Annotated in this window: 193 protein-coding genes and 2 pseudogenes (2 of these 195 only partly in view); 119 read left to right on the top strand and 76 right to left on the bottom strand. The window is 64.6% G+C overall.

Features of this window, described 5'->3' with window-relative positions:
- From ACTEK7_RS07190 to ACTEK7_RS07115, 16 genes are all read right to left on the bottom strand, one after another.
- Nucleotides 1–268: the 5' end (the start) of a xanthine dehydrogenase family protein molybdopterin-binding subunit gene (locus tag ACTEK7_RS07190; protein WP_036023767.1), read on the bottom strand. The gene continues 755 nt to the left of window position 1, outside the view; the window shows 268 of its 1,023 coding nt (coding positions 1–268); its start codon is at nt 266–268; its stop codon lies beyond the left edge, outside the window.
- A 1-nt stretch (nt 269) separates the two neighbouring features.
- Entirely contained in the window at nt 270–1,862 is a 1,593-nt protein-coding gene (locus ACTEK7_RS07185) for a xanthine dehydrogenase family protein molybdopterin-binding subunit (RefSeq protein WP_225145847.1), read from the bottom strand.
- Between the two features lie 9 nt (nt 1,863–1,871).
- A complete protein-coding gene (locus ACTEK7_RS07180) occupies nt 1,872–2,348 on the bottom strand; it encodes a (2Fe-2S)-binding protein (protein WP_036023772.1) in 477 nt (158 codons plus the stop codon).
- A 6-nt stretch (nt 2,349–2,354) separates the two neighbouring features.
- Nucleotides 2,355–3,173 carry an FAD binding domain-containing protein gene (locus ACTEK7_RS07175; RefSeq protein ID WP_025035418.1) on the bottom strand — a complete coding sequence of 273 codons (819 nt, stop codon included), beginning with the start codon at nt 3,171–3,173 and terminating at the stop codon, nt 2,355–2,357.
- 3 nt (nt 3,174–3,176) lie between these two features.
- A complete protein-coding gene (locus ACTEK7_RS07170) occupies nt 3,177–3,620 on the bottom strand; it encodes an SRPBCC family protein (protein ID WP_057029889.1) in 444 nt (147 codons plus the stop codon).
- A gap of 2 nt (nt 3,621–3,622) precedes the next feature.
- Nucleotides 3,623–4,060 carry an SRPBCC family protein gene (locus ACTEK7_RS07165; protein ID WP_035699161.1) on the bottom strand — a complete coding sequence of 146 codons (438 nt, stop codon included), beginning with the start codon at nt 4,058–4,060 and terminating at the stop codon, nt 3,623–3,625.
- A gap of 10 nt (nt 4,061–4,070) precedes the next feature.
- Nucleotides 4,071–6,989: a flotillin family protein gene (locus ACTEK7_RS07160; protein WP_225145846.1), complete on the bottom strand. Its 2,919-nt coding sequence runs from the start codon at nt 6,987–6,989 to the stop codon at nt 4,071–4,073.
- Between the two features lie 27 nt (nt 6,990–7,016).
- The gene (locus ACTEK7_RS07155) at nt 7,017–7,850 is read right to left on the bottom strand and encodes a phosphoenolpyruvate hydrolase family protein (RefSeq protein WP_225145845.1); all 834 of its coding nucleotides are present in this window, start codon (nt 7,848–7,850) and stop codon (nt 7,017–7,019) included.
- Between the two features lie 3 nt (nt 7,851–7,853).
- Entirely contained in the window at nt 7,854–10,064 is a 2,211-nt protein-coding gene (locus ACTEK7_RS07150) for an ABC transporter permease (protein ID WP_225145844.1), read from the bottom strand.
- Nucleotides 10,057–10,839 carry an ABC transporter ATP-binding protein gene (locus ACTEK7_RS07145; RefSeq protein ID WP_036023786.1) on the bottom strand — a complete coding sequence of 261 codons (783 nt, stop codon included), beginning with the start codon at nt 10,837–10,839 and terminating at the stop codon, nt 10,057–10,059. The genes ACTEK7_RS07150 and ACTEK7_RS07145 overlap by 8 nt, the downstream gene beginning before the upstream one ends.
- The gene (locus tag ACTEK7_RS07140; RefSeq protein WP_225145843.1) at nt 10,832–11,914 is read right to left on the bottom strand and encodes a branched-chain amino acid ABC transporter permease; all 1,083 of its coding nucleotides are present in this window, start codon (nt 11,912–11,914) and stop codon (nt 10,832–10,834) included. Before ACTEK7_RS07140 ends, ACTEK7_RS07145 begins: the two co-directional genes overlap by 8 nt.
- A 1-nt stretch (nt 11,915) precedes the next feature.
- Nucleotides 11,916–12,926 carry a branched-chain amino acid ABC transporter permease gene (locus tag ACTEK7_RS07135; RefSeq protein WP_225145842.1) on the bottom strand — a complete coding sequence of 337 codons (1,011 nt, stop codon included), beginning with the start codon at nt 12,924–12,926 and terminating at the stop codon, nt 11,916–11,918.
- A 284-nt stretch (nt 12,927–13,210) separates the two neighbouring features.
- Nucleotides 13,211–14,038, bottom strand: coding sequence for a helix-turn-helix domain-containing protein (locus tag ACTEK7_RS07130; RefSeq protein WP_057029882.1), 828 nt, complete (start codon nt 14,036–14,038; stop codon nt 13,211–13,213).
- A gap of 124 nt (nt 14,039–14,162) precedes the next feature.
- Nucleotides 14,163–15,413 carry an ABC transporter substrate-binding protein gene (locus ACTEK7_RS07125; RefSeq protein WP_036013367.1) on the bottom strand — a complete coding sequence of 417 codons (1,251 nt, stop codon included), beginning with the start codon at nt 15,411–15,413 and terminating at the stop codon, nt 14,163–14,165.
- A 196-nt stretch (nt 15,414–15,609) separates the two neighbouring features.
- Nucleotides 15,610–16,605, bottom strand: a complete 996-nt coding sequence (locus tag ACTEK7_RS07120) for an alpha/beta hydrolase (RefSeq protein WP_225145841.1) — start codon at nt 16,603–16,605, stop codon at nt 15,610–15,612.
- 13 nt (nt 16,606–16,618) lie between these two features.
- The gene (locus tag ACTEK7_RS07115; RefSeq protein ID WP_225143165.1) at nt 16,619–17,554 is read right to left on the bottom strand and encodes an MBL fold metallo-hydrolase; all 936 of its coding nucleotides are present in this window, start codon (nt 17,552–17,554) and stop codon (nt 16,619–16,621) included.
- 229 nt (nt 17,555–17,783) lie between these two features.
- Here ACTEK7_RS07115 and ACTEK7_RS07110 point away from each other — a divergent pair, with 229 nt between their 5' ends.
- From ACTEK7_RS07110 to ACTEK7_RS07085, 6 genes are all read left to right on the top strand, one after another.
- A complete protein-coding gene (locus ACTEK7_RS07110; protein WP_225145840.1) occupies nt 17,784–18,728 on the top strand; it encodes a LysR family transcriptional regulator in 945 nt (314 codons plus the stop codon).
- A gap of 427 nt (nt 18,729–19,155) precedes the next feature.
- Nucleotides 19,156–20,106 carry a PDR/VanB family oxidoreductase gene (locus tag ACTEK7_RS07105; RefSeq protein ID WP_225145839.1) on the top strand — a complete coding sequence of 317 codons (951 nt, stop codon included), beginning with the start codon at nt 19,156–19,158 and terminating at the stop codon, nt 20,104–20,106.
- 17 nt (nt 20,107–20,123) lie between these two features.
- Nucleotides 20,124–21,464: an aromatic ring-hydroxylating dioxygenase subunit alpha gene (locus ACTEK7_RS07100; RefSeq protein WP_225145838.1), complete on the top strand. Its 1,341-nt coding sequence runs from the start codon at nt 20,124–20,126 to the stop codon at nt 21,462–21,464.
- Nucleotides 21,461–21,937 carry an aromatic-ring-hydroxylating dioxygenase subunit beta gene (locus tag ACTEK7_RS07095; RefSeq protein ID WP_225145837.1) on the top strand — a complete coding sequence of 159 codons (477 nt, stop codon included), beginning with the start codon at nt 21,461–21,463 and terminating at the stop codon, nt 21,935–21,937. The genes ACTEK7_RS07100 and ACTEK7_RS07095 overlap by 4 nt, the downstream gene beginning before the upstream one ends.
- A 7-nt stretch (nt 21,938–21,944) precedes the next feature.
- A complete protein-coding gene (locus ACTEK7_RS07090; protein WP_225145836.1) occupies nt 21,945–23,561 on the top strand; it encodes an ATP-dependent acyl-CoA ligase in 1,617 nt (538 codons plus the stop codon).
- 16 nt (nt 23,562–23,577) lie between these two features.
- Nucleotides 23,578–24,306, top strand: coding sequence for an SDR family NAD(P)-dependent oxidoreductase (locus ACTEK7_RS07085; protein ID WP_225145835.1), 729 nt, complete (start codon nt 23,578–23,580; stop codon nt 24,304–24,306).
- Between the two features lie 10 nt (nt 24,307–24,316).
- Here the strand turns inward: ACTEK7_RS07085 and ACTEK7_RS07080 are convergent, their stop codons facing one another.
- The 4 genes from ACTEK7_RS07080 to ACTEK7_RS07065 all read right to left on the bottom strand — a co-directional run bounded on the left by ACTEK7_RS07080 (nt 24,317) and on the right by ACTEK7_RS07065 (nt 29,171).
- On the bottom strand, nt 24,317–24,799 hold the full coding sequence (locus ACTEK7_RS07080) for a MarR family winged helix-turn-helix transcriptional regulator (RefSeq protein WP_225145834.1): 483 nt from the start codon (nt 24,797–24,799) through the stop codon (nt 24,317–24,319).
- Nucleotides 24,799–25,293, bottom strand: coding sequence for a MarR family winged helix-turn-helix transcriptional regulator (locus tag ACTEK7_RS07075; protein ID WP_225145833.1), 495 nt, complete (start codon nt 25,291–25,293; stop codon nt 24,799–24,801). The genes ACTEK7_RS07080 and ACTEK7_RS07075 overlap by 1 nt, the downstream gene beginning before the upstream one ends.
- Before the next feature lie 156 nt (nt 25,294–25,449).
- Nucleotides 25,450–27,015, bottom strand: coding sequence for an indolepyruvate oxidoreductase subunit beta family protein (locus ACTEK7_RS07070; RefSeq protein WP_225145832.1), 1,566 nt, complete (start codon nt 27,013–27,015; stop codon nt 25,450–25,452).
- On the bottom strand, nt 27,012–29,171 hold the full coding sequence (locus tag ACTEK7_RS07065; protein WP_225145831.1) for a thiamine pyrophosphate-dependent enzyme: 2,160 nt from the start codon (nt 29,169–29,171) through the stop codon (nt 27,012–27,014). The genes ACTEK7_RS07070 and ACTEK7_RS07065 overlap by 4 nt, the downstream gene beginning before the upstream one ends.
- A gap of 128 nt (nt 29,172–29,299) precedes the next feature.
- Between ACTEK7_RS07065 and ACTEK7_RS07060 the strand changes: the two genes are divergently transcribed.
- From ACTEK7_RS07060 to ACTEK7_RS07015, 10 genes are all read left to right on the top strand, one after another.
- On the top strand, nt 29,300–30,313 hold the full coding sequence (locus tag ACTEK7_RS07060) for a carbon-nitrogen hydrolase family protein (protein ID WP_225145830.1): 1,014 nt from the start codon (nt 29,300–29,302) through the stop codon (nt 30,311–30,313).
- A gap of 241 nt (nt 30,314–30,554) precedes the next feature.
- On the top strand, nt 30,555–31,661 hold the full coding sequence (locus tag ACTEK7_RS07055) for a cupin domain-containing protein (protein WP_109144189.1): 1,107 nt from the start codon (nt 30,555–30,557) through the stop codon (nt 31,659–31,661).
- Nucleotides 31,662–31,706: 45 nt separating this feature from the next.
- Nucleotides 31,707–32,615, top strand: a complete 909-nt coding sequence (locus ACTEK7_RS07050) for a fumarylacetoacetate hydrolase family protein (protein WP_225145829.1) — start codon at nt 31,707–31,709, stop codon at nt 32,613–32,615.
- Nucleotides 32,615–33,052 (top strand): acyl-CoA thioesterase, encoded by a 438-nt coding sequence (locus tag ACTEK7_RS07045; RefSeq protein WP_225145828.1) that lies wholly within the window; start codon nt 32,615–32,617, stop codon nt 33,050–33,052. Before ACTEK7_RS07050 ends, ACTEK7_RS07045 begins: the two co-directional genes overlap by 1 nt.
- Nucleotides 33,049–33,771, top strand: a complete 723-nt coding sequence (locus ACTEK7_RS07040) for a hypothetical protein (protein ID WP_225145827.1) — start codon at nt 33,049–33,051, stop codon at nt 33,769–33,771. Before ACTEK7_RS07045 ends, ACTEK7_RS07040 begins: the two co-directional genes overlap by 4 nt.
- Before the next feature lie 160 nt (nt 33,772–33,931).
- Nucleotides 33,932–35,413, top strand: coding sequence for an ABC transporter substrate-binding protein (locus tag ACTEK7_RS07035; protein ID WP_225145826.1), 1,482 nt, complete (start codon nt 33,932–33,934; stop codon nt 35,411–35,413).
- Between the two features lie 70 nt (nt 35,414–35,483).
- The gene (locus tag ACTEK7_RS07030; protein WP_036013410.1) at nt 35,484–36,383 is read left to right on the top strand and encodes a branched-chain amino acid ABC transporter permease; all 900 of its coding nucleotides are present in this window, start codon (nt 35,484–35,486) and stop codon (nt 36,381–36,383) included.
- Nucleotides 36,383–37,339 (top strand): branched-chain amino acid ABC transporter permease, encoded by a 957-nt coding sequence (locus ACTEK7_RS07025; protein WP_225145825.1) that lies wholly within the window; start codon nt 36,383–36,385, stop codon nt 37,337–37,339. The genes ACTEK7_RS07030 and ACTEK7_RS07025 overlap by 1 nt, the downstream gene beginning before the upstream one ends.
- Nucleotides 37,339–38,082: an ABC transporter ATP-binding protein gene (locus ACTEK7_RS07020; RefSeq protein WP_225112763.1), complete on the top strand. Its 744-nt coding sequence runs from the start codon at nt 37,339–37,341 to the stop codon at nt 38,080–38,082. Before ACTEK7_RS07025 ends, ACTEK7_RS07020 begins: the two co-directional genes overlap by 1 nt.
- A complete protein-coding gene (locus tag ACTEK7_RS07015) occupies nt 38,079–38,750 on the top strand; it encodes an ABC transporter ATP-binding protein (RefSeq protein ID WP_225145824.1) in 672 nt (223 codons plus the stop codon). Before ACTEK7_RS07020 ends, ACTEK7_RS07015 begins: the two co-directional genes overlap by 4 nt.
- A gap of 40 nt (nt 38,751–38,790) precedes the next feature.
- On the opposite strand, the gene ACTEK7_RS07010 is transcribed toward ACTEK7_RS07015, so the two are convergent.
- On the bottom strand, nt 38,791–39,240 hold the full coding sequence (locus ACTEK7_RS07010; protein WP_225145823.1) for a GFA family protein: 450 nt from the start codon (nt 39,238–39,240) through the stop codon (nt 38,791–38,793).
- 171 nt (nt 39,241–39,411) lie between these two features.
- Here ACTEK7_RS07010 and ACTEK7_RS07005 point away from each other — a divergent pair.
- Nucleotides 39,412–39,570: pseudogene (locus ACTEK7_RS07005) on the top strand (IS5/IS1182 family transposase); the annotation flags it as partial.
- 132 nt (nt 39,571–39,702) lie between these two features.
- Here the strand turns inward: ACTEK7_RS07005 and ACTEK7_RS07000 are convergent.
- On the bottom strand, nt 39,703–39,942 hold the full coding sequence (locus ACTEK7_RS07000) for a hypothetical protein (protein WP_225145822.1): 240 nt from the start codon (nt 39,940–39,942) through the stop codon (nt 39,703–39,705).
- Between the two features lie 170 nt (nt 39,943–40,112).
- Here ACTEK7_RS07000 and ACTEK7_RS06995 point away from each other — a divergent pair.
- Nucleotides 40,113–40,250, top strand: a pseudogene (locus ACTEK7_RS06995) (IS5/IS1182 family transposase); the annotation flags it as partial.
- A gap of 251 nt (nt 40,251–40,501) precedes the next feature.
- On the opposite strand, the gene ACTEK7_RS06990 reads toward ACTEK7_RS06995, so the two are convergent.
- From ACTEK7_RS06990 to ACTEK7_RS06975, 4 genes are read right to left on the bottom strand one after another with little or no spacing between them, the layout of a single operon-like run.
- Nucleotides 40,502–41,215 (bottom strand): ABC transporter ATP-binding protein, encoded by a 714-nt coding sequence (locus tag ACTEK7_RS06990; protein ID WP_225145821.1) that lies wholly within the window; start codon nt 41,213–41,215, stop codon nt 40,502–40,504.
- Nucleotides 41,212–42,981: a branched-chain amino acid ABC transporter ATP-binding protein/permease gene (locus tag ACTEK7_RS06985; protein WP_225174879.1), complete on the bottom strand. Its 1,770-nt coding sequence runs from the start codon at nt 42,979–42,981 to the stop codon at nt 41,212–41,214. Before ACTEK7_RS06985 ends, ACTEK7_RS06990 begins: the two co-directional genes overlap by 4 nt.
- A complete protein-coding gene (locus ACTEK7_RS06980) occupies nt 42,978–44,021 on the bottom strand; it encodes a branched-chain amino acid ABC transporter permease (protein WP_225146513.1) in 1,044 nt (347 codons plus the stop codon). Before ACTEK7_RS06980 ends, ACTEK7_RS06985 begins: the two co-directional genes overlap by 4 nt.
- A 43-nt stretch (nt 44,022–44,064) precedes the next feature.
- Complete coding sequence (locus ACTEK7_RS06975) at nt 44,065–45,213, bottom strand: ABC transporter substrate-binding protein (protein WP_036023841.1); 1,149 nt, start codon at nt 45,211–45,213, stop codon at nt 44,065–44,067.
- 635 nt (nt 45,214–45,848) lie between these two features.
- Here ACTEK7_RS06975 and ACTEK7_RS06970 point away from each other — a divergent pair.
- From ACTEK7_RS06970 to ACTEK7_RS06940, 7 genes are read left to right on the top strand one after another with little or no spacing between them, the layout of a single operon-like run.
- Entirely contained in the window at nt 45,849–46,631 is a 783-nt protein-coding gene (locus ACTEK7_RS06970; protein ID WP_225146514.1) for an aspartate/glutamate racemase family protein, read from the top strand.
- 31 nt (nt 46,632–46,662) lie between these two features.
- Entirely contained in the window at nt 46,663–47,091 is a 429-nt protein-coding gene (locus tag ACTEK7_RS06965) for an organic hydroperoxide resistance protein (protein ID WP_345944074.1), read from the top strand.
- A gap of 22 nt (nt 47,092–47,113) precedes the next feature.
- Nucleotides 47,114–48,292, top strand: coding sequence for a thiolase family protein (locus ACTEK7_RS06960; protein WP_225146515.1), 1,179 nt, complete (start codon nt 47,114–47,116; stop codon nt 48,290–48,292).
- Nucleotides 48,289–49,530 (top strand): SDR family NAD(P)-dependent oxidoreductase, encoded by a 1,242-nt coding sequence (locus ACTEK7_RS06955; protein WP_225146516.1) that lies wholly within the window; start codon nt 48,289–48,291, stop codon nt 49,528–49,530. Before ACTEK7_RS06960 ends, ACTEK7_RS06955 begins: the two co-directional genes overlap by 4 nt.
- A 35-nt stretch (nt 49,531–49,565) precedes the next feature.
- On the top strand, nt 49,566–50,345 hold the full coding sequence (locus ACTEK7_RS06950; RefSeq protein ID WP_225146517.1) for a cyclase family protein: 780 nt from the start codon (nt 49,566–49,568) through the stop codon (nt 50,343–50,345).
- Between the two features lie 58 nt (nt 50,346–50,403).
- On the top strand, nt 50,404–51,561 hold the full coding sequence (locus tag ACTEK7_RS06945; RefSeq protein WP_225146518.1) for an ABC transporter substrate-binding protein: 1,158 nt from the start codon (nt 50,404–50,406) through the stop codon (nt 51,559–51,561).
- 9 nt (nt 51,562–51,570) lie between these two features.
- Nucleotides 51,571–53,235 (top strand): ATP-dependent acyl-CoA ligase, encoded by a 1,665-nt coding sequence (locus ACTEK7_RS06940; RefSeq protein ID WP_225146519.1) that lies wholly within the window; start codon nt 51,571–51,573, stop codon nt 53,233–53,235.
- Between the two features lie 12 nt (nt 53,236–53,247).
- Here ACTEK7_RS06940 and ACTEK7_RS06935 read toward each other — a convergent pair whose 3' ends face one another.
- Nucleotides 53,248–53,754, bottom strand: a complete 507-nt coding sequence (locus ACTEK7_RS06935) for a MarR family winged helix-turn-helix transcriptional regulator (RefSeq protein WP_036013463.1) — start codon at nt 53,752–53,754, stop codon at nt 53,248–53,250.
- A gap of 281 nt (nt 53,755–54,035) precedes the next feature.
- Between ACTEK7_RS06935 and ACTEK7_RS06930 the strand changes: the two genes are divergently transcribed.
- The 15 genes from ACTEK7_RS06930 to fhuB all read left to right on the top strand — a co-directional run bounded on the left by ACTEK7_RS06930 (nt 54,036) and on the right by fhuB (nt 101,091).
- Complete coding sequence (locus ACTEK7_RS06930) at nt 54,036–56,354, top strand: bifunctional salicylyl-CoA 5-hydroxylase/oxidoreductase (RefSeq protein WP_225146520.1); 2,319 nt, start codon at nt 54,036–54,038, stop codon at nt 56,352–56,354.
- A 16-nt stretch (nt 56,355–56,370) separates the two neighbouring features.
- A complete protein-coding gene (locus tag ACTEK7_RS06925; protein WP_225146521.1) occupies nt 56,371–57,549 on the top strand; it encodes an acyl-CoA dehydrogenase family protein in 1,179 nt (392 codons plus the stop codon).
- A gap of 18 nt (nt 57,550–57,567) precedes the next feature.
- Nucleotides 57,568–57,999, top strand: coding sequence for a RidA family protein (locus ACTEK7_RS06920; protein WP_225146522.1), 432 nt, complete (start codon nt 57,568–57,570; stop codon nt 57,997–57,999).
- Between the two features lie 282 nt (nt 58,000–58,281).
- Entirely contained in the window at nt 58,282–59,430 is a 1,149-nt protein-coding gene (locus ACTEK7_RS06915) for an amidohydrolase (protein ID WP_225146523.1), read from the top strand.
- A gap of 249 nt (nt 59,431–59,679) precedes the next feature.
- Nucleotides 59,680–62,019 (top strand): TonB-dependent receptor, encoded by a 2,340-nt coding sequence (locus tag ACTEK7_RS06910; RefSeq protein ID WP_225146524.1) that lies wholly within the window; start codon nt 59,680–59,682, stop codon nt 62,017–62,019.
- A 22-nt stretch (nt 62,020–62,041) separates the two neighbouring features.
- On the top strand, nt 62,042–62,224 hold the full coding sequence (locus ACTEK7_RS06905; protein ID WP_225146525.1) for a hypothetical protein: 183 nt from the start codon (nt 62,042–62,044) through the stop codon (nt 62,222–62,224).
- Between the two features lie 171 nt (nt 62,225–62,395).
- Nucleotides 62,396–62,623 carry an MbtH family protein gene (locus ACTEK7_RS06900; protein ID WP_057029849.1) on the top strand — a complete coding sequence of 76 codons (228 nt, stop codon included), beginning with the start codon at nt 62,396–62,398 and terminating at the stop codon, nt 62,621–62,623.
- Between the two features lie 21 nt (nt 62,624–62,644).
- Nucleotides 62,645–63,400 (top strand): thioesterase II family protein, encoded by a 756-nt coding sequence (locus tag ACTEK7_RS06895; protein ID WP_225146526.1) that lies wholly within the window; start codon nt 62,645–62,647, stop codon nt 63,398–63,400.
- Complete coding sequence (locus ACTEK7_RS06890; protein ID WP_225146527.1) at nt 63,369–64,337, top strand: TauD/TfdA family dioxygenase; 969 nt, start codon at nt 63,369–63,371, stop codon at nt 64,335–64,337. The genes ACTEK7_RS06895 and ACTEK7_RS06890 overlap by 32 nt, the downstream gene beginning before the upstream one ends.
- Nucleotides 64,338–64,393: 56 nt before the next feature.
- Nucleotides 64,394–74,125, top strand: coding sequence for a non-ribosomal peptide synthetase (locus ACTEK7_RS06885; protein WP_225146528.1), 9,732 nt, complete (start codon nt 64,394–64,396; stop codon nt 74,123–74,125).
- A gap of 2 nt (nt 74,126–74,127) precedes the next feature.
- Nucleotides 74,128–80,673 (top strand): non-ribosomal peptide synthetase, encoded by a 6,546-nt coding sequence (locus ACTEK7_RS06880; RefSeq protein WP_225146529.1) that lies wholly within the window; start codon nt 74,128–74,130, stop codon nt 80,671–80,673.
- Nucleotides 80,666–97,099: a non-ribosomal peptide synthase/polyketide synthase gene (locus tag ACTEK7_RS06875; protein ID WP_225146530.1), complete on the top strand. Its 16,434-nt coding sequence runs from the start codon at nt 80,666–80,668 to the stop codon at nt 97,097–97,099. Before ACTEK7_RS06880 ends, ACTEK7_RS06875 begins: the two co-directional genes overlap by 8 nt.
- Nucleotides 97,100–97,103: 4 nt before the next feature.
- On the top strand, nt 97,104–98,084 hold the full coding sequence (locus ACTEK7_RS06870) for an alpha/beta hydrolase (RefSeq protein WP_225146531.1): 981 nt from the start codon (nt 97,104–97,106) through the stop codon (nt 98,082–98,084).
- A gap of 81 nt (nt 98,085–98,165) precedes the next feature.
- On the top strand, nt 98,166–99,098 hold the full coding sequence (locus tag ACTEK7_RS06865) for an ABC transporter substrate-binding protein (RefSeq protein WP_225146532.1): 933 nt from the start codon (nt 98,166–98,168) through the stop codon (nt 99,096–99,098).
- The gene (gene fhuB, locus ACTEK7_RS06860; RefSeq protein ID WP_225146533.1) at nt 99,085–101,091 is read left to right on the top strand and encodes a Fe(3+)-hydroxamate ABC transporter permease FhuB; all 2,007 of its coding nucleotides are present in this window, start codon (nt 99,085–99,087) and stop codon (nt 101,089–101,091) included. Before ACTEK7_RS06865 ends, fhuB begins: the two co-directional genes overlap by 14 nt.
- A gap of 6 nt (nt 101,092–101,097) precedes the next feature.
- On the opposite strand, the gene ACTEK7_RS06855 is transcribed toward fhuB, so the two are convergent.
- Nucleotides 101,098–101,949: an ATP-binding cassette domain-containing protein gene (locus ACTEK7_RS06855; RefSeq protein WP_225146534.1), complete on the bottom strand. Its 852-nt coding sequence runs from the start codon at nt 101,947–101,949 to the stop codon at nt 101,098–101,100.
- Complete coding sequence (locus tag ACTEK7_RS06850) at nt 101,946–103,079, bottom strand: siderophore-interacting protein (protein ID WP_225146535.1); 1,134 nt, start codon at nt 103,077–103,079, stop codon at nt 101,946–101,948. The genes ACTEK7_RS06855 and ACTEK7_RS06850 overlap by 4 nt, the downstream gene beginning before the upstream one ends.
- A 222-nt stretch (nt 103,080–103,301) precedes the next feature.
- On the opposite strand from ACTEK7_RS06850, the gene ACTEK7_RS06845 reads away from it, so the two are divergent.
- The 4 genes from ACTEK7_RS06845 to dusA all read left to right on the top strand — a co-directional run bounded on the left by ACTEK7_RS06845 (nt 103,302) and on the right by dusA (nt 109,791).
- The gene (locus ACTEK7_RS06845) at nt 103,302–104,999 is read left to right on the top strand and encodes a cyclic peptide export ABC transporter (RefSeq protein ID WP_225146536.1); all 1,698 of its coding nucleotides are present in this window, start codon (nt 103,302–103,304) and stop codon (nt 104,997–104,999) included.
- 177 nt (nt 105,000–105,176) lie between these two features.
- The gene (locus ACTEK7_RS06840) at nt 105,177–106,238 is read left to right on the top strand and encodes a GNAT family N-acetyltransferase (protein ID WP_225146537.1); all 1,062 of its coding nucleotides are present in this window, start codon (nt 105,177–105,179) and stop codon (nt 106,236–106,238) included.
- Between the two features lie 22 nt (nt 106,239–106,260).
- Complete coding sequence (locus ACTEK7_RS06835) at nt 106,261–107,559, top strand: lysine N(6)-hydroxylase/L-ornithine N(5)-oxygenase family protein (RefSeq protein WP_036001610.1); 1,299 nt, start codon at nt 106,261–106,263, stop codon at nt 107,557–107,559.
- Between the two features lie 1,245 nt (nt 107,560–108,804).
- A complete protein-coding gene (dusA, locus tag ACTEK7_RS06830; RefSeq protein WP_225126024.1) occupies nt 108,805–109,791 on the top strand; it encodes a tRNA dihydrouridine(20/20a) synthase DusA in 987 nt (328 codons plus the stop codon).
- A gap of 105 nt (nt 109,792–109,896) precedes the next feature.
- Here dusA and ACTEK7_RS06825 read toward each other — a convergent pair whose 3' ends face one another.
- From ACTEK7_RS06825 to ACTEK7_RS06805, 5 genes are all read right to left on the bottom strand, one after another.
- A complete protein-coding gene (locus ACTEK7_RS06825) occupies nt 109,897–110,451 on the bottom strand; it encodes a TIGR02281 family clan AA aspartic protease (protein ID WP_036001607.1) in 555 nt (184 codons plus the stop codon).
- Between the two features lie 28 nt (nt 110,452–110,479).
- Nucleotides 110,480–110,683 (bottom strand): DUF1289 domain-containing protein, encoded by a 204-nt coding sequence (locus tag ACTEK7_RS06820; RefSeq protein WP_036022214.1) that lies wholly within the window; start codon nt 110,681–110,683, stop codon nt 110,480–110,482.
- Nucleotides 110,684–110,727: 44 nt separating this feature from the next.
- Nucleotides 110,728–112,323: a sensor histidine kinase gene (locus ACTEK7_RS06815; protein ID WP_036001601.1), complete on the bottom strand. Its 1,596-nt coding sequence runs from the start codon at nt 112,321–112,323 to the stop codon at nt 110,728–110,730.
- A gap of 162 nt (nt 112,324–112,485) precedes the next feature.
- Nucleotides 112,486–113,919: a sodium:proton antiporter gene (locus ACTEK7_RS06810; protein WP_249786397.1), complete on the bottom strand. Its 1,434-nt coding sequence runs from the start codon at nt 113,917–113,919 to the stop codon at nt 112,486–112,488.
- Nucleotides 113,920–114,036: 117 nt separating this feature from the next.
- On the bottom strand, nt 114,037–114,909 hold the full coding sequence (locus ACTEK7_RS06805; RefSeq protein ID WP_036001597.1) for an NAD(P)-dependent oxidoreductase: 873 nt from the start codon (nt 114,907–114,909) through the stop codon (nt 114,037–114,039).
- A 182-nt stretch (nt 114,910–115,091) separates the two neighbouring features.
- Here ACTEK7_RS06805 and ACTEK7_RS06800 point away from each other — a divergent pair, with 182 nt between their 5' ends.
- The 4 genes from ACTEK7_RS06800 (at nt 115,092) to ACTEK7_RS06785 (ending at nt 119,258) form a co-directional block, all read left to right on the top strand.
- A complete protein-coding gene (locus tag ACTEK7_RS06800; protein ID WP_036001594.1) occupies nt 115,092–115,529 on the top strand; it encodes a VOC family protein in 438 nt (145 codons plus the stop codon).
- 53 nt (nt 115,530–115,582) lie between these two features.
- On the top strand, nt 115,583–116,719 hold the full coding sequence (locus tag ACTEK7_RS06795) for an Mrp/NBP35 family ATP-binding protein (protein ID WP_036001591.1): 1,137 nt from the start codon (nt 115,583–115,585) through the stop codon (nt 116,717–116,719).
- A 206-nt stretch (nt 116,720–116,925) separates the two neighbouring features.
- Nucleotides 116,926–118,014: a TRAP transporter substrate-binding protein gene (locus ACTEK7_RS06790; RefSeq protein WP_036001589.1), complete on the top strand. Its 1,089-nt coding sequence runs from the start codon at nt 116,926–116,928 to the stop codon at nt 118,012–118,014.
- Nucleotides 118,015–118,169: 155 nt separating this feature from the next.
- Nucleotides 118,170–119,258 (top strand): TRAP transporter substrate-binding protein, encoded by a 1,089-nt coding sequence (locus ACTEK7_RS06785; RefSeq protein ID WP_225146538.1) that lies wholly within the window; start codon nt 118,170–118,172, stop codon nt 119,256–119,258.
- Between the two features lie 438 nt (nt 119,259–119,696).
- Here the strand turns inward: ACTEK7_RS06785 and ACTEK7_RS06780 are convergent, their stop codons facing one another.
- Nucleotides 119,697–119,906, bottom strand: coding sequence for a hypothetical protein (locus ACTEK7_RS06780; protein ID WP_036001583.1), 210 nt, complete (start codon nt 119,904–119,906; stop codon nt 119,697–119,699).
- Between the two features lie 252 nt (nt 119,907–120,158).
- On the opposite strand from ACTEK7_RS06780, the gene ACTEK7_RS06775 reads away from it, so the two are divergent.
- From ACTEK7_RS06775 to ACTEK7_RS06760, 4 genes are all read left to right on the top strand, one after another.
- Entirely contained in the window at nt 120,159–120,833 is a 675-nt protein-coding gene (locus ACTEK7_RS06775) for a response regulator (protein WP_225146539.1), read from the top strand.
- Between the two features lies 1 nt (nt 120,834).
- Nucleotides 120,835–122,208, top strand: a complete 1,374-nt coding sequence (locus ACTEK7_RS06770) for a sensor histidine kinase (RefSeq protein ID WP_463671649.1) — start codon at nt 120,835–120,837, stop codon at nt 122,206–122,208.
- A 103-nt stretch (nt 122,209–122,311) separates the two neighbouring features.
- Nucleotides 122,312–122,587, top strand: a complete 276-nt coding sequence (locus ACTEK7_RS06765) for a ribbon-helix-helix domain-containing protein (protein ID WP_036022224.1) — start codon at nt 122,312–122,314, stop codon at nt 122,585–122,587.
- Nucleotides 122,577–122,873, top strand: a complete 297-nt coding sequence (locus ACTEK7_RS06760; protein ID WP_036034500.1) for a type II toxin-antitoxin system RelE/ParE family toxin — start codon at nt 122,577–122,579, stop codon at nt 122,871–122,873. Before ACTEK7_RS06765 ends, ACTEK7_RS06760 begins: the two co-directional genes overlap by 11 nt.
- A 90-nt stretch (nt 122,874–122,963) precedes the next feature.
- Here ACTEK7_RS06760 and ACTEK7_RS06755 read toward each other — a convergent pair whose 3' ends face one another.
- The 5 genes from ACTEK7_RS06755 to ACTEK7_RS06735 all read right to left on the bottom strand — a co-directional run bounded on the left by ACTEK7_RS06755 (nt 122,964) and on the right by ACTEK7_RS06735 (nt 128,950).
- Nucleotides 122,964–124,253 carry a M20/M25/M40 family metallo-hydrolase gene (locus ACTEK7_RS06755; protein WP_225146540.1) on the bottom strand — a complete coding sequence of 430 codons (1,290 nt, stop codon included), beginning with the start codon at nt 124,251–124,253 and terminating at the stop codon, nt 122,964–122,966.
- Between the two features lie 269 nt (nt 124,254–124,522).
- Nucleotides 124,523–126,178, bottom strand: coding sequence for a TRAP transporter large permease (locus ACTEK7_RS06750; protein WP_109144150.1), 1,656 nt, complete (start codon nt 126,176–126,178; stop codon nt 124,523–124,525).
- A gap of 27 nt (nt 126,179–126,205) precedes the next feature.
- Nucleotides 126,206–126,787 carry a TRAP transporter small permease subunit gene (locus tag ACTEK7_RS06745; RefSeq protein ID WP_036001566.1) on the bottom strand — a complete coding sequence of 194 codons (582 nt, stop codon included), beginning with the start codon at nt 126,785–126,787 and terminating at the stop codon, nt 126,206–126,208.
- Nucleotides 126,788–126,956: 169 nt separating this feature from the next.
- Nucleotides 126,957–127,976 (bottom strand): GTP 3',8-cyclase MoaA, encoded by a 1,020-nt coding sequence (moaA, locus tag ACTEK7_RS06740; RefSeq protein WP_036001562.1) that lies wholly within the window; start codon nt 127,974–127,976, stop codon nt 126,957–126,959.
- Between the two features lie 266 nt (nt 127,977–128,242).
- Nucleotides 128,243–128,950 (bottom strand): HAD family hydrolase, encoded by a 708-nt coding sequence (locus ACTEK7_RS06735; RefSeq protein WP_225146541.1) that lies wholly within the window; start codon nt 128,948–128,950, stop codon nt 128,243–128,245.
- 175 nt (nt 128,951–129,125) lie between these two features.
- On the opposite strand from ACTEK7_RS06735, the gene rpiA reads away from it, so the two are divergent.
- From rpiA to gor, 3 genes are read left to right on the top strand one after another with little or no spacing between them, the layout of a single operon-like run.
- Nucleotides 129,126–129,857: a ribose-5-phosphate isomerase RpiA gene (gene rpiA, locus ACTEK7_RS06730; protein WP_036001558.1), complete on the top strand. Its 732-nt coding sequence runs from the start codon at nt 129,126–129,128 to the stop codon at nt 129,855–129,857.
- On the top strand, nt 129,854–130,396 hold the full coding sequence (locus ACTEK7_RS06725) for a DUF2059 domain-containing protein (RefSeq protein ID WP_036022233.1): 543 nt from the start codon (nt 129,854–129,856) through the stop codon (nt 130,394–130,396). The genes rpiA and ACTEK7_RS06725 overlap by 4 nt, the downstream gene beginning before the upstream one ends.
- Before the next feature lie 47 nt (nt 130,397–130,443).
- On the top strand, nt 130,444–131,832 hold the full coding sequence (gor, locus tag ACTEK7_RS06720; protein ID WP_225146542.1) for a glutathione-disulfide reductase: 1,389 nt from the start codon (nt 130,444–130,446) through the stop codon (nt 131,830–131,832).
- A gap of 3 nt (nt 131,833–131,835) precedes the next feature.
- Here gor and ACTEK7_RS06715 read toward each other — a convergent pair whose 3' ends face one another.
- The 4 genes from ACTEK7_RS06715 to ACTEK7_RS06700 form a co-directional block, all read right to left on the bottom strand.
- Nucleotides 131,836–132,975 (bottom strand): glucuronate isomerase, encoded by a 1,140-nt coding sequence (locus ACTEK7_RS06715; RefSeq protein ID WP_225146543.1) that lies wholly within the window; start codon nt 132,973–132,975, stop codon nt 131,836–131,838.
- A 325-nt stretch (nt 132,976–133,300) separates the two neighbouring features.
- Entirely contained in the window at nt 133,301–133,486 is a 186-nt protein-coding gene (locus ACTEK7_RS06710) for a hypothetical protein (protein WP_225141415.1), read from the bottom strand.
- Nucleotides 133,487–133,551: 65 nt separating this feature from the next.
- The gene (locus tag ACTEK7_RS06705; protein ID WP_225146544.1) at nt 133,552–134,781 is read right to left on the bottom strand and encodes a carboxylate-amine ligase; all 1,230 of its coding nucleotides are present in this window, start codon (nt 134,779–134,781) and stop codon (nt 133,552–133,554) included.
- An 18-nt stretch (nt 134,782–134,799) separates the two neighbouring features.
- Complete coding sequence (locus ACTEK7_RS06700; RefSeq protein WP_036001537.1) at nt 134,800–135,627, bottom strand: class II glutamine amidotransferase; 828 nt, start codon at nt 135,625–135,627, stop codon at nt 134,800–134,802.
- Nucleotides 135,628–135,986: 359 nt separating this feature from the next.
- On the opposite strand from ACTEK7_RS06700, the gene ACTEK7_RS06695 reads away from it, so the two are divergent.
- The 5 genes from ACTEK7_RS06695 to ACTEK7_RS06675 all read left to right on the top strand — a co-directional run bounded on the left by ACTEK7_RS06695 (nt 135,987) and on the right by ACTEK7_RS06675 (nt 138,546).
- Nucleotides 135,987–136,454, top strand: coding sequence for a tellurite resistance TerB family protein (locus tag ACTEK7_RS06695; protein WP_109144143.1), 468 nt, complete (start codon nt 135,987–135,989; stop codon nt 136,452–136,454).
- A gap of 2 nt (nt 136,455–136,456) precedes the next feature.
- Nucleotides 136,457–136,819: a hypothetical protein gene (locus tag ACTEK7_RS06690; protein WP_036001531.1), complete on the top strand. Its 363-nt coding sequence runs from the start codon at nt 136,457–136,459 to the stop codon at nt 136,817–136,819.
- Nucleotides 136,816–137,463 carry a TerC family protein gene (locus tag ACTEK7_RS06685; protein ID WP_225132829.1) on the top strand — a complete coding sequence of 216 codons (648 nt, stop codon included), beginning with the start codon at nt 136,816–136,818 and terminating at the stop codon, nt 137,461–137,463. The genes ACTEK7_RS06690 and ACTEK7_RS06685 overlap by 4 nt, the downstream gene beginning before the upstream one ends.
- A gap of 31 nt (nt 137,464–137,494) precedes the next feature.
- Nucleotides 137,495–138,079 carry a TIGR00645 family protein gene (locus ACTEK7_RS06680; RefSeq protein ID WP_225132830.1) on the top strand — a complete coding sequence of 195 codons (585 nt, stop codon included), beginning with the start codon at nt 137,495–137,497 and terminating at the stop codon, nt 138,077–138,079.
- Nucleotides 138,080–138,282: 203 nt separating this feature from the next.
- Nucleotides 138,283–138,546: a hypothetical protein gene (locus tag ACTEK7_RS06675; protein ID WP_225132831.1), complete on the top strand. Its 264-nt coding sequence runs from the start codon at nt 138,283–138,285 to the stop codon at nt 138,544–138,546.
- Between the two features lie 69 nt (nt 138,547–138,615).
- Here the strand turns inward: ACTEK7_RS06675 and ACTEK7_RS06670 are convergent, their stop codons facing one another.
- The gene (locus ACTEK7_RS06670) at nt 138,616–139,512 is read right to left on the bottom strand and encodes an alpha/beta hydrolase family protein (protein ID WP_225132832.1); all 897 of its coding nucleotides are present in this window, start codon (nt 139,510–139,512) and stop codon (nt 138,616–138,618) included.
- A 181-nt stretch (nt 139,513–139,693) separates the two neighbouring features.
- On the opposite strand from ACTEK7_RS06670, the gene ACTEK7_RS06665 reads away from it, so the two are divergent.
- The 3 genes from ACTEK7_RS06665 to ACTEK7_RS06655 all read left to right on the top strand — a co-directional run bounded on the left by ACTEK7_RS06665 (nt 139,694) and on the right by ACTEK7_RS06655 (nt 143,412).
- A complete protein-coding gene (locus tag ACTEK7_RS06665) occupies nt 139,694–141,082 on the top strand; it encodes a class II 3-deoxy-7-phosphoheptulonate synthase (protein WP_225146545.1) in 1,389 nt (462 codons plus the stop codon).
- Nucleotides 141,083–141,086: 4 nt separating this feature from the next.
- Complete coding sequence (locus ACTEK7_RS06660; protein WP_036001513.1) at nt 141,087–141,440, top strand: diacylglycerol kinase; 354 nt, start codon at nt 141,087–141,089, stop codon at nt 141,438–141,440.
- Nucleotides 141,441–141,654: 214 nt separating this feature from the next.
- Nucleotides 141,655–143,412: an NAD+ synthase gene (locus ACTEK7_RS06655; protein ID WP_225146546.1), complete on the top strand. Its 1,758-nt coding sequence runs from the start codon at nt 141,655–141,657 to the stop codon at nt 143,410–143,412.
- A gap of 25 nt (nt 143,413–143,437) precedes the next feature.
- Here ACTEK7_RS06655 and ACTEK7_RS06650 read toward each other — a convergent pair whose 3' ends face one another.
- The 5 genes from ACTEK7_RS06650 to ACTEK7_RS06630 all read right to left on the bottom strand — a co-directional run bounded on the left by ACTEK7_RS06650 (nt 143,438) and on the right by ACTEK7_RS06630 (nt 147,962).
- Complete coding sequence (locus tag ACTEK7_RS06650) at nt 143,438–143,830, bottom strand: cytochrome C oxidase subunit IV family protein (protein WP_225146547.1); 393 nt, start codon at nt 143,828–143,830, stop codon at nt 143,438–143,440.
- A gap of 9 nt (nt 143,831–143,839) precedes the next feature.
- Nucleotides 143,840–144,562, bottom strand: coding sequence for a heme-copper oxidase subunit III family protein (locus ACTEK7_RS06645; protein ID WP_225146548.1), 723 nt, complete (start codon nt 144,560–144,562; stop codon nt 143,840–143,842).
- A 13-nt stretch (nt 144,563–144,575) separates the two neighbouring features.
- On the bottom strand, nt 144,576–145,280 hold the full coding sequence (locus tag ACTEK7_RS06640) for a cytochrome c oxidase subunit 3 (RefSeq protein WP_036022264.1): 705 nt from the start codon (nt 145,278–145,280) through the stop codon (nt 144,576–144,578).
- Nucleotides 145,277–147,055, bottom strand: a complete 1,779-nt coding sequence (locus ACTEK7_RS06635) for a cbb3-type cytochrome c oxidase subunit I (RefSeq protein WP_036001499.1) — start codon at nt 147,053–147,055, stop codon at nt 145,277–145,279. The genes ACTEK7_RS06640 and ACTEK7_RS06635 overlap by 4 nt, the downstream gene beginning before the upstream one ends.
- Before the next feature lie 73 nt (nt 147,056–147,128).
- Nucleotides 147,129–147,962, bottom strand: coding sequence for a cytochrome c oxidase subunit II (locus ACTEK7_RS06630; RefSeq protein WP_109144140.1), 834 nt, complete (start codon nt 147,960–147,962; stop codon nt 147,129–147,131).
- Nucleotides 147,963–148,488: 526 nt separating this feature from the next.
- Between ACTEK7_RS06630 and ACTEK7_RS06625 the strand changes: the two genes are divergently transcribed.
- A complete protein-coding gene (locus ACTEK7_RS06625) occupies nt 148,489–149,394 on the top strand; it encodes a DUF2189 domain-containing protein (protein WP_036001493.1) in 906 nt (301 codons plus the stop codon).
- 52 nt (nt 149,395–149,446) lie between these two features.
- Here the strand turns inward: ACTEK7_RS06625 and ACTEK7_RS06620 are convergent, their stop codons facing one another.
- The gene (locus ACTEK7_RS06620; protein WP_225146549.1) at nt 149,447–150,616 is read right to left on the bottom strand and encodes a DUF2865 domain-containing protein; all 1,170 of its coding nucleotides are present in this window, start codon (nt 150,614–150,616) and stop codon (nt 149,447–149,449) included.
- Nucleotides 150,617–150,756: 140 nt separating this feature from the next.
- Nucleotides 150,757–151,050, bottom strand: coding sequence for a hypothetical protein (locus ACTEK7_RS06615; protein ID WP_225141425.1), 294 nt, complete (start codon nt 151,048–151,050; stop codon nt 150,757–150,759).
- Nucleotides 151,051–151,338: 288 nt separating this feature from the next.
- On the opposite strand from ACTEK7_RS06615, the gene cysS reads away from it, so the two are divergent.
- The 4 genes from cysS to ACTEK7_RS06595 all read left to right on the top strand — a co-directional run bounded on the left by cysS (nt 151,339) and on the right by ACTEK7_RS06595 (nt 155,442).
- On the top strand, nt 151,339–152,721 hold the full coding sequence (gene cysS / locus ACTEK7_RS06610; RefSeq protein WP_225146550.1) for a cysteine--tRNA ligase: 1,383 nt from the start codon (nt 151,339–151,341) through the stop codon (nt 152,719–152,721).
- A 115-nt stretch (nt 152,722–152,836) separates the two neighbouring features.
- Nucleotides 152,837–153,328: a GNAT family N-acetyltransferase gene (locus ACTEK7_RS06605; RefSeq protein ID WP_036001471.1), complete on the top strand. Its 492-nt coding sequence runs from the start codon at nt 152,837–152,839 to the stop codon at nt 153,326–153,328.
- A complete protein-coding gene (cimA, locus tag ACTEK7_RS06600; protein WP_225146551.1) occupies nt 153,325–154,923 on the top strand; it encodes a citramalate synthase in 1,599 nt (532 codons plus the stop codon). The genes ACTEK7_RS06605 and cimA overlap by 4 nt, the downstream gene beginning before the upstream one ends.
- A gap of 141 nt (nt 154,924–155,064) precedes the next feature.
- A complete protein-coding gene (locus ACTEK7_RS06595; protein WP_036001466.1) occupies nt 155,065–155,442 on the top strand; it encodes a VOC family protein in 378 nt (125 codons plus the stop codon).
- Nucleotides 155,443–155,551: 109 nt separating this feature from the next.
- Here the strand turns inward: ACTEK7_RS06595 and ACTEK7_RS06590 are convergent, their stop codons facing one another.
- Nucleotides 155,552–156,157, bottom strand: coding sequence for an LOG family protein (locus ACTEK7_RS06590; RefSeq protein WP_036001463.1), 606 nt, complete (start codon nt 156,155–156,157; stop codon nt 155,552–155,554).
- 200 nt (nt 156,158–156,357) lie between these two features.
- Here ACTEK7_RS06590 and ACTEK7_RS06585 point away from each other — a divergent pair, with 200 nt between their 5' ends.
- The 4 genes from ACTEK7_RS06585 (at nt 156,358) to ACTEK7_RS06570 (ending at nt 160,923) form a co-directional block, all read left to right on the top strand.
- Nucleotides 156,358–158,316, top strand: coding sequence for an ABCB family ABC transporter ATP-binding protein/permease (locus ACTEK7_RS06585; protein ID WP_225146552.1), 1,959 nt, complete (start codon nt 156,358–156,360; stop codon nt 158,314–158,316).
- Between the two features lie 66 nt (nt 158,317–158,382).
- On the top strand, nt 158,383–159,111 hold the full coding sequence (locus tag ACTEK7_RS06580; protein ID WP_276324954.1) for a phosphatidylserine decarboxylase: 729 nt from the start codon (nt 158,383–158,385) through the stop codon (nt 159,109–159,111).
- A gap of 86 nt (nt 159,112–159,197) precedes the next feature.
- The gene (locus tag ACTEK7_RS06575; RefSeq protein WP_036001453.1) at nt 159,198–160,079 is read left to right on the top strand and encodes a CDP-alcohol phosphatidyltransferase family protein; all 882 of its coding nucleotides are present in this window, start codon (nt 159,198–159,200) and stop codon (nt 160,077–160,079) included.
- A 124-nt stretch (nt 160,080–160,203) separates the two neighbouring features.
- Nucleotides 160,204–160,923, top strand: a complete 720-nt coding sequence (locus tag ACTEK7_RS06570) for an RraA family protein (protein ID WP_036001451.1) — start codon at nt 160,204–160,206, stop codon at nt 160,921–160,923.
- A 117-nt stretch (nt 160,924–161,040) separates the two neighbouring features.
- On the opposite strand, the gene ACTEK7_RS06565 is transcribed toward ACTEK7_RS06570, so the two are convergent.
- Nucleotides 161,041–161,334 (bottom strand): hypothetical protein, encoded by a 294-nt coding sequence (locus ACTEK7_RS06565; protein WP_036022295.1) that lies wholly within the window; start codon nt 161,332–161,334, stop codon nt 161,041–161,043.
- A 301-nt stretch (nt 161,335–161,635) separates the two neighbouring features.
- On the opposite strand from ACTEK7_RS06565, the gene ACTEK7_RS06560 reads away from it, so the two are divergent.
- From ACTEK7_RS06560 to ACTEK7_RS06530, 7 genes are all read left to right on the top strand, one after another.
- On the top strand, nt 161,636–162,409 hold the full coding sequence (locus ACTEK7_RS06560) for a motility protein A (protein ID WP_036001447.1): 774 nt from the start codon (nt 161,636–161,638) through the stop codon (nt 162,407–162,409).
- Between the two features lie 23 nt (nt 162,410–162,432).
- A complete protein-coding gene (locus ACTEK7_RS06555; protein ID WP_036001445.1) occupies nt 162,433–163,263 on the top strand; it encodes an OmpA/MotB family protein in 831 nt (276 codons plus the stop codon).
- 173 nt (nt 163,264–163,436) lie between these two features.
- Complete coding sequence (locus tag ACTEK7_RS06550) at nt 163,437–165,335, top strand: potassium transporter Kup (RefSeq protein WP_036001442.1); 1,899 nt, start codon at nt 163,437–163,439, stop codon at nt 165,333–165,335.
- A gap of 140 nt (nt 165,336–165,475) precedes the next feature.
- Nucleotides 165,476–167,410 (top strand): potassium transporter Kup, encoded by a 1,935-nt coding sequence (locus tag ACTEK7_RS06545; RefSeq protein WP_225146553.1) that lies wholly within the window; start codon nt 165,476–165,478, stop codon nt 167,408–167,410.
- A gap of 173 nt (nt 167,411–167,583) precedes the next feature.
- Nucleotides 167,584–167,910, top strand: coding sequence for a rhodanese-like domain-containing protein (locus ACTEK7_RS06540; RefSeq protein ID WP_036001486.1), 327 nt, complete (start codon nt 167,584–167,586; stop codon nt 167,908–167,910).
- A gap of 7 nt (nt 167,911–167,917) precedes the next feature.
- Nucleotides 167,918–169,099, top strand: coding sequence for an aminotransferase (locus tag ACTEK7_RS06535; protein ID WP_042336240.1), 1,182 nt, complete (start codon nt 167,918–167,920; stop codon nt 169,097–169,099).
- Nucleotides 169,100–169,105: 6 nt separating this feature from the next.
- Complete coding sequence (locus ACTEK7_RS06530; RefSeq protein ID WP_225146554.1) at nt 169,106–170,218, top strand: polyamine ABC transporter substrate-binding protein; 1,113 nt, start codon at nt 169,106–169,108, stop codon at nt 170,216–170,218.
- Between the two features lie 99 nt (nt 170,219–170,317).
- On the opposite strand, the gene ACTEK7_RS06525 is transcribed toward ACTEK7_RS06530, so the two are convergent.
- From ACTEK7_RS06525 to ACTEK7_RS06500, 6 genes are all read right to left on the bottom strand, one after another.
- Nucleotides 170,318–171,250 carry a lipid A biosynthesis lauroyl acyltransferase gene (locus ACTEK7_RS06525; protein WP_225146555.1) on the bottom strand — a complete coding sequence of 311 codons (933 nt, stop codon included), beginning with the start codon at nt 171,248–171,250 and terminating at the stop codon, nt 170,318–170,320.
- Between the two features lie 8 nt (nt 171,251–171,258).
- Nucleotides 171,259–172,536: a beta-ketoacyl-ACP synthase gene (locus ACTEK7_RS06520; protein ID WP_036001392.1), complete on the bottom strand. Its 1,278-nt coding sequence runs from the start codon at nt 172,534–172,536 to the stop codon at nt 171,259–171,261.
- Nucleotides 172,537–172,557: 21 nt separating this feature from the next.
- Entirely contained in the window at nt 172,558–173,763 is a 1,206-nt protein-coding gene (locus ACTEK7_RS06515) for a beta-ketoacyl-ACP synthase (RefSeq protein ID WP_225146556.1), read from the bottom strand.
- Entirely contained in the window at nt 173,760–174,230 is a 471-nt protein-coding gene (locus ACTEK7_RS06510) for a 3-hydroxyacyl-ACP dehydratase FabZ family protein (protein ID WP_036001387.1), read from the bottom strand. Before ACTEK7_RS06510 ends, ACTEK7_RS06515 begins: the two co-directional genes overlap by 4 nt.
- Nucleotides 174,231–174,240: 10 nt before the next feature.
- Nucleotides 174,241–174,528 carry an acyl carrier protein gene (locus tag ACTEK7_RS06505; protein ID WP_007592476.1) on the bottom strand — a complete coding sequence of 96 codons (288 nt, stop codon included), beginning with the start codon at nt 174,526–174,528 and terminating at the stop codon, nt 174,241–174,243.
- A gap of 234 nt (nt 174,529–174,762) precedes the next feature.
- Nucleotides 174,763–175,104: a hypothetical protein gene (locus tag ACTEK7_RS06500; RefSeq protein ID WP_036001385.1), complete on the bottom strand. Its 342-nt coding sequence runs from the start codon at nt 175,102–175,104 to the stop codon at nt 174,763–174,765.
- Nucleotides 175,105–175,427: 323 nt separating this feature from the next.
- On the opposite strand from ACTEK7_RS06500, the gene ACTEK7_RS06495 reads away from it, so the two are divergent.
- Nucleotides 175,428–176,057 (top strand): ParB-like protein, encoded by a 630-nt coding sequence (locus tag ACTEK7_RS06495; protein WP_036022321.1) that lies wholly within the window; start codon nt 175,428–175,430, stop codon nt 176,055–176,057.
- Between the two features lie 11 nt (nt 176,058–176,068).
- Here ACTEK7_RS06495 and ACTEK7_RS06490 read toward each other — a convergent pair whose 3' ends face one another.
- Nucleotides 176,069–176,224 (bottom strand): hypothetical protein, encoded by a 156-nt coding sequence (locus tag ACTEK7_RS06490; RefSeq protein ID WP_165637160.1) that lies wholly within the window; start codon nt 176,222–176,224, stop codon nt 176,069–176,071.
- A gap of 231 nt (nt 176,225–176,455) precedes the next feature.
- Here ACTEK7_RS06490 and ACTEK7_RS06485 point away from each other — a divergent pair, with 231 nt between their 5' ends.
- From ACTEK7_RS06485 to ACTEK7_RS06475, 3 genes are all read left to right on the top strand, one after another.
- The gene (locus ACTEK7_RS06485; protein WP_167361652.1) at nt 176,456–176,599 is read left to right on the top strand and encodes a hypothetical protein; all 144 of its coding nucleotides are present in this window, start codon (nt 176,456–176,458) and stop codon (nt 176,597–176,599) included.
- A gap of 235 nt (nt 176,600–176,834) precedes the next feature.
- Complete coding sequence (locus ACTEK7_RS06480; protein ID WP_167361653.1) at nt 176,835–177,002, top strand: hypothetical protein; 168 nt, start codon at nt 176,835–176,837, stop codon at nt 177,000–177,002.
- The gene (locus ACTEK7_RS06475; protein WP_225146557.1) at nt 176,999–179,551 is read left to right on the top strand and encodes a cation-translocating P-type ATPase; all 2,553 of its coding nucleotides are present in this window, start codon (nt 176,999–177,001) and stop codon (nt 179,549–179,551) included. The genes ACTEK7_RS06480 and ACTEK7_RS06475 overlap by 4 nt, the downstream gene beginning before the upstream one ends.
- On the opposite strand, the gene ACTEK7_RS06470 is transcribed toward ACTEK7_RS06475, so the two are convergent.
- The 3 genes from ACTEK7_RS06470 to ACTEK7_RS06460 all read right to left on the bottom strand — a co-directional run bounded on the left by ACTEK7_RS06470 (nt 179,548) and on the right by ACTEK7_RS06460 (nt 182,597).
- Nucleotides 179,548–180,051, bottom strand: coding sequence for an MgtC/SapB family protein (locus tag ACTEK7_RS06470; RefSeq protein WP_036001373.1), 504 nt, complete (start codon nt 180,049–180,051; stop codon nt 179,548–179,550). The genes ACTEK7_RS06475 and ACTEK7_RS06470 overlap by 4 nt on opposite strands.
- Before the next feature lie 10 nt (nt 180,052–180,061).
- On the bottom strand, nt 180,062–180,643 hold the full coding sequence (locus tag ACTEK7_RS06465; protein WP_225146558.1) for a peroxidase-related enzyme: 582 nt from the start codon (nt 180,641–180,643) through the stop codon (nt 180,062–180,064).
- 214 nt (nt 180,644–180,857) lie between these two features.
- Nucleotides 180,858–182,597: an ATP-binding protein gene (locus ACTEK7_RS06460; RefSeq protein WP_225146559.1), complete on the bottom strand. Its 1,740-nt coding sequence runs from the start codon at nt 182,595–182,597 to the stop codon at nt 180,858–180,860.
- A gap of 369 nt (nt 182,598–182,966) precedes the next feature.
- Here ACTEK7_RS06460 and ACTEK7_RS06455 point away from each other — a divergent pair, with 369 nt between their 5' ends.
- Nucleotides 182,967–183,932 (top strand): catechol 2,3-dioxygenase, encoded by a 966-nt coding sequence (locus tag ACTEK7_RS06455; protein ID WP_036001365.1) that lies wholly within the window; start codon nt 182,967–182,969, stop codon nt 183,930–183,932.
- Nucleotides 183,933–184,048: 116 nt separating this feature from the next.
- Here the strand turns inward: ACTEK7_RS06455 and ACTEK7_RS06450 are convergent, their stop codons facing one another.
- Nucleotides 184,049–187,573 carry a molybdopterin cofactor-binding domain-containing protein gene (locus ACTEK7_RS06450; protein ID WP_225146560.1) on the bottom strand — a complete coding sequence of 1,175 codons (3,525 nt, stop codon included), beginning with the start codon at nt 187,571–187,573 and terminating at the stop codon, nt 184,049–184,051.
- Nucleotides 187,573–188,055 carry a (2Fe-2S)-binding protein gene (locus tag ACTEK7_RS06445; RefSeq protein WP_225140159.1) on the bottom strand — a complete coding sequence of 161 codons (483 nt, stop codon included), beginning with the start codon at nt 188,053–188,055 and terminating at the stop codon, nt 187,573–187,575. Before ACTEK7_RS06445 ends, ACTEK7_RS06450 begins: the two co-directional genes overlap by 1 nt.
- A gap of 265 nt (nt 188,056–188,320) precedes the next feature.
- Between ACTEK7_RS06445 and ACTEK7_RS06440 the strand changes: the two genes are divergently transcribed.
- The 9 genes from ACTEK7_RS06440 (at nt 188,321) to ACTEK7_RS06400 (ending at nt 197,082) form a co-directional block, all read left to right on the top strand.
- Nucleotides 188,321–189,778: a 6-hydroxynicotinate reductase gene (locus ACTEK7_RS06440; protein WP_192893441.1), complete on the top strand. Its 1,458-nt coding sequence runs from the start codon at nt 188,321–188,323 to the stop codon at nt 189,776–189,778.
- A complete protein-coding gene (locus ACTEK7_RS06435) occupies nt 189,775–190,671 on the top strand; it encodes a UPF0280 family protein (protein WP_225146561.1) in 897 nt (298 codons plus the stop codon). Before ACTEK7_RS06440 ends, ACTEK7_RS06435 begins: the two co-directional genes overlap by 4 nt.
- Nucleotides 190,672–190,686: 15 nt before the next feature.
- A complete protein-coding gene (locus ACTEK7_RS06430) occupies nt 190,687–191,271 on the top strand; it encodes an amino acid synthesis family protein (protein ID WP_025035619.1) in 585 nt (194 codons plus the stop codon).
- Nucleotides 191,272–191,303: 32 nt separating this feature from the next.
- A complete protein-coding gene (locus tag ACTEK7_RS06425; protein ID WP_225146562.1) occupies nt 191,304–192,506 on the top strand; it encodes an ABC transporter substrate-binding protein in 1,203 nt (400 codons plus the stop codon).
- 164 nt (nt 192,507–192,670) lie between these two features.
- Complete coding sequence (locus tag ACTEK7_RS06420; RefSeq protein ID WP_225146563.1) at nt 192,671–194,560, top strand: ABC transporter permease; 1,890 nt, start codon at nt 192,671–192,673, stop codon at nt 194,558–194,560.
- A complete protein-coding gene (locus ACTEK7_RS06415) occupies nt 194,557–195,348 on the top strand; it encodes an ABC transporter ATP-binding protein (RefSeq protein ID WP_036001349.1) in 792 nt (263 codons plus the stop codon). Before ACTEK7_RS06420 ends, ACTEK7_RS06415 begins: the two co-directional genes overlap by 4 nt.
- Nucleotides 195,345–196,049 carry an ABC transporter ATP-binding protein gene (locus ACTEK7_RS06410; protein WP_057028850.1) on the top strand — a complete coding sequence of 235 codons (705 nt, stop codon included), beginning with the start codon at nt 195,345–195,347 and terminating at the stop codon, nt 196,047–196,049. Before ACTEK7_RS06415 ends, ACTEK7_RS06410 begins: the two co-directional genes overlap by 4 nt.
- 24 nt (nt 196,050–196,073) lie before the next feature.
- Nucleotides 196,074–196,529 carry a MarR family winged helix-turn-helix transcriptional regulator gene (locus ACTEK7_RS06405; RefSeq protein ID WP_036001344.1) on the top strand — a complete coding sequence of 152 codons (456 nt, stop codon included), beginning with the start codon at nt 196,074–196,076 and terminating at the stop codon, nt 196,527–196,529.
- A 163-nt stretch (nt 196,530–196,692) separates the two neighbouring features.
- Nucleotides 196,693–197,082 carry a hypothetical protein gene (locus ACTEK7_RS06400; RefSeq protein WP_225146564.1) on the top strand — a complete coding sequence of 130 codons (390 nt, stop codon included), beginning with the start codon at nt 196,693–196,695 and terminating at the stop codon, nt 197,080–197,082.
- 4 nt (nt 197,083–197,086) lie between these two features.
- Here ACTEK7_RS06400 and ACTEK7_RS06395 read toward each other — a convergent pair whose 3' ends face one another.
- Entirely contained in the window at nt 197,087–197,788 is a 702-nt protein-coding gene (locus ACTEK7_RS06395; protein WP_225146565.1) for a hypothetical protein, read from the bottom strand.
- A 124-nt stretch (nt 197,789–197,912) separates the two neighbouring features.
- A complete protein-coding gene (locus ACTEK7_RS06390) occupies nt 197,913–199,109 on the bottom strand; it encodes an amidohydrolase family protein (protein WP_036001335.1) in 1,197 nt (398 codons plus the stop codon).
- 157 nt (nt 199,110–199,266) lie between these two features.
- On the opposite strand from ACTEK7_RS06390, the gene ACTEK7_RS06385 reads away from it, so the two are divergent.
- The 8 genes from ACTEK7_RS06385 to ACTEK7_RS06350 all read left to right on the top strand — a co-directional run bounded on the left by ACTEK7_RS06385 (nt 199,267) and on the right by ACTEK7_RS06350 (nt 203,250).
- The gene (locus ACTEK7_RS06385) at nt 199,267–200,040 is read left to right on the top strand and encodes a ferredoxin--NADP reductase (protein WP_036022348.1); all 774 of its coding nucleotides are present in this window, start codon (nt 199,267–199,269) and stop codon (nt 200,038–200,040) included.
- A 189-nt stretch (nt 200,041–200,229) separates the two neighbouring features.
- Nucleotides 200,230–200,553 (top strand): hypothetical protein, encoded by a 324-nt coding sequence (locus tag ACTEK7_RS06380; RefSeq protein ID WP_036001330.1) that lies wholly within the window; start codon nt 200,230–200,232, stop codon nt 200,551–200,553.
- A gap of 101 nt (nt 200,554–200,654) precedes the next feature.
- Nucleotides 200,655–201,926, top strand: a complete 1,272-nt coding sequence (locus ACTEK7_RS06375) for a cytochrome P450 (RefSeq protein ID WP_225146566.1) — start codon at nt 200,655–200,657, stop codon at nt 201,924–201,926.
- 148 nt (nt 201,927–202,074) lie between these two features.
- A complete protein-coding gene (locus ACTEK7_RS06370) occupies nt 202,075–202,260 on the top strand; it encodes a hypothetical protein (RefSeq protein ID WP_225133113.1) in 186 nt (61 codons plus the stop codon).
- 14 nt (nt 202,261–202,274) lie between these two features.
- Nucleotides 202,275–202,475 carry a hypothetical protein gene (locus ACTEK7_RS06365; protein WP_036001325.1) on the top strand — a complete coding sequence of 67 codons (201 nt, stop codon included), beginning with the start codon at nt 202,275–202,277 and terminating at the stop codon, nt 202,473–202,475.
- Between the two features lies 1 nt (nt 202,476).
- A complete protein-coding gene (locus ACTEK7_RS06360) occupies nt 202,477–202,704 on the top strand; it encodes a hypothetical protein (protein ID WP_036034382.1) in 228 nt (75 codons plus the stop codon).
- 15 nt (nt 202,705–202,719) lie between these two features.
- On the top strand, nt 202,720–202,983 hold the full coding sequence (locus ACTEK7_RS06355) for a hypothetical protein (RefSeq protein WP_225146567.1): 264 nt from the start codon (nt 202,720–202,722) through the stop codon (nt 202,981–202,983).
- Nucleotides 202,984–203,007: 24 nt separating this feature from the next.
- Nucleotides 203,008–203,250 carry a hypothetical protein gene (locus ACTEK7_RS06350; protein ID WP_036001316.1) on the top strand — a complete coding sequence of 81 codons (243 nt, stop codon included), beginning with the start codon at nt 203,008–203,010 and terminating at the stop codon, nt 203,248–203,250.
- Nucleotides 203,251–203,285: 35 nt separating this feature from the next.
- Here ACTEK7_RS06350 and ACTEK7_RS06345 read toward each other — a convergent pair whose 3' ends face one another.
- Nucleotides 203,286–204,536, bottom strand: a complete 1,251-nt coding sequence (locus ACTEK7_RS06345; RefSeq protein WP_225146568.1) for a DUF763 domain-containing protein — start codon at nt 204,534–204,536, stop codon at nt 203,286–203,288.
- Between the two features lie 126 nt (nt 204,537–204,662).
- Between ACTEK7_RS06345 and ACTEK7_RS06340 the strand changes: the two genes are divergently transcribed.
- From ACTEK7_RS06340 to ACTEK7_RS06315, 6 genes are all read left to right on the top strand, one after another.
- Nucleotides 204,663–205,805, top strand: coding sequence for a mechanosensitive ion channel family protein (locus ACTEK7_RS06340; protein WP_225146569.1), 1,143 nt, complete (start codon nt 204,663–204,665; stop codon nt 205,803–205,805).
- Nucleotides 205,806–205,889: 84 nt separating this feature from the next.
- Entirely contained in the window at nt 205,890–206,600 is a 711-nt protein-coding gene (locus ACTEK7_RS06335; protein ID WP_225146570.1) for a TetR/AcrR family transcriptional regulator, read from the top strand.
- Between the two features lie 31 nt (nt 206,601–206,631).
- Complete coding sequence (locus tag ACTEK7_RS06330; protein ID WP_036034432.1) at nt 206,632–207,516, top strand: amidohydrolase family protein; 885 nt, start codon at nt 206,632–206,634, stop codon at nt 207,514–207,516.
- Between the two features lie 80 nt (nt 207,517–207,596).
- Nucleotides 207,597–208,310 carry a PIG-L deacetylase family protein gene (locus ACTEK7_RS06325; protein WP_225112171.1) on the top strand — a complete coding sequence of 238 codons (714 nt, stop codon included), beginning with the start codon at nt 207,597–207,599 and terminating at the stop codon, nt 208,308–208,310.
- A complete protein-coding gene (locus ACTEK7_RS06320) occupies nt 208,307–209,185 on the top strand; it encodes a substrate-binding domain-containing protein (RefSeq protein WP_225146571.1) in 879 nt (292 codons plus the stop codon). Before ACTEK7_RS06325 ends, ACTEK7_RS06320 begins: the two co-directional genes overlap by 4 nt.
- Nucleotides 209,185–210,108 (top strand): DUF1932 domain-containing protein, encoded by a 924-nt coding sequence (locus ACTEK7_RS06315; protein ID WP_225146572.1) that lies wholly within the window; start codon nt 209,185–209,187, stop codon nt 210,106–210,108. The genes ACTEK7_RS06320 and ACTEK7_RS06315 overlap by 1 nt, the downstream gene beginning before the upstream one ends.
- Here ACTEK7_RS06315 and ACTEK7_RS06310 read toward each other — a convergent pair whose 3' ends face one another.
- Both ACTEK7_RS06310 and ACTEK7_RS06305 read right to left on the bottom strand, forming a co-directional pair.
- Entirely contained in the window at nt 210,109–210,432 is a 324-nt protein-coding gene (locus ACTEK7_RS06310) for a hypothetical protein (RefSeq protein ID WP_085972019.1), read from the bottom strand.
- A 197-nt stretch (nt 210,433–210,629) separates the two neighbouring features.
- Nucleotides 210,630–211,865, bottom strand: a complete 1,236-nt coding sequence (locus ACTEK7_RS06305) for an amidohydrolase family protein (RefSeq protein WP_225146573.1) — start codon at nt 211,863–211,865, stop codon at nt 210,630–210,632.
- A gap of 150 nt (nt 211,866–212,015) precedes the next feature.
- Between ACTEK7_RS06305 and ACTEK7_RS06300 the strand changes: the two genes are divergently transcribed.
- Nucleotides 212,016–212,432, top strand: a complete 417-nt coding sequence (locus ACTEK7_RS06300; protein WP_225146574.1) for a nuclear transport factor 2 family protein — start codon at nt 212,016–212,018, stop codon at nt 212,430–212,432.
- Here the strand turns inward: ACTEK7_RS06300 and ACTEK7_RS06295 are convergent.
- The gene (locus ACTEK7_RS06295) at nt 212,429–213,187 is read right to left on the bottom strand and encodes a GntR family transcriptional regulator (RefSeq protein ID WP_057028867.1); all 759 of its coding nucleotides are present in this window, start codon (nt 213,185–213,187) and stop codon (nt 212,429–212,431) included. The genes ACTEK7_RS06300 and ACTEK7_RS06295 overlap by 4 nt on opposite strands.
- 194 nt (nt 213,188–213,381) lie before the next feature.
- Here ACTEK7_RS06295 and ACTEK7_RS06290 point away from each other — a divergent pair, with 194 nt between their 5' ends.
- The 5 genes from ACTEK7_RS06290 to ACTEK7_RS06270 all read left to right on the top strand — a co-directional run bounded on the left by ACTEK7_RS06290 (nt 213,382) and on the right by ACTEK7_RS06270 (nt 218,568).
- Nucleotides 213,382–214,239, top strand: a complete 858-nt coding sequence (locus ACTEK7_RS06290) for an ABC transporter ATP-binding protein (protein WP_036001404.1) — start codon at nt 213,382–213,384, stop codon at nt 214,237–214,239.
- A complete protein-coding gene (locus tag ACTEK7_RS06285; RefSeq protein WP_036001283.1) occupies nt 214,239–215,015 on the top strand; it encodes an ABC transporter permease in 777 nt (258 codons plus the stop codon). The genes ACTEK7_RS06290 and ACTEK7_RS06285 overlap by 1 nt, the downstream gene beginning before the upstream one ends.
- A gap of 39 nt (nt 215,016–215,054) precedes the next feature.
- A complete protein-coding gene (locus tag ACTEK7_RS06280; RefSeq protein ID WP_036034362.1) occupies nt 215,055–216,080 on the top strand; it encodes an ABC transporter substrate-binding protein in 1,026 nt (341 codons plus the stop codon).
- A gap of 16 nt (nt 216,081–216,096) precedes the next feature.
- Nucleotides 216,097–217,530, top strand: a complete 1,434-nt coding sequence (locus ACTEK7_RS06275; RefSeq protein ID WP_225146575.1) for an amidohydrolase family protein — start codon at nt 216,097–216,099, stop codon at nt 217,528–217,530.
- A gap of 129 nt (nt 217,531–217,659) precedes the next feature.
- Nucleotides 217,660–218,568 carry an amino acid ABC transporter substrate-binding protein gene (locus tag ACTEK7_RS06270; protein WP_057028871.1) on the top strand — a complete coding sequence of 303 codons (909 nt, stop codon included), beginning with the start codon at nt 217,660–217,662 and terminating at the stop codon, nt 218,566–218,568.
- A gap of 21 nt (nt 218,569–218,589) precedes the next feature.
- On the opposite strand, the gene ACTEK7_RS06265 is transcribed toward ACTEK7_RS06270, so the two are convergent.
- Both ACTEK7_RS06265 and ACTEK7_RS06260 read right to left on the bottom strand, forming a co-directional pair.
- A complete protein-coding gene (locus tag ACTEK7_RS06265) occupies nt 218,590–219,801 on the bottom strand; it encodes an acyl-CoA dehydrogenase family protein (RefSeq protein WP_225146576.1) in 1,212 nt (403 codons plus the stop codon).
- A gap of 31 nt (nt 219,802–219,832) precedes the next feature.
- Nucleotides 219,833–221,458 carry a long-chain fatty acid--CoA ligase gene (locus ACTEK7_RS06260; protein WP_225146577.1) on the bottom strand — a complete coding sequence of 542 codons (1,626 nt, stop codon included), beginning with the start codon at nt 221,456–221,458 and terminating at the stop codon, nt 219,833–219,835.
- A gap of 170 nt (nt 221,459–221,628) precedes the next feature.
- On the opposite strand from ACTEK7_RS06260, the gene ACTEK7_RS06255 reads away from it, so the two are divergent.
- The 6 genes from ACTEK7_RS06255 to ACTEK7_RS06230 all read left to right on the top strand — a co-directional run bounded on the left by ACTEK7_RS06255 (nt 221,629) and on the right by ACTEK7_RS06230 (nt 226,649).
- Nucleotides 221,629–223,482 carry a flavin-containing monooxygenase gene (locus ACTEK7_RS06255; protein WP_225146578.1) on the top strand — a complete coding sequence of 618 codons (1,854 nt, stop codon included), beginning with the start codon at nt 221,629–221,631 and terminating at the stop codon, nt 223,480–223,482.
- Nucleotides 223,483–223,531: 49 nt separating this feature from the next.
- Nucleotides 223,532–224,350 (top strand): lytic murein transglycosylase, encoded by an 819-nt coding sequence (locus ACTEK7_RS06250; protein ID WP_036001257.1) that lies wholly within the window; start codon nt 223,532–223,534, stop codon nt 224,348–224,350.
- A gap of 113 nt (nt 224,351–224,463) precedes the next feature.
- Nucleotides 224,464–224,685, top strand: a complete 222-nt coding sequence (locus tag ACTEK7_RS06245) for a hypothetical protein (RefSeq protein ID WP_007592399.1) — start codon at nt 224,464–224,466, stop codon at nt 224,683–224,685.
- 12 nt (nt 224,686–224,697) lie between these two features.
- Nucleotides 224,698–225,120, top strand: a complete 423-nt coding sequence (locus tag ACTEK7_RS06240) for a hypothetical protein (RefSeq protein ID WP_036001255.1) — start codon at nt 224,698–224,700, stop codon at nt 225,118–225,120.
- A gap of 483 nt (nt 225,121–225,603) precedes the next feature.
- Entirely contained in the window at nt 225,604–226,050 is a 447-nt protein-coding gene (locus ACTEK7_RS06235) for a MaoC family dehydratase (protein ID WP_036001252.1), read from the top strand.
- A gap of 86 nt (nt 226,051–226,136) precedes the next feature.
- On the top strand, nt 226,137–226,649 hold the full coding sequence (locus ACTEK7_RS06230; protein ID WP_036001249.1) for a hypothetical protein: 513 nt from the start codon (nt 226,137–226,139) through the stop codon (nt 226,647–226,649).
- Between the two features lie 36 nt (nt 226,650–226,685).
- On the opposite strand, the gene ACTEK7_RS06225 is transcribed toward ACTEK7_RS06230, so the two are convergent.
- Together ACTEK7_RS06225 and ACTEK7_RS06220 are read right to left on the bottom strand one after the other, a co-directional pair.
- Complete coding sequence (locus ACTEK7_RS06225) at nt 226,686–229,874, bottom strand: efflux RND transporter permease subunit (protein ID WP_036001401.1); 3,189 nt, start codon at nt 229,872–229,874, stop codon at nt 226,686–226,688.
- A gap of 182 nt (nt 229,875–230,056) precedes the next feature.
- Nucleotides 230,057–230,686 carry the 3' portion of an efflux RND transporter periplasmic adaptor subunit gene (locus ACTEK7_RS06220; protein WP_036001246.1) on the bottom strand. The gene runs 615 nt beyond the window's last position, so the window shows 630 of its 1,245 coding nt (coding positions 616–1,245); the start codon falls outside the window, past its right edge; its stop codon occupies nt 230,057–230,059.

Here is a 230,686-nt window from a genome sequence, read left to right as displayed (position 1 = left end):
CGCGTGAGGCGAACGAGCCCATGCAGTGCGGGCCGGTGTCGGAATCCGCGGTGTCGACATAGACGTCCTCGACGGGCACGCCCAGCGTCTCCGCGCAGATCTGCCGCGTCACCGATTTCATGCCCTGGCCGAGGTCGATCGACGACAGCGCCACGGTGAACTTGCCGCTCGGGTTGGAATGCACCAGTGCCTGGCTCGGATCGCCGCCGAGATTCATGCCGATGGGGTAGTTGATCGACGCCATGCCGCGTCCACGATGCCGGGTCATCTCAGCGTCTCCTGGTGCCGAACACGGAAGAGAATCGGGTCGCGCCGTGCGATGGCGCGGCCGGGCGGGGCGGGGGAGGTGGCGGCGCCGGCGGAGGTGGTTCGCGCGGCGGCTCTCTTGTCGCCGTCACCGGCGCGCGGTCGTAGGTCGTGCGCTGCTGCGCCGGCGCAGCGGGCCGGCTGCGCGAATCCGTCGGTGTTGGCGGGATCACGGCGCGGCTGCCGCCGCCGTCCTTGCGCGAGGAGGCGCGCCTGAACTCGTCGCGGATCGGCCATTTGGCCTTCTCGGCGGCAACCTGGACGCACTCGATCAGCGCGGTGTTCTTGGCCTCGCGCCGATGCGCCTTCATGTCGCCGTCGCGATAGGCGTTCAGAATCCGGAACTCCATCGGGTCCATGCCGACGAGGTTTGCGAGCTTGTCCATCTGGCATTCGATGGCAAAGTCCATTGCGGTGACGCCGAAGCCGCGCATGGCCGTGGCCGGCGTGCGGTTGGTGAAGACGCAATAGACGTCGCCATAGACGTTCGGGATGGTGTAGGGGCCCGGTAGATGCGCGGCGCATTTCACCGCGGCATAGCTCGATAGCCGCGTATAGGCGCCGCTGTCGAAATAGGCGCGGATCTTGCGCGCGACGATGCGGCCGTCGCGCATCACGCCGTCCTTGATGTAGATGCGTTCGGCGCCGCGCGGCGGGCCGTATTGCATCTCCTCCTCGCGGCCGAACACGTAGCGGACGGGGCGCCCCGTCAACATGGCGCCGAGGATCGCGAGCGGCTCGGTCAAGGTGTCGACCTTGCCGCCAAAGCCGCCGCCGACGGTGCCGCCGATGAAGTGGAAGGTGTTGGAGGGCACGTCGAGGATCTTGGCGCAGGTGTCGACCGAGAAGAACAGTGCCTGCGTCGAGGTATAGACGACGTAGCGGCCGTTGGTATCGGGCGCGGCGATCGCGCCGTTGGTCTCGGTCGGCGCGTGCTCGATCGGCGACATCTGGTAGCGCTGCTCGAGCACGTGGTCGGCGGTTGCGAGCGCGGCATCGGCATCGCCAAAGCGCAGGCGCTGGTGGTCGTAGACGTCATGATAGATGAAGGCGTTCTTCGGATAGGTCTCGTTGACGACGGGCGCACCCGGCTTCAGCGCATCCTCGACGTCGAAAACGGTCGGCAGCGGCTCGTAGTCGATCCTGACCTTTGCGATCGCCTCGAACGCCTCGCGCTCGCTGTCGGCGACGATAGCGAGGATCGGCTCGCCCTTGTAGCGGACCTTGTCGACGGCGAGCGACGGCTCGTCGTCCTTGCCGAAGTTGATCAGGCTGAGCAGCGTGTTGAGGTTGCGTGGCACGTCCGCGCCGCGAATGATCCGGCGCACGCCGGCCGAGCGCTCGGCCTCGGTGGTGTCGATGCGGCGCAGCCTTGCATGGGCCTGGGTCGAACGAACGACCTTCAGGTGCAGCATCCCCTGCAGCTTGTGATCGTTGAAATAGCTGGACGTGCCCGTGATGTGGCCGAGCATGTCCTGCCGCTGCGTGCCCTTGCCGATTTCCTTCAGGTTATCGTCGCGCTCGTCGGCGAAGATGTCCTTGCGCAGTTCCAGCATGGTCTGACCTCAGGCGCTGGCCCGGCCGCCCGCGGCGGCGAGGATGGCATTGATGATCGGCTCGTAGCCGGTGCAACGGCAGATATTGCCAGAGATCGCCTCGATGACGTCGGCCCGGCTCGGGGCGGGATTGCGGTCGAGCAGCGCCTTTGCAGCCATCAGCATGCCCGGCGTGCAATAGCCGCACTGGGCGGCGAAATTGTCGGCAAAGGCGCGCTGCAGCGGATGCAGGTTCGGGCCTTGCTTCATGCCGTCGAGCGTCTCGACCGAGCGGCCCGCGACGGTCTCGGCGAGCGTCAGGCAGGAGAGGTGAAGCTCGCCATCGATCAGCACGCTGCATGTGCCGCAGCCACCCTGGCCGCAGCCGAATTTCGGCGTCATGTCGCCGATCAGCTCGCGCAGCGCGACGAGCAGATTGGTGCCGCCGTCGACGAAGATCGCGACGTCGCGGCCGTTGTGGCGAAATTGCAGGGGGATTTTTGTCATGGCGAGCTATTCCTGTCCCGACAGCAGGCGCCGCAAATGCACACCGACGATCTCGCGGCGATACCAGGCGCTGCCGAGCGCGTTGTCTGAGGGCGAAGTTCCTTCTGTGGCGGCAGAGGCCGCAGCTGCGATGGTCGCCGCATCCAGCGAGCGGCCCTCCAGCGCGCGCTCGGCGGCGCGAGCGCGGATCTGGGTCGGCGCCATCGAGCCCAGCGCAATCCGCGCACCCGCAATCCGTCCGCCGCTGACCGGCAGATGCGCGGCAAGCGTGATCACCGAGCCGCCCTTCGGCTTGATGCGCGCGATCTTGCGATATCGGAACGCCTCGCTGCTTGCCGGCCGCGTGCAGGACACCGACAGCACCAAAGTTCCGGCCTGGCGCTCCCGCCCTTGTAGAAACTCCTCGATCGGAATATCGCGCGAGCCGAAGCCGCCTTGAACCGCAATGGTGGCGTCGAGCGCCAGCAGCGCCACGGTGAAATCGCCGTAAGGGTTCGGCGCGAACAGATTGCCGCCGACCGTGCCCATGTTGCGGACGGCGGGACCGCCGATCGAGCGGGCAGGGGCATGCAGGAAGGCGAGGTCGCGCTCGGCGAGCACGCGCGCGAAGGTGACGCCGGCGCCCAGTGTGATGCGCGGACCGGACGCGTCGATCCGGGTCAGCGCCTGGTCCTGCGCCCGCACGATCGTCGAGATCGAGACGTCGCCTTCGTTCAGCGCGCGCATCACCAGCGTGCCGCCGCCGAGATAGCGCGCGCTGCGGTCCGACGACAGCGCGCCGGCCGCCTCGCTCGCATTCGTAAAGGTTTTTACCGTCACGGCCATGGCTTAAGCGGCCTCCTTCAGATGGCGGCGGATCGCTTCGAATCCGGCCTGATAGATGTCTTCGGCGACCATGTGGGTGATGCGGTCCTTGTCTTCCGGCTTGGTCGTGAATCGCGATTCCCAGTGCCAGAAGGTGCGGTCGCCGTCGGTGACCGGCAGCAGCCGGACATGGGCGACGTAGTTGAACATCGGGACCGGCGTATCGAGCAGGCAATAGCTGAAGGTCTGCTCGAGGTCGGACAGCGCCAGCAATTGTTCGCGCAGCTCCGAGCCGTCCTTCAGCTTGAACCGCCTGACGCAGCCGATCTTGTCGGCGGACTGCGCGCGTTCGATGGAGGAGGTCGCGACCGCCGGGTGCCAGCGGTCGTGCCCGTTGAAATCGCGCAGCACGTCCCACACCGCGTCGGTCGGTGCGTTCAGGATCGTGCTCTTGACGATATGCGGCACGGCTATCCTCCGAACACGCGCTTCAGGGCGTCGAAGCCGCCCTGGAACACGCCGCCGCCGATGTTGTTGACGAGCTCGGTCTCCCGTTCCGGCGCGCAGTCGAATTCCGCGGTCCATTCCATGAACGTCTGGTCGCCGTCGGTGACGGGCGTCAGGCGCAGGGTGGCGACGTAGTTCTCGACGCCCATCGGCGATTCCAGGATCGAGTAGGTGCAGAACATGTCGTAATCGGAGAGGCCGAGCAGCTTCTCGCGGATGCGGTCGCCGTTGCGCAGACGGAAATCCCGGACACAGCCGATCTTGTCGGCGGGCTCGCCGCCCTCGATCCGGCTTTCGGCGATGGCCGGGTGCCAGTTCGGCAGGCCGTTGAAATCGCGCACCCGCGCCCAGACGCGGTCGTTGCGGGCGTTGACGACGGTGGAGACGTAGACGCGGGCCATCGCTCAAACCTCAGCTCTTCTTCCGCGGCCCGCGCTCGGCCGGCGGCTCGCCGCCCTCGGTCGCAGGCGGAGCGGCCGCCGGCTTGTCGCCGCCGCCACCACCTCCGCCGCCACCCTTGCGCGCGGCCTCCTTGATGCCCTGCATGTCGCGGGCCTCGCGGATCAGCCCCGGCATCTTGGCGAGACTGCCGCCTTCGACGCCGATATCCGACAGGATCGAGTCGATCAGCGGCGCCTGGACTCGGTAGCGTAGCGCCGAATCGATCACCTCGTCGGTGGCGCTGCGGCCGCCATTGCCGTTGCCGTGGCCGTTGCCGTTGAGGCCGTCGACCTGGAGGATGCGGATGCCTTCGATCTTCTCCATCGGCTTGACGCTCTCGCGCACGATGCCCTCGATGCGGTCGAGCAGCTTTCTGCGGAACAGCGAGTAGCGTGCCTGGTCAGTCAGCACGTTCTCGGCTTCGTTCAGCATGCGTTGCGCTTCGGCTTCGACCGCGGCGCGCACGCGCTCGGCTTCGGCGGCGATGCGGGTCTCTTCGGCCTGCTTCTCCGCCAGCAGAACCTCGACGGTCTTGCGCCGTTTGGCGATCTCGCTCTCGCGGGCGGTGACGACGCGCTCGGCGGCTTCGGTCGCCCGGATCCGCGCCTCCTCGGCGGCTGCGCGCGCGGCCGACTCCTCCAGCGACTTCTGATGGATCGCGATCGCCTTCTCCATCAGCACCGTCTCGACGTCCTTCTCACGATTGACCTCGAGCTTGCGCAGCTCGCGCTCGCGGCCGATGCGGGCCTCGTCGAGGCCGCGGTCGGAGGCGATGCGGGCACGCTCGACTTCCTCGCGCGCAGCAATCTCGGCCTCCTGGAGCGACTGGACGCGGGCGACCTCGAGCTGCTCGATGGCGCGGCGCCGCTCGATGCGGGCGGCCTCCAGCGCCTGCTCGCGCGAAACGTCGGTAGTCTCGACCTCCTTGCGCGCCACGATCTCGGCCTGCCGGACCTGGCGGTCGGCGTCGATCCGCTCGGACTTCTTGGTCGACAGCGCGATGACGCGGTCCTCGTCCGCGATCTCGATCGCCTTCTTCTGCTCGATGTTGAGCACTTCGCGCTTCTTGGAGGAATTGATGCGCTCGGCCTCGAGCGCCAGGTCGACCGTGATGCGCTGCCGCTCGATGGCGTCGCGCCGCTTCAGCTCGGCCGCCTCGAGGACGCCGGTCCGCTCGATTTCGAGCGCGCGCGTCTCCCGTTCGGCCTGGATGCGCTCGGCCGCAACCGCCTTTTCCTGGGCGATGCGGGCCGCCTCGATCGCCTCGCGCGAGGCGATGTCAGCTTCCTCGACGGCGCGGTTGCGGGCGATCTCCAGGGAGCGCACGCGCTCCTCCTGCGCGATGCGCGAGGCTTCCGTGGTCTCGCGCGCGGCGATGCCGGCGACGTCCAGCGCCTGGTTGCGCTCGATCTCCAGCTGCCGTGTGTTCTGCTCGGCGGCGATGCGCTCGGCGGCGAGCGTCCGCTCTCGGGCGATGCGGGCGGCCTCGACCGCGCGCTGAGCCTCGATCTCGGCCTCCTGGATGGTCCGCACCTGCTGGATCTCCAGCGCGCGGGTGCGCTCGTCGGACGAGATGCGCTCGACATTGACGATCAGCGTCTGGGCGATGCGGGCCTTTTCGGTGGCCTCGCGTGCGGCAATCTCGGCCTCGTCGACCGCGCGCGTCCGCTCGATTTCGCGGCGGCGCGTCTCTTCCTCGTTGGCGATACGGGCGTCGGTGACGACGCGGTCCTGCTGGATCCGGGCCTTTTCGATCGCCTCGCGCGCGGCGATCTCGGCTTCCTCGACCGTGCGCATCCGCTCGATTTCGCGCTGGCGCACTTCGCGTTCCGAAGCGATGCGTGTGGTATCGATCGAGCGCTGGTTGGCGATCCTTGTCTTCTCGATCTCCTCGCGCGCCAGCAGCTCCTTCTCCTCGATGGTGCGGGTCCGCTCGATCTCCCTCTGGCGGGTCTCGCGCTCGGAGGCGATACGGGCCTCGGCGATCGCCTGCTCATTGGCGATGCGGGCCCGTTCGATGGCCTCACGGGCGGAAATCTGCGCCTGCTCGGCTTCGGTCTCGCGCAGGGCCCGCTCGCGGGCGACTTCGGTGCGTTGAAGCGCGCGGCGCATCTCGATGTCGCGTTCCTGCTCCAGGCGCGCGGTCTCGCTCTCGCGCTCGATCTCGAGCGCCTGCCGCTCGGCTTCCAGGTTGCGGGAGCGGATCTTGATCATCGAATCCTGCTCGATGTCGTTGCGCAGCTTCCGCCTCGCCTCGATGTCCTCCATCAACCGGGTCAGGCCTTCGGCGTCGAAGCGGTTCGAAGGGTTGAAGAACTCGAGGTCAGTCTGGTCGAGATCGGTGATCGCGACCGATTCCAGCTCGAGGCCGTTCTGGGCAAGAGCTTCCGCCGCTTCGGTCTTGACCCGCGCGACGTAGTCGCCGCGACGCTCGTGCATTTCCTCCATGGTCATCTCGGAGGCGACCGAGCGGATCGCGGAGATGAACTTGCCGGCCAGCAGTGCGTGGAGCTGCCCGGGTTCCAGGGTGCGGCGGCCGAGTGTCGCCGCGGCAATCGAGACGGCCTCCCGGGTCGGCTGCACGCGGACGTAGAAGTCGGCCTCGATGTCGACGCGCATGCGGTCGCGGGTGATCACGGCATCCTGCTTCGAACGCACGATGCCCATCGGCAGCACGTTCATGTTGACGGGCGTGTAGTCGTGGATGAACGGCAGCACGAAGGCGCCGCCATTGATCACCACGCGTTCGCCGAGGAAGCCGGTGCGGACGAACGATGTCTCCTTGGAGGAGCGGTGGTAGAGCCAGTTCACGATATAGACGCCAACCACGATCACGATGATCGCGACGATCAGCCAGAGGATCAATTCACCGACCAACATCCCTGACATCTTTCCCTCCCTCGAACCTCGCGGGCGTTATCGCGCGCCGATCGCCTTGAATTGCCGCACCTGTTCCGTCAGCGCCCGCTCCACCGGCAGCCGCTCCATCGAGGATGCGCCGTAGAAGCCGTGGCAATGACGGGTGTTCTTCATGATGAAATCGGCGTCGGCGGGATCTGCGATCGGGCCGCCATGCGCCAGCACCAGGATGTCCGGATTGACGCTGAGCGCGGCGGTGGCCCAGGTGTCGATCCGCGCCGGGCAGTCCTTGAGCTTCGGCGCGGTTTGCGCACCGATCGTGCCGCCGGTCGTCAGGCCCATGTGACAGACGATGATGTCGGCGCCGGCGATTGCCATCGCCGCGGCTTCCTTCTCGCTGAACACGTAGGGCGTGGTCAGCATGTCCTTGTCGTGCGCCTTGGCGATCATGTCGATCTCGAGCGCGTAGGACATGCCGGTCTCTTCGAGATTGGCGCGGAAGGTGCCGTCGATCAGGCCGACGGTCGGAAAGTTCTGGACGCCGGCAAACCCGAGTGCCTTCAGCTGGTCCAGAAATACGTCCATGTCGCGGAAGGGATCGGTGCCGTTGACGCCCGCCAGCACCGGGGTCTGGTCGACCACGGGGAGCACCTCGCTCGCCATTTCCAGCACGATGGCGTTGGCATCGCCATACGCCATCAGGCCCGCGAGCGAGCCACGCCCGGCCATGCGGTAGCGGCCGGAATTGTAGATGACGATGAGGTCGACGCCGCCGGCTTCCTCGCATTTGGCTGACAGCCCCGTGCCGGCGCCGCCGCCGACGATCGGCTCGCCGCGCCTTGCCATGTCGCGAAACCTCTTCAGCAGCGCCGCGCGTTCAAACCTGGCCATCGGTCACCTCGCGAGTCTCCGCCGCACACCGGTCCGCCCGAACAGGTTTCGGAACGCACTGACGATGGCGGCGGCGAAATCGGGATCGTTGATGTTCTTGGGGATGCGAATGAGCTGGCGGTTGCCGGTCTGCCGCACGGTCCGCTCCAATGTGCGGAACAGCGCGGCGTCGGCATCCGGATCCCAGAACGGCTGACCTCGCGCGTCGAGGGCCGAGACGCCGCCCTCGGGCAGGAAGAAACGCACCGGGCCATCCATCTGGTTGAGCCGCTCGCCGATCCAGCGGCCCATGCGCTCGTTCTCTTCGGCCGTGGTCCGCATCAACGTCACCTGCGGATTGTGGACGTGGAATTTGCGGCCGCGATAGCGCTCGGGAATGGTGTCAGGCGCGCCGAAATTGACCATGTCGAGCGCGCCCACCGAGCCGACATAGGGCAGGCGGCTGCGGATGATCGCGCCAAAGCGGTCCTCGGCGGCGGGAAATACGCCGCCCATCAGGAGGTCGCAGACTTCTGTCGTGGTGAGGTCGATCACGCCGGCGAGCTGGCCGGACTCCACGAGCTTCTCCATCGAGCGTCCGCCGACGCCAGTGGCATGAAAGACCAGGCATTCGAAATCGCCGCGCAAGTCGGCGGCGATCTTCTGCACGGCCGGCGTGGTGACGCCGAACATGGTGATTCCGATTGCAGGCAGTCCGCCGGCCTCGCGCGCCGTTGCGGCACGCGTGTCGAGCCGCACCTTGACCATGCCGGCGAGCGCATTGGCGCCGTTGGCGAGCACTGCGCGCGAGATCGAGTTCAGCCCCTGCACGTCGGTGACCGAGTACATCATCGTGATGTCTGCCGGGCCGACATAGGGGCCGACATCGCCCGAGGCGACGGATGAGATGATCAGCTTGGGAACGCCGACGGGCAGGGCCCGCATCCCCGGGGCGACCAGCGAGGCCGCGCCCGAGCCGCCCGCCGAGATCACGCCGGCGACATTGCCCTGGCGCCGCAGCCAATTCGCAAACGCATCCGCCATTGCTGTCACGGCGGCACCACGGTCGGTGCCGAACACGGCGGAGCCGCCGCGGCCGTGGTTCAGGGCGATCTCCTGCGCGGAGACATCGCAGGAGGAATGCTTGCCGCTGGTCGAGACGTCGACCAACCGCGTGCGCAGGCCGCTTTCGGCTATGATGTCGCGGATGTAGCGCAGCTCCTGGCCCTTGGTATCGAGCGTGCCGACGACCAGCACCACCGGCGGGCCCGAAGCCTGCGCCGCCACCGGTTCGTGCTTGCGCCGCGCCGTCTCGTCGAGCCGGGCGACCTGCGTCGAGAGCGTCCGCGCCGCGGCCTCGATGCGGGCGATCGGCACCGGTTGCGACCATCGCGTCGGCAGCGTCGGATTGGAGATGTAGATGCGCACCGGCCCGTCGCGCCGTGGCGCCGGCGCCGGCTTCGTTTCGGCGCCGGATGCGGCGATTTCGATATCCGGTTCGAGCTCCGCATGAAGCCCGACGCCGAGCAGGCGCTGCTGCAGCTCGCGATCGGCGGCAAGGCGCGCGGAGTCGATGATGCGGTTGATGCGGCCGTTGACCATGATCGCGACGTTGCGCGAGATCGCGGTGGCGACGCCAATGTTCTGCTCGATCACGAGCACGGACATGTCGCCGTCGTCGCCCAGCCGCAGCAGCATCTCCTCGACCTGCGCGACGATGACGGGTGCGAGGCCTTCGGTCGGCTCGTCCATGATGAGCAAATGCGGATTGGTGAGCAGCGCGCGCGAGATCGCCAGCATCTGCTGCTCGCCGCCGGAGAGCTGGCCGCCGCCGTGGCCCTTGCGCTCGGCGAGGCGCGGGAATGTGTCGTAGATGCGCTCGACGGTCCAGGCGCCCGAACGCAGACCGCCGGCGAGCTGCAGATGCTCGTCGACGCTGAGCGAGCGCCAGAGACGGCGTCCCTGCGGCACGTAGCCGACGCCGAGCCGGGCGATCTGGGCCGGCGGCCGGCGCGTGACATCCTCGCCGCGGACGCGGATCGAGCCGCCGCTCACGCCGACCAGCCCCATGATCGCCTTGCACAGCGTGGTCTTGCCCATGCCGTTGCGGCCGACGACGGAGAACACTCCGCTATCAAGCACGAGATCGACGCCTTGCAGCGCGTGCGAGTGGCCGTAGTAGACGTCGAGGCCCCGAACCTCGAGCGCCGGATTGCTGCGGCGGACCTCATTCATGGCCGCCTCCGAGATAGAGCTCCTGCACCTCGGGGTCGGACTGGATCTCCTCCGGCAGGCCTTCCTTGAAGACGCGGCCGTTGTGCATCATCGTGACGCTCTCGACGACGCGCAGCGCAACGTCCATGTCGTGCTCTATGATGATGTAGCCGATGTGCGCGGGCAGGGAGGTCAGGATCTCGATCAGCTCGGCCCGTTCCGTCGGCGACAGACCCGCGGCCGGCTCGTCGAACAGCACGAAGCGCGGCGCGCCGGCGAGCGCGAGCGCGATCTCGAGCTGGCGCTGCTGGCCGTGGGCGAGCTCGGCCACGCGCTGGTCCTTCACCGCGGATAGATGCACGGCCTGGACCAGGTTGTCGGCCGCGTGCATCAGGGCATCGTTCTGCCCCGGTCGCAGGAACGAGAAGCGTCCGCGCGACACGCCGCGGCAGGCGAGATAGACGTTGTCCTGCACGGTGAGGCCGGGGAACAGCGCCGAAATCTGGTAGGTGCGGCGCAGCCCGCGGCGGATGCGCTCATAGGGCGGGAAATGCGTCACGTCCTCGCCGAAGAAGCGGATGGTGCCGGAGGAGGGTGGGAAGTCGCCCGTGATGCAGTTGAACAGCGTGGTCTTGCCGGCACCGTTCGAGCCGAGCACGGCGCGCCGCTCGCCCGGCCGCACGGTGATGGTGACGTCGGTCAGCGCGGCGAGCGCGCCGAACAGCCGCGTCACGCCGCGCAGCTCCAGCGCAGCGCCGGCACCGACTGCGGAAAGGCGTTGGGCGACGCTATCCATGGCCGCGCCCTCCACTGGTGCGGCTCACCTCGCGCCGTTGATGCTGACGCCAGCGCTGCCAGAGGCCAATGACGCCGTCCGAGGACCAGAACACGATGGCAAGGAAGCCGAGCCCGATCAGCAGGCGGAAGCGGTTGCCGTCGAGTCCAAGTCGGACCAGGAAGTCGAGCGCGAAGGTGCGCAGCAGCACGAAGATCAGCGCGCCGATGAAGGGCCCGATCGGGCGCGTGATGCCGCCGACGACGGCGATGATCAGCACGTCGATGCAGGCGCCGACGCTGACCGAGCCCGGCGAGATCTGGCGATAGTTCCAGACCTGGAGCACGCCGGCCAGCGCGGCGACGAAAGACGCGAAGGCATAGGCCGCGACACGATGCGCATTGACGTTGAAGCCGAGCGCCGCCATGCGCCGCGGATTGTCGCGCACGCCCTGGAGCGCAAGGCCGAACGGGGCGCGCGAGAGATACTCGACGGCAAAATAGCAGAGCGCGGCGACCGCGAGCACGATGTAATAGAAGGGAATGTCGGCGCGCCAGTTCACGCCCCAGAAGTGTGGCGTGGCCACGGTGTTGATGCCGGTATGACCGTTGAAGATCGCCCAGTTCTGGTTGGTGAAATAGTAGAAGGCCGCTCCGATCGCGAGCGTGATCATGATGGTGTAGATGCCTTCGGTGCGCACCGCGAGCGCGCCGCCGAGCGTGCCGAAGGCGGTCGCCAGCGCGAGCGCCATCGGCACTGCGAGCCACCACGGCCAGCCCAGGCTGATATTGGGGTTGCCGCTGACGCCGAACACCGCGACCATGTAGGCCGAGAAGCCCGCGATGGTGAGCTGCATCAGGCTGACCATGCCGCCATAGCCGGCAAGAAACATCAGGCTCAGCGCCACGGTGCCGAGGATCAGCGTGCTCGCGAAGATCTCGATCAGAAAAAAGCTGCTCGCGATCAGCGGCATGATCAGGAAGATGACCGCGACGGCCCAGGCGGCTGGGTTGTTGATCTCTGGCCACGTCCGGGCCGGGCGCTGCGCCTTGGTGGTGCGGCCTACGGTGACGTGGGCATCGTGGGCGAGCGACATCTCAGCGCCTCGCCAACAGGCCTTGCGGCCGGATAGCCAGCACCAGCACCATGATCAGGAAGGTCACGACGATGGCGTAGGTCGGGATGTAGACCGAGCCGAGCTGCTCGGCGAGGCCGATGATCAGCGCGCCCAGCGCAGCGCCCGGGATCGAGCCCATGCCGCCCACGATCACGACGACGAGGGACGCCAGCAGGAAACGGATGTCTTCGCCGGGCGACAATGACTGGAAGGTGCCGCCGACGACGCCAGCGATGCCGGCAAGCCCCGCGCCGAAGGCGAACACCCCGACGAAGACGAGCTGGATGCGCACGCCCGTCGCGGCGAGAATATCGCGGTCGTCGACGCCGGCGCGGATGATCATGCCGATCCGGGTGCGGTTGAGCGCGAGCCACATCGCGACGCCGATCACCACGGAGGCCACGAAGATCACGAGCCTGACGAGTGGATATCTGAGGTAGACCGGATCGCCCGAGGATTTGATCGCAGTCACCAGCGGCAGCTCGATGGGACCGATCAGCCATTTCGGGGTCTGGATCTGGTAGAAGTCGCCGCCGCAGGCCCACAGCATGAGATCGGCAAACACGATCGAGAGCCCGATCGTCACCATTGTTTGCCTGAGATCCTGGCCCTCCATCCGGCGGAACACGATCACCTGCAGCAGCACGCCGACAAAGGCGGTCAGGACAAAGGCGACGATGAAGCCGAGGATCCACGAGCCGGACGATGTGCTGATGGCATAGCCGATATAGCCGCCGAACAGGTAGAGCGAGCCGTGCGCGAGGTTGACGTTACGCATCAGGCCGAAGATCAGCGTGAAGCCACTGGCGACCAGGAAGTAGAGGCCACCGAGCGTGATGCCATTGAAGACCGCGTTGAGGAAGACGCGCTTGCGGCCGATCGCCTCTTCCAGCCCCGGCGGCCAGACCGCAAAGGTCAGCCAGAGCGCGACCGCAATCGCGATGATCGTAATCAGCGCCCAGGCCGGATGGCGTTCGACGAAGCGGTTCATGGCTTCACCTCGCCCCGCTTGCGGGGAGAGGTCGGCGCGTAGCGCCGGGTGAGGGGGACTCTCCGCGAGTCAAACTGCCGCCGCACTTGCGGAGACTCCTCCTCACCCAGACCCTCTCCCCGCAAGCGGGGCGAGGGGGCATGCAGACCGTGACCGGCCGCTAGCCTCGCCATGAACGTGCGCTCCCGTCACTCGCGATCCTCTTTTCCGGGATCGCGTTGCCGGCATCCTAGCCAAGCGGCGAGGGCGACGTTTGATCGTGAGTATCTTTTCGTAGCCTGCGCTCAGGCACGCAAAACCTTGGCGGCGCGACGATAATCGGTCGGGGCCATCCCGACATTGGCGGCAAAAAAGCGCGTGAAACCGCTCTGCGAGGAGAAGCCGAGATCGAAGCCGATGTCGGCGATCGGTACCTCGCTCGCCACCAGCGCTTCGAGCGCCTGTTCCATGATCAGCGTGTTGAGATAGAGGTTCGGGGTGACGCCGGTCTGCACGCGGAACAGCCGGTAGAAATGCGGTCGCGACAGGCCGGATTCGCGCGCGATGGTGTCGAGCTCGATTTCAGCGCCGGGGCTCTCCGACATCATCTTGATGCACTTGCGGACGCGAAAGTCGGTGACGGCGCCGCCTGCGCGCGGATCGCGCGCGATCTCGGCCTGCTGCCAGCTTTCGTCGTAGCAGATGTCGATCAGCCGCCTCAGCTCGGAATCGAGACTGGAGAGCGATGGTGCGCCGCACACGAGCGCGGCGGTCCGCCTGATGTGCTTGTCGAGTGCTGGCGTGCGCTTGAACTGGGTGCGGCCGAAGCGCAACCGGTCGGAGCCGGAGGCATCCGGCGCAAACCATTCGGCATTGACGTAGAGCACGAAGAAGATGGCGCCGCCCTCAAGATCGGTCGGCAGAAAGTTGTGCGGTTCCCAGGGATTGACAGCGACGACCGACGTCTCGGTGAGATCGTAATGCCCGTCGGAGACATCGATGCATGCCGACATGCCGCCGACATGGAAGATCAGATGACCTTCGCGATGGGCGTGGATATTGAAAGGCCGGTTCAACTGATAAACCGTCGCCCGGCCGAAGCGGCCATGGAAGACGGCGAGCGCACGGCTCATGCCTTCCCCTCCCGAATGTTCTTGTCTTTTCGGCCAGCCTTCAACAACACCGCCGAGATTGCAAGAGCGGAGAGCGACCGCGTCAGCGAGTCGCTCCCCGGTTGCGTCTGCCTGACGTGATGCGTCAGTACTTCTTACATTCCGGCACGGTGCGGCTCGGCAGCCCGATCTTGGAGAACACGGCCGGGTCGTAGCCGAGCGTCTGGTTCACGTTCGGGATCACCTTCACGACCTTGCTGAACAGCGCGCCCTTGCCGTCGTCGACGACTTCGGTGACGAAGTTGGTGCCGATCGCCTGGCGGTTGGAGTCGAGCTTGATCTTGCCGTTCGGTGCGTCGAGCTCGATCTTCGCCAGTGCTTCCTTGTACTTGGCCTGGTTGTTGGAGAGATCGCCGTTGACCTGACGCAGTGCGAGGATCAGCGCCATGGTTGAATTATAGTAGTTGGTGGCGAGCAGCGACGGGCTCGGGAAGCGCTTGTTGGGCGGGAAGGCGTCTTGATAGGCCTTCACGAATTTCTGCCAGCCCGGATCCTCCCAGGTGTCGGCCTGTCCGCTCGCCGCGATGGTTCCGATCAGCGCGTTCTTGGCGTTGCCCTTCGACGACAGGATCGTCTGGTCGATCATGATGGAACCGCCCATCAGATGCGCCTTGCCGCCGGCCTGCTGATACTGGTTGAGGAAGTTGACGGCGTCGGCGCCGCCAAGCCCGAGATAGATGGCATCGACGTCGTCGGGCAGGGCAGCGATGACGGAGGCGAAGTCCTTCGTTCCCAGCGGCACCCATTGCCGGTTGGTGACCTGTCCGCCCATGCCGCAGAACTCGAGCACCAGCCCGAACACCTGGGTATAGATGAAGGAATAGTCCTCGCCGACGGTCGCGATCTTGCGATACTTTTTCTCCTCATAGGCGTATTTGCCGAGGCCGATCTGCCACTGCGCGCCGTCCATGTTGTAGCGGAAGAAGTTCGGTGCCGGGTCGACATAGGTCGTTTCCTGCGCGCCGGATGCGGCATTGATGAACGTCAGCCCGGGATGGGACTTGGCAAAATTCTTCACCGCGATGCCTTCGTCGCCGGAGAGCGGCGACAGCAGGATCTGCACCTTGTCCTGCTCGATCAGCTTGCGCACGGCGCGCACGGCGGAGTCCGGCGTTGCATCGGTCGAAGCGACGATGAATTCGAGTTCCTTGTCGCCGACCTTCTTGCCGAGCACGTTGAGCGCGGTCTGGTGGCCGCGCATGCCGTCCTCGCCGAGCACCGTGTAGGTGCCCTCGAGCGTTGCGGTCACGCCCACCTTGATCTTTTCCTGGGCGATCGCCGCGCCCGAAAGAAACAGGCTGCTCAACGCGAGCAGTCCGATGCTGCATTTCGACATGTGCTCCTCCCTGTGTCATCGCTTGTTGCCGCGACGAACCGTATGATGCCCGTGGCTCTCGAAGCCCGCGGCTTTGGAGGAAAGCTAACCGAAGTCGGATGCGCTGCACCCATCGCGGCCTCGTTCGGCTTGACCGGTAGTCTCATTTTTGAATGTTGCGGCGCGAGTGATTTTCGCGGTGCAGCAGGACGCCGCGCTAGCTGTAATCTTCGCCGAGAAACTGGTTGATCGCATCGAACGCCTGCAGACGGTTCTTCTCCAGCAGAACCATGTGCGTGCCTTCGCCAATCTCGACCCATCGCCGGTAGGGCGCATGCGTCAGCGAAAGGAAGAAGTTCTGCGCCGAGGCGATAGGAACGTCCTGGTCCCATTCCGCGTGGACCAGGAGCACGGGCACGCGAATGTCGGCGGCGTCATAGAGCCTCTTGCCAGCGGCCCAGTATTCGCGGATGTCCAGGATCGGGCCGTTGACGGCACGCATGATGGCAGGCGCTTGCGCGCTGCCTAGCGGGTCGGTGGCGAGCGAGATATTGGCCCAGCGCTCGAAGCCGCCCGCCGGGATCAAGCTCGATCGTGCCGCTTCCGGCGCAGCCGAGAGCCAGCGCGTCCTGAAGTCCAGCACGCGAACGTTGCGATAGCCGCCGAGGCGCCCGCCTGCATCGATCGGAGCTGGGCCCTGCAGCACCCAAAGCGGCGCGACCAGCGCGAGCTTGACGACCTTGTCGTTGTTGCCTGCAGTGTAAGCACCGGCCACCGAGCCGCCCCAGGACATGGCAACCAGATTGAGTCGCGCGATCCTGCGTTGCTTCAGGATGTGCGCGACGGCGCTGGCGAGGTCACGCACGCCGGCCTCGGTGCGCACGAGCGGTGCGGACTGCTCCGGCGGGATGTCCATCTCGGACGGGCGGGTCGACTGGCCATAGCCGCGCACGTCGAGCGCGAAGACGTCGTAGCCATGGCCGGCGAGATGATCCATGAACGAGAGGCCGCCGAGCGGCGTATCGAAAAGGCTTCCCGATGAATAGGTCGCGCCGTGCATCATCAGGATGGTTCGCTCGGCGGAGAAGGTCTCGAGCGCCGCGGGACGCTTGTTGCGCAGGTGAAGCGAAATTCCGGCCGTGTCGCTCGGGATCATGAGATCCTCGACTACGATCTTGGGCCTGTCGACGCGCGCGCTGGCGTGCTGATTCATGATCGTTCTCCGTTCAGACGAATTGCCAGGTGAAGCGTCCTCCGGTGCGGCTGACGCGGCCGACCGATGACTGTGCGAAATGGGTGGTGAAGATGATTGAGCCCCGCTCGGCAGCGTCCTCCAGCACGAAGGCGCGCGAGCGCAACGCGGCTTCCGGGAATTCGCAGAAGCAGGAATTGAGCGAAGGCTCATACACCTGGAGCGGGTGGTGCATCACGTCTCCGGCGAACAGCGCCTCCTCGCCGCGTGAGACGAGGCGGATGGAGGCGTGATCGACGCTGTGGCCGGGCGTCGGGACGAACGAGATGCCCTCGATGGCCTCGCTCCCGTCCACAGCGATGAGCCTGGCAAGTCCGGCCTCGATCACCGGCCGGACGCTGTCGTCATAGACACGGTCGGCCGGCTTGCGCAGCGCGGGGCCGAGGGCCGGGGCCGGGCGGGCCGCTCCGGTCGGCTCTGTGCCCGTCGCGAGGCTCTCGCCATAGGCCTGCTCGATCGCGGAGAAGACGTAGGTCGCATTCGGGAAGGTCGGGACCCAGCGTCCCTCGACGAGACGGGTGTTCCAGCCGACGTGATCCGCGTGCACGTGGGTGAGCAGCACGTAGTCGACCTGCTCCGGCGTGACGCCCGCTGCGGCCAGCCGCGCCAGGAACGGTTCGTTGAGCCGGTGAAGCGGCGGAATCTCCGGCCGGTTCTTGTCGTTGCCGGTGGCCGTGTCGATCAGGATCGTGTGGTGCGGTGTCCTGACCAGCCAACTGTGAATGCTCTGGATGAAGGTGCCGGTCGCAGCATCGAACGAGCCCGCTTCCAACTCGTCGCGATTGCGCTCCAGCGCCTCTGGCTCGCCTCCCGGATAGAGCGCGTCGAACTTGAATGCGGCAAGCCGCAACTCGTCGATCCGCGTGACGGATGCTTCGCCGACCTGATAGGTCTTGGCCGCGTGAATCATCAAGATGTCCTCCACTGGACCGCGACGTAGGGCTGGTTGCCCGGGCCGCGGTGACAATGAGGTACGAAGCGCGCCAGGCCTTGGGGAGAGTCGCGGGCTCGATAGGTCCCATCGACATTGTCGATATCGGAAAGGATGCTGGCCCAGCTTTTCACGCCGGCGTTTTGGCCCTAACCCTCGTATCACGGCTCGTCGCGGTCGCGACATGCCCCAGACGGAGGTGCCACCGATGCAGGATGCGGAACACGGCCGGGGTCGGCCGGCCGATGATAACGATCTCGCCGAGATCGACCTCGGTCTGTTGCTGGCTCTGGAGGCTCTCCTGCGCGAGCGGAACGTGACGCGCGCGGCCTCCCGGCTCAATATCGGGCAGCCTGCGCTCTCGGCGCGGCTGAACCGGCTGCGGCAGATCTTTGCCGATCCGCTGTTCGTGCCCGCAGCGAGCGGGCGCGGCGTGGTGCCGACGACGAGGGCCGTGGAGCTGCAGGCGGAGCTTGCGGACGTGCTCGGCAAGCTTCGTCGCATGGTGGAGGGGCCGGCTGTGTTCGACCCCGCCAGCAGCCAGCGCACCTTCGTCGTAGCCATCCACGAGAATCCGGCCGTGACGCTGGCGCCCGGCCTGGTCGCGCGCTTGACCGGGATGGCCGAGCGGGCGCGGCTCGCCCTCGTTCACCCCGCGCGCGATGTCGTGGATCAGCTCGAAAGGGGAGAGATCGACATCCTGGTGACGGGCGCCGATCGCGCACATGGCGAGCTGATGCAACGGCCGCTGTTCGAGGACGGCTTCCTGTCCGCACAGCGCAAAGGTCACCCCCGCGGCAACGGTCCGCTCGATCTCGACAGCTTTTGCGCGCTCGACCATCTGCTGATCTCCGCCGATGGCGGCGGCTTCTCGGGCCTCGTCGACGATGCGCTGGCGGCGCTCGGCCGCTCGCGGCGTGTTGCCGTCTCGATCCAGACCTATGCGCTCGCGCCGGTCATCCTTGCGCACAGTGACTGCATCTGCACCCTTCCGCGGCGGTTCCTGATCCGCTTCGCGCACGAGCTCGATCTCACGCCCCCGCCGCTCGATCTGCCGCCCGCTCGCATCGTCGCGCTGTGGCATCCGCGCAATCAGGAGGACAAAGGCCACGCCTGGCTTCGCGAGTGCCTGTACCAGGCGGCTGCTGCTTGATCGCGACGTGCCCTCACGTGGGGACGACCGGCGCTGTCAGGTTGTAAGTTCTGATTTCTGGAATGAAGTCGGCCAGCTTGCATTCGTTGCGTCCGGTATGCCGCCTGCCGCCTTCCTGAGCTGCGTGCCGGGATGGGCAGGTGCCTCGAAGTATCACCGGATCGCCATTACCGCCGGCTTTCGCCCCTTGTATCCTTGCTCGATGCCGAGCGCAGGAGAGCGCATGATGCGCCGGGCCTGACGACCGGCGGCAAGCCGGTAGCGAGCCCCCCGGCTGGCCACTGACGTTGCCGGCGGGCGATCGCCCGAGACGCCAGCTGGCGATCCATTGATTGCATCATCCGGACCTGCTCCACGCTGACGATTGACAAGCGAATTATTACATGTCTAAAAATATGCAAATTCATATAATCCGTGAGATGCCTGAATGGACGTGCATCCGCTCAAGCTCAAGGTCAGGTCGTATGTCGCGGAGACGCCGTTCATACGGAGCCTTGTGTTTGGTGTGGAGGACGGCGTCGTGCCGCAATGGCAGGCAGGCGCGCATCTCCGCGTCGCGCTCCCGAATGGCGGAGACCGGCCGTACTCGCTGATGGCGTTACCGGGACTTCCTGAAGATGCGCTGGCGCTTGGTGTCCTGCGCGAGGAGGCTTCGAGCGGCGGCTCGCAGTTCATGCACGCGCTCAAGGTCGGCGACGTCGTGAAGGCGAGCGCGCCGGTCAACAATTTCCGACTGCACGAGGGAGCAGCGCCGGCGCTGCTGTTCGCCGGCGGCATCGGTATCACGCCCGTTCTGTCGATGGCGGCGGAACTGGCGGCGCGGGGAAGCTCATATCGCCTGCACTATGCCGGGCGCACGCAAGGATTGCTGGCGTTCCTGCCGCAATTGCAGGAGATCTGCGCCGGAGGGCTGTCCGTCCACTACGACAGCGATGAATCCCGCCTCGACATTGCCGCGGCGCTCGACGATGCCGCAGCAAACGCCCACGTCTATGTCTGTGGCCCTTCGGGCATGATTGACGCGGTGAAGGCCGCTGCGGCCGCCGCCGGGGTGTCAGCCGATCGCGTTCATTACGAGCTCTTCAAGTCCGAGCAGCCGTCATCGCCTGACCGGCCGTTCGAGGTCGAGATCAAGTCGACCGGGCAGGTCGTCGGCGTTGCTGCGGGGCAGACCATCATCGAGGCGCTGGAGGCGGCTGGTTTCGACGTGCTCTACGACTGTCGGCGCGGCGATTGCGGCATTTGCCAGTGCGGCGTGATCGCGGGAGTCCCCGATCATCGCGACGTCATCCTCAGCGACGAGGAGAGGGCGTCCAACAAGGTCATGCAGATCTGCGTGTCACGCGCGAAGTCGGAACGACTGGTGCTGGATCTCTAGGGGAGACGAGGGACGCCATGAAAAGATACGGCGGGAATGCCCACGCGATTGCGGCGCTGGTGCGCGAGGCCGAGGTGCATCGCGACGTCTATGTCGACCCCGAGATCTTCGATCTCGAGATGGAGCATCTGTTTCCCAACAGCTGGGTCTATGTCGGCCACGCCAGTCAACTTGCAAAACCCGGCGATTTCATCACCGCCAATATCGGCCGGCAGCCGGTCATGGCCAGCCGCCATACCGACGGCTCCATCCATGTGTTCTACAATCGCTGCCCGCACAAAGGCGTGAAGATCGCGTCCGAACCCTGCGGCAACACCGGGAAGTTCTTCCGCTGCCCTTATCACGCATGGTCTTTCAAGACCGACGGCTCGCTGCTCGCGATCCCGCTGAAGAAGGGCTACGAGGGCACCGGCTTCGGCGACACTCAGGCGAATGAAGGGTTGTCGAAGGTCAGGAACGTCGTCATCTACCGCGATTTCATCTTCGCTCGCCTGAGCGTTTCAGGCGTCTCCTTCGAGGATTATTTCGGCGAAAGTCTTTCGACCATCGACAACATGGTCGACCGATCGCCGGAGGGGAAGCTCGCAGTCCAGGCGACGCCGATCCGCTACATGCACACGTGCAATTGGAAGATGCTGGTCGAGAACCAGACCGACACCTGCCATCCGATGGTGGCGCACGAGAGCTCGGCTGGCACCGCGGTCAAGGTCTGGAAGCGCGAGCAGGGCGATTCCACGGAAACACCGATGGCGGTACAGCTGTACGGTCCCTTCATGAGCCCGTACGAGTTCTACGAGCAGAGCGGCATCCGGATTTGGCCGAACGGCCACGGCCACACCGGCGTCGCCAACTCCATCCATTCGAACTATTCGGATGTCCCGGGCTATCTCGACCAGATGGTCGCGGCCTATGGCGAGCAGCGCGCGCATGAGATCCTTGGCGAAGTCAGGCACAACACCGTCTACTTTCCGAACATCATGGTGAAGGGCGCTGTCCAGATCCTGCGCAATTTCATCCCGATCGCTGTCGACAAGACGCTGGTCGAGAGCTGGGTCTATCGCCTGGTCGGCGCGCCCGACAAGCTCTACGAGCGCGCATTGATGTACAACCGCTTCATCAACGCGCCGACCTCGATCGTCGGCCACGACGACCTCGAGATGTATGAGCGGGCGCAGGAGGGACTGAAGTCCAACGGCAATCAATGGGTCAATCTGCGGCGGCTCTACGACGGCCATGAAGAGCAGGACGTCACGGCGGTGATCAACGGCACGTCCGAGCGGCAGATGCGGAACCAGTTTCACGCCTGGGCGAAATTCATCACTATGGACATGGACAAGCGCATCGAGGCCGCGGAATGATCGGCGAGAAGGCCATCACGGACTTCATCTATCGCGAGGCCGAGCTGCTCGACACGATGCAGTGGCAGGCTTGGCTCGATCTGTTTCACCCCGAAGGGCGTTACTGGATGCCGCTCGAATGGCAGCAGCAGGATCCGGTGCTGCAGCCGTCTCTGATGTACGAGGATCTTCTGCTGCTGAAGGTGCGGGTCGAGCGGCTCGCCGGCGAGCGCACCTTCAGCCAGAAGCCGAAGAGCCGTTGCCATCATCTGCTCCAGGCACCGCGGATCGTCGCGTGCGATCCTGCTGCCGGAATGTTCAAGGCACGAACCTCCTACATCTACACCGAGACTCGCGGCGATATGCTGGAGCGCTATTCGGGATGGGCTTCGCACGAGCTCGTGCAGGTCGGCGATGCCCTGAAGATCAAGCTCAAGCGCGTCGATCTCGTCAATTTCGATGCGCCGTTCGGCAACATCCAGCTTTTCATGTGAGACTGCCTTGACCTCTGCGACCACCGTCTATGCCCGTTTTCAAGAGACCGCGCTCCGCCGTGGCGAAGCGGGCTTCCTCAACGTGCTACCGGAGACGGCAGGCCTCTACGGCATTGCGGCGGGCGAGATTTCCTACCGCGCGATGCGCGATCGGGTCGAGCGCTGGCGCGCGGCGTTTGCGAGCCGCGGTTACGGCGAAGGCCACCGGGTCGGGCTGCTGCTCCAGAACAGGCCTGTCTTCATCGAGCTGTGGTTCGCGCTCAATGCGCTCGGCGTCTCGGTGGTGCCGATCAATCCGGACCTCCGTCTCAGCGAGCTCGAATACATCATCTCGCATTCCGAGATGAATGCTGCGTTCGTCCTCGCCGAACGGCACGAGGAGGTGGCGCTGGCCGCGCGTCAGGCCGGCAGGCCGATCCCTGTCGTGGACGATCAAGACGACGTTCCCGCACCCTTCGGCGGTGCGCGGCCCTCGACCTCGGCGAGCGAGGGGAGCGAATGCGCGCTGCTCTATACGTCGGGGACGACGGGCCAGCCCAAGGGCTGCGTCCTTACCAACACCTATTTCCTGCATTGCGGAAACTGGTATCGCGACGTCGGCGGGCTGATCGACCTCAAGCCAGACGGCGAGCGTATGATCACGCCGCTGCCGCTGTTCCACATGAACGCGATGGCGGTGTCGCTGATGGCGATGCTGTCAGTCGGTGGCTGCCTGACCATGCTCGATCGCTTCCACCCGCGCAGTTGGTGGGCCTCGGTGCGCGACAGCCGCGCTACCTGCCTGCATTATCTCGGCGTGATGCCCTCGATGCTGATGAGCGCGCCGCCATCGGAGCTGGACCGCGCGCACAGCGTGCGTTTCGGCTTCGGCGCCGGCGTCGACAAGCTGCTGCATGCCCCGTTCGAGCAGCGCTTCGGCTTTCCGCTGCTGGAGGCCTGGGCGATGACCGAGACCGGCAGCGGCGGCGTCATCGCCGCCAATGTCGAGCCGCGCAAGGTCGGCACCAGCTGTTTTGGCCGCCCGGCCCTCGAGATCGAAATTCGGATCGTCGATGACGGCGGCCATGATGCGCCGGTGGATATGCCCGGCGAGCTGCTGGTGCGGCGCGCCGGCGCCGATCCGCGTTACGGCTTCTTCCGCGAATATCTCAAGAACGAGGCTGCCACCACCGAGGCGTGGGCCGGCGGCTGGCTGCACACCGGCGATATCGTGTCGCGCGATGCGGACGGCGACCTGCACTTCGTCGATCGCAAGAAGAACGTGATCCGTCGCTCCGGCGAGAACATTGCCGCGGTCGAGGTCGAATCCGTCCTCAACCGGCATCCCGCGATCCGGCAGGCCGCGGTTGCGGCGACGCCGGACCAGGTGCGCGGCGACGAGGTTGCGGCGGTCATCATTGCCGAGAAGGCCGGCGCGGACCGCGCGCTCGCCGAAGAGATCGTGCGCTGGAGCCTTGAGCAGATGGCCTATTACAAGGCGCCGGGGTGGATCTGCTTCGCCGACAGTCTGCCGCTGACCGCGACTGAGAAGATCCAGCGCGGCGGGTTGAAGGATTTTGTCGGGAAGCTGATGCGCGAAGGCGCGTTCTTCGATCTGCGCGACCTCAAGAAGCGGCAAGTCTGATCAAGAAGGTCTGATCATGAGCGAGATCCGCACCACCCTCATCACCGGCGGCAATTCGGGGATCGGCGAGGCCCTGGCGAAGAAGCTCGTGGAGCGCGGGCAGCGCGTGGTCTCGGTCGGGCTGGAGAAGCCGACCTGGACCCATGATCTGCTCGCGGCCTATCGCGCCGACCTCACCGATATCGAAGAGACGCGTGCGATCGCGCAGGAGATCTGCCGGGATCACGCCGTGGACAGCCTGGTCCACAATGCCGGAATCATCCTGCCGAACTTGCTGCCCGACGCCAAGCCGGAAGACATATTGATGCTGGCGCAGTTGCATCTGGGCGCGCCGATGCTCCTGACCCAGGCGGCGCTGGAAGGGATGCGTGCGCGCCGCTTCGGGCGCATCGTGTTCGTCTCGTCGCGCGCCGCGATGGGCGCGGTGACGCGCTCGGCCTATTCGGCCACCAAGGCCGGCGTGCACGGCATGGCGAGGACCTGGGCGCTGGAGCTTGCCGCGAGCGGCATCACCGTGAATGTCGTCGCCCCGGGGCCGATCCTGACCGATAATTTCTGGGGCATCATCCCGAAGGGCTCCGAGCAGCAGGAGCGGATGGCGCGCAACGTTCCGGTCGGGCGGCTCGGCTCGCGCGAGGACGTCGCGCACGCAATCTCGTTCTTCCTCGACGAGCACTCCGATTTCGTCACCGGCCAGGTGCTCTATGTCTGCGGCGGTACCAGCCTCGTCGGCCTCGGGCCTTGACGCGCGCGCTCTAGATCTGGTTCTGGCGGATATTCTCGACCATCTTGGCCAGCACGCGCGCGCAGACCTCGATGTCGTCGGGCTCGATGCCCGCGACCAGCCTGTCGTAATTGTTCGCCATGATCGGCCAGATCTTGCGCAGCAGCGCTTCGCCCGCCGGCGTCAGGCCGACGACGCGGCGGCGCTGGTCCTCCTCGGCGATCTCGCGCTTGACGAGGCCCGACGACACCATGGACTCGACCATGCGGCTCGCCGTCGACTGCTCGGTCACCGCGAGAACGGCGACCTCGTTGACGGTGAGGGTCTTGTAGATGAACAGCACCGACAGCGTCCGGAACACGACATTGTTGATGCCGTGCTCGCTCAAATCGCGGTTCTGATCCAGGTTCCAGCGATTGGCGAGCCGGTTGAACAGATACGGAATATAGGTTTGCAGCTGGTCCCTCGTCCTCGGCGGACCCGACTTCCATCTGCTCTTGGATTCTCTGGCCATTATCTCTTGCGACTTTGCTTCTTGCTCTCGGTATGAAGTTTCGAGGAAAGCGATTTCAGCACGGACAGCGCGCTGTCCAGCTCCCGGGCCGGGACGTTCTCGAGCCGTCTGGCGAGATGCTTCTTGTGGATTTCGGCCGCCTGCCGGAACAGCGCTTCGCCTTTCGGCGTCAGGCGCACGATGAAGGACCGCCGGTCCTCGCTCGACATCTCCCTGCTGATGAGGTCGTCGGCGAGAAGACGTTGCACCAGCCCCGAGACATTGCCGCCGGTCACCTTCAGGTTTTGCGACAATTGTCCGAGCGCGAGGCCCTCCCGGTAACGATCGAGCTGGGCCAGCACGTCGAATTTTGCCAGCGACAGGCCGAACTCCGAACTCAGCATCGAATTGAGCGAGGCGAACAGCTCACCATGCAGCGACAGCAATTGGAGCCAGAGCCGGGTTTCGATCTGCCCAGGGACGGGAACAACGTTCTCCTTGAGTGCTGCCGGCATCGCATGACCATCGAGTACAGAATGTCTCGTCGAGTGAAGGGAATTACTGCGGGTCGTTCGCTCCGATTAACAACCTGAGAATCGTAGTCAAGCCGTCCGATCCTGACCTCCTGAGGGGCGAACGGCAATCCAATCCTACGTCCGGCGCCCGTGGAATCATGCGAAAGTCTTTATGGTCTGGATCACGCCGTCGAGCGCCGTTCCGGCGCTGTCCTTCAGCGCGGCCTCGCGCAGGCGGCGCGCCCAGTCGGCGGCATCCTCGCGGCGCTCCACCAGCTTGATCGCCGCGAGCGTCCTGTCGAATTTCGACAGCCCCCGGCTGTGGGTGTCTGAATAGCCTTTGACGAGGCGTCGGCATTGCAGGATCTCGATGCCGAGCTGGTAATTGGCCCCGACCGCCTCGGTCGCGGCCTTGAGCCATGAATCCCGGTGCGCCGTCTCGATGGCGTGACGCAGCGAGCGGCGGCGCAGGCCGCGCATCCCGCCGACGACATAGAGGGCCATGAACCAGGGCAGTGAGTAGGTTCGCACCCGGCGTCCCCGGTTGACGCGGCGATCGAGCCAGCCGAGCAGGCGCGGACGCACGCCGAGCCAGCGGCCGAAGCCTGCCGGCAGCATGCCCATCACTTCCTCCATGCGGGGATGCATGAACTCGGTGGTCTGGAGCACCTGTCCGTCCGACATCTCGAGCTCGCTCTCGATGCGCGCGCGGCGGCCGGCGCGCGTCTTGAGGTCGGCGACGCGGATGACGTCGTCATAGGTCATGGCGTTGGCGAGGTACTTTGCCGCGGCTTCCGTGAAGGCATAGGCATGTGCGTCACCGCCGGCGTTTCGGTCGGCTGCGTGCAAGGTCTTGAGGATGTCGAGATATTCGCCGCCATAGGCGATGTCCTGGAAGTCGATGACCTTCCGCAAGCCTGCACGAGCCATGCCGAGTGCAGGCTCGGGCAACTCCTGATTCAATCTTGCGACAAGCTCGCCGAGCTGCGGATCGGGCGTCGCGGAAGAGGGGATATCGTCGGCCGGTTTGGCTGGCGCGGGCGCTGCAACTTCGGCCGGGCCGGTCTTGACCCGCTCGAAGGCGGCCTCGAAAGTTTCGACGCTGGCCTTCGCGCCTTTGCCGCCGCTGCGGATGACGTCGAGATAGCTGTCGCGGCTGAACGGCAGCACGCCCGCGCCTGCGAGCGCGCCGAACATCGCGGCCGAGATGACGCTGCCATGCGCGATCGCCAGCGCGTTCAGATCGAAGATGATCTCGGTCTTCGCCGCAATTCCGATGGCGCCGGTCACGGCGCCGCCGTCGGCAATGCCGTTGCCCGGCGCGATCTTCTCGCCGATCGCGAACGACCGGTGGTTGGACGCGATCAGCGTGGTGCGATCCGGTGTCACGAGGCCGCGCAGGATCGATCGCCCGGCCTCCATGAATTCGGCCGCCATCACCACGTCGACGTCGCCGGGGGTGGGCATCAGCGACAGGATCGGCTTGCGGCCGTCGAGCGGCGGCATCGCCTCGATATAGTAGATGGTGGCGCCGGTGCGCTGGGCGACGCCGGGCACCGAGGTGGACTGCGCGACCCAGCCATGGTTCTCGGCGAGCTGAACGATCCAGTCGGTCAGGACGCCGCCGCCCTGGCCGCCCATCGCGACGATCGCGATCGAGATCGGCCGCTCCGTCGCTTCGCCTGCGGTGGGGAGGGCCAGCCGGACCGTCTCGTCCCTCATGCCAGTGCCTCGAGTGCCGGCCGCCGGCGGTCGCGCCGACGCTGCAGCCAGCCGATCACGCTCATGGCGACCCTGGATTTGAACATGTCCCAGCGAGTCGGATTGTGGATGACGTCGGCTCGATAGAACGAGGGGCAGAGCACGGCGGCCTCGGAGACCTCGCCGCAATTGCCGCAGCCGACGCAGGAATTGTCGATCGCCGCGACCGGATCGTCGCGCAAGGGGTCGTCGAGCTGCTTCACCGACAGTGACGGGCAGCCGGAGAGGCGGATGCAGGCATGGTCGCCGGTGCAGACGTCTTCGTCGACGCCAAAGCGCTCCTTGACGATGCGCGTCCCGTCCTTGATGGCCTTGTTGATCTGCGGCTTCACGCGCCGCTGCTTGTTCAGCATGCATTCGGAGGACGCGACGATGACCTTCGGGCCTTCCTCTTTCGTCGTCAGCGCTTCCTTCAGCGTGTCGCGCACCTTGCCGACGTCGTAGGTGCGGTCGAGCTGGCGCACCCACTGGCCGCCGATGCCCTTCACCGCCTGCACGATCGAGTTGTTGGTCTTGCGGCGCTTGTTGACCGCGCGTGACGACAGGATGTCCTGACCGCCCGTCGCCGAGGTGTAGTAATTGTCGACGATGACGAACACGCCGTCATGCTTGTTGAACACGGCATTGCCGATGCCGCTGGTCAGTCCATTGTGCCAGAAGCCGCCGTCGCCCATCACCGCGATCGACCGCTTGTCCGCCTTGACGTTGAAGGCGGAGGTCGAGGCCGGGCCGAGGCCGAAGCCCATCGTGGTCGCGCCGATGTTGAACGGCGGGAGGATCGAGAACAGATGGCAGCCGATGTCCGCGGAGACGTGGTGCTGGCCGAGCTCTTCCTCGACCAGCTTCATGGCGGCGAAGATCGGCCGTTCCGGGCAGCCGGTGCACAGCCCGGGCGGGCGCGCCGGCACCACCTGCTTGAGCTTCTCGACCGCGGGGTGATTGAGCACGGGCGCTGCGTCCGGCGCCGGCGGCCGGTTGCCGAGCAGCCGCGGCTCGGTCTTCTCCAGGAATTCCCTGACGCCGCCGAGCAGCACCTGAGCGGTGTAGTCGCCGCCCATCGGCAGCACGTCCTTGCCGTGGACGCGCGCCTGGATGTCCTTGCGGCGCAAAACCGTATTGATCGCCTGCTCCAGATATTCCGGCTGGCCTTCCTCGACGATGAGAACGGCCTCCTTATCGATGCAGAATTCCGCAACCTCGGTATCGATCACGGGGTAGGTGACGTTCATGATGTAGAGCGGGATCTGGGTGTTGCCATAGGCATCCGACAGCCCGAGATATTGCAGCGCGCGGATGACGTTGTTGTACATGCCGCCCTGCATGATGATGCCGACCTTGCCCTGCTTCGGCCCCATCCACTCATTCAGCTTGTTGTCCCGAATGAATCCGATGGCCGCGGGCATCCGCGTCTTGATCTTCTCCTGCTCGTGCTCATAGGCCGCCGGCGGCAGCACGATGCGGTTGACGTCACGCTTGGGATTGTTGAGCGCGTCCTTGATGGTGTGCGCCGGCCTGACATTGTCCTTGCAGGCGAAGCTGCCGTGCATGTGGCAGGCGCGCACGCGCACCTCCAGCATGACCGGCGTGTTGGAGAACTCGGAGAGCTCGAAGCCTTTCTCGATCAGATTGACGATGCATTCATGCTCGGGGCGGGGATCGAGCAGCCACATCTGCGACTTCATCGCGAAGGCGTGGGTACGCTCCTGCATGATGGAGGAGCCTTCGCCATAGTCCTCGCCGACAATGACCATGGTGCCGCCGGTGACACCGCCCGAGGCGAGGTTGGCAAGAGCGTCGGAGGCGACGTTGGTCCCGACGGTCGACTTCCACGCGACCGCGCCGCGCAGGGGATACATCACCGATGCCGACAGCATCGCCGCGGCGGCGGCTTCGTTGGCCGAGCTCTGGAATACGACGCCGAGATCGTCGAGCACGTCCTTGGCGTCGGCCAGCACGTCCATCAGGTGCGAGATCGGCGAGCCCTGATAGCCGCCGACATAGGCGACCCCCGATTGCAGCAGCGCCTTGGTGATGGCGAGGATGCCTTCGCCGCGGAACGTGTCGCCATCGCCGAGCCTGAGATCCTCGACCTCGCGAGCAAAAGACCGTTCAGCCATTGCACCCTCCAGAAATATGCGATAGCATACGTTTACATGTGAAGTAAGTCAACGCCGCGCCATGCTACTCACGCTTGCGGATGCTCTCTCCGACAAGGCGGTCATGAGCCAGCGACAGGGTAGGGCCGATGCTGAAGCTGCCTCGCTTTAAAGCTGCCGCCGTCCAGGCTTCACCAGTCTATCTCAACGCAAGCGCGACCGCGGAGAAGGCGGCTTCACTGGTCCGTGAGGCCGCAGCCAACGGGGCGAAGCTCGTCGCGTTCCCCGAAGTGTTCGTTCCCGGCTATCCTTATTGGAACTGGATCACCGATCCCGTCACCGGCAGTGCATGGTTCGAGAAGCTCGCCAAGGCGTCGGTGCTGGTGCCGGGGCCGGAGGTCGAAATCGTCTGCAAGGCCGCGCGCGATACGGGATGCCACGTCGTGCTCGGCGTGAACGAGCGCAGCCCGGTCTCGCTCGGCGCGATCTACAATACGCTGGTTTTCATCGGTCCTGACGGCGCCTTGCTCGGCAAGCATCGCAAGCTGGTGCCGACCTGGGCAGAGAAGCTGACCTGGACCGGCGGTGACGGGTCGAGCCTGCGCGTCTATGATACCGAGATCGGGCGTCTCGGAGGCCTGGCCTGCGGCGAGAACACCAACACGCTCGCGCGCTTTGCGCTGCTCGGGCAGGGCGAGCTCGTGCACGTCGCCAGCTATATCTCGCTTCCGGTCGCGCCCCCCGACTATGACATGGCGGAGGCGATCAAATTGCGCGCGATTGCCCACTCCTTCGAAGGCAAGATCTTCACGATCGTCTCCTGCTCGACCGTGTCGGAGGAGATCATCGCGGCGATGGAGACCGTCGTTCCCGACGCACGCGCACGTCTGCAACGGAAGTCGAGCGCATTCTCCGGCATCATCGGGCCGGACGGGCGCGTGGTCGGCGATCCCTTGATCGACGATGAAGGCATCGTCTATGCCGATATCGACCTCGAGCGCTGCATCCAGCCGAAGCAGATGCACGACATCGTCGGGCACTATAACCGGTTCGACATTTTCGATCTGCGGGTCAACCGTCGTCCCCTGGCGCCGCTGGGCCTCGCAGGCGATGGCGATGCCGCGGAGCAGAGCTTCGTGCCGATACCAGCGAAATCGGAATAATGATGAGACTAGGCCCGGCTGCAAACCGCAAAGAAGGTGCGCTCCCTCTCCCGCTTGCGGGGGAGGGCTGGGGTGGGGGTGTCTCCGCAATCGAGAACCCCCAAGAGGAGAAAGCCCTCACCCGGCGCTACGCGCCGACCTCTCCCGCAAGCGGGAGAGGTGAAGCACCCCGTGGCCCAATCTATTCAACCAACTCATTTCGCTCGAGTTGAAGCTACAAGATAAAGTCTTGGAGGATAGGATGCGCGAGAACGTGATCGGCCGGGCCAATGTCGAGGACACCCCCGAGCTCGAGGCCTATTACAAGGATCTCGAAAGGTACGAAGCCGGAGCGCTCTGGACCGTCGCCAACAAGATCGAGCCGTGGGCGCCGCAATCGGCCTCGGTTCCCGTGCTCTGGCGCTACAAGGATCTGCGCGAGCACGTGCTGCGCTCGGTCGAGCTGGTCTCGCCCGAGAAAGCCGGGCGGCGCGTGATCTATCTCAACAATCCCGGGCGGCGCGACGTGTCGGCCGCCGTCGGCTGGCTCTATTCCGGATTGCAGGTGATGCATCCCGGCGAGGTCGCCACGGCCCATGCCCACTCGGCCTCGGCGCTACGCTTCATCATGGAGGGCGCGGGCGCCTACACCATCGTCGACGGTCACAAGATGACGCTGGGCGCGCGGGATTTCGTGCTGACGCCGAACGGCACCTGGCACGAGCATGGCGTCGAAGGCAACGGCTCGGTCTGCATCTGGCAGGATGGCCTGGACATCCCGCTCGTCAACGCGCTGGAAGCCAATTTCTTCGTCGTGCATCCGAACATCCAGCAGGAGCCGTCCGGCTATCCCGTGGACGACATGACCCGGACCTGGGGCAATCCCGGTCTTCGGCCGGCGGACTCGCGCTGGTCGAAGGGCTATTCGCCGATGTTCAAATATGAGTGGGAGCCGACCTACGAGTCCTTGCAGAAATATGCGGCCGCGACCGATGGCTCGCCCTATGACGGCATCCTCATGAACTACGTCAACCCGGTCACCGGCGGGCACGTGATGCAGACGATCGGTGCGAGCATGCAGCTGCTGCGCCCCGGCGAGAAGACCAAGTCGCATCGGCACACCGGCAGCTTCATTTACCAGGTGGCCAAGGGACGCGGCTATTCGATCATCGGCGGCAAGCGGCTCGAATGGGAGGAGCGCGACATCTTCTGCGTTCCGTCCTGGGCCTGGCACGAGCATGGCAATGCCTCAGCGAGCGAGGATGCCTGCCTGTTCTGCTTCAACGACCTGCCCGTCATCGAGGGCCTCGGGCTCTATCGGGAAGAGGCCTATGGCGACAATGGCGGTTATCAGTCGGTTGCGGCCTGACATGCCCTTGCAGAATTCAACCAGAACAGCCGGATAGAAGCCTTCATGCGTCTCGTCACCTACACCTTGGGCTCCAGCGGAGCCCGTCTTGGAGCCCTCGTCAATGGACTGGTCGTCGATGTCGAGCACCTTGGTGCGTCCAGCGGCGTGACCTGGCCGGGTGATATGCTGTCGTTCATCGACAACAGCGTGACCCTGCTGCCTGCGCTCAGGGATGCACTGGCGGACGCCCATGGCGGCTTCCCGGCTGGCTCGGCGGTCGCCGTCGAGGATGTAAAGCTGCAGGCGCCGATCCCGCGGCCGCGGAAAAACATCTTCGGCATCGGGCTGAACTACCGGGCGCATGTGGCGGAATCCGCAAAGAGCCTGGATACGGACAAGGACCTGCCGAAGCAGCCGGTCGTCTTCTCGAAGCCGCCGACCTCGGTGATCGGCCCGGGCGCGGCGATCCAGCACAATGCGAAGATGACGCAGCAGCTCGACTGGGAAGTCGAGCTCGCCGTCATCATCGGCAAGACTGCAACGCGCATCGCGGCCGACAAGGCGATGGACCACGTCTTCGGCTATTCGGTGATGATCGACATTTCCGCGCGCGACAATCGCCGCGCCGGACAGTGGATTTTCTCCAAGGGCATGGACACTTATGCGCCGTTCGGCCCGTGCATCGTGACCGCGGACGAGATTCCTGATCCACACGATCTGCGGCTGTGGCTGACCAAGAACGGGGTCATGAAGCAGGACTCCAACACCAAATACATGATCTTCGACATTCCGGTGCTGATAGCGGACATTTCGTCGGGCATGACGCTCGAGCCGGGCGACATCATCGCCACGGGTACGCCTGAAGGCGTCGGCGCCGGGATGAGCCCGCAGGAATGGCTTTGGCCGGGCGACGTGGTCGAGGCCGGCGTCGACGGTGTCGGTGTCATCCGCCACCCCGTCGTTGCGATCTGATGACGAACTTTTCGTTCGATCGCGAGCTCAGGTTCGGAGACTGCGATCCCTCGGGGATCGCGTACTTCCCGTCCTATTTGAACATTCTCAACGGCGTCGTCGAAGATTTCTGGGCTGGAATCGGTTTTCCATGGCCGGAGCTGATCGCGGTCCGGAAGATCGGAACGCCCACGGTGCACCTTGATTGCGATTTCTCCCGGCCGTCGATGTTCGGCGACTTCCTGACATTCAACCTGCGCATCATCAGGGTCGGTGGGTCATCTCTTCATCTCGAGCATGTCATCTCCGGCGCGAATGGCCCGCGCTGGCGCGCGCGCCAGATCCTTGCTGCGACCTCGCTGGTCGATCATCATGCGATCCCATGGCCCGATGACATTCGCGTCGCACTGATGGCGCATGTGAGTGTGGGCGAGGGGACCGAGGCAACGCCCGCATGATCTCGCTGTTCATGACATTCTCCGATTCCACGGGCGAACGGCGACTCCGTCCCGATGAGGTTGCCGCTGTGGCGGAGCTCGTCGGATCGATCCCCGATATAACCGAGGCCCTGTTGTTCACGCCGCTGGAACAGTCGGTCGACCATCCTTACAAGGCCGACGGCACCGGCCCCGCCTTTGCGCTTCAACTCCGGTTTCCCGACCTGTTCGCCTGCGAGGCGGCAATGGACCGCGGCGGCGTCCTCGCCAGCCTCGCAACAGGGGCCGGGCTATCCGGCCTCACCGGACTCGATGTCGCACACCAGGTGATGCTGACGCGCCCGTTTCCGGTCGATGTCGCAGAGCATCCGGCGGGAACGACCACCCCGTGCAGTTACCTCGTGCACTATCCCGGCCCGGCCGAGGATATGAACGCCTGGAACCGGCATTATCTGGAGCACCACCCGTCGATCATGCGGACCTTTCCGAACGTCCGCCAGATCGAGATCTACACCCGCATCGACTGGGTCGACCGGCTGCCGTCGCGGCGCGTCGAGCACATGCAACGCAACAAGCTGGTGTTCGACAGCCCGCAAGCCCTCGCGCACGCACTCGGCTCCGACGTGATCAAGCACATGCGTGCCGACTTCGTGAAATTCCCGCCATTCGCAGGCGGCAACAAGCATTTTCCGATGCTGACTAGGGGGGTGGCGGCGAGGTCCCAGGCCGTGTACCCATAACCCGGCGGCGTGATGCGGCCAAAAGCAACGTCTGCTTTACTCCCTATAGCGACCGAGTTCGTGCGGCGGCGCAGTATGTCGCGATGGGCCCAAAGCGCAAAGCGCGGTCGGTGTTTGTTTTTTCGCACGCTGGAATTGGAGGCATCGACCATTTGGGCCCTTGTCCGTTCCAATCGATGCGCAGCCGACAAAATGGGCGACGGCGTCGAACCGGGTTCGTCGGCTCGCGAATGACAGAAGAGGGCTGGCAACACGCGACAATTATAGTAGCGTTGTTGCAAGAAGAAGCGCACGGCGGCTGAAACCGGGCGCAACAATAAAACAGGGAGGATTTTCAATGAAATTTCTCAAGGCTGCGGTTGCGGCCGGGCTTGTAGTTGCGGCCTTTACGGGCACCTCGCTTGCGCAGAACAAGCCGTCGGAGCTCAAAATCGGCATCACGACGTTCCTGTCGGGCCCTGCGTCAGTCTTCGGTGTGCCGGCGAAGGCCGCGGCGGAGATGATCGCGGAGGACCTCAACAAGAAGGGCGGCATCGGCGGCGTGCCGGTCAAGCTCTCCTTCATCGACGAAGGCGCGGGAGGCGAAGCGCTCGTCTCGAACTACCGACGCGTGGTGCAGGACGAAAAGGTCGATGCCACGTTTGCTTCGATCTCGTCGGGAAGCTGCACCCAGTTGGTGCCCGTCGCCGAAGACCTCAAAGTCATGAATTTCATGTGGGACTGCGGTGCGGCCTCTATCCTCGAAACCAAGAAGTACCGGTACAATTTCCGGACTCAGGCGAACGGCACGCCGGAAATGCTGGCCGTGCTCCTTTACCTGCTCAAGACCAAGCCCGACTTTAAGACGATCGCGGTGGTCAATCAGGATTATGCATGGGGGCGGGAGAGCTGGGAAATTTTTTCGACGGCGCTCAAGGCGATGAAGCCGGACGTGCAAGTCGTCGCGGAGCTCTTCCCGAAGTTCGGCGCGCCGGATTACTCCACTGAAGTCTCCCGTCTGTTGGCCCTGCGGCCGGATGTGGTTCTGACCACGTCTTGGGGCGGAGATCTCGACACGCTGGTCCGCCAGGCCGGTCAGCGCGGCCTGTTGCAGCAGTCGACCTTCGTGCTCGGGATCGGCGAATCATCGATCCAGCGGTTGGGCAAGGACTTGCCTGAAGGCCTGATCGTCGGCGCGCGCGGAGACCACTGGTTCCTGCATCCCGAGAAGAAGAACGACGCGGCCTTCAAGGCGTTCAATGAAGCCTTCAAGGCGAAGACCGGTGCATGGCCGATCTACCCGGTCTATCACATGGCGCAGGCGTTCAAGGCCCTGCAGACGGCCTACGACAAGGCGATCAAGTCCAACGGCGGCAACTGGCCAACGCGCGAACAGGTCGTCGACGCGACGGCGGGCATCGAGTTCGCGACCGGCTTCGGCCGTCCGATTACGCTGCGGCCCGAGGACAACCAGGGTCTCGAAGCTCAGCTGGTCGGCGTCACCAAATCCGTTCCGGGGTACGACTTCAAGCTGCTCGACAACATGATGATCTTCGATCCGAAGGTGATCACCAACCCGGCGGGCGTACGATCGGTTGAGTGGCTTAAGACGCTCAAGCCGGACTTCGTCAAGATGGACGTGCCGACCTTCAAAGCTCAGTAACGGCGCGCTGAACTTTTGATCCCCGTCCTCCGAGCCCGTCCCGGAGGACGGACCTTTTCCGAAGGCCATCATGAACTCGACACTCGCTATCTTGGCGATCCTCGATGGGATCAGCTACGCCGCACTGGTGTTCTTGGTCTCGGTCGGGCTCAGCCTGATTTTCGGCGTGCTGCGCGTGGTCAACGTCGCGCACGGTTCGCTGTACGCGTTCGGCGCCTACCTGGCTGCGACGTTCAGCCTTGCAATCGCGCCGATCTCGCCTTGGCTCACCTATCCCGCGCTGCTGGCCGCCTCCATCGTGATCGGCGTCGTGTGCGGCGGTTTCATCGAACGGTTTCTGTTGCGACCGCTCTCCGGACAGGAGGACGTCCTCCAGCTTCTGATCACTTTCGCGGCCTTCATGATCATGGACAACCTGCAGCGTCTGATCTGGGGCGTGCAGCCCATCTTCGCCGCGGAGCCGTTGAGACTACTTCCCAACATCGCCGTGTTCGGCGTCAGCTACACGTCATACCAGGTCATTCTGCTGCCCGGCGTCGCATTGGCGACGCTGTTCGGGCTCCGCTACTTCCTGCGCAGGACGCTGTCGGGAGCGGTGATCCTTGCGGTCACGGAGGACCGCGAAGCATCGACGGCCATCGGGATTGACGCAAAACGCGTATATTTCGTCACCTTCGTCATCGGCGCGAGTCTGGCCGCGTTAGGAGGAGCGCTGGCCTCGCCGACCACCTCGCTGGTCCCCGGTATGGGCGCCGATATGATCGTGCTTTCCTTTGCCGTCGCTGCGACCGCGGGTCTCGGCCAGATCGAGGGCACCGCGCTCACCGCGCTGATGATCGGCCTGACCCGTGCCTTCGTGATCTATCTCCAGCCGGAATTCGAAGTTCTCGTTCCCTATCTGCTGATGGTGCTGGTGCTTCTGGTGCGTCCGTTCGGCCTGTTCGGCGCCGTGCAGGTAAGGAAAATATGATGAGCGGTCGCATCAAGCCGGTCACCACGATCGCGACTATCTTCTTTCTGGCCAGCGCCGTCGCGCCCCTTTTTGTAGCGAGCTGGGCAACCTTGTTCGCGTTGATCCTAGCGAAGGGCATCGTCGTTCTCGGTATCATTCTTCTGCTGCAGGCGGGACAGGTGTCGTTCGGACATGCAATGTTCTTCGCTACCGGGGCATATACCGCGGCGTTCTGGGGCAAGTACGTCGGTGGCGGCGACATCGTGCTCTTCATCGTGCTGGGCGGCATAACCTCCGCCGTCTTCGGCCTCATCGTCGGGCTCTTCGTCGTGCGCTACCGGGAGATCTTTTTTGGAATGCTGAATCTGGCGTTTTCGATGGTGCTGTGGTCGCTGCTGGAGAAGATGTTTCATTACACCAACGGCGCCGACGGCATCCGGGTCCCTCGTCCGGCCCTGTTGGGGCTGTCGTTTACGCCCGAAACCTTCCAGTACGTTATTCTTTACGTGAGCCTCTTGATCGCGGTCGTTGCCTTCTACGGCGTGCAACGCTATCTCGATAGCCCGCTCGGACACATGCTGCGTGCCGTCAAATCGAACGAGACCCGGCTCGAGTATCTCGGGACGTCCGCACGGCGCGTGCTTCTGATAGGTTACGTAATCTCGGCTTTTCTCGGCGGCATCGGCGGCACGCTGGTGGCGATCATCCAGCAGATCGCCACGCCCGAGTTCGGGTTCTGGACGAAGTCGGGCGAGTTCGTCTTTATCGCGATCCTCGGCGGCAGCGCCCACGCCTTCGGAGCGTTCGCCGGCGCGGCGATGTTCGAGTGCGTGCGCTTCTATGCGGCGGCCCACCTGGCCGACACCTGGCAGCTGATCCTCGGCGCGGTCTTGATCGTCATCATTCTCTATGCGCCTAACGGACTGATAGGTCTCAGGCAGCGCTACGGCCAGGCGAAGCAGGGAGGACATTGATGACGAACGTCCTCCTTTCCGCGAAGGGCATCAAGATCCGGTTCGGTGGCGTCGTCGCCGCCGACGGTATCGATCTGGACGTTCTCCAAGGCGAGAACCTCGCGATCATCGGACCGAATGGCGCCGGAAAGACCACCTTCCTCAACATCTCGACGGGTTATCTGCGGCCGCAGGCCGGAAGCATCACCTTCCTAGGCCAGGAAATCACGGCGCAGCTCCCGCGCACGATCACCAAGCTCGGCATCGCGCGGGCCTTTCAGATACCGCAGCTCTTTCTTGATCAGACTGTGATGGAGAACATGCTGATCGCCGCGGCCTCGCGGCTGGGAAGCCCTTCCGGCTTCACGGCTCTTTCCGCCCTGCCTGAGCTGCCTGAAATGGAGCGCCTTCTGGATCTCGTCGGCGTCAAGTCGTACGCGTCTCGCAAGGCGAGGGAGCTCCCCGAGGGACAACGCAAGCTGGTCGACATCGCTCTGGCGCTCGCGCTGAAGCCCAGACTGCTGCTGATGGACGAGCCCACCTCGGGCGTCGCCTCCGCAGAGAAGCTGGAGATCATGGATATCCTGACGTCCGCGCTCGCCAAGGAGAAGGTGACCTCGGTCTTCGTCGAGCACGACATGGACATGGTGGAGCGCTATGCCCACCGAGTCGCGGTGTGGAACGTCGGGAAGATCCAAAAGGTCGGCACGCCCGCGGAGGTTCTGGCCGATCCCAAGGTCCGCGAACAGGTGATCGGCATATGACGGCGATGCTGGACTTCGAGAACGTCAACGTCGCGATCGCTGATGCGCCGGTGCTGCGCAGCGTCAGTTTCTCGCTGCCACCGGGCGCGACCGCCGCGCTCATCGGGCGAAACGGCGCCGGCAAGACCACGACGGTACGGACCATCATGGGCTTCACGAAGGCGAGTGGCACCGTGCGCCTGGACGGTCAGGACCTGGGGCATGTTCCTCCGCACCGCCGGCCCTTCCTAGGCATCGGCTACGCCCCCGAGGACCGTCGTCTCTTCTCGGCCTTTACGGTGGAAGAAAACATTCTTCTGCCCGGTCGCGTCGCTAAACTTGGCGCGGACGAGGCGCGCCGGCGGCTGGAGCGAACCTACTCCGTCCTGCCGGAACTCAAGGAACTGGCGGGTCGCCCGGCGGGCTCCGTCTCGGGCGGCCAAGGCAAGATGGTCGCCCTCGGGCGCGCCCTGATGCTGGGCACCCGCCTCGTCATTCTGGACGAGCCGTTCCAGGGCCTCGCCCCTGTGCTGGCGCTGAGGTACGCCGAGGCGCTGCGTCGGCTTCGTTCGCAGGACCGGGACATTACCCTGCTGATCACAGAGTCGAACCCAAAGCTGCTCGAGGCCTTCGCCGACGTGACGCTGACGATCGAGCGCGGCGAAATCGAGAGCCGAGTCCTTGCGTAGCGCTCGCCTCTGCAGTCTCGGCTCACAGCTACAGATCTGCTTAGTCGATGGCCGAACTGCCGAAGCCGCCTTTGGGGTCGAAGACCGGCTGCTTCTCTGTCCTCTTTATCGAGGAGAGGCCCTGCAACCATTTCTGAGACGAGCGGCACCAGTACTGATCCTTGGGAACGAGTTGATCTCGCTGTCGGATGCTGCCGACCCGCAACGCCACCACTCTTGAAGCGAGACCCGGCGGAGCGGAGTAGAGGTGCGTGCCACAGTTGCCGCAAAATGCTTGCTCGCGCTTGTTGCCACTCTCTCCGGTTTTGACGTAGCGCTTCGGCGCGCCGGACAACAACACGAACGTACCCTCCACGGCGGGAACCGCCGTGCGGAAGGCACCACCTGATAGTGTCTGACAATCCGTACAGTGGCAGATGATCACGTTGTCCGGGTTGACCTCCGCCTTGTATCGAATGTCACCACAGTGACAGCTTCCATCAATCTCCATGGTGTGCCCCTTGGCTGGGTTGACCAAGCAAAGCGAGGCTAACTCGCCGGATCGCGGCTGCAAAGGGGCCGCAGGAAGGAGCGTTCCGCCAAGGCATGAGCGGATGGAAGGGTGCGTGGCCAACATCCCGCCGAAAAGCAACCGCAGCAATCCGATCTGCTTCAGCCCTATCTCTACCGCACCCGCAACCGGGTCGAACGGTTCTTTAACAGGACCAAACAATGTCGTTGCGTGGCGACACGCTATGACAGGCTTGCTGCCAACTACCTTAGCTTGGTTCAACTCGCGTCAATCAGGCTGTGGCTGCGCCTTAATGAGTCCGCGTCCTAGTGCAATATACGGCCGTAACAGAGCATCGCCCGTCCCTGACAGGTTGTGGTCGCCACGGAGTTATTGCCCAAAAAGACAGGGCCAGCGTGTAGCTGACCCCTTCAGCAGCACTGGAGCGATCAAAGAACTTGCTTACTTCTTGCACTTCTTGGCCGACTCTTTGTCCGCATACGGACCACAGTTATAGGCGTTGGTCAGTTCGTCCATGGTCTGCGGCCAGCTATCCATGGAGCCCCCCCGGGCACCATTCTGGCTGGTTCCCACGTTTTTCACCTGCTGGGAACGAGTTGGTTCTGCTTCTGCATCAACTGCGAAGGATGCAGAGAGAAATCCGGCTGTAAGAAGTCCGACGAACAGCGTCTTGGTAATCATGGTTTCCTCCCTATGGAGTTCGAGTTCAGAGTAGCCGTTGGTGGCCACGCAAAGCGGGGGAGTTCAAAATCAGCGCGACGTACGGCGCACGATCGGAGGGGGTTACTTGAATAAGGTGATGTAAGTCACTCTAGACGCCTTGCTGCTGCCCATGATGCCGCTGTCCAGAGATCGACACCTCGATTGTCCGCGTCCATCAGCATGGCGCCTGTATCACTGGGAATTGGCACCAATCGACGGGAAGGTCGCGCGGCGGCTTGACGCGTAAAATCCACGCGGTGGGCGATAGCAATGGTTTGCCGGTACGCACGGATTCAGACTGTCGGCGCGCCTTGCAGTGTACCTATGAAAACGGAAGTCCAGGTTGGCGGTTGAAGCCGTCGGCATCCGGAGCGGCGATGATGGCATTATGCCCCTGTTTTGCCCGACGGAGCAAGCGGTTTTCGTAAATTCCGCAAAACTCGCCGCCAAGTCATTGAAATCGCTGTCGCCGGCTACTGTGCATGGGGTTGTTTTCGACTTTCTGTTTTTCCAGCGACCCTGCCTGTCCAGATCAGCGCTAGTGTCCGCCGAGATAGGCTGTGATCAGCCGGGGATCGTGGATGAGATCCTTGGCGAGGCCCGACTGCACGATCTCGCCGGTCTCGAGCACATAGCCGTAATCGGCCGTCTCCAGCGCGGCGCGGGCGTTCTGCTCGACCAGCAGGATCGAGACGCCGAGGTCGCGCAGCGAGGCGATGGTGCGGAAGATCTCGCGCACGATCAGCGGTGCGAGGCCGAGGCTCGGCTCGTCGAGCATGAGCAGCTTCGGCTTGGCCATCAGCGCGCGCCCGAGCGCCAGCATCTGGCGCTCGCCGCCGGAGAGGGTGCCGGCGGCCTGGCGCTGCCGCTCCTTCAGGCGCGGAAAGCGATCATAGACCTCGTCCAGCGTCTTCTGGACGCCCGAGCGGTCGCGCAGGCTGTAGGAGCCGAGCAGGAGATTGTCGGCGACCGACATGTCGGAGAACAGCTCGCGCTTCTCCGGCACGAGGCACAGCCGACGCTCGACGCGGTCCTCGACGGACATCCTGCCGATGTCGTTGCCTTGAAAGACGAGGCGGCCGCGGGAGGCGAGCAATCCGATAGCGGCCATCAGCAGCGTGGTCTTGCCGGCGCCGTTCGGGCCGATCACGGTGACGATCTGGCCTTCCTCGACCGACAGCGAGACGTTGCGGACCGCTTCGACATTGTCGTAGCAGACGGTCACATCCGTCATGGAAAACATCTCGCTCACGCGACGCCTCCGAGATAGGCCTCTTGAACCCGTTCGTCGCTCCGGATCGCGGCGGGCGCGCCCTCGCAGAGTTTGGAGCCGAAGTCGAGCACGACGATGCGGTCGACCAGCGACATCACGAACTCCATGTCATGTTCGACGATCAGGATGGTCAGATGGTCCGACCGCAGCGAGCGGAGCAGCTCCGCAAGCCTGAGCTTCTCCTGGCGGCGCAGGCCCGCGGCCGGCTCGTCCAGCACCAGCAGCGCCGGGTCTGCGGCGAGAGCGCGCGCGATCTCCAGGATGCGCTGGTTGCCGAGCGGCAGATTGCCCGCGAGCTCGAACGGCTTGTCGCCGAGCCCGACGCGTTCGAGCTGCTTCAAGGCCTCGTGCCGGGCGCTGGCTTCCTCGCGCTGGTTGAGGCGGAAGGCGCCGGCGAACAGGCCCGTGTTGGTGCGGGCGTAGGTGCCGAGCATGACGTTTTCCAGCAGGCTCATGCGCGGCCGCAGCTTCACATGCTGGAAGGTCCTGGCGATCCCGCCTCTCGCGATGCGGGACTGGGGATCGCGCGTGATGGCGCGTCCGGCAAAGACGATCTCGCCCTTGTTGACCCTGAGCGCACCCGTCAGGCAGTTGAACATCGTGCTCTTGCCGGCGCCGTTCGGGCCGATGACGGCGAGGATCTCGCCGGAGCGGACCTCGAAGCTGACATTGTTGACGGCGACGAGACCGCCGAACCGCCGTTCGGCGCCGTCGACCTTCAGAAGCAGTTCGCCCGGTTTCGGCTGGGGACGGCGGGGCAGGGGCGGGGCGGCTGGCGGCCGTTCGCGCTTGATCTTCGGCAAGTAGCGCGCGACGAACGGCACGATGCCCTGCCGCGCCCATTGCAGGAACAGGATGAACAGCGCGGAGAAGGCGACGATCTCGAGCTGGCCGGACGCGCCCTTGGCGATCAGCGGCAGATAGTCCTGCACGCTGTTCTTGAGCAGGGTGACGATAGCGGCGCCCACGACGCCGCCGAGCAGGCTGCCGGCGCCGCCGACCATCGACATCATCAGATATTCGATGCCCATGCCGGCATCGAACGGGCCCGGGCTGATGAAGCGGCTCATATGGGCGTAGAGCCAGCCGGAGAGCGAGGCGAGGAAGGCCGCGATCACGAAGGTCACGAGCTTGATCCGGAACGCGTTGATGCCGAGGCTTTCGACCAGGATATTGCCGCCGCGCAGCGCGCGCATGGCGCGGCCGACCCGGGAGTCCAGGAGATTGTATCCGAGGAAAAGCACCACGACGACGATGCCCCAGATCAGGAAATAGATCTGGGCGCTCGAGACGAGCGCGAGTGATCCGATGCTGATCGGCGGAATCGACGAGATGCCGTTGAAGCGCCCGAGCCCCTCGACATTGCCGAACAGGAAGCCGATGGCGAGCCCCCAGGCGACGGTCGAGAGCGACAGGAAATGGCCCTGGAGCCGCAAGGTGACGACGCCGAGGACGGTCGCGACACCGCAGGTCAGCGCCACCCCGAACACGAGGCCGAGCCACGGGGAAGATCCATTCAGAGCAGAGACCCAGGCCGTGGCATAGGCCGCGACGCCGACGAAGGCGGCCTGTCCAAATGACACGATGCCGCCGACGCCGGTGAGCAGGGTAAGGCCGATCGCGACCAGCGAATAGATGCCGATATAGTTCATCAGCGTGATGCTGAAGGGGTTGAGGACGAATGGCGCGAGCGCGAGGCACGCTACCGCCGCCACCGCCGCGAGCTGAACGTGAAGGCGCGTCATTCCTCGATCTCCTCCTCGGAATGCAGCGAGGCGAGGGATCGCCAGATCAGGATCGGGATCAGAAGCGAGAACACGATGACATCCTTCAGCGCGCTGCTCTCGAAGGATGCGAAGCTTTCGAGAATACCGACGCCGACGGCGCCGATGGCCGCGCCGGGATAGCTCGTCATGCCGCCGACGATGGCGCCGACGAAGGCCTTGAGGCCGAGCAGGAAGCCGGAATCGTAGAATATGGTGTTGACGGGCGCTATCAGGATGCCGGAGACGCCGGCCATCAGCGAGCCCAGGAGATAGGCGATGGTGCCGGCGCGGGCGGGACGTATGCCCATCAGGCGGGAGCCGGTCCGGTTCACGGCCGTGGCGCGGAGCGATTTACCGACCAGCGTGAAGTCGAAGAAGAGATAGAGCAGGCCAGAGAAGACGAGGGCTGCGATCACGATCAGCATGGTCTGCCCCGAGATCAGCACGCCCGCAAGCTCGGTCGACAATGACGTCAGCGGCTCGGTCCTGACACCCTCGGGACCGAAGAAGAGCAGCCCAAGGCCGACCAGTGCGAAGTGCAGGGCGACGGAAACGGTCAGGAGCAGCAGCACCGTCCCGTCCGCAATGGGACGGAAGACGATCCGGTCCAGCAGCGGGGAGATGGGGGTGATCAGCATCAAGGCCAGCACGAGCCTGATGGCGAGCGGCGGATCGGCGCGCATGGTCAGCCAGGCGAGGCCAACCACGGCCAACGGCAATGCAAGGTAGAAGAAGAGAGCGCGCGGAAGCAGCCGAAGTTCGCCGTTGCGCAGCAGCGAGATGATTTCGATCAGGGTTGCGAGGCACGCAAGGATGACGACCAGCGCGCCCGTGCCGGGAAAGCGCTTCGCGTCGAGCGCCGCCAGCGTCAGCGCCGTGAAGGCCGCGATGTCGCCAAAGGGAATGAAGATGACCCGTGTCACCGTGAAGATGAGGACGGTCCCGATCGCCACCAGCGCGTAGACTGCGCCGGTGGCGATCCCGTCGATCGCAAGAATGGCTGCGATGTCGCTCGTCATTGAGAACGCCGTCCCCCTTGTTCTGGTGGCCTGCCCTGTCCGACTACGGCGCGTATTTCCAGGCGCCGCCCGTCAGGCGTACCACGACCAGCGCGCGCTCATCGACGCCGGTCACCGAGCCGGGCTTGAAGTTGTAGATGGCGTGCACGCCGGGCAGCTCCTTGGTGCTGAGGATCGCGTCCCGCAGGGCGGCGCGAAATTCCGCCGTGCCGGGCTTCGCCGTCTTGAGCGCGCGCTCCGCTGCGTTGGCGAAGATCAGCCAGGCGTCGAAGGAGTAGGCCGAGAAGCCGTCGGTGGTCGGGATGTTATGGACCTTCTGGTAGACGCTGCGGAAATCCAGCGCGATCTTCTTGGCGAAATGTTCGTCGGGCAGCTGCTCGGCCACGATGACCGGGCCGGCGGAGACCTGGATGCCTTCGGCCGCCTTGCCGCCGACGTTCACGAAGTCCGGATTGACGAGCGCCACCGTGCCGTAGGTGTTTCCCTTGAAGCCGCGCTCCGCGAGGCTGAGGAGCGGCAGCGCGCCTTGCGTCCCCGAGCCGCCGTCCAGCACGGCGTCCGGCCGCGCCGCGAGCACTTTGAGGATCTGCGCGGTGACCGAAGTGTCGGTGCGCGCATAGCGCTCGTTGGTCTGGATCTTGACATCGCCGGCGGCCTCCGCCGCCTTGGCGCCGTTGTAGACGAGGTCCCCCCAGGCGTCGGAGAAGCCGATATAGCCGATGTTCTTCATGCCGTCGCGCTTCATGCGATCGGCGATGATCTTGACGAGGAGGGACGCAGGCTGCGGCACCGACACCACCCACTGCTCGGGTGTTTCCGGCAGTTTGCCGATCGGCGAGACCGCGATCATCGGCACTTTCAATTCGCTCGCCACCGCCGCCATGGCGATGGTCGAGGGCGCCGTCGCGGTGCCTATCAGGAGGTCGACCTTCTCTTCTTCCACCAGCTTGCGCGCGTTGCGGGTCGCGGCCGACGGGTCGGAGCCGTCGTCGAGCTGGATCAGGCGGATGGTCTCGCCGTTGACGGTCTTCTTGTATTCATAGGCCGCGTTGATGCCGCGCCCGTAGGGGATGCCGATCGACGAGCCGTTGCCGCTGAGCGAGGTGACGAAGCCGATGGTGATATCGGCCCGCGCGGCGGGGGCTGTGACGATGCCGGCGGCAAGTGCAAGTAAACTCAGAGTCTTGCGCATATGCGTTCTCCTCCGTTAATGCTGGATAGGAATGCTTCGATGCTGCCGCACGGCGTCCCCGAACGACGAACCGGCCGATTGAAAACATTGCTGCGGCGCCAAATACCGGGCGCGACCGAAAAGAGTGTGCTCGCCCGGCGCTCAGCAGCCATGATGTTGCGTGCCGCGCGAACGATAGGCCCACCGGCACATGCAAGCGGGCCTTTTCCGGAGCGATGAAAGGTCGTCGGTGCCGCCGCGATGCGCGACCGGCGATGCTGCTGCTAAGGCCGGCTGTTCGAGCACGGCGACTGTCCACACGATCGAGTCTCTCAAAATCGGTGCCCTGCAACATCATTGTCATGGCCACCGGTCTTTGACCGGCGAGGAATTACTTAAAGCCTAAAGTAACTCCGGTGGCGCCGTCAACACGTGTCACGGGGCTGTCAGAAAAAAATGTTGTTGCATACAATTTCGTCAGGGTGCGGCGCTCCTGCGCTCATCGACCCATAGAAAACGCCGTGCTCGCCTTGACCCCGACGGCACTGGTCGCCGTCGCCGCCGCGCGCATTTGACGCGTCAATTAGTTTATGGTTGAAATATATTCATCGGCAGCCGACGACCGATCCTCCGATCACCGCTTGAGGAGAAGGACGATGCGCATCTTCTGGCAGAGCTTTGTTGATGCGAGCGTGAATGCGCCCTACATGGCGCGGCTGTCGGAATACCTGAACGACATCGCTGCGCCAGGCACGACGGTCCACGTCCAGGGCATCAGTCCGCCGGACCGCGAGTTCGGACGGCTCGCGGAATTGCGCTGTGCGGTCCAGGCAATCGACAACGGCATCGCAGCGGAGGAGGGCGGGTTCGACGCCTTCGTCATGGGACATTTTCAGGATCCCGGACTCTACGAGCTGCGCTCGGCGCTCGACATTCCCGTGATCGGGACCGGCGAGGCGACGTTGCTGGCGGCCTCACAACTCGGGCGGCGGCTGGGTCTTGTGACGCTCGATCCCGTCTTCGAGGTCTTGCACTATGAGCAGGCCGAGCGTTACGGCCTCGGCGATCGCGTCGTCCATGTGACCGGCCTTGGCTGCAGGCCGGATGATTTCGCCGATGCGTTCGCCGGAAACGCTGCCGCCCAAGCCCGCATGATCAAGGACTTCGTCGCCTGCGCGCTCCCGCTGGTGGAATGCGGCGCGGATGTCGTGATTCCGGCCGGCGTGTTGCCAGGCCTCTTGATCGGGCGAGAGCATGGCCTGAAGGTCGGCCACGCCCCAGTGGTCAACTGCGCGGCCGTGGCGCTCAAGAGTGCCGAGATGTGGGTACAGCTCCGGAAGCTCAATGGCACCGAGCCCAGCCGCGGGCCGAGCTTCAGGCGGGCCAGCGCCCAGGCCCGCGATGACTTCCGCGCGCTACTTGCCCGTAACAGCCGCTAGTCCTCGAAAAACTGTCCCTGGAGAACAAATAATGATGACCCCCGAAAAGATCCTGTACGAGACCGAGGTGACGGCGACCGGAGGTCGGGATGGCAAGGCGGCCAGCGCTGACGGTCTGCTCTCGGTGTCCCTGTCCTTGCCGAAATCGATGGGTGGTCCCGGCGGCGAAGGCACCAATCCCGAGCAGCTCTTTGCGGCCGGCTATGCCGCTTGCTTTCTCGGCGCGGTCAAGCTCGTCGCGCGCACGCGGAAGGTGGTGCCCTCTGCCGAGCCGTCCGTGACTGCGAAGGTTGCGATGGGGCCGGTGCCCGTCGGATATGCGCTCGCTGTCGAGCTGAAGGTCAGCCTGCCCGGTGTCGAGAAGGCCGTGGCCGAAGAGGTCGTTGCCGGTGCGCATGAGCGTTGCCCCTATTCGAACGCAACCCGCGGCAATATTGACGTGAAACTGACGGTGGTCTGAGGCGGATGAACGAGGGCGGTCGGTGACCAACACCTTGCGCGCACCATATGACGGCGTGGTGATCGCGGCTCCCGTCACGATTCCCTATGTGCGCTACTCCATCGAGAGCGCGCAGTGGTGGATCGGGCGGGCGCTGAGCGCGCTCGTCGCGAAGGCCGGCATCAAGGCCTCCGACATCGACGGCCTGTGCGTCTCCAGTTTCACCATGGGCACGGACAGTGGCATCGGATTGACACAGCATTTCGGGCTCTGCGTCCGGTGGTTGGATACGATCCCGCTCGGCGGCGCCAGCGCTATTGCGGCGCTGCGCAAGGCGGCGCGCGCGGTTCATGCGCGCGATGCCGACATCGTGGCGTGCGTCGCTGGCGACACCAATCACGTCGATTCGTTCAGGCTGACGCTGGAGAATTTCTCGCGGTTCAATCAGGACGCCGTCTATCCTTACGGCGCGGGCGGCGCCAATGCCAGCTTTGCGCTGATTGCGCGCAACTATATGCGAATGTTCGGCGTCGCGCGCGAGGACGTCGGCAAGATCGCTGTCGCCCAGCGCGCCAATGCCCTGCGCAACCCGCATGCGCTCATGAAGGCTCCGCTCACGCTCGAGCAATACCTGGCGGCCCGGCCGATTTCCGATCCGATCCACCTGTTTGATTGCGTGATGCCCTGTGCGGGCGCGGAAGCTTTCCTCGTGATGCGCGATGAGACGGCTTCATCCCTGAAGCTGCCCGCCGCGCGACTCCTTTCGACGATCGAGCGGCACAATGCCTTTGCCGACGATCCGATGCAGGTGCGCGGCGGCTGGGCGATGGATGTCGACGAGCTCTATGCGATGGCCGGCGTCAAGCCTGACGATCTCGATGTCGTGCAGACCTATGACGACTATCCCGTCATCACGATGATGCAGTTCGAGGATCTCGGATTCTGCAAGAAGGGCGAGGGCGCTGAGTTCGTGCGCCAACACGATCTCACCATCGATGGCGACTTCCCGCACAACACCTCGGGCGGACAGCTCTCGGTCGGGCAGGCCGGTGCCGCCGGCGCCTATCTCGGCCTCGTTGAAGGGTTGCGGCAGGTTCTGGGCAGTGCCGGTCCCACGCAGGTCAGGAATGCGAGCCTCGCTCTGGCCTCGGGGTTCGGTATGATCAACTATGATCGTGGTCTCGCCTCGGGTGCCGCGATCCTTGCTGGACCGTCGCGATGATAGAGCAGATCAAGCCGCCCCGGCGCAAGAACCCGCTGCTGCGGACGCGGCTACCGGCCTCGCCACCGCGACCGCGCAGCAGGATGTCGCACGGGTTCACGCGCGCGGCCGCCGAAGGCCGCTTTATGCTGCAGCGCTGCGAGGCTTGCGGCACCTTTGCTTATCCGGCGCGCGAAGCCTGCCCGTCTTGTCTTTCGGCCGGCCTCGCTTTCGTCGATGCGCCGCGGCAAGGTGTACTGCTTGCCGAGACAACGGCGCTGGTGCCGAGCGACGTCTATTTCCGCGAGCGGGCGCCGTGGCGGATCGGCCTCGTCAAGATGGATTGCGGTCCGACGATCGTCGCACATCTTCATGCCGACTGCGCAGAGGGCGCGGCCGTCAGCATGTCGCTGCAACTCGACAAGAGCGGCCAGGCGGTGGCCTTTGCCCGTCCCGAAGGGGAGACTCCCAACATGGCAGACGACAAGCAGTGGCGGGAAATGACGGCCGATCCGAAATTCCGTCGCGTGCTCGTCACCAATGGCCGCAGCGTCATCGGTCAGGAAGCCGTCGCCGCATTGAAGGCGGCGGGTGCCAAGACGGTGTTCGTCGGCATTGCCGAACCATGGCGACCGTTCGCCGGCGAGGAGCGGCTGCGCGGTCAGAACGGGATCGAGATCGTGACTCTCGATGCGGCTGACGAGAAATCGGCTACCGATCTTGCGGCCGACATCGGCGGCAAGGTCGATATTCTCGTCAACACGACGGAATATGTCCGGCCGGGCGGCCTGCTCGACCGCAGGGGCACGAGCATCGCACGGGACGAGATCGATCAGGCCTATCTCGGCTTCATCAATCTGGCTCAAGCCTTTGGCCCGGCCATGCGGATGCGCGGTGCCGATGGCATCAACAGCAGCGCGGCATGGGTCAATATTCTCTCGGTCTATGCGCTGGCGAACTGGCCCGCCTTCGGCGCCTACTCGGCCTCGCAGGCCGCCTGCCTGTCGCTGTCACATTGCTTGCGCGCGGAGCTGCGGCCGGGCGGCGTCCGGGTGATGAACCTGTTCACCGGCCCTGTCGACACCGAATGGTTCCAGACCGTGCCGCCGCCGAAGGTCGCACCGCGCGCGATCGCGCAGGCGATCGTGTCGGGCCTCAAGAACGGACTCGAAGAGATGTATGTCGGAGATGTCGCCGAAGAGATCCGGCAACGTCTCGCGGCCAATCCGAAAGCGCTCGAGCGCGAGCTCGACCGATAAGAAGCGGGATTTCAACCGAGCTGGAGGACTTGACGATGCAAAGCAATCTCCTGGAGCTAGCGAGTGCGATTTCTTCCGGCGCGGTGCGCGTAGTCGATCTGACCTTCACACTCAGTCCGGACTTTCCGGTCATCGTCCTGCCGCCGGAATTCGGTCAGGCCGCGCCTGTCCGCATCCAGGAGATATCGCGATACGATGGTCGCGGCCCGGCCTGGTACTGGAACAACGTTACGTTCGGCGAACACACCGGCACGCATTTCGACGCGCCGATTCACTGGTTCACCGGCAAGAACCTGCCGAACAATGCCGTCGACACGTTGCCGGCCAAGGACATGATCGCACCGGCCTGTGTCATCGACTGCTCGGCGCAGGCGGCGCAGGATCCCGATTTCCTGCTGACCGTCCCGATTGTCGAAGCTTGGGAAGCCAGGCACGGCCGGATCCCTGAGCGGAATTGGGTCCTGCTCAGGACCGACTGGTCGAAGAAGGGCTGGCGTGACTACTCCAATCTCAGGGACGACGGCGCGCATACGCCGGGCCCGAACCCGGCGGTGATGAAGTGGCTGGTGGAGGAGCGCGGTGTCATCGGTTTCGGCACCGAAACCATCGGCACGGATGCGGGGCAGGCCGGACACTTCGAGCCGCCTTATCCGGCGCATCACTTCCTGCATGGCGCGGGCCGCTACGGCCTGCAATGCCTGTGTAACCTGGATCAGCTTCCGGCCACCGGCGCCGTCATCGTGGCCTCGCCACTAAAGATCCAGAACGGTTCCGGCAGCCCGCTTCGAGTCATCGCTCTGGTGTCGTCCACTTGAGCCCCAATCAATGGCGCTCGCCAATCAGACCAAGAAATTCTCCCGAAAGACAGGTGCCATGAACTTGATCAAGAGCCTGGTGGCTTCCACTGCATTGCTGCTTGCCGTTCCGCAATTCGCGCGAGCCGAGATCCTCGTTGGATTCGTTACCGGCCTCAGTGGGCCGGTGTCATCGATCGGTATTCCCAACGCGAAGGGGATCGCGGCAGGTCAGGCCTATATCGGCGAAATCGGCGGCGAAAAGCTGCGGGTCATCCAGCTCGACGACGGCTCCGATCCGACCGCGTCGGCACGCAATGCGCGCAAGCTGGTGGAGCAGGAGAAGGTCGATATCCTGATCGGCACGTCCGGCGCTCCCCAGACGCTCGCGATGGCGACCGCGGCCATCGAAATGAAGATTCCGATGATCGCGGTGTCGCCGATCGCACCGGTGGCGTCAGGCGACGGCGGTCCCTGGGTCGTGCAGACGCCGCAGCCCACGCCGCTTCTGGTGCAAGGAATCGTCGACCATATGAAGGCGAAGGGCCTGACGACCGTCGCCTTCATCGGTTTCTCCGATGCGTTCGGGGATCTCATGTACAATTCGCTCGAGCAGAGTGCGAAGGCCGCCGGCATCAAGGTCGTCGCCAACGAACGCTATGCCCGGTCGGACTCGTCGGTGACGGCTCAGGTGCTGCGCGCACTCGCCGTGCGTCCCGACGCCATCATGCTCGGCGGCACTGGCACGCCAGGCGCGCTGCCGGTCATCGCTCTGTCCGAGCGGGGATATAAGGGACCGCTCTACGGCAATCACGGGCTGATCAGCGCCGATTTCCTTCGTCTGGCCGGCAAAGCCGCCAATGGCATCATGTGCCCGACGGGACCTGTGACCGCGGCGGAGCAGCTTCCGGCCAGCAATCCGATCCAGAAGGTCGCCCTGGATTTCCGCGCGGCCTTCGAAAAGGCCAATGGCGAGGCGCCGACGGATTCATTCTCGTCCTATTCCTTCGACGGCTGGCTGATCTTCGCCGACGCCGCCAAGCGTGCGCTGGCAACCGGTGCCAAGCCAGGCTCACCTGAGTTCCGTACCGCGATTCGCCAGGCACTGTTCACCACCAAGGAGGTCGTCGGGACGCAGGGCGTCTACACCTACACGCCGGCGGACCGGCATGGAGTCGACGATCGCTCGCGCATCATGGTTCAGATCGAGGACGGCAAGTACAAGCTGTTGCCTTGAGGTGCGAGCATGGTCGCAATGGAGAAAGATGCGCTGGCGAACATCACCGAGGTGGTCGGCGGTGAGGACGTGACGCCTGACTGGGCGCGCGCGATGGCGTCGTTTCCGCCGTCTGAGCGCATCCTCTCGACGATGCTCAGGCGCCAGGCGGAGCGTTACGGCGATCGCCTTCTGCTTGTTGCCGGAGAGGCGCGTTGGAGCTTTACGCAGGCTGCGACGATTGCGGCTGCGTCGGCCCAGACGCTGGTCGATACCGGGATCAAGCCGGGCGACCGGGTCGCGCTGATGTGCTCGAACCGTCCGGAGTTCTTGCAGGTCTATCTCGGCTGTGCGTGGCTGGGGGCGATTGCGGTCCCGATCAATACCGCCTTGCGCGGCTTCCAGCTGTCCCACATTTTCCGCAACTCGCGTCCCGCGCTGCTCGTCATCGAGGCTCAGTTCGCCAGCGCGGTCGAGAGTGTCGAGGCGGATGTCGAGCTGCCGCCTCGGACCTGGATCATCGGAGCTGCCGCCGACGCAATCGGTGCCAGGCTTTCCGCGGTCCCGCTGCCGCCTCTTGGCGCCGCAGCCCCGGCCGGCGCCGTGCGTCCCGGTGACACCGTTGCGATCCTCTATACGTCGGGCACCACGGGGCCTGCGAAGGGTGTGTGCTGTCCGCAGGCGCAGCTGTTCTGGTGGGGCGTCTATTCGGCGCGCGCGCTCGGAATCCGCGAGGGCGATGTGCTGTTCACGACGCTGCCGCTGTTCCACACCAACGCGCTGAATGCGTTCTATCAGGCGCTGCTGAACGGATGCACGTACGTGCTCGAGCCGAAGTTCTCGGCTTCCGGCTTTTGGGCTGCCGCGCGACAGCACAATGCGACGGTCGGCTATCTGCTCGGTGCGATGGCGTCGGTGCTCCTGGCACAGCCGAAGAGCGCAGACGAGTCAATGCATCGTCTTCGTGTCGCTCTTGGCGGCGGCGTGCCGCCGCAAATCCACGGCCCGTTCCGCGAGCGCTTCGGCGTACCGCTGGTCGACGGCTACGGGTCGACGGAGACGAATTTCGTGTTCGCCGGCACGATTCCGTCGGATCGGGCGGGGACGATGGGGTACCTGGCCGATGGCATTGAGGCGCGGATCGTCGACGAGAATGATTCCGCGCTGCCTGATGGAGAGGCCGGCGAGCTCGTGCTTCGCGCGAGAGAACCCTTTGCGTTCGCGTCCGGCTATTTCGGCATGCCGGAGAAGACCGTGGAGGCCTGGCGAAATCTGTGGTTCCACTCAGGCGATCGGGTCGTTCGCGATTCCGACGGGCATTATCGCTTCATCGATCGCATGAAGGATTCCATCCGCAGGCGCGGCGAGAACGTGTCCTCGTGGGAGGTCGAGCAGGCGATCCAGGCGCACCCCGCGGTCGCTGCCTGCGCGGTCTACCCGCTGCCGTCGGAGTTGGGTGAGGATGAAGTTGCCGCTGCGATTCTGCTGGAACCGGGCCACTTGCTACAGCCCGTCGACATCGTCAGGCATTGCGAAGGACGGATCGCCTATTTCGCCATTCCGCGCTATGTGCGAATCCTCAGTCAGATGCCGCTGACGGAGAACGGCAAGATCAAGAAGGGCGTGCTGCGCGATGCCGGTGTCACGACGGATACATGGGATCGCGAAGCGGCCGGAGTGAAGGTACGACGCTGACGTCGTATTCGCTCAAGGTTTTTGCAAGGCGTCCCTGACGGCGGCCTTGAGTTCGTCGAGCTCGCCGATCAATCCATCGAACCGATCTGCCGGGAAATCCGCCAGCAGCTCGGCAAGCCATGCGCCATGGCTCTTGGCCATTCGCCTGAAGATCTTGCGGCCTTCGACCGTCATACAGACGATCTGCACCCGCCGGTCGAGGTTCGACGCCGTGCGGGTGATGTATCCATCTGCGACCAGGCGGTCGACGATTGGCGTGAGGTTCCCGGCGGAGACCATCAGGCGCTTGGGCAGCTCTCCCAGCACAAGTCCGCTTGGTTCGCGGTCGAGCTGGGCGAGAACGTCGAAGCGGGGCATCGTGAAGTCGAACTCTTCGCGAAACCGGCGCCGCAACTCGCTTTCGATGAGGGACGTGCAGGCGAGCAGTCGGAGCCAAAGGCGTGTTTGAGCCCTGTACTCAGCCTCCTGATCCGTCTCGTTCTTGGCCGAAACAGGGGTGGACTCCTTCGCGAGTGCCAATCGAATCTCCCGGGCTTCGTGGCTTACGAAAGCTGGCGCAGCTCTCGTGGACATTGGCAAGATAGTTCGTGCCAAAAGTAAATTCAAGGCTGGGTCCGAGGGATCCGGAATCGGCGCCGCCGTGCATCCGATTTACACTAAAATTCAGATCGACGCTGCGGCGAGGGGCGTGCCCTCCAGGGCCTTTGCAGAACCGCCTTGACAAGGCACGCGTCGAGGAAATATTTTATACTTAAAATAATTGGGTGAGAGCTCGGCGCAACGCGCGAAAGCGAGGGATCATGCGCATAGTCTGTATCGGCGGCGGGCCGGCCGGCCTCTATCTGGGCCTCCTGATGAAGCGTCGACATCCGGAACATGTCGTCACGGTCGTCGAGCGCAACAAGCCCTACGATACGTTTGGCTGGGGGGTGGTATTCTCCGATGCCATGATGTCTGCGATGCGTCTTGCCGACCCCGAAAGCGCGGCCGAGATCGAAGACGCCTTCAATCACTGGGACGACATCGAGCTGGTCTTCAAGGGGACGCGGCAGCGCACGACCGGCCACGGCTTCATCGGCATTGGTCGCAAGCATCTGCTCAACATTCTCCAGAGGCGCTGCGAGGCTCTGGGTGTCGAGCTCGCCTTCGAGCGTGAGGTGGAGTCCGATCTCGAATTCCCCGACGCCGACCTGATCGTCGCCTGCGACGGTGTCAACTCCAGGATTCGCGCCCGCTATGCCGAACAGTTCCAGCCGGACATGGTGATCCGGCCGAACCGCTACATCTGGCTCGGCACCAAGAAGGCGTTCGACGCCTTCACGTTCGATTTCCAGAGGACCGAGCACGGCTGGTTCCAGGCACACATTTACAAGTTCGACGCGGAGACCTCGACCTTCATCGTCGAGACCACGGAAGAGACCTACAATGCTCACGGGCTGGGCGAGCTCGATCAGCAGGGGTCGATCGACTTCTGCGAGAAGATCTTTGCCGAGACGCTCGACGGTGCGAAGCTCTTGACCAACGCCCGCCATCTGCGCGGCTCGGCCTGGCTCAATTTCAGCCGCCTGATCTGCGGCAAATGGAGCGTGTTCAACGGCCGCTCCCATGTCGTGCTGATGGGAGACGCCGCGCACACTGCGCATTTCGCCATCGGGTCGGGCACCAAGCTCGCGCTCGACGACGCCATCGAGCTCGCCAACCAGTTCGATCGCCATGGTCACGGGCGCGACCGCATCCAGACCGTGCTGGAGGCCTACGAGGAAGTACGCCGCGTCGACGTGGCGCGCATCCAGAACGCCGCGCGCAATGCGATGGAATGGTTCGAGGTGGTCGGCCGGCGCTATGCTGATACGCTCGAACCGCCGCAATTCTTCTATTCGATGCTGACGCGTTCCCAGCGCATCAGCCATGAAAACCTGCGCCTGCGCGACCGTGCCTGGTTGGAAGGATTCGAGCGATGGTTTGCCGCGCGCTCGGGCATCGCCGTCGAGGACGGCGAACGGGTACCGCCGCCGATGCTGACGCCGCACCGCGTGCGCGGCCTCACGCTGGCGAACCGCATCATGGTCTCGCCGATGGCGATGTATTCGGCGAAGGACGGGCTGATCAACGACTTCCACATCGCCCACCTCGGAGCGCGCGCCATGGGCGGCGCCGCGTTGATCTTTGCCGAGATGACCTGCGTCTCACCGGATGCCAGGATTACGCCGGGCTGTCTCGGGCTCTGGAATGATGAGCAAGCGGCACAATGGCGCCGGCTGGTCGATCTGGTCCATAGCCTCGGACATGCCAAGGTCGGCATCCAGCTCGGCCATGCCGGGCGGAAGGGATCGACCCGGCTCGCCTGGGAGGGGATTGACCAACCGCTGGCTTCAGGCAATTGGCCGCTGATCTCGGCTTCCGCGCTGCCCTATCTGCCGCACAGCCAGTTGCCGCGGGAGATGAACCGCAGCGACATGGACCGCGTCCGCGACGATTTCGTCGCCGCAACGCGCCGTGCTGCCGACGCCGGTGTCGATTGGCTCGAGCTTCATTGCGCCCATGGCTATTTGCTATCGAGCTTCCTCTCGCCGCTGACCAACCGGCGGACTGACGAATATGGCGGCAACCACGAAAATCGTGCGCGCTTTCCGCTGGAGGTCTTCAGGGCGATGCGCGCGGCGTGGCCATCCGATCGGCCGATGTCGGTGCGGCTGTCCTGCCATGACTGGACCGAAGGCGGCAACACGCCGGCCGACGCCGCGATCTTCGCTGCGATGTTCAAGGAGGCGGGAGCAGACGTGATCGATTGCTCCTCGGGACAGGTCTGGAAGGAGGAACGGCCGATCTACGGCCGCCTGTTCCAGACGCCATTCGCCGATCTGATCCGCAACGAAGTCGGCATCGAGACGATAGCAGTCGGTGCGATCTCCGAGGCCGATCACGCCAACTCGATTCTCGCGGCTGGCCGCGCGGATCTCTGCGCGATTGCGCGGCCGCATCTCGCCGACCCGGCCTGGACGCTGCACGAAGCCGCGCGCATCGGGATCACAGCGGTCAACTGGCCAAAGCAATATCTGTCCGCCAAGGGACAATACGAAGCCAATCTGGCGCGTGCCGCTGCCGTGGCCGCGCAGTGAGCGAAGGAGGGATCGGATGAACTCCGTGGTAAAGATGATCCGGCGCGAATGGCTGGACTGGCCGTTCTTCGAGCCCCGCCATCTTGCGATCGGCGAGGCGCTCGATCGCTTCGTGCAGTCGGGAGCCCTCGACAAGATCGATCACAATGATGTGGATGGTGCCTGTCGCAATCTTGTGCGCGCGATGGGCGCGGCGGGGTTGCTAGATTGCGCGGTCGCGGCGCCCGATGGCGATGCGACGTCGATCGATTCCCGCTCGATCTGCCTGTCGCGCGAGTCGCTGGCCTATGCCGATGGCCTCGCCGATTTTGCTTTCGCCATGCAGGGGCTTGGCTCCGGAGCGATTGCACTGGGTGGCTCGGCGGAGTTGCGCAAGGCCGTGCTGCCGAAGGTGCGTTCCGGCGAATGGCTGGCGGCCTTCGCGCTCTCCGAGAAGGAGGCGGGGTCGGACGTCGCGGCGATGTCCTGCACGGCGCGGGCCGACGGCGACACCTACGTCATCGACGGCGAGAAGACCTGGATCTCGAACGGCGGCATTGCCGACGTCTATACGCTGTTTGCGCGAACGGGCGAGGCGCCGGGCGCCCGCGGCATTTCGGCCTTCGTCGTCTTTCCGGATGATCCCGGTTTTAGCATTGCCGAGCGCATCGACGTCATTGCGCCGCACCCGCTGGCGACGTTGCGCTTTACTAATTGCCGGATTCCCGCGAGCCGTAGGCTCGGCGCGCCCGGGGGCGGGTTCAAGCTCGCGATGCAGACGTTGGATATTTTCCGCGCATCGGTCGCCGCCGCAGCCCTCGGCTTTGCCCGTCGCGCGCTCGACGAGGCATTGTCGCATGCCCGCAGCCGAAACATGTTCGGTGCGACGCTGGGGGATCTTCAACTGACCCAGGCCGCGCTCGGCGACATGGCGACCGACACCGACGCGGCGGCGCTGCTGACCTACCGCGCGGCCTGGCGCCGCGATGTGCAGAAGCTTCCGACGACGCGCGAAGCTGCCATGGCGAAGCTGACCGCCACCGAGACCGCTCAGCGCGTCATCGACCGTGCCGTCCAGATGTTCGGCGGCCGCGGCGTGCGCAAGGGAGAGGTCGTCGAAAGTCTCTATCGCGAAATCCGCGCGCTGCGCATCTACGAGGGCGCGACCGAGGTCCAGAAATTGATTGTCGCGCGCGAGCTGTTGAAGCCGCGCTGAGAGGATTGAGAGCGACGCATGAGCACGATCAGCAAGCCGGAAGTTCCCGCGACGCGTGGTCTGCAACTGCTTCAGCCCAGCGGCTGGCCGCAGCCGAAGGGGTATGCGAACGGCGTCATGGCTGAAGGACGACTCATCGTGACGGGTGGTGTGGTCGGTTGGGACGCAGCCGGGCGATTTGCCGACGGACTCGTTGCGCAGGTCCGCCAGACGCTCGAAAACATCGTCGCGATCCTGGCAGAGGGCGGCGCGCGGCCGAACCATCTCGTGCGCCTGACCTGGTACGTCGTGGATATGGACGAATATGTGTCGAACCTGAAGGCGCTCGGCAAAGTCCATCGCGAGGTCATTGGCACCCATTACCCCAGCATGGCGCTGGTGCAGATCGTGCGTCTCGTCGAGCCATCCTCGCGTGTCGAGATCGAGGCGACGGCCGTCGTCCCGCGCTGACGAAGGCGTCGGCCGCAGGCCCGCGGCGAGACCGCGACGATGGAAAGCTCTCTACGGCGCCGTGATGGATTGGAGCGAGAGCTCAATATTTTCAATCGGCTAAGGGGCGGCGTGTGCACGATGTGTGCACCGGGAGATGCACAAAAATCTATCGACTGCAAATTTGAGCAGACGGTCTGAGGCGTGATACTGAGCTCGGCTTCCGCGCGATCGAATTGACGAGAGCAGTGCAGCGACTACAACAGGCGTTTCGCCGCCGGTCATGAGTGAGAAAGAAGCCCAATGTTCCTGACCGAGAACGATCTGAATGAATTGGTGACATGGCGACGCCATCTTCACGCCGTGCCAGAACTGTCGGGGCAAGAGGCAAAAACCGCGGAAGCCGTGCGGGCCCGTCTTCAGGCGGCGGGTGCCGACAGGATCGTTTCGGGCCTCGGTGGTCACGGCGTGCTTGGAATCTATGATGGACGTGAGTCTGGCCCGACGATCATGCTTCGGGCCGAACTGGATGCACTGCCGATCCAGGAAAAATCAGAACTCAAGCATCGATCGCTGATAGCAGGAAAGGCCCATCTCTGCGGTCATGATGGTCATATGGCAATTCTGGCGGCCGTAGCGCAAAATCTGAGCCAGCAACGTCCAAGCCGAGGTCGCGTAGCGCTCCTGTTTCAGCCGGCCGAGGAGGACGGGTCCGGTGCGGCCGCCGTTCTGGCTGACGCGAAGTTTGAGCAGGTGCGGCCCGACTTTGTCTTCGCGCTGCATAACCTTCCCGGCCTCGGTCTTGGACAGGTCTCTCTTGCCGAAGGTTTGGTGAATTGCGCCTCGCAAGGAATGCAGATCAGATTATCAGGACGAACGACGCACGCGTCGAATCCGGCGCTCGGTATCTCCCCGAAAGACGCGCTCGCCAGGCTTCTGCTGGAGATACCCGCGCTCGGGCGCGGGACGGAGCTAGACGACGACTTCTCAATGCTGACGGTCACCCACGCAAGACTTGGGGAGCCTGCGTTCGGTATCGCGCCGGGCTTCGGCGAGTTGTGGGCGACACTGAGAACATGCACCGACGTGATGATGGAACGGCTCCGCCTGGAGGCGGAAGACTTGGTTCGGCGCGTGACGGCCGGTGAGGGGCTGAGCACGGAAATCGCTTATCGCGACGTCTTCAATCATTGCGCAAACGACGTCGATGCTGTTGCCCAGCTTAGAAGCGCGCTGGACGCAGAGGGGGTGCGACATTCGGCGGAGAGCCTTCCACTGCGTGGCTCCGAGGACTTCGGACGTTTTGGCTCCCGTTCGAAGTCGGCGATGTTTTTCCTGGGAGCCGGCAAAGAGCATCCCGGGCTGCATGAGTCGAACTACGACTTTCCGGATCAGTTGATAGAAATTGGTGCAAGAATATTCGTGCGCACCATACGCAACCTGCTTGGCTAAATAGAGAATTCCGGACGGAGTGACAGCGTATCGCCTGCATGTCACATGTTGGATCGGCGCTTAGAACGATTTGAAACTAGAAGCTTTCGAAAATTTGCAGTGAAGTTCGAAGCAGGAAATCGCTTCTCCGATCACGACGGTTTCGTCGTGCAACCTTAGATAATTTCTAGGTCCCAATTCCTTCTCGCAGCACCGTCGTATGTTAGGAAGCGACGGGGACGTGCTTGCAAGTGGAATTGGGGCGCAGGAATGATGCGTGAACTCTCGGCCAGGAAAATCGTGCGTACACTATCGTTGGGCGCGGTGAGTTATCTCGCACTGTCGATGGAATCTTCGGGTGACCTTCAGCATGCGGTTGCGCAATCCAATCTGCCGCCCGTGACCGTGGATGCCCCCAAGCCAAGAGTTCGTCAGCCGGTCCAGAGATCACAGTCGACGCGCGCCTCGCGTGGACAGCGATCAGTCGCCGCGGCGCCTCCGCGCCAGGCTACACCCGTTCCCTATGTGGTGCCCTCGACCGGAACGGTCGGCACGGTGCCGCCCGCCTACGCAGGCGGCCAGGTTGCAACCGGCGGGAGTCTCGGTCTGCTCGGCAATCGCGGCGTGATGAACACGCCGTTCAACCAGACGAGCTATACGGCGGAGCTGATCAAGAATCAGCAGGCGCGTACCGTCGGCGATGTGCTGTTCAACGATCCCTCGGTCCGGGTGAAGACGCCTGCCGGCAATGGCATCGATGGTGTCTACATCAGGGGCTTCTACCACGACAGTGGCGACTACGCCATGAATGGCCTCTATGGAATGGCGCCGTTCTATTCCACGTCAGCGAATTTCCTTGAGCGGGTCGAGGTTCTGAAGGGACCGGGCGTGCTTCTCGGCGGCATGCCGCCTGCAGGTGCCAATGGTGGTAGCATTAACTTGGTGACTAAGCGCGCACCTGACTTCGACATCACGCAACTCACTGCACTTTACATATCAAGGTCTCAGTTCGGACTGCAAACCGATGTGAGCCGTCGATACGGCGAACATAAAGAATGGGGCGTCCGGTTCAATGGTGAGGCGCGGGGCGGCTCGACTGCGTATGATCGGCAGACCGATCAGTTCGGCAACGCCGTGCTCAATCTGGACTACCGGGGTGAACGCGTGCGCTTTTCAACGGATATCGGTTATCAGGCTGATGATCTGAAGCCGCCGCTGCGGTTCCTGACGTTTACCACCAGTCCTCCGTTCGCGACCACCATCCCAGTTCCCGCCCTTCCGAAGCCCGGCGCCAATTACATGCCGGAATGGGCGACATGGAAACCGAAAGACGCGTTTGCCATGACGCGCGGTGAAGTCGATTTAACGGAGTCGGTGACGGCGTACGGTGCGGCTGGATATCACAAGAGCGAGATCGACTACGTCTATCCATCGCCGCGCATCACGAACGCGAACGGCAACTGGACGGCCGTTCCATTCAGCGGGCGCGATGTTTATGACAATTATACAGGTGAGGTCGGGCTGCGAGCCTCGGTGGATACCGGCCCCATCAATCATCTCTTGACTGTGAACTACTCGGCTTTCGAGCGAGATTACAGTTCGTTCGGCAGGGCAGGCGCTGCGATCAATTCAAACTTGTACAATCCGGTTCCGATCCCTTATCCCAACTTCGCTACCGTCGCCCAGAATCTGGAGACGCGAACCAAGCTTACCAGTGTCGGTATCGCTGATACGATGTCGATGTTCAACAACAGGCTTCAGTTTGTTGTCGGGGCGAGGCGGCAGACAGCGGGCGTAGACAGCGTGAACCTGCTGACCTCTGCCAAATCGAGTGTCGACGTTCCGACCTGGAGTCCCGGCTATGCGGTCATCGTCAAGCCGGTGGAGAACATCTCCCTTTACGCAAACTACATCGAAGGCCTGAAGGCGCCCGAAGTCGTTGTCGGAGCCACGTCGTATTCGAACGTTGGCGAGATCATTCCTCCTGCTCAGACCAAGCAGAAGGAAGTCGGCATGAAGGTCGATATGGGCCGGATCGGCTTTACTGCCAGCGCATTTGACATCACCAGTCCGAACATTATTTCGGTCGCAGTGCCGGGGCAAACCCTACCTGCGAGGCGACTTTCCGGCGAGCAGCGCAATCGGGGCTTCGAACTGTTCACCTTCGGGGAGGTGACCCCGACGTTCCGGGTGCTGGGTGGTGTGACCTTCATTGACGGCGAGGTCGTCAGGCAGGCGGTCTCCGTCGGATCGATCATCGTCAACTACAATGGCAAGGTTCCCGTCGGCGTGTCGGCGGTTAACTTGAACCTCGGCGCCGAGTGGGACACCCCGTTCCTGCCGGGACTGACTATGACCGGCCGGGTCATCTACACTAGCGAGAGCTACGCCAACGATGCGAATACGCAGGAGCTTCCTGCGTGGACGCGAGTCGACCTTGGCGCACGCTACACATTCCTGTCGCCTTGGAACGGTAAGCCGATTGTTGTTCGCGCCAGCGTGGAGAACGTGTTCAACGAGGCGTACTGGAATTCCTATCGCACGGTGAGTAGCGCGGTATCACTCGGCGCGCCGCGCACCTACCTCCTGTCGACGACGTTCAATTTCTGAACGCTGGTCCTTGGTACTCCCGATGCGCACCGCCGTGGATCTGGTCCGCGGCGGTTTTTCGTTGGTCCATAATCAGCAAGCTGCACTTGTCGCGATTGATGACAGTGTCATGAAACACCACCGCGATAAAATCGCACCATCATGCTACATCGGAAAAGTTCCTTCTTACGCAGTTAGAATTGCAGCAATCTGCGACGTGTTCTGAAATCTCGATATTTTCCCGCATGTTGGCGCGCAAGCGCGGAGGTTGCATTGTGTTCTCCCGTCGCCAGTTTTGAGGTCTTACAAAAAGGCGCGTCGATATTGCTTTGACCCTCGTCGGCTTCTGACCTAGTCAAACGTCTCTGCTTTCGCTTTCCGAAAAGGGGATCGCGCCATGATGGTGTTCGACAGAGACGACGTCACCTTCACCGTCGTCGTCAATCACGAAGAGCAATACTCCATCTGGCCGACGTTCAAGGAGATTCCGGCCGGCTGGAAGGCGGTGGGCAAGTCAGGCAGCAAGAAGGAATGTCTCGACCACATCGAACAGGTGTGGACCGACATGCGCCCGCTCAGCTTGCGCAAATTCATGGACGATGCGGCGCCTCAGCAGACGGCGTAGTCAGCGGAGTCCGGTCGTCCGATGCGGCTTCTTTGTCTGCCTTACTCCGGCGGCAGCGCCATGTTCTATGCGCGGTGGCGCAGGCTGCTGCCGTCGTGGATCGACGTTCGGCCGGTGGAATGGCCCGGCCGCGGTGCGCGCATGGACGAGCCGCTGGCGACCGATCCGCACGTGCTGGCGGCGCAGCTCGCTGGCGAACTCGCCGCGCAGCTCGATGGGCCCTACGCGTTGTTCGGGCACAGCCTCGGCGCGGTGATTGCGTTCGAACTCGCACATGGCCTGGTCGATCGCCGAGTGCCTGCGCCGGCCATTCTCTTCGCTTCGGGGGCGGAAGCGCCGGCAGTTCGGGATGGCAACAAGTGGCGTTATCCCCTAAGCGACGAAGCGCTGATGCAGGAGCTTCGCAATCTTCAGGGCACGCCCGACGAGGCGCTGTCGAACGCCGAGTTGATGCGATCCGCGCTGCCGGTGCTGCGCGCAGACTTTCTGATGTGCGGGGCCTATGTCTACCGGCCGCGGCGTCCATTGCCGTGCCCCGTACACGTTTTCGGCGGAGCGGACGACGAGACCGGCCGCGAAGCGCTCGAGGCCTGGCGGCAGGAGACCTCGGCGTCATTCACGCTCGATATTCTGCCCGGGCATCACTTCTTCATTCACACAGAGCAGGCCGAGCTGATCGACCGGATCGGCTGGGCGCTGGCCCGGCAATCGGGGCGATCGATTGCTTCGCATCGGAGCGAGGATCATGAGCGCGTTCTCCGTCCAACCACTCATTGACGGCAAGACTCTTCCCATGCTGCTCAGGGCAGGTGAGGCCGGGCAGCCGCTTGGCGAAGCCCTTCCCGCGCTGCGTACGACGATCGACCGGTACCTGACCGACAGCGGCGGCATCGTGTTTCGCGATTTCGCGCTCGATGGTCCCGATGCGTTTCGAGCCTTCGCGGCCGATTTCGGCCACCCGCTGCTGACCTACGAGTTCGGGTCGACGCCGCGTTCGCAGGTGACCTCAGGCGTCTACACGTCCACGGAGTATCCGCCGCACCAGCATATCCCGCTGCACAACGAGCAGGCCTATACCCGCGATTGGCCGATGAAGATCTGGTTCTACTGCATGCAGCCGGCGCTGGAAGGCGGCGAGACGCCGATCGCCGACAGCCGCGCCATCTATCGCGACATGCCGCCGGCCATTCGCGAGCGGTTTACCGAGAAGGGCGTGATGTATGTGCGGAACTACGGCAACGGGCTCGACGTCGACTGGCAGCAGGTGTTCGGCACCGACTCCAGATCGGAGGTGGAGGCTTACTGCGCTCGCCACGACATCGAATGCGAGTGGAAGGAAGACGGCGAGCTCCGCACGCGCCAGATCTGTCAGGGCACGGCGCAGCACCCGGTCACCGGTGACCGGGTCTGGTTCAACCAGGCGCATTTGTTCCACGTCTCCAATCTCGACCCGGAGGTGCGCGAGAGTCTGCTCGACGTGGTCGACGACGAAGCCGATTTGCCGCGCAACGTCTTCTATGGCGACGGTTCGACGATCGAGGGCGAAACATTGTCAACGGTCCGGACCGTTCTGGAGAGGCACAAGATCAGCTTTCCCTGGCAGGCTGGGGACGTCGTGATGCTCGACAACATGCTCACCGCGCACGCGCGTGCCCCGTTCAAGGGGCCGCGCAAGGTGATCGTCGCCATGGCCGAAGCTCATCGGCACGGGTGATCGGCGGCACTCGGCGTGGGGATTTCCGGCGCGCGGCCGGACAGGAATTTTCGAAGATGGATAGATCCAACCTCGTCGAACGCTTGCGAGAGCATGCCGCTTTGCGACCGCAGAAGATGGCTTTGCGGTTCCTCGAAGGCGACGACGTCGCCGACGAGCTGACGTTCGCCGCGCTCGACGCTCGGATCAGGGCGCTTGCGGCTTGGTTTCAGCAGATGGGCGGTACGGGCGAGCGGGCGGTGATCCTGCTTCCGAGCGGGATCAACTATGCCGTCGCATTCTATGCCTGCCTGTATTCGGGCGTAATCGCCGTGCCGGCCTATCCGCCTGAGGGCGGCCCCGAGCGCTATGCGGGACGACTCAACGGTATCCTGCGAGATGCCGCGCCGCGCTTCATCCTGGTGGAGACGGGGCTGCGCGGCCTCATCGAGGCGGCATTGCCCGAGCTCGCCGACGTGCAGATCGTTGCGGTGGACACGATTTCGCCCGATCTCGCGGCGGACTGGCGCGAGACGGGGCCTGCGGCCGATGGGATCGCGTTCCTCCAGTACACATCCGGCTCGACCTCGCAGCCGAAGGGCGTTTGCGTCTCTCACGGCAATCTGGCGGCCAACGAGCGTGCCATCGAAGCGGTTTGTGGCGGAACGCCGGACGACGTGTTTGTGAGCTGGCTGCCGCTCTATCACGACATGGGGCTGATCGGCGGACTTCTGAACCCGCTGTTCACGGGCTTTACCGGCGTCCTGATGTCGCCACGGAACTTCCTGGAGCGGCCACGGCGCTGGCTCGAGGCCATCGACCGTCACGGCGGCACGTTGAGCGGTGGCCCCGACTTCGCGTACTCACTCTGCACCGACCGCATCTCGGAAGAGACCATCCGTCGGCTCGACCTCAGCCGGTGGAGGTTTGCGTTCTCGGGCTCGGAGTTCGTCCGCCGCACCACCTTCGAGAAATTTGGCGACCGGTTTGCGCGGGCCGGGTTCGATCGACGGGCGTTGACGGCTTGCTATGGACTTGCGGAGGCGACGCTGCTGGTCACGGCCAGCGACATCACCGCCGAGACCGTCAGCTACACGCTCGACACCGCGGAACTCGCCGCCGGCCGCATCGCGAGCGCCAGCGAAGGCACGGACCTCGTGGCATGTGGTCGAACTGCTGCTGGTCACGCCGTGCGCATCATGCGCGTCGACGAATCGGCGGTGGCCGAGTCGAATGAGGTGGGCGAGATCTGGGTCACCGGTCCCAGTGTCGCGCTCGGCTACTGGAACAATGTCGAGGCCACGCATCAAGCCTTCGTCGAGCGAGATGGTGCGCGTTGGCTGCGGACCGGCGACATCGGCTTCCTTCGCGACGGCGCACTCGTGGTGGCCGGTCGTCTCAAGGACCTGCTGATCGTTCGCGGGCAGAACGTCTATCCGACGGATGTTGAGCAGGCGGTCGAAGCCGAGGTCGAATCCGTCCGCAGCGGACGGGTTGCCGCCTTTCCCATCGAGGTCGAGGGGCGTGAAGCCATCGGAGTGGCGGCGGAGTTCAGCCGCGCCGTGCTCAAGCGTAGCAATCCGGAAGCGCTCGCACATGCGATCGGCGAAGCCGTGCTCCGGCAGGCGCAGGAATATCCGGCCGTGATCGTTCTGCTGAACCCGCAAGCGATGCCGCTGACGACGAGCGGCAAGCTGCAGCGGTCGGCCTGCGCAACGCGTCTCGCCGACAACACGCTCGACAGCTTCGCGGTGTTCGAGAGAGGGCGTCGCCGCGGCACTGCATCCCTGACGGTGCCGGCGACTGATACCGAGCGCGCCGTCGCTGCGATGTGGTGCGAGGCGCTTGGCGTCGCGGCGGTGCATCGCGAGGACGATTTCTTTGTGCTGGGCGGAAACTCGATCGCGGCTGGCCAAGTAGCCGCGGCGATCCGCGACCGCCTGAACGTGGAAGTGGAGCTGCGCACCTTCTTCGACGCGCCGGCGCTTGCGGCCTTCGCTGGCCGGATCGATGTTTTGGCGGGCACCGGCGCTGGCCGGGCGCTCCCGCCGATCCCATGGGCCGTCGCGGCCGATCGCACGATGCTGTCGCACGCACAGGAGCGGCTCTGGTTCCTCTGGAACATGGATCCTGCTGGGACAGCCTATACCGTTGCGAGCACAATCGGTCTGAAGGGACGGCTCGACCGTGCAGTGCTTTCGCGTGCTTTCGGCGAGATCGTCCGTCGTCACGAGATATTGCGCACCACGTTCATCGCCAGAGACGGCCGTGGGACGCAGCTCGTCCACGATGTCATGAGCATCGGCATTCGGCACGAGGATCTCCGCGCCTATTCTGTGCGGGAGCGCTCCGAGCGCGCGGAGACGGTCAGGCGATCCGAGCTCGGCAAGCCATTCGATCTCGTGAACGGGCCATTGTTGCGCGCCGTGCTGCTTCAATTCGCGGACGATGCCTACGAATTGCTGTTGCTGGCCCATCACATCATCGTCGATGGATGGTCGCTTGATGTGCTACTCGAAGAGCTAGCCGCTCTCTATCGAGCCGGTACCGGTCAGGACGCAGGCGTGCCGCCGGTTCCGGCAATTCAATATGCTGATTTTGCGGCCTGGCAGCGAAGCTGGCTTGCGGGCGGCGAGGGCGATCGGCAGCTCGCCTATTGGCGCGCCAAGCTCGGCGATGTTCACCCGGTGCTGGCGCTGCCGCATGATCGGCCGCGCCCGACGATCCAGAGCCATGCCGGCGATACGATCGGTCTGGCCATCGACGCCGTGCTTGCGTCCCAGCTCCGGGAGATCGCCGACAAGCAGCGCGTCAGCGTCTTCATGCTACTGCTCGGCGCATATTACGCGCTGCTCCATCGCTACACCGGGCAGAGTGATTTGCGTGTCGGCGTGCCGGTCGCCGGGCGCCGGCATACGCAGCTCGAACGACTGATCGGATGTTTCGTCAACACGCTGGTGCTGCGGGCCGAGATGACCGCCGAAGCGAGCTTCACGAGCCTGTTGCGTCAGGTCAGGGAATCGGTGGTCGAGGCACTGGCGCACCAGGATCTTCCGTTCGAAATGCTGGTCGACAGCCTCAAGCCCGAACGCAGCGGTGGGCAAAATCCCCTGTTCCAGGCGAAGTTCAACTACATGACGGCGCCGGGCGGTTTCTCCGGCGTGGAGGGGCTCGCTGCCGACGTCGACATTGTCGATCTCGCTGGTTCGCATTTCGATCTCGCCCTCGACGTCATCGATGGCGTCGGCATGAAGGTCACGTTCAACTACGCCACCGACCTATTCGATCGTCCGACCATTGCACGGCTGGCGGCGCAATTCGGTTCGATGCTGCGCCAGATCGCCGACAACGCCGAGCGGCGGATATCGGACTTCGTCATCGACGACGGACACCGGCAGACCGTGCCGAGTGAGGCTGCGGCGTTCGGCTTCGCCGATGTGGTGAGCCTTCATCGCGCGGCGACAGTCGATCGACAGACCGCCATCGCCATTCGATGCGGCCGGGGGCAACTGACCTTTGCGGCGCTCGAGCAGCGGTCAAATCGTATCGCGCACGCCCTCATCGCGAAGGGCGTGGCACGCGAGACACCGGTTGCGCTGTGGATCGAGCGCTCTCCGGCCTTTGTCGTCGCCTTGCTCGGTGTGCTGAAGGCGGGCGGCTCTTATGTCCCGCTCGATCCGAAATGGCCGTTGGAGCGCGTCCGCCGTATCCTGACCGACGGCGGCATCGACATCATGCTTGCGGCGGGCGACAAATTGGCGGATGCGCGCGAGCTGGGCTGCCTGGTGCTCGACGCGGAGGCGGAAGCGGCGCGCGCCGAGGTATCGAGCCTGCCGCTCGACACGACCATTCATCCAACGCAGACCGCTTACGTCATCTATACCTCCGGATCGACCGGCGCGCCTAAGGGCGTCAGCGTCTCGCACGGGGCCTTGGCCAATTATGTCCAGGCTCTGCTGCAACGTCTGAAGCCGCGCCCGTCGGCGAGCATGGCGATGGTTTCGACGGTGGCGGCCGACCTCGGCCACACTGTCCTGTTCGGTGCGCTCGCATCCGGCGGCACGCTGCATCTGCTGTCACCGGAGGCCGTATTCGACGCGGATGCGTTTGCACAAGCGATGCGCGAGGGCGAGGTCGACATTCTCAAGATCGTGCCGAGCCATCTGCGAGGGCTGCTTCAGGCCTCGCACTCGGCCGATCTGCTCCCCCGCGACGCGCTCGTCCTGGGCGGCGAGGCGTGCGATGGCGCGCTGCTGGACGACGTCCGGCGTTTGCGGCCGGAATGCCGGATCCTGAATCATTACGGGCCCACGGAAACGACCGTCGGTGCGGTGACGCATGAGTGCGCGGCAGGCCGCGGGGACGGTTCGGTTCCGATCGGTCTGCCTCTTGCCAATCTGCGCGTCCATGTCCTCGATGACGCCTTGAACGAGGTGCCGATCGGAGTCGTTGGCGAGCTCTATGTCGGCGGCGCTGGGCTGGCGCGGGGCTATCGCGGCGCGGCGGGCCTGACCGCGGAACGCTTCGTGCCGGATCCGTTCGGCGCCTCGGGCGGGCGCCTCTACCGAACCGGGGATCGTGTCCGCTGCGACCGCGAGGGCCGGCTGATATTCCTGGGTCGTTCTGATGACCAGATCAAGTTGCGCGGCTATCGCATCGAGTTGGGCGAGGTCGCGCGCGTCATCAAGGCGCTGCAGGGAATCGGTGACGCGGTGGTCGTTTCACGCGCCATCGGTGAAAGTGAGCGCCAGGAGCTGATCGCCTATTGCGTGGCTGAGAGCGGCGCCGCTCCACAGGCCGATGCGATCAAGCAACAGCTGGCTGCAATCGTGCCGGACTATATGGTTCCGTCACACATCGTCATGTTGGCGCAATTGCCGCTGACGCCCAATGGAAAGGTCGATCGTCGCGCCTTGCCCGAACCGGCCGAAGAGGGGGCGTCGGCCGGCTATGCCGCGCCTGCGGGGGATATTGAAATTGCCATCGCGGCGGTCTGGTGCGAGGTGCTCGTTCGCGAGCGCGTCGGCCGTAATGACAATTTCTTCGAACTCGGCGGCGATTCGATTCTGAGCCTGCAGATCATCGCCCGCTTGCGCAAGCGCGGCATCCGGCTCACTCCGAAGCAGATCTTCAGCCAGCAGACGATTGCCGGGTTGGCGACGGTCGCCGTGATATCGGCGGGGACGACCAAGAAGGAGAGACCGGCGGCGAAGGCGTCAGTCGGCGACACCGCATCTGGCATGCCCCATCTGATGCCGATTCAGACGCGCTTCTTCGCCGAGGACATTGCCAACCGGGATCACTGGAACCAGGCGGTTCTGCTGCTGCCCCGTATGCAGGTCGATTGGGAGACGCTGCGGCGCGCGCTTGCGGCCATCTCGGACCATCACGATGTGCTGCGTTTGCGGTTCAAGCAGGTGGATGGCGCCTGGCGGGCGGAGCAGGGCCCGGCACCGGCGTCATCCGAACTGTTATGGATTCACGCGGGCGTCGGCGGCGCGACGGACATCACGGCGCTCGCCCGTGCCGCGCAGGAAAGCCTCTCACTGTCTTCCGGACCGCTGCTGCGCGCGGTCGGCATGGACCTGGCGGATGGTAGCCAACGCTTGCTGCTTGCGATCCATCATCTCGTCGTCGATGGCGTGTCCTGGCGTATCCTGCTGGAAGACCTGGCGTTGGCCTATGACCAGCTGCAGCGTGGCAGTCCCGTCGCGCTGCCGCCGAAGAGCGACTCCTTTGCCTCGTGGAGCGAGCGGCTGCATGCCTATGCGGGAACGGCGGAGATCGCGGCCGAATTGCCGTATTGGCTGGATCGTGGCGCCGGCGCACGCCTGCCATGCAACGACGACCATGGCGATGTCGATCGCGTCGGTGATGGCGGCGAGGTGTCCTTGGTGTTGGATGCCGACCTGACGTCACAGCTCCTCGAACAGGCGCCGGCTGCCTATCGGACCCAGGCCAACGATCTCCTGCTCGCCGGTCTCGTGCGCGCGGTGTCGCGCTGGAGCCAGCACGACGAGATCACCGTGGAGCTCGAAGGCCACGGCCGCGAGGAGATCTTCCCAGATGCGGATGTGTCCCGCACCGTCGGCTGGTTCACGACGGCCTTCCCGGTCCGGCTGAAAGATGCAGGCGACGAGGCGTCGCTGATCAAGGCGGTCAAGGAGACGCTTCGCGCGATTCCGAATCGCGGGATCGGCTATGGCGTGTTGCGCCATCTCGGCTCCGAGCAGCAGCGCCATGCTCTGGCTCAATTGGCGGAGCCGCAGATCGTCTTCAACTATCTAGGCCGCTTTGACGCCAACATAGGCACCAACCAGCGCTTCTCCTTCGCAGCGGAGAGTGCAGGTCCCTCGCGTAGCGCCACGGCACCCATGCGCGGCTGGCTGAACATCACTGGCCTCGTGCGTGACGGCCGATTGGAACTATCTCTCGGATACGGACGCAAGCGCTACCGGGACGCGACGGTCGAGCGGCTCGCCGCACATTACAAGGACGCACTGCGCGAACTGATCGCCCATTGCTGCAACGGAGCGTTCGGCCTCACGCCATCGGATGTCCCGTTGTCTGGGCTCGCTCAGGTTGATCTCGATCGGTTGGCTGCGGCCTTGGATCTTCGCGGCATTGAGGAAATCTATCCGCTCTCGCCGATGCAGCAGGGCATGCTGTTTCATGCGCTGCGCGACGGTGCCAACGACGCCTATGTGAATCAGGTCGGGCTCGAACTGTTCGGCGTCGATGCGGGCAAGCTGAAAGCCGCGTGGCAGATAGTCAGCGACCGGCATGCGGCCCTGCGGACCGGGTTTGTCTGGCAGAACCTGTCGGGCGCAGCGCAGCAGATGGTGCATCGTCATGTGACGGTGCCGTTCGTCGAGGAGGACTGGCGCGGCAGCGCGCCTCCGGATCTGCAAGCCGCGCTGGCGGAGATATCCCGGCGTGAGCGCGAGATGGGCTTCGACATTTCGCAGCCGCCGCTTCAGCGTATCCGTCTGATCCGTCTCGACGACGACAGGCATTGGCTGATCTGGACCCATCATCACATCTTCGTCGATGGTTGGAGCTCGGCCCGGCTCGTGGCCGAGGTGTTGCAGCAGGCGAGCGGCCGCCCGCTGCCGGCCGTGCAGGGCGGCTATCGCGACTACATTGCATGGTTGCAGGGCCGCGATCGCGAGAGCGCCGAGAGGTTCTGGCGCGAGGCTCTGGCAGGGCTTGAGGCGCCCACATTGCTCGCGAACACACTGACGCCCCCCAAAACATCCCTCGCCGAAGGCCATGCCAGCGTCGGGCTTGCGGTGGACGCAGCGTTGACCGAGCGATTGAAGTCCTTTGCAAAGCATGAACGGGTAACACTCAACACGCTCATACAAGGGGCATGGGCGCAGCTGCTGCGGCGTCATTCGGGGCAGTCCGCGGTCTCTTTCGGCGTGACCATCTCGGGTCGTCCGGCCGAATTGCCCGGTTCAGAGGAGATGGTGGGCCTCTTCATCAACACGCTTCCCATCGTCGATGCGACCAGCCCGCAAGCTATCGTGGGCGATTGGCTGCGCCAGTTGCAGGAACAGAATTTGGCGCTGCGCGAGCACGGTTGGACGCCGCTCTACGACATTCAGCGCCTCGCCGGCCGTGCCGGGCAGCCGCTGTTCGACAGTATCCTGGTGTTCGAAAACTATCCGATCGACGAGGGGGTGCTGCGAGGCGGGGAAGGTGGTCCGCGGCTGGGACGTGTGGCGCATGTGACGCCGACAAACTATGCGCTGGCGGTCGCGGTGTTCGCTGCAGGCGATCGGCTGAACATTGAATTCAACTATGACCGGTGCCGGTTCGACGAGGCGGCGATCCTGCGCCTTCGCGACATTCTCCACGGCCTGCTGGACCGGATCGCGGCGAATGCGGAACGTGCGCTCGGTGATCTCTCTGCGGCAGGCGAGCAGGACGCGCGACGAGCTCTCGAATGGAGTGGCGCAGCGCGGCTGACCTCCGCATCATCCTGCGCCGACGTCGTGATGCATATCGAAGCGCAGGCCGCGCAGGCGCGGTCTGCCATTGCCATCGTCTGCGGCGACCAGCGCATCTCCTATGGCGAGTTGAACGCGCGTGCGAACGCACTCGCACGACGCCTTCGCCTCTGGAATATCGGTCCGGATCGGCTGGTCGGCATTGCCCTGAGCCGAAGCCCGGACATGATCATCGCGCTGCTCGCGGTTTTGAAGGCCGGCGGCGCCTATCTGCCGCTCGATCCGGATTATCCGGCCGAGCGGCTTGCCTACATGCTGCGTGACGGCGGCGCGGCGCTGGTCCTGACGCAAGGCGCGCTGCTCGAGCCGCTTGCACCGGTGCTGCGCGAAGCCGGGGTCGAGGCGCTCTGCATCGACGAGCCATCGCCGCGCGCCGGCGAGGACGGCGGGAACCTCGACATCGAAATCCATCCGGACAGCCTGGCCTATGTCATCTACACGTCCGGGTCGACCGGCGCGCCGAAAGGCGTGGCGGTTGCGCGCGGGCCGCTGGCGATGCATTGCGAAGCCATCGGCCGACTGTACCGCATGACCTCGCGTGACCGCGAGTTCCAGACGGCATCGATCAATTTCGACATCGCCCACGAGCGATGGCTGGTACCGCTGATGATGGGCGGTTCGCTCGTCCTGCCTTCGAAGCCCGGTCTCCTGATTGACGATCTCGTCAGCGAGATGACCCGCAACGCTGTGACCTCGATCTTTCTGCCGCCGGCCTATGCGGATCAATTGAGCGCGGCATTGCGGCAGGGCGGGCGCAGGCTGGCGATCAGGGCCTGTATCGTCGGTGGCGAAGCCTGGTTCGATACCGGAGTCAGGGCATTTCGAGAAGCTGTCAAGATCGATCTTCTGGTCAACGCCTACGGCCCGACCGAGACGGTGATCGCGCCGACGGCGTGGATCGTCGACGCCGCCGCGTTGACACCTCACCAACCCGCACCGATCGGACGGCCCGTCGGTGCGAGGTCGGCGCACATTCTCGATTCCGACCTCAATATCGTTCCCGCCGGCGTCACCGGCGAGCTGTTCATCGGTGGTGTTGGCCAGGCCCGCGGCTATCTGAACCGGGCTGCACTGACCGCGGAGCGGTTCGTCCCCGATCCGTTCAGCGACGATGGCACGCGCCTCTATCGCACCGGCGATCTCGCGCGCTGGCGCAACGACGGCGTGATTGAATATGTCGGCCGCGCCGACCAGCAGGTGAAGATCCGCGGCTTCCGTATCGAGCTCGGAGAGATCGAGGCGCGTCTGCTCGAGCAGCGTGGCGTGCGTGCGGCGGCCGTTGTGGCGGGCGAAGGCCGGACCGGGCGCCAATTGTTCGCCTATGCGAGTGGCGGGCCGTCGCTCGACGGCCGCGCCTTGCGCGATGCACTGTCCGCCGTTCTGCCTGACTACATGGTGCCGTCGTCGGTGACGGTGCTGGAGCAGTTGCCGCTCACCGCTAACGGTAAGATCGATCGGCGTGCACTGCCGGCGCCGGGCGAGGATGCGTTGGCGAGTCGCACCTACGAGGCACCCGAGGACGAGATCGAGCTGGCGCTGGCCGGGATCTGGGCGGAGCTGCTCGACGTCGATCAGGTCGGACGCAACGATCACTTCTTCGAGCTCGGCGGACATTCCTTGCTCGCAGTGCGGGTGCTGAGCCGGGTGTCGCAGGAGATCGGCGTGTCAATCGCGGTCTCGGATCTGTTCGCTCATCCCGATCTTGCCTCATTTGCCCGGGTCGTGTCGATCAGGCTCATCGAGCAAGAATTCGATGCCGAAGAGCTCCAGGAACTGGTGGGAACGGAGCAGTGAGCATGGCTGACACGGCAAAGCCGAGCTTACGCGATCTGGATCCCCAGCAGATGAGAAAGCTCGTCGCGCTGGCCAGGGATCGCGGCCGGAGTGCCGACAGGAGTGGCGCCAGTGCCATTCCGGTGGTGGCGCGGAGCGGATCGTTGGAAATGTCCTTTGCGCAGCAGCGGCTCTGGCTGCTGGCGCAGCTCGATGGTACGAATTCCAGCTATCACATTCGCGGAGCATTGCGGCTTACGGGCGAGCTCGATCTCGAAGCCTTGCGTCGCAGCATCGACCGTGTGTTCGCGCGCCACGAAGCCCTGCGCAGCGTCTTTCGCGTAGTGGACGAACAGCCGCGCGTGGTGCTGCTGCCCACGGATGCGCGTGTGCCGCTGCTCGAACATGATCTGAGTAGCCGGGACGTTCGCGAGCAGGAGCTGGCGCGCCTCTGCCGCGAGGAGGCCGCGACGCCGTTCGATCTCGCCGCTGGACCGTTGGTCCGCGGTCGCCTGATCCGGATGGCGGAGGGAGAGCATCTCTTCTTGCTCACCCAGCATCACATCGTCTCCGATGGCTGGTCGATCGGCGTGCTCATGCGCGAGCTCGGCGCTCTCTACCGGGCATTCGCCGCCGGCAAGGACGATCCTCTGCCGCCATTGGCATTCCAGTATCCGGACTATGCCGTCTGGCAGCGGCAATGGCTGTCGGGCGAACGCTTGCAGCGGCAGGTCGACTATTGGCGAGAAGCACTCGCGGACGCTCCTGCCGTGCTTGAATTGCCGACGGATCGGCCGCGTCCGCCAATCAGGTCGCTCGCCGGGGCGTCCCTGCCGATCGAGATCGATGTGGAGCTGGCCTCCGGCATCAGGCGACTGAGTCAGTCGCATGGCGCCAGTGCTTTCATGACGGTGCTGGCGGCCTGGGCAGTGGTGTTGTCGAGACTCTCCTCGCAGACCGATATCGTCATCGGGACTCCGACGGCCAACCGAAATAGGCCGGAGATCGAGGGCCTGATCGGATTCTTCGTCAACATGCTGGCTGTCCGCGTTGATCTCTCGGCGGAGCCCAGCGTGGCCGAACTGCTCCGCCGCGTGCGCGCGGCGGCGCTCGCGGCGCAGGATCATCAGGACCTACCGTTCGAGCAGGTCGTCGAGATCGTCCAACCGCTGCGACGGCCGGAGCAGACACCGGTCTTCCAGGCCGTGTTCGCCTGGCAAAACAACGAGAGGGGGCCTCTCGAGTTGCCCGGCCTCAAAGCCGAGGTCGCTGATATTCCGCTGCAACAGGTCAAGTTCGATCTCGAGCTCAATCTCGGCGAGATGGACGGGCGCATTGTCGGCTCCCTGAATTATGCGACGTCGCTATTCGACGAAGCGACGATCACGCGCCATCGGGGCTATCTGTTGACCGTGCTGCGGGCGATGATCTCCGATGCGGACCAGGAGGTCGACCGGATCGATATCATTGGTGCCGATGAGCGCAGGCGCGTTCTCGACACTTGGAACGAGACGGCCACGCCGTTTCCCTCCGAAAGCTGCATTCAAGATTTGTTTGCGGAGCAGGTGAGAAGGGCGCCGGACGCCATTGCGCTGGCATACGAGGACGTTCGTCTGAGCTATAGCGAGCTCGATGCGCGTGCGAACAGGCTTGCGCGGCACTTGATCACCTTGGGAGTGGTGCCGGATCAGCCCGTTGCGATCTGCCTGCCGCGGGGCATCGCAATGGTGGTGAGCCTGCTGGCCGTGCTGAAGGCGGGCGGCGCCTATCTGCCGCTCGATCCCGCTTATCCTGCGGAGCGGCTACGTCAGATTGTCGACGATGCCAGGCCGCGCCTGCTGATCGCAGACGCCACAGGACGCGCGATCATTCCAGATGGGACCTGCGAGATCGTCGACCCCGACGCAGACGCGGGGCAGGCGACGTCGGATCCGAGTGATCTTCTCGAAGGACTGACTGCGCGAAGCCTCGCCTACATCATCTACACGTCCGGCTCGACCGGTCGGCCGAAGGGGGTGATGGTCGAGCACCGTGGCCTGGTGAATCTGGCGTTGGCGCAGCGGGCGTTGTTCAACGTCAATTCGAGCAGTCGCGTCGTGCAATTTGCCTCGCTCAGCTTCGATGCCAGCATCTGGGAAATCGTCATGGCCCTGTGCTCGGGCGCCGCGCTGTTTCTGGCCGGCACGCGCGAGCATCAGGACACCGCGGCATTGTTCGGCTATCTCGCGGACAATGCGATCACGCATGCGACCTTGCCGCCGGCGATGCTGCACGGGCGGACCGATCTCGAACGGCTCGCCTCGTTGCGGGTTCTCGTTCTTGCCGGTGAATTGCCCAGGGCCGAGCTGGTCAAGGGATTGCCTCCTGATATTGCCGTCTTCAACGGTTATGGGCCGACGGAAGCAACGGTCTGCGCCACGAGCTGGTTGCGGCATCGGGGCTTTGATGGCGACACGGCTCCGATCGGTCGACCGCTGCCGAATGCGCGGATCTATCTCCTGGACCGGTTCGGTGCGCCCGTTCCGCTCGGTGCGGTCGGTGAAATCCATATCGGAGGGGTCGGCATCGCGCGCGGTTATCTCAATCGCACCGATCTGACGGCGGAACGCTTCGTGCGCGATCCCTTCTGCGGCGATGCGGATGCACGCATGTACCGCACCGGCGATCTCGGCCGCTATCTCCCGGACGGCAATATTGCGTTTCTCGGCCGCAACGACCACCAGGTCAAGATCCGTGGCTTTCGTATCGAGCTCGCTGAAATCGAGTTTCGGCTCAACGAGCACGCCGACGTTGCCGATTCAATCGTGCTGGTGCAGCGCAATCATGGCGGCGACATGCGGCTGGTCGCCTATGTGGCCGTTAGGGGGGGCGTAAGGCGCGATGGCGGAGAGCTTGCCAGCGCGTTGCGTGATCACCTGCGTGCGTGTCTGCCGGACTACATGGTGCCGTCAGCGTTCGTAAGTCTCGATGCACTCCCGCTCACGCCGAATGGCAAGGTGGACCGCAAGGCGCTGCCGGCGCCGGAGAACGATGCATATGCGCGGCGCCGTTTCGAACCGCCGCGAGGCGAGGTCGAGCAGATTGTCGCAAATATCTGGGCCGAGCTCTTGGGCGTCGATCGGATCGGACGCAGTGACCACTTCTTCGAGCTCGGCGGCCACTCGCTGCTCGCAGTGCGCATGCTGGAGCGATTGCAGCGGCATGCGCTGAGGGCGGATGCGCGCATGCTGTTCGCGAAGCCGGTGCTGGCGGAATTTGCCGCCAGCCTCGATGGCGGCGTAGAAGCCGACGTTCCGGTCAATCAGATCACCCGGCAGACGACGGCGATCACACCGGAATTGTTGCCGCTGATCACGTTGACGCAATCCGACATCGACAGCATCGTGGCCGACGTTCCTGGCGGCGTCGCCAACATCCAGGATGTCTACGGCCTCTCGCCACTTCAGGATGGCATTCTCTTCCACCACCTGCTGTCGAAGGAAGGCGATCCCTATCTGCTGGTCGGCCGAATGGCATTTGCCAGCCGCGACCTGCTCGATCGCTATCTCGACGCGGTCCGGCAGGTGGTCGCCCGTCACGACATTCTGCGAACGTCTATCGTGTGGAGCGGACTGTCCACGCCGGCACAGGTGGTTTGGCGGCAGGCGTCCTTGGTCGTCGACGAGGTCGTGCTGGATGGCGAAGGCCCTGGGGATGAGCGGCTCGCGCGACGATTCGATCCGCGTTTGCATCGGATCGATCTCGGACGGCCGCCGCTTTTGCGATTTGCGGTCGCGGCCGATCCGGGTGGAGAGCGCTGGCTGCTTTTGGTCCTGCTGCATCATTTGATTGGCGACCACTCCACGCTCGAAGTGATGCACGACGAGGTCGGGAAGATCCTGTCCGGGCGGAGCCACGAATTGCCGCCGCCTTATCCGTTCCGGAATCTGGTGGCACAGGCGCGCGGATCGGCGGCGACCGTGGAGCATGAGCGTTTCTTCCGCGGCATGCTCGCCGACATCGACGAGCCGACCACACCGTTTGGACTGGACCGGGTGCACGGCGACGGCGGTGGCGTCGTGGAAGCCCGGCGAATGCTGCCTGAAGGGTTGAACGCAAGGCTTCGTGTGCAGGCGCGGCGGTTGGGCGTCAGCCTCGCCAGCCTTTGCCATCTCGCCTGGGGGCAGGTGGTGGCGCGAACCAGCGGGCGCGAGCACGTGGTGTTCGGGACCGTCCTGTTCGGCCGCATGCACGCCGGCGCGGGCGGCGATCGCACCATGGGCTTGTTCATCAACACCTTGCCGTTGCGGCTGGATCTTGGTGACGCTGCGGTCGAGGACAGCGTTCGTGATGCGCATCGCCGGCTGACCGAACTGATGGCACACGAGCACGCCTCCCTGGCGCTCGCGCAGCGATGCAGCGGCGTCACGGCACCTGCGCCTCTGTTCAGCGCGGTCCTGAACTATCGGCACAATGCAATGCCGGCGGATCTGGCTGCCAACAGGGAGAGCACCGGCATCGAATGGCTCGGGGGCGAGGAACGCACCAATTATCCCCTGATGCTGGCGGTCGAGGATTATGGCCAGGCGCTTGGCCTGACCGCCCAGATCGTCCATCCGTTCTCGGCCGATCGCATTTGCGCCATGATGCAGCAGGCACTCGATCAACTGGCCGATGCGCTGGATCGCGCGCCGCGTGCGCCGGTCCGGCAGCTCGACATTTTGCCCCCCGACGAGCGGCAGCTGTTGCTGGAGACGTGGAACCGGACGCAGGCGCATGATCGGCGACAGTCGTTGATCGAGCAATTTGAAGCACAGGTCCGGAAGTCACCTGAGGCGATCGCGCTGGTGTTCGGCGAGGCGGAGCTGAGCTATGCCGCGCTGAATGCGCGCGCCAACCGGCTGGCGCGACGATTGCGGGATCACGGCGTCGGGACCGAAATCGTGGTCGGGCTGGCGCTCGACCGCGGCGTCGGGATGCTGGTCGCGCTGTTGGCGGTGCTGAAGGCCGGCGGGGCCTATTTGCCGCTCGATCCGGATTACCCGCCGGAGCGGCTGGCGCATATGCTGCGCGACAGCGGCGCGGCGCTGGTGCTGACGCAACAGGGATTGCACGATCAGTTCGCAGACATACTGGCGGAGACCGGCGCGGAGGCGTGGTTCGTTGATGGACAGGACGGCGAGGGCGGCGATGCCGGCAATCTCGATGTCGCCGTTTACGGCGAGAGCCTCGCCTACGTGATCTACACGTCGGGCTCGACCGGCCTGCCCAAGGGCGTGATGGTTCGCCATGATGCGGTGACGAACTTCCTGGCGACCATGGCGAAGCAGCCCGGCATGACGGCCGGCGACCGCGTGCTCGGGCTGACCTCGCTGTCCTTTGACATCGCGGTGTTGGAGCTGTGGCTGGCGCTGACGATCGGCGCCTGCGTCGTGCTGGCGGATCGCGCGGCCGCGCATGATCCTGCCAAGCTCAAGGCGATGGTGGCGCGGCATGGCGTCTCCGTGATCCAGGCAACGCCGTCGACCTGGCGGATGCTGCTCGATCATGACGGCCCTGCGCTGCCGGCGAGCTGCCGGGTGCTGTGCGGCGGCGAGGCGCTGCCGCCGGATCTGGCGCGGCGGCTGGTGGCGCAAGCCGGCGAAGTCTGGAACCTGTACGGTCCGACCGAGACCACGGTGTGGTCGGCGCGCCATCGGCTCGATGCGATGGATGATCGTCCGCTGCTGGGCCGCCCGATCGGCAACACCACGCTTTACGTTCTCGACGGTGACCTCAACCTCGCGCCGGTCGGCGTCGCCGGCGAGCTCTATATCGGCGGGAGCGGGCTCGCCCGCGGCTATTGGCAGCGCGGCGGCCTGACGGCGGAGCGCTTCATCCCTGATCCGTTCGGTCCGCCGGGGGCGCGGCTGTACCGCACCGGCGACGTGGCGCGGTGGCGATCCGACGGCGTGCTCGATTATGTCGGCCGTGCCGATTACCAGGTGAAGATCCGCGGCTTCCGCATCGAGCTCGGCGAGATCGAGGCGCGGCTGCAGGCGCAGCCGGGCGTCCGCGCGGCCGTGGTGGTGGCGCGCGAGGCCGGCACCGGCCGCCAGCTGGTCGGCTATGTCAGCGGCGAAGCGCTGGATGGGGCGGCGCTCAAAACGGCGCTGTCCCCGGTGCTGCCCGACTACATGGTCCCGGCGCGGATCGTGGTGCTGGAGCGTCTGCCGCTGACGCCGAACGGCAAGATCGACCGCAAGGCATTGCCGGCGCCGGATCAGCTCGCGGAGTCAGAACGCATCGCGCCGCGCACGCCGGCGGAGGCTGCATTGGCCGCGATCTGGGCCGATCTGCTGCGCCAGCCCAATATCGGTGTCACCGACAATTTCTTCGAGCTCGGCGGCGATTCCTTGATCGCGGTCCAGCTCGTCAGCCGCATCAAGCGGGATCTCGGCCACGACCTGCCGCTCAATCGTCTGTTTGAATTGACGACCGTTGAAACCATGGCTGCTGCGCTGGGCCTGGAGAGCGAGATCGACAAGCGAAGCGACGACATCGTAGCGATGCTCGACCTGTTGAAGGAAGTCGAACTGTCCCATGAGTGACACGGCAACCACGCAAAAGCAGCAGCTGCGCGACATTTCACGGCGCTTGATGCGTCTCGATTCCGGCAAGCAGCACGCGTTCGTGTCGCAGCTCGCGGCGAAGGGCGTCAACCTCGCCATGCTGCCGATCGTGCGCCAGGGGCGAAAGCGGGCGCCGCTGTCCTTTGCGCAAGCGCGCCTCTGGTTCCTGTGGCGGATGGATCCGTCCAGCGCGGCCTACAACATATCAGCGACGGTGCGCGTGCGCGGCCAGCTGCAACCACGCGCATTGCAACAGGCGTTCGATATGCTTGTCGCCCGCCACAGCGCGCTTCGCACCGTCTTTCGGCAGGAAGGGGAGCAGGCCGAACAAGTCATCCAGGTTCCGCAGCCGGCCGCATTGCGGCACCTGGCCCTCGATGGCGACGACCGCGAACGGCAGGCGCGCGAGCTTGCGCGGCAGGAGGCTTCGCTGCCGTTCGATCTCGAGGCCGGCCCGCTTATGCGCGCGACGCTGCTGACGCTGGACGAGGGCGATCACTTCCTCGTCGTCAGCCTGCACCATATCGTGGCCGACGGCTGGTCGATGGGCGTGCTGGTTGACGAGTTCTGGAAACTGTACGCGGCATTCGCTTGCGGTGAAGAACCGGCGCTGCCGGAGCCGGAGATTGACTATGCCGACTACGCCGAATGGCAGCGGCTCTGGATGAGTGCGGTCGATGGCGAACGGCAGGTCGGCTACTGGACCAGGCGTCTCGCCGATCCGGCGGTGCTCCAGCTGCCGATCGACCGGCCGCGCCCGGCGGTCCCGGATTTGGCGGGATCGGCACATCGCATCCCGCTCGACCCGGCGCTAGCCGATGGCTTGCGCGGGCTCGCGCGGCGGCATCGCACGACCCTGTTCGCCGTCCTGCTGGCGAGCTTCAAGCTGCTGCTCTATCGCTACACCGGGCAGTCCGACATCAACATCGGCGTGCCCGTCGCCAACAGGCATCGCGGCGAAGCGCGCGGCGTGATCGGTCTGTTCGTCAATACCCAGGTGCTTCGCACGCAGATCGACGGCCGCGCGGCGATCGCGGACTTCATTGCGGCGGTTCATGCGGCCACTGTCGAGGCACAGGAAAACCAGGACCTGCCGTTCGAACGTCTGCTCGAAATCCTTCGGCCCACGCGCAGCCTGAGTCAGAATTCACTGTTCCAGGTGCTCTACAATCACCAGCGCCGTCGGGCGTCGGCTAGTCCATCGGATCGGACCGGTCTCCAGATCGAGACGATCGATACGGAGGTCGATGCCGTCAAGTTCGACCTCGCGCTCGATACCGAGGAGGGGCTGTCAGGCGAAATCCGCGCCGTCTTTACCTATGCGGCGGCGCTGTTCGAGGCGGCGACGATCGAGCGTCTTGCCGCGCATTGGACCACGACCCTGAAGGCCATGGTCGCCGACGACGCGCAAGGGATCGCCGATGTGGCGTTGCTGTCCGAACAGGAACTGGGGCAGTTGCGGCAATGGAATCGCGCCGACGAAACGGCAAGCTCATCGTTCACACCGGTGCATCGGACGGTTGCACGGCTGGCCGCCGAAACGCCCGACGCGCCGGCGCTGGTCTTCGGTGACGATGAAATCAGCTATGCCGAGCTCAACCGCCGCGCCAATCGGCTCGCGCACCACCTGATCCGCCTCGGTGTCGGGCGCGACGACCTTGTCGGTGTCTCGGCACGGCGTTCGCCAGGCCTCATTACAGCGCTGCTCGCCATCTTGAAGACGGGTGCAGCCTATCTGCCGCTCGATCCCGAGCATCCGGCCAGACGACAGGTCGGCACCCTGCGCGATGCCGGCGCGCGTGTCGTGCTGGTCGACGCAGATAGTTCGGCGTTAACGCCGCCGCCAGCTGGCGTTGTGGTCGTTCCGCTCGGTGCGATCGATCTCGCCAAGGAGAGCGAAAGCGATCCCGAGATCGCGGTGGTGCCAACCAGCCTTGCCTATGTGATCTACACCTCCGGCTCCACCGGCATCCCCAAGGGCGTCGCGGTCGAACACGGTCCGTTCGCCATGCACTGCGAGGTGACGGCCGGGCTCTACGACATGGATCGGCACTCGCGCGAGCTGCACTTCCTGTCCTTCACCTTCGATGGCGCCCATGAGCGGCTCTGGACCGCACTGACCTGCGGCGCGGCGCTCGTGATGCGGGATGCGGACCTGTGGTCCGCCGAACAGACTATCGAGGTTCTGCGCCGGCAGCGCGTCACCAATGCCGGATTCCCGCCCGCCTACCTGCAACAGCTCGCTGATTTCGCGATGTGGCGTGGCGATCCGCCGCCAGTCGAGCTGTACTCGTTCGGCGGCGAGGCGATGCCAAAGGCCGGCTTCGACAAGGTCAAGCGCGCGCTCAAGCCGCGGGCATTGATCAACGGCTACGGGCCGACCGAAACCGTGGTCACGCCGCTGGTCTGGAAGGTCGATGCGAGCGAGGAGATCGACGGCAATTATGCCCCGATCGGTCGCCCGGTGGGCCGCCGCTCGGCCTACATCCTGGACAATGATCTCAACATCGTCCCGGTCGGCGTGACCGGTGAACTGTTCATCGGCGGCGAGGGCTTGGCGCGCGGTTACTGGCAGCGCGCCGAGCTGACGGCCGACCGCTTCGTCCCTGATCCGTTTGGCGCGCCGGGCGCGCGGCTGTATCGCACCGGCGATCTGGCGCGGTGGCGCGCCGATGGCGTCATCGAATATGTGGGCCGGACCGATCATCAGGTGAAGATCCGCGGCTTCCGGATCGAGCTCGGCGAGATCGAGGCATGGCTGATGCGGCAGGCCGGCGTGCGGTCGGCCGTGGTCGTTGCCCTTGAAGCCAGCGTCAGCCGTCAGCTGGTCGGCTATGTCGCCGGCGATGGGCCGTTCGACGAAGCGGCGATGCGTGCGGCGCTCTCGGATGAGCTGCCCGACTACATGGTGCCGGCCCGCATCGTGCGATTGGACCGGCTGCCGCTCACCGCGCACGGCAAGGTCGATCGCGACGCCCTGCCGGCACCGGAGATGCCGGCCGCAACCATCGCGCATGTCGCGCCGCGCTCCGCAGCCGAGACGGTGCTCGCTGCGATCTGGGCCGAGCTGCTCGGCCAGCCCGTCATCGGCGCCACCGACAATTTCTTCGAGCTCGGCGGCGATTCCATCATCTCGCTGCAATTGGTCGGTCGGGCGCGCCAGGCGGGCCTGCTGATCGAGCCGCGTGACGTCTTCCGGCATCAGACCTTGCAGGATCTGGCGCGCGTGGCGCGGAGTGAAGACAAAGCGGAGATCGTCGCCGCTGAGATCGATCTCGACGGCCGCGAGCACCTGCTGCTGCCGATCCAGTTGCGGTTCCTCAGTGAGGATGCAGGGGACCGTCATCACTGGAATCAGGCCATCCCGCTGATGCCGAAGTCGCGGCTCGACTGGAAGCTCGTCGAGCTCACGCTTGCCGCTCTTGTCGCGCATCATGCGGCCCTGCGCCTGCGCTTCGAGGAGATTGATGGCGGTTGGCGCGCGACCTACGGCGCTACACCGCCAACGTCCGAGCTGCTGTGGATTCTTGGTGACCTCCAGGATGCCGCCGCAGTCACGAAGGTCGCCTCACAAGCTCAGGCCAGCCTGTCGCTGGCCGGGCCGCTGTTGCGTGTGGTCGGCATGGATCTCGCGGACGGCAGCCAGCGGCTTCTGGTGGTGGTGCATCATCTCGTCATCGACGGCGTGTCATGGCGTGTGCTGCTCGAAGACTTTGCGACGGCGTACGATCAGCTCCGCCCGGGCGCGGCTTCAGTCGCACTGGCGAGGAGCGACTCTTATGCATCCTGGGGCGCGCGATTGCAGGCCTATGCTGCAACCGACGAGCTGGCAGCCGAGCTCGACTATTGGCTGGAGCGGGGATCGCATGCGGCGTTTCCCTGCGATGACGATCATGGCGGGGTCGACCGGGTTGCAGACGGCGAGGAGGTCCTGCTGGCGTTCGACGCCGGATTGACCACGCGGCTGCTGAAGGAAGCCCCGTCCGCCTACCGCACCCAGGTCAATGATCTCCTGCTGGCGGCACTTGCGCGAGCCGTGTCGCGCTGGGGCGGGATCGAGGACGTCGTCGTCGAGCTCGAAGGCCATGGCCGCGAGGACGTCTTTGCGGGCGCCGATGTGTCCCGCACCATCGGCTGGTTCACCACTGCTTTTCCGGTGCGGCTGTCGGGTAGCTCCGAGGAAGATGCCTCTCTGATCAAATCCATCAAGGAGGAGCTTCGGGCCGTTCCCAACCGCGGGCTGGGGTACGGCATCCTGCGCCATCTCGGCACCGAGGCGCAGCGGAGCGCCCTGGCGACACGCCCTGAGCCGCGCATCGTCTTCAACTATCTCGGCCAGTTCGATTCCAGCATGGGAGAGAGTGCCCCGTTCCGCCTCGCGCCCGAGAGCTCGGGGCCGATGCGCAGCGAAAGCGCGCCACTCGGCCGCTGGGTCAGCATCAACGGTCAGGTCGGCGAAGGACAGTTGCGCCTGTCGTTCAGCTATGGCCGCAGGCGTTACCGGCGCGCAACGATCGAACGTCTCGCCGAGCATTACGCGGCTTCCTTGCGCGAACTCGTCGCGCATTGCACGGGCGGCGCCCGCGGCATCACACCGTCGGACTTCGCCTTGTCGAACCTCAAGCAGGCTGATCTCGACGCGCTGGTCGCGACGATCGACTGCCGCGAGATCGAGGACATCTATCCGCTGTCGCCCATGCAGCAGGGCATGCTGTTCCATGCCCTTCGTGATGGCGAGAGCGGCAATTACGTCAACCAGATCGGCCTGGAGGTCCGTGGCCTCGAAGCCGGCAGGCTGCGCGCAGCCTGGCACGAGATCAGCTCGCGCCACGCCGTGTTGCGAACCGGATTTGCGTGGCGCGAGCTGTCGGGGGCCGCGCAGCAGGTGGTCTATCGCTCTGCGCCTTTGCCATTCGAGGAAGAAGACTGGCGCTCGCGGGCGGCCGCCATGGAAGAGGAGGAGCTGCGGGTTGCGCTCGCGGGTATTGCGCAAGCCGAACGTACCAGGGCATTCGATCTGTCTCAGGCGCCATTGCAGCGGGTCCGGCTGATCCGGCTCGACGAGGCACGCCACTGGCTGATCTGGACCCATCACCATATCCTGCTCGACGGCTGGAGCGCCGCGCGTCTCATGGCAGAGATCCTGCAGCACGAACGCGGTGCGCGACTATCGGCCGTGAAGGGCCGCTACCGCGACTACATCGCGTGGCTGCAAAGGCAGGACCGCGACGCGTCCGCGTCGTTCTGGCGATCGGCCTTGGCCGAATTGGACGAGCCCAGCTTCCTAGCGGACACGCTGGGAGGACCTGCGGCCAACGGTGCTTCCGGCCATGGCTCGTCGGACCTGCTGCTCACGGCCGACCTGACGGCAAGCCTGCAAGCCTTTGCGCGGCGCGAGCGCGTCACGCTGAACACGCTGGTGCAAGGCGCTTGGGCGCAGCTGTTGCGCCGCCACACCGGTCAGCGCGCGGTCTGTTTCGGTGCGACGGTCTCGGGCCGGCCGGCGGAGATCAGCGGGGCCGAGGAGATGGTCGGCCTGTTCATCAACACGCTGCCCGTCGTCGATCAGGCAAGCCCGCAAACCGAGATTGGAGCGTGGCTGCGCGATCTCCAGGCGCGCAACACGGATCTGCGCGATCACGGCTGGATGCCGCTGTACGAAATCCAGCGTCTTGCCGGCCGTTCCGGACGCGCGTTGTTCGACAACATCCTCGTGTTCGAGAACTATCCGATCGATCAGGCGCTGCGGGGCGAGAGCGAAAGCGGACGCCGGTTCGGCCGGGTCGAGCAGGTCTCGATCACCAACTATGCGCTGACGGTGGCGGTCTTCGTCAAGCCCGACGGCATCAATCTGGGCTTTCGCTACGATCGCAGCCGCCTCGACCACGATCATATCAGATATCTGCAGGCCTCGCTGTCTCAACTGCTGGCCTGGATCGTGGCGGACGCCTCGCGGCCGCTGGGCGCGCTGGACAGCCTCGATGCCGATGAGGAGCGGAGATTGCTCGGCTGGGGCGGCAGCGCCGAGCGGGCACCGAAGTTTGGCGACACTATCGTCGCGCAGATCGAAGCCCGGGCCGCGGCTTCGCCATCGTCGATCGCGTTGATCTTCGGTAAACGGCAGATCAGCTATGGCGAGCTGAACGCGCGTGCCAATCGCCTGGCATGGCGGTTGCGGGAGCACGGGATCAGTCGCGACCGGTTGGTCGGCTTGGCGCTCGAGCGCAGCATCGAGCTGATCGTCGGCGTCCTGGCCGTGCTGAAGGCCGGAGGCGCCTATCTGCCGCTCGATCCCGACTACCCGTCCGATCGCCTGCTCCACATGCTGCGTGATAGCGGAACGGCGCTGGTGCTGACCCAGGAGCGGCTGCTTCCGCATCTGGCGTCTGTGATCACGGATGCGGACGTCGAGGCCTGGACAATCGACGGAGAGGCTGAAGCTCGGATCGAAGCCCATGCCGGCAATCCCGGTGCGGCGCTTCATCCGGACAGCCTGGCTTATGTGATGTACACATCAGGCTCGACCGGCGTGCCCAAGGGCGTGGCCTGTTCGCATCGCGCGCTGGCGGCGCGGCTTGACTGGATGGAGGCGGAGTATCGTCTCGATCCCGCCGAGACCTTGCTGCACAAGACCCCGTTCAGCTTCGACGTCTCGGTTTGGGAGATATTGTGGCCGCTCGCAACCGGCGCGCGGCTGGCGATCGCGCCTCCAGGCGCGCATCGCGAGCCGCGACTCCTGGTGGACGCCGTCATCGCCCATGACGTGACGACGCTGCACTTCGTGCCGCAGATGCTCGAGCATTTCGTGACCGAGCCCGGCGCGCCGCGCTGCACCTCGCTGAGGCGCCTGTTTGCTGGCGGCGAGGCGCTGTCACTCGATCTCATGACGCGTGTGCGTGCGGCGTTCCCCCATGTGCGGTTCGACAATCGCTACGGTCCGACCGAGGCTCTCATCAACGCCACGTATTGGACCTGTCGCGACGAGGATGGGACGCGCGTGCCGATCGGCCAGCCCATTCCCGGCGTGACGATCCGCATCCTCGACGCCGATCTGAACATGGTTCCGGCAGGCGTGACCGGCGAGTTGTTCATCGGCGGGGCCGGTTTGGCGCGGGGCTATTGGCGGCGCGAGAAGCTGACGGCGGAGCGCTTCATTCCCGATCCCTTCGGGGAGCAAGGCGAGCGGCTCTATCGGTCGGGAGACCTGGCGCGCTGGCGCGCTGATGGCGCGATCGACTATGTCGGACGCGCGGATCACCAGGTCAAGATCCGCGGCTTCCGCATCGAGCTCGGCGAGATCGAGGCGCGGCTGCTCGAGCAGCCCGGCGTTCGCTCCGCCGTGGTGGTGGCGCGAGAGGTCGGCGCCGGCCGGCAGCTCGTTGGCTACGTCAGCGGCACGGCGAAGTTGGAAGAGGCTGCGCTGCGGACAGCGCTGTCGGCCGTCCTGCCGGATTACATGGTGCCGCCGAGAATTGCCGTGCTGGAGCGGCTGCCCTTGATGCCGAGCGGCAAGGTTGATCGCCAGGCGCTGCCGGCGCCCGACATGGCCCATGGCCATGCGGATCATCAGGCGCCACGCACGCCTGCGGAGATCGCCTTTGCGGCGATCTGGGCCGAGCTGCTCGGCCGGCCGGCCGTCGGCCTCACCGACAATTTCTTCGAGCTCGGGGGCGATTCCATCATCTCGCTCCAGATGGTGAGCCGCGCCCGGCGCGCCGGATACCTGATCGAGCCCCGCGACGTATTCCAGCATCAGACGCTCGAAGCTCTGGCGCGCGCGGCGCGGACCGAGCAGCGCACGGGGACGCTCGCCGATCAGGGGCAGGTCATCGGCCCGCATCCGCTCTTGCCGATTCAGTCCCGCTTCTTTGCTGAGGACATGGAGAATCGGGATCATTGGAACCAGGCTGTGCTCTTGCATCCGCGAGAGCGCCTCGACTGGAACGTGATGCGGCGCGCGCTCGCCGCCGTGGTCGATCATCATGATGCGCTACGCCTGCGCTTCGAGCAGAAGCAAGGAAGCTGGTATGCCGAGCACGGCGCTGCTGTTGGCGCGGAGGAACTGCTCTGGGTCCGGCAGGCGGCCGGCCGCGATGCCGTGACGGCGCTGGCATCGTCGGCGCAAGCAAGCCTGTCCATCTCCGAGGGCAGGCTTTTGCGAGCGATCGGCATCGATGTCGCCGACGGCAGCCAGCGTTTCCTGATCGTGATCCACCATCTCGTGGTCGACGGGATGTCATGGCGCATTCTGCTGGAGGACATCGCCGCAGCTTACGCGCGGCTTGGAAACGGCGACGCCACGGTTGTGCTTCCGCCCAAGAGCCACGCCTACGCACTGTGGGGACAGCGCTTACGGACCTACGCAACGTCCCCTGAACTGGCGGCGGAATTGCCTTACTGGGCCAGCCGCGGCGCGCATGCGGACATTCCCTGCGACGACGATCATGCCGACCTCGATCGCATGGCGGATGCCGATGAAATCCTGCTGTCGTTCGAAGAGCAATGGACGCGGCGCCTGCTGACGGATGCGCCATCGGCTTATCGTACGCAGATCAATGATCTCCTTCTTGCCGGCCTTGCACGCGCCGTCTGGCAGTGGAGTGGGCAGGACGACGTTCTCGTCGAGCTGGAGGGGCATGGCCGCGAGCCTCTCGCTGGCGATCTCGACCTCTCGCGCACGGTCGGCTGGTTTACGACGGCTTTTCCCGTGCGGTTGGCCGGTGGCTCGGAAGATCCTTCGTCATTGATCAAGACCGTGAAGGAGGAGCTTCGCGTCATTCCCGGCCGCGGGCTGGGCTACGGCGTATTGCGCTATCTTGGCTCCGAAGAACAACGTTTGGCGCTATCGCATGCCGGCGAGCCGAAGATTGCGTTCAATTATCTCGGCCAGATCGACGGAGGCGACGAGGCGGCGCTGTTCAAGATGGCAGCGGAAAGCGCCGGCCGATCGCGGGATGCATCGAGCCCGCTGCGACGCTGGCTGACCGTGAACGGCACGGTGCGCGATGGTCGGTTGTTTCTATCGTTCGGGTTCGGCCGCAAGCGCTATCGGCGCGAGACGGTCGAGCGGCTGGCCGCGTTGTACGAGGCTGCGTTGCGCGAGCTGGTCGATCACTGCACCGGCGGCGCTTGCGGTCTGACACCATCGGACGTGGCGTTGTCGGGGCTGGGTCAGACCGAGCTCGACAGGCTTGCGCTTGATTGGCGCGAGATCGAGGACATCTATCCATTGTCGCCGATGCAGCAAGGCATGTTGTTCCATGCGATGCATGACGGCGAGAGCGGGCTCTACGTCAACCAGGTCGCGGCGGAGATCCGTGGGCTGGAAGCCGGAAAGCTGCGCCGCGCCTGGCAGGCAGCCAGCGATCGTCACGCGGTGCTGCGGACGGGATTCATTTGGCGCGACTTGCCCGGCGCACCGCAACAGGTCGTCTATCGGCGGGCCGAAGTGCCCTTTATCGAGGATGACTGGCGAGCACGGAGTGCGACGTGGGACCAGGCGCAACTGGATGCGGCGCTGGCCGACGTTTCGCGGCAGGAGCAGGCCGCCGGGTTCGACCTGTCGCGACCACCGTTGCAGCGGGTCCGGCTGATCCGGCTCGGCGCCGACAGGCATTGGCTGATCTGGACGCATCACCACATCCTGCTCGACGGATGGAGCTCGGCGCGTCTGATCGCCGAGGTGATGCAGCATAATGGCGAGGGACGTCTGCCGGCGCTGCATCACCGTTATCGCGACTACATCGCGTGGCTGAAGGCTCGCGACAGCGACGCCTCGGCGGCGTTCTGGCGCAATGCGACGGCAGAACTTGACGAGCCGGGTTTCCTGGCAGACAGCCTGGCTGACCGGTCGGGCGCGCAATCGTCAGGCCACGGCACCCTCGCGCTGGAGCTGGATGCGGCTCTGACCGGACGCTTGCAGGAATTCGCGGCGCGCGAGCGGATCACGATGAACACGCTGGTGCAGGCGGCATGGGCGCAGTTGCTGCGACAGCATACCGGGCAGGGCACGGTCTGCTTCGGTGTCACCGTGTCGGGCAGACCGCCGGAGCTCGCCGGCGCCGAAGAGATGGTCGGCCTGTTCATCAACACGTTGCCGGTCATCGACGGTGTCAGCCCGCAGCAGGCCGTTGGATCATGGCTGCACGAGTTGCAGGATCGCAATCTGGCCCTGCGCGAATTCGGCGCGACGCCGCTCTATGAAATCCAGCGGCTGGCAGGGCGCCCCGGACGGCCGCTATTCGACAGCATCCTGGTGTTCGAGAATTACCCGGTCGACCGCGCGCTAATCGGACAGAACCGGCAGATCCAGGTCGGCGAAACCCGGATCGTCGAGACCAGCAATTATCCTTTGTTCGCCAGCATCGGCGTCGATGAGCGCCTGCGCCTCGTCTTCAACTATCAGCGCAAATATTTCGACGAGGCCCAGATCGCACGGCTGCAGCGAACCTTTGTGCGGCTGATCGAGGCGCTGAGCATGGATGCCGATCGACCGGTCGGGATGATCGCGGCCCGCGACCCCGCGGAAGACGTCCTGCTTGCACGGGCGAACGATACGCGCCGGGATGAACCGCGCGAAGGGATCATTGCGCAATTCGAGGCACAGGTCCGGAAGTCGCCGCAGGCGATCGCGCTGGTGTTCGGCGAGGTGGGGCTGAGTTACGCTGCGCTGAATGCACGCGCCAACCGGCTGGCGCGACGATTGCGGGATCGCGGCGTCGGGACCGAAATCGTGGTCGGGCTGGCGCTCGAGCGCAGCGTCGAGATGCTGGTCGCGCTGTTGGCGGTGCTGAAGGCCGGCGGGGCCTATCTGCCGCTCGATCCGGATTACCCGCCGGAGCGGCTGGCGCACATGCTGCGCGACAGCGGCGCGGCGCTGGTGCTGACGCAACAGGGATTGCACGATCAGTTCGCAGACATACTGGCGAAGACTGGCGCAGAAGCCTGGCTCGTTGATGGACAGGACGGCGAGGGCAGCGATGCCGCCAATCTCGATGTCGCCGTTCACGCCGAGAGCCTCGCCTATGTGATCTACACTTCGGGCTCGACCGGTCTGCCCAAGGGCGTGATGGTTCGCCACGACGCCGTGACAAACTTCCTCGCGACCATGGCGGAGCAGCCCGGCATGACGGCCGCCGACCGGGTGCTTGGCCTGACCTCGCTGTCCTTTGACATCGCAGTGCTTGAGCTCTGGCTGCCGCTGACGATTGGCGCCTGCGTCGTGCTGGCGGATCGCGCGGCCGCGCATGATCCTGCCAAGCTCAAGGCGATCGTGCAGCGGCATGGCGTGTCCCTGATCCAGGCAACGCCGTCGACCTGGCGGATGCTGCTCGATCATGACGGCCCTGCGCTGCCGGCGAGCTGCCGGGTGCTGTGCGGCGGCGAGGCGCTGCCGCCGGATCTGGCGCGGCGGCTGGTGGCCCAGGCCGGCGAGGTCTGGAACCTGTACGGCCCGACCGAGACCACGGTGTGGTCGGCGTGCCATCGGCTCGATGCGATGGATGATCGTCCGCTGCTGGGCCGCCCGATCGGCAACACCACGCTTTACGTTCTCGACGGTGACCTCAACCTCGCGCCGGTCGGCGTCGCCGGCGAGCTCTATATCGGCGGGAGCGGGCTCGCCCGCGGCTATTGGCAGCGCGGCGGCCTGACGGCGGAGCGCTTCATCCCTGATCCGTTCGGTCCGCCGGGGGCGCGGCTGTACCGCACCGGCGACGTGGCGCGGTGGCGATCCGACGGCGTGCTCGATTATGTCGGCCGTGCCGATTACCAGGTGAAGATCCGCGGCTTCCGCATCGAGCTCGGCGAGATCGAGGCGCGGCTGCAGGCGCAGCCGAGCGTCCGCGCGGCCGTGGTGGTGGCGCGCGAGGCCGGCACCGGCCGCCAGCTGGTCGGCTATGTCAGCGGCGAAGCGCTGGATGGGGCGGCGCTCAAAACGGCGCTGTCCCCGGTGCTGCCCGACTACATGGTCCCGGCGCGGATCGTGGTGCTGGAGCGCCTGCCGCTGACGCCGAACGGCAAGATCGACCGCAAGGCATTGCCGGCGCCGGATCAGCTCGCGGCGTCCGCCCAGCATGTGGCGCCGCGCACGCCGGCGGAGGTTACATTGGCCGCGATCTGGGCCGATCTGCTGCGCCAGCCCAACATCGGCGTCACCGATAATTTTTTCGAGCTCGGTGGTGATTCCATCATCTCGCTGCAGATGGTGAGCCGCGCGCGGCGCGAAGGCGTGCTCATCGAGCCGCGCGACGTGTTCCGGCATCAAACCATCGAGCTGCTGAGTGCGTCGTCCCGAGATGTCGAGCCCGATAAGGAAGACCCCGCATCGGAGCGTGGCTCGCTGGCGGGACTCTCCAGTGAGCAGCTCGAACGGCTCGGTCTGGACTGGAGCCGCGTCGAGGACGTCTATCCGCTGTCGCCGATGCAGCAGGGCATGCTGTTTCACAGCCTGCGCGATGCTGGCAGCGGCGTTTATGTCAATCAGGTCAGTGTCGAGATCCGGGGCCTCGACCCGGAACGGCTCGGCACAGCGTGGCGCGAGGTGAGCGCGCGTCATCAGATGCTGCGGACCGGCTTCCTCTGGCGTGAGCTCTCCGGCTCCCCGCTGCAAGCCGTCTATCGCGACGCCATCGTGCCGTTCGCACAGGTGGACTGGCGAGGGCAGGCGATCAGTGATGAAAGAATTGCGGCGGCTCTTGCCGATGAGCGCGCCGCCGAGTTCGATCTCCAGAGGCCGCCGCTCCAGCGGGTGCGGCTGTTGCGCCTCCAGGACCACCTGTATCGGCTGATCTGGACCTATCATCACATCCTGATGGACGGCTGGAGCTCGGCAAGGTTCGTCGGAGAAGTCCTGGAGTGCTATTACGGCGGCGCTGCTGCCGCGAACGCGACGCGCTACCGCGACTATATCGCCTGGCTGCAGGCGCAGGACGCCAAGGCTGCCGAAGCTTTCTGGCGTGAACAACTCAGGAGCTTTGATCAGCCAACGCAGCTCGCCGACGCCTTCGGCGCGCGCCGCCATCAGGCATCCGGCCACGAACGCTGTTACACGCGTCTCGGAGAGGCCGCGACCGCGGAGCTGAAGGCGTTCGCGCGCCGCGAACGGATCACGCTGAACACCGTCGTCCAGGGCGTGTGGGCGCTGCTGCTGCAGCGCTATACGGGCCAGAACACAGTCACATTCGGCGTAACCGTGGCCGGTCGTCCGGCCGGTCTCGACGGATCGCAGCAGATGCTCGGGCTCTTCATCAACACGCTGCCCGTGATCGATACAATTCCGCCCGAAAGCCCGATCGGAGAATGGCTCCGCGCGCTGCAGGACCGCAATTCGGCGATCCGGGACTACGAGCACACGCCGCTCTATGACATCCAGGGCTGGGCCGGCCGCGCCGGTCAGACCATGTTCGACAGCATCATCGTCTTCGAGAACTATCCGATCGAACGCAGCATGCACCGCGGCGCAGGCGCATTGCAGTTCAGCGGCCTCAAGAGTGTCGACGTGACGAACTATCCGATGGACCTCTCGGTGCTGGTCGAAGACACGCTCCAGGTCGAATACACCTATATGCCGAGTCATTTCACCGCAGCGCAGGCGGCGCAGATCAAGGCGCAGTTCGAGCTCTTGCTGGCGGAGCTGACTCGGGATGCCACGGCCTTGCTTGGTAGCATCGATCCCGTCACAGAGCTCGACGCCGTCCTTGCGGATCGTTGCAATCGGCACGCGACGTCGAGCGCTCCGCTGCCGCTGGTGCATGAGGCGATCAGCAGCCATGCGCGGCGTCTCCCGGAGCGGACGGCGTTGACAATCGGCAGCTCGGTGCTCTCGTTCGGAGACCTCGAGCGCAGGGCCAACCGCCTGGCGCATCACCTGATCGCCCGGGGGCTCAAGCCCGAGCAGCGCGTCGGCGTGGTGGTCGAGCGAACTGCTGCCACGATGATTGCGCTGCTGGCCGTGCTCAAGGCGGGTGGGGCCTACGTTCCACTCGATCCCGAGCTGCCCTCGGAGCGGCGCGCGTTCGTCATGCGCGATGCCGCAATCGCGTTCCTGTTGACGGGTCCGCTCGAAATCGAGGGCAGCCCGGACGGCATGGAGCGAATTTCCTTGTCTTCGTTCGAGTTCGACGCGGGACCGGACCATCCGCCGCAGCCCGAACTGCATCCGGAAAACCTTGCCTATTTGATCTACACCTCGGGCTCGACGGGGACGCCAAAGGGCGTCGCTGTCGCCCACGGACCGCTGGCGATGCACTGTCGCGTCACGGGCAGCCTCTACGAGATCGACGAAAGCTCCTGCGAGCTGCATTTCCTATCGCTGGCCTTCGACGGCGCTCATGAGCGCTGGCTCACAGTTCTGTCGCATGGCGCACGGCTGTTGATGCGTGACGCCGAATTGTGGACGCCGGAACAGACCGTCGAGAACCTGCACGCCCATCGCGTCAGCCATATCGGATTGCCGCCGGCCTACCTCCAGCAGGTCGCCGATTGCGTCGAGCAGAGCGGCAATCCACCGCCGGTCAAGCTCTACTCGTTCGGCGGCGAGGCGATGCCGAAGGCGGGCTTCGACAAGGTCAGGCGCGTTCTCAAGCCACGCATTCTGATCAATGGTTATGGTCCGACCGAAACCGTCGTCACGCCGCTGGTCTGGAAAGTCGATGGCGCGTCGGAATGCGACACGCCCTACGCGCCGATCGGCGTGCCGGTCGGAGATCGCCGTGCCTACATTCTCGATGCCGCGCTCGACATTATTCCCGCCGGCGTCGCCGGCGAGCTTTATCTCGGCGGCTTTGGGCTGGCACGGTGCTATCACGGCAAGGCCGGTATGACCGCAGAGCGCTTCGTGCCTGACCCATTCTCGTCGGCCCCGGGCGCGCGGCTGTACCGCACCGGCGATCTGGCGCGGTGGCGCGAGGACGGCACCGTCGAATATCTCGGCCGCAGCGATGACCAGGTCAAGGTCAACGGTTTCCGGATCGAGCTCGGAGAGATCCAGACCTCGCTGCTCCGTCACGAGTCAATCGCGCAGGCCGCGGTGGTGGCGGTGCCGGGTGCAGCCGGAAATCAGCTCATTGCCTATGTCGCACCGAAGGCGGCAGATGACGCCGCGCCTGATGCGGCCGAGACGCTGGTCGAGCGCTTGACCGGTTTCCTGAAGCTCGTCCTGCCGGCCTATATGGTGCCGGCTCGGATCGTGGTGCTGGAGCGGTTGCCGACATTGTCGAGCGGCAAGATCGACCGGCGTGCATTGCCGGCTCCCGATGCGTCGATGCGGAGCTTCGTCCCCCCGCGAACCCCGGCAGAGATTGCAATGGCGCGCCTGTGGTCCGAGATCCTGGAGGTGCCGCAGGTCGGCGTCACCGACAATTTCTTCGAGCTTGGCGGCAATTCAATCCTGTGCCTCAAGGTCGTGGCGCGGGTCCGTCAGGACAAGACGTTCGGGATCGAGATCAAGCTGCGCGATCTGCTTCAGAAGCCGACGATCCGCGCCTTGCTCGCCGGCAGCGCCACCGCGGCGTCCGCCGTCGCATCCGCGCCATCGGCGCTGCTGCCGCTGAATGCCGCGGTTCGCGGCGTGAACCCGGTCTTCGCTGTGCATGGCGGCTTCGGCACAGTGTTCGACTACGGGCCGCTGGCGCGCCGCCTCGAAGGGCACCGGCAGCTGATCGGGCTGCAATCGAGAATGCTGGTCGATCCCTCGTGGACCGACGCCTCCCTCGAAGCCATGGCCGTGGACTACGCGGCCGAGATCCGGCGGATGCAGCCGCGCGGTCCCTATAGCCTGGTCGGCTGGTCCTTGGGAGGACTGCTGGTCGGTCTCGTCGCGGCCGAGCTCGAACGCGGCGGTGAGCGCGTCGATCGTCTCGCGCTGGTCGACAGCTTCGTGCCGCGGCAGCCGGACGGATCGAACCGGCAGGAGCCGATGGCACACTGGGCCGACGATCTCGCAGGATTGCTGTCGGCGGTTCTTCCGAGCGCTGCGGCCTCTCGCATCAAGGCGCAGGTCGAGGCAGCGAAACGCGCTGATTTGCCGGAGACGCCGGAGCGCATCCGCGATCTGGTCGCCTTTGTTGTGGAGCAGAGCAGGAGCGTGAGAGCGAACGACGCCTCGCTCGGCGCCGATGATTTGTCCGCTGCATTCGCAGTCGGACGGCACCTCAACAGGCTGGCGCAGAACACAGCGCTGCCGCGGGGCCTGGAAGCCACGCCGCTCTGCTGGTGGACCTCGACCCGTCTGGCACAGCGTGATCGGCTGGAATCGCAGTTGCCGAAGGCGGTCGATCGCGGCCTCATTGGCGACAGCCATTTCACGATCCTGAGGGATGCCGGCCTGCTCGATGAGATCTGCGGTCTGCTCCTGGCGGCGGCGGCGTCGACCGCGCAGGATACGGTCCCGGAACCGGCGGAGTAAGCCTTTGAGTCTTGATCCAGATATCGCGGCATTGCTCGAGATGGTGCAGGCCGGCACCGAAAGCGGCGCGCGCGTTCCGTTTCCGCAATTGACTGCTGCGCAGGCGCGGGCCGATTTCGATGCGTCCTCGCCGCTGCTCGACGTCGATCCGCCGGCGCTTGCCTACGAGCGGCGTTTGTCGCTGCCGGTGCGGGATGGCGCGATCATCGAGGCGCGGCTTTATGCGAGCGCGCAGCCGAGCGAACGCACTCCCATTCCGGTTCTTCTTTACATGCACGGCGGCGGCTTCGTCGTCGGCAGCCTCGATTCGCATCAGCCATTGTGCCGCGGCCTCGCCAAGGACAGCGGTGCGGCCGTGCTCTCGGTCGGCTACAGGCTCGCACCGGAGCACAAGTTTCCGACCGCTTTCGAGGATGCGGTCGACGCGCTAGCCTGGATTGGCCTCGAGGGCCGCGCGATCGGCCTCGATCCGCGCCGGGTCGCCGTCGGCGGCGACAGCGCCGGCGGAACGCTTGCCGCCGCGCTCGCGATCGAGGCGAGGACAAACAGGGGCCTTCCGCAGCCGGTGCTTCAGATTCTCGCTTATCCTGGTCTCAGCTCTCGACAGACCTCCGCATCCTACCAGCGCTACGGTACCGGCCATCTCCTGGAGCGTAGCACCGTCGATTGGTTCTTCCGGCAATATCTCCGCGACGAGTCGGATCGCGACGATTGGCGTTTCGCGCCGCTCGCAGCGGATGATTTGTCAGGCCTCGCTCCCGCATGCATCGTCCTCGCCGAGTTCGATCCGCTGGTGGACGAGGGAAACGATTATGCAGCCCGCTTGGCGGCGGCCGGTGTTCCCGTCGATCTGCACGTTTATCCCGGCATGATCCATGAATTCCTGCGCATGGGGAATGTCGTGGCCGATGCCTTGCAGGCGAGGGCGGCGATCGGGCGGGCGCTGGCCAAGGCCTTTCTCGCCGCTGGCGAAAACGGGGCCTGACATGGAATGCAGCGTGAGCCAAAGTATGTCATGATCATCATCTCTCGCGGCCTCTTTGCGAGAGGCGCCTGAACGGATCCCATGAGCACCTCTATTCCAGACCATAGGCTGTCCCGCCGTGCGCTCCTCGGCGCGGGCGCAGCGATCGGAGGCACGGCCCTTGCGGGTCCATGGCCCACGGCGTTTGCCCAAACCGCTGGATCGCAATCCGGGCCCCGGGTCGCCGCGCTCGGCTGGGCCTGTGCCCAGACGATCCTGGCGCTCGGCGTCGTGCCGCTGGTGATTCCGGAGATCGAGCGCTATGGCCGGCTCGTCGTCGAGCCGCCCGTTCCGTCCGCGGTTCAGGAAATCGGTCTGCGTTCGGAGCCAAATCTCGAACTGCTGCAGAGCTTCGCGCCCGACATCATCGTCATCGATCCCAGCATTGCGGCCGCCGTCCCCCGGCTCAAGCTGATCGCGCCGGTCGAAACGTTCACGATCTTCAGACCCGGCGGGCATCCTCTCGACACGGCGCGCCATTCGACGCTGGAGCTTGCCAAACGCCTCGGGGTGCAGTCGGCGTGCGAAGCCTATTTCGCCCGTTTCGACGTCGCCATGGCCGGCTATCGTGAGCGGCTCCGGGGTCGCGGCGGCAAGCCGCTCTATCTCGTCAGCGAGATCGCGCGCAACCGCGCGCTCGTGTTCGGTCCGAACAGCCTCTATCAGGAGGTGCTCGATCAGTGCGGATTGAGGAATGCCTGGACCGGACAGAGCGGCCCATGGGGCCATACCAGTGTTGGGCTCGAAGTGCTCGCCGCGGTTCCGGACGCGCGGCTGGTGTTGATGACCTCGCGGGTCGCCGATGTCGAAGCGCTGCTGAAAGCAAGCCCTGTGCTTCAAACCCTGCCGTCTCTTCGGTCGCATCGGCTGACGGTCCTGGGTAATCAATTTTTCTATGGCGGCGTGCCGGCGGCCGAACGTTTCGCCCGCCTTCTCGCCGAACGTCTGCCGCGGGAAAGCCATGAGCAAGGTTGAGGCACTGCCGGCCCGGTCCGGCTTGGAGATGCATCCGGCGGTGCTGATCGGCTTGCTGCTGGCAGCCGCGGCCGCGCTGACCTGGCGCAACCTGTCCGGATATCTGCCCGCGGGCGCCTGGCTGCCGGTGCTGTGGCGGCCCGAGGTCACCGATCCCCAGCAGATGCTCGTGCACTACACCGTTTTTCCGCGCATCGCAGTGGCGCTGCTGGCCGGCGCAGCCCTCGGTCTTGCCGGCACGGTCTCTCAGCAGGTGTTGCGCAATCCGCTTGCGGAGCCGAGCACCATCGGCGTCCTGAACGGCGCCTATCTTGCGCTGGCCGTGACGACGCTGTGGGCGCCGTCGCTGCTGGCCTTCGGCCGCGAGTGGATTGCGCTGTGCGGCGGGTTCGCTGCGTTCCTGTGCGTGTTCGGGCTGACTTGGAAGCGTGCGCTGTCGCCCGTCGTCCTGGTGCTCGCTGGATTGATCGTCAGCTACTACTGCGCGGTGACCACCCAGGCGCTGGTGCTGCTCAACCACGAATATCTGATCGGTCTGTTCATCTGGGGCGCCGGCTTCCTCAATCAGCAGGATTGGAGCAACGTCACCTTCCTGGCGCCGCGGCTGCTGATTTCGATCGTGCTGATCGCGGCGATGGTTCGTCCGCTGACCCTGCTCGGCTTCGACGACGAGACCGCGCGCAATCTGGGCCTCGGATTGACGAGGGCCCGGGTCTTCGCGCTCGTCATCGCGATCGCGCTCAGCGCGTCGGTCGTCAGCGTGGTCGGCGTCATGGGATTTGTCGGTTTGTCCGCGCCGGCCATCGTCATGCTGTCAGGCGCGCGCCGCTTTCGCGACCGGCTGATCTGGGCGCCACTTTGCGGCGCCCTGCTGCTGTGGCTGACGGATCAGCTCGTGCTTCTGATCCCGCCCGGCTATCGCGAAATGCCGGCCGGTGCGGTGACGGCCCTGATCGGCGCGCCAATGTTGCTCGTGCTGCTGCCGCGGCTGCGGGCCGCCATGCCGATGGGAAACCTCACGCCATCCGTTCCGGCGCGGCTCGATCATCCCTGGCGCGTGATCCTGTTCGCGTTCGTCTTGCTGCTGCTTGCCGTCTGGATCGCACTCGGCCTCGGGGTCGGCTCCGACGGCTGGCGCTGGAGCGGCCTGTCGGGCTTGCAGGAATTCTGGCCGTGGCGCTGGCCGCGCGTGGTGTCGGCGCTGGCAGCTGGCGCGACGCTGGCGGTCGCCGGCACGCTGCTGCAGCGGATGACCGGAAACCCGATGGCCGCGCCGGAGGTCATGGGCATCAGCTATGGCGCCGCGATGGGCGTGATCGTTCTGCTCTATCTCTTTCCCGCCCACACCAGGCTGGAGCAGATTGCAGCGGCCGGGATCGGCGCCTTCATCGTGCTGGCGCTGGTGCTGCTGTTCAGCCGGCGGTCCGAGTTCAGTCCGGAGCGCGTGCTGCTGGCAGGCGTCGCCATGAGCGCGGCATTCGGCGCGATCATTGCCATGGCGCTGGCGACAGGCGATCCCCGCATCGGCACGCTGCTGTCGCTGCTGACAGGCTCGCTCTACCAGATCGGCCCGGCCGAGGCCGCAATCCTCGCCGCCGCGGCGCTCGTTCTGCTGATCATGGTGCCAATGCTGTCCCGCTGGCTTGATATCCTGCCGCTGGGGCCTGCGACCTCGCGTTCGATCGGCATCTCGCTGACGCGGAGCCGCGTCATCATCATGCTGCTGACGGCGTTGCTGACGGCGACGGCCACGCTGATGGTTGGTCTTCTGAGCCTGGTCGGCTTCATCGCGCCGCATATGGCACGGATGATGGGGGCGCAGCGCGCGCTGCATCAGGCGGCGCTGGCCGCGTTGATCGGGGCGATCCTGATGGTGACGGCGGATTGGGCCGGACGCATGGTGATCTTCCCGTTCCAGATGCCCGCCGGCATCTTCGCCATGATGCTTGCCGGACCCTATCTCATCTGGCTGCTGCGCCCGCAGCGCGGTTGACGGCGCTCACCGCGCGAAGCTGATGAGATGGCCATGGTCCGGCGACGGCATCACGCCCATGGGGATGCCGTAGATGGTTTCGAGCTCGGCCGGCGTCATGATCTTGTCCGGTGTGCCGCGCGCGATCAGCTTCCCGGAATGCAGCGCGATGATCTCGTCGCAGAAGCGGGCGGCCATGTTGACGTCGTGGAGCACCACGACCACGCCGAGACTGCGCTCGCGGGCGAGCTGTCTGACCAGCGACAGCACTTCGATCTGATGAGCGATGTCGAGCGCCGAGGTCGGCTCGTCAAGCAGCAGGCACTCGGCGTCCTGCGCAACCAGCATGGCGATCCACACCCGCTGGCGCTCGCCGCCCGACAACGTATCGACCAGGCGATCCGCAAAGGGTTCGATATGGGTCAACGCCATGGCGTTTGCGACCTTCTCGCGGTCGATGTCACCGAACCGTCCGAGCGCGCCGTGCCAGGGATAGCGACCGAGTGCGACCAGCTCCTTGACCAGCATGCCGGCGGCGGGCGGCGTCTGCTGCGGCAGGTAGGCGACCTTGCGGGCATAGTCCCGATCGCTCCAGGCGCGCAGTGCGCGGCCTTCGAAACGGATCGTTCCCGACGAGCTCGGCTGCTGGCGCGACAATAATTTCAGCAAGGTCGATTTGCCGGAGCCATTATGGCCGATCAGCCCGACGACGCTGCGTGCGGGAAGGGATAGCGTCAGCGGTTCGAGCAGCGCGCGCCCGGCCACCGCGAAGCCGACCTGGTCGAGCTGGAACAAGGGCGCGGGCGCTTCCAGCGAGGCCTGCGTGACGTCGGGCAAGGCGAGCGTCCTTTCGCTCGTCTGCGCGTGTTGGATCGTCATGGTTGGCGTAGGCTCCAATAGGCGACGGCCAGAAGCTGGTCGCGGGAAAGCTTTCGCTCATCGCGCAGATGGTTGCGCAGGGCCTTCAGCGCCTGCGCCTCACACGCGATCCAGGCGAAGACGTCCCGATGGTCCGGCCATCGCACCGCCTTGACGGCGTCGACCAGGAGCTGCGTCGTCCCGGCTGGACGGCCCTCGCGATGCAACCAGCGGATTGCTACCCCGGCCGGGGCGACCAGCGGAACTTCCTCGCGCCGATCCGCGACCTCGATAAAGGCCTCACCCGTCGCCGTCGCGGGCAGCGTCTCCAGAATTCGCGCGATGGCGGGCAGGGCGGTTTCGTCGCCCGCCAGCAGCACCCAGCGCGCCGGACGAATGCCCCGGCCGAGCGGGCCGGCCATGCCGCAGATGGCGCCGGCCGTCGCGTTCACGGCGAACGCCGAGCCCGGCCCGGCATGATCATGGACCACGAAGTCGATGTCGATCTCGCGGCTCTGCAAGTCGATGCGGCGGATCGTGTAATAGCGGGTGACGGGCCTGCGGTCGGGCTCGGGCCACAGGATGCGTCCGTCGGGCGCGGGCCACGGCCATTCGGGCTTGGCGAGGCCCTCGGGCGGGAAGTACAGCCGCACGTGCAGATCGTCGTCATTCGCGAAACGGGCGAGATCGTCGCCCGTGAAGGTCAGCCGCCGCATGTGCGGCGTCAGGGTGATCGCGGCCTTCAGCCGCACTTCACGGAAATTGGCCAGCGTGCCGCCGTTGGATTCGTGACCTGACCAAATGATGGTTGGGGCAATGTCTCCCGCGAACTCGATCACATGCGAGGCGACGACCGAGCGCAGCATTTCCAGATTGCCCTTGTCGTTGGCCTCGACGCGGATCTTGAGCGCTTCGGCCTCGACGGCGAGGAAACTGGTGCCGAACGGCAGTTTCGCCACCATGAGACCGTCCCGGTCCTCGAAGGCGATGTCATGCTCGGCCAGATGATCGATCATCCGCGCGGCGAGGCCGGCGGCGTCGGGAAGCGCGATGCGGGTTTCGGAGATCAGCAAGTCCAAACTCATTCTCCACCGGCCTGTCCGATGCCAGCCTGCAAGCGCTTCAAATGTCCGGATGTCGCGGCCTGGCACGGCTCTGGATCAAAAATCCTGCTCGCTCGCCGGCTGCGATGCAAAAGCGATACTACCCGCATCATATTAAAGGCATTGCCGATCCCAAATTAGAATCCATCGAAAGAGCAGCGAAAATAACCGCTGGAGTTGCGGTGCTGCCATCATGTATTCGCATCACTTCGGCACGGCTTGTCCGCCCATATAGGTTCGCTTCAGGTCTCCTCCAGCGCGGCTCTCATCATGAACTCACGAAGCGGCCTGACGACGCAGATCCTGCAGCTCCTGCGGCCCTACTGGCCACTCGTGCTCGGCGGCAGCGTTCTCGGAGTGGTCGGCGGTGCCTCCGTCGCGGCGTTGCTCGCGGTCGTGAATCATGGGCTTTATGCCACGCAGGCCGACGTGGTAACGCTGTTTTTCGCCTTCGCTGGCCTGTGCCTTCTGATCCTGATCGGTTCCATTGGCGCCGACATCAGCGCCAATTTTGTCGGACAGCGGATCATCGCCGAGCTTCGTAAGTCGCTCGCCGCCAAAATCCTGGCTGCGCCGATCGATCAGCTCGAAATCTACCGGACGCATCGCCTGATCCCGGTTCTCACGCAGGACGTCGACACGATCAGCGATTTCGCGTTCTTCTTTTCGTCCTTTTTCGTGTCGCTCGTGATCGCGCTCGGCTGCATGGTTTACCTGGCGGTGCTGTCTTGGCAGCTTTTCCTGATCACGGGAGTCGTCATCGTGCTGGGATCGCTGGCGCATGGATATGCGAGGACGCGCGGCGTTCGCGGCTTCAGCACCGCGCGAGAGGCCGAAGATCAGCTGCACAAGCAATATCGCGCGATCGCCGAAGGTGCCAAGGAGTTGCGCCTCAATCGGGTGCGCCGTCGGCGCGTCTATGTCGAGCAGCTCCAGCAGACCGTCGACCGGATCAGCTCGGTGCAGATCAGGTCGATCAATCTGTTCGTGACGGCGCGGGCGTTCGGGACGATGCTGTTCTTCGTCGTGATCGGCGTGGCGCTGACCTTGCGACCGTTCCTGTGGCCCGACAGTCCCGCTGCGGTGTCCAGCGGGTTCGTGCTGGTGCTGCTCTTTATGCGCGGGCCTATTGACCAGGTCATTGGCATCCTGCCGGCGCTCGGTCGCGCCCAGGTCGCGATGCGCCGCATTGCGGAGCTCTCGGGGCAGTTCTCGAGCCCCGAGCACGATCTGCTGGCCAGTGCGCCCGCTGCACCCGGCAAGACCGCCATCGAATCCATCGAGCTCCGCGGCGTAACCTATGCTTTTCGCGCCGTGCCGGGCAGCGATCCCTTTGTCCTCGGGCCGGTTGATCTGTTCGTTCGGCAAGGCGACATCGTCTTCGTCGTGGGGCAGAACGGCAGCGGAAAGACGACCCTGATCAAGTTGTTGCTGGGCCTTTATGCTCCGCATGGCGGCGCCGTGCTGCGCGACGGTTCGCCGGTCCTGACGGAGACACGCGACGATTACCGCCAGCTCTTCACGACCATCTTCTCCGACTATTATCTGTTTGAGGATCTCATTCGTGGAGAGGGCGTGGTTCCTGATGTGGCGGAACGCTATCTCCAGCGGCTGGAGGTCGCGCACAAGGTCTCGGTCGAGAACGGCGTGTTCACGACGACGGACCTGTCGACCGGACAGCGCAAGCGATTGGCGCTGATGAATGCATGGCTCGAGGAAAGACCCGTGCTCGTGTTTGACGAATGGGCCGCGGATCAGGATCCGGCGTTCCGGCACATCTTCTATACGGAGCTGCTGCCCGATCTGAAGCGTCTCGGAAAGACCATCATCGTGATTTCACACGATGATCGCTATTTCGGGATTGCGGATCATCTGGTGCGGCTGCGCGACGGCAAGATCGTCGCAAGCGAGGCAAGGGCCAGCAACGTCGCTGGGCCTTCCGCAGTTCCAACCGATGCGCCGCTTTAGACACATTGTAGCGAGCCGCTGGCGCCATCTGTCGCACAAATGACGGCATACGATCCCGTTTTGCGACAGGCCGTCAGATTTGTAGAGAATCTAATCTGCGTGTGCGCGCATTCCTTGTCAGCCTGTAGGCGAGTGATCTACACCACGCCTCAACGATGATCGAGATGCGAGGGCCGGATGAACAAGGCTTCGGATTCCGGGACCGGACCTCGTGCGTTCCCGGTCGGCCCATATTCCGCTCAGACCGTTTTCCAGGAGGGCGATCGCCTTCGCGTCGTCGCCGCCGATGTGACCGCGTTGGAACTGCGTCTGCGCGAGCGCGTCGATCACCTCGATATCCTGAATGCCTCGGACGACCGCGAGGTTGCGGCACGGGCGGTGTCGGCGTCCGCCGAGGCGCTGTTTGCCTGGCGACCTGGCGCCGATCGACTTGTTCTGGACTTCGCTGGAAGAGCGCCGCTTGCACGAGAGCTGACCGAGAGTGGTCTTGCCATCATGTCCGAGGGGCGACTGGTGCTGCTGCCCGAACTGGTGATGCAGCGGCGGGACAACTGGCTGGTCAACCCCGGGCGACCGCCATTGCCGCAACTCCACGTCATGACGGACGGCAAGCGCCATCCGCGCCGCGCCGCAAAGCCGGCGGGAAAGGTGTACGGTCGTTTCATTCCCTGGCTGTCGGAGGTCATCTCGTTTCGCGTGGCCGATCTCGAGAATGACCTCCATTTGTTGCACCGCTGGATGAACGATCCTCGCGTCGATGCATTCTGGAACGAGGCGGGCGATCTCGGCAAGCATCGGCGATATCTGGCCGGCATTCTGGCCGATCCTCATATGCTGCCGTTGATCGGCTGCTTCGGCGAGCAGCCGTTCGGCTATTTCGAGCTCTATTGGGCCAAGGAAAATCGCATTGCGCCGTTCTATGATGCCGACGACTATGACCGGGGATGGCACGTGGTCGTGGGCGAGGACGCTTTTCGCGGCGCTCGTTACATCAGCGCGTGGCTGCCGTCTCTGATGCACTACATGTTCCTCGACGATTGCCGCACGCAGCGGATCGTCGGGGAGCCGGCGGCGGCGCATACGCAGCAGCTTCGCAATCTCGAGCGCTCGGGATTCGCAAGGATCAAGAACTTCAACTTTCCCCATAAGCGCGCGACCCTGGTCATGCTGTTGCGCGAGCGCTTCTTCGGCGATCGGCTTTGGCTTCCGGCAGCCGCCGGCCCAACGGTCTCGTCTTAAAGCGCAAGCGGAGCGCGGCTTCATGTCCCATCAACTTGCGATCGAGCACGACGTCATTGGCGTCGGATTCGGGCCTTCCAATCTCGCGCTCGCCATCGCATTGGACGAATGCGCGAAGCGATCACGGCTGAAATGCACGCCGCTGTTCGTGGAGAAGCAGCCGCACTTCACCTGGCATGGCGGCATGCTGCTTCCGGGCAGCGACATGCAGATATCGTTTCTCAAAGATCTGGTCTCCTTGCGCGATCCGACCAGTCCCTTCACCTTCGTGAACTACCTGCATAAGCGCGGCCGCCTACTGGATTTCATCAACTGCCGGACGTTCTATCCGAGCAGGGTCGAGTTCAACGATTACCTGCAGTGGGTGGCGAGCCATTTCAAGTCGCAGGCCGCTTACGGCGAGACCATCGTCGCCGTCGAGCCGGTGACGGCCGGGCAGACGGTGACGTCGTTGCGGGTGCATTCGCGCTCGCTCGCCGGCGGGGAGACCGTGCGGCTGGCGCGAAATCTCGTGGTCGCGGTTGGAGGCCAGCCCTATGTTCCGCAGGTGTTTGCCAAGGCTACCGACGATCGCAGGCTGCTGCATTCCAGCCGCTATCTCGACCTGATCGAGCGCGTTGTCCCGCGCGGCCGGTCCGTGCGTGTGGCCGTCGTCGGTGGCGGACAGAGCGCGACCGAGGTAACGGTCGATCTTCATGGCCGATGTCCCGAAGCGCATATCGATCTGATCTTCCGCGGCCATGCTCTCAAGCCGTCCGACAGCAGTCCCTTCGTCAACGAGATCTTCAACCCCGACTATACGGACTTCGTCTACGCGCAGCCTGCCGAGCGGCGGGATGCGATCGTCCGCAACTTCCGGAACACCAACTACGCCGTCGTCGATGCCGACCTGCTGGACCAGCTTTATCGGCTGCTCTACCAGCAGCGCGTCGGTGGCGACACAAGGGTCATGTTGCGTCCCCGCAGCGAGATTTCCAATGTGGATGCGGGACCGGACGGCATCGAGATCGGCGTGATTGACAAGTTCCGCGGCGAAAACCGTCGTTCGACTTATGACGTGGTCGTGCTGGCGACGGGATACGACAGGGAGACGCCGCACGGGTTTCTCGAACCGATCCGCCGCTACATTCGCGATGCGGCGCTGGATCGCAACTACCGGCTCGTGATCAATCCGGCGTTCCGGCCGCAGATCCACCTCCAGGGCTATTCGGAATCCTCTCACGGTCTGAGCGACACGCTGCTTTCGGTGATTGCCGTGCGGTCGCAGGAGATTGCGGAGTCTCTGCTCTCGACAATCTCGCGCCGGGAACTCATCGCCTAGAACACGATCCGGGAGAGATCGCAGCTCCAAAAGCCTTGCGCGGATGGAGATTGAAACGCATCACGAATCGTCCCGTTCTCATTACACAATAGCCGGCGTTCTCGCGGTCACCCTGCAGGCGTGTTCCGCTGTCGCTTTGGGGTTCCCCGATCTAGAACCTGTCTAATCGAGATCAACCGCAGCGTGTACGTGTGAGACAACGCCGATTGGCTTTGCTAGAGGAGTTCTTAGAACGATCTTGGAATTTCTGAAAGTCTAGCTGGAATTGACCGTGAGGAAAGCTCTCGTTCCCAAGCAGGGGCAAAGCCTTCTCCCTGAGCGAATTGCAGGCATTCTGGTTCACAGTCCGCTTGCGGCGTTGGTTGGCAGAGAGCCCGTGACGCGCATGCACTACCTCCTCGAGATTGCGTCGCTTCACACCAAGGCCGAGCTCCTGGCGCAGCCGGGCTTGGGACGTTCAGGCATGCGTCGCATCGAGAACTGGATGGCCTTTCACGGACACCGCATGCGCGACGTGAATGAGAGTCTCGATAGCGTCATCTGCCGCTTTGCGTTCCGACGTTCTTCCGTTCGGAAAGGAAACGTTCGTTCTCTCCCCTTATCGGCGTTGCCCTCGCGTTTCACGCGGGCGGCTGGTGGCTAAGGCGGTACATGCGTGGGCGCAAAGCAGGTCGATTGTTTTCAGACGCTGTCTCACGAGCTTGTGCATTGGACCGGCGCTCCCTGTCGAAGCCAGCGAGCTCGCCCGAGTGCTCGGGCGAGCTGCTGCTTGAGCTTGGTGTAGCGCCGCGGCGTACGCCAATCCTCGCGGCCCGCTACAAGCAAGTAAGGACGGCCGAGTGGCGAAGCTGATCTGATCAGGCGCAACCACGCTGCACAGATTTGCTGCATGGCGACGTGATTGGAGCAGCCTGCGCTGCAATAGCGCGCTTGATTTCGCTTTCGATCTCTCATGTTGGTTAGGGGGCGTGTCCACGACATGTGCACCGGGAGATCAAGGCAAATCTTCCGACGGCCCACGTGAGTGAGCATGCTCTTCGCGCGCTACTCGCTGGCAGCGGACTGGTCGCGTTCGACGTGTACGCGTTCGAGCGCGGCGGCGCGCCGTGCTGCCGCGAACCGCTTGCCGTCTGGTCTGGCGCCGGCCTTCCCCGCGCCGATTGGCTCGCAGAGCGTGCCATCGGGCCCGGCACGGTCATGAAATCCGCTATTCCCGTCGGGGGCTCGAAAGTCTATATGATCCATATGTTGTCTCATCGCTTTTCCGTGGCCCCCATGATGGATTGGACCGACCGGCATTGCCGGGTGTTCCACCGTCACCTGACGCGGCGGGGATTGCTCTATACCGAGATGCTGACGACCGGCGCGATCATTCACGGCGACCGGGTGCGGCTGCTTGGGTTCGACGCGGTCGAGCACCCCGTGGCGCTTCAGCTCGGCGGATCGGATCCGCGCGAGCTCGCGGCGGCGGCACGGATCGGCGAGGACTTCGGTTATGACGAGATCAATCTCAATGTCGGCTGCCCGTCCGATCGTGTGAAGGATGGCCGTTTCGGCGCCTGTCTAATGGCCGAGCCGGAGCTGGTGGCGAGGTGCGTCGACGCGATGAAGCGCGTGGTCGCCGTTCCCGTCACGGTGAAGTGCCGCATCGGCATCGATGATCAGGATCCGGAGGTCGCGCTCGATGCGCTCGCGCGTGCGGTGGTCGCCGCGGGCAGCGATGCGTTGATCGTGCACGCCCGCAAGGCCTGGCTCAACGGCCTGTCGCCGAAGGAGAACCGCGATATCCCGCCGCTCGACTATGATCGCGTCTACCGGCTCAAGCGCGCGATGCCCGATGTGCCCGTCATCATCAACGGCGGCGTTCGGAGCATCGACGAGGCAAAGGCGCATCTTGCCCATGTCGACGGCGTGATGCTCGGCCGCGCCGCCTATCAGGAGCCGTGGCGGCTGCTCGCGGTCGACCACGAAATCTTTGGAGGGCCGGCGCCGCACGCCACCATGCAGGACGCGCTCGAGGCGATGATGCCCTACATCGAAGAGCAGCTCGCGCACGGCACGCGGCTGCACGCGATCACGCGGCATTTCGTCGGCGCATTTCATGCTGTGCCCGGCGCGCGTGCGTTCCGCCGGCATCTGGCCGAGCAGGGTGTGAAGCCCGGCGCCGGTCTCGACGTGCTGCGCGAGGCGATTACGTGTGTCGGGGCCCGCGCGCCGGCTGAGGCGGCCTGAATGAGCGGGAGCATGATCCGGAAAAGTGCGCAGCGGTTTTCCGAAAAGATCATGTTCAAACAACAGCCTAAAGCGCGAGACGATTCATCCTAATCGCATCGCGCTTTAGTCGACCGCCGTACGCGCGCGGCGGGGACTGCGCTGCTGCTCCGGATACCCTGTCAGCATCAGCGTGTCGGCGCGCACGCCCCAGCTTTCCAGCCGGTCGAGGAAGCTCATGCCGAGCAGATTGGTCTTCATCTGGCCGCGCTGCACGACGAGGGCCGGCACCGACTTCTCGACCAGCTTGCCGACGGCGAGACGGTCGAGCGTGAGCCGCGCTGCCTTGGTGTGGCCGCCTGCGGTCTCGAGATCGACGTCGTATTCAAGCATCTCGAGCGGCAGCCCGATCGCCCTTGCGGTTTCCCAGGTCAGCACCACCGACGTCGCGCCGGTATCGATCACCATCGGCGCAGTGACGCCGTTGATCTTCGCGCGCAGCGTGAATTCGCCGCCCTGGCCACGCGGGATCTGCACGGCCGGCGCCGGGGAGGCGGCTTGTGCGCGAAAAATATGCGAGACCTTGTGGCTGGCGCGCGCGATCTGGTCGGGATCGCCATAGGCGACGACGGCACCTGCCGTGCCGGCGAGCATGATCAGGACGAGCAGGAAGCGGATCATCGCGCGCCTCCAAGGGCACGCAGGCGGATCAGACGTGCTTTGGGGATCCAGCGATCGGCACTAGTCCGGCTTCCGTCATGCGCTCCGGCAAGAGGGCCATGATCGCGCGCCGGTCCGCGCTCTCCATGGCGTGCCAGCGTGCGATCTCCGGCAAGGTGCGGCCGCAGCCGAAGCACAGCTTGGTCTTGGGATCGATCATGCACACGGCGACGCACGGCGTTTCTTTGCTCATACGGACATAGTGAGGGATGATCGGGCATGTCTGCAAGCATCTCGTTAAGAGCCTGTGCCGGCACTCATGATCGGCTTGTGCCGCGGCCGACGTTTCTCGTCCGGCACGACGGAGCTCTCCGGCTGGAGCGGTGGAGAATCGTCCGAGAGTGGGGCAAGCGCGCTCATCACGCGCTCCGGCGGGAATGTGACGATCACCTCGGTGCCGATGCGCAGCTTCGATTTCAACGTGAACGTGCCACCGTGCAGGTCGATCAGGTTCTTGGCGATCGGCAGGCCGAGGCCGGCGCCCTGTTCAGCCGACTTGATCGAATTGGAGCCCTGGCCGAACGAGGCGAGCACGACCGGGATCTCGTCCTCGGGTATGCCGGAGCCGGAATCCCTCACCGAGAGATATTGTCCGCCGGAGGCGGTCCAGCCGGCCTTGAGCCAGATCTCGCCGCCCTGCGGGGTGAACTTGATCGAGTTGGAGAGCAGGTTGAGCACGACCTGGCGGATCGCGCGCTCGTCGGCCCAGAGCCGCGGCATCGCCTGCTCGAACACTTCGTGGATGGTGATGCCGCGGCTCGAGGCACGCAGCTTCATCAGATGATGGCAATCGGCGACGATGCCGACCAGGGACACCGCCTCCTCGTTGAGCTCGTAACGGCCGGCTTCGATCCGTGACAGATCGAGGATCTCGTTGATCAGGTTGAGCAGGTGCACGCCGGAATTATGGATGTCGGCGGAATATTCCTTGTAGACCGGTACCGCATGCGCGCCGAAAATCTCGCTCTTCATGACCTCTGAGAAGCCGAGGATGGCGTTCAGCGGCGTCCGCAGCTCGTGGCTCATCTGCGCGAGGAAGCGCGACTTGGCGACGTTGGCGGCTTCGGCGCGGTGGCGCGCTTCGTCCGAGATTGCCTTGGCCTGCTCCAGCTCGCCGATCAGCGCGTCCTTTTCCGCACGTGCTTCCAGCGTGGCGAAGGTGGAGGAGTGCAGGCGGTGCGCCAGCAGCACGAAATAGCCTTCGGCGGCGAGCGACAGCGCTGCCAGGATGTAATTGTCCAGCGATCCGGTCGTCACGAAGCTCAGCGCCATCGCAACCGCGACCGGCGCCGTGGCGGCGAGGGCTGCGATCGGCAGATTGGCCGCGAGCATGCTCGATACTGCGATCACCAGCAGCATCAAGAACATCATCAGCGTTTCGGTGACCATGTCGAGCACGGGATGGATCAGGATCGCCATCCAGCACAGGCCATAGAGCAGGTCGAGCACGACGAAGCGCGTCCGCCATGCGCGTGTCGCGGCCGGAGAGGCGGGCTCGGTCAGGAAGCGCCGGCAGCTGCGGATCATGGCGCTGTGGATGCAGAGCATGCCCGCGGTCCAGGCCGCGGCCGGGATCGGCTGCATCCATAGCCCGAACAGCACGCCGGTCGCCACCACCAGGAGCATCACGACATAGGAGGCGGACAGCCGGGTCTGGGCGTATTGCCGCAGCATCTCGGCGTCGAAAGCCGGCCGGGTTCCACTGGTCGACGTTAACTTGTCGCGCGCCTCGCGCACCCGCTGCGCCGCAGCCCTTCGGCTGCTCGCCGATGGCGCGCTCACCGGCTCGGCCGGAAGCTGCACGACCTCGGGCTTTTCAGCGGGGTTACTCATCAAGCAACACGGATTCCTGCCCACGCCGGACGCGGGCTTTCTGCATTGTCTATCTCTGGCAAGAAATCCTTAAGAGCTGACTTAAGGAGCTAAAGAATTACGTTAACCGAACGTTAATTCATACGCAGTCCGGGCGGCCGCTTTCATCAACCCGCGCTTCAATCATCTGAAGAAAACGAGCGTGACCAACCCGAAGACCGGCAGCAGCAGGACGGAGGTCCAGGCCATGTATCCGAAGAAGCCGGGCATTGCGACACCACTCGCTCGGGCAATTGCGTACACCATGAAATTGGGCGCGTTGCCGATGTAGGAGTTTGCGCCCATGAACACCGCACCGGCGGAAATCGCGGCAAGGGTCAAGGCGCCGTTCGTCATCAGATGCTTGGCGTCGCCTCCGGCAAGTTCAAAGAAGACCAGATAGGTCGGCGCATTGTCGAGAAAGGATGAGAGCAGGCCGGTCAACCAGAAATATGCGGCATTGTTCGGCGTGCCGTCTGCGTTGGTGACCATGTTTACGACGGAGGCAAACGCGCCGGATTTGCCGGCGTTGAGAATCGCGAGCACGGGAATGATGGTGATGAAGATCGCGGCAAACAGCTTTGCCACTTCGATCATCGGGCCCCAAGAGAAGCCGTTCGCGTCGTGGTCCTCCTTCGAGGTGACGGCGAGAGATGCGAACACGACTCCGATCATCACGGCATCGCGCAGGAGATTCTGCACCTGGAGATGCGTGCCGAGAACTTCAAATCCGCCGAGGTCGAGCTTGGCACTCAAGAGGATCGCAGCGATGATGACTCCCATCAAAGCGAAGTTGAGGCCGCCGCTGATCCGCAAGGGATTGTCCGGAGTTGGGTCCGGTTTGACGCGGCCTTCCTTGCGATAGAGATAAGTATCGATGCAAAAGAACAGGGCGAGCAGAATCCAGGCCGCGAACGTGGTCTGGGGAAGCAGGTGTGTCGTCGTCCAGAAAAAATCCACGCCGCGCAGGAACCCCAGAAACAACGGGGGATCTCCAAGGGGGGAGAGCGAACCGCCGATGTTGGACACCAGAAAGATGAAGAAGATCACGACGTGCGCGTTGTGCCGCCGATCGTCATTGGCGCGGATCACCGGTCGGATCATGACCATTGAGGCGCCGGTCGTGCCGATGACGCTCGCGATCAGAGTGCCGAGAGCGAGCAGCAGCGTATTCAGGACGGGGGAGCCGTGAAGATTGCCGCGCACCACGATTCCGCCGGCGACGGTAAACAGGGCGAGGAGCAGCAGAATGAACGGGACGTATTCGAGCAGCGCCGTATGAACGAGCGCTTGGACGGTTGGAAGCGGGCCGTACCAGATTGCAAGCGGCAGCGCGATCAGGGTGGCCCACATCGCGGCAATCTTGCCTTGGTGATGCTCCCAGAAGTGAGGCGCGGCGAGCGGAAATATGGCGATCGAGAGCAGCATCCCCGCGAATGGAAGTGCCCATTGCGGGCCAATGCTGGCACCATCGAGCGATGCGGCAAGCGCCTGCGAAGGTGATGCCAGCAGGGCCAGGAGCGCGACCGGGAACAGGCGCGCAACAACAGCAAGGACGGCGGCGATCACGTTAGGCAAGGCTTCCCCCCGGAAGTCTATGATTGTTTCGGTCGGCGCGCTTTACGGAACGCCGTCGCGACGGATGTCGCGACGACGTTCAAAGCCGGCTACGCCGAACCAGGCCGCAACAGAGCGTCAGCGTTGCAGGCGTGCGAGCAGGCTCGACGTATCCCAGCGCTTGCCGCCCATCTTCTCGACCTCGGAATAAAACTGATCGACGAGCGCGGTCACCGGCAGATTGGCGCCGTTGCGGCGGGCTTCGGCCAGCGCGATCGAGAGGTCCTTGCGCATCCATTCGACCGCGAAGCCGAAATCGTACTTGTCCTCGTTCATGGTCTTGTAGCGGTTCTCCATTTGCCAGGACTGGGCGGCCCCTTTCGAGATGGTCTCGATCACTGCGGCGACGTCCAGGCCGCTCTTCTTGGCGAAATGGATGCCTTCGGAGAGGCCCTGCACCAGACCGGCGATGCAAATCTGGTTGACCATCTTGGTCAGCTGGCCGCTTCCGGCGGGCCCGAGCAGCTTGCACATCCGCGCATAGGCGCCCGTGATGATCGGCTCGGCGCCGGAATAGGCGTCCTGCGCGCCGCCGCACATCACCGTCAGCACGCCGTTCTCGGCGCCGGCCTGGCCGCCGGAGACGGGGGCGTCGACGAATTTGAAGCCGGCCTTGGTCGCGGCTGCGTCGAGCTCACGGGCGACCTCGGCGGAGGCAGTGGTGTGGTCGACGAAGGTCGCACCCTTCTTCATGCCGGCGAAGGCGCCGTCGGGGCCGATCGTGACCGCGCGCAGATCGTTGTCGTTGCCGACGCAGCACATCACGAAATCCTGACCCTCGGCGGCGGCCTTCGGGGTCGGTGCGGTCTTGCCGCCGAACTTGTCCGCCCATTCCTTCGCCTTCGCCGCGGTGCGGTTGTAGACGGTGACCTCATGGCCCCCTTTTTTCACGAGGTGTCCGGCCATGGGGAAGCCCATCACGCCAAGACCGAGGAAAGCGACTTTAGCCATAGTGGTACCTTGTCCGTAGTTCGGGTTTACGGTTCTTGCCAAGCGAGGGATGCCTGGGTTCCGCGGTGAGGGCGGACCGGAGGCGCACCATAAACCCTTGAGGCCAGAGGGCAACGGCTTCGTTTGGCGGCCTGCCGTGCTAGGGTGGCGACCCAAGGACTTCAAAACAAGGGAGCGAGAGCATGGGCGGCGTGAGCGTAGGCGTCCTCGATCATTTCAACATCCGGACCCGGAATCTGGCCGAGACCGTCCGCTTCTACGAAGACGTGCTGGGCCTGGAAAAAGGCGCGCGGCCGAACTTCGCCTTCCCGGGCGCCTGGATGTACAGCGAGGGCAGGCCGGTGGTTCACCTCGTCGACATTTCCCCGACCGACGAGCCACAAAAGCCGGATTCCGGCGTTGTCCACCATGTCGCCTTCGCCAGTCGCGGCTTTGACGGTATGAAACAGCGGCTGGCGTCAAAGAAGATCAAGTTCGAGGCCCGCCAGGTGCCCGGTGGCGATCTCTGGCAGATCTTCGTCCACGACCCCAACGGGGTCATGATCGAGCTGAACTACGAGGCCGCCCTGGAGCAGGGGGCGGCGCCGGCCGAAAAGGCGGACGATATCGGCAGACAGTAGCCTTTTGGGCGTTTCCGCTCTAATGGGGCATCCTCAACTGCAGGAGATGCGCTTTGAGCGTGACGCAGCAACAGGTTCTCGATAGCCTCGCCAGGGTCCAGTCGCCCCGCGGGGTCGCGCTCCCCCATGCCAATGTGCTGAGCGCGATCAGCGCCTCCGACGGCAAGGTATTCTTCTCGATCAATGTCGACGCCGCCGAGGCAAGAGCCTGGGAATCCGTCCGGGCCGAAGCGGAAGCCGCCGTGCGCAGCATTCCCGGTGTCACCACCGTCATGGTGGCGCTGACCGCCGAGCGCAAGCCGGGCTCCGCGCCGCCGCCACCCCCGCAGCCGAGCCGCGGCACGCCCGGCGTGCAGCCGGCCCATGCCCACAAGCCGCCCCAGGGCGGGGGGTCGCCGATGGCGCGGCAATCGGAAATTCCCGGCGTTGCCGCCGTAATCGCGGTCGCCTCCGGCAAGGGCGGCGTCGGAAAGTCGACCACGGCGCTCAATCTGGCGCTCGGCCTGCGCGACCTCGGCCTCAAGGTCGGGCTGCTCGACGCCGATATCTACGGCCCCTCGGTGCCGCGCCTGACGGGCCTGCGCGACAAGCCGGAGCTGAACGACGAGCGCAAGATGATTCCGCTTCGGCGCTTCGGGCTCGCCATCATGTCGATCGGCTTCCTGGTCGAGGAGGAGACCGCGATGATCTGGCGCGGCCCGATGGTGATGTCGGCGGTGACGCAGATGCTGCGCGACGTCGAATGGGGCAAGCTCGATGTGCTGGTCGTCGACATGCCGCCGGGCACCGGCGATGCCCAGCTCACGCTGGCGCAGAACGTGCCGCTCAAGGGGGCCGTGATCGTCTCGACCCCGCAGGACCTGTCCCTGATCGATGCGCGGCGGGGGCTTGCCATGTTCAAGAAGGTCAACGTGCCCGTGCTCGGCATCGTCGAGAATATGAGCTACTTCCAATGTCCGCATTGCGGCACCAAGTCGGATATTTTCGGCCATGGCGGGGCGCGGCACGAGGCCGAGAAGCTCGGCGTCCCATTCCTGGGCGAGATCCCCCTGCACATGGCGATTCGCGCCACCTCGGACGCCGGCAATCCCGTGGTCGACAGCGAGCCGGACGGCCCTCATGCGGCGATCTACCGCGCCATTGCCGGCCAGGTCCGGGACCAGCTCAAGGGTGTCATCGCCGCGGCCTGAATGGGGGCACCGCGGCAGGCTCCGGGGCATGCGACTTTCGTAGAGCCCCGTCATGCCATTGTCGCGTTCCGAAACCGGGCTGGCCGTGTTAAAGGCCCCCCGCAGTCAAGCCCCTTCGGTTCGACGCGACCTCAACGCGTCGCCGGAACGAGCGGCGGCAAGAAGAGAAGTCAAGGGGAAACGCCCCAGCAAGGAGAGACCTGAAGATGAAGCGTCGTGATTTTCTCAAAGTGTCGGCAGCAGGCGCGGCGGCGACCGCGGTGGCCTCGCCGGCGATCGCACAGTCCTCGCCCGAGGTGAAGTGGCGCCTGACTTCGAGCTTCCCGAAGTCGCTCGACACCATCTATGGCGGCGCCGAGCAGGTGGCGAAGTACGTCGCCGAGATGACTGACAACAAGTTCCAGATTCAGGTGTTCGCCGCCGGCGAAATCGTCCCCGGCCTCCAGGCGCTCGATGCGACCTCGAACGGCACGGTCGATATGTGCCACACCGTCTCGTACTATTACGTCGGCAAGGACCCCACCTTCGCGATCTTCGCCTCGGTGCCGTTCGGCCTCAATGCGCGCCAGCAGAATTCGTGGCTGTATCAGGGCGGCGGCAACGAGCTCGCGAACGAGTTCTTCAAGAAGTCGAACGTGATCGGCTTCCCCTGCGGCAACACCGGTACCCAGATGGGCGGCTGGTTCCGCAAGGAGATCAAGACCGTTGCCGACCTCTCTGGCCTCAAGATGCGCATCGGCGGCATCGCCGGCCAGGTGCTGCAGAAGGTCGGCGTCGTGCCGCAGCAGCTCGCCGGCGGCGACATCTATCCCGCGCTGGAGAAGGGCACCATCGACGCCGCCGAGTGGGTCGGCCCCTACGATGACGAGAAGCTCGGCTTCGCCAAGGTCGCCAAGTACTACTATTATCCGGGCTTCTGGGAGGGCGGTCCGACCGTCCACGCCTTCGCCAACCTGGAAAAGTTCAATGCGCTGCCGAAGAGCTACCAGGCGATCCTCACCAACGCGACGGCGAACGCCAACAGCTGGATGGCCGCGCGCTACGACATGCAGAACCCGGCGGCGCTGAAGCGCCTGGTCGCCGGCGGCACCCAGCTTCGTCCGTTCACCAACGAGGTGCTGGAAGCCTGCCTCAAGGCGACCAACGAGCTGTGGGCCGAGGTCTCCGGCAAGAACGCCGACTTCAAGAAGGCCATCGATTCCATGCAGGCCTACCGCTCCGACGAATATCTGTGGTGGCAGGTTGCCGAATATACCTACGACAGCTTCATGATCCGCTCGCGCACCCGCGGCTGATCTCCGGCTTAGGTCGTAAGACCACTAGCCCGGCCTCCCCAGGAGGCCGGGCTTTTTCTTTGCGATCGGGATGGCATTCGGTCCCGTGATGTTCCATGCTGTCGGCAAGCCTCGCAAAGAAGGCTCCACAATCAGATCCATCAGGGTAGGAAATCATGAAGAGAAGAGACTTCATCAAGGTCACAGGACTTGGCGCGGCCGGCGCCGCCACGCTCGCGGCTCCCGCGATCGCGCAGTCGATGCCGGAAATCAAATGGCGCATGCCGACGAGCTGGCCGAAATCGCTCGACACGCTGTTTGGCGGCGCCGAGATGATGTGCAAGATGGTCGCCGAGGCGACCGACAACAAATTCCAGATCCAGATCTTCGCGGCCGGCGAGATCGTGCCGGGCCTGCAGGTGCTCGACGCCGTGCAGAACGGCACCTGCGAGATCGGCCATACCGCGTCCTATTATTATTTCGGCAAGGACCCGACCTTCACCTTCGGATCGGCCGTGCCGTTCGGTCCCAACATGCGCATCAATCAGGCCTGGTACATGCTCGGCGGCGGCCGCGATGTGCTCAACGAGTTCTACAAGGGCTACAACGTCATCTCGCTGCTCGCGGGCAATACCGGTTGCCAGATGGGCGGCTGGTTCAGGAAAGAGGTCAACACGCCCGACGATCTCAAGGGCATGAAGTTCCGCATCGGCGGCTTCACCGGCCGCGTGCTCCAGAAGCTCGGCGTGGTGCCGCAGCAGCTCGCCGGCGGTGACATCTATCCGGCGCTGGAGAAGGGCACGATCGACGCCGCCGAATGGGTCGGGCCTTATGACGACGAGAAGCTCGGCTTCTACAAGATCGCGCCGCACTACTACTATCCCGGCTGGTGGGAAGGCGGTCCGATGCTGATGGCTTTCGTCAACCTCGACAAGTGGAACGCGCTGCCGAAATATTACCAGAGCGTGCTGGAGCAGGCCGGCCACTACGCCAACAATTACATGATGGCGCGCTACGACAACGCCAATCCGCTGGCGCTGAGGAAGCTGCTCGCCGGCGGCACCAAGCTGCACGCCTTCTCGCCCGCGATCATGGATGCCTGCTACAAGGCGGCCAAGGAGCTGCACGCCGAAGTCGCTGCGACCAATCCGAACTTCAAGAAGGTGAACGACTCGCTCGCCAAGTTCACGAGCGACGGCTATTCCTGGTTCCAGGTGGCCGAGGTCGGCTACGACATCTTCATGGCGCGGCGCTCGCAGAGCTGATCGCGTCCCGATCGAATGCGGCACGCCCCGGAGCGAAAGACTCCGGGGCGTTGTCGCTACTGTTGGGAGGGCGTCCAACCAAAACATCGAAAACAACCCCATGCACAGTAGACCGGGGCAGCGACATCAATGACTTGACTTCGTTACCACGAGCGATTGCGAAATTACCGAAATTTTTGACCCGTCGGGCAAAACAGTGGTAGACATGCATCATCGCCCGATCCGAAATCGTGGCGCTGAACGATGCCCCCGATGCGCTTCGATCCCGATGAAACTCAAAGAGCGCTGCGCAAGGCCTGGTCGATGTCCTTTTCCGTTAGTGCCGGCGCGCGTCGTAATGGAAAGGTCCGCGCGTTGGGGCAAGCTGAGTCGTAGCAGCCGAGCTTATTTGCCGCCAGAGGCGGACCATCGGTCGGCTGCCGAGCATCGGAAGCGCGGCTAGCGAACGACGCCTGCTGCGTCTCTTGCGCTTGGCATGAGCCAGTCGAGCCCGAGCAGGGCAGCTTCGAGAATGACGAAGGCGACAATTCCGCCGATCCAGCCGAAGAACACGATCGAAAAGGTGCCGAGCAGGATCGCGCAGAAGACGTCGGCGAGCACCTTGCAAATGCGGAAGGCTTGGTCTTCGCCAGATGGAAAATACGACATCGGGCTCCTCCAGGCGCTCATCCTGAGCGCTTGGATTTAACGACACGCCAAAACGAATGTTCCGTGGGTCAATCTTCGGCCGGCGATGATCATGTGGTCGATGACCGGGTTCATGCGCAGCGCTGGCTTACACTGACCTGACAAGGAGAGGCTATTCGGCGCTTTTTCGCTGGCCGCGGCGCCCCGAATGCTGGAAAAGAGCGCAGATGCGGCGCGAGCGGTGCGGTATCAGGAACGTCCAGCGGATATGCGATGCGGCTTCTGATCGTCGAGGACAATGCCGAGCTGTCGCGGCTCGTGGCCGGTGGGCTGGCCGCAGCCGGCTATGAGAGCGACATCGTGGGCAGCGCGGCCGAGGCGCGCGAGGCGGTGAGCTGCGTGAACTATGCCGCGATGATCCTCGACCTCGGCCTGCCCGACGGCGACGGCCTGTCGGTGCTGCGCGAGCTGCGCCTCAAGATGGAGCCGCTGCCGGTGCTGGTGCTGACCGCGCGCGGCGGCTTGCAGGACCGCGTCACCGGCCTGCGCAGCGGCGCCGACGACTATTTGGCAAAACCGTTCGCGATGGAGGAGCTGGTGGCGCGGCTGGAGGCCATCCTGCGCCGCCCCGGCCAGTTGCTCGGCCGCTCGCTCACTCTCGCCAACCTCGTCTACGACACCGAGAGCCGGCAGATCTTCGTCGACGACCAGCCGCGGATCATCTCCGCGCGCGAGACCTCGGTGCTCGAGATCCTGCTGCGCCGGCAGGGGCGGGTGGTACCGAAGAAGAACGTCGAGGACCACATCTTCGGTCTCGAAGGCGACGTCGCCTCCAATGCGATCGAGGTCTACGTGTCGCGGCTGCGCAAGCAGCTGACTGAACACGGCGCCAAGGTCGTGATCCATACGATCCGTGGCGTCGGCTATCTCATGACCGAGGAGAAATAGCGTGCCCGCCGCGGGCCGTGCCGGATCGCTGACCTTCAAATCGCTGATCTCGCGCATCGTGTTTCTGCACATCGTCGCGGTCGCGATGGTCGCGATCTTCCTGCCGCTGGTGTTGTTCTGGCTGCTCAACTCCGAGATCGACCAGCTGCATCGCGATGCCATGCGCGCGCAGGCCGAGGTGCTGGCGGAGCGCATCGTCGCGCAGCCGGACGGCACGTTGACCTTCAACCTGCCCGACAGCCTCAAGGGGCTTTATTCGGACGCCTACGGCCGCTACCAGTTCGACATTCGCGATGCCGACGGAAGGTTGCTGTTCTCCTCCCACCGGCGTTCCGCCGCGACGGCGCCCTCCCGTTTCTCCGACACCGTCTCCGGCGCCAGCGTCACGCGAGACGTTGCCGGCAAGACGGTGCGCATCCAGGTTGCCGAGGATCTGGCCCACCGGGACGTCATCATCGACGATATCGTCTCGAACTTTTTTCGGCGGGTCGGGTGGATCACCGTCCCGATCCTCCTGGTCCTGCTTGCCATCGACATCATCATCTTCCGCCGCGCGATCGCGCCGTTGTGGAAGGCCTCCCAGGAGGCCAGCAACATCGGCCCTGCACGCACCGACATTCGCCTGCCGACCGAGCAGATTCCGCGCGAGATCGTGCCGCTGGTCACCGCCGTGAACCAGGCGCTCGACCGCCTCGAGGCCGGCTTTCGCGTGCAGCGGCAGTTCACGGCGGATGCCGCGCATCAATTGCGCACGCCGCTGGCGATCCTGCGCACGCGGATCGAGACGCTCGGCGACGGCGCGGAACGGCGGGCGCTGCATGCCGACATCGAGGCGATGAGCCGGATCGTCGCCCAACTGCTTGAGATCGCCGAGCTCGACACCCTGGTGCTCGATCCCGGCGAGACCGCGGATTTGCGCGCCGTCTGTGCCGAGGTGGTCGGCTCGATCGCTCCGTTCGCGATCGCGCAACGCAAGGACATCGCGCTGAAGGGCACCGAAGCACCGGTCCTGATCCACGGCAATTCGGAGATGCTGCAGCGCGCGGTGTTCAATCTTGCCGAAAACGCCATCAAGTTCACGGCGGAGGGCACCACCGTCGAGGTCGAGGTGGGGGAGGACGGTTCGGTGCAGGTGCGCGATTCCGGCCCGGGGATCGCGGAGGCTGAGCGCGAGCTGATCTTCCAGCGCTTCTGGCGCGCCGACCGCCGGCGCAGTGACGGCGCGGGGCTGGGGCTCTCGATCGTGCGCGCCGTGGCGGATGATCACGCCGCCACGGTGTCGGTGGAGAACCTGCCCGGCGGCGGTGCGGAGTTCACGCTGCGGTTTCGGCTGGCGGACAAGGTCACGATGGGGGAGGAACTGGCCCGGCAATGACAATGCACCTTTTCCCGTGCGCGGAGCAGGGAGGCCCGGATGGCGCTTGAGGTATGTATGACACTGTCATATCTTGCGTTGTAGAGCACTGAAGGGGAACCACATGCGGACCAGCAAGCCGATCACCGTGACTCTTGGCCCGCAGCGCGCGAGCCTGGAAGCCCGCCTGAAGTCAGGCGAATATGCCTCTGCCAGCGAAGTCATGCGCTCGGCCCTCCGCGCCCTCGATCGTCAGGATGCCGCGCTTGACGAATATCTGGCCGCCAAGGTCCAAGCTTCGGTCCAGGATCCTCGCCCAAGCGTTGCTGCGAGCGACGTTTTCAAACGCCTGCGGACTCGTCACGCCAGAAACGTGAAGGCAGCCAAGCGTGGCACTTAAGGTCGTATTCCGACCGGAGGCGGAGGCCGATCTGGTCGGCCTTTACGAGTACATCGCAGAACGTGCCGGCTACCGAATTGCAGGCGGCTATATCGACCGTATCGAGAAGGCATGCATGGCTCTCGCCACCTTTCCCAAACGTGGGACCAGTCGCGACGATCTTCTTCCAGGTCTGCGTACCGTCGGATTCGAGCGGCGCGTGACGATCGCGTTCCGTGTCCTGAAGACAGAGGTCGAGATCGTCACAATCGCATATGCCGGACGTCATTTCGAAGACGATCTCTGAACGCTTCCTGTTCCTGACGGAACAGCTTCGCTCGGTCTCGTTCGCCGTGGAGGGCGGCAAGCCTGAAAGTGAAACGCGGCGACCGAGCCGCTATTTCAGCTTGCCGGTGGACAGGTCCATGATCATGCGTGTCGTCAGATACAGCCGCGGCACGATGCTGCCCACCTGCACATATTCGGCATCGTTGGAGTGCGCGCCGAAGGCCGACAGGCCCATGCCTTCCACCACGGCTCCTTTGGATTGCAGTGCGGCGAAAGCCGCGTCGGTGCCGCCGCCGATGGCCTTCTCGTCGACCTTGAGGGATAGTCCGATCTCCCCATAGATCGTCTTGCCATAGGCCGCCACCCGGCGCGAGGCCTCACTGGGTTCGAGCGGCGGGCGCCGCACCTCGAACTTCAGCTCGACTCTGGAATCGGGCAGCAGGCGATTTTTGATCTTGTCCTGCAGCGCCTTCTGCAACTCGTCGAAGTCGGACACCTTGAGGGCGCGCGCGTCGGCCTGGGCCGTCGCCTCGGCAGGGATCACATTGCGGTTGGTTCCGGACTTGGACACCGTCCAATTCAGCTTCAGGCCCTGCTCGGGCTTGGACAAGTCCTTCATCTGCAGCACCTGGTGCGAGAGCTCGTACAGCGCATTCACGCCGCCTTCGGGCCGTGCGCCGGCATGTGACGATCTGCCATGCACGGTAAGATAGGCCGAGCCGATGCCGCTGGTGGCGAGGCGCAGCGTGCCGTCGGCGCCGCCGCCTTCGAACGAGAACACCACGTCCTGATCCGATGCGAGCTTGGTGATGGTGCTGCGCCAGCCGGGCGAGGAGATCTCCTCGTCGCCGTTCGTGAGCACTGTGAGCGTGCCGTAATCCCTGAAGTTCAGCTTCTGCAGCAATGCTACGGTATGGAGAATGAGCGCGATGCCCTGCTTGTCGTCGGCAATGCCGAGCCCGTAGGCCTTGTCGCCGTCGATGCGGAACGGCTGGTCCTTCAGCATGCCCTTCAGGTACACCGTGTCCATGTGGGCAATCAGCATGATCTTCTTGGACCCCGTGCCCTTGAACACGGCGTGTACGGCCGGCCCGATCTTTTCGGGGGTGTCGTCGAGGCGATAGATGTCAGTCGGCTGCAGGATCTCCACCGTGCCGCCGAGTTGCTTGAGCTGACCGGCAATGCGCTCGGCGATCTGGTTCAGGCCTTCGATGTCCTTGCTGCCGGATTCGATGTTGACGAGATCGCGCAGCGTGTCGAGCAGCGGCTGCTGTTCCTTCTGCGCCAGCGCATGGACGTTGGCGACCGGCTCGGCGTGCACCAGCGTTGCGGCAGATGCCAGCCAGAGTGAGGCGATCAACGTTCCAAAGAACGTGGAAGCGAGGTGCGATCGGGGCATGAGCGGACAGTCCTTCGGTTGAAGAAGGAGCCGATATGCCTGTGTTCGCGGCGCTTGTCACGCGGCCGTGCTGCACCCTCTCCCCTGGTGGGAGAGGGCGGCTTCGCGATAGCGAAGCCGGGTGAGGGGTTGTCTCCGCGAGTCCGACGGCGAGTAAAATGCGCGGAGAGAAACCCCTCATCCGGCGCGAACTGCGTTCGCGCCACCTTCTCCCACAAGGGGAGAAGGGAAGAGGGTGTGGGCGCTCGCTGCTAGAACCAGTTGTCGCACTACTTCTGCGGAGGGCCGAGATCCAGCGGAGGCAGCTCGATCTGCGGCACCTCGATCTTGATCGTGCTGGGATCGATGTTCGTCTGCACGCCCTTGTAGTGCATCACCATCGACGGGAACGCGATCACGAGGCCGACCATGATGATCTGGATGACGACGAAGGGCACCGCACCCCAATAGATCTGGCCGGTGGTGACGGGGTCCATCCGCTTGCCGGTGACCCGATCGGTGTATCGCTCCTTCGGCGCGACGGACCGGAGATAGAACAGCGCGAATCCGAACGGCGGGTGCATGAACGAGGTCTGCATATTGACGCCGAGAATGACGCCGAACCAGATCAGGTCGATGCCGAGCTTCTCGGCGGCCGGTCCCAGTAGCGGGATCACGATGAAGGCCAGCTCGAAGAAGTCGAGGAAGAAGGCCAGTACGAATACGAGCGCGTTGACGAAGATCAGGAAGCCGATCTGGCCGCCCGGCAGCGATGTGAGCAGGTGCTCGACCCAGACGTGACCGTTGACCCCGTAAAAGGTGAGCGAAAAGATGCGGGCGCCGACCAGGATGAACACGACGAAGGCCGACAGCTTGGCGGTCGATTCCGTGGCCTGCCGGATCAGGTCCCAGCTCAGCCGCCGCTTCACGGCACCGAGAATGAGGGCGCCGGCGGCACCCATCGCACCGCCTTCGGTCGGCGTGGCGATGCCGATGAAGATCGTGCCCAGCACCAGGAAGATCAGGAACAGCGGCGGCACCATCACGAAGGTGGTCTGCTGCGCCATCTTCGAGAGGAAACGGAATCCGGTCAGCTTATCCACCACCCAGTTCAGCACGGCGACGGCGAATGCGAAGATGATGCCGTAGAACATGCTGAGCACCACGTAATCGGCGCCACGAGTGCTGGAATTGCGCATCATGAGCCATCCGAATGCGCAGCTGGCGAGAAACAGCACACCGAGCGAGACCAGGCCGCGATCGCCATTCTCCTCGCGGAAGCCGATGGCGTCCTTCGGCAGGCCGGGCGCCGCCTTCGGCCAGATCATGCTGACGAGGAAAGCGTATCCGGCGTAGAGGGCGGCAAGCACGAGGCCCGGGATGAAGGCGCCTTCGTACATGTCGCCGACGGACTTGCCGAGCTGGTCGGCCATCACGATCAGGACGAGGGAGGGCGGAATGATTTGCGCGAGCGTGCCGGAGGCGGCGATGACACCGGCGGCCACGCGGCGATCATAGCCATAGCGCAGCATGATCGGCAGCGAGATCAGGCCCATCGAGATCACGGACGCCGCGACCACGCCGGTGGTCGCAGCGAGCAGCGCGCCGACGAAGATCACGGCATAGGCGAGGCCGCCGCGGATCGTGCCGAACAGCTGGCCGATCGTGTCGAGCAGGTCCTCGGCCATGCCCGACCGCTCCAGCACCAATCCCATGAAGGTGAAGAAGGGGATCGCGAGCAGCGTGTCGTTGTTCATCACGCCATAGACGCGCTCCGGCAAGGCCTGGAGGAAGTCGGGGTGAAACTGGCCGAGCTCGACGCCGATGATGGCGAAGAACAGGCCGACGGCGCCGAGCGAGAATGCCGCCGGATAGCCGAGCAGCAGCATGACGACCAGCGATACGAACATGATGGGCGCCATATTGGCGATGATGAATGCGGTCATGGATTCCCCCTACACCGTCGCCAACGGCTACTTCTTCTCGATCGCTTCAACGAGATGCTCGACTTCCGCTTCGAGCGCCGACACCTGCGATTCGTGCGGGTCCGGTATCAAGCCGCGCATCACCGCGATCCGCTTGATCAGCTCGGAAATGCCTTGGACCAGAAGGAAGGCGAACCCCACCATGATCAGGGCTTTGGCGGGCCATTGCGGCAGGCCGCCGGCATTGCCGGATTGCTCGTTGATCTGGAAGGAGCGCAGGAAGAACGGCACGCCCGTGACGATCATGACGATGCAGATCGGAATGAGGAAGAACACGTGACCGACGATGTCGATGACGTTGCGCGCCTTCTTGGGCATCGTGTTGCTTACGATGTCGATGCGGATGTGCTCATTGTCGAGCAGCGTCCAGGGCGAACAGAGCAGGAAGACGATGCTGAACAGCACCCATTGCAGCTCGAGCCACGAATTGGACGAGGTGTCGAACGTCTTGCGGATGATCGCGTTGACCGCCGAAATGACAACGGCGAGCACGATCAGCCACGCAATACGTTTGCCGGTCCAGCGCGTGAACGCGTCGATCCTGCTGCTCAGCTTAAGGAGCGCTTGCAACGATAGGTCCTCCCCCGATTGTGCCCCGGCCGTCTTGACTGCGCCGAGATGGCGCGTGGCTTATCTCGCCGCGCAGGCATGAGGCCGCCGCACCAAACCAGCGGGCGTGCCGCCAGTCAATCGGAAGTTTGTTGATAGTTAAGGGGAATAGGGCCGCAACTATACGGAGTTAGCCGCCGGTGACGCTCATGTGCCTGGAGACGCTGGGCCGGTCGTGGCGGCGGTCGATGATGAAATCGTGGCCCTTGGGCTTCAGCCCGATGGCGCGGTCGATCGCATCCGCAAGCAATAGATCGTCGCTCGATGCACGCAGAGGTTTGCGCAAATCGGAGGCATCCTCATGGCCGAGGCAGGTGTGCAGCGTTCCGGTGCAGGTGATGCGTACCCGATTACAGGATTCGCAGAAATTATGGGTCATCGGCGTGATGAAGCCGAGCTTGCCGCCGGTCTCGGCGACGCCGACATAGCGGGCCGGACCGCCGGTGCTCTCGGCCAGATCCGTCAGCGTGAACTGCTGGGCGAGGCGGGCGCGCACCAGCGACAGCGGCAGATATTGGTCAATGCGGCCCGATCCGATCTCGCCCATCGGCATCACCTCGATCAGCGTCAGGCCCATGCCCTTGCCGTGGGCCCAGCGCATCAGCGAAGGCAGCTCGTCCTCGTTGAGGTTCTTCAGCGCCACGGCGTTGATCTTCACGGCGAGCCCTGCGGCGCGCGCGGCCTCGATGCCCTCCAGCACCTTGTCGATCTCGCCCCAGCGGGTGATCTCGCGAAACTTCTTGGGATCGAGGGTGTCGAGCGAGACGTTGATGCGGCGGACGCCGCAATCGGCGAGCTCCCGCGCGTGCTTCGCAAGCTGGGTGCCGTTGGTGGTCAGCGTCAGCTCGCTCAACGCGCCGCTCGACAGATGCCGCGACAACGAGCGCACCAGCGACATCACATTGCGGCGGACCAAGGGCTCGCCGCCGGTGAGGCGCAGCTTCTTCACGCCCTTGGCGATGAAGGCCGTACAGAGCCGATCGAGCTCCTCCAGCGTCAGCAGGTCCGCCTTGGGCAGGAACGTCATGTCTTCGGACATACAGTAGAAGCAGCGCAGGTCGCAGCGGTCGGTGACGGAGACGCGCAAGTAGGTGATGGTCCGCCCGAATGGATCGGTCATCGGGGTCGACAATGCGGCGGATCCGGTCATGCGAGAGGCCTTCACTTATGGCGACGGGCGCACCTTTGCTGCAGCGGTGCGGTCGACGCAATCTAAGCATCGGACGCGGCAAGGACAATCGGGTGGTATACGTGAGTGCAGCACTGACGCATGTGACCCCCTCGGCGCGGGATTTCGGCTCGTTCGGTGCGGCTCGCAGCTGGGTTCCGCGTACGACCGGCAACGCCCGCGGCGCCGGTGAACTCAGCCCTCTATGCATCCATTCGGGATGTGGGGCGGCGAAAATGGCAATCCTATCAAAGCGTTGCTGTGTTGCTTGCCGTCATCAGGCTGATCGCGGCCGCCGGCAGGTCGCGCATGTGGTGGATCAGGCGGTCCGGCTTCAGCTCGGCGATCGGCACGTCGGTGTAGCCGAAGCTGACCCCGATCACGGGCACGCCGGCCCGCCGGGCGACACCGACATCGGTTCCGGCATCGCCGACCATGATGCTGGCCTTCACGTAGCCGCCGGCCCGGGCCACCGTCTCCCGAAAAATAGTCGGATCGGGCTTCTGGACGCCAAAAGTGTCCGCGCCGCAGATCGCCGCGAAGCGGCGGCTGAGGTCGAGCTGGTCCAGCAGGCGCTTCGACAGCCATTCCAGCTTGTTGGTGCAGACCGCGAGGCGGTGGCCTTGCGCCGAAAACTGGTCGAGCGCGGCCTCGAGACCCTCGAAGGGGCGGGATTCCACCGCGATATGGTCGGCATAGTACGCGATGAAATCCGCAGTCATCCGGTCCATGTCCGCGGGCGTGACGGTGCGGCCCTCCGCTTCCAGCCCCCGCTCGATCAGCTTGCGGGCACCGGCGCCGATCATGTTGCGGGCCGAGGCCATCGGCACCGGCGGCAGGCCTTCGCGGTCGAGCACGTAATTGAGGGCCGTGATCAGGTCGGGTGCCGTATCCACCAGCGTGCCGTCGAGATCGAAGACGATGGTGTGAGGGGAAGTCGTCTTGAAGAAGGTCATGATTCCCAAGCGCTACCGGCCCGGTCCTATCCGCGCAAGGGGCGGGCCCATAAGATCACCTTATAGGCCTGTTCCCAGACCCTGTTCCAGGCCCTGTTCTCCTGGGAAAAACGAGGCTACATAGGCGCCCGAAAGCGGCCGGAATCGGCCGAGACTTCACAAGGCAGGCGCACACGTGACCATGGACCAATTGAAGCGGCAGGCTGCGGCGCGTGCGCTGGAGGAGGTGCGCGACGGCATGCAGCTCGGGCTCGGCACCGGCTCGACCGCCAAGCACTTCGTCGAGCTGCTCGGCGAACGCGTTGCCGCCGGGCTCAAGGTGATCGGCGTGCCGACCTCCGAGGCGACGCGGGCCGATGCGGAACGCTGCGGCGTCAAGCTGACGACGCTGGACGAGATCGACCATCTCGACCTCACGATCGACGGCGCCGACGAGATCGATCCCGAGCTCAATCTGATCAAGGGCGGCGGCGGCGCGCTGTTGCGCGAGAAGATCGTGGCGGCCGCCTCGGACCGCATGATCGTGATTGCCGACGACAGCAAATGGGTGCCGACGCTCGGCAAGTTTCCGCTGCCGATCGAGGTCATCCCGTTCGGGCTCGGTGCGACGCGCCGCGCGATCGAAAAGGCATTTGCCGAATGCGGCGTTTCCGGGCAAATGGCGGTCCGCAAGGCCAAAGGCGGGGACAAGGACGGCCACGTTTTCGTCACCGATGGCGGCCACTGGATCGTCGATGCCCAGCTCGGACGTATTACGGATCCCCCCGGTCTCGCCAAGGCGTTGAGCGCCATTCCCGGTGTGGTCGAGCACGGGCTGTTCATCGGCTTGGCCAGCTCGGCCGTTCTGGCGGGCGGCGGCGGAATCCGCGTGATTGAACGGCGCAAGCCGAAAGGAGACCAGGAATGAAGAACGTGTTGAAAATCTTGCCGGCTGCGGCTCTCGCTGCGGGATTGGCCCTTTCGGCCGCCCCGGTCGCCGCGCAGCAGGCGGGCCAGAAGGCTCCCGCGGCGCCGGCCCTGCCGAAGGCGTCGCCCGCGGCGATTGCGGCAGCGAAGGAAATTCTGCAGATCAAGAACGCCGCCGGGATGTATGCGGGCGCCGTGCCGGGCATGGTCGAGAAGACCAAGGGCGCGCTGATCCAGCAGAACCTGAATTACCAGAAGGACCTCAACGAGGTCGCGCCGATCGTGGCCCAGCAGCTCAACGGCCGCCAGAGCGAGATCGGCGAAGGCATGGCGCAGATTTATGCCAGCGAGTTCACCGAGCAGGAGCTGAAGGACCTCGTCACCTTCTACAAGTCGCCGCTGGGCAAGAAGCTGATCGATGCCGAGCCGCGCGCGATCGGGCAGAGCATGGCGTTCATGAACAGCTGGGCCCAGAACTTCTCGGAAACCGTGATGGGCGCCTTCCGTGCCGAGATGCGCAAGCGTGGCAAGGAGATCTGAGCGCACCTATCTGAAAGCTCGTTCCTGATAAGGGGTCGGAGTGGATAATGGCTGATTTCGACGTCGACCTCTTCGTCATTGGTGGCGGCTCGGGCGGCGTCCGTGCCGCCCGCATCGCGGCCGGCTACGGCGCCCGCGTCATGATCGCGGAAGAGTACCGCATGGGCGGCACCTGCGTGATCCGCGGCTGTGTGCCGAAGAAGCTGTTCGTGATCGGCTCGCACGTCCGTCACGAGCTCGAGGACGCCGCCGGCTTCGGCTGGACCGTGCCGCCCGCCAGCTTCGACTGGCCGACGCTGATCGCCAACAAGGACAAGGAGATCGCGCGGCTGGAGGCGGCCTACACCGCCAACGTCGAGAAATCAGGCGCGCAGATCGTCAAGAGCCGCGCGGTGATCGAGGACAAGCACACCGTCCGCCTGCTCGAGAACGACAGGAAGGTCACGGCGAAGTACATCCTGATCGCCACCGGCGGCGCGCCCAACCATGGCGCGGCGATCCCCGGCATCGAGCACGTGATCTCCTCCAACGAGGCGTTTCATCTTGCGAGGCTGCCGAAGCGGATCGTGATCCAGGGCGGCGGCTATATCGCGCTGGAATTCGCCGGCATCTTCGCCGGCTTCGGCTCCGATGTGACGGTAATCTATCGCGGCGAAAACATTCTTCGCGGCTTCGACGAGGATGTCCGGACCCATGTCCGCGCCGAGATGGAGAAGCATGGCATCACCATCCTCACCGGCTGCACCGTGACCAAGGTCGACCGCCACGGCGAGGACTTCACCACGCATCTGTCGAACGGCTCGAGCCTCGCCTCCGACCAGGTGATGTTCGCGATCGGCCGCCATCCGAACGTCGCCAATCTCGGCCTGGAGAATGCCGGCGTCGCCATCAATCCCGCCAACGGCGGCATCGCGGTCGACCATTTCTCCAAGAGCTCGGTCGACAGCATCTATGCCATCGGCGACGTCACCCACCGCTTCAACCTGACGCCGGTCGCGATCCGCGAGGGCCATGCCTTCGCCGACACGGTGTTCGGCAAGCGCGAGGTGCAGGTCGACCACGCCAATATCCCGACGGCCGTGTTCTCGCAGCCGGAGGTCGGCACTGTCGGCCTGACGGAAACCGAGGCGCGCGCGCAATTCAGCCACGTCGACATCTACAAGACGACGTTCCGGCCCATCAAGGCGACGATGTCCGGCCGCGACACCCGCGTGCTGATGAAGCTCGTGGTCGACGGCGCGACCGACCGCGTGCTCGGCTGTCACATCGTCGGCGATGCCGCCGCCGAGATCACGCAAGCCGTCGCGATCGCGGTGAAGATGAAGGCGACCAAGGCCGATTTCGACGCGACCATCGCGCTGCATCCGACTGCCGCCGAAGAGCTCGTCACTATGCGCACACCGAGCGCGCGGCACGTGCGCCAGGCGGCAGAGTAGGTTTCAGCCGTACAGATATCCGACCGGTTTGCCCTCGGTGCGCAGGGGACGCACGTCCTTCTGGGTGATGATCTGACCGGCAAGGCCGTCGATCTCGTCGCGCTGTGTCGCCGTCCAGCTGCGCAGCTCGTTCATGCCCTTGAGCAGGCCGAGCCGCAGCACCTGGGTGTTCTCGCCGAGACCCGTGAGGCTGATGGAACCCTTCCCCGCCGTCACCACGTCGCCGGCAGAGAGTTCAAAGCTCTCGCCGGACTTCTTCTTGAACTCGGCCGTGCCGCGAATGACGCGATAGATCACGACCTCGCCCTTGGCAAAACAGGTCGCGTCCGCCGCGGCAGACGTGCTCTTCGGCAAGAGCGCGTGGCCACGCGGGTCGGTCGCGATGATGTGGCCGGTGACGAGATGCCCGCTCGGAATCTCGATGCCGATGTCGCGAATGTAAACCGGCATCGCCGATCTGACAGAACCATCGGTGAGCGGCTTGAACAGTGCGTCGAGCGCCAGGGGATCCTGAAGCCAGAAGCCGGCATCGGCCGGGCGGTCATGCAGCGGATGGCTCCAGGCCACGCGCGGCGTTTCGTCCTCATTGATCTGATCCGGACCGACAATGGTCGGGTTCGGAAAGGTGGTGGGATCGGTGATGAAGGCTTCGAGAAACTTGCCGGAATAGCCCATCGAGATCGGATCGGGCACCACCGTCTGCGGCGTCTTCAAATTCTCTTCGGTCGACAGGCCCGACCACGTGTAGAACAGCTGGCGATGCACGATCGCGCTTTGGAGCATCACCGCGCCCGGGCCGACATTGTACCAGCGGCCGTCATAGTCGAAGGTGAACGCGCCCGAGGTGACCAGCACGAGCTGAAAGCCGCCCGGCGGCAGATGCAAATGGAAGTCGGTAGGGCCGGTGTCGGGCCGGTAGATCGGCAGATTGGTGGCCACCTCGTGCAGCAGGAAGGTTTCGTTGTTGGCGTGGAAGCCTTCGTTGGCGCGGTTGTAGAGCGCCTGCGGCCGGTAGGTCGCCTCGAAATTCGCATTCTTGTCGCGATCGATCGCCACGAAGTCCTGATCGTTGAGGCGCAGCCGGGCGCCGTTCGGATGGGTGAGACCGGTGAATTTGATGTTTCCGGCAGCATGCACGTTCATGGCATTCTCCGATCTGAGGCCATTCATCCCGGAAGCCGAGCGCCGTGACTGACCGCTCCTCATCGTGGCCGGGCAGGGACTTGGCCTGATACTGTCTTGCGAATTTCAGGCCAGCCGGAGCGCAATGCGGCGCGCTGGTCTGCCGGCTGCACGCGACGCGCAAATAATCGAGATTGCACCTGAGGTTAGGCAATGGGTGGCGCCGAACTCGCCCGACCTGTCCTGGCAAGCCGTCAGTGGGCGCAGCGGCTTGTCTTGTCTAATTTGTCGGCATGCCCTGCAAAAGCGCATGCAGCCGGCCCCCGCGACGGGCGCCTGGCACGGTTCAGTCGAATGATCGCGGGAGCGCCGGCTCGGGCTTGCCGGACGGGCTGCCTGCCCATTTCGCCATGTCCATGGCGCGCGCGTCGAAGCCTTCGCACCAGAGGCAGCTCGGCTCCGTGTGGCCGTGGGCCGTCAGCATCGGGACAAGCGCATGGCCGCAGCCGGTGCAGGGTGTGGTGCGATTCATGCGCTTCTCCAACGATCTCCGTAACTCAGGAATGGCATTTTCGTCGCACAAGCTTGCGCGGGGCGCTATGACGGCGCAGGAGCGCTGCGATGCACAGGCGCGCTCGTTCCCGACAGCGTAGAGGTAGCGATCCATTGTGACACGGCTGCGATGTCGTCGCCGCTTTCGCGATAGGCGCGAAGCTGGAATTCCGCCGAGCTGCCGCGCGCGACGATGGTGCGGCAGTGTTCGATCTCGGCGGAGCAGTTCAGTGCGGCTGCGTCCTCCGCAATGTCGTCGATCACCCCGGTGAGCAGCTCCGAGATCGTCACCGGCCCGTCCGTGGAGGCGAAGATGCAGTCGGTGCCGTAGCGCTGGGCGCGCCATTTGTTCTCGACCGCGATCGCGCGCTCGACCGCAGTGACCTCCCGGGACAGCTGAGGGCGCAGATAGAGATGCCGCGTCAGGCAGCGGTAGAGCGAGGCGATGGCAACCGCGTCGTCGACGAAGGTGCAGGTGTCGGGCGCGCGAAGCTCCAGCGTCGGATGCTTCATGGAGGGGCGCATTGCCCACCAGATGTGGCTTTCGTCCGGGATCACGCCGGAGCGCTGCAACGCGCCGACATAAGCGTCGAAATCCTGCTTGCCTTCGAACAATTCGGGCAGGCCGGTGCGCGGCAGCTCGGAATAAGCCGCGAGGCGGTAGCCCTTCAATCCGGTCTTGTGCGAATTCCAGAACGGCGAGGACGTCGACAGCGCGATGAACAGCGGCAGATGCGGCAGCATGGCCCGCATCACCGCCATGCGCTTCTCGGGATCCGGCAGCTGCACGTGCACATGCATGCCGCACATCATGTTGCGGTGGCCGATGCTGCGCAGATCCTCGATCATCTCCTCGTAGCGCGGTTTCGGGCTGGGCTGCGACATGCGCCAGACTGCGCTCGGGTGCGTGCCGCAGGCCATGATCACGAAGCCGTATTGCGCAGCGACGTTCGCGACCTCGCGTCGCAGGAAGCGCAGCTCCTCGCGCGCGTCGTTCACGTCGACATGAACGTTGGTTGCGACCTCGAGCTGCGATTGCAGCATCTCGCGCATGGCCTGGCCGCCGGTCGACCAGTTTGCCGATTCGAACAGCTCGTTGGGCGTGCGGATCGCGACCTCGAAGCTGCGGCGGTCAGCGAGGAAGTATTCCTCCTCGATGCCGAAGGAATATTCCGCCGGATTACCGCCGCCGCCGGCAGAACGGATGACGACATGCTGCTTGTCCTCGGAGGGGGCAAGACGCAGCAGCTTTGAAACGTCTGAAGCAAATGTCATTGGCCACCGGCGCGGTCACTACCTGCGGGCGATAATCCGTCTGATTGTGGCCGGTTCCGCACCCGATGTACTGGAAATTGCAAGATCGAACGGAACAATTTTGACGGCTTCGGACGCTCGCGCGATCAGGGCGTGGTTCGGCGGGACTTCCGCCCAGTCCGATTCCTTATCGAACGGCTCGGAGACGACGATGACTTGCCCGCCGTCCTCGCGGAAGTAGAGCGTGTTCGCGGCATCGTTCACCGAGACCCGAAATGCGTAGAGGTCGCGGCCGTTGGCAATCGCGCTGGTAAAGCGCAGCCGCTCCCGAAGCCCGCCTTCATTGACGAATCCGAGGAGCGATTGCAGCACGGACTGTGTCGCGCCGAGCGGATCGTGCTCGAGACCGGCCCCCATCATGGCCAGGAACACGGCTTCCGAATCCGTCGTGCCCAGCCGCGATGGATAGTAGGCATCGGGAATCAGCGCCTCGACTTTGCGCCGCAGCCGATTCCAGCTGCCGACGAACCCGTTGTGCATGAACATCCAGTGCCCGCAGGCAAAGGGGTGACAATTCTGCCGCGTCACGGCCGTGCCGGTTGCGGCACGCACATGAGCGAAGAACAGATGCGAGTGCAGATGCCGGCAGAGGTAGCGCAGGTTTTCGTCCGACCACGCCGGGCGCGTCTCGCGATAAAGGCCCGGCTCGGGGTGCTCGCCATACCAGCCGAGACCAAAGCCGTCTCCGTTCGAGCCCGCCGTGGACTGAAGCGAGCGGATGCTCTGCGCAATCAGCGAATGCTCGGGTTCGGTGACATAAGGCTCGAACGAGGTGGTTTCGCCCCGGTATGCGATCCAGCGGCACATGCGGGTTCCTGCCAGGCGGTTTGATGCGTCGCGAGGTGCATCAACACCTGTCACGGACGCATGGTTCCAGCTGCGAAAGGGTTGCATGACCGATCCCGCAACGCCGAACGGATGCGGCGGCTGGTCGCAGCCGGTCCGCCTTGATTCCGACAGGCGTACCTATAATTCTGAAGCGAACAAGAATCCGGGCCCCTCTGGCGAGGACGTCGACGTTCGTCGGCAAACCTCGCGATGTCGGATGACCAGTCCCGCGCGAATGCGATGGATCGGCCGATTGTCGGGCCCCCTGTTTCGTTTTCTCCGACCATTCGTCCCCATCGCAGCTCCGTGCGGCTATTTCGCAAGTTAAGGGAGCTACGATGTCCGGAACCAAGTCCTCAAATTCGATCGAGATCACGGAACCGTCCAGCCTGAATGAGCAGGCCGCGGCGGCCGTGGTGATCGTGGGCGCCCTGGTAGCGGTTGCTGACCGGCGCGTCTCACCCGTCGAACGCGACGAGGTGATCCGTTTCATCAGAGACCGCAAGCTGGCGCCGCACATCGGCGACGAACGGCTCCGTGCGATGTTCGACGAACTCGCCGAACGGCTCGAAGAGCCGGATTTTGCCAACGTCGTGATCGATACGCTGCGACCGGTTTCGAACCTGCCGCTGTCGTCGCATCTGGTGGAGCTGTCGGAGCGCGTTGCTGCCGCAGACGAGGACGTACATCCCCACGAAGTCCAGGCGATTAAATTGTTGCGCTTGCTGACGCTGGTGCTGCCGCGCGCGAAGCCGGTCGGGGCGAGTGCGCCGGGCCCCAAGCTGCAGGCCGCCTCGAAGGGGTAAGCATGAGCACGATTTCGAACGAGCGCACCAGGCAAACCGAGGGGACCACCGACCAGATCGCCGGTGGAGACCCGCGCCTGGCCAAGCTCGTCGACCGCCTGCCGCCGCGCATGAGCGACACCCTGACCTATCTGCTCAAGCCGTCCAGCCGCTGGGTCAGGATTCCCTCGGGCACGCTACTGGTCGTCGGCGGTGTGCTCTCCATCCTCCCGGTGCTCGGCGTCTGGATGCTGCCGCTCGGCCTTGCTCTGCTCGCCGAGGACGTGCCTGCGCTGCGCTCCTCCCGTTCAAAAGTCTTCGACTGGATCGAGCGGCGCAAGCCGCATTGGCTCGATCCGTCTGCCTCTAGGAATGATCAATCATGACTGAACTCATCACCGCCGAAGCGCTGTCCGCGCTGTTTCAAGTCATCCTGATCGATCTCGTGCTCGCCGGCGACAATGCCGTCGTCATCGGCCTTGCGGCTGCCGGCCTGCCGGCCGAGCAGCGCCGCCGCGCCATCATCGTCGGTATCGCCGCTGCCACCGCACTGCGTATCGCCTTCGCCGGCGTTGCGACCCAGCTTCTGCAAGTGATCGGCCTTCTGCTCGCCGGCGGCGTGTTGCTGCTCTGGGTCTGCTGGAAGATGTGGCGCGAGCTGCGCGAGCAGGCCGCGCATGCGAAAGAACTCGCATTCGATAGTGGCGGCGCAGGTGCTGCGCCGGTACAGCAGCCGGTACAGCGGAAGACTTTCGGCCAGGCGGCGGTGCAGATCGTCGCCGCCGACGTGTCGATGTCGCTCGACAACGTGCTCGCGGTCGCCGGCGCCGCGCGGGAGCATCCCTACATCCTGGCCTTCGGCCTGCTCTTGTCGGTTGGGATGATGGGCGTTGCCGCGGATCTGCTTGGCCGTTTGCTCCAGAAGCAGCGCTGGGTGGCCTATGTCGGCCTCGCCATCATCCTTTACGTCGCGTTTGAGATGATCTATCGCGGGACGCTGGAACTTGCACCGGTGATTGCGAGTCTCTGAGGCGACAATCTACCGCAATCCGGAGTGATCAATGACGTCCGAACCCAAAGCACCTTCGGCGCGGGCCGCGCCGTTGCCGCCGGTCGGCCTGCTTCCGAAGCTGATCTTCGGCTCGCGCTGGCTGCAGCTGCCGCTCTATGTTGGCCTCATCGTCGCCCAGGCCGTCTATGTGCTGTTGTTCCTGAAGGAGCTCTGGCACCTCGTCTTGCATTCGTTCGACGCCAGCGAGCAGCAGATCATGCTGGTCGTGCTCGGGCTGATCGACGTCGTCATGATCTCGAACCTTCTGATCATGGTAATCGTGGGTGGATACGAGACCTTCGTTTCCCGGCTGAACCTCAGCGGCCATCCGGACGAGCCGGAATGGCTCGGTCACGTCAATGCCAGCGTGCTCAAGATCAAGCTCGCAATGGCGATCATCGGCATCTCCTCGATCTCGCTGCTCAGGACCTTCATCGAGGCCGGCAATCTCGGCACGACCCGCAGCAATTTCACCGAGAGCGGGGTGATGTGGCAGGTGCTGATTCATATGACCTTCATCGTCTCGGCGGTCGGCATCGCCTGGGTCGACCGCCTCAGCGAGAGCGGCCATCGCAAGGAGGTCGAGCACGGCTGATAAGCTGGCCGCCCAATACCTCCCGAGCGGCCAATCCTGGAGCCCGCCTGATCGTCCGGTTGGGCGGGCTCTCTTTTCGAGATCGATAAAATTGTCTGCGATCGGTTCAGCGCCGGCAAACGCTGCCGACAAGAAGCCGGGCGCCTTAAACCAGGCCTTTGGAACCGATCTGCATCCTGCCCGCAAAAGGGCAGGGCATCGGCATGACAATTCTCAGGGAGATCGTCGCAGCGGTCGCGGGAGTCTACGCGCTCCTGCTGGTCTGTGACGCATTGTTCGGCGTCGGCGAGGCGCGCTTCGACGACGCTTATTACCGCGCCAGCTTCTACGCACCGCGGCCGAAGGAGTTTCGGTTCGCGAGCGACACGCCGCCGGCGGTGCGCGTCAGCGACGCCTTCGCGCAGTTCGCTCCTAGCGACGCCAAGCCGAACCGGCGCTACTCGTCGCTGATGACGATCATACGCTAGTGGATGATGAGGCGGGGGGCGGGGCGGCTAGCTCCGCTATACCTCTCCCTTCGGGAGAGGTGAAGAGCCTCATTCCCCCTGAATCCATTCCGCGACGCCGCGCCACAGCGTGTCGCGGTGCTCGGGGCGGAAGAAGCCGAAATGGCCTATTCCCTTGGCGCCGACGTCGGAGGGTTTGACCATCAGCACCTCCGGCTTGATCGCAGTGAATCCGCTCGCGAGCAACTCGACCGCGGGCCGCGTCGCCCAGGGATCGTCGGAGAAGCATAGGGAGCGCAGCTCGCCCTTGAACCTGGCGAAGTTCTCGAGTGCCGGCAGCTTTGAATCGAACAGATAGCGTGGGCTCGAGACCCATTCGGTCCATTGCAGGAAGACGCCCTTGGGCAAATCCTCGCCGACGCCGGCCCAGCCCGGTGCGTAACCGAGTGCATGGACCAGCGGAACGCCGACAAAATTCATGAAGGCGTAGACCCGGTATTTTTCCGGCGAGGTCATCAACCGCCATGTCGCGGCCTGCGAGGCCACCAAGGCTGCGCGCGAGATCTCGCTGTTGTTCGCGATCAGCCCGAGCGCCTGGCCGCCGAAGGAATGGCCGATATAGGCGAGCGGCAGGGCATGATAGCGCTCGCGCATCCAGCTGACCGCGGCGGTGACGTCGAGCGCCGCCCAGTCCGACATCGAGGCCTTGAAGCCGACCAGCGATTTCGGCTGGTTGTAGCCGACCATCGCCGGCAGGCGGGAATCGCCGATGCCGCGATAATCGTAGGTCAGCACCGCGCAGCCGCGATGGGCGAGGTAGGAGGCAAAGCCCCGATAGATCTTTCGCGGCACGGCGGTCGCCGAATTGATCAGGACGGCATGGCGCTTGGCGCCGCGCGGCAGGAACAGGGTGCCGGTCAGGGCATAGCCGTCGGCTGCCGGGAAGCTGATCTCGTCGATGAAAACGTCATCCAGTGCCGCGCCCATGGCGGTCGGTGTCCTGTCGGATTCCTCAAGCCTGCCCAAGCAAATGCGAATTCGGCTTTGGCCGCAAGGGTTTGCGCTGCGAAATGGATTTACAACTGGCGGGGCGTGGCCGGCCTGTGTATAAGGCGGCCCTCGCAACCCCTAGATCAGGTTGTGGTTTTTGCTTCACGGAGAGATTGCGATGTCCGAGCGGTGGACGCCCGAGTCCTGGCGCAGCAAGCCGGTGCTACAGGTGCCCGAATATCCCGACGCCAAGGCTCTGGCCGACGTCGAGGCGCAGCTTGCGACCTTTCCGCCGCTGGTGTTCGCAGGCGAGGCGCGCAATCTGAAGAAGGCCTTGGGCCGCGTTGCGGCCGGCGAGGCCTTCCTGCTGCAGGGCGGCGACTGCGCCGAGAGCTTCGCCGAGCACGGCGCCAACAACATCCGCGACTTCTTCCGCGTGCTGCTGCAGATGGCGGTGGTGCTGACCTATGCCGGCGCGGTGCCGGTGGTGAAGGTCGGCCGCATCGCCGGCCAGTTCGCGAAACCGCGCTCGTCGGCGACCGAGAAGGTGAATGGCGTCGAGCTGCCGAGCTATCGCGGCGACATCGTCAACGACATCGCCTTCACCAGCGAAGCGCGCATTCCCGATCCGCAACGCCAGCTGATGGCCTATCGCCAGTCCGCCGCGACGCTGAACCTGCTCCGCGCGTTCGCCACCGGCGGCTTCGCCAATCTCGGCAGCGTGCATCAATGGATGCTGGGTTTCCTCAAGGATAGTCCGCAGTCACGCCGCTACAAGGAGCTGGCCGACCGCATCTCGGACGCGCTCAACTTCATGCGCGCCTGCGGCCTCGACCTCGAGAGCCATCCGGAGCTGCGTGCCACCGATTTCTACACCAGCCATGAGGCGCTGCTGCTCGGCTACGAGCAGGCCATGACCCGCATCGATTCCACCACCGGCGACTGGTACGCGACCTCGGGCCACATGATCTGGATCGGCGACCGCACCCGCCAGCTCGATCACGGCCATGTCGAATATTTCCGCGGCATCAAGAATCCGATCGGGCTGAAGTGCGGCCCCTCGCTCAAGGTAGACGAGCTGCTGAAGCTGATCGACGTGCTCAATCCCGACAACGAGCCGGGCCGGCTGACGCTGATCGGCCGCTTCGGCTCCGACAAGATCGGCGAGCATCTGCCGAACATGGTCCGCGCCGTGAAGCGCGAGGGCCGGGTGGTGGTCTGGTCCTGCGATCCCATGCACGGCAACACCATCACCTCGACGTCCGGCTACAAGACTCGTCCGTTCGACCGCATCCTGTCCGAGGTCAAGTCGTTCTTCGCGGTCCACGCCGCCGAGGGCACCCATGCCGGCGGCGTGCATCTGGAGATGACCGGCCAGGACGTCACCGAATGTCTCGGCGGCGCCCGCGCGATCACGGACGAGGATCTCAACGACCGCTACCACACGGTCTGCGATCCCCGCCTCAACGCCGAGCAATCCATCGATATGGCGTTCCTGGTCGCGGAGCTGCTCAAGCAGGAGCGCGCCGGCAAGGCTCAGCCGATTCCGGCCGCAGCGGGGCTGTAAGACCTTGCTGCGGATCTGGAAGGCCACGATCAATTCCCGCAACGGGCTGGCCTTTGCGTTCCGGTCGGAGCAGGCGGTCCGCGAGGAGATTTTTGCGCTGCTGCTGTCGGTGCCGCTCGCCTGGTTCATCGGCGCCACGGCGATGCGCGCGGTCGAATTGGTGTGCTCTGTCGCTTTCGTGCTGACGGTCGAGTTGCTCAATACCGCGATCGAGAAGCTCGCCGACCGGCTGACCTTGGATCACGACAAGCAGATCGGCCGAGTCAAGGACATGGGCTCGGCCGCGGTTGGCGTTGCGCTCTTGATGACCGGCGCGTTCTGGATCATTGCCATCATCGAGCGATTGGGGTTTCTCTAGAGCGCGGAGACAATCCATTGCGCGTGGGTGTCCGAGGTCCCTTCACCTCTCCCCAACGGGGAGAGGTCGATTTGTGTCTCGCGATGCGGAGCATCGTCGAGCTCAAATCGGGTGAGGGGGCTCAGCTCCCACGAGACACCGTAACCCCTCACCCGAATTGCATCTCCGACGCAATTCGACCTCTCCCTTCGGGAGAGGTGAAAGCGAGCGCGCGATGACCGAACGTCTCGACACATTCGCGGTCACGCTCGCCCAGCTCAATCCGACCATGGGCGACGTGGAGGGCAATGCGGCCAAGGCGCGCGCGGCGCGGGCGCAGGCCAAGTCCGGCGGCGCCGATCTCGTGTTGTTTCCAGAACTGTTCATCGCCGGCTATCCGCCGGAAGACCTGGTGCAGAAGCCCGCCTTCCAGGCCGCCTGCCGCGCCGCGATCGAAAGCCTCGCGCGCGAGACCGCCGATGGCGGGCCTGCGATGCTGGTCGGCACGCCCTGGGTCGAGGAGGGCATGCTCTACAATGCCTGTGCGCTGCTCGACGGCGGGCGCATCGCGAGCCTGCGTTTCAAGTGCAACCTGCCGAATTACGGCGTGTTCGACGAGAAGCGGCTGTTTTCGCGCGGCCCTGCCGCCGGTCCCGTGACTGTGCGCGGCGTGCGCATCGGTGTGCCGATCTGCGAGGACATCTGGCTGGAAGAGTCCGAGGATTACGAGAACGTGGTCGAGACGCTGGCCGAGACCGGCGCCGAGATCATCCTAGTGCCGAACGGCTCGCCTTACGCCCGCGACAAGAACGACGTGCGCCTGTCGGTCGCGGTGGCGCGCGTCACGGAGAGCGGGCTGCCGCTGGTCTATCTCAACCAGGTCGGCGGCCAGGACGAGCTCGTGTTCGACGGCGCATCCTTCGCGCTCAATGGCGATCTCTCGCTCGCGGCGCAGCTGCCGGCCTTCGAAGAGGGCATCGTCACGCTGCGCTTCAGCAGAAACGGCGACGACTGGCGCTGCAGCGGGCCGATCGCCGAGCTGCCCGAGGGCGACAAGGCCGACTACGCCGCCTGCGTGCTGGGCTTACGCGATTACGTCACCAAGAACGGCTTTCCAGGCGTGCTGCTCGGCATCTCCGGCGGCATCGATTCGGCGCTCTGCGCGGCGATCGCGGTCGACGCGCTCGGCGTCGACCAGGTGCATGGCGTGATGCTGCCTTACCGCTACACCGCGCCGCATTCGATCGCGGATGCCGGCGAGCTCGCCGGCCATCTCGGCATCCGCTACGAGGTGCTGCCGATCGCCGAAGCCGTGACCGGGTTCGAGACGATCCTGTCCGGCATCTTCAAGAACCTGCCGCCCGATATCACCGAGGAGAACCTCCAGGCCCGCACCCGCGGCACGCTGCTGATGGCGATCTCCAACAAGACCGGGCTGATGGTGGTGACGACCGGCAACAAGTCGGAGATGTCGGTCGGCTACGCCACGCTTTATGGCGACATGAACGGCGGCTTCAACCCGATCAAGGACATCTACAAGACGCAGGTGTTCCGCCTGGCAAGCCTGCGCAATTCCTGGAAGCCGGAGGGCGCGCTCGGCCCTGCCGGCGAGGTGATCCCGCCCGACATCATCACGCGCCCCCCGACCGCGGAGCTGCGCGAGAACCAGACCGATCAGGACTCGTTGCCGCCTTACGACGAGCTCGATGCCATCCTGGAGCGCCTGGTCGAGCGCGAGGAGCCGCTCGACCAGATCATCGCCGCCGGCTTCGACCGCGAGACGGTGATCCGGATCGATCATCTGCTCAACGTCGCCGAATACAAGCGCCGCCAGGCCGCGCCTGGGGTGAAGGTGACGCCGAAGAATTTCGGCCGCGACCGCCGTTACCCCATCACCAACCGTTTTCGCGACAAGGGCCAGCCGTTGCCGGCGACGGATGAGGCGCTGGTGTCACGTGGAAGCACGGCGTCAATCGACGCATTCGAGGGGTGATGCCTAGCCTGAGCGACGGCAGGCGCTATGACGGGGTTGCAAAAAACAGCACCCTCAGGAAGTGCGTGTATTCGGATTCGAGCGCCATGATCGCCACAAATACGAATACCACGACCGGCGGCAGCAGGATGGCATAGGTCAAGGCCAGCCGCTCCCAGGCCATGTGCATGAAGACGGCGACGATCAGGCCGGCCTTCAACATCATGAACAGCAGGATCAGCGACCACCTCAGATAGCCATGCAGGCCAAAGTAGTCGACGAGGTAGGAGAACGTGCTGAGGACGAACAACCAGCCCCAGACCACGAGGTAGAGCTTGATCGGGTGCTGTTGCCCCTCGGCGTGAACGGCTTCCGTTGCGACTGCGCCGTGCGCCGGAGCGTGGAGCCGCTCTTCCATGTGTACCGCCGCGTTTGTCATGCGCCGACCTCACCAAAGATAGAAGAATGCAAAGATGAACACCCACACGAGATCGACGAAGTGCCAGTACAGGCCCGTGATCTCGACGATCTCGTAATTCCCCCTTCGGCTCGTGAAGAAGCCGCGCCTCTCGACGTCGAAGTCGCCACGAAAGACCTTTCGCGCGATGGCGATCAGGAAGATCACACCGAACGTTACATGGGTGCCGTGGAAGCCGGTGATCATGAAGAAGCTCGCACCAAACTGCGGGGCGCCCCATGGATTGCCCCAGGGCCGGACGCCCTCCATGATCAGCTTGGTCCATTCGAAGGCCTGCATTCCGACGAAGGTCGCGCCGAAGGCTGCAGTGACCAGCATCAGGATTGCGGTTCTCACCCGATCGCGGCGGTAGCCGAAATTGACGGCCATCGCCATCGTACCGCTGCTGCTGATCAGCACGAAGGTCATGATGGCGATCAGGATCAGGGGCATGTGGTTGCCCCCGATATTGAGGGCGAAGACTTCGCTGGGATTGGGCCACGGCACGGTCGTCGACATGCGCGCCGTCATGTAGGAGAGCAGGAAGCAACTGAAGATGAAGGTGTCGCTGAGGAGGAAGATCCACATCATGGCCTTGCCCCAGGACACGTTCTTGAAGGCGCGCTGATCGGACGCCCAGTCGGCGGCGATGCCGCGCCAGCCTTCAAGCCGCGCAGGCGATTGGCCCGGATTTGTCAGCACGGTCTCAGCCATCTGGTCTCGCCTCCTAGCTCAGCAATTGGCGGCAGATGTCGATGAAATCGTCGGTCCAGCCGGTGAGAAGACCGAGCAGGACAAGCCAGACCAACAGCAGGAAGTGCCAGTAGATGGCGCACAGCTCCACGCTCAAGCGCATGTCGGCGATCTCGGCGCCGCGCCACATCTTGGCCGAGGTTCGGCCCAAGGCCACCAGACCGCCCGTCAGATGCAGCCCGTGCACTGCGGTCAACAGGTAGAAGAAGGAATTCGATGGATTGGACGCCACGAAATATCCCGCAGCCCCGAGCCGTTGCCAGGCCAGGAGCTGCCCGGCGAGGAAGATCACGGCAGATGCTCCGCCCGCGAGCAGACCGATCATGACGCCTTCGGTATCGTGTCGGCGCGCGGCCACGTACGACCATTGCAGCGCGACACTGCTCAGGACCAGGACGCCCGTGTTGACCCACAGCAGCCGCGGCACCGGCAGCGGCCGCCAGTCCACCACGCTCATGCGCATCGAGTAGGCGCTGATGAAGAGGATGAACAAGGCGCTCGCGACCGCGAGAAACACGCCAAGTCCGATCTTCGCTGCCGGCCAGGTTATGGCATCGCCGCCGGGGAAGTCACCGGCCGGGCCTTCCTCCAGCCAGGGCTTGGCCGTCAGGCGCTGTTGCGACAGCCACCATCCGGCGATCACCGCAAGCACAGCCAGGAACAGGATGATGGCGCTCACGAAGCAGCTCCCTGAACGAGCTGAGTCGCGCGCGGCGGCTGGTTCTGCGGAATGAAGTCCTCCGCGGCACCGGGCACACTGTAATCATAGGCCCAGCGGTACACGACAGGGAGCTCCTTGCCCCAGTTGCCGTGCGCTGGGGGCGTCTCCGGCGTCTGCCACTCCAGCGTCGTCGCCCGCCACGGATTGCCGCCTGAGGCCTCACCTTTGAACAGGCTCCAGACAAGGTTGAACAGGAACACCATCTGGCTAAAGCCGACGATCAAGGCCACCACGGAGATGAAGGCGTTGAGTGAATGGGCCGAGGACGGGATGAACGTCGTATCCAGGAGTTCGAAATACCGGCGCGGGACCCCGAGCAGTCCAAGATAGTGCATGGGGAAGAAGATCAGGTAGGCGCCGAGGAAGGTGACCCAGAAGTGAAACTTGCCCATGGCCTCGTTCAGCATCCGCCCCGTGACCTTTGGGTACCAATGATAGATCGCGCCGAGCACGACCATGATCGGCGCCACGCCCATCACCATGTGGAAATGGGCGACCACGAACATGGTATCCGAGAGGGGCACGTCCACGACGACGTTGCCGAGGAAGAGGCCGGTGAGCCCGCCGTTCACGAAGGTGACGATGAAGCCGAGGGCGAACAGCATCGGCACCGTGAGATGAATGTCGCCGCGCCACAGGGTCAGCACCCAGTTGTAGACCTTGATCGCGGTGGGGATTGCGATGATGAGCGTCGTGGTGGCGAAGAAGTACCCGAATTGCGGGAACATGCCGCTCACATACATGTGGTGCGCCCATACGATGAAGCTGAGCGCGCCGATGGCTACGATCGCCCAGACCATCATGCGATAACCAAAGATGTTCTTGCGCGCATGCGTGCTGATCAGATCGGAGACGATGCCGAAGGCGGGCAGGGCAACGATGTAGACTTCGGGATGACCGAAAAACCAGAACAGGTGCTGGAAGAGCAACGGGCTGCCGCCGCCATGTTTCGAAAGCGTGCCCATCTCGAGGAGAGCGGGCATGAAGAAGCTGGTTCCCAAGAGACGGTCGAACAGCAGCATGACCGAGGCAACGAACAATGCAGGGAACGCGAGGAGCGCCATAACGGTCGCCGTGAAAATGCCCCACACCGTCAGGGGCAGGCGCATCAAGGTCATGCCGCGCGTGCGCGCCTGCAACACAGTGACCACATAGTTCAGCCCGCCCATGGTGAAGCCGATGATGAACAGGATCAGGGACGCGAGCATGAGAAGGATGCCCCAATCCTGCCCGGGCGTTCCTGAAAGGATTGCTTGCGGCGGGTACAGCGTCCAACCGGCGCCGGTGGGGCCGCCGGGCACGAAGAATGTCGAGGCAAGCACCAGGACTGCGAGCAGGTAGATCCAGTAGCTCAGCATGTTCACATAGGGGAAGACCATGTCCCTGGCGCCGACCATCAGCGGGATCAGGTAGTTGCCGAAGCCGCCCAGGAACAATGCGGTGAGCAGGTAAATCACCATGATCATGCCGTGCATGGTGATGAACTGGAGGTACTGGTTGGCATCGATGAAAGAGAACGTGCCGGGGAATCCCAGTTGCAGCCGCATCAGCCACGACAGCACCAGGGCCACCAGCCCGATGGCCGTGGCCGTCAGCGAATACTGAATGGCGATCACCTTGGCGTCCTGCGAGAACACATATCGTGTCCACCAGCTCCGCGGATGATAGAGCTCGACGTCAGGTACTTCGGCAGGCGGGATGCCGGGGATCCCTTCATATGGAACATCGACCATAGAACCTCCTCGGTCGTTCCATCGGGGGGAGGCGCTGGCCTCTTGCGCCCGATCTATCTTCGGCGGCAGCTTGCTACTTGCTGCCGGATTGATACGTCGTCTTCACGACGGCTTTTGCCGGCGATAATTCTGCGAACGTTTTTTGTTGCTCCAGCCAAGCGTGATATTCACGCTCTTCGTCGACGATGACCTTGGCCCGCATTTGATAGTGAGCAGTGCCACAAAGCTCCGCACAGAGGACATCGAAGGTTCCGGTTCGGATCGGCGTGATCCAGAAATAGGTCACCATGCCTGGAACCATGTCCATCTTGGCCCGGAATTCGGGCACGTAGAAATCGTGCAGGACATCGACCGAGCGGAGGAGAACCTTGACCGGCTTTCCGACTTGAAGGTGCAGGTCGCCGCTCTCGATCACGACATCGTCCTGCGCGTGCCGGTCGTCACGATTGAGCCCCATCGGATTGTCGGAAGCGATGTTGCGGACATCGGATGTGCCCAACTGCCCATCCTTGCCCGGAAGGCGGAAGCTCCACTGCCATTGCTGGCCCATGACCTCGAGCTCGGTGGCATCCGCAGGCACCGTCACGAACTGGTGCCAGACCACGAGGCCAGGCGCCAGCATGGCCGCGACGCCGACGCCGGTCCCGACGCTCAGCCACCATTCGAGCCTTTTGTTTTCCGGATTGTAGTCAGCCCTTCTTCCCTCTCTGTGGCGAAAGCGGAAGACGCAGTAAGCCATGAAGGCGATCACGGCGACGAAAACAAAGCCCGTGATCCAGAACGTGATGTTGATGGTGTGGTCGATATAGGCCCAGTTCGTGGCGATCGGCGTCCACCACCACGGGCTGTAGATGTGAAACAGCACCGAGCCGATCGCGACCAGAAGCAGTATCAGTGCGACAGCCATCCTGATCCATCCTTGCCATCGAAGGCTACGGATACGAATCCCGGGCGGAGCTCATGTCTGTCGCGATGGCTGGCCTTTCTTGGCATATGCCATCGCCGGCCTCTTGCTTCGCCCAGTCCACCGATCGCGAAATCAAGAGAACGCTCGCGACCTTCAACTCTAAGGGCGTCTGCGTCTAAAATGATCCCAGCCTAATCCGGCGTCAATAGAGCAATAGAGGTGCCCGAATTGGTGTGATTGCCGGTGCTGGCAAACCGTCAAGCATCCGGTGCCCATTGTTCGGTTTGGGTGATGCAACGCACAAATCCGTGCTGGTGCGCAATTCACCCAACCGTGAGTGCAGTCGTGCTCCGCGCGCGCTAAGCTTGCCGGGCAGGTCGCGACGGGTTCCGTCCGGCCAGGCTCGGTTACTGAACCTGGGTTGCCGTACCAGACCCATCGCGTTTCCTGCTCGTCAGGCGGACACGCGTGGCTGAAGAGCGCGTGTTGTCGAAAACCGCGATTTTCAGCACGGGAGGGTCCGTACATGGCCACTCTGTACTCCCACGACATCAGGCGGCGCGCATTCGGCGAAGCGACCTCCTATCCCATTCGCAAGATAAGCTTGTCCGACCTGACCGAGGTCCTGCGCCTGGGTTGGGGTGATTTCCAGGCGATGCCGAGTCACGCTATCGTCGTGTGCCTGATTTATCCCGTTCTCGGTCTCGTCCTGTTCAGGATGGTGCTCGGCTATTCGGTGCTGCCGCTACTGTTTCCGCTGGCCGCCGGCTTTGCCTTGATCGGTCCTTTTGCCGCGATCGGTCTCTACGAACTCAGCCGTCGTCGCGAGCGCGGCGAAGAGGTCGAAGCATGGGATGCGATCAAGGTGCTGCGCGCACCGTCGTTCGGCGCCATGGTCGAACTCGGCGTGCTCCTGCTGGTCCTGTTCGGGGCCTGGATCGGTGCCGCGAACGCAATCTATGTCGCGATCTTCGGTCACGCTGCGGCCGCAAGCATACCCGACTTCGCAACGCGCGTGCTGACGACACCCGAAGGCTGGTCGCTCATCATCATCGGTTGCGGTGTCGGCTTCCTGTTTGCGGTTGTGGCATTGTGCGTTAGCGTCGTGTCATTTCCGTTGATGCTGGACCGTCATGCGACGGCGATCGACGCGATCCGCACGTCGCTCCGAGCGGTGGCGGCGAATCCGGTTGCGATGGCCGGATGGGGCCTCATCGTGGCGGCGCTGCTCGTGATCGGCTCGCTGCCGCTCTTCGTCGGTCTCGCCGTCGTTCTGCCGGTGCTCGGTCATGCCACCTGGCACCTCTATCGGCGGGTGGTCGAGCCCAATCCGAACCCACCGGACGCACCGCTTCCGCCCCGGAAGGGCAGGCGCTACGCAGCAGACTTTCCGGCCAATCTCTTCCCGTGGAGCCGCGAGGGCGAGCCGTAACAGCGGAACGGCCGCGCTGGGACGCCTGCGCGGAGCATGACAGAGTGGCGGCCTACTTCTGCTGCTGCGGCAGGAAGGTCGGGCCGACCGAGCGGATCGGCTTGTTCTCCGACGAGGGGCTCGCGTCCGCGGGTGGCGTGGCGACCGGTGCGGCAGCAGTTGCTGGCGCAGGAGCCGCGCCTTTCTTGGCATTGGCAGGCTGCGGCGCGCCCTTGTTGAGCCGTTGCTGCTGCATCTTCCTGGCGCTTTCCTCGGTGACGATGATGTCGCCCTGCTGCTCGGCCGCGGCCTTGTCATCGGCCGATTTCAGCGCATCCGCCCAGGTCTGTCCCGCCGCCTTGCAGGAGCAGGAAGGGTTGAACTCGCTGCGGAATTTGAATGCGGTCGGCAGCGCTGTGTAGGGCTGGCCGCCGATCGAGACCGCAGCGTTCATATCCTCGCCGGGATTGCGATGGCTGTAGAGCACGGCTTCCGCGGCCGGGCACAGCGCCTTGCAGGTCTTCTCATCGTCAGGGAAGCGCGCCGGCACGGTGGCAAAGGAGATCGGGAAATAGGCGCCGTCGCAGGTGCGCACGCAGACGGTGCGGAAGGTGCCGGATTGCGGGCCGAGATCGGAGGGCGGCATGGCCTGCGGATTGTTCGGATTGTTGCCGCCGAACAGATTGCTGAGGAAGTTGCCGCCGCCCTGCTGCTGCACGGCATTGGCATATTGCGGGCCGCAATTGTTCTGCGCCAGCGCCATCAGCACCGAGCGGCGCTGGTTGTCGCGCTCCGGGTTGGCGCCGGGGCCGCCGCGCAGCCGCTCGAGGCTGCCGGTAATCTGGTCCAGATTGGCGCGCATCTGCTGGATCTGGGTGTTGACCGGGCCGCACTGCGCCGACTGGCCGTTGAACAGCGAGAAGAAGCCGGAGGAATCGCAGCCCATGCGCTTGGCCTGCATGGTGACACGGTCGAGCTCGGCCTGCTGCTTGGCCTGGGAATCCTGGTAGCGGCGGATCTGCTCTTCGCGCGCGGCATCACCTCCGCCGCGATCGAGCGCGGCGAGCTGGGCTTCCAGCCGCACGCACATCGGGTTCGGTCCGAGCCCGTTCTGGCCGGGCTGGGGCGGCGGGCCGGCCTGCGCCAAAGCGCCATCGGCGAGCACGAGTGTGCCGAGGAGCACGGTGCAGGCAAGGAGGGAGCGGGCACGGAGGAGAGAGAAGAATTCAGGCATATCCGCCATTCTAGCGAGGTCACGGCCCAGCGTGATCATCCAAGTGAGGTGGGGGCCGAAGCGCGCCCTCCCAATAGCCGCTTCCCGCGGCATCGTCACGTCGTTTCAGGGGCCGAACTGGTCCTAAGGTCCGCCAGCTCCGAGGGAATTCAGCGCTGGCAGGTGATTGCGACATATTCGTCGCAATGGCCATGGGAGCAGTTTGTGCCGGTTTTGGGGACGGAGCCGGTAATTTCGTCGGGATCGACCCGGCGATAGCCTGATGCCTTTGCAAAATCTCGTGACTGGCAATAGGTGCGCGCGGCGGAGGCGCCGCATGTGTCGCCCTTGGTGTCGTTCTTGGCCAGGCACTGGTCGGCGATGATGAAGACGCGGGTCTCGGCGCACGCCTGAGGTGCTGCAAGGAGCGAGGCGCCGAAAATGAGCGCGAGCAGGGATCGCATGAAAATACCGGAGCAAAAAATCAGGGAACTGCAGTTCCAGAATGGCCTCAAATGGTTAGGGGATCATGAAGCCTTAAGGCAGGCCGCGCCCCTTGCGGAGGCAAAAACGGCATTTTCGCGGCCCTTGACGCCGGGGCCCGTGGTGGCCCATATGTGGCCGCATGAACGGTCTCCTCGCCATTTGCGCCATTTGCCGCGAGATTACGAGCTAGCGATTCGCTGGCTGGAGCCGTCTTTTCTCAAACACATTGAGAGCCTTGGACGCCCGGCCGAGAGGGATGGGTTGTCATGGAATTGCGTCTTTACGATACGCTGAGCCGGGAAAAGCGCACCTTCGTGCCGCTCGATCCGAACAACGTCCGCATGTATGTCTGCGGACCGACGGTCTATGACTTCGCCCATATCGGCAATGCGCGGCCGGTGATCGTGTTCGACGTGCTGTTTCGGCTGCTGCGCCACATCTACGGCGAGGCGCACGTCAAATATGTCCGCAACATCACCGACGTCGACGACAAGATCAACGACCGCGCCGCGCGCGACTTTCCCGGCCTGCCGCTGAACGAGGCCATTCGCAAGGTCACCGAGCAGACCGGCAAGCAGTTTCATGCCGACGTCGATGCGCTCGGCGCGCTTCGGCCGAGCGTCGAGCCGCGCGCCACGGAGCATATCGGCGAGATGCGCGAGATCATCGAGAAGCTGGTCGCCGGCGGCTTTGCCTATGTCGCCGAGAACCACGTGCTGTTCTCGCCGCAGGCGATGAACGCGGCCAATTCCGCGCTGCCGCGCTATGGCGCGCTGTCGAAGCGCTCGCTCGACGAGATGATCGCCGGCGCGCGGGTTGATGTTGCGCCCTACAAGCGTGATGCGACCGACTTCGTGCTGTGGAAGCCGTCGAAGCCGGGCGAGCCGTCCTGGCCGTCGCCATCCGGCATCAAGGCGGTGGGGCGTCCGGGCTGGCACATCGAGTGCTCAGCGATGGCCTGGAAGCATCTCGGCGAGCATTTCGACATCCATGGCGGCGGCATCGATCTCGTGTTTCCGCACCACGAGAACGAGGTCGCGCAGACCTGCTGCGCCTTCCATCGCGAGCGCATGGCGAACTATTGGATGCATAACGGCTTCTTGCAGGTCGAGAGCGAGAAGATGTCGAAGAGCCTCGGCAACTTCATTACGATCCACGAATTGCTCAGGGATTGGCCGGGTGAGGTGCTGCGCCTCAACATGCTCAAGACGCATTACCGCTCGCCGATCGACTGGACCATGAAGTCGCTGGAGGAGAGCGCCAAGACGCTCGACGACTGGTACCGCGTCGCGGCCGATGTCGCGCCCGGCGAGCCGGCCGCGTCGGTGGTCGAACCGCTGCTCGACGACCTCAACACGCCGCAGGCGATCGCGGCGCTGCACGGCCTCCGCGGCAACGATATCGCAGGTCTTGCGGGCTCGTTGCGGCTGCTCGGATTCCTCTCCGAGAGCGCGGCGCAGTGGGAAGGGCGCAAGCAGCAGGCGAGCGGGATCGACGCCAAGGAGGTCGAGCGCCTGCTCGCGGAGCGAACAGCTGCGCGTAGCCGCAAGGACTTTGGCGAGTCCGACCGCATTCGCGATCTGCTCGCTGCGATGGGCGTCGCGATCAAGGACTCCAAGGAAGGCACCACCTGGGAGATCGCCCGATGAAGCGCCCCGAGACGCCGTTTCCGCGGCACTGGCTCTATTACATCGCGCTGAAGATCGCGCTGCTCGCCGGCGCGGTCGCGATCGTGCTCAAGCTTTATGGGATGTGGTAAGGACGATGGGACAGACTTTGCCAAAGCCCGCACTGAGGCCCTTCCTGCCGGCGGATGTGCCGATGCTCGCCGCGATCTTCGCCGCCAGCATCGAGGAGTTGACCGGCGACGATTATAGCGAGGCGCAGCAGGAAGCCTGGATGGCGGCGGCCGAGGACGAGGAGTTCGGCAAGCGGCTTGCGTCCGACCTGACGCTGATCGCGACGCTGGAAGGCTCGCCGGTTGGTTTTGCTTCGCTGCGCGGCAACGATCACATCCGCATGCTCTATGTGCATCCGGCCGTGGCCGGGCAGGGCATCGCGACCATGCTGGTCGACGCGCTGGAGAAGCTCGCCGGCGGCCGCGGCGCCAAGAGCCTCTCGGTCGACGCCAGCGATACCGCGGAGGGCTTCTTCGCCAAGCGCGGCTACACCGCCCAGCAGCGCAACAGCGTCACCATCAACGACGAGTGGCTCGCCAACACCACCATGAAGAAGACGCTCGGAGCGGGGCAATGAGCAAGCAGCGTCTCTATCTGTTCGACACCACGCTGCGCGATGGGGCGCAGACCAATGGCGTCGACTTCACGCTGGCCGACAAGCAGGTCATCGCGGCGATGCTCGATGATCTCGGCATCGACTATGTCGAGGGCGGCTATCCCGGCGCCAATCCGCTCGATACGGAGTTCTTTGGCTCCAAGCCCAAGCTCAATCATGCGCGCTTCACCGCCTTCGGCATGACGCGGCGGGCGGGCCGCTCGGTGTCCAACGATCCTGGGGTCGCGGGCCTTTTGGAAGCGAAGGCGGACGCGATCTGCTTCGTGGCGAAGGCGTCGGCCTATCAGGTCCGCGTCGCGCTGGAGACCACGAAGGGAGAAAACCTCGCCTCGATCCGCGACAGCGTCGCGGCGGCGAAGGCGGCCGGCCGCGAGGTGATGCTCGATTGCGAGCATTTCTTCGACGGCTACAAGGAAGACGCCGCCTTCGCGCTCGCCTGCGCCAAGGCCGCCTTCGATGCCGGTGCGCGTTGGGTGGTGCTGTGCGACACCAACGGCGGCACCATGCCCGATGAGGTCGAGGCCATCGTCAGAGACGTGACCAGGCACATCCCCGGCGATCACGTCGGCATCCACGCCCATAACGACACCGAGCAGGCGGTGGCCAATTCGCTCGCCGCGGTGCGTGCCGGCGCGCGGCAGATCCAGGGCACGCTGAACGGCCTCGGCGAGCGCTGCGGCAATGCCAATCTCTGCTCGCTGATCCCGACGCTGAAGCTGAAGACGGGGTTTGCCGACGCTTTCGAGATCGGCGTCACCACCGAGAAGCTGGCGACGCTCGTCAAGGTGTCGCGCACGCTCGACGACATGCTGAACCGCGTGCCGAACCGGCATGCTCCTTACGTCGGCGAGAGCGCCTTCGTCACCAAGACCGGCATCCATGCCTCCGCCGTGCTGAAGGATCCGCAGACCTACGAGCATGTGTTGCCGGAGCTGGTCGGCAATCACCGCAAGGTGCTGGTGTCCGACCAGGCCGGGCGCTCCAACGTCATCGCCGAGCTCGACCGCGCCGGTATCCCCTACGAGAAGAGCGATCCCAAGCTGACGCGTCTCGTCGAGGAATTGAAGGAGCGCGAGGCGGCCGGCTATGCCTATGAATCCGCCAACGCCTCGTTCGAGCTCCTGGCGCGCCGCACGCTCGGCAAGGTGCCGCATTATTTCGAGGTCGAGCAGTTCGACGTCAACGTCGAGCAGCGCTACAACGCGCTCGGCGAACGCGTCACGGTGGCGCTCGCGGTGGTCAAGGTCGACGTCGCCGGCGAGCATCTGATCTCGGCGGCCGAAGGCAACGGTCCCGTCAACGCGCTCGACGTCGCCCTGCGCAAGGACCTCGGCAAGTACCAGAAGTTCATCGAGGGCCTGACACTGATCGACTATCGCGTCCGTATCCTCAATGGCGGCACCGGCGCGGTCACGCGCGTGCTGATCGAGAGCGAGGACGAGAACGGCGATCGTTGGACCACCGTCGGCGTGTCCCCGAACATCATCGATGCCTCGTTCCAGGCGCTAATGGATTCGGTAATCTACAAGCTCGTGAAGTCGGACGCGCCGGCGTAACCCCCACGACGACTGTCATTCCCCGCGAAGGCGGGGAATCCAGTACGCTGCGGCCCATCGATTTATCTACTGCTGTCACGGAGTACTGGATCGCCCGGTCAAGCCGGGCGATGACACCGAGGATGGGGAAAGGGCACGGCCATGATCGACCACATCTCCGTCGGCGTCAGCGATCTCGATCGCGCCGCAAAGTTCTACGAGGCGACGCTCGCCGCACTCGGCCTCGCGCGCCTCGTCACGCGGCCGCGGACGATCGGGTTTGGCAAGGCCTATCCGGAGTTCTGGATCAATCTGCGCGAGGGCATGCCGCGTGTCGCGCCGGAGAGCGGCGTGCACATCTGCCTGCGGGCGAAAACCGCAGCCGAGGTCGATGCGTTTCACGCAGCTGCGCTGTCCGCTGGCGGCGCCTCCGACGGCGCACCGGGCCTCCGCCCGCACGATCGCGTGCGCTACTACGCCGCCTTCGTCACCGATCCCGACGGCAACCGGATCGAGGCGGTGACGTTTCCGCAGGAATAGGGACGGTCTAAAGCGCGATGCGATTAGGATGGATCGTCATCGCGCTTTAGGTTGTTGTTTGAGCATGATCTTTTCGGAAAACCGCTTCACACTTTTTCCGGATCATGCTTTAGAGCCGCCGGGCCACGTCGGGCGCGAGATCGCGCTGGTCGTCAGGGATCTGCGCCGCCGCGGCGCGCAGCCGTGGGATGATCTCCTCGACCTTGTCCGCCTTCAGGATATCGACGGTGAGGCCGGCGCGGATGAACTGGGTCTGCCGCATGTGGGCCACCAGGGAGAACAGCGGCTCCCAGAAGCCGTCGACATTGGCGAGCAGCACGGGCTTGGCGTGACGGCCGAGTTGCTGCCAGGTCAGCTGCTCCACCAGCTCCTCCAGCGTGCCGAGCCCGCCGGGCAGGGCCACGAAGGCGTCGGAGCGCTCGAACATCAGCCGCTTGCGCTCGTGCATGTCGGGCGTGACGACCATCTCCTGCACGCGCGTCAGCGCATTCTCGCGCATCCGGAGGAAGTCGGGGATGATGCCGGTGACCATGCCGCCGTGATCCAGCACGGAGGTCGCAACCGCGCCCATCAGGCCGAGCGAGCCGCCGCCATAAACAAGACGGATCTTGTTTTCCGCCAACGCTCTGCCGAGCGCCTTCGCCGCTTCAATGAAGTTGGGATTTGTTCCAGGGCCGGAGCCGCAATAGACACAGACGGTTTTGATCGTGCTCATTGGTGCCATGATGCATTGCAGCGAAGTGGCGTCAAGCCCAAACGGTGATTCGATACGTCCGGGAATTTACCGGTAAATCGCGACAAACAATCGAAGATTCGCCATCTGGCGGGGTGCACGGGCATCGGGAAGGCTCTATATGACGGGCGAAAATCGTTAATCGCAGTTGCGCCCGCACCCGGCGGGCTTCGGGTTTGTTGATGGACCAACCTCAATCGTTCGACGGCGCCGACGTTCCTGATCCTTCCGTGGCAGGACCGCAGGCCGGGGCCACGCTGATGGGCACGCTGGCACATCTGTGGCCCTACATCTGGCCCGGCGACCGTTCCGACCTGAAGATGAGGGTGGTCTGGTCGCTGGTGCTGCTGCTCGCCGCCAAGCTGATCACGCTCACCGTGCCGTTCAGCTTCAAATGGGCGACGGATGCGCTGACCGGCGCCAACACCGCGCCGGCCGCGGCCGACAATTGGCATCTCTGGGTGATCGCCTCGCCCTTGCTGCTGACCGCGAGCTACGGCGTGATGCGCATCTTGATGGCGGTGCTGACGCAATGGCGCGACGGCATCTTCGCCCGCGTCGCCATGCATGCGGTGCGCAAGCTCGCGACCCTCACCTTCATCCACATGCACGAGCTGTCGCTGCGCTTTCACCTCGAGCGCAAGACCGGTGGCCTCACGCGCGTGCTCGAGCGCGGCCGCGAGGGCATCGAGGTCATCGTGCGCATGGTGATCCTGCAGCTGATCCCGACCATCGTCGAGGTCTCGCTGCTGCTGGCGGTGCTGCTCTGGCAATTCGACTGGCGCTACGTGGTCGCGACCCTGATCACGGTCACGCTCTACATGTACTACACCTACGTCGCGACCGAGTGGCGGATCGGCATCCGCCGCAAGATGAACGATTCCGACACCGAGGCGAACACCAAGGCGATCGACTCGCTGCTCAACTACGAGACGGTGAAGTATTTCAGTGCCGAGGCACGCGAGGCGCAGCGCTACGACAGGTCGGTCGAGCGCTACGAGGAGGCGAGCGTCCGCACCTACACCTCGCTCGCGGTGCTCAACACAGGCCAGGCGGTGATCTTCACGCTGGGCCTGACCGCGACCATGCTGATGTGCGCGATCGGCGTGCGCAACGGCACCAACACGGTCGGCGATTTCGTGCTGGTCAACGCCATGATGATCCAGCTCTACCAGCCGCTGAACTTCATGGGCATGGTCTATCGCGAGATCAAGCAGGCGATCATCGACATCGAGAAGATGTTCGGCGTGCTCAGCCGCGAGGCCGAGATCAAGGACGCGCCTGGCGCGAAGCCGCTGGTCATCTCCGCCGGCACGGTGCGCTTCGAGGACGTGCGCTTTGCCTATGAGCCGGCGCGCCCCATCCTCAAGGGCATCAGCTTCGAAGTGCCGGCCGGCAAGACGGTTGCCATCGTCGGCCCCTCTGGCGCCGGCAAATCGACCATCTCGCGGCTTCTGTTTCGCCTCTATGATGTCTCCGGCGGCAGGATCCTGATCGACGGCCAGGACATCCGCGAGGTCACGCAGGCCAGCCTGCGCGCATCGATCGGCATGGTGCCGCAGGATACCGTGCTGTTCAACGACACCATCCGCTACAACATCCGCTACGGCCGCTGGGACGCGACCGATGCCGAGGTCGAGGAGGCGGCGCGGCTGGCGCAGATCGACCACTTCATCCGCATGGCGCCGAAGGGCTACGAGACCCAGGTTGGCGAGCGCGGCCTGAAGCTGTCGGGCGGCGAGAAGCAGCGGGTCGCGATCGCGCGCACGGTGCTCAAGGCGCCGCCGATCCTGGTGCTCGACGAGGCGACCTCGGCGCTCGACACCCATACGGAGCACGAGATCCAGGGGGCGCTCGACCGCGTGGCGAAGAACCGCACCTCCCTGGTGATCGCGCATCGGCTTTCCACCATCGTCGGCGCCGACGAGATCATCGTGCTGAACCAGGGCCGCATCGCCGAGCGCGGCACTCACGCGAGCCTGCTCGCGCAGGGCGGGCTCTATGCCAGCATGTGGAACAGGCAGCGCGAGGCCGAGGAGGCCCGCGAGAAGCTGGCCAAGATGGCCGACACCAATGCCGCGCCTAACCGGGAGCCGCCGCCGGTCGATGATAGCCTGACGACGCCCGCGGCGGCGGAGTGACCTTGTCTCCGGTCCCAAGTCTGGCCTAAACAAAGTCTGGCCTAAACAAGCCCGCGCGACGACCCCGTGGCATTAACCCCCGACCGGCAAAAAGCAATGTCCATTCTCGATTCGATCCAGCGTCAGATCCCGCCGATCCACAAGGAGGGCTATCCCTTCATCGGCGCCTTTGCGCTGGCGAGCCTGCTCCTGTTCTGGCTGTGGTCGCCGCTGGGGTGGATCGGCACGATCCTGACCGTTTGGTGCGCGCTGTTCTTCCGCGATCCCGTCCGTGTGACGCCGGCGCGCGAGGGTCTCGTGGTGTCGCCGGCCGACGGGCGTGTCTCCATGATCACCATGGCGCTGCCGCCGGCCGAGCTCGGGCTCGGCGACCGGCCGCTGCCGCGCGTCTCGATCTTCATGAGCGTGTTCAATTGCCACGTGAACCGCGCGCCCGTGGCGGGCAGGGTGGATCGTATCGCCTACCGGCCCGGCCTCTTCATCAACGCCGAGCTCGACAAGGCGAGCGAGGACAACGAGCGCAACTCGCTGGTGATCACGACGCCGACGGCGCGGATCGGCGTGGTCCAGATCGCCGGCCTGGTCGCCAAGCGCATCGTCTGCTTCGTCAAGGAGGGGCAGGCGATCGGCGCCGGCGAGCGTTTCGGCCTGATCCGCTTCGGCTCGCGCCTCGACGTCTACCTGCCCGTGGGCACCAAGGCGCTGGTCTCGGAAGGGCAGACCGCGGTCGCCGGAGAGACGATCCTGGCCGACCTTGCCGGCGACGACCCGGGCCGCGCGTTCCGCGCCAATTAACCAATAGTCGGTGCTCGCAGGCGTTCCGCCGCAATGGCGGACGGCGGCGCGGCTTGCTATATCTCGCCTCGAGATAAGGACGAGCCATGACGCCTTACGATTTCAAGGATCCCGACGTCCGCCGCCGGCGGTTCCGACCGATCCCGGTGCGGATGCTGGTGCCCAACGTCATCACGCTGCTGGCGATCTGCGCCGGCCTGACCTCGATCCGCCTGTCGATCGAAGGGCGGATGACGCTCGCGGTCTATGCAATCGTGTTCGCCGCCGCGCTCGACGGCATCGATGGCCGCATCGCGCGCATGATCAAGGGGCAGTCGAAGTTCGGCGCCGAGCTCGACAGTCTCGCCGACTTCGTCAATTTCGGCGTGGCGCCCGGCCTGATGCTGTATTTCTGGCAGCTGCACGAGCTCGGCAATGCCGGCTGGATCGCCGCCATGGTGTTCGCGATATCCGGCGGCCTGCGGCTCGCCCGCTTCAATGCCACCATGGACGATCCGAACAAGCCGGCCTTCGCCGCCAATTTCTTCACCGGCGTGCCGGCGCCCGCCGGCGCGATCACCGTGCTGCTGCCGATCTATGTCGCGTTCCTCGACGTCGGGCGCACACCTGCGGCGGTGACCGCGGCCTACACGCTTCTGATCGCGTTTCTGATGGTGTCGCGCCTGCCGGTGTTCTCCGGCAAGACCAAGCGGATGCGCGTGCCGCCCGAGCTGGTGCTGCCGGCCTTCGTCGCCGTGATCGTCTTCATCGCGCTCCTGATCGCCTATCCCTGGCACGTGCTGTCGATCGGCACGGTGCTGTACCTCCTCGCGCTGCCGCTCGGCTACAAATCCTATCGCGACCAGGCGCGCGCGATGGAAGCCACCGCGCCGGCGGGAGGCGAGGTCCCGTCACCGCCCTCGGCGCCGACGCTGGCGAATTTGTCGGAGCCGCCGCAAGACGACGATCGGCCCGGACGACTGCACTAAAGCGCTCCTCGCGGATATCTGCCATGAAGCCTGCCTGAGTTGGGTCGAGGTCCGATCTCGGCTATATCGCCCTTGTGCCGGCGGCATCGCGCAATCAATCGCCGCCAACCTGGGAGAGAACGCCGTGACCAATTCCGCGACCGGGCCGCTGCCCGCTTCCGTCCTCGAAGCGCTGGGCCGTTACGATACGCCGACGATCTGCAACGCCATGGAGATCGTGGCGCCCGAGCGGCGGCTGATCGGCTACACCACCAAGCAGCTGGTCTGTCCGTTTCCCGACCTGCCGCCGATCGTCGGCTATGCCCGCACGGTGACGATCCGCTCGGTTCTGAAGTCATCGCTTCCGGCCGAGGAGCAGTCCAAGCGCCGAATCGCATATTACGAATATGTCGGCACCGGCCATGGCCCGCGCATCTCGGTGATCCAGGACATCGACGGACCCGACGTCGGCTATGGCGCGTTCTGGGGCGAGGTACAGAGCAACGTGCACAAGGCGCTCGGCTGCCTCGGCGTCATCACCGACGGCTCGATCCGCGACATCCCGCAATGGGCGCCAGGGTTCCAGGCGCTAGCCGGCTCGATCGGCCCGTCGCACGCCTGGGTGCACGCGGAAAGCTTTGGCGGCGAGGTGCGCGTCGCCGGCATGACCGTGAAGTCGGACGACCTCATCCACGCCGACCGGCATGGCGCCATCGTGATCCCGCTCGACCTTGCCGCAAAGCTGCCGGAGGCGGCCGAACTGTGCGGCCGCCGCGAGACGCCGATCCTGGAGATCGCCCGCAGTCCCGACTTCTCGCTCGAGAAGCTCAAGGCCGCGCTGAAGCGCTCTGCGGAGATCCATTGACGGCTGCTGGAGCGTGATCCGGAAAAGTGTGTAGCGGTTTTCCGAAAAGATCATGCTCAAACAATAACCTAAAGCGCGATGACGATTGATCCTAATCGCATCGCGCTTTAGGGCAATCTACGGCCCGGACGACGGCCGAATGCCGCCTTGCTCGGTCAGAAGCAGGGCGACTTGATCCGGTTCTCCGAGCACGGCGGCTGCGCATCCGATCAGGGTGAAGCCGCCGGCAAGGTCCCAGAGGGTGATATCGTCTGCGCTGTTGGAGCTGCGCATCAACCGCGCCGCGAGCACGGCGAAGGCGGCCTCGATAAAGAGCAGCACGCTGAACGCCGGAAGCACGAGTTCCGCCTCGAGCAGGTGGAACGCCAGCGCCGCGGGCAGCGCCGTGAGTAGACCGAATAGCATCAACATCGCGCTGGCTCCGCGATTGGCCCTGTCGCAACGCTAGCAGACACCAACTGATCCCCGTCCACGATGTGGCGGAGGGCCGCAGCCGACGTGACGTGGTGGGCGCCTGATTATGGTTAGCGAAGGGTTGAAATTCCTATCGCTGGACGGCAACCGGGACAAATTGCGGCGGCAGGCGGCACATCGTCGAGACTTAACCTTTACGCGCCTTTAAGGGCGGCGCTCTAGGGTCTGCGATGCGGTTCGGGGTTGAGCCGCGCCAGCGGCCAGGACGGCCGTTGTTGCGTAGGCGTTGGAGTCGATCATGGATATCGCAACACTTGTCGGCCTCGTCGCAGGCGCCATTGTTGTGTCGTCGCTGATCCTGATGGGCGGTACGTTCGGGATGTTCTACGACATCCACGCCGTCATCGTCATCTTCGGCGGCTCGTTCGCAGCGACGATGATCCGCTTTCCTTTGTCCGCGATGATCCACGGCGTGCCGCTGGGCGCGAAGTTTGCTTTCACCCTGAGCCGCCTGTCGGCTCACGACCTTGTCGACGAGCTCGCCCGCATCGCGGAAATCGCCCGCAAGCAGGGCCCGGTCGGACTCGAAAAGGTCGAGACCGACGAGCCCTTCCTCGCCAAGGGCATTCGCTATGTTGCCGACGGCTACGACCTCGATTTCATTCGCGACAATCTGGAGCGCGACCGGGACAACTTCCTGATGCACCTCGACGAAGGCAGCAAGATCTACCGCGCCGTCGGCGACTGCGCCCCGGCGTTCGGCATGATCGGCACGCTGCTTGGCATGGTGCAGATGTTCTCCAACATGTCGGATCCCTCCAAGCTCGGCCCGTTCATGGCCACCGCGCTGCTGGCGACCCTGTACGGCGCCGTTGTCGCCAACCTGATCTGCTTGCCGATCGCGGACAAGCTGCACGGCAAGCTGCTGGACGAAGAGACCAACCGCACCTTGATCATCGACGGCATCCTGATGATCCGCGACTCCAAGAGCCCGACCCTGGTGCGCGAAATGCTGCTGGCCTATCTGCCGGAGAAGCATCGTCACACCGAAGGCGAGCCGGTGCCGGCTTGAGGCCGCCGCCTGGATTTTGAGAGATGGCCAAGAAGAAGCGCGGCAATGCTCACGGTGGCGGCCACGGCTGGTTCGTGACCTTCGCCGACCTGATGGCGCTGCTGCTGGCGTTTTTCGTGATGCTGGTCGCGTTCTCCACGCAAGACGCCAACAAGCTGAAGATCGTCGCGGGCTCGATGCGCGAGGCGTTCGGCGTGCAGACCGAGGCGCGCTACTCCGGCATCGTCGAATCCGACGGCCTGCCGACGCGCCCGCGGCTCAAGAACGTCGACCACATCCAGCCGGAAGATGCCTCCAACACGCCGACGCCAGATCAGGAAGACCGCGAAAAGACCTCCGGCGCGAAGATCAAGGTCGACCGCAATTTCGCGCTGGCCGCAGCCTCGCTGCGCCAGGCGTTGCAGGACATGCCGGAACTGACCGAGATGTCCAAGCACATCATGTTCGAGGAGACCAAGCAGGGCCTGAACCTCGAGATCGTCGACCAGGACGGCCGCTCGATGTTCGCCGACGGCTCCAAGGTGCCCTATGACCGCACCCGCCGCCTGGTCGAGAAGCTCGCGATCCCGCTCAAGGCGACGCCGCTCCGCGTCTCCATCGCCGGCCACACCGCGGCGGGGTTCGTGCCGACCCGCAGCGACTATGGCGCCTTCGATCTGTCGGCCGATCGCGCCAACGCCGTGCGCCAGATCCTCGAGCGCCAGGGCCTGCCGCCGTCGCACATCTTCGCCGTCTCCGGCAAGGCCGATACCCAGCCGCTGTTTCCGGACGATCCCTCGCTGGCAGCCAACCGGCGGGTGACCATCACCTTGATGCGCGAAGATCCGCCGCTGCCGCCGAATCTGAGGCCGTAACCCCCTTGCGCTACCATCTTACCTGAGGCATGTCGTCGCGCGGGCGATGAGCGTGGCTGTGGCGTCACAGCATCCGGCTCGGCGCCTGCTATGATGGTGCGCCGATTGACAGGTGCACCGGAAGCGTCAAAAGGCGCCGGATCAATTTCAGGAACGAAGCGTTCTCCACCTTCATGACGGCGAGCATCACACAGGCCGAGACCCAGGACGGGCGGCCCACCGCAAGTTTTTGGGCCCTTACGCTCGGGAGTGTCGGCGTCGTCTTTGGCGATATCGGCACTTCGCCGCTCTATGCATTCCACGAGGCGGTCAAGGCCGCCGCCCATGGCGAGCCCGTCTCGCGCGTCATCGTGCTCGGCGTGCTCTCGCTGATCCTGTGGGCGCTCCTGATCGTCGTCACCGCCAAATATGTCCTCTTGCTGCTGCGCGCCGACAATAACGGGGAGGGCGGCACGCTCTCGCTGATGGCGCTCGGCCAGCGCGCGCTCGGGCGGCGAAGCTGGGTCCTGCTCGCGCTCGGCGTGATCGGCGCTTCGATGTTCATCGGCGATTCCATGATCACGCCGGCGATCTCGGTGCTATCGGCGGTGCAGGGCCTCAAGCTCGCGACCCCCGCGCTCGAGCACTATGTCGTGCCGCTCACCGTGCTCATTCTGGTGCTGCTGTTCGCCGTGCAGAGCAAGGGAACCGCATTGGTCGCCTCGGCCTTCGGGCCGGTGATGGTGGTCTGGTTCACCGTCATCGCCGTGATGGGGGCTGTCCACATCGCCGACGATCCCACGGTGCTGGCGGCGATCAATCCGTACTATGCGGTGCAGTTCGTGCTGTCGCACGGTGTGATCGGCCTCGTGACGCTCGGCGCGGTGTTCCTGGCGGTGACGGGCGGCGAGGCGCTTTATGCCGATCTCGGCCATTTCGGCCGCAAGCCGATCCAGTCGGCCTGGATGTTTTTCGTGCTGCCGGCGCTTCTAGTCAACTATTTCGGGCAGGGTGCGCTGGTGCTGTCCGATCCCAGCGCGATCGAGCATTCGTTTTATCGCATGGTGCCCGAGAGCCTGGTCCTGCCGCTGGTCGGACTCGCGACGGCCGCAACCGTGATCGCGAGCCAGGCGGTGATCACCGGCGCCTATTCGCTGGTCCACCAGGCCGTGCAACTCGGGCTCCTGCCGCGTTTTGAGGTGCGTTACACCTCCGAATCCCATGCCGGCCAGATCTATCTGCCGCGCGTCAACCGCCTGCTGCTGATCGGCGTGATGCTGCTGGTGCTGCTGTTCCACACCCCCAGCAATCTGGCTTCCGCCTACGGTATTGCCGTCTCCACCACCATGGTCGCCGACGGCATCATGGGCTTCGTCGTGATCTGGAAGTTGTGGAACTGGCGCGCCGCGACGGCCGCAGCCGTGATCGTCCCCTTCGTCATCGTCGATTTGAGCTTCCTCAGCGCCAACCTGCTCAAGCTGCTCGAAGGTGCCTGGGTGCCGCTGCTGTTCGGCATCGTCATGGCAGGGACGATCTGGACCTGGCGCAAGGGCTCCGCAATCCTGATCCAGAAGACCCGCCGGATCGAGGTGCCATTGGACGATCTGATCCGCAGTTTGGAGAAGCGGCCACCGCACATCGTCAAGGGCACCGCGGTGTTCCTGACCAGCGATCCCGCGTTCGTGCCGACCGCGCTCCTGCACAATCTCAAGCACAACAAGGTGCTGCATGAGCACAACGTGATTCTGACCATCGAGACCGCGCAGACGCCTCGGGTTGATCTGTCGGAGCGGTTCAGGATGGAGAAGATCAGCGAAAAGTTCTCCAAGGTCCGCTTGCGCTTCGGCTTCATGGAGCAGCCGAACGTGCCGAAGGCGCTCGCCATCGCGCGCAAGCAGGGTTGGCAGTTCGACATCATGTCGACGTCGTTCTTCGTGTCGCGCAGGTCACTGAAGGCCTCGGCACAGTCGGGCATGCCGCTCTGGCAGGATCATGTGTTCATCGCGCTGAGCCGGTCGGCCAACGATGCCACCGACTACTTCCAGATCCCCACCGGCCGCGTGGTTGAAGTCGGAACCCAGGTCACCATCTAGAATGCAACTGGCGTAGCCATGCAGATTTGCATGGCTATGGCCCGGAATCGGGCTAGGCCATGCCGGTGGCGCAGGACTATAAGCCGCGCGCTCTTCCGCCGTTGTGCAGTGAAGCATTTTAGAGGCCATCGGGCTCTCCCATGACAAGCGACATAGCAGTTCCCGCCCCGGAAACGGTGGCGGCAAATGGGCATGGCGATGCCCATACCACCGCCGGTTTCGGCGCGCTGACGCTCGGCAGCATCGGCGTCGTTTACGGCGACATCGGCACCAGCCCGCTCTACGCGTTCCGCGAGGCGGTGATGGCGGCCTCGGGCGCGGACGGGTTGCCGACGCCGGCAGCGGTCCTCGGCGTGCTCTCCCTGATCCTGTGGGCGCTCATCGTGGTGGTGACGCTCAAATACGTCGTGATCCTGCTCCGCGCCGACAACAACGGCGAGGGCGGCACGCTTGCACTGATGGCGCTGGCCCAGCGGGCGGTTGGCACCGGCCGCGGCGGGGCCACCATCGTCCTGCTCGGCATCATTTCCGGAGCTTTGTTCTACGGCGATGCCGTGATCACGCCGGCGCTCTCCGTGCTGTCGGCGATCGAGGGCATGAAGGACGTCACGCTAAGGTTCGAGCCCTACATCGTTCCGCTGACGGTTGTGATCCTGGTCGGCCTGTTCGCCGTGCAGTCCCGCGGCACGGCGCGCGTTGCCGCCTTCTTCGGCCCGATCATGTGCGTCTGGTTCACGGTTCTGGCGGTGGCGGCGATCCCTCAGATCGCCCAGCAGCCGCAGGTGCTGCTTGCGCTCAACCCGCTCTACGCCGTGAACTTCATGCTGCACCATGGCATCGTCGGCTTCGTGACGCTGGGCGCGGTGTTCCTGGCGGTGACCGGCGCCGAGGCGCTCTATGCCGATCTCGGCCATTTCGGCAAGCGGCCGATCCAGACCGCGTGGCTTACCATCGTGCTGCCCTCGCTGGCGCTGAACTATCTGGGGCAGGGCGCGCTGGTGCTCGGCGACCCCGGCGCGATCGTGAGCCCGTTCTTTCAGCTGTTCCCGCAAGGCTTCGTCCGAGGCTGCATGGTCGTGCTCGCCACCATGGCGACCGTCATCGCGAGCCAGGCCGTCATCACCGGCGCCTATTCCCTGACGCGCCAGGCGATCCAGCTCGGGCTGCTGCCGCGCTTTGAAATTCGCCATACGTCGGAAGCCCATTCCGGCCAGATCTTCATTCCGCGCATCAACCAGCTGCTGCTGGTCGCGGTGGTGCTGCTGGTGCTGCTGTTCCGCTCGTCGAGCGCGCTTGCATCCGCCTATGGCATCTCCGTCACCGGTACCATGGTGGTCACGGCGATGATGGGCTTCGTCGTGGTCTGGAAGGGCTGGCGCTGGTCAGCGCTTGCCGCCGGCGCGCTGATTGCGCCGTTCCTGTTCCTCGATCTGACCTTCCTGAGCGCGAACCTGTTGAAGGTGTTCGAGGGCGGCTGGGTGCCGATGGCGCTCGGTGCGGTCATGATCATCTTGATGTACACATGGCGGCGCGGCAGCCGGCTGCTGTTTGAAAAGTCGCGCAAGCTCGAGTTTCCGCTCGCCGATCTCGTGGCGATGCTGGAGAAGCGGCCGCCGCAGCGGGTGCCTGGCACTGCGGTGTTCCTGACCTCGGACCCGCTCAGCGCGCCGACCGCGCTGATGCATAGTCTGAAACACTACAAGGTGCTGCACGAGAAGAACGTCATTCTCACCATCGAGACCGCGCAGACCCCGCGGATCGATCCGGCCGAACGGGTGAAGCTGGAGCAGATTTCACCGACCTTCTCCAAGGTGACGCTGAAGTTCGGCTTCATGGAATCGCCCAACGTGCCGAAGGCGCTCGCGATCGCCCGCAAGCTGGGCTGGCAGTTCGACATCATGTCGACCTCGTTCTTCCTGTCGCGCAGGGCGCTCAAGCCCGCCGCCCATTCCGGCATGCCGCGCTGGCAGGACCGGCTGTTCATCTCGCTCAGCCGCTCCGCCAACGACGCCACCGACTATTTCCAGATCCCGTCCGGCCGTGTGGTCGAGGTCGGTACGCAGGTGACGATCTAGGGCAGCGACCTCAGGGCCTGGGATTCAAAGCGGACTTCAAGTCGCTGCGATTTAGCTTTAACTTGCGCCGCGCGGCTCAAGCCTTTGTGGCGCTTGATTTTCGTCTCCCGAGAGGCGAGGTTGCCGCCGGCCGGGATCACCCCGGCATGCGGCCCGCGACGTTGGAGGATGATGTGGCAAATCAAGTGCAGGATCTGACCCCGGACGAGGTCGCCAAGGGTGTCGCGGAAGGGCGTTATCTGCTCGTCGACGTCCGTGAGCCGAACGAGGTCGAGGCCGAGGCTTACCCTTACGGCGTCGTGGTTCCGCTCTCGACCTTCGATCCCAAGGCGATCCCCGATCCGCAAGGAAAGCAGGTCGTGTTCGCCTGCCGCTCGGGCAAGCGTTCGGTGACCGCCTCGCTGGCGGCGCAGGCGGCGGGCCTGCCTTACGACAAGCATCTGGCCGGCGGCATGCTGGGCTGGAAGGCGGCTGGGCTTCCCAGCAAGGTCGGTGGCTAACCGCGCAATGACGACCAAGAGCTCTTCGCTGAACAAGGTCTTCGCCGACCTTCCCGTCACCATCTTCGAGGCGATGTCGCAGGCCGCGCGCGACAACAATGCGATCAATCTCGGCCAGGGTTTTCCGGATGATCCCGGCCCCGAGGACATCCGCCGCGCCGCGGCCGAGGCTTCGCTGAACGGCTACAATCAGTACCCCTCGATGATGGGCCTGCCGGAGCTGCGCCAGGCGATTGCGACCCATTACGGCCATTGGCACGGCCTCAAGCTCGATCCGATGAGCGAAGTGATGGTGACCTCCGGCGGGACCGAGGCGCTGACCTCGGCGATCCTCGCGGTGGTCCAGCCCGGCGACGAAGTGGTCTGCTTCCAGCCGGTGTACGATTCCTATCTGCCGATCATCCGCCAGGCCGGCGGCATTCCGCGCTTGGTCCGGCTCGAGCCGCCGCACTGGCGGCTGAATGAGGACATGCTGAAAAGCGTGTTCAATTCAAAGACCAAGGCGGTGCTCTTCAACAACCCCTTAAATCCCAGCGCGGTGGTCTATCCGCGCGAGGACCTCGAGCTCTTGGCGCGCTACTGCCAGGAGTTCGACGTCATCGCGATCTGCGACGAGGTCTGGGAGCACGTCACCTTCGACGAGCACAAGCATATCCCGCTGATCACCATTCCCGGCATGCGCGAGCGCACCATCAAGGTCGGCTCGGCCGGCAAGATCTTCTCGCTGACGGGCTGGAAGATCGGCTTCGTCTGCGCGGCGCCACCGCTGCTCCGCGTCGCGGCCAAGGTGCACCAGTTCCTGACCTTCACCACCGCGCCGAACCTGCAGGCCGCGGTCGCCTATGGGCTCGGCAAGTCCGACGACTACTTCCTGTCGATGCGCAAGGACCTGACGCGGAGCAGGGACCGGCTGACCAAGGGACTGGAGAGCCTCGGCTTCCCCGTGCTGAAGTCGCAAGGCACCTATTTCCTCACCGTCGACCTGTCGCCGCTCGGGCTCAACGAGAGTGACACTGAGTTCTGCTGGCGCATCGTGAAAGACTACAAGGTCGCCGCGATCCCGGTCTCGGCGTTCTACGAGCAGGACCCGGTCACATCAGTGGTGCGCTTCTGCTTTGCCAAGAAGGACGAGACGCTCGACACCGCACTGGAGCGGCTGTCGGACGCGGTGCGTGGACGCAAGAGGTAGACAGAGATGACGAACGTCGGCCGCTCCGGCTTTGGCCTTGGTTTCGCGATCGCCGCCGCGCTGACGTTGCTCTCCGCTCCCGCAGGTGCCGAGGAGCGGGTCGTCAATTTCTACAACTGGTCCAACTACATGGCGCCTGACGTCCTTGAGGCCTTCACCAAGGAGACCGGCATCAAGGTCGTCTACGATACCTTCGACGCCAACGAGACGCTGGAGACGCGCCTGATGGCCGGCAAGTCCGGTTATGACGTCGTGGTGCCCACCGCTTATTTCCTGCAGCGCCAGATCAAGGCCAATATCTTCCAGAAGCTCGACAAGTCGAAGCTCCCGAACCTCGCCAATGCCTGGCCGGTGGTGACGCAGCGCCTCGCCACCTACGACCCCGACAATGTCTACGCCGCCAACTACATGTGGGGCACGACGGGCATCGGCTACAACATCGCCAAAGTGAAGCAGATCCTTGGGGCTGATGCGAAGATCGACAGCTGGGACATCGTCTTCAAGCCGGAGAACCTCGCCAAGTTCAAGGACTGCGGCGTCCACATGCTCGACTCCGCCGACGACATCTTCCCGGCGGCGCTGAGCTGGCTCGGGCTCGATCCGAACTCGACCAAGCAGGCGGACCTGGAAAAGGCCGCCGATGCCGTGGCGAAAGTCCGCCCCTCCGTACGCAAGTTTCACTCGTCCGAATATCTAAGCGCGCTCGCCACCGGCGAGATCTGCTTCGTGGTCGGCTGGTCCGGTGACATCATGCAGGCCCGCGCCCGCGCCGCGGAAGCCAAAAGCGGCGTCGAGATCGGCTACACCATTCCGAAGGAGGGCGCGCAGATGTTCTTCGACAATCTCGCGATCCCCGCGGATGCCAAGAATGTTAGGGAAGCCTACGAGCTGATCAACTATCTCTATCGCCCGGACGTTGCCGCCAAGAACTCGGACTTCCTGTCCTACGCCAACGGCAACCTCGCCAGCCAGAAGCTGGTGGATCCAAAAATCCTTGATGACAAGAACATCTATCCGGACGAGGCGACGCTGGCAAAACTGTTCGTCATCACGGCGCGCGAGCCGGCGACGCAGCGGATCATCAACCGGCTCTGGACCAAGGTGAAGACGGGGCGGTAGTAGCGCCTGTCATTGCGAGGAGCGAAGCGACGAAGCAATCCAGACTGCTTCGGTGGAACGATTCTGGATTGCTTCGCTGCGCTCGCAAGGACGGAGTATTTACCGCCACCTTCTGTGCAGCCATAGCCACTGGTCGGGATGCTCGCGGACCCAGCTTTCCACGACGCTCGTGATCGCCTGCGTCGTGCCCTGGATGTCGATCTTGCCATCGGCATCGCGCACCGGCTGGATCTCTTCGGTGAGCTCGCCGCGGAAGCGGCCGTCGGGCAGGCGGATGATGCGCACGCCGTGGATCGGGCACTCGACCTGGCGCAAGAGGCGCGCCAGCATCGGATTGGCGCGGGTCTTGCGGCCGAAGAACGTGACCTCGACGCCGGCCGTCAGATACTGGTCGATCAGCATGGCGACGTGCTTGCCGTCCTTCAGCGCTTGCGCGAGCCGCAGCGGCGCGTCGCGGCCGGCCGGGATCAGCGTGCCCATGTTGACCTGGCGCATCTCCTGGATGATGCGATCGGCCGAGGCGATGTTCGGGCGGCGATAGAGAATCGCGGTGTCCAGGCCATGCGCGACCGCGGCGAGCGCCGGCAATTCCCAGTTCGCAAGATGTGCGGCGAAGATCAGCGCCGGCTTGCCGTCGTCGCGGATCTGGTCGAACAGCTCGATGCTGCGCGGGGAAATCTCGATGCGACTCTTCTCGGGGACATCGCGGGCGTAGTCCCAGACCTGGTCGATATGGGCGAACTCGGCGCCGACGCGGCCGAGATTGTCCCAGACGCCCATCAGGATCCGTTCGATCTCCTCCGGTGACTTCTCGGGGAAGGCGGCGGTGAGGTTGGCGCGGCCGATGCGGTGCTCGCGCAGGCGCGGCCCGATCAGCTTGACGGCACGCGCGAAAAAGTCCGAGGTCTTGGCCGGATCGAAATAGCGCGTGGTGCGCAGCATCGCGACGGTCGCGGCGCCGATCAGGCTGCCGCCGAGCGATTTGGCAGCCTCCCGCGCGCGGGCCTTCGTGCTCGCAGGAAGCAGCGCCATGCGTCCGGTCAGGCCGGTTCGCGGGTCAGGATCAGTGAAGCGTTCTGGCCGCCGAAGCCGAACGAGTTCGACATCACCGCGGTCACGCGCGCATCGCGCGCCTTGTTGCCGACGACGTCGAACAGGATCGTGGGATCCGGATTGTCGTAGTTGATGGTCGGCGGAATGCGCTGATGCTCGAGCGTGAGCAGCGAGAAGATCGCCTCGACTGCGCCGGCGGCAGAGATGGTGTGGCCGACCATCGACTTGTTGGAGGTGACCGGAATCTTCTGCGCGAGCTCGCCGAAAACGGCCGACGTCGTGTTGAACTCCATCTTGTCGTTCTCGGGCGTCGCGGTGCCGTGCGCGTTGATGTGGTCGATCTGATCCGGCGTCATGCCGGCATCGGCCAGCGTCTTGTTCATGCAGCCGATGATCGGCTTGCCGTCGGGCGAGGAGCGGGTGCGGTGGAAGGAATCGGTGAGCTCGCCGCAGCCGGCGATCACGCCGAGGATCTTTGCGCCGCGCGCGGTGGCGGCCTCGTAGCTCTCCAGCACCAGCGCGCCGGCGCCTTCCGCCATGACAAAACCGTCGCGGTTCTTGGAGAAGGGACGGGAGGCCGCCTGCGGCGGATCGTTCTGGGTCGACAGCGCCGAGAGCAGCGAGAAGCGCACCAGCGCTTCCGGGTTCACGGTGCCGTCGGTCGCGACGCAGAGCGCTGCGTCCGTCTCGCCGCGGCGGATCGCCTCGACGCCGAGCTGGATCGAGGTGGCTCCGGACGCGCACGCCGTCGACAGCGAGATCGGCGAGCCCTTGGTGCCGAAGGTCTCGGCGAGATAGGCGGCAACCGAGCCGAACATGAAGCGATGATGATAGGCGCTAAACTTGCCGCCGCCGGAGATGCGGAGCAGATCGTCATAGGTGATGTCCTGCTGCCCGACGGCGCGACCGAGCTCGCGGCGCTGCGGCCATTCGACCTCGACCGGCGCCACCGCGAGGAAAAGCGGACCCGGGAAATCGGCCTTGGCGCCGATGCCGGCCTGCTCTAGCGCTTCCTGCGTCACCAGCTCGGCCATCCGCTCGGACAGGGCGGTGGAAGAGAACGGATCGGCGCTGACGAAATCGACCGTGCCGGCCATCGTGGTCTTGAGGCCGTCGATCGGAAAACGCGTGATGGTGCGGATACCGGATTCGCCGGCGACGAGCTTTGCCCAATTGTCGGATTTGCCGGCGCCGAGCGAGGTCATGATGCCCATGCCGGTGACGACGACGACGGGACGCCCGAGTTTGTCGCGTGGTGCAGTCATGTCGATCCCCGCTTGAGCTGATTAAACCGCCTCGACCAGCGCCATGCCTTCGCCGCGCCAGTGTCCGGCTCCCACCACCACGATCTGGGTGGGCGCGCCCTGCATTTCAATCTCGGTCCCCGTCGAATCATTCGGCGGGAACAGCGCGCCGCGCGAGATCGACAATGCGGCGAGGGCAATGCCGAGCGGGAATTGCGTTTCCATGGCGTGGCCGAACACCGTGCCGGTCGAGCGCACCGGAAAGTCGGCATGGTTCTTCAGGAAGTCGCGCTCGTCCGAGGTCGCAGGCTCCGCGCCGGTCGCCCCGGTGATGATCGCGCCCTTGCCCTCGCGCCTGGGCAGCTTGTCCCACAGTTTCTCGAGCGTCGCGGTCATGTCGCCGGGCTGCTTGCGTTTGGCGAGGTCGGCGACGACGCTCGACAGCTTTGCGAACGGCTTGGCGCCGCGCGCTTGTGCATGCGCCTTCGATTCCAGCACCAGGAAGGCGCCGGCCGAGCCGAGCGCGAAGCCGGGATGGTCCTTGCGCGCCCACACGGGCGCGAACTTGTCCTTCAGGTTGAAGTCGCCGAACTCGTAGAGGACGAGCAAGTCCTTGCGCTCGCCGTTGTACGAGCCGCCGACCAGCGCGATGTCGCTCTCGCCCGAGGCGATGCGCGCGAGCGCGATGCGGGCGGCGTCGGCGCCGGCGACCTCTTCGCCCATGAAGGTGCGCGAGGTGCCACCCAGACCGTGCACGATGGCGATGTTGCCGGCGAGCAGGTTGGAGAGCTGGGCCAGGAACAGCGTCGGCCTCAGATCGCTCATCAGCCGTTCGTTGAGGAAGCCCGGCGCGTTAGCGCCCTTGGCCTCGGCGGTGAGAATGCCGCTGTCGACGTTGATGTCGCGCTCTCCGCCGCCGGCGGCGACGACCATGTCGATCTTCGACAGGATGTCCTTGTTGCCTTTGATGCCGGCGGAATCGAGCGCAAGACCGGCGGCATAGGTGCCGATGCGCTGCCAGGCTTCCATCTGGCGCTGGTCGCCCTTCTTCGGGATCTGGCTGTCGAAGGATACCGGCATCAAGGGATGCACGATGTAGGGCGCAAAGCCCTTCTCGTCGACATTGATGCGCTTCTCGGAAAGCGCGGCCCAGTTGGCGTCGAGGCCCTCGCCGAGCGAGGTGGCGAGCCCAATGCCGGTGATCCAGACCTCGGTCTGGCCCGGCTTCAAAGCAGGAGTGTCAGTCATGACGATACGGCCTGTTGCGGAAAGCCGACGCGCTCGGCGACCTTCGCCATGTATCCGCGCATATCCGCATTGGGGAAGGGAATCAGCGTGAAGGTCAGCGCCGAATTGGCGCGCAGCTTGCCGCCGACCCGGATCTTGGCTTCGGTCATGGCATAGCCGGAGCCTTCATGGGTGAGGCTCGCCTCGATGCTCATGAGGTCGCCGGGGAAGACCGAGCCGCGGACCTTGGCCTCCTTCACGGCGGCCAGGATCGGCATGCGTTCGAATCGGAACACGCCGAGTTGAAGCCAGCCCGAGGCCTGCGCCATCGATTCGATCAGGAGCACGCCGGGCATCAAGGGATAACCCGGGAAGTGCCCCTCGAAGATGGTGCTTTCCTGCGGGACCTGCGCTTCGACGACGATCGTCTTCTCGTCGACCTTGAGGTCGACGATGCGATCGATCATGTGGAAGTATTCGAGTTGCATGACTGCGCCCTTAGGCGCTCGCGCCCTTGGCCGCAACCAATTCGTCGATGCGGGCGCACAGGTTCTTCAGCACGAAATATTGCTCGGTGGTCGCCTTGCCGTCGTTGACCTCCTGAGTCCACTTCTCCAGCGGCAGCTTGATGCCGAACTGCTTGTCGATCGCGAAGGCGATATCGAGGAAATCGAGGCTGTCGATGCCGAGGTCATCGATGGCATGGCTATCCGGCGTGATCGTGTCGCGCGGGATGTCGCAGGTTTCAGCGATGATCGTGGCGACCTGATCGAATGTGGAGGACATCACTAAGCCTTTGATATATTGTAGGTATTTGTCAGATTGTCCAGAGTGGCACGGTGGCTGGGCATCGCGCCCCTGATGACGCCCTCAAACCCCCCTCTGGCCGGGTCGAAAGCCCGTATATCGGAGCGCCGCCCTGAGTTCAATGGAGCCGGGCAGGCCTCCGGGGACAGCATCGGACGTGGCTGGGGATGCCGGCTGGGTCCGTCCGCCGCGAGGTCCGTGCCGGGCCGGTCCCTAAATATGCGGCGTTGTGATCTTGACGCAGTCGCGGCGGCCCATCAGCACGCAATCCTGGGTCCGGCGCAGGTCGGCGATGCTGACCGCGAGCCAGATCCCGATCGCCGTCAGCGCGATGGTGAAGGCGAGCGCTGCGATGTTGGCAAGCATGCGCTGCCGGTAATTGTCGGGCTCGGCACGCGGCTGCTCGTAGCGTGACAGGTCCAGCCGTTCGGGCGTGCCGCGGAGCGGTTGCACGGAGCCATTGCCGCGCTGGACCCTTGGAGAAGGCGGGGTGCGCGGCCTGAACTGGAGCACCCGGTGCTCCTCATCAGAGCTTATGGGCCGCTGATTGTTCATGGGGCGGGGATCACTCCGAAGCAGCGATCTAGATAGCATAGGTGAGGCACGCGTTGCAGTAAATCTTTGCAATGCCAGGATGCATTTGTGCGTTCGTACTATTTTGCGCATGGACCGGTGTGCCGCGATCCAGCAACGGGCCATCGTGCCCGTCGCGAGCGTTGCGCTGCAACGCGGGCATAGCGACAGCCATTGAGGACGTCTTTTTACCGGCCGGCATCGACTTGTGATCTGCGCGTCTTCCGAACGGATTTTGCCACCGCGGGACCCGTGGCATAGTCGCGGGAACCCGAACCGTTCGTTGCTGCCAGGGGCCTTCGATCATGACCACGACCAACGCGCGCGAGCCGAGAGTGCATCCGGTTCCGATCCTGTCGCTCCGGCCGACGCAGATGACGGTCGGCATGCGCGAGGTCAAGGAGAAGCGCAGGCGCTGGCGCGAGCACGGCAAGAAGAAGCAGGCGGATCTGCTCGGCAAGCACATGATCCCCGTCGTTTACGGCCCCGACGCGCGCTACTACGTGATCGACCATCATCACCTCGGCCGCGCGCTGCACGATGAAGGCGTCAGGGAGGTTCTGGTGACCGTCGTCGGCGATCTCAGGATGGTGGAGCGCGAGGCGTTCTGGGGCGTCATGGACAACAAGCGCTGGGTCTATCCTTACGACGCCAAGGGCGAGCGGCGCTCGTTCCGCGACCTGCCGAAATCCGTCGCTGACCTCAAGGACGATCCGTTCCGCAGTCTTGCCGGCGAATTGCGCCGCATGGGCGGCTTCGCCAAGGACACCACACCGTTCTCCGAATTCCTGTGGGCCGACTTCCTGCGCCGGCAGGTCTCGCGCAAGGCGGTGGAGGCCGATTTCGATAATGCGCTCGAGAAGGCGATGGCCGCGGCCAGAAGCAAGAATGCGATCTATCTGCCCGGCTGGTGCGGCCCGGCGGACGACGACTGAGGGTATTCACGTCAGTCGCGCTGGAAGATCCTGGCGCCGGGATAGGCGCGGCGGGCGTAAGTTACCACCAGCGCGCGGTCCTGGGTGTCCAGGAACGGCGTTCGGATCTGGCTCGATCCGACGATGAGGTGCCACAGGCCATTGAGCTTCTGGATCACGATCTTCATTTGCGTAGTCCTTGATGACTCCCATTCCGGCGAATGCTGCTGCGGGTAATTCCCAACACGGCCGCCGCTCCAAAACACGTCGACCCCAGTTAGTTGGTTACTCAATGCACCCAGATAAGCCGGATCTCATCACAGCCGCTTGAGCGAAATTAATTTCCGCGCCCACGAAACCGTCCTGAAACAGAGCCGTCCCAACTCTATGGGGTAGTCGAGCTCACACAGGAGGCGAACATGCGCCGTCTGGCTTTCGTAGTTGGCTTGCTCGCGGTCGCTTCGGCGGGAATCTCTGCATCCTTCGCCGCAGTCCACCACGCCAAGACGTTGACGTTCGCGGAGCGCTTTGCTCCGGCGCTCGAGTTGATGGCGAAGCGCTAGCCGCATACGCCTCGCAGCCGTGAGCGATGCAGCGGCTGTTCGCTGCTGGGCGGACATCACGTCGCAGTCGCCGACCGATGATGGCCGGGTCAGGTTTGACTTGTCGCAAACTTGCCTCGCCCTGAGCGGCTAAGGTCTGCCTGCATGGTTGCAGAGACAGCGTTGTGCCCCGATGGGAGGGCCCCCGGGCTCCAAGTCATGCAGATCTTGTCATGCAGATCTTGGAGGCACGACCATGAGCGTCATCTTTCGCATCCTCTTTGTCCTCGCCGGCGCGATCACGGCGCTGTTCGTTGCGCGTGACGCGCTGAACTTCACCATCATCCAGACTTTCGTCGCCGTCCTGCTCGCCACCGCAATCGTCGGTGCCGGCAGCTTCTGGAGCCTGCGGCGGAAACCGTGAGCGAGGTGCAACGCGGAGGTGCGGCCGGTCTGAGTGAGACCGAGGCGCGGGCGAGGCTCGCGGCAGACGGCCCCAACGAACTGCCTCGGCCGGAACGACGCAGTCCGCTGCGCATCGTGGTGGAAGTGCTGCGCGAGCCGATGCTCCTGCTGCTGCTCTGCGGCGGGCTGATCTACCTCGTGCTCGGCGATCTCAAGGAGGCGGTGATCCTGCTGGCGTTCGGGGCGATGTCCATCGTGATCACGGTGGTGCAGGAAACCCGGACCGAGCGCGTGCTGGAAGCCTTGCGCGACCTGACCAGCCCGCGGGCGCTGGTGGTGCGTGACGGTGCGCGCCGGCGAATTGCCGGCCGCGAGGTCGTGCAGGGCGACCTTCTCGTCCTCAGTGAAGGCGATCGCGTTCCCGCCGACGCCGCGCTCGTCGAAGCGCGGGACCTGCAGATCGACGAGTCCCTGCTGACCGGCGAGTCGGTGCCCGTCCGCAAGAAGACGGCCGACAAGATCAAAGTAGCCGCTCACCGGCCCGGCGGCGAGGATCAGCCGTTCGTGTATTCCGGCTCGCTCGTCGTGCGCGGCGAGGGGTTGGCGCTGGTCGAGGCCACCGGGCCGCGCAGCGAGATCGGGAAGATCGGGCTGTCGCTTCGCGGCTTGCAGGCCGAGCCGCCGCGGCTTCAGCAACAGACCGCAAGGCTGGTGCGGCTCTGCTTCCTCGGCGGCGCCGTGATCAGCCTGGCCGCGATTGTGCTCTACGGCGTCTCGCGCGGCGACTGGCTGCAGGCGCTGCTGGCAGGCGTCGCCATCGGTATGTCGATGCTTCCGGAAGAATTCGGTGTCGTGCTCACGGTGTTCATGGCCATGGGTGCGTGGCGGATTTCGCAGGCCCGCGTCCTGACGCGGCGCGCCGCCGCCATCGAGGTCCTCGGCTCAGCAACAGTCCTGTGCACCGACAAGACCGGAACGCTGACGCAGAATCAGATGTCGGTCGCCGAGCTGCGCCTGCTGGACGGCGCGCGCCTGCGCGCGGAGGCGTCCGGACCGGATCAGGTCGGGCGCGAATTCGCAGAGCTGGCGCGCTGCGGGGCACTGGCAAGCTCTCCGGAGCCGTTCGATCCGATGGAGAAGGCGCTGCATTCGTTCGCGCGTGGTGTCCTGCGGGACGGCGACGCGATGGATGGCGAGCGGACGCTGGTGCGCACCTATGGTCTGCGCCCCGAGCTGCTGGCCATGACCCAGGTTTGGCGGACAGCCGGAGGGGCGGACCTCGTCGCATGCGCCAAGGGCGCGCCGGAAGCGATTGCGCGCCTGTGCAGGCTGAACGAGGCCGATCGGGAGGCCGTGCAAGCTGCCATCGGGGCAATGGCGAAGGACGGGCTCCGGGTGCTGGGGATGGCGGTTGCCGTTTGCGATGAGGCTTCCCTGCCGGCATCCCAGGAGGCTTTTGTATTTCGCTTCGTCGGCCTGGTCGGGCTTGCCGATCCGTTGCGGCCTCATGTTCCGGAGGCGGTTCGCGAATGCCGTTCGGCCGGCATCCGCGTCATCATGATCACGGGCGACTATCCGGCGACCGCCATGGCGATCGCCGCGCAAGCCGGGCTCGACGTCGATGAGGTCGCGACCGGGGAGCAGGTCAAGCTCGCTGACGACCGCGAGCTCGAGGCACTCGTCAGGAAGGTGAACGTCTTCGCGCGGGTTCTGCCGGAGCAGAAGCTGCGGATCGTGCAGGCGCTGAAGCGCAGCGGCGAGATCGTCGCGATGACGGGCGACGGCGTCAACGACGCGCCGTCGCTGAAGGCCGCCCATATCGGAATCGCGATGGGTGGCCGCGGCACCGACGTCGCTCGCGAGGCATCCTCGATCGTCCTGCTCGACGACGACTTCAGCTCCATCGTCGCATCCATCCGCCTCGGTCGCCGGATCTACGACAATCTGCGCAAGGCCATGGCCTTTATCTTTGCCGTCCACGTGCCGATCGCGGGTCTTGCGCTGCTTCCCCTGGTGTTCGGGCTGCCGCTGGTGCTCGGCCCGGTGCACATCGCCTTTCTGGAGCTGATCATCGATCCCGTCTGCTCGCTGGTGTTCGAGGCCGAGCGGGAGGAGCGCGACGTCATGAAGCGTCCGCCGCGGCGTGCCGATGCGGAGCTGTTCTCGTGGCCCCTGATCGCCTGGAGCGTTCTGCAAGGCACGATGGCCTTCGCCTTGATCGCCGTGATCTTCGTCGCAGCGCTTCGTTCCGGCCTTCCGCCCGAGGAGGCTCGCACCCTCGCATTCATCGCGCTCGTCGTCTGCGTCCTCGCGCTGGTGCTGGTCAATCGATCCTTCAGCGCATCGTTCTTGTCCGCCTTCTTCCGTCCGAACGCGGCATTGCTCTGGATCTTCCTCTTGATTGCGCTCGTTCTCGCCACAGCCTTGTTCTGGCCGCCGGCCTCCGGCCTGTTTCGCTTCGGTCCCCTGCATCTTGACGATTTGATGATCACGCTCGGCGCGGGAGTGCTGGTGCTCACGGCGCTCGAACTGCTGAAGCCGTTTTGGGGCCGACGGTTGCGATTCTAATCGCTCTCCCGCTGACCCGAGCTCGGCGAGGTCTCCGTCCGCTGAGGATCTTCCTTGCCGCCAAGCATACGATGCAGCCGGCGCTCGAGGCGGCGGCCAATCGTCAGCAGCACGAAGGCCAGCGCCAGGGCGACGACGACGATCTTCCATTGTCCGGCGCCGCAGACGATGCCGAGGCAGGCGGCAAGGAAAGTGCAGGCGGCGCTGGTGAGGCCTCGAACGCGAAACCCGGTGCTTTGGTGCACGATGACGCCGGCGCCGAGAAAGCCGATGCCGGTGAGGATGCCCTGGATGACACGGCTGGCGGCGTCGACGACCCTGGCCGGTTCGGCGAGCTGCAATGCGAGCAGAACCACGCTCGCGGTGGAGAGCCCGACGATGCCGAGCGTCTTCAGCCCGATCGGCTTGCCGTGCAGGTCGCGGTTGAGGCCGATCGCGCCGCCGGCAAGCGTGGCCGTGCCGAGGCGCAGCAGGATTTCGGGCCAATCGAGCTCGGTCATGGCGCCTCGATCACGTCTTCGGCAGGCGGCCCATCAGATAGAACTCCTCGTTCGGCCGCATGCCCGTGAAATTCGCCAGCCGGTTCGACAGCGCGAAGAAGGCCGAGATCGCGGCGATGTCCCAGATATCATCGTCGCTGAAGCCGTGCGGCGCGAGAGCGGCGAAATCGTTCTCGGAAATCCGCTGCGCGTCTACCGAGACCTTCATGGCGAAATCGAGCATCGCCTTCTGCCGCGGCGTGATATCGGCCTTGCGGTAGTTGATGGCGACCTGGTCGGCGATCACAGGGTTCTTGGCGCGGATGCGCAGGATCGCGCCATGGGCGATCACGCAATATTGGCACTGGTTGGCCGCCGACGTCGCCACCACGATCATCTCGCGCTCGGCCTTGGTGAGGCCGCCGTCTTTCTCCATCAGCGCGTCGTGATAGGCGAAGAAGGCGCGGAACTCGTCGGGGCGATAGGCCAGCGTCAGGAACACGTTCGGGACGAAGCCGCTCTTCTCCTGCACGGCAAGGAGGCGCTTACGGATGTCGTCGGGCAGGGTGTCGAGGGCGGGGGCGGGAAAGCGTTGCGCGGCGGTCTTTGTCATGGGCATGGATTCCGGCTTGGGGCGGGAACCATAGTCGATGCGGAAGGCGGGCTCAATCTGCCGGTCCGAAGTGGCCGCGACGAAGGTGTCAGGTGGGAACGACGTTCCATCCTCCGTCATTGCGAGCGCAGCGAAGCAATCCCGAGTCCCCCCGGCGGAAAGACTCTGGATTGCTTCGCTGCGCTCGCAATGACGATGTGGATGGAGCGAGGCCTTACCGCAGCGGCTTCTTCAGCAGCGAGAAGCGGTCCGGATCGAGGCCCATCGAGGGTTGCAGCATCGGGGCTTCGACGCTGGACATCGTCTTCGCGGGCGGTGCCGAGAACACGGGGTCGTTCGGCACGTCGCGCTGCGAGGTGGCGCCGCGCCAGCGTTCGAGCACGGCGCTGACGAAATGCATGTCGTGGCCGGAGGTGACGGAGGGCACGCTCGAGATGGTGGCCTCGCCGCGCGGCAATTGGTGCGGCGGCACCTCCTTGAAGCGCAAGCGGGTCGGCAGCGCCACGCCTTCGCCGAACGCCAGCACCTCGCGGGTGCCGAGCGACGGCACGAAGGAGAGCAGGTTCGCGGCGGCGTCCGACACGGCGGCGCGCAGCAGCGCCTGGTCGCGGTCGTTGGCGAGGCGCATCGTGAACAGCGTGTTGCACTGGGAGATGATGGTGGCGTCGAGCTCGGCGGGGCGCTGGGTGATGAGGCCAAGATAGACGCCGTATTTGCGGCCTTCCTTGGCGATGCGCGATACCGCCTTGCGGGTCGGGCCGAAGCCGATGTTGCGGTCGGCGGAGGCGTAGCGGTGCGCCTCTTCGCAGACGAACAGCAGCGGCGAGACGCCGTCGCTCCACAGCCCGAAGTCGAAGGCCATGCGGCAGAGCACGGAGACGACGGAATCGATCACCTCGGCCGGGAAGCCGGCGAGCTGCATCACGGTCATCGGCTTGCCGTTGGCGGGCAGGCGGAACAGATGGCTGATCACCTCGGCCATGGTGTCGCCGCCGACATTGGCGTTGTCGAACATGAAGGCGTAGCGAGGGTCGTTGCGCACCGCCTCGATGCGCGAGATTAGCTTGTGATAGATGATGCGCGAGGAGCGGTTCTCGAGCTTGCCCATGCGCTCGTCGATCAGCGACAACAGGTCGACCAGGCGATAGGGCACAGGCGTATCGACGGTATAGCCGATCTGCTTGGGATCGATGCGCTTAAGGCCGATGCGGTCGGCGTTCTGGTACTGGGTGTAGACGCCTTTGGCGAGCGGGATCACCTCGGCGAGGATGTCGAGCTCTTCCGGCACGCCGGCGCGGCCGCCGAACAGCACGTCGACGATTTCCTCGAAGTTGAACAGCCAGAACGGCAGCTTCAGGTTTCGCGGGTTGAGCACCAGCGCGCGGTCGCCGAAGCAGCGGCCATATTCGTTGTGCACGTCGAGCAGGAAGATGCGCAGGTTCGGCCGCGCCTTCAGGATCTCGTTGAGCAGCAGCGAGACGCCGGTCGATTTACCGACGCCGGTCGATCCCAGCACGGCAAAATGCTTGGACAGCATTTCCTCGACGTCGACATAGGCGATGACCGAGCGGTCCTGCTGCAGGAAGCCGACATTGATCTGGTCCGAGCCGGTCGGCGCGTAGATCGTGCGCAGCTCCTGGCTCGTGATCAGGTCGACGGCATCGCCGATGGTCGGATAGTTGGTGACGCCGCGCTGAAATTTGGCCTTGTCCGCGGCATTGAGGATCTCGCCGAGCAGGTCGACCGAGGCGATGGCAATGTAATTGTCCGAGCCCGACAGATTTTCGCAGGAGACCTCCGTGATCATCGCAACGATGACCGAGCTGGCGCAGCGAATGCTGACGAACCGGCCGACGGTGGCCCGCACCTCCGAGATCGGCATCCGGCTTTCCGCCAGAAGCCCAACCCGGGCAAGCGATCCGCGAACCGAAATCACGCGTCCAAAGGATGTCACGATGAATGAACCTGGCAAGAGCAAGGGGAGTTGCCCGGACTATGCGCGGCCGTCGCTGCACAAACGGTTAAACGCCGGACGCGCCGGCTCCGTTAAATCCGCGGTAATTCGGTCGGGAGCCTCGCCGCCAATGCCTGCTTATTGGCAGAATCGCCGGGAAAATGCTGCATTTTCCGGACCTTTCAGGTGAGATGGTCCTTAAGGAAGAGTTTACCATTCGGGCAGGCTGCCCGTCTCGTCCGGAGGCCGGCGGTCAGGCGCCGATCGCAGCAGGATACCGGCTGCTTTGTTGACTGGACCTAATGATTTGTACATTAGTACAAATGAGGCGCCGCGCCGAAAGCCCCGCGTCCGATCCAGGAGGAAAACATGCAGCCCGAACCGATCCTCGACCTTGCCCACCTCGGCCACATGGAGCTGCTGACGCCGAAGCCCGACGAGAGCCTGAAGTTCTTCGTCGATGTCATGGGCATGACCGTCAGCGGACAGAAGGGCGAGTCGGTCTATTTGCGCGGCTGGGACGATTACGAGCGCTATTCGCTCAAGCTCACGGCGTCGAAGACCTCGGGCATGGGCCACATGGCGCTCCGTGCGCGCAGCCAGCAGGCGCTGGAGCGGCGCGTCGCCGCTCTGAAGGGATCCGGCTTCGACATCGGCTGGATCGACGGCGACATGGGGCAGGGGCCGACCTTCCGCTGCCGCGACCCCGATGGCCACATCGTCGAGCTCTATTACGAGACCGAATGGTATCAGGCGCCGCCGGAGCTCAAGCCCGCACTAAAGAACCAGGCGCAGCGCTTTCCGGCGCGCGGCGTAAACGTCCGCCGGCTCGATCATCTCAATTGCCTCGCCGTCGACATCAAGGCCAACCGCGAGTTCTTCGAGAATTACCTCGGCTGCCGCCTCACCGAGCAGATCGTACTCAACGACGGCCGTGAGGCCGCGATGTGGCTGACGATGTCGAACAAGAGCTACGACTTCGCCTATTCGCTCGATCACTCGGGCGTGCCGGGCCGCTTCCATCACGTCACCTACGCGCTCGACAGCCGTGAGGAGATTCTGCGCGCCGCCGACATTTTTCTCGAGAACGGCGTGCACATCGAGACCGGGCCGCACAAGCACGCGATCCAGCAGACCTTCTTCCTCTATGTCTATGAGCCCGGCGGCAACCGCGTCGAAGTCGCCAATGCCGGCGCGCGTCTCATTCTCGCGCCCGACTGGAAGCCGATCGTGTGGACCGAGGAGGAACGCAAGAAGGGCCAGGCCTGGGGATTGAAGACGATCGAGTCCTTCCACACCCACGGCACGCCGCCGGTGGAGGTGAAGCACGACTAGCGTATTCACGCAGTGTCATTCCGGGGCGACGCGAAGCGGCGAGCCCGGAATCCATAACCCCGGCTGGTGGTTATGGATTCCGGGCTCCCTCGCTATGCTCGGGCCCCGGAATGACGTTAGTGGGTCGAACTTCGCACCCGCGAGATCGTCTCGCGCACGCCGGTCCAGGCCGGCTTGTCCGGCGCGAACTGCTTGCGCAAAAACGTCACGAGCTCCTCGACCTGTGCATCGCTCATGCTATTCCCGAACGCGGGCATGTAGCCGAGATCGCTGGAGACTGGGTCTGCAATGCCGTGCAGGATCACCTGCACGAGATTATCCGCCTTCGTGCTGTGAACGTTGCTGTTGAGCGCGAGCGAGGGCCGCGTGCCGAACAGCGGCAGGCCGCCGACCTCGTGGCACACGGCGCAGGCGCCTTGATAGAGGCGGGCGCCCGCGGAGGAGGCGACCGTCACTTGCGTTGCGCTCTCGAGCTTGGCGGCGAGCGCATCCGGCGCTGGTGTATCGGCCGTGTCGTTGAAGGAGTTCAGATAGACCGCCATCGCGCGGATGTCCTGGTCGGGCAGGGCTTTGAGATCCCTGACGACAGGCGCCATCGGGCCGGCCGCGACACCGTGGTAACGCGAATGGCCGGTGCGCAAATAGGCGTAGAGCTCCTCCTCGCTCCACGGAATCGGCGCGTGCGAGAGCGAGGTCAGCGCCGGCGCTTCCCAGCCCTCGGCAAAGCCGCCGGCGAGATAAGCATTGCGTTGCTCGGCGCCGAGCGCGTTGCGCGGCGAATGACAGCCGCTGCAATGGCCGAGACCTTCGACCAGATAGGCGCCGCGATTCCATTGATCGGACTTGGCGGGATCAGGCTTGAACTCCTTCGTGTCGTGGAACAGCGCATTCCAGCCCGCGAGCAACGAGCGGAGATTGTAAGGGAAGGCGAGTTCGTTCGGCGGTGCCGTCGCACGCACTGAAGGCTGCGCCATCAGATACGCATAGAGCGCCTGCATGTCCGCGTCGCTGGTCTTTGCAAAATGCGTGTAGGGAAAAGCGGGATAGAGCTGCCGTCCGTCGCGATGCAAGCCATCGCGCATGGCGCGCTCGAAGGCCGGATAGGACCAGGCACCGATACCGGTCTCGACGTCGGGCGTGATGTTGGTCGAATAGATCGTGCCGAATGGCGTCTCCAAGGCGCGGCCGCCGGCGTTGAGCGCGCCGCCAATGCTGGTATGGCACTCCGCGCAATTGCCAAGCGCTGCAAGCTGCTCGCCGCGGGCGATGGTCGCCGCGGAATAGACCGACGCGTCGGGCCGTGCGATCGGCGCAATCGCGCGACCTGGAAGGAACGCCGCACCGATGCCGATGGCAGCGGTGCAGACGGCTGCGATCGCTGCAGCGATACCGGCGCGCCTGGCGAACGGATTCGCCCAGACCCGGGATGGCCGCGATGCCGCCGGTGCGGGCAGAGCCTGCGGCGTCACCGCCGCATCGCCGCGCAGACCCTTGAGGATTCGCTCAGGCGTGAACGGCGGCTCGCGGAAGCGCACGCCGGTGGCATCGAAGATGGCGTTCGCGATCGCCGCTGCGCTCGGCACCGAAGCAGACTCGCCGACGCCGAGCGGCGGCTGGTCCTGCCGCGGCAGCATCAAGACGTCGATCTTGGGTACGTCGGGGAAGGGGATGATGGGATAGGCGCCCCATTCGCGCGCGGCCACCGTGCCGCGTTCGAACGACACCTCTTCCATCAGCGCGCGGCTGGTGGATTGGATGACGTTGCCCTGGATCTGGTGGCGCACGCCGTCCGGGTTAATCATCAACCCGGAATCCTGCCCCGCGACGACGCGCGTCACGCTGACGTCGCCGGTCGTCTTGTTCACCGCGACGTCGGCAACCCAGGCCGACCACGCCGCGCCGTAACCCGGAAACTTGCTGTGGACGTAGAGCGCATATGCAAAGCCGCGCCCGTGCACGACCTCGCCGTCCTTCTCCTCTCGGACCGGCCGCGGCGTCCAGCCCGCGCGCTCGGCCACCGCATTGACCAGATCGATCGCGCGCGGGTCTTTCAGATAGCGCAGGCGATATTCGATCGGATCGACGGCGGCTTCGGCCGCAGCCTCGTCGATATAGGATTCATGCGCAAAGGTGTTCGGCAATGCCGAGACGCCGCGGAACCAGGAGGCACGCACGATCGGCGGTGTGTCGTGGGCGACGACGCGCATGTGCTCGTAATCGTAAGGCGGGATCGCGGTGCGGTCGCCCATCTGGAGCACCGCGGGTTCGGGCGAGATCCGACCCGTCAGCAGCAGCGCCAGCGTCGGCGCGGCGTTCGAGGGATAGCGCGTGGCGAGATCGTAAGCGGCGATGCTGCCGTCAGCGTCGAGGCCGCCATTGACGTCGATGAGCTGCGCGGTGCCTTTGGGCTCCCAGGCATGCTCCTGCTCACGCGTCAGCTGCACGCGGACCGGACGGCCGACGGCGCGCGACAGCAGCAGCGCATCGGCGGTGACGTCGTCGGCGCAATTGCGGCCGTAGCAGCCGGCGGCCTCCAGCCGGATCACCTCGATCTCGCTCTCGGGGCGCTCGATCAGCAGCGCCAGGTCGCCGCGCAGCACGTGCGGGTTCTGCGTGCCCGACCAGACGCGGATGTTACCGTCCTGAAAGTCGGCGACGGCGCAGGAGGGGCCGATCGAGGCGTGCATCTGATACGGCCAGAGGTAAGTGCGCTGCATCGGCTTGGCCGCGGCTGATATCGCCTTGTCGACCTCGCCCTTGTCGATCAGCGTGCGCGGCGTCGATGGATTGGCACGCAGGGCGGTCTCGACATCGCCAAGATCGGTCAGCGTCGGCGTCGGCTTCCAGCTCACCTTGAGCTGCTCTGCCGCACGGATCGCATTCTCCTCGCGCTCGGCGACGACGCCGACGAAATCGCCGATCCGCACGACGGCGACAAGGCCGGGAATGTCGCGCACGGAGGATTCGTCGACCGCAATGAGGCTGGTGCCGACGAACGGTCCGGCATCGACGCCAGCATAGGGCGGCCGCACCACGCGGCCATGCACCATTGCTGATACTCGGACGTCGTGCACGAAAGTCAGCTCGCCCGTGGCTTTAGCAGGTAGATCGACGCGCGGCACCGACTGGCCGACGATCGCGTAATCGCCGACAGGCTTGAGCTCGACGTCATCGGCGAGCTCGAGGCGGATCGCTTCGTCGCCGATGAGCTCGCCATAGCTGACGCTGCGATTGTCGTGGCCGCGAACGAGTCCGTCCTCGATCTTGAGCTCGGCTTCGGGCAAGTCCAGGCGTTCCGCCGCGCGCGCGATCAGAAAGTGCCGGGCTTGCGCCGCAGCCTTCCGCAGCGGCACGGCCGTGATCTGGATGGTTTCGCTCGCGATCGTCGCGCCCTGGTTCGGCACCAATGCCGTGTCGCCGAGTACGACGATGACCCGGGCAAAAGAAACGTCGAGCTCTTCGGCGACGATCTGGCCCAGCGCAGTGCGGATGCCGGTGCCGAGATCGACATGGCCGTTATAGGCCGTGACCGAACCGTCCGCGGTGATGCGGACGAAGGTTTCCGATGTGACCTCGTCCACGCTGCGCGCGACGATGAGCGAACCCGCACGCTCAGCTCCGTTCGTAACAAAGGACGCCATCAATCTGCGGCCTCGGTGAGCTGGCCCGATGCGCGCATCACTGCGCGAAGGATCTCGACATGCGTGCCGCAGCGGCAGAGATTGTAGCGCAGCGCCGCCAAGGCCTCCCGTTCGGTCGGCCGCGGGTTGATCGCGAGCAACGCCTTGGTGGTCATGATCATGCCGTTGAGACAATAGCCGCATTGTGCGGCCTGCTCGTCGATGAAGGCCTGCTGCACGACGTCGGGCTTGTCGCTTGTGCCGAGGCCTTCGAGCGTCACGATGTCGCGCCCGGCGCAGCCGCTCACCGGAATCACGCAGGAGCGTGCCGCCAGTCCGTCGATCAGGACAGTACAGGTGCCGCATTCCCCCAAGCCGCAGCCGTATTTCGGGCCGTTCAGCGCGAGATCATTGCGCAGCACGTAGAGCAGCGGCGTGTCGCGCGCTGCCGTGACCTCGTGGATCCTGCCGTTCACGGTGAGGCGGATCGGTGTCTGCGTCATCCTCGTTTCCAAGCCCAAGACGATATCCAAGATCATGCAATCGCGAAAATCGGACGCCGCGACGATACCGTTTGTACACAAACGTGCAAGCCATGCATGCCGCACTGCAGCGCGGTTGCCTTCTTTGTGGACAGGGCGGATAGGCAAATGAGGTTTTATGCGGCAGTGGCATCTTTTGCGCTGCACCGCCGCTTGACAGCCCCGGGGCAGCGCGCGCAACATCGTTCGTATACGAATGATAACAGCGGTGTCCGCCGGCTCCGACATGGTGACAGAAACGACGAGCGCCGTCATCGACAAGATCCGCTGCGATGCTTGTCCGGTGATGTGCTACATCAAGCCCGGCGCGGCGGGGGCCTGCGATCGCTATGCCAATCACGACGGCAAGCTGGTCCGCGTCGATCCGCATGTCATCCTGGAGCGCACCGTCTCTCACGGCGGCAAGCTCGTCCCGTTCAGCCGCACCGAGGACTGGGACGGCAAGATCGTCCACGAGCCCTCGACTTTCGTGACGGCGATCGGGGCAGGCACGACCTATCCCGACTACAAGCCGGCGCCGTTCATCGTCTCTGCGGAGGTCGACGGCGTCGACATGGTGACGGTCGTCACCGAGGGCATCTTCTCCTATTGCGGCATCAAGGTGAAGATCGACACCGACCGCTATCTCGGCCCGGAGACCGCGACCGTGCGCGCGCAGGGCGAGGCGGTCGGCCACGTCACGACCAGCGAATACGGCTCGCAGATGCTCTCGCTCGGCGGCGTGCATCATCTCACCGGCGGCTCCAAGAAGGAGGGCCGCGTTACCTGCGACACGCTGATGGACCTCGCCAATTGCAAGGCGGTCGAGCTCACCATCGATGGCGGCGCCACCGTGGTGGTGCAGGCCGGGCAGCCGCCGATCGTCAACGGCGTGAAGGAAGAGCGCATGCGCGTCGGCTGCGGCTCGGCGACGATCGGCATGTTCGCCAAGCAATGGCACGGCAAGGTGGACGAAGTCGTCGTGGTCGATGACCACATCACCGGCGTGCTCAGCGAGCATCAAGCGGGCAAGCTGCTCGACATCGCCGACACCGGCATCAAGATGAAGGGCCGTCGCTCGACGCCCGGCCGCTATTTCCAGGTGGCCGATCCAGGCACGGGCTGGGGCGGCACCAACATCTCAGATCCCCTGTCGATCCTTGGCCCGTTCGATGCCAAGGAAGCGAAGCCCGGTCTGACCATGCTGATGGTCTCCACCACCGGAGAGCATTCGTCCTATTACGTGCTCGATGAGGCCTTGAAGCCGGTCGAGACCGAGATGCCTGACGACTTGAAGTTCTCGGTCGAGCGCATCCAGGAAAATTGCGAGCCCGCGTTGTGCACGGTGTTGTTCATGGCGGGCGCGGGCGGCTCCTTGCGCGCTGGCGTCACCGACAACCCGGTGCGGCTGACGCGCTCGGTGAAGGATGCGCTGACGCGCGTCACCAGCGGCGGCGCGCCGGTCTATGTCTGGCCCGGCGGCGGCATCACCTACATGGTCGACGTGACGCAGATGCCGTCAGGCGCGTTCGGCTATGTGCCGACACCGGCCCTGGTCGCGCCGATCGAATTCACCATGAAGCTGTCCGACTATGCCGCGCTCGGTGGCCACATGGATTATGTGAAGCCGCTCTCCGAGGTGCAGAGCGGCGACGATGTCCGCCAACTGCCCTGGCAGAACCCGATTCCGGGGCCTCGCACATGACCGGGCGCCCGCAAATCGCATTGTTGTCTGATGGCCGGCGGCTGCATTTGCAGGATGGACCGATCGATCTGATCGTGGAGGCGAGGGGACGTACGGATGCGGTGCGGGTCGCCTATGAGGCTGCGGCGCTGCGGTTCACTGGATTGCTCGACGAGCTTTGCGCGGAATTGCCAGGGCTGCGTACGGCGGTCGAGGAGAAGACCTCGCTGAAGGGCGTTGTCGCCCGCCGCATGCACGCTGCCGTCGCGCCTTATGCCGCCGATTGCTTCATCACGCCGATGGCGGCCGTTGCCGGCAGCGTCGCGGAGGAGATTCTGGCCGCGATGCTGCGCGCTGCACCGCTCGATCGGATTTACGTCAACAATGGGGGCGACATCGCGCTGCATCTCGGTGTGGGCGAGCATTTTTCGGTCGGCCTGATGGATCGTCCCGACCACGACGGCGTGATGCGGAGGATGCGGATCGATGCGAACGATCCGGTGCGGGGCGTCGCGACCAGCGGTCGGCACGGCCGCAGCTTTTCGCTCGGGATCGCCGATGCCGTGACCGTGCTGGCCGCAACCGCTTCGCAGGCCGATGCGGCCGCGACCGTGATCGCCAATGCCGTCGATCTGCCCGGGCATCCCGCCGTCATCCGACAGCCTGCGAACGAGCTTCAGCCCGACAGCGATCTGGGCGCACGCCTTGTGACGCGCGGTGTCGGCGAGCTGTCTCACGATGAGATCGCAGCCGCGCTTGAATCTGGCGCGGAATGTGCACGGCAATTGTTCGATCGCGGACTGATCGAAGGTGCCGTGCTGCGGCTTTGTGGTGATATGCTTGTCATCGGAACAAAGGATATAGAAGAGCAACGATCGCGCCCGCGTGTGCTGGAGAACGCGGTCCATGCCTGAACAGGGAAGCGAAACATGAGCGCGATCATCCGCAAGATCGTCACCGTCGTCGAAGAGACGCAGATGGAGATGGGACGCCAGGTGTCGCCGCCGACCCGGCGTGCCGCCGCGATCGCCGTGATCGAAAATCCTTTCGCCGGAAAATATGTCGAGGATCTTTCGCCGCTGATCGCGATCGGCGAGGAGCTGGGCGAGCTCTTATCGAAGCGCGCCGTGGCGGCGCTGGGCATCGATGGCGCCAAGGCGCACAGCTACGGCAAGGCCGCGGCCGTCGGCGAGAACGGCGAGCTGGAGCATGCCGCCGCAATCCTCCACCCCAAGATGGGCGCGCCGGTGCGTAAAGTTCTGGGCAAGGGCGCGGCGCTGATCCCGTCCTCGAAGAAGCGCAGCGGCCCCGGCACGACCCTGGACATTCCGCTGGGGCACAAGGACGCAGCCTTCGTCCGCAGCCATTTCGACGGGATGGAGGTACAGATCAACGATGCGCCGCGCGCCAACGAGATCATGGTCGCGGTCGCCGTCACCGACAGCGGCCGTCCGCTGCCGCGCGTCGGCGGGCTCACGGTCGCGGAGATCAAGGGCGAAGACGGTCTGAGATAGAAGTCGTAAGCGAGTTCAAATTGGAGGTTGGGATGCGAGCAAGAAATTACTTCGTCGGCGCGGCCTTCGCGCTTCTGGCAGGCGGCATGGCCCATTCGGCCCTGGCGCAGGACATCAAGATCGGCGAGATCAACAGCTATTCGCTGCTGCCGGCATTCACCGAGCCCTATCGCAAGGGCTGGCAGCTTGCGGTCGAGGAAGTCAACGCGGCCGGCGGCATCAACGGCAAGAAGCTCGTCGTCATCTCCAAGGACGACGGCGGCAAGCCGGCGGACGCGCAGACCGCGGCCAACGAGCTCGTCTCGAGCGAGGGCGTCGCGATGCTCGCGGGAACGTTCCTGTCGAACATCGGTCTTGCGGTCTCTGACTTCGCCAACCAGAAGAAGGTCTTCTTCCTCGCGGCCGAGCCGCTCACGGACGCCATCACCTGGTCCAAGGGCAACAAGTACACGTTCCGCCTGCGTCCCTCCAACTACATGCAGGCGGCGATGCTGGTGGAAGCCGCCAGCAAGCTGCCCGCCAAGCGCTGGGCCACGATCGCGCCGAACTACGAATACGGCCAGTCGGCGGTCGCGGTGTTCAAGAAGCTGATGTCGGAGAAGCGCCCCGACATCCAGTGGGTCGACGAGCAATGGCCGCCGCAGGGCAAGATCGACGCCGGCCCGGTGGTGCAGGCGGTTGCCGCCGCCAACCCGGAAGCGATCCTCAACGTCACGTTCGGCGCGGATCTCGTCAAGCTCGTGCGCGAAGGCAACACCCGCGGCCTGTTCAAGGGGCGTGAGGTCGTCTCCTTCCTCACCGGTGAGCCCGAATATCTCGACCCGCTCAAGGACGAGACGCCGGAGGGCTGGATCGTCACCGGCTATCCCTGGTACTCGATCAAGACGCCCGAGCATGACGCGTTCCTGAAGGCGTACCAGGCCAAGTACAACGACTATCCGCGTCTCGGCTCGATCGTCGGCTACCAGACCATCAAGGCGGCTGCGGCGATCCTGGCGAAGGCGGGCTCGACCGATCCGGAGAAGCTGATCGCAGCGGCCGAGGGGATCTCGATGCCGTCGCCGTTCGGCGAGATCACCTTCCGTAAGATCGATCACCAGTCGACGCTCGGTGCCTATGTCGGCAAGACCGCGCTGAAGGACGGCAAGGGCGTGATGGTGGACTCGTCCTACAAGAAGGGCGCGGACTATCTGCCAAGCGACGCCGAAGTCGCCAAGCTGCGCCCGAAGGATTGAGTTCTTTCTCCCTCGCCCCGCTCTTCGCGGGGAGAGGGTTGGGGTGAGGGGCTCTCTCCACGCCCCGCGCTGGTGGAGAGAGCCCCTCACCCGAATTGCTCCGCAATTCGACCTCTCCCCGCAAGAGCGGGGAGAGGTGACTTCAAACCCAACCCGGACCGCCGATGGCCTTTTACGTCGTACAGTTTCTGACCGGTCTCGCCAGCGCAGCGTCGCTGTTTCTGGTGGCCTCGGGCCTGTCGATCATCTTCGGCGTGACCCGGATCGTGAATTTCGCGCATGGCGCCTTCTACATGATCGGCGCCTACATCGCCTTCACGCTGACCGAGCGCTTGTCCGGCGCGTTCGGCTTCTGGGGCGGCATCGTGCTGGCCGCGTTCGCGGTGGCGCTGATCGGCGTCATCGTCGAGATGGTGCTGCTCCGGCGCATCTATCATGCGCCCGAGCTGTTTCAGCTGCTCGCGACCTTCGGCCTGACCTTGATGGTCGAGGATCTCGTCGTGCTGATCTGGGGGCCCGACGATCTCGTCGGCCGCCGCGCGCCGGGCTTCAGGGGCGCGATCGATTTCTTCGGCCAGAACATTCCGAGCTACGACCTGTTCCTGATCGTGCTCGGTCCCGTCGTGCTCGGCATTCTCTGGCTGCTGTTCCAGCGCACGCGCTGGGGCGTCTTGGTGCGCGCGGCGACGCAGGATCGCGACATGGTAGCCGCGCTCGGCGTCAACCAAAAGTGGCTGTTCACGTCGGTGTTCGCTGTCGGTGTCTTCCTGGCAGCGCTCGGCGGCGCGCTCCAGATCCCGCGCGATGCCGTGCACCACGCCATGGACCTGCGCATCATCGTCGAAGTCTTCGTCGTGGTGGTGATCGGTGGCCTCGGCAGCATCGTCGGCGCTTTCGTCGCGGCGGTGCTGGTCTCCGAGCTGAATGCCTTCGGCATCCTGATCTTCCCGAAGATCTCCATCATCCTTGTATTCCTGGTGATGGCCGTGGTGCTGATCGTGCGTCCCTGGGGCCTGTTCGGCAAGCCGGAGGCGGCCGCGCGCAAGACGCCGGGTCTCACCGTCAATCCCTGGCGGCCGCTGACCTCGAACGAGCGGCTGATGGCGCTTGCGGCGCTGATCGTCGCGGCCATGCTGCCGCTGTTCGCCGGCAGCTATCTGCTGACCGTAGGCTCGGAGATCGCGATCTTCGTGATCTTCGCCGTCAGCCTGCACTTCCTGATGTCGGTCGGCGGCCTGGCATCGTTCGGGCACGCCGCCTATTTCGGCCTCGGCGCCTATGGCATCGCCTTCCTCGCCAAGATGGCGGGACTGCCGATGATCGTCTGCCTCCTGCTCGGGCCGCTGCTCGGCTGCATGGGCGCGGCCGTGTTCGGCTTCTTCGCGGTGCAGCTCTCCGGCGTCTATTTCGCGATGCTGACGCTCGCCTTCGCGCAGATCGTCTGGTCGATCGCGTTCCAGTGGGTGGACGTGACCGGCGGCGACAACGGCATTCTCGGCCTCTGGCCATCGAGCTGGGTGGCAAGTCCGTCGCGCTTCTATTGGCTTTCGCTCGGCGTCGCGGCGCTGGTGACTGTCGCGCTGCGGGCCATGGTGTTCTCGCCGTTCGGCTACGCGCTTCGTGCCACGCGCGACTCGGTTCTGCGCAGCGAAGCCATCGGCATCGATGCCAAGCGCATCCAGTGGACCGCCTTCGTGATCGCCGGCACGACCGCCGGCATCGGCGGTGCGCTGTTTGCCTACCTGAAGGGCAGCGTGTTCCCCGACAATCTCGGCATCTCGCTCTCGGTCGACGCGCTGGTCATGGTGCTGCTCGGCGGCGTCGAGACGGTGTCGGGCGCGGTGATCGGCGCCATCGTCTACAAGGCTTTGAACATCTGGCTGGTGAGCCAGACCGATCTGTCGAAGCTCGTGCTTGGCGGCTTCATCATGCTGATCGTCGTCGTCTTCCCCAAGGGCATCGTCGGCACGCTGGAGATGCTGGCGCAGCGCCGCAAGAAAGCATCGCCGCCGGGATCACCTTTGCTCGCCAAGCCGATCGAGTCTGCCGAATGAGCGTCGCACCTCCACTTCTCGCGGTCGAAGGCCTGACCAAATCCTATGGTGGCATCCATGCCGTGCGCGGCGTCTCGTTCTCGCTGCGGGCCGGCGAGATCCTGGCGCTGATCGGACCGAACGGCGCGGGAAAGAGCACCTGCTTCGACATGCTCAACGGCCAGAACATGCCTGATAGCGGCCACGTCCGCCTGCTCGGCGAGGAGATCACCGGCCGGAAGCCGCGTGAGGTCTGGCGGCTCGGCGTCGGCCGCACATTCCAGATCACCGCGACCTTTGCCACCATGACCGTGCGCGAGAACGTGCAGGTCGCGCTGATCTCGCACGGCAAGCAGCTGTTCAATCTGTTCGGCTCGGCGCCGAAGTTCGACCGCGACGAGGCCGGCCGCCTGCTCGAGCTGGTCGGCATGGGCGGCTATGCGGACCGGCCCTGCGGCGAGCTTGCCTATGGCGATCTCAAGCGGCTCGAGCTTGCGGTTGCGCTCGCCAATCAGCCCAAGCTGCTGCTGATGGACGAGCCGACGGCCGGAATGGCACCGCGCGAGCGCGTCGAATTGATGCGGCTGACCGCGCGCATTGCCCGGGAAAAATCCATCGGCGTTCTCTTCACCGAGCACGACATGGACGTGGTGTTCGAGCATGCCGACCGCATCCTCGTGCTCAACCGCGGGACGTTGATCGCGGAGGGCTCGCCGGCGGAAGTGCGCGGCAATCCCCAGGTGCAGGCGGTCTATCTCGGCGAGGGCCTTGTCTACGATGCCCGGCACCGCGAGGGAGCCTCCACATGAAGCTCACGGTGCAAGACCTCAACAGCCATTATGGTCCGGCGCATATCCTGTTCGACATCGGCTTCGAGGTCGGCGAGGGCGAGGTGGTGGCACTGCTGGGACGCAACGGCGCCGGCAAGTCGACCACGTTCCGCTCGATCGTCGGCCTCGTCGCGCAGCGCTCCGGCCGCATCACGTTCGAGGGCAAGGACGTCTCGACGAAGCCGACGCACGAGATCGTGCGCGAGGGCCTCGGCTACGTGCCGGAGGAGCGTCGCATCTTCACGGACCTGACCGTCGAGGAAAACCTCGAAGTCGGCCGCCAGCCGAAGCGTCCGAACGCGCCGCACTGGACGCGCGAAAAGCTGTTCGCGCTGTTTCCTAACCTCGGCGAGATGAAGAACCGCCCGGGCGGACGAATGAGCGGCGGCGAGCAGCAGATGCTCACCATCGCGCGCACGCTGATGGGCAATCCCTCGCTGGTGCTGCTGGACGAGCCGTCGGAGGGCCTGTCGCCGAAGATCGTGGAGCAGATGGTCGACGCCATCCTGACCATGAAGAAGGAAGGCGTCAGCATCGTCGTCTCCGAGCAAAATCTGCATTTCGCGCGGCTGATTTCGGATCGCGCCTACATCATCGAGCGCGGCCGCATCTGCTTCGGCGGCACCATGGCCGAGCTCGACGCGCGCCCGGATATCCGCGACGCGCATCTGTCGTTGTGAGGCAAGGGGAAGGGCTGCGAACGGATGGCGAGAAGCGTTGCGGCAAAGAAAAGTGTCAAACCGGCGAAACCGCCTTACGTGCTCGACGAACAGGTCGGCTTCATCCTGCGCCAGGTCTGGCAGCGCCACAGCTCGATCTTCGCCCGCGACATCGGCACCAATCTGACGCCGACGCAATGGGCGGCGCTGTCGAAACTGGCCGAGACCGGGCCGTGCTCGCAGAACCAGCTCGGGCGCCTGACGGCGATGGACGTCGCGACCATCAAGGGCGTGATCGATCGTCTCACCGCGCGCGGCCTCACCGAGACGAGCCAGGATCCCGAGGACGGCCGCCGCCTGCTGGTGAGCCTGACCCGCGCCGGACAGCAGCTTGCCGAAAAGCTGGCGCCGAACGCGCTGGCGATCACCCGCGAGACGCTGGCGCCGCTCGAGGCGAAAGAGCGCGAGACGCTGATGATGCTGCTGAACAAGCTCAGGTGAAGGTTTCGTAGGGCGGGCAAAGCGAAGCGTGCCCGCCATCCTTTCTCGAGTCGCAAAAATCGTGGGCACGGCACTTCGCGCCGTTTGACCACCCTACGGCAGTTGAACAAGGTGCCGGAACTGGCGACTAACCTTGATGAAGGGTTTATCGAGGTTTTTGGTCATGAGAGTTGCGACGCGCTTTGCGGTTGTCTTGAGTTTTGCTGCCGTGCTCGTCGGCGAAAGCGCTCCCGCCTTGGCGGCGCAGCCTTACGAAGGCTTCTGGGCCTCGACCAAAAAGGACTGTCGCGACGACGACAGTCCCAACCGCATGAGCATCGAGGGCGGCAATCGCCTGTACTGGTATGAGACGCGGTGCCGCGCCAGCCAGATCACGGCCGACGGAAGGCTCGGCTGGAAAATGAAGCTCGCCTGCGAAGGCGAGGGGGAAAAATTTCGCTCCAATCCTCGCGTCTCTGTCGCTGCGGATGGCAGGCTGGTGATGGACAACGGTCCGGTTGGGCGGGCCAAGCGCCAGACCTATGTGCGCTGTGAGATTGCGAAGAAGCGCTGATCTCTTACGTCTTTCCCGGCCATTTGGCGCGGTAGCGGATTTCGCTGCCGTCACCAAGCCGCCGCCACGTTCCGAATTCCGGCGTATGCGGCGCCCGGGCCGTCAAATCGATCGGATAGATCCGGCTCGGCTGGCCCTGGATGGTGATGGCGAGCTGCCGGTGCGAGGTTCGAAACGCCAGCTCGACTTCGCCGGCGATAACCGCCTGGTCACCATCGCGATAGAACGCGGCCGGACTGACTTCGCCCGGCATGGTGTTGATGTCGGTTTGCAGTTCGATGGTGATGTCCTGCGCCGATGTCGGCACCGTTACTCCCGCCGGAAAGCGGACCTCGAACACGAGCAGGGGATTGGCGCCGTTGCGGTTGAGCCAGGGCGTTGCGGTCGCGTATGCGTGCGCAATGTAGGCGCCGATGCCGGCGGTGCAGAGCAGGGCGACGATGCCGAGCGACTTCAAGCTGTTCCGCGCGACGCCGCCGACGCCAGCGTCCTGCCCTGCATTTTTGCCTGAACGCGTCACGAGCCAATTGGCGAGGACCGCGCCGGCGATTGCACCGGTGGGCGAGTAGACGAACAGTCCCAGCAGACCCGATGTGATCGGGTCCGCACGGTTGCCGACATCGAGCAGAGAAAACAGCACAAAGATCGCGATATAGCCCGCCACCGCGCCAGCGACGCCCACGGCTATCCGTGATGGGTCCTTCATGTTTGCCTCGATGGTCGAACAATGAATTGCCGCCGCCGAGGGCTGCCTGCGTTAGACGCAACAGGCTTGCGACTTGTTCAATGCCTTCGAGGGACGGTGCGAGCGGCGGGCCGCTCCGGCTGCATCACTTCGCCACCACCTCCGGCACCTTGCCGGCGGGCGGCGTGTTGCGGCTGCGCTGGGTGCGGACGATGCCGTCGATGATGGTCATTCCGATGCCGGGGAGATCGCCGAGCTGAACGCTCTCCAGGATGTTCTTGCCCGGCGAGTGCTGGGCCTTGTCCATGATGACGAAGTCGGCGGAGCGGCCGACCTCGATCAGGCCGCAGTCGAGCTGGCGCATCCGGGCGGTGTTGCCGGTGGCAAGGCAGAATGCGATCTCGGCCGGGAGGTCGCCGAGCGAGGACAGCATCGAGACCATGCGCAGAATGCCGAGCGGCTGCACGCCGGAGCCGGCGGGCGCGTCGGTACCAAGGATGACGCGATGCAGGTCGCCCATCTCGCGGGCGGTGCGCAGCGTGAACAGGGCCGAGCGCTCATTGCCGTTGTGCACGAGCTCGAGGCCGCGCTTGCAGCCCTCGCAGATGCAGCGGATCTGGTCGTCGGGCAGAGCAGTGTGGCCGCCGTTGATGTGGCCGACCACGTCGGTGTCGGCCTCAAGCACCACGTCCTTGTCGATCAGGCCGGAGCCGGGGATCGACGGGCCGCCGGTGTGGATGGTGCTCTGGATACCGTATTTGCGCGCCCAGCCGACCATCTTCCGCGCGGTCGGGCCGTCCTTGACGCCGCCGAGGCCGACCTCGCCGAGCAGCTTGACGCCGTTGGCCGCCATCTCCTTGAAGTCCTCTTCCACCATCTCGCATTCGATCACCGGCGCGCCGGCGTGAACCTTCACGCCGCCGGGGCGCAAGGTCCAGAACGCGCGCTGGGCGAACACGGCCATGGCCTTGAGGCCGACGACGTCGCGGGGTCGGCCAGGCATGTGCACCTCGCCGGCGGAGATCATGGTGGTGACGCCGCCGTGCAGATAGCTGTCGATCCAGTTGATCTGGTTCTGCCGCGGCGTCCAGTCGCCGGCGACAGGGTGGACGTGGCTGTCGATCAGGCCCGGCGCCACCGTGGTGCCGTTGGCGTCGACGATGGTGGTGGCGCCTTCGGTATTGACCTCCTTGAAGCGGCCGATCGCGCTGATCTTGCCGTTCTCGGCGACGATGGTGTCGCCGTCCAGGATCGGCTTTTCCAAAGCGCCGGACAGGATCAGGCCGATATTGCGGATCACCAGCTTCGAGGGTCCGGTGGCCTGGGGTGCGTCATGCGCCATGGAAGGGGCTCCTTATTCCTAACTGCAACGCTTCCGATCTTGGGCAGCCTTGACCGCGGGATCAAGCCGGATTATTCATTAGTATACGAATGATCGTGTACAAACGACGCATAGCTGCCGGCCTCGGAACCGCAATCGACGCGACAGGGAAGGTGAGATGAGCAATTTCAATCAAGAAAGCGTTTTGAGCGTCCACCACTGGACCGATACGCTCTTCTCCTTCAAGACCACCCGCAACCCGACCTTCCGCTTCCGTAACGGCGAATTCACCATGATCGGGCTCAAGGTCGGCGAGAAGCCGCTGCTGCGGGCTTACAGCGTCGCCAGCGCCAATTACGAGGACACGCTGGAATTCTTCTCGATCAAGGTGCCAGACGGACCGCTGACCTCGCGCCTCCAACATCTGAAGGAAGGCGACGAGATCATCGTCAGCCGCAAGGCCACCGGCACACTGGTGATCGACAATCTGGAAGAGGGACGTAACCTCTACCTGATCGGCACCGGCACGGGCCTTGCGCCGTTCCTGAGCGTGATCAAGGATCCCGAGACCTATGAGCGGTTCGAGAAGGTGGTGCTGCTGCACGGCTGCCGGCACGTCAAGGAACTCGCCTATGGCGAGATGATCACCGAGCATTTGCCGAAGGACGAATTGCTCGGCGAGTACATCCAGAACCAGCTGATCTACTATCCGACCGTGACGCGCGATCCCTTCCGCAATCGCGGCCGCATCACCGATCTCATCACCTCAGGCAAGCTGTTCGCCGATATCGGCCTGCCGGTGCTGGAAGCCGCCCATGACCGCGTCATGATCTGCGGCAGCCCGGCCCTTGTGGCGGACACCCGCGTCCTCCTGGGCGAGCGCGGCTTCGTCGAGGGCAATCACGGCGAGCCTGCCCAGTTCGTGGTCGAGAAGGCCTTCGCCGAGCGCTGAAGCGTTTTCGAGCGAAGTGAATACCGGTTCGCGTCAAGAAGACGCGCCAAAATAAGAATCTAAGCCCCGTTGCGGGGCTCCAGATCCGGAATTTCTGCGCGAGAAGATCGCATTTTCGCCACCGCCGGGGCGTTGCGGCGCCGATTCGGCGCACGATACTATGTGGGACCGAATCAGCGGAGTTCCCACATGGTTGCGGACAGCGACAGCAACATCGCCTGGCACCGGGTTCAGTTGAAGAAGAACCGCGCCGAGCTGAAGGCGCTGGAGACCGCGCGCTTCACGATGGGCGAGATCGCCACCTCGAAGCGCAACGGCCAGACGCAGAAGACGATCGCGGAACTCAAGCGCAAGATCGCACAGTCCGAGCGCGCCATCGCCGATCACGACAAACGGACGCGCCGTCCACTCGCAACCGACCTGCAGAGCCTCAGCAATGGCAGCTGGAGCCATTGGGACGCCTACACCCAACAGCAGCGCAAGAGCGGCCAGCGCTCCTCCGGGCGCGGATAGCCGCGGCTCGCCACGCCCGCGGCCGACGAGCAGACGCGCCCTTGCGCCGGCCGCGCCGCGCACCATCTCGGTGATACGCCACCAATCGTTCCGATGATCCCATGACAGTGCGCCTCGATTTCACCAGCGAGGCCTTCTTTCGCGATCCGCCCAAGGCGATCGCGAAATTGCGCATGTCCGCACCCGTGGTCGCGACGCGGTTTCCCATCATCGGCAATGTCTGGATCACCACGACCCATGACGCCACCGCGCAGGTCCTGAAGGACGGCGCGACCTTCACCTTGCGCAAGGAGGATGGCGATATCGCGGGCTTGCGCTGGTGGATGCCGAGATTCGTCAGGACCATCGCCAACAACATGCTGACGATGGACGAGCCGGATCACACGCGGCTGCGCAGCATCGTCGACGAAGCGTTTCGCCGCCGCGCGATCGTTGCGATGGAGCCGCGCATCCGGGCCATCGCTGACGGTCTGGCCGACGAGCTGTTCGCGCAAGGATCCCCGGCCGATCTGGTCCAGCGCTATGCGCGCATCCTGCCGCTCGCGGTGATCTCGGAGCTGCTCGGCCTGCCGCTCGCAGATCGTCCAAAGTTCATCGCCTGGGCCAACGCGGTATCCTCGCTGACGAATGTCGTCAGCTTCTTCCGCCTGCTGTTCGCGGTGCGCAAGATGCGCGCCTACCTCGAGCAGCAGTTGCAGATCGCGCGTGTCCAGGGCGGCGAGGGCCTGATTGCCGAGCTGATTCAGGTCGAGCGCGAAGGCGGCCAGATCACGCCGGATGAAATGGTCTCGATGGTGTTTCTGTTGCTCGGGGCGGGATCGGAAACCACCACCCATCTCATCAGCGGTTCCATCTACGAGCTGCTCAGGAATCCCGAGCTGCGCGACTGGCTGGAACAGGATTGGAGCCGCGTCGGGCTCGCGGTCGAGGAGTTTCTGCGCTTCGTCTCGCCCGTGCAATTCTCCAAGCCACGCTACGTGCGGCGCGATGTCGAGGTCGAGGGCGTGCGCCTGAAGAAGGGCGATCGCGTCATGGTGATGCTCGCCGCTGCGAACATGGATCCCGCGGTACATGATCGTCCCGAGACCCTCGATCTCGAACGCAAGCCGAACCGCCATATCTCATTCGGCACGGGAATCCACTTCTGCCTCGGCCATCAGCTCGCGCGCATCGAGGCGGCCTGCGCGCTGGAGGCGCTGTTCGTGCGTTGGCCGAAATTGAGTCTTGCCGTCGATGCCGCTGAAATCCGCTGGCGCAGGCGGCCGGGCTTGCGCGCGATCGCGAAGCTTCCCGTCACGGCAGAGGGCCGCGGAACAGAGACGCCTGCACGCAGCGGAACGAGGCACGATCGTTCCCTCACCGCGGCGAACTGACGTCGGCGGCGCGCTTTCGGAAAATCTTTGCCTGTTGTGATCGGCCAGGAACGGTGTGCCGTTCGTGCTGTTGTCATCCCGACATGGCGCGCAGGGGAGTTCCTTGGGGCCCATGTCGCAGATCGACGTCTTAACGGGAGACAAGATCATGGCCAGCAAGATGCCACCTGTTCCACCGGACAATCAGAGCCGCAAGGGAACCGGCGATCGCAAGCAAATGTCCGCCGATCAGATGCCACACGGTCAGGAGCGTGTACAGAATCCGGATCAGCAGGGAGAGCAGGGCAACATCAGGCAGAACACGACCAACCAAGGCTATCAGCAAGATCGCTGAGGAGGACGACATTCATGTCGACATCCACGAAGACACCGAACAGCATTCGACAGGGCGGACCCGGCGCCTCGCATGAGAACGCGAAGGCACCGCTTCAGGTGAAGAAGCCGCCGGCGGACGATCCGCAGCGCAGCCACAGCCGGGTTTCCGGCGGCGGTGGCGAGCGCGATTCCCATCACACGCACGACGAGGCCGGAAAGGGCGGAGGCAGGTGACATGGCCAACAAGCAACCCAAGCTGTACGCGCCGACCGAGAAGGACCTGCATGACAACCCCCTGATCGGCGGATCCAAGGGCGCGAACAGGGCAGGCGTTTCGCCTGACGACCTCGAGGACGTCTTGGGCGAGAACACGATCGAAGGCGACGTCGAAAACGACGTGAACGCCGGTGGCGGTATCGACAAGGATGTCGCGCGGAGCGGTTCGCCTCGAAGAGGCCGGTAAGATTGGAGGCCCACAATGCAGGGCAAGAAGACTCACGAACAGCAAGTGCGCATCCTCGAGCGGAAGCCAGATGTTCCGGATGCGCGAGAACTCGAGCAGGCCGCCGGTCATAACCCGCAAGATACGCGCGTCCATCGTGCCAACCCCGAAGCTCGTCATAGCGAGTTTTCGGTGAGCCGCGGCGGCCTCAACCAGGAAAGCGATCACAACAAGCACAACGATCCCGGCCAGAGCGGCCACAAGCCGCCCAAACCGACGGCGGCACAACAGAAGCACTAAATCATCGGAAGAGAGGAGAGACTGATGCCTGGTGGGCATGGCAGCAAGACGCACTTCAGATCGGGCATGCATGGCAAGGGCGACGGCACCGGCGCATTGACCGACGTGCCGAAGGAGATGATCGGCGACAACATGGTCCTGTCCAACCGAGACAAGAAACAGCATTCGGACATTCGCGGCATGGACGGCAAGTCCATTCAGACCGAACAATATCAGGACCACGCAGCAAACCGGCTCGATGAGAAGCCGGAGGCCGACGAGACCTGAGAGGGCGTTCCTTCCGCCAACTTGCGGACCGGTGTTCAGCCGGTCCGCTTTTTTGTGGGCGCAAGGTCCCGCTCCCAGCCGAACACCGAACGGCCATCGAGCTCCGGTGAGGCCGCACGCTCGCCGGCGATGAAAGCATCGACTGAGGGGCCGCGCGCGGTCCTCTCCAACCGCCGTGCCTGGTCGTCGAGGCGTTTGATCGCCTGCATCTCCTCGTCGCGTCCGAGCTTCGCGTTTCGGATCGCGCCCTTCAGCACCCGGATGGTCTCGTCATAGACCTTGATCGGAACGGGGTAGGGATGCCGGTCCTTGCCGCCATGGGCGAGCGAGAAACGGGCGGGGTCGGTGAAGCGATAGGGCGCGCCGTGCACGACCTCAGCGACCATGGCTAGCGAGCGCACGGTGCGCGCGCCGACGCCCGGCGTCAGCAGCAGCTCCGGGAAATCGACCGGGCCGCGCTCGGCTGCGGCGGCGAGCGTGCCGTGCAGGCGGCGCGCGAACACGTCCTTCGGCCGCACATCATGATGCGCAGGCATGATCAGATGCGGCAGCATGCCTTGCGCCGGCGTGGACGGGGTCCCCGTGAGCCGCTCGAATTCGGAGACGATGCGATCCGGACCGAGGTCGGAGAGCAGCTCGAGCTGTGCCGTCCGAGATAGATCGGCGCGATGATCGGTGAGATTGACGATCTCCCCCTGCTGCGGCCCGTCGATTGCGCTGTGCGGTGTATCGACAAAGCTCTTCAGTGCCTCGGAGTGCCAGTGATAGCGCCGCGCCTGCCGCTTGTCGCCGTTCATGCCCTGCTGCACCACCGTCCATTTGCCCTCAGTGGTGACGAAGAAGCCGTGCAGGTAAAGGTCAAAGCCGTCCTGGACCGCGGCGCTGTCGACCTTGGCGACCAGACGGCTGGCCCGGGTCAGCTTGACGCCGTCGAATCCGACGCGGTCGCCGAGCTGCAACAGCTCGTCCGGCGTCTTGCGCGAATGCTGACCGCGACCGCCGCAGACGTAAATCCCGAGCTCGTCCTGGAGCGGTCCGAGCCCGCGCTTCAGCGCGCCGATCACGGAGGTGGTGATGCCGGAGGAGTGCCAGTCCATTCCCATCACCGCGCCAAACGACTGGAACCAGAATGGATGCGACAGGCGCTGTAGAAATGCGTCGCGGCCGTAATGATGCACGATCGCCTGGGTGACGATCGCCCCGAGCGAGGACATGCGACTTGCCAGCCAGGGCGGAACCCGCCCGGTGTGAAGAGGAAGATCGGCGCTGCCGGTTCGTCGAGTCATGGCGACAAGCCTAGCGCAGCTCAGCGACGGTTGCACCTGCGGGATGCTGCATTGCACGGGGCGGGGGAGCGAAGCCGGCCGGGATGCGTTGTGCGGGTTGCGTGAATGCAATGATGGGGACGATCCATGGATTGGCAGGCTCTGACGGCCGATATCGACAGGATGTTCGGCTGGATACCGTCATGGTTCATCGGCCTCACCCTGGTTGCCGGCGCGATCCTTCTTGCCCTGCTCGTCTACCGGGTTGCCACATGGCTTCTCAACCGCGCTTTCGGAACGCGGCTTCCGCTCTTGAGCGTGTTCATCGAGCGCACGGCAGGCCCCGCGCAAATGGCGCTTTGCCTTGCCGCCGTCGCAATGGTGCTGCCGCTGGCGCCGCTCGACGATACGATCCGCACCCCCCTGACGCGGCTGTTCGTCGTGGCCTTCATCGCGCTGATCGGCTGGATCTCGATCCGGATCGTCGACATGAGCGCGGCGCGCTACTTGCAGAACTTTCGCGATGTCACCGAGAATTTCGTCGCGCGCAAGCACGTCACGCAGGTGCGCGTGTTCAAGCGCGTCGCCGACACCATCATCGTCATCATCACGGTCTCCGCCGCGCTGATGACGTTCGACTCCGTGAAGCAATACGGAGTCAGCCTGTTCGCCTCCGCAGGTGCTGCCGGTATCATCGTCGGCCTTGCCGCGCGCCCGCTGCTGAGCAATTTGATCGCCGGCCTGCAGATCGCGATCACCCAGCCGATCCGCATCGAGGATGCCGTGATCATCGAGAACGAATGGGGCTGGATCGAGGACATCGCCTCGACCTATGTCGTGATCCGGCTGTGGGATTGGCGCCGCATGGTGGTGCCGCTGTCTTACTTCATCGAAAAGCCGTTCCAGAACTGGACGCGCGACACCGCATCCCTCATCGGCGTCGTCGCGCTGCATGTCGACTATCGCGCCGACGTCCCGCGCATCCGACGCTGGCTGGAGGAGGCGGTGAAGCAGTCGAAGCTGTGGGACGGGGAGGTGGTGAATCTCCAGGTGATCGATGCCGATTCGCGCACCATCGAGCTTCGGGCGCTGGTCAGTGCCAGGAACGCACCGCAGTCGTGGGACCTGCGCTGCGAGATCAGGGAGAAGCTCATCGCCTTCATCCGCGACGAGATGCCGGAGGCGCTGCCGCGCGACCGCGCCATCCTGATCCCGTCGGGAGACGGAGAGGGCGATCTCGGACTGCGTCCCGCACCGCCGGAGAAGATGCGGGCGAGCGCCAGTCACTGAACGGCGCTTACGCGCCTGCGTCGTCCCGCCATTGCCACGTTTTTGTTGACGAGACCTGATCTTTTGTACGATAGTACAAATCTCATGGTACGCAAGCCCACCAGCAAGGAAGCGGCCCGCAAGCCGAACATGCGCGAGGCGATCCTCGCCGCCGCGGAGGAGCTGTTCGCCACCAACGGCTTCAATGCCGTATCGGTGCGCGACATTGCGCAAGCTGCCGGGGCAAATCCGGGCAGCGTGACCTATCATTTCAAGACCAAGGACGGTTTGCTGCTGGAGATCTACCGGCGTCATTGCGGGCCGATGAATCTGCGCCGTTCCGAGCTGCTCGCGGCCGCAAAGCGCGTGCGCGATCTCCAGGACCGGCTGGAGGCGATCGTTCGGGCCTATGTGGTGCCGGCCTTCACCTCGGGCAGCGATCTCGCCGGCGGCGGGGCGCGTTTCACGCGGCTGCGCGCGGTGATGTCGGCGGAAGGTAACGAGGTCGCGCGAAAGATCATCGCGCAGACCTTCGACGACACCAGCCACGCCTTCATCGACGCGGTGCACGAGAGCCTGCCGCACATTCCGCGCACGGACATCGTCTGGCGCAGCCATTTCCTGCTCGGCGCACTCTATTATTCACTGGTGACGCCGGAACGCGTGTCGCGCCTGTCGCGCGGCGAGGCCGACGGCAGCGATGCCGCTTGCGCCATCGAACAATTGGTGCAGGCCACCGTCGCGGCTTTCCAGGCGCCGGCGCTGGATAAGGCCGCGCCGGCGCGGCGGCGGCCCGTCGTCGCCGGCAAGGCGTGAAGCAAGAAATCTCGCCTCGGCGGTTCACCTCATGACGATGATGTACACGCCGACCATTCCACCGCCCGACCCGAACACGCGCACGCCGAAGTTCAGGCTGCCGAAGCTGTCGTGTGACGCGCATTGCCACATCTTCGGGCCCGGCGCGAAATACCCTTACGCGCCGGAGCGTTCCTACACGCCGCCGGATGCGCCGCTGGAGGATTTTCGCATCCTGCATGCCAAGCTCGGCGTGGAGCGCGCCGTCATCGTCAATGCCAGCGTGCACGGCACCGACAACAGGGTGGCGCTCGATGCGATCGCTGAGAGCAATGGCGCCTACCGCGCGGTCGCCAACATCGATGGCGCCGTCACCGAGCGCGACCTGCGCGTGCTGCATGAGGGCGGTTTTCGCGGCTGCCGTTTCAATTTCGTCCGCCATCTCGGCGGCGTCCCCGACAAGCGCGTGTTCGACCGCATCGTCGCGATGGTCACGCCGCTCGGCTGGCACATCGATCTGCATTTCGATGCGATCGATCTGCCCGAATATGCCGACATGCTGACAAGGCTGCCCCTGACCTACACCATCGACCATATGGGCCGGGTGAAGGCGGCAGACGGGCTCGACCAGTTGCCGTTCAGAATCCTGATCGAGCTGATGCAGCGCGATGACAAGTGCTGGGTGAAGATCTGCGGCTCGGAGCGGGTGTCCTCTATCGGTCCGCCGTTCACCGATGCGGTGCCGTTCGCGCGAAAGATCGTCGAGACCGCGCCGGATCGCGTCATCTGGGGTACGGACTGGCCGCATCCCAACGTCAAGGTGATGCCGAATGACGGCGATCTCGTCGATCTGATTCCGCTGTTCGCGCCGGAGCCGGCGGTGCAGACGAAGATTTTGGTCGACAATCCCGCGCGCCTGTTCGGCTTCGAGGCGTGACGACGTCATCGCGACCGGCACGCTGCGCGGACATGCGTTGCGGGCGCCGGCGGATGCATACCAAGGAAAAGGAGTAGCCCATGAAAACAGGCCTCGTCGTCACAGCCCATCCCGGCGATTTCGTCTGGCGCGCCGGCGGCGCCATCGCGCTGCACGCGAGGAAGGGCTATCGGATGAAGATCGTGTGCCTGTCCTTCGGGGAGCGCGGCGAGAGCCAGTTCGCCTGGAAGGAGCAGGGCGCGACGCTGGAATCGGTCAAGGCCGGCCGCAAGGACGAAGCGGAGCGGGCAGCCAGGCTGCTGGGTGCCGAAATCGAGTTCTTCGATTGCGGTGACTATCCGCTGAAGCTCACCGAGGCGCATTTCGACCGCATGGTGGACATCTACCGCGAGCTCAATCCGAGCTTCGTCCTGACGCATGCGCTGGAAGACCCCTATAATTTCGACCATCCGAACGCGGCGCATTTCGCGCAGGAGACGCGTGTGGTCGCGCAGGCCATGGGCCACAAGCCCGGCGCGCAGTACAAATATTCGGCCCCGCCGGTGTTCCTGTTCGAGCCGCATCAGCCCGAGCAGTGTAACTACAAGCCCGACACCATTCTCAAGATCGACGAGGTCTGGAAGGAGAAATACGAGGCGTTCCAGATTCTCGCCGCGCAAAAACATCTCTGGGGCTATTACGAGCGCGTCGCGCTCAACCGCGGCATCCAGGGCAGCCGCAACACCGGCGTGCCCATGACCTATGGCGAGGCCTATCAGCGCCTGTTCCCGACGGTTGCGGACGAGCTGGCATGACGCCGGTCCGCAACATCAAGCTGAAGGCCGTGCTCGGCAGTCACCACCATGTGCAGGCGGTGAAGAGCGGGGCGCTCCGTTCCGACCTGTTCGATCTCGATTTCATCGAATACACGCCGACCAACACGGCGTTCAAGCCGATGGTGCGCGAGCAGGCCTTCGACGTCTGCGAGATGGCGATCGTCACCTATCTGATGGCGAAAGCGCACGGCAAGCCGCTGGTGCTGCTGCCGGCGACCATGCTCGGCCGCTTCCAGCATTCCTACGCTCTCTATAATCCCGCGCATGGGACGCTCGGGCCCACTGATCTCGAAGGCAAGCGCGTCGGTATCCGCTCCTTCACGACCACGACGGGCGCCTGGATCAGGGGCATCCTCGCCAACGATTGCGGCGTCGATCTCGACAGGATCCGCTGGATCACCTTCGAGGATCCGCACGTCGCCGAATATGTCGACACCACGGAGCGCGCGCCGAAGGACAAGAAGATCCTGCAGATGCTGCGCGACGGCGAGCTCGATGCCGTCCTCGGCGAGACCTCCGATGATCCCAAGCTGAAGCCGCTGTTTCCCGATCCGGCCGCAGAAGCCTCCAGATGGTATTCGCGGCGCGGCGTGGTCCCGATCAACCATCTCGTGGTCGTGACCGAGAGCCTGGCGAAATCGCGCCCCGACGTGGTCGCCGGCGTCTATGATCTGCTCAAGCGCAACAAGGCCCAGACGGGAGCGACGGCAACGCCGGACCTCGTTCCGTATGGGATCGAGGCCAACAGAAAACCGCTCGAGCTGATCATCGACTACGCATTCCAGCAGGCGCTGATTCCGCGCCGCTATACGGTCGATGAGCTCTTCGACGAGACGACACGAGGGCTGAACTGATGGCAGGTGATCCCAGGCGCTGGCAGATCGGGTTGGTCGGCTATGGCGAGGTCGGCAGGATACTGGCTGAGGATTTGCGCCAGCAGGACATCAAAGTCTCAGCCTACGATATCAAGCTCGGAGGCGAGCAGGGTGTGCCGCTGCAGGAGCATGCGGCGAAATTCGCTGTCGCTCTTGCGACCTCTCACGCCGAGCTGACCGCGAAATCCGACTTCATCATCTCCGCCGTCACGGCGAGCCAGGCCGTGCCGGTCGCAGAGGCCTGTGCGACGGCGATCAACCAGGGCACCTGGTTTCTCGATTTCAACTCGGCCTCTCCCGGCGCCAAGCAGCGCGCGGCGGCGCTGATCGACGGTGCCGCCGGGCGTTATGTCGAGGGCGCGGTGATGACCTCGGTGCCGCCTTATCGCATCAAGGTGCCTTTGCTGCTCGGCGGACCCGGCGCGAGGGAGCTCGAGCCGCTGCTGAATGCGATCGGTTTCGTGGCCAAGGTTGCCAGCGACAAGCTCGGCGTGTCCTCCGCGGTGAAGATGTGCCGCAGCATCATGATCAAGGGCCTTGAGGCCATGGCCATCGAGAGCTTCACGACGGCGCGTGCCTATGGCGTCGAGGATGCGGTGCTGGCGTCGCTTGCGGAAACGTTCCCCGGCATCGATTGGGAGGAGCTGGGCGCCTATTGCTTCCAGCGCGTGATCGAGCACGGCCGCCGCCGGGCCGAGGAGGTGCGCGAGGTTGCCGAGACCGTGCGCGAGGCGGGGCTGACGCCGTGGTCGGCGCAAGGCACGGCCGAGCGGCAGGCCTGGATGGCCGATCTCGCCGATGAGGGGCTGTTCGGGTTGAGAGGCAGCGGGGAGTTCGCCCGCAGTGCGGACTGGCGCACCGAGGCGGACCGGATCCTGGCGAAGATCAATCGGACGAAATAGTCAGCTCAGGACCGGGTCGCTGGCTTCGAAGCTCCCGACCTGGTCACGCGCGCGTTCGATGAGGTCGATCAGATTGCGGGATTTACGGACGAGCTGCTCGGTGGCCGGCTGGGTGCGGAACTCCGCCAGCACGGCGCGAACGCACTTGCTGGCGGCATCGAGCGTCCAGAGCGTACGGTTCACGTCGGCCTGCGTCTGGATGGCCGAGATATCGAGACCCGAGAGAACGTGGCCGATGCCGTCCAGCCGCTTCACCGCCGTATCGGTCGGCGTTCGGGCCTGGACGGAATCATCAATGCTGCTGAAGGCGCTGAACAGACTCATACTTCCCCACTGAACGCAGATGATCAGTGCACGTCGTAGTTATGACGAGCATGGTCTGCCTCGCAATGCGTTGGGCTACGGTCCGGGATTCTACCGAACTCGGGTGGGCGCCAATCGGCGGTAAAATCGAACTGCCGTGGCCCCGCGGCCGATCAGGTTGTGCGCGCGATGCCCGAAATATCGGCCGCGAAACGCGCTCAGCTCTTGAACAGGGTCGGCCGCGGCCGTGCAAATGTCTGCCGGCCGCGCTTGAAGCCCATCAGGACGTCGGGCAGCTCGGCGATGGCGAATCGGCTGTCCTTGGTATCGAGCACGATCAGATCGGCGGGATTGCCGACCTCGATGCCGTAGTCGGCAAGGTTCATCAGCCGGGCCGGCAGCTCGGTCACGAGGTCCAGGCAGGTATCGAAGTCGCGGACCGAGGCGTGCGCGACGTTGGCGTAGAAGTTCGCCATCCGCAGCAGCGAGGCATCGCCGAACGGCGTGAAGGGATTGAGCACGTTGTTGGTCGCGACCGAGCAGAGCACGCCGTCGCCGGCAAGCTTGTGGGCCAGGGTCAGCCCGCGCGGCGCGTTGTGCGTGGCCTCGCGCCCCATCAGATAGAGATCGGTCGCGGGCAGGACGGTGACCGCAACGCCTGACCTTGCCAGTTGCGCAGTGGCCGCCTTCATCCGTTCGGGGGGCAAGGCCGACAGTTTCGTGGCATGGCCGATCGCGACGCGTCCGCTGTAGTTGCGCCGCTCGGTCTGGCGGCAGACCTCGTCGAGATGCCACCAGGAGGGATCGAGATCGAAATCGAGATGGAGATCGACGTCGATGTCGAATTCCTCAGCGAGATCGAAGATGCGCGCGAGATGGGCATTCGGGTCGGTGTCTATGTAGGGACAGCCGCCAATGACCTCGCCGCCTTCGCGCAGCGCCTGGATCAGCAGCTCCTCGGCTCCGGGATCGTTGGTGAGGCCTTCCTGCGGGAAGACGCAGAGCTCGAGATCGATCGCCCAGGCGTAATCGCGCTTCAGCGCCTTGACCGCCTCGTAGCCGCGGAGGCCGATGCGGGGGTCGATCTCGACATGCGTCCGCATGCGCGTCGTGCCGTTGACGATGGCGCGTTCGAGCACTCTGGCGCCGCGCGCGTAGACGTCCTCGATTGTGAAATCCTTCTTCATCCCGGCGACGGCGCGGATCGCCTCCGAGACGCTGCCGTGATCGTGGCCGCAGCGGCCGAGCAGGCAGGCCTTGTCGAGATGGATGTGGGTGTCGACGAAGCCGGGCAGGGCGAGGAGGCCGTCAACGTCGACCTCGGCGGCCTCGCAGGCCAGCTTTGGCGCGATCGCGGCGATGCGGCCGTCCTTCACCCCGATATCGACCGGTGCGGCGGAAGAGCGCAACAGCGCGTTGCGGAAGATCAGGTCGAAAGCGGCTTGGGTGGTCATGGCGTTGGATTCAGCTGCGGCAGCCTAGCCGAAGCCATCGGAGCGGGCAGCTCCAGATTGTGTGCAGTGCTGAGGCCGTATTGTCTAAAAAATGTGCATGCACTTTGAGGCCCGGATTGTAAAATAGCGGCGTCCCAAGAGAACCCCGCGATGTCTATTCCCGCAAAAGCCGAAAGCCCGATGACCGACGCCGAGATTGTCGAAGCCTATCTCACCGCTTCGATGATACCGGATCCCGACGCCGCTGCGGCCTATATGAAGCCGGGCACGGTGATCACGTTCACCGGCGGGCGCGCGTTCGACCATCCGCGCGGGCCGACCGGCTTCAACGCGAAACGCTATCGCTGGGTCAAGAAGAAGATGGACCGGTTCGACGTCTGCCCGGGCACGGACGAGACCGTCGTCTACAGCGTCGGCACGCTCTATGGCGAATGGATGGACGGCACGCCGTTCGAGGGCAACCGCTATGTCGATCGCTTCGTCGTGAGGGACGGGCAGATCGTGAAGATGGATGTCTGGAACGACAGCGCCGAGCGCATCCTCGTCCAGCGCGGCATCGAGGCCTAACTCCGTCGAGCCAGCTTCGGCAGCTTGATCACCCGATTGCTCGTCACCTCGTCCGCATAGGGTGCGAGGATGTCGAGCAGATCGCGGCCACGCTGCGGAGTGGGAGCGACCAGCGCACGATTGGCCACCGAATCCAGGTGATGATGCATCAATTCCATCACCTTGGCCGCATCGCCCTTGGCAAGCGCCGCGATGATGGCGCGGTGCTCGTTGATGGCGCATTCGGTGGAATGCGGCCGGCTGTACAGCGACAGCGTCAGGCAGCAGCGATAGGCGACCTCGCTGACATAGCGCACCAGAATCGGGCTGTTCGTCATATGGGCGAGCAGAATGTGGAATTCGGTCGCGAGTCGGATCGACACCGCATCCGTGCCGCCGCGGGCGCGATCCTCGGCATCGACATGGGCGTTCAGCTCGGCGATCTGCGCCTTGGTCAGCTTGCCCGCGAGCTGGCGCACGACGAGGCGTTCGAGCTCGATGCGGATGTCGAAGGCATCGCGCGCCTCCTGCCAGCTCGGCGTCGCCACCACGGCGATCCGGTTGCGGCGGAGCTCGACCAGGCCTTCGGCGGCGAGTTGACCTAGCGCATGGCGGGCAATGGTGCGGCTGACGCCGAAACGTTCGCCGAGCGCATCTTCCGGCAGCTTGGCGCCGGGCTCTAGCGCCTGCTCGATGATGGCGCGCCGGAGCGCGCGGCAGATTACGCTGACCTTGTCCGACGATTCAGAAGTCTTGCTGCTGGCGCGCGCCGCCATCGGCGAATCCCATGGGAGTGACATCTCTCTTTAGCACAGGCTCGCGCCGATTCAGCGCTCCAATTGCATGCAGTTTGGCCTCCGGACTGCCTAAATCGAATCCGGCGGTTTGGCTCGGATTTCGGCTAGGCCTTTGATTTCGCGGGGCTCGATCGCTGGCATCCAGCTTGCATGCACTTTTTTCCGTGATGCGCATGCAACCCAACGCCCAGTTCGACGGCCAGCCCGTTCCCGAAGGCTCTGCGACGATCGCCATCGAGCTGTCGGAGGCCTCGGTGACCTTCGGGCGCGGCGACCGCGCCGTGCCTGCTTTGTCGAAGACCACGCTCAAGATCGCCGACGGCGAGTTTGTCGCATTGGTCGGCCCGTCCGGATGCGGCAAATCGACCATATTGCGTCTCGTCAGCGGCCTGGTGCAGCCGACCAGCGGCGTCGTCATCGTCGGCGGCCGCGAGGTGGCGGCCCGGGCGATGCGGGTCGGCATGGCCTTTCAGAACCCGACCATGCTGCCGTGGATGACGATCGAGCGGAACATCATGCTGCCGCTGAAGATCGTCGAGCCGTTCCGCTCGAAGTTCCGCAAGCTGCGCAAGACCGAATTCCGCGACAAGGCCAATGCGCTGCTGGAGCAGGTCGGCCTCAAAGGGTTTGGCAACCGCTATCCCTGGCAGCTCTCCGGCGGCATGCTCCAGCGCGCCAATCTCTGCCGCGCGTTGATCCACGAGCCGCGCATGCTGCTGCTCGACGAGCCCTTCGGCGCGCTCGACCAGTTCACCCGCGAGGAGCTATGGGCGATCCTCCAGAATCTCTGGATGACGCACAAGCCAACCGTGCTGCTGGTGACGCACGATCTGCGCGAGGCCGGTTTTCTCGCCAGTCGTATCTGCGTGATGAGCGCGCGCCCCGGCCGCATCCTCGACGACAGCCGCGTGGAATTCGCGCGGCCGCGCACGGTAGCGATGACGTTCGAGCCGGATTTCGTCGCGCTGAACCAGAAGCTGCGCGCCTTCATCGAGGATGCGCGCAGCGCCGCTGAGCAGGGGGCAGGCTGATGTTCGGGATCGATGTCAGGCAGAAAGCGTGGTCGGCGGGGCTGATTGTGCTGTTCTTCGTCGCCTGGGAGCTGTTCTGCCTGATGACCGGCATGTCCGATCTGGTGCTGCCGCGGCCCTCGCAGGTCTTCGTGACGCTGGTCCAGCGCTTCCCGGTGCTGTGGCCGCACATCGTGCAGACGCTCGCCACCACCATGCTCGGCTTCGTGCTTGGCGTCGCGCTCGGCGTCGCCCTCGGCGCGATCATCGGCGTGTCGAAGACGGCCTACGACACTTGCTATCCGCTGCTGATCGGCTTCTCCTCGATCCCCAAGGTCGCGGTGGTGCCGATCTTCGTGCTGTGGTTCGGCTCCGGCACGGTGCCGGCGGTGCTGACTGCGCTGTCGATCTGCTTCTTCCCGATCGTGGTCAATATCGCGACGGGACTTGCCACCACGGAGCCCGAGCTCGAGGACGTCTTGAAGGCGCTCGGCGCCAGCAAGCTCGATATCCTCTGGAATGTCGGTCTTCCGCGCACCATGCCGTTCTTCTTTGCTTCGCTGAAGGTCGCGATCTCCTACGCCTTCGTCGGCGCGGTGCTGTCGGAGACGGTCGCCTCCAACCGCGGCATCGGCAACGTCATGATGACCGCGTCCTCCAATTTCAACGTGCCGCTGGTGTTCGCGGGCTTGTTCGTGCTCGCTGGGCTCGGTGTCGCGCTCTACGTCGTGTTCTCGCTGATCGAAGGACAGGTCACCGGCTGGGCCACGCGCAAGAACGACGTGATCGCCACCTGATTTCTTGAACCGTCACGCAACGAAGCTGAGGAGGTCTCGATGTTGAGGAAGTTAACCGCCGCGCTGCTTGGATTGGCGCTATCCGCAGGCGCCGCCACCGCGCAGGAGACCACGATCAAGTTCACGCTAGGCTGGAAAACCCAGGGCAGCGACGCTGCCTTCTTCTATGCCAAGGACAACGGCTTCTTCAAAGAGGAAGGCCTCAACGTCGTCATCGATCAGGGCGAGGGCTCCGGCGCCACCGTCACGCGCGTGATGTCGGGCGCCTATGACGCCGGCTTCGGCGACGTCAACGCCATCATCCAGAACGCCTCGACCAAGCCGCAGGAGGCGCCCGTCATGGTCTACATGATGTGGAACCAGCCGCCGTTCGCCATCGTCGCCAAGAAGAGCAGCGGCATCAACACCATCAAGGATTTCGAAGGCCGCACGCTCGGCGGTGCGCAGGGCACGCCGACGACGCGCCTGTTGCCGGTGTTCACGCGCAAGAATAGTCTCGACGGTGAGAAGATCAAGATCTCCAACATGGCGCCGAACCTGCAGGAGCCGATGCTGATCAAGGGCGACATCGATGCGGCCCTCGTCTTCAACATCACCAGCTATTTCAATCTGGTGCTCAACCGCCAGGATCCGGACAAGGACTTCAAATGGTTCTCCTTCGGTGAATATGGCCTCGATCTCTATTCCAACGGCGTGATGGTCTCCCGCAAGCTGATCGCCTCGAATCCGAAGGCCGTCGCGGGCCTGGTGCGCGCCATCAACAAGGGTGCGATCGCGATCGCCAAGGACCAGAATGCCGGCATGAAGGCGGCGCTGAACTACGACAATCTCATCAACGCCGAGGTGGAGAAGCGCCGGCTGCAATATTCCTTCGAGAAGCTGATCGTCTCGCCGGAGATGAAGGAGATCGGCATCGGCGACATCAAGGACGACCGGATGACGCGCGCGATCGGCATCGTGGTCGAGGGCTATCAGCTCGCCCGTGCGCCGACGCCGGCGGAGGTGTTCTCGCGCGAATTCCTGCCGCCGCGCGCGGAGCGGGAGCTGGTGTACACTGCCAACTGAACTTGGAGGAACAGCCATGGCCACGGAGGTCTCGGCAACCAGCCTGTTCCGTGGCCCTGACCGTGGCGTCAGCGAGAACGTCGTGCTGCGGCACGACGAGGGCGTCATCACCGAAATCTCGGGAGGAGCGGGGCCGGCGCCTCGCTCCTTCGTCATCCCTGCCTTCGTCAACGCCCATGATCATGCCCGTGCCACGGCGTCGTCCTTCGGTGCGGTCGGCATGCCCCTGGAAAGCTGGATTTTGCGAACCGCGCTGGGCTCGCCGGTCGATCCTTATCTGACCGCCGTCTCGGCATTGGCCCGTTCCGCCAAGGCGGGCTGCGCGGCGATGATGGTCCATTACACGCGCCCGAGCGGGACGATGCCGCTGGTGGACGAGGCCAAGGCCATTGCGAAAGCCGCATCCGACGTCGGCATCCGCATCGCGTTTGCATTGGCGGTGCGCGACCAGAATCCCATCGTCTACGGTGATGCCGCGCCCGTGCTTTCGGGGCTTCCCGGGGACGATCGTAAGACGATCGAGGATCTCTTCGTTCGCGCGCCGATGTCGCCGAAGGCCTATATCGAGCTGACCGATGCGATTGCCGCAGCCATCGCCGGACCGATGGTCGACGTGCAGCTCGGACCCGCCGGCGTGCAATGGTGTTCGAAGCCGCTGCTGGAGGCCGTGGCGGAGAACTCTGCACGGACCGGCCGCCGCATTCACATGCATCTGTTGGAAACAGTTTATCAGCGCGCCTGGGCCGACCAGCACTTTCCGGACATGGTGCGCTGGCTTCGCGACGTCGGCTTTCTCTCCGAGCGGCTGACGCTGGCGCATTGCATTCACGCCCGTCCCGAAGAGCTCGAGATGATCGCGGCCTCCGGCGCTCGCATCGTCACCAATTTCAGCTCGAACATGCATCTGCGTTCGGGCCTCGCCCCGATCGCCGCCGCGCACAGATGCGGCTGCGCCATTGCCGTCGGCGTCGACGGCCTGGCGCTGGACGAGGATGACGACATCCTGCGCGAGATGCGGCTGGTGCAGATGGTCCACGGCGGCCTCGGCTTCAAGGCGACATGGACGCCGGCCGAGATGTTTTCGCTCGCCATCCGCAACGGACGCCATGCGACCGGGGCGCCCGGGAATGGTGAGCTCGCGGCGGGCAATCCCGCCGACTACGTCGTGATCGATCTTGACCGGCTGGATCGAGACCAGATCATGTCGGTTGACCCGATGGCGCTGCTGTTCGCGCGCGGCAATGCGTCGCTGGTGAAGGAGGTGGTCGTCGCCGGCAGGACGATCGCGCGGGACGGGGTCTGCGCAGGCGTCGACCTGCCGGCTGTCGAGCAGGAATTGCGGGCGATGTATCGCGCCAATGTCGGCAAGCTCGACAGCTTCCGGCGGATGTGGCCGTCCCTGTCGGATCGGTTGAGCGGCTGGTTCGAGCAGCAGCTGACGTGCCAGTGAAGCAGCGTCCGTTTGGCCAGTATTGAAAAGCGCGATAGCTGGTAGTCGCTGTCCCGTCTGGCGGACGCTGCATGTGTCGGTTATCACCCCCCTCGCGATAAGGCCGACGACCCCATTGAGGAGCAACTGATGCGTCTACCCGTTCTTTTCCTTGCCCTGACAAGTCTTGCAGGCGCGGCGTCAGCCGAAGACCTCGCGGGCACGCTCCAGAAGATCAAGGAGACCAAGAAGATCACGCTGGGCTATCAGGAGGCCTCCGTCCCATTCAGCTATCTCGACGGCAACCAGAAGCCGGTCGGCTTTGCCATGGACATCTGCCTCCGTATCGTCGAAGCCGTGAAGAAGCAGCTCGGCATATCAGACATTTCGGTCGAGACTGTCGCGGTGACGTCCTCGAACCGGATTCCTTTGATGGTCAACGGCACGCTCGACCTGCATTGCTCGGCGACCACCAACAATGCCGACCGCCAGAAGCAGGTCGCGTTCACCAACACGCACTTCCTCAGCGCGACGCGGTTCGCGGCCAGGAAGGCGGCGAGCATCAAGACCATCGACGATCTCAAGGGCAAGGCGGTCACGGCGGTCGCGGGATCTGTGAACCTGACGCAGCTCGCCAAGGTCAATACCGAGCGCAATCTCGGCATCAACATCATGCCGGCCAAGGACCAGGCCGAGGCGTTCCTGCTGCTGGAGACCGACCGCGCCCAGGCCTATGCGCTCGACGACGTCCAGCTCGCGGTCGCGATCGCGCGGTCGAAGGAGCCGCAAGCTTACATGATCAGCGAAGAAGCGTTCTCCAAGCCCGAGCCCTACGGCATCATGCTGCGGCGGGAGGATGCGCCGTTCAAGGCGCTCGCCGATCGCGCCACCGCGGAGCTTTATGCCACCCCCGAGATCGAGGCGCTCTACAAGAAGTGGCTGCAATCGCCGACGCCGCCGAACGGCCTCAACTACAACGTCCCGATGTCATCAGCCTTGCGCAACGCCTTCAAGAAACCGAGCTCGAGCGCCGATCCTGACGTCTATGTGGTGAACTGAAGCGAAGGAAGAGCGCCTTTCTTAGGCGTTCGAGTATTTCTTCAGCTCGAGCCGCGCGATCTGGTTGCGATGGACCTCATCGGGTCCATCGGCAAGTCGCAGCAAGCGCGCGGTGGCGTAGGCCTGCGTCAGGCCGAAATCGTTCGAGGTGCCGCCGCCGCCATGGGCCTGAATGGCCCAGTCGATGATCTGACAGGCCATGTTGGGCACGGCGACCTTGATCATTGCGATCTCTGCCTTCGCCACCTTGTTGCCGACCGTGTCCATCGCATGGGCCGCGTTCAGCGTCAGTAGCCGCGCCTGCTCGATCATGATGCGCGCCTCCGCAATGCGCTCCTGCGTCACCGTCTGCTCCGAGACCGGCTTGCCGAAGGCGACCCGGCTCCGCACGCGGCGGCACATCTTCTCCAGCGTGCGTTCGGAAAGGCCGATCAGCCGCATGCAATGATGGATGCGGCCGGGCCCGAGACGGCCCTGCGCAATCTCGAAGCCGCGGCCCTCGCCGAGCAGCATGTTCTCCTTGGGCACGCGCACATTGGTGAACACCACTTCGGAGGCGCGGTCGGGCACGCCGTAGAAGCCGAACACGGGCAGGGGACGCTTGACCTCGATGCCCGGCGTGTCCATCGGCACCAGGATCATGGATTGCTGCTTGTGACGGTCGGGATTGTCGGGGTCGGTCTTGCCCATGAAGATGCAGATCTTGCAGCGCGGGTCGGTCGCGTTGGTGGTGTACCATTTGCGCCCGTTGATGACGTAATGGTGGCCGTCCCGTACGATCGAGCTCTCGATGTTGGTCGCATCGGATGATGCGACCGCCGGCTCGGTCATGGCGAAGCAGGAGCGGATTTCGCCCGCGAGCAGCGGCTTCAGCCAGCGCTCCTTGTCCTGCTCGCTGCCGTAACGCTCCAGCACCTCCATGTTGCCGGTGTCGGGCGCCGAGCAGTTGAAGACTTCAGGAGCAAGGTGCGAACGGCCCATCACCTCGCACAGTGGCGCGTATTCGAGATTGGAGAGGCCCGCGCCGTGATCGCTCTCGGGCAGAAACAGATTCCACAGCCCCTCCGCGCGCGCCAGCGGCTTAAGCTCCTCGACGACCGGATAGACCTCCCACGGCCCGAGCTCTTCAGCCTCGCGGTAGAAGCGCTCCTCGTTCGGATAGATGTGCCGGTCCATGAAGCTTTCGAGCCTGCGCTTGAGCTCGACGACTTTCGGCGACATCGGATAGAGCATTTTCTGGTCTCCTTGATCGACGGCGAGCGGGTCACGCGACCCGGTACTCTTTGAACCTATCGCGCAGAGCGGATTTCAGCACCTTGCCGGTGCCGGTCATCGGGAATTCGTCGAGGAATTCGACGGCGTCCGGCAGCCACCAGCTCGCGATCTTCGGACGCATATGCTCGAGCAGCGCCTTGCCGTCGACGGTCGCGCCCTTCTTGCGGACGATGAGGAGCAGGGGGCGCTCCTGCCATTTCTCGTGGCTGATCGCGACGACGGCCGCTTGCAGCACGTCGGGGTGGGACAGGGCGATGTCCTCGAGCTGGATCGAGGAGATCCACTCGCCGCCGGACTTGATCACGTCCTTGGAACGGTCGGTCAGCGTGACGTGGCCTTGTGGGTCGATCACGGCCATGTCGCCGGTGATCAGCCAGCCGTCGCGGTCGAGGCCTTCGTCCAGCTTCATGTAGCCGGAGGCAACCCAGGGCCCGCGGGCGCGCAGATGGCCGACCGTCTTGCCGTCGCGTGGCAGCTCAATGCCGGCGTCGTCGACGATGCGCAAATGCGTGCCGAAGCAGGCGCGGCCGGAGACCTGGCGGCGGTCGAATTTCTCCTTCTCGCTGAGATGCTCCGAGCCCGGCCGCAGGCCTGGCATCGAGCAGCCCAGCGCCTCGGTCATGCCCCAGGCCTGGATGTAATCGACATTGTACTCGCGCTTGAGCTTCTCCACCATCGCGCGCGGCGGGGCCGAGCCCGACGACAACGTCGCGCGCAAGGTCGAGAACCTGTTGCCGGTCCGCCCGAGCCAATCGAGCAGGATCAGCCAGAAGCTCGGCACGCCCGCCGACAGCGTCACCTTCTCGCCTTCCAGCAATTCATAGAGCTTGTCCGGCTCGTAGTTGCGGCCGGGCAGTACCAGCTTGGAGCCGGTATAGGGCGCGGTGAACGGCATGTTCCAGCCATTGCCGTGGAAGAGCGGCGCCATCGGCATCATCACCTCGCGCACGCCTTCGACGTGTCCCGGCAGGAAGTCGAAATTGCAGCAGGTCATGGTCTGCAGGATCGCGGCGCGGTGCGAGTAGATTACGCCCTTGGGATTGCCCGTCGTGCCCGACGTGTAGCAGATCGTCGAGGCAAACTTCTCGTCGAACTCCGGCCAGGCGAAGCCGGCCTCGTTCTCGCGTCCCAGAAGCTCTTCGTAACAATGCACGTTCGCGAGATTCGTCTCCGGCATCCGCTCGCGCGAGGACATCACGACATAGGCCTCCACCGTCTTCAGCTGCGGCGCGATCGCCTCCACGATCGGCAGCGTGGCGCGGTCGATGTAGAGCAGGCGGTCCTCGGCGTGGTTGATGATGTAGACGAGCTGCTCGGGAAACAGCCTGGGATTGACCGTGTGCAGCACGTAGCCCATGCCCGGCGCGGCGTAGAACATCTCGAAATGCCGGTGCGTATTCCAGGCCAGCGTTCCGACGCGGTCGCCTTGCTTCATGCCGAGCCGCTTCAGCGCCAGCGCCATGCGCTTGATGCGCGGATGCGCGTCTGAGTAGGTGTAGCGATGGATGTCGCCCTCGATCTCGCGTGCGACGATCTCGGCTTCGCCATGATAATCGGCCGCATACTGGATCAGGCCGCTGATCAGCAGCGGCATGTCCATCATCAATCCCTGCATGGTTTCCTCCGGATGGTCACGTCGTTGCGTGGCTCGTGATTTGCGCTCGAGGTTAGCGGAAGGTCACGCAGCGTTCACGCAAAAAACAATCAGCGTGATTGCATGCCGCGCTTTTTCGGCGCTAACGTGCGGTGAGCTGCCGACGAAGCAGCATGCGCGGGAGGAATCGAATGTCAGCGGAAAGACACAAGACCGATGCAACCGGCGCATCTACGGTCGATATTTCCGCCCTCCGTGCCCGTTATCGCGACGAGCGCGACCGCCGTCTGCGCGCCGAGGGCAAGGCGCAGTATGTCGAGGTTGCGGGCGAGTTCGGCCGTTATCTCGACGACCCCTGGGCCGATCCCGGATTTGCGCGCGCGGCCATCGACGAAGCGACCGAAGTGCTCATCGTCGGCGGTGGCTTCGGCGGCCTCCTGTGTGGCGCGCGGTTGCGCGAGGCCGGCATTGCGGATTTTCGTATCGTGGAAAAGGCCGCCGACTTCGGCGGCACCTGGTACTGGAATCGTTATCCCGGCGCCGCCTGCGATACCGAGAGCTATATCTATCTGCCGCTGCTGGAAGAGACCGGTTACATGCCGGTGCGCAAATATGCCCGGGCGCCGGAGATCTACGAGCACTCGCGCCGCATCGGCCGTCATTTCGACCTGTACGAGCGCGCGCTGTTTCAGACCGTCATCTCGCGGATGACCTGGCAGGAGCATGAAGCGCGTTGGCTGGTCGAGACCAACAGGGGCGACCAGATCCGTGCGCGCTTCGTCATCCTCGCCGGCGGACCGCTCAGCCGTCCGAAGCTGCCGGGCATTGCCGGCATCGAGACGTTCCGAGGTCACAGCTTTCACACCAGCCGCTGGGATTACGGCTACACCGGCGGCAACGCCGACGGTGGCCTGACCGGTCTTGCCGGCAAGCGCGTGGGCATCATCGGCACCGGCGCCACCGCCGTGCAATGCGTGCCGCATCTCGGCCGCTCCGCCAAGGAGCTCTATGTGTTCCAGCGCACGCCGTCCGCAATCGGCGTTCGCGACGATCGTCCGACGGACCCGACCTGGGCGCAGAGCCTCAAGCCAGGCTGGCAGCGCGAGCGCATGGACAATTTTACCGCCGTGATTTCAGGCGAGCCGTTCGAGCAGGACCTGGTGCAGGACGGCTGGACCGGCCTGCTCGGCGAAATCCTGCTGGCACCGCGCCGGCAAAAGCAGCCGGTGACCTCGATTGAGGAAGCGCTGAAGGTCATCGAGCAGGCCGACTACCGCAAGATGGAGGAGATCCGCGCGCGCGTCGACACCGTGGTCAAGGACGAGGCGACCGCGGCTGCGCTCAAGCCCTGGTACAAGGCGTTCTGCAAGCGGCCGTGCTTCCACGACGAATATCTGGACACCTTCAACCGTCCCAACGTGCATCTCGTCGATACGGGGGGAAAGGGCGTCGAACGCATCACCGAGAATGCCGTCGTCGCCGGCGGCAAGGCCTACGAGCTTGACTGCCTGATCTATGCCAGCGGCTTCGAGGTCGGCACCGATTACGCGCGCCGAATGGGCTTCGAGGTCTATGGCCGCGACGGCATGAGCCTGTCCGAGCGCTGGCAGGACGGCGTCAAGACGCTGCACGGCTTCTACAGCCGCGGCTTTCCGAACTGCTTCCTGATCGTCACGGTGCAGGCCGGCCAGAGCGCCAATTTTCCGCACATCATCGACGAGCAGTCGCAGCACATCGCCTATGTCATCAAGCAGGCGCGCGAGCGCAACGCACGCACCCTGGAGCCGACGCTTGCGGCCGAGAACGCCTGGGTCGAGGAGGTCGTCAAGGCCGCGCTCGGTCGGCAGACCTATCTCGCCGAATGCACGCCGGGCTACTACAATAACGAAGGCGTGTTCGATCCGATCGCGGCAAGAAACAGCCAATATTGGCGCGGGCCGGTGGCATTCCTGCGGCTGCTCGACAAATGGCGCAAAGAGGGCAACCTGGAAGGCCTCGAATTGTCCTATGATCGGGCCATGGAGTCGGCGCGTTCGACCGGGTAAGATTGCCCCGCCGAGCGGTACGAGCGGTACAGGACAGGAGAGGTCGGGCATGATCAGGGGCAGGGCTGTTGCGGGAGCGGTTCTTGGCGCAATGACGCTGCTCGGTTGCCTGGCATCCTCCGCCGAGGCCGCGCAATGCGGCAGCTCGCCGGCCGGCTTCGAGGCCTGGAAGCGCGAGTTCAGCGCGGAGGCGCAGGGCAAGGGCATCGGCCCCACCGCGCTGTCGGCGCTGATGCAAACGAACTATGCCAGCGCCACGATCGCGGCCGACCGCGGCCAGCGCAGCTTCTCGCTGACGCTGGACCAGTTCCTGGCCAAGCGCGGCGCCACCACCATCGTCGCCAAGGGCCGGCAGCTCAAGCAGTCGCAGGCCGCCTTGTTCGCCTCGATCGAGCAGCGCTATGGCGTCCCGCCCGGGCCGCTGATCGCGATCTGGGGCATGGAGACCGGCTTCGGCAGCCAGCGCGGCAACCAGAACATGCTGTCGTCGATTGCGACCCTCGCCTATGACTGCCGCCGTCCCGAATTCTTCACCGACCAGCTCTATGCCGCCCTGAAGCTGATCGACCGCGGTACGCTGTCGGGATCGACCCGCGGCTCCATGCATGGCGAGGTCGGCCAGACCCAGTTCATGCCCAAGAGCATTCTGGCCTACGGCACCGGCAATCTCGAAGTTGCGGCCAATGCGCTGAACTCGACCGCGAATTTCCTCAAAGCCCATGGTTGGCGTGCGGGAGCCGGATACCAGCCGGGCGAGCCCAATTTCGCTGCCATCGAGGCTTGGAATGCCGCTGGTGTCTATCAGAAGGCGATCGCGCTGATGGGCCGGCAGATCGACGAGGGCGGGAGTGCCGCGGCCTCACGCTGAGCTCTTGCTCAGCGACGTGTGATGCGACGGCGAGAGAAAGTTGTTGCCTTCTGGAACCGACGGCACGAGGTTTGCTTTGATCAAGTTCAGGGCTGGGCATGAGGAGACTCAACATGGCTACCCAGATCGTGATGGACCAAACTGGCGATACGCGCCACGAGTTTGATCCTGGCAACGCCGAGGCGCTGGCGCGAGCCGAACGGCGCTTTCGTGAGCTGACCGGAGCGGGCTTCACCGCCGCGCTTCGAACCGGACCCGGCGAAGTGACCCGGATCCGATCGTTCGATCCGACCGCGCAGGAAACGCTGTTCTATCCCCGCCTGGTCGGCGGTTGATCTGAGCTGCTCATGATCGCGGCAGTTTGGCTCCGCGCGCCGGCGCGTGCGCGCCTGCATGCGCTGCGTGAACTCTATCGCCGCTTCTTCGGCGAGAACACGCCGGATGCGCGCGGCCGCCGGCTTCTGGCCGAATGGCTGTCACCGGCGCAGCGCGCTCAATTCGAGCAGTTTCGGTATTTCGACGTCGTCGGTTGCGACACCGGCCGGACCTATCGCATCCACTACGGCACAGCCGCCAACGTCCACGAGGTCGATAGTGAGGGGCGCGCGACGATGGGGTGGTGCTTCGTCCCGTCAGGCTTCCTGGTACCGGGCGATGTGATGTTGGCGCAGAAGATCGCGCTCGAGACGGACGAGAGGGGGGCGCTTGCGCTCGCCAACCGGTTTCCGCCGGCGACGCATTCCGAGCACTTCTACCGGCGACCTTTCTAGAGCATGATCCGGAGGAAAAGTGCGGAGCGGTTTTCCAAAAGGATCATGCTCAAACAACAACTAAAGCGCGATGACGATTCATCCTAATCGCATCGCGCTTTAGCGTCAGAACGGTCAGGAATGCGTAGTGCGGTAAGCGTCGAACGCATGCGCCGCGAAGACGCCGATGCTGCACAGCGCGAGCAGGGCTGAGATCAGCTCGATCATAGCTCGTCCTCCCGCAGCGGCTGAGCAACGAGATTCTGGCAGCACGAATATTCGTAGATCAGGTCGAGGATGAACTGCATGGTGGCCGTCCCTGTATTTATTTTGACAACTACTTAAGCGGCCATCTGTTTCAGGCGTGTTTCGTCGCATCGGGAAAGGGGTTTCGTCAGGAACCTTGCGCTGGTTTGTGCGCTGCGGGCCCGCTATATCCCTCATGGCTCAGTCGATTTTGAGCCGTCTCTTCGGGAGCGGCACGTCATTTTGCGAGGCAAAATCATGGCGCAGGTCGAGTGGTTCGACGATCTCACCATCGGAATGCAGTTCAAATCCCCCGAAGTCGTGGTCACCGAGGCCGACATCAAGCGCTTTGCCGCCGAGTTCGATCCGCAGCCGATGCATCTCGACCACGAGGCGGCGAAGCAGACCCTGTTCAAGGGGCTTGCCGCCTCGGGATGGCACACCGCCGCGATCGCCATGAACCTTGCGATCCAGACCCGTCCGTTCGGCCCGCATCCGCTGATCGGCGCCGGTGTGGACGGCCTGCGCTGGACCATGCCGGTGCGGCCCAACGACCGCCTGCATCTGGTCGGCGAGGTCATGAGCCTGACGCCGTCGAAATCGAAGCCGCAAGGCATCGCGCTGGTGAAATGGACCATGTTCAACCAGAACGGCGAGGAGGTTTACACCTTCACTCCGATCGCGATCGTGCCGCGGCGGGGATAGGACGGCCGCCGGCCGTTCGCCTCGCCCTCTTGCGAGCCGCCGGGAGAGGTGGTCATCTCGGCGCGGGGAACGCGCTGGAGGCCGACATGAAACGATCTCTTCTTGCCGCCGGAATTCTCGCTTGCGTCTTGAGCGCAACCGCCTCGAGCTCGAGGCCCGCGCTTGCGCAACAATCCAAGGTCGGCGACTGGACCATCGAGAAGCGGGCGCAGGACACCCATTGCAATGCCAGCCGCGGCTACAAGGACAAGGATGACGAGAACCGCGACTACGTCATCGTGATCACCTATTCCGAGCAGGCGATCGTGATCGTGATGATCTACGACGGTTGGGAATGGGACAAGGCCGGTGAGATCCTCCGGGCCGATGTCGGCACCGACGATGCCGACATCATGAAGAAGGCCAAGTGGGAGGTCATGGACAAGACGACGGTGCGCGGCATCTTCGCATACGACCAGTCGATCATGGACCGCCTCGCGAAGGCCAAGCGCCTCACGCTGGACTTCGAGGACGACGACGATGACAGCATCGAGATGCAGATCCCGCGGGCCGGCGAGGCGCTGGCGGCGCTGAAATTCTGCGAGGAGAACCGGAAATGATGGTCCCGCCGGGGGCGTGCCGCGGCGGGACGCTGTTCACTCGGCAGGCCCCTGGACCGGCGCTGCGCTGATGTCACTGCCGTGATGAACCAGCGGCTTCATGCCCGTGACGGTTCTGAGCAGCACATAGAACACCGGCGTCAGGAACAGGCCGAACACGGTGACGCCGATCATGCCCGAGAACACGGCAACGCCCATCGCGCGCCGCATCTCCGAGCCTGCGCCGGTCGAGAGCACCAGCGGCAGCACGCCCATGATGAACGCCATCGACGTCATCAGGATCGGGCGTAGCCGCAAGCGGCTGGCTTCGATCGCAGCCCGGATCGGCGTGCGCCCGGCGAATTCGAGCTCGCGCGCGAATTCGACGATCAGGATCGCGTTCTTGGCGGAGAGGCCGACCAGCACGATGAGGCCGATCTGGGTGAAGACGTTGTTGTCGCCTTTGGAGATCCAGACGCCGAACATCGCGGCGAGCAAGCCCATCGGCACGATCATGATGATCGACAGCGGCAGGGTCAGGCTCTCATAGAGCGCGGCCAGCACCAGGAACACCAGCAGGATCGCCAGCGGAAACACCCAGATGCCGGAATTGCCGGCGATGAACTCCTGATAGGTCAGGTCGGTCCATTCGAAGGCAAAGCCCGGCGGCAGCACCTCCGCCGCGATCCGCGTCGCCGCTTCCTGCGCCTGGCCCGATGAAAAGCCCGGCGCAGCCGCCGCGTTGATATCGGACGAGAGGAAGCCGTTGTAGCGGATCGCGCGCTCCGGCCCCGCGCTCTGGCGGATATTGAGCAGCGCCGACAATGGCACCATGTCGCCGGACGACGAGCGCACCTTCAACTGCCTGATGTCGTCGGCGCGGGCGCGGAACGGCGCATCGGCCTGGACGCGGACCGAATAGGTGCGGCCGAACTTGTTGAAGTCGTTGACGTAGTAGGAGCCGAGGTAGATCTGCAGCGTGTTGAACACCTCGGTGACGGGCACGCCCAGCTGCAGCGCTTTGGTGCGGTCGATGTCGGCGAACAGCTGGGGCACGTTGACCTGGAAGCTGGAGAACACGCCCGCGATCTCCGGCGCCTTCTGCATCGCCGCCATGAAGGCGGTGGTTGCCTCGTTCAGGGCGTCATAGCCGAGACCGGCGCGGTCCTCGATCTGCAGCTTGAAGCCGCCGATGGTGCCGAGGCCGTTGACCGGCGGCGGCGGGAACATGGCGATGAAGGCTTCCTGGATGCCGGCATATTTCTTGTTCAGCTCGGCCGCGATCGCAGGGCCGCTGAGCGAGGGATCCTTGCGCTCGTCGAACGGCTTCAGCGTCGAGAACACGATGCCGGCATTGGATGAGTTGGTGAAGCCGGAGATCGACAGGCCCGGGAAGGCCACCGAGCTCTCGACACCGGGCTGGGTCAGCGCGATGTCGCTCATCCTGCGGATCACCTCTTCGCTGCGGTCGAGCGTGGCGCCGTCGGGCAGGCGGGCGAAGCCGACCAGATATTGCTTGTCCTGGCCCGGCACGAAGCCGCTCGGCACCTGCTGGAACAGAAATGCGGTGAGTCCGACGAGGACCACATAAAGGCCCATCATCGCGGACTTACGCGAGATCACCTTGCCGACGCTGCCGCTGTAGTTCTCCGAGGACCGCGTGAACGCCTTGTTGAACCCGCGGAAGAACCAGCCGAGGCTCTTCTCCATGATCAGCGTCAGCCAGTCCTTCGGCTCGTTGTGGCCCTTGAGCAGCAGCGCCGACAACGCCGGAGACAGCGTCAGGGAATTGATGGCCGAGATCACCGTCGAGATCGCGATCGTTAGCGCGAACTGCTTGTAGAACTGTCCCGTGAGGCCGGAGATGAAGGCGAGCGGCACGAACACCGCGATCAGCACCAGCGCGATCGCGATGATCGGGCCCGAGACCTCGCGCATGGCCTGATAGGTGGCATCGCGCGGCGACAGCCCGGACTCGATGTTGCGCTCGACGTTCTCGACCACGACGATGGCGTCGTCGACAACGATGCCGATAGCGAGCACCAGGCCGAACAAGGTGAGCGCGTTGATCGAGAAGCCGAACACGTGCATCACGGCGAAGGTGCCGACGATCGACACCGGCACGGCCAGCAGGGGAATGATCGAGGCCCGCCAGGTCTGGAGGAACAGGATCACGACCAGCACGACCAGCGCGATCGCCTCCAAGAGCGTGTGGATCACAGCCTCGATCGAGGAGCGAACGAACTGGGTAGGGTCGTAGACGATCTGGTAGGACACGCCCTCCGGCATGTTCTTCTTGATCTCCGCCATGGTGGCGCGGACATTGTCGGAGATCTGCAGCGCGTTGGAGCCCGGCGCCTGGGAGATCGGGATTGCCACCGCATGCTTGTTGTCGAGCAGCGAGCGCAGGCCGTATTCGGACGCGCCGAGCTCGATGCGCGCGACATCGCGCAGACGGACGACCTCGCCGCGCGTGCCGGTCTTGACCACGATGTCGCCGAACTGCTCCTCGTTGGCGAGGCGGCCTTCGGCATTGACCGAGAGCTGGAGATCGATGCCTTTGACATTCGGAGAGGAGCCGACCACGCCGGCGGCGGCCTCGACGTTTTGCGCCTGGATCGCGCGCACGATGTCGCTCGCGGTCAGGCCGTGCTCGGCCGCCTTCTGCGGATCGACCCAGACCCGCATCGAATAATCGCCGGCGCCATAGAGCTGAACGTCGCCGACGCCGTCGATCCGCGCTAGCCGGTCCTTGACGTTGAGCACGGCATAGTTGCGCAAATACGTCATGTCGTAGCGGCCGTTCGGCGACAACAGATGCACCACCATGGTGAGGTCGGGCGAGGACTTCTTGGTGATGATGCCGAGCTGGCGCACGACGGCCGGCAGGCGCGGCTCGGCCTGCTGCACGCGGTTCTGCACCAGCTGCGTCGCCTTGTCGGGGTCGGTGCCGAGCCGGAACGTCACCGTCAGGGTCATCGCGCCGTCGGTGGTCGCCTGGCTCGACATGTAGAGCATGTTCTCGACGCCGTTGATCTGCTCCTCGATCGGGGTCGCCACTGTCTCCGCGATAACCTTGGGGTTGGCGCCGGGATAGGTCGCGCGCACCACGACGGAGGGCGGCACGACGTCCGGATATTCCGAGATCGGCATCGCGAACAGCGAGATCAGGCCGGCAAGGAAGATCAGGACCGACAGCACGCCGGCGAAAATCGGACGATCGATGAAGAACTTTGACAGATTCATGGCCTTGCCCCTGGGCAATATCCTGATGTTCTCCGAGACCTCCACTCGTCATTCCGGGGCGCGCGAAGCGCGAACCCGGAATCCAGAGGTGATGTGTTCGGAGTTTCGTACGCTCGAGATTCTCAGGTGCGCAATTGCGCACCGTAGTTCGCGCGATGCGCGCCCCGGGATGACGGGGTGCATTAACGCTGCACCACGTCCTGGTTGCTGTGGTTCGACGCCTGCTGCGGCCCCCGTGCACCCATCGCCGCCACCTCCGTCTTGAGGAGGGCCCCCGGACGCACGCGTTGCAGACCATTGACGACGATGCGGTCGCCGGACTTCAGGCCCGAGGTGACGATGCGAAGCCCATCGACCGCGCCGCCGAGCGTGACCGGCCGGTAGACGGCGCGGCTGTCGTCGCCGACTGCCATCACGAACTTCTTGTCCTGGTCGGTGCCGATCGCGCGCTCGTCGATCATCACCAGCGCCTGTTGTTTCGGCTGGCCCATGCGCACGCGCGCGAACTGGCCGGGAATGAGACGCCCGTCATCGTTGCGGAACACCGCGCGGACACGGATGGTGCCGCTCTGGCCGTTGACCTGGTTGTCGATCAGCTGGATGTTGCCCTTCGCGGACAAGCCGCCCGAGGTCGTCATCTCGACCGGGATCTGGTCGAGCTTGCCGCGTTGGCCGGAAGCATCGGCGATCGAGTTCAGCGCGCGCAGCACCACCTCTTCGTCCGCATCGAACGAGGCGTAGATCGGATTGACCGAGACCAGCGAGGTCAACACCGGCGAGGCGGTGCCGGCGGCGACGAGATTGCCGACGGT

This window comes from Bradyrhizobium sp. JHI2711, assembly GCF_056156565.1.
Note: the sequence above shows the minus strand (reverse complement) of the source record. Positions and strands in the feature narration are given on the sequence as shown.

Coding starts and splice junctions, on each gene's coding strand:
- ACTEK7_RS06405 (WP_036001344.1), top strand. CDS start 196,074: ATGGCGAGAAGCGTTGCGGCAAAGAAAAGTGTCAAACCGGCGAAACCG.
- ACTEK7_RS07130 (WP_057029882.1), bottom strand. CDS start 14,038: ATGAGCCGTGCGCTCGCCGTCTTCCATGGCCGCTTCGGCCGGGCGACG.
- ACTEK7_RS06650 (WP_225146547.1), bottom strand. CDS start 143,830: ATGACAAACGCGGCGGTACACATGGAAGAGCGGCTCCACGCTCCGGCG.
- ACTEK7_RS07055 (WP_109144189.1), top strand. CDS start 30,555: ATGCGCGAGAACGTGATCGGCCGGGCCAATGTCGAGGACACCCCCGAG.
- ACTEK7_RS06755 (WP_225146540.1), bottom strand. CDS start 124,253: ATGCCCCGATCGCACCTCGCTTCCACGTTCTTTGGAACGTTGATCGCC.
- ACTEK7_RS06820 (WP_036022214.1), bottom strand. CDS start 110,683: ATGAGCAAAGAAACGCCGTGCGTCGCCGTGTGCATGATCGATCCCAAG.
- ACTEK7_RS06400 (WP_225146564.1), top strand. CDS start 196,693: ATGAGAGTTGCGACGCGCTTTGCGGTTGTCTTGAGTTTTGCTGCCGTG.
- ACTEK7_RS07140 (WP_225145843.1), bottom strand. CDS start 11,914: ATGTCGCTCGCCCACGATGCCCACGTCACCGTAGGCCGCACCACCAAG.
- ACTEK7_RS06715 (WP_225146543.1), bottom strand. CDS start 132,975: ATGAACGTGCATGCTGCCGGAAACATCAAATTCACCGGTCTCACCCAT.
- ACTEK7_RS06590 (WP_036001463.1), bottom strand. CDS start 156,157: ATGAGCACGATCAAAACCGTCTGTGTCTATTGCGGCTCCGGCCCTGGA.
- dusA (WP_225126024.1), top strand. CDS start 108,805: ATGTTGTCTCATCGCTTTTCCGTGGCCCCCATGATGGATTGGACCGAC.
- ACTEK7_RS06895 (WP_225146526.1), top strand. CDS start 62,645: ATGCGGCTTCTTTGTCTGCCTTACTCCGGCGGCAGCGCCATGTTCTAT.
- ACTEK7_RS07185 (WP_225145847.1), bottom strand. CDS start 1,862: ATGCTGGAACTGCGCAAGGACATCTTCGCCGACGAGCGCGACGATAAC.
- ACTEK7_RS06450 (WP_225146560.1), bottom strand. CDS start 187,573: ATGGCGTCCTTTGTTACGAACGGAGCTGAGCGTGCGGGTTCGCTCATC.
- ACTEK7_RS06530 (WP_225146554.1), top strand. CDS start 169,106: ATGACGAACGTCGGCCGCTCCGGCTTTGGCCTTGGTTTCGCGATCGCC.
- ACTEK7_RS06440 (WP_192893441.1), top strand. CDS start 188,321: ATGGTGACAGAAACGACGAGCGCCGTCATCGACAAGATCCGCTGCGAT.
- ACTEK7_RS07045 (WP_225145828.1), top strand. CDS start 32,615: ATGACGAACTTTTCGTTCGATCGCGAGCTCAGGTTCGGAGACTGCGAT.
- ACTEK7_RS06255 (WP_225146578.1), top strand. CDS start 221,629: ATGTCAGCGGAAAGACACAAGACCGATGCAACCGGCGCATCTACGGTC.
- ACTEK7_RS07105 (WP_225145839.1), top strand. CDS start 19,156: ATGGACGTGCATCCGCTCAAGCTCAAGGTCAGGTCGTATGTCGCGGAG.
- ACTEK7_RS06835 (WP_036001610.1), top strand. CDS start 106,261: ATGTCCCATCAACTTGCGATCGAGCACGACGTCATTGGCGTCGGATTC.
- ACTEK7_RS06270 (WP_057028871.1), top strand. CDS start 217,660: ATGCGTCTACCCGTTCTTTTCCTTGCCCTGACAAGTCTTGCAGGCGCG.
- ACTEK7_RS06725 (WP_036022233.1), top strand. CDS start 129,854: ATGAAGAACGTGTTGAAAATCTTGCCGGCTGCGGCTCTCGCTGCGGGA.
- ACTEK7_RS06420 (WP_225146563.1), top strand. CDS start 192,671: ATGGCCTTTTACGTCGTACAGTTTCTGACCGGTCTCGCCAGCGCAGCG.
- ACTEK7_RS06675 (WP_225132831.1), top strand. CDS start 138,283: ATGACAATTCTCAGGGAGATCGTCGCAGCGGTCGCGGGAGTCTACGCG.
- ACTEK7_RS06815 (WP_036001601.1), bottom strand. CDS start 112,323: ATGAGTAACCCCGCTGAAAAGCCCGAGGTCGTGCAGCTTCCGGCCGAG.
- ACTEK7_RS06245 (WP_007592399.1), top strand. CDS start 224,464: ATGGCTACCCAGATCGTGATGGACCAAACTGGCGATACGCGCCACGAG.
- ACTEK7_RS06750 (WP_109144150.1), bottom strand. CDS start 126,178: ATGACCGCATTCATCATCGCCAATATGGCGCCCATCATGTTCGTATCG.
- fhuB (WP_225146533.1), top strand. CDS start 99,085: ATGAGCAAGGTTGAGGCACTGCCGGCCCGGTCCGGCTTGGAGATGCAT.
- ACTEK7_RS06425 (WP_225146562.1), top strand. CDS start 191,304: ATGCGAGCAAGAAATTACTTCGTCGGCGCGGCCTTCGCGCTTCTGGCA.
- ACTEK7_RS06705 (WP_225146544.1), bottom strand. CDS start 134,781: ATGACATTTGCTTCAGACGTTTCAAAGCTGCTGCGTCTTGCCCCCTCC.
- ACTEK7_RS06925 (WP_225146521.1), top strand. CDS start 56,371: ATGAACTCCGTGGTAAAGATGATCCGGCGCGAATGGCTGGACTGGCCG.
- ACTEK7_RS06470 (WP_036001373.1), bottom strand. CDS start 180,051: ATGACCGAGCTCGATTGGCCCGAAATCCTGCTGCGCCTCGGCACGGCC.
- ACTEK7_RS06465 (WP_225146558.1), bottom strand. CDS start 180,643: ATGACAAAGACCGCCGCGCAACGCTTTCCCGCCCCCGCCCTCGACACC.
- ACTEK7_RS06915 (WP_225146523.1), top strand. CDS start 58,282: ATGTTCCTGACCGAGAACGATCTGAATGAATTGGTGACATGGCGACGC.
- ACTEK7_RS06290 (WP_036001404.1), top strand. CDS start 213,382: ATGCAACCCAACGCCCAGTTCGACGGCCAGCCCGTTCCCGAAGGCTCT.
- ACTEK7_RS06800 (WP_036001594.1), top strand. CDS start 115,092: ATGGGCGGCGTGAGCGTAGGCGTCCTCGATCATTTCAACATCCGGACC.
- ACTEK7_RS06340 (WP_225146569.1), top strand. CDS start 204,663: ATGGATTGGCAGGCTCTGACGGCCGATATCGACAGGATGTTCGGCTGG.
- ACTEK7_RS06700 (WP_036001537.1), bottom strand. CDS start 135,627: ATGTGCCGCTGGATCGCATACCGGGGCGAAACCACCTCGTTCGAGCCT.
- ACTEK7_RS06885 (WP_225146528.1), top strand. CDS start 64,394: ATGGATAGATCCAACCTCGTCGAACGCTTGCGAGAGCATGCCGCTTTG.
- cysS (WP_225146550.1), top strand. CDS start 151,339: ATGGAATTGCGTCTTTACGATACGCTGAGCCGGGAAAAGCGCACCTTC.
- ACTEK7_RS07155 (WP_225145845.1), bottom strand. CDS start 7,850: ATGGCCAGGTTTGAACGCGCGGCGCTGCTGAAGAGGTTTCGCGACATG.
- ACTEK7_RS07160 (WP_225145846.1), bottom strand. CDS start 6,989: ATGTCAGGGATGTTGGTCGGTGAATTGATCCTCTGGCTGATCGTCGCG.
- ACTEK7_RS06485 (WP_167361652.1), top strand. CDS start 176,456: ATGCGCCGTCTGGCTTTCGTAGTTGGCTTGCTCGCGGTCGCTTCGGCG.
- ACTEK7_RS06970 (WP_225146514.1), top strand. CDS start 45,849: ATGCGCATCTTCTGGCAGAGCTTTGTTGATGCGAGCGTGAATGCGCCC.
- ACTEK7_RS06455 (WP_036001365.1), top strand. CDS start 182,967: ATGCAGCCCGAACCGATCCTCGACCTTGCCCACCTCGGCCACATGGAG.
- ACTEK7_RS06525 (WP_225146555.1), bottom strand. CDS start 171,250: ATGGCGCTGCTTCCTGCGAGCACGAAGGCCCGCGCGCGGGAGGCTGCC.
- ACTEK7_RS06505 (WP_007592476.1), bottom strand. CDS start 174,528: ATGTCCTCCACATTCGATCAGGTCGCCACGATCATCGCTGAAACCTGC.
- ACTEK7_RS07010 (WP_225145823.1), bottom strand. CDS start 39,240: ATGGAGATTGATGGAAGCTGTCACTGTGGTGACATTCGATACAAGGCG.
- ACTEK7_RS06905 (WP_225146525.1), top strand. CDS start 62,042: ATGCGCACCGCCGTGGATCTGGTCCGCGGCGGTTTTTCGTTGGTCCAT.
- ACTEK7_RS07175 (WP_025035418.1), bottom strand. CDS start 3,173: ATGGCCGTGACGGTAAAAACCTTTACGAATGCGAGCGAGGCGGCCGGC.
- ACTEK7_RS06250 (WP_036001257.1), top strand. CDS start 223,532: ATGATCAGGGGCAGGGCTGTTGCGGGAGCGGTTCTTGGCGCAATGACG.
- ACTEK7_RS06320 (WP_225146571.1), top strand. CDS start 208,307: ATGACGCCGGTCCGCAACATCAAGCTGAAGGCCGTGCTCGGCAGTCAC.
- ACTEK7_RS06305 (WP_225146573.1), bottom strand. CDS start 211,865: ATGACCACCCAAGCCGCTTTCGACCTGATCTTCCGCAACGCGCTGTTG.
- ACTEK7_RS07025 (WP_225145825.1), top strand. CDS start 36,383: ATGAGCGGTCGCATCAAGCCGGTCACCACGATCGCGACTATCTTCTTT.
- ACTEK7_RS06560 (WP_036001447.1), top strand. CDS start 161,636: ATGGATATCGCAACACTTGTCGGCCTCGTCGCAGGCGCCATTGTTGTG.
- ACTEK7_RS06620 (WP_225146549.1), bottom strand. CDS start 150,616: ATGGCGGATATGCCTGAATTCTTCTCTCTCCTCCGTGCCCGCTCCCTC.
- ACTEK7_RS06520 (WP_036001392.1), bottom strand. CDS start 172,536: ATGACTGCACCACGCGACAAACTCGGGCGTCCCGTCGTCGTCGTCACC.
- ACTEK7_RS06325 (WP_225112171.1), top strand. CDS start 207,597: ATGAAAACAGGCCTCGTCGTCACAGCCCATCCCGGCGATTTCGTCTGG.
- ACTEK7_RS06965 (WP_345944074.1), top strand. CDS start 46,663: ATGATGACCCCCGAAAAGATCCTGTACGAGACCGAGGTGACGGCGACC.
- ACTEK7_RS06515 (WP_225146556.1), bottom strand. CDS start 173,763: ATGACTGACACTCCTGCTTTGAAGCCGGGCCAGACCGAGGTCTGGATC.
- ACTEK7_RS07110 (WP_225145840.1), top strand. CDS start 17,784: ATGCAGGATGCGGAACACGGCCGGGGTCGGCCGGCCGATGATAACGAT.
- ACTEK7_RS06975 (WP_036023841.1), bottom strand. CDS start 45,213: ATGCGCAAGACTCTGAGTTTACTTGCACTTGCCGCCGGCATCGTCACA.
- ACTEK7_RS07060 (WP_225145830.1), top strand. CDS start 29,300: ATGCTGAAGCTGCCTCGCTTTAAAGCTGCCGCCGTCCAGGCTTCACCA.
- ACTEK7_RS06945 (WP_225146518.1), top strand. CDS start 50,404: ATGAACTTGATCAAGAGCCTGGTGGCTTCCACTGCATTGCTGCTTGCC.
- ACTEK7_RS07085 (WP_225145835.1), top strand. CDS start 23,578: ATGAGCGAGATCCGCACCACCCTCATCACCGGCGGCAATTCGGGGATC.
- ACTEK7_RS06930 (WP_225146520.1), top strand. CDS start 54,036: ATGCGCATAGTCTGTATCGGCGGCGGGCCGGCCGGCCTCTATCTGGGC.
- ACTEK7_RS06500 (WP_036001385.1), bottom strand. CDS start 175,104: ATGAACAATCAGCGGCCCATAAGCTCTGATGAGGAGCACCGGGTGCTC.
- ACTEK7_RS06900 (WP_057029849.1), top strand. CDS start 62,396: ATGATGGTGTTCGACAGAGACGACGTCACCTTCACCGTCGTCGTCAAT.
- ACTEK7_RS06380 (WP_036001330.1), top strand. CDS start 200,230: ATGGTTGCGGACAGCGACAGCAACATCGCCTGGCACCGGGTTCAGTTG.
- ACTEK7_RS06890 (WP_225146527.1), top strand. CDS start 63,369: ATGAGCGCGTTCTCCGTCCAACCACTCATTGACGGCAAGACTCTTCCC.
- ACTEK7_RS06535 (WP_042336240.1), top strand. CDS start 167,918: ATGACGACCAAGAGCTCTTCGCTGAACAAGGTCTTCGCCGACCTTCCC.
- ACTEK7_RS07150 (WP_225145844.1), bottom strand. CDS start 10,064: ATGAATGAGGTCCGCCGCAGCAATCCGGCGCTCGAGGTTCGGGGCCTC.
- ACTEK7_RS07115 (WP_225143165.1), bottom strand. CDS start 17,554: ATGATTCACGCGGCCAAGACCTATCAGGTCGGCGAAGCATCCGTCACG.
- ACTEK7_RS06385 (WP_036022348.1), top strand. CDS start 199,267: ATGAGCAATTTCAATCAAGAAAGCGTTTTGAGCGTCCACCACTGGACC.
- ACTEK7_RS06280 (WP_036034362.1), top strand. CDS start 215,055: ATGTTGAGGAAGTTAACCGCCGCGCTGCTTGGATTGGCGCTATCCGCA.
- ACTEK7_RS07120 (WP_225145841.1), bottom strand. CDS start 16,605: ATGAATCAGCACGCCAGCGCGCGCGTCGACAGGCCCAAGATCGTAGTC.
- ACTEK7_RS06390 (WP_036001335.1), bottom strand. CDS start 199,109: ATGGCGCATGACGCACCCCAGGCCACCGGACCCTCGAAGCTGGTGATC.
- ACTEK7_RS06550 (WP_036001442.1), top strand. CDS start 163,437: ATGACGGCGAGCATCACACAGGCCGAGACCCAGGACGGGCGGCCCACC.
- ACTEK7_RS06615 (WP_225141425.1), bottom strand. CDS start 151,050: ATGCGATCCCTGCTCGCGCTCATTTTCGGCGCCTCGCTCCTTGCAGCA.
- ACTEK7_RS06595 (WP_036001466.1), top strand. CDS start 155,065: ATGATCGACCACATCTCCGTCGGCGTCAGCGATCTCGATCGCGCCGCA.
- ACTEK7_RS07015 (WP_225145824.1), top strand. CDS start 38,079: ATGACGGCGATGCTGGACTTCGAGAACGTCAACGTCGCGATCGCTGAT.
- ACTEK7_RS06880 (WP_225146529.1), top strand. CDS start 74,128: ATGGCTGACACGGCAAAGCCGAGCTTACGCGATCTGGATCCCCAGCAG.
- ACTEK7_RS07000 (WP_225145822.1), bottom strand. CDS start 39,942: ATGATTACCAAGACGCTGTTCGTCGGACTTCTTACAGCCGGATTTCTC.
- ACTEK7_RS06545 (WP_225146553.1), top strand. CDS start 165,476: ATGACAAGCGACATAGCAGTTCCCGCCCCGGAAACGGTGGCGGCAAAT.
- ACTEK7_RS06345 (WP_225146568.1), bottom strand. CDS start 204,536: ATGACTCGACGAACCGGCAGCGCCGATCTTCCTCTTCACACCGGGCGG.
- ACTEK7_RS06695 (WP_109144143.1), top strand. CDS start 135,987: ATGTCCGGAACCAAGTCCTCAAATTCGATCGAGATCACGGAACCGTCC.
- ACTEK7_RS06295 (WP_057028867.1), bottom strand. CDS start 213,187: ATGGCGGCGCGCGCCAGCAGCAAGACTTCTGAATCGTCGGACAAGGTC.
- ACTEK7_RS06655 (WP_225146546.1), top strand. CDS start 141,655: ATGACCGAACGTCTCGACACATTCGCGGTCACGCTCGCCCAGCTCAAT.
- ACTEK7_RS06575 (WP_036001453.1), top strand. CDS start 159,198: ATGACGCCTTACGATTTCAAGGATCCCGACGTCCGCCGCCGGCGGTTC.
- ACTEK7_RS07020 (WP_225112763.1), top strand. CDS start 37,339: ATGACGAACGTCCTCCTTTCCGCGAAGGGCATCAAGATCCGGTTCGGT.
- ACTEK7_RS06370 (WP_225133113.1), top strand. CDS start 202,075: ATGGCCAGCAAGATGCCACCTGTTCCACCGGACAATCAGAGCCGCAAG.
- ACTEK7_RS06495 (WP_036022321.1), top strand. CDS start 175,428: ATGACCACGACCAACGCGCGCGAGCCGAGAGTGCATCCGGTTCCGATC.
- ACTEK7_RS06980 (WP_225146513.1), bottom strand. CDS start 44,021: ATGACGAGCGACATCGCAGCCATTCTTGCGATCGACGGGATCGCCACC.
- ACTEK7_RS06335 (WP_225146570.1), top strand. CDS start 205,890: ATGGTACGCAAGCCCACCAGCAAGGAAGCGGCCCGCAAGCCGAACATG.
- ACTEK7_RS07125 (WP_036013367.1), bottom strand. CDS start 15,413: ATGTCGAAATGCAGCATCGGACTGCTCGCGTTGAGCAGCCTGTTTCTT.
- ACTEK7_RS06285 (WP_036001283.1), top strand. CDS start 214,239: ATGTTCGGGATCGATGTCAGGCAGAAAGCGTGGTCGGCGGGGCTGATT.
- ACTEK7_RS06735 (WP_225146541.1), bottom strand. CDS start 128,950: ATGACCTTCTTCAAGACGACTTCCCCTCACACCATCGTCTTCGATCTC.
- ACTEK7_RS06790 (WP_036001589.1), top strand. CDS start 116,926: ATGAAGCGTCGTGATTTTCTCAAAGTGTCGGCAGCAGGCGCGGCGGCG.
- ACTEK7_RS06415 (WP_036001349.1), top strand. CDS start 194,557: ATGAGCGTCGCACCTCCACTTCTCGCGGTCGAAGGCCTGACCAAATCC.
- ACTEK7_RS06865 (WP_225146532.1), top strand. CDS start 98,166: ATGAGCACCTCTATTCCAGACCATAGGCTGTCCCGCCGTGCGCTCCTC.
- ACTEK7_RS06985 (WP_225174879.1), bottom strand. CDS start 42,981: ATGACGCGCCTTCACGTTCAGCTCGCGGCGGTGGCGGCGGTAGCGTGC.
- ACTEK7_RS07100 (WP_225145838.1), top strand. CDS start 20,124: ATGAAAAGATACGGCGGGAATGCCCACGCGATTGCGGCGCTGGTGCGC.
- ACTEK7_RS06940 (WP_225146519.1), top strand. CDS start 51,571: ATGGTCGCAATGGAGAAAGATGCGCTGGCGAACATCACCGAGGTGGTC.
- ACTEK7_RS06680 (WP_225132830.1), top strand. CDS start 137,495: ATGACGTCCGAACCCAAAGCACCTTCGGCGCGGGCCGCGCCGTTGCCG.
- ACTEK7_RS06630 (WP_109144140.1), bottom strand. CDS start 147,962: ATGGCTGTCGCACTGATACTGCTTCTGGTCGCGATCGGCTCGGTGCTG.
- ACTEK7_RS06665 (WP_225146545.1), top strand. CDS start 139,694: ATGTCCGAGCGGTGGACGCCCGAGTCCTGGCGCAGCAAGCCGGTGCTA.
- ACTEK7_RS06240 (WP_036001255.1), top strand. CDS start 224,698: ATGATCGCGGCAGTTTGGCTCCGCGCGCCGGCGCGTGCGCGCCTGCAT.
- ACTEK7_RS07095 (WP_225145837.1), top strand. CDS start 21,461: ATGATCGGCGAGAAGGCCATCACGGACTTCATCTATCGCGAGGCCGAG.
- ACTEK7_RS06265 (WP_225146576.1), bottom strand. CDS start 219,801: ATGCTCTATCCGATGTCGCCGAAAGTCGTCGAGCTCAAGCGCAGGCTC.
- ACTEK7_RS06955 (WP_225146516.1), top strand. CDS start 48,289: ATGATAGAGCAGATCAAGCCGCCCCGGCGCAAGAACCCGCTGCTGCGG.
- ACTEK7_RS06920 (WP_225146522.1), top strand. CDS start 57,568: ATGAGCACGATCAGCAAGCCGGAAGTTCCCGCGACGCGTGGTCTGCAA.
- ACTEK7_RS06300 (WP_225146574.1), top strand. CDS start 212,016: ATGTCTATTCCCGCAAAAGCCGAAAGCCCGATGACCGACGCCGAGATT.
- ACTEK7_RS06350 (WP_036001316.1), top strand. CDS start 203,008: ATGCCTGGTGGGCATGGCAGCAAGACGCACTTCAGATCGGGCATGCAT.
- ACTEK7_RS06480 (WP_167361653.1), top strand. CDS start 176,835: ATGAGCGTCATCTTTCGCATCCTCTTTGTCCTCGCCGGCGCGATCACG.
- ACTEK7_RS07135 (WP_225145842.1), bottom strand. CDS start 12,926: ATGAACCGCTTCGTCGAACGCCATCCGGCCTGGGCGCTGATTACGATC.
- ACTEK7_RS06645 (WP_225146548.1), bottom strand. CDS start 144,562: ATGGCTGAGACCGTGCTGACAAATCCGGGCCAATCGCCTGCGCGGCTT.
- ACTEK7_RS07065 (WP_225145831.1), bottom strand. CDS start 29,171: ATGGCTGAACGGTCTTTTGCTCGCGAGGTCGAGGATCTCAGGCTCGGC.
- ACTEK7_RS06670 (WP_225132832.1), bottom strand. CDS start 139,512: ATGGGCGCGGCACTGGATGACGTTTTCATCGACGAGATCAGCTTCCCG.
- ACTEK7_RS06765 (WP_036022224.1), top strand. CDS start 122,312: ATGCGGACCAGCAAGCCGATCACCGTGACTCTTGGCCCGCAGCGCGCG.
- ACTEK7_RS07080 (WP_225145834.1), bottom strand. CDS start 24,799: ATGGCCAGAGAATCCAAGAGCAGATGGAAGTCGGGTCCGCCGAGGACG.
- ACTEK7_RS06845 (WP_225146536.1), top strand. CDS start 103,302: ATGAACTCACGAAGCGGCCTGACGACGCAGATCCTGCAGCTCCTGCGG.
- ACTEK7_RS06780 (WP_036001583.1), bottom strand. CDS start 119,906: ATGTCGTATTTTCCATCTGGCGAAGACCAAGCCTTCCGCATTTGCAAG.
- ACTEK7_RS06910 (WP_225146524.1), top strand. CDS start 59,680: ATGATGCGTGAACTCTCGGCCAGGAAAATCGTGCGTACACTATCGTTG.
- ACTEK7_RS07040 (WP_225145827.1), top strand. CDS start 33,049: ATGATCTCGCTGTTCATGACATTCTCCGATTCCACGGGCGAACGGCGA.
- ACTEK7_RS06555 (WP_036001445.1), top strand. CDS start 162,433: ATGGCCAAGAAGAAGCGCGGCAATGCTCACGGTGGCGGCCACGGCTGG.
- ACTEK7_RS06510 (WP_036001387.1), bottom strand. CDS start 174,230: ATGCAACTCGAATACTTCCACATGATCGATCGCATCGTCGACCTCAAG.
- ACTEK7_RS07075 (WP_225145833.1), bottom strand. CDS start 25,293: ATGCCGGCAGCACTCAAGGAGAACGTTGTTCCCGTCCCTGGGCAGATC.
- ACTEK7_RS06275 (WP_225146575.1), top strand. CDS start 216,097: ATGGCCACGGAGGTCTCGGCAACCAGCCTGTTCCGTGGCCCTGACCGT.
- cimA (WP_225146551.1), top strand. CDS start 153,325: ATGAGCAAGCAGCGTCTCTATCTGTTCGACACCACGCTGCGCGATGGG.
- ACTEK7_RS06310 (WP_085972019.1), bottom strand. CDS start 210,432: ATGAGTCTGTTCAGCGCCTTCAGCAGCATTGATGATTCCGTCCAGGCC.
- ACTEK7_RS06260 (WP_225146577.1), bottom strand. CDS start 221,458: ATGCAGGGATTGATGATGGACATGCCGCTGCTGATCAGCGGCCTGATC.
- ACTEK7_RS07180 (WP_036023772.1), bottom strand. CDS start 2,348: ATGACAAAAATCCCCCTGCAATTTCGCCACAACGGCCGCGACGTCGCG.
- ACTEK7_RS06225 (WP_036001401.1), bottom strand. CDS start 229,874: ATGAATCTGTCAAAGTTCTTCATCGATCGTCCGATTTTCGCCGGCGTG.
- gor (WP_225146542.1), top strand. CDS start 130,444: ATGGCTGATTTCGACGTCGACCTCTTCGTCATTGGTGGCGGCTCGGGC.
- ACTEK7_RS06235 (WP_036001252.1), top strand. CDS start 225,604: ATGGCGCAGGTCGAGTGGTTCGACGATCTCACCATCGGAATGCAGTTC.
- ACTEK7_RS06840 (WP_225146537.1), top strand. CDS start 105,177: ATGAACAAGGCTTCGGATTCCGGGACCGGACCTCGTGCGTTCCCGGTC.
- ACTEK7_RS07030 (WP_036013410.1), top strand. CDS start 35,484: ATGAACTCGACACTCGCTATCTTGGCGATCCTCGATGGGATCAGCTAC.
- ACTEK7_RS06410 (WP_057028850.1), top strand. CDS start 195,345: ATGAAGCTCACGGTGCAAGACCTCAACAGCCATTATGGTCCGGCGCAT.
- ACTEK7_RS06785 (WP_225146538.1), top strand. CDS start 118,170: ATGAAGAGAAGAGACTTCATCAAGGTCACAGGACTTGGCGCGGCCGGC.
- ACTEK7_RS06330 (WP_036034432.1), top strand. CDS start 206,632: ATGACGATGATGTACACGCCGACCATTCCACCGCCCGACCCGAACACG.
- ACTEK7_RS06805 (WP_036001597.1), bottom strand. CDS start 114,909: ATGGCTAAAGTCGCTTTCCTCGGTCTTGGCGTGATGGGCTTCCCCATG.
- moaA (WP_036001562.1), bottom strand. CDS start 127,976: ATGACCGGATCCGCCGCATTGTCGACCCCGATGACCGATCCATTCGGG.
- ACTEK7_RS07145 (WP_036023786.1), bottom strand. CDS start 10,839: ATGGATAGCGTCGCCCAACGCCTTTCCGCAGTCGGTGCCGGCGCTGCG.
- ACTEK7_RS07165 (WP_035699161.1), bottom strand. CDS start 4,060: ATGGCCCGCGTCTACGTCTCCACCGTCGTCAACGCCCGCAACGACCGC.
- ACTEK7_RS06690 (WP_036001531.1), top strand. CDS start 136,457: ATGAGCACGATTTCGAACGAGCGCACCAGGCAAACCGAGGGGACCACC.
- ACTEK7_RS06775 (WP_225146539.1), top strand. CDS start 120,159: ATGCGGCTTCTGATCGTCGAGGACAATGCCGAGCTGTCGCGGCTCGTG.
- ACTEK7_RS06445 (WP_225140159.1), bottom strand. CDS start 188,055: ATGACGCAGACACCGATCCGCCTCACCGTGAACGGCAGGATCCACGAG.
- ACTEK7_RS07050 (WP_225145829.1), top strand. CDS start 31,707: ATGCGTCTCGTCACCTACACCTTGGGCTCCAGCGGAGCCCGTCTTGGA.
- ACTEK7_RS06490 (WP_165637160.1), bottom strand. CDS start 176,224: ATGAAGATCGTGATCCAGAAGCTCAATGGCCTGTGGCACCTCATCGTC.
- ACTEK7_RS06605 (WP_036001471.1), top strand. CDS start 152,837: ATGGGACAGACTTTGCCAAAGCCCGCACTGAGGCCCTTCCTGCCGGCG.
- ACTEK7_RS06395 (WP_225146565.1), bottom strand. CDS start 197,788: ATGAAGGACCCATCACGGATAGCCGTGGGCGTCGCTGGCGCGGTGGCG.
- ACTEK7_RS07070 (WP_225145832.1), bottom strand. CDS start 27,015: ATGAGGGACGAGACGGTCCGGCTGGCCCTCCCCACCGCAGGCGAAGCG.
- ACTEK7_RS06565 (WP_036022295.1), bottom strand. CDS start 161,334: ATGTTGATGCTATTCGGTCTACTCACGGCGCTGCCCGCGGCGCTGGCG.
- ACTEK7_RS06375 (WP_225146566.1), top strand. CDS start 200,655: ATGACAGTGCGCCTCGATTTCACCAGCGAGGCCTTCTTTCGCGATCCG.
- ACTEK7_RS06950 (WP_225146517.1), top strand. CDS start 49,566: ATGCAAAGCAATCTCCTGGAGCTAGCGAGTGCGATTTCTTCCGGCGCG.
- ACTEK7_RS06875 (WP_225146530.1), top strand. CDS start 80,666: ATGAGTGACACGGCAACCACGCAAAAGCAGCAGCTGCGCGACATTTCA.
- ACTEK7_RS06635 (WP_036001499.1), bottom strand. CDS start 147,055: ATGGTCGATGTTCCATATGAAGGGATCCCCGGCATCCCGCCTGCCGAA.
- ACTEK7_RS06315 (WP_225146572.1), top strand. CDS start 209,185: ATGGCAGGTGATCCCAGGCGCTGGCAGATCGGGTTGGTCGGCTATGGC.
- ACTEK7_RS06360 (WP_036034382.1), top strand. CDS start 202,477: ATGGCCAACAAGCAACCCAAGCTGTACGCGCCGACCGAGAAGGACCTG.
- ACTEK7_RS06230 (WP_036001249.1), top strand. CDS start 226,137: ATGAAACGATCTCTTCTTGCCGCCGGAATTCTCGCTTGCGTCTTGAGC.
- ACTEK7_RS06365 (WP_036001325.1), top strand. CDS start 202,275: ATGTCGACATCCACGAAGACACCGAACAGCATTCGACAGGGCGGACCC.
- ACTEK7_RS06825 (WP_036001607.1), bottom strand. CDS start 110,451: ATGATCCGCTTCCTGCTCGTCCTGATCATGCTCGCCGGCACGGCAGGT.
- ACTEK7_RS06855 (WP_225146534.1), bottom strand. CDS start 101,949: ATGACGATCCAACACGCGCAGACGAGCGAAAGGACGCTCGCCTTGCCC.
- ACTEK7_RS06625 (WP_036001493.1), top strand. CDS start 148,489: ATGGCCACTCTGTACTCCCACGACATCAGGCGGCGCGCATTCGGCGAA.
- ACTEK7_RS06685 (WP_225132829.1), top strand. CDS start 136,816: ATGACTGAACTCATCACCGCCGAAGCGCTGTCCGCGCTGTTTCAAGTC.
- ACTEK7_RS06435 (WP_225146561.1), top strand. CDS start 189,775: ATGACCGGGCGCCCGCAAATCGCATTGTTGTCTGATGGCCGGCGGCTG.
- ACTEK7_RS06585 (WP_225146552.1), top strand. CDS start 156,358: ATGGACCAACCTCAATCGTTCGACGGCGCCGACGTTCCTGATCCTTCC.
- ACTEK7_RS06430 (WP_025035619.1), top strand. CDS start 190,687: ATGAGCGCGATCATCCGCAAGATCGTCACCGTCGTCGAAGAGACGCAG.
- ACTEK7_RS06710 (WP_225141415.1), bottom strand. CDS start 133,486: ATGAATCGCACCACACCCTGCACCGGCTGCGGCCATGCGCTTGTCCCG.
- ACTEK7_RS06355 (WP_225146567.1), top strand. CDS start 202,720: ATGCAGGGCAAGAAGACTCACGAACAGCAAGTGCGCATCCTCGAGCGG.